General features: G+C 35.3%; 207 protein-coding genes, 6 tRNA genes and 3 pseudogenes (1 of these 216 only partly in view). 86 read left to right on the top strand and 130 right to left on the bottom strand.

All coding sequences use genetic code 11. From position 1 onward, the window contains the following. Positions 1-596: 596 nt before the first annotated feature. From LNQ34_RS12865 to LNQ34_RS12805, 13 genes are all read right to left on the bottom strand, one after another. Positions 597-1,601: an isoaspartyl peptidase/L-asparaginase family protein gene (locus LNQ34_RS12865; RefSeq protein WP_202703825.1), complete on the bottom strand. Its 1,005-nt coding sequence runs from the start codon at positions 1,599-1,601 to the stop codon at positions 597-599. 117 nt (positions 1,602-1,718) lie between these two features. Beyond that, positions 1,719-2,687: an ROK family protein gene (locus LNQ34_RS12860; RefSeq protein ID WP_230000046.1), complete on the bottom strand. Its 969-nt coding sequence runs from the start codon at positions 2,685-2,687 to the stop codon at positions 1,719-1,721. A gap of 107 nt (positions 2,688-2,794) precedes the next feature. Further along, entirely contained in the window at positions 2,795-4,255 is a 1,461-nt protein-coding gene (locus LNQ34_RS12855; RefSeq protein ID WP_230000045.1) for a glycoside hydrolase family 125 protein, read from the bottom strand. A gap of 4 nt (positions 4,256-4,259) precedes the next feature. Then, positions 4,260-6,545, bottom strand: coding sequence for a GH92 family glycosyl hydrolase (locus LNQ34_RS12850; RefSeq protein WP_230000044.1), 2,286 nt, complete (start codon positions 6,543-6,545; stop codon positions 4,260-4,262). Between the two features lie 159 nt (positions 6,546-6,704). Beyond that, on the bottom strand, positions 6,705-8,981 hold the full coding sequence (locus LNQ34_RS12845; RefSeq protein WP_230000043.1) for a GH92 family glycosyl hydrolase: 2,277 nt from the start codon (positions 8,979-8,981) through the stop codon (positions 6,705-6,707). A gap of 395 nt (positions 8,982-9,376) precedes the next feature. After that, positions 9,377-11,365 carry a beta-mannosidase gene (locus tag LNQ34_RS12840; RefSeq protein ID WP_230000042.1) on the bottom strand — a complete coding sequence of 663 codons (1,989 nt, stop codon included), beginning with the start codon at positions 11,363-11,365 and terminating at the stop codon, positions 9,377-9,379. Positions 11,366-12,073: 708 nt separating this feature from the next. Continuing rightward, a complete protein-coding gene (locus LNQ34_RS12835) occupies positions 12,074-13,591 on the bottom strand; it encodes a SusD/RagB family nutrient-binding outer membrane lipoprotein (RefSeq protein WP_230000041.1) in 1,518 nt (505 codons plus the stop codon). Between the two features lie 15 nt (positions 13,592-13,606). Next, on the bottom strand, positions 13,607-16,696 hold the full coding sequence (locus LNQ34_RS12830) for a SusC/RagA family TonB-linked outer membrane protein (protein WP_230000040.1): 3,090 nt from the start codon (positions 16,694-16,696) through the stop codon (positions 13,607-13,609). Positions 16,697-17,011: 315 nt separating this feature from the next. Beyond that, positions 17,012-18,022 carry a LacI family DNA-binding transcriptional regulator gene (locus LNQ34_RS12825; RefSeq protein WP_202703833.1) on the bottom strand — a complete coding sequence of 337 codons (1,011 nt, stop codon included), beginning with the start codon at positions 18,020-18,022 and terminating at the stop codon, positions 17,012-17,014. A gap of 299 nt (positions 18,023-18,321) precedes the next feature. After that, a complete protein-coding gene (locus LNQ34_RS12820; protein WP_230000039.1) occupies positions 18,322-19,290 on the bottom strand; it encodes a type I phosphomannose isomerase catalytic subunit in 969 nt (322 codons plus the stop codon). A 141-nt stretch (positions 19,291-19,431) separates the two neighbouring features. Continuing rightward, positions 19,432-21,534: a glycoside hydrolase family 97 protein gene (locus tag LNQ34_RS12815; protein ID WP_230000038.1), complete on the bottom strand. Its 2,103-nt coding sequence runs from the start codon at positions 21,532-21,534 to the stop codon at positions 19,432-19,434. Positions 21,535-22,122: 588 nt separating this feature from the next. Then, the gene (locus LNQ34_RS12810; protein WP_202703751.1) at positions 22,123-22,428 is read right to left on the bottom strand and encodes a hypothetical protein; all 306 of its coding nucleotides are present in this window, start codon (positions 22,426-22,428) and stop codon (positions 22,123-22,125) included. A 246-nt stretch (positions 22,429-22,674) separates the two neighbouring features. Further along, a complete protein-coding gene (locus LNQ34_RS12805) occupies positions 22,675-23,388 on the bottom strand; it encodes a leucine-rich repeat domain-containing protein (protein ID WP_230000037.1) in 714 nt (237 codons plus the stop codon). Positions 23,389-23,568: 180 nt separating this feature from the next. Here LNQ34_RS12805 and LNQ34_RS12800 point away from each other — a divergent pair, with 180 nt between their 5' ends. Further along, positions 23,569-24,057 (top strand): DUF1761 domain-containing protein, encoded by a 489-nt coding sequence (locus LNQ34_RS12800; RefSeq protein WP_230000036.1) that lies wholly within the window; start codon positions 23,569-23,571, stop codon positions 24,055-24,057. A 117-nt stretch (positions 24,058-24,174) separates the two neighbouring features. Next, positions 24,175-25,320, top strand: coding sequence for a GNAT family N-acetyltransferase (locus LNQ34_RS12795; RefSeq protein WP_230000034.1), 1,146 nt, complete (start codon positions 24,175-24,177; stop codon positions 25,318-25,320). 913 nt (positions 25,321-26,233) lie between these two features. Here the strand turns inward: LNQ34_RS12795 and LNQ34_RS12790 are convergent. After that, positions 26,234-27,103, bottom strand: coding sequence for a diacylglycerol/lipid kinase family protein (locus LNQ34_RS12790; protein ID WP_202703747.1), 870 nt, complete (start codon positions 27,101-27,103; stop codon positions 26,234-26,236). A gap of 62 nt (positions 27,104-27,165) precedes the next feature. Between LNQ34_RS12790 and LNQ34_RS12785 the strand changes: the two genes are divergently transcribed. Next, complete coding sequence (locus LNQ34_RS12785; RefSeq protein WP_230000032.1) at positions 27,166-28,128, top strand: App1 family protein phosphatidate phosphatase; 963 nt, start codon at positions 27,166-27,168, stop codon at positions 28,126-28,128. A 189-nt stretch (positions 28,129-28,317) separates the two neighbouring features. On the opposite strand, the gene abc-f is transcribed toward LNQ34_RS12785, so the two are convergent. The 11 genes from abc-f to LNQ34_RS12730 form a co-directional block, all read right to left on the bottom strand. Further along, complete coding sequence (gene abc-f / locus LNQ34_RS12780) at positions 28,318-30,231, bottom strand: ribosomal protection-like ABC-F family protein (RefSeq protein WP_230000031.1); 1,914 nt, start codon at positions 30,229-30,231, stop codon at positions 28,318-28,320. 248 nt (positions 30,232-30,479) lie between these two features. After that, complete coding sequence (locus tag LNQ34_RS12775; protein WP_202703744.1) at positions 30,480-31,478, bottom strand: TerC/Alx family metal homeostasis membrane protein; 999 nt, start codon at positions 31,476-31,478, stop codon at positions 30,480-30,482. Between the two features lie 406 nt (positions 31,479-31,884). After that, the gene (locus LNQ34_RS12770) at positions 31,885-32,544 is read right to left on the bottom strand and encodes a TerD family protein (protein WP_230000029.1); all 660 of its coding nucleotides are present in this window, start codon (positions 32,542-32,544) and stop codon (positions 31,885-31,887) included. A 16-nt stretch (positions 32,545-32,560) separates the two neighbouring features. Next, positions 32,561-33,112: a TerD family protein gene (locus LNQ34_RS12765; RefSeq protein ID WP_202703742.1), complete on the bottom strand. Its 552-nt coding sequence runs from the start codon at positions 33,110-33,112 to the stop codon at positions 32,561-32,563. 11 nt (positions 33,113-33,123) lie between these two features. Further along, entirely contained in the window at positions 33,124-34,089 is a 966-nt protein-coding gene (locus LNQ34_RS12760) for a hypothetical protein (protein WP_230000027.1), read from the bottom strand. A gap of 19 nt (positions 34,090-34,108) precedes the next feature. Continuing rightward, positions 34,109-35,197, bottom strand: a complete 1,089-nt coding sequence (locus LNQ34_RS12755) for a toxic anion resistance protein (RefSeq protein WP_202703740.1) — start codon at positions 35,195-35,197, stop codon at positions 34,109-34,111. Positions 35,198-35,204: 7 nt separating this feature from the next. Further along, entirely contained in the window at positions 35,205-35,813 is a 609-nt protein-coding gene (locus LNQ34_RS12750) for a TerD family protein (RefSeq protein ID WP_202703739.1), read from the bottom strand. Between the two features lie 5 nt (positions 35,814-35,818). Further along, complete coding sequence (locus LNQ34_RS12745) at positions 35,819-36,373, bottom strand: TerD family protein (protein ID WP_202703738.1); 555 nt, start codon at positions 36,371-36,373, stop codon at positions 35,819-35,821. A 4-nt stretch (positions 36,374-36,377) separates the two neighbouring features. Beyond that, the gene (locus LNQ34_RS12740; RefSeq protein WP_202703737.1) at positions 36,378-37,184 is read right to left on the bottom strand and encodes a phosphoribosyltransferase family protein; all 807 of its coding nucleotides are present in this window, start codon (positions 37,182-37,184) and stop codon (positions 36,378-36,380) included. 2 nt (positions 37,185-37,186) lie between these two features. Continuing rightward, a complete protein-coding gene (locus LNQ34_RS12735) occupies positions 37,187-37,852 on the bottom strand; it encodes an HAD family hydrolase (protein WP_230000025.1) in 666 nt (221 codons plus the stop codon). Between the two features lie 178 nt (positions 37,853-38,030). Next, entirely contained in the window at positions 38,031-38,606 is a 576-nt protein-coding gene (locus tag LNQ34_RS12730) for a TerD family protein (protein ID WP_230000023.1), read from the bottom strand. 304 nt (positions 38,607-38,910) lie between these two features. On the opposite strand from LNQ34_RS12730, the gene LNQ34_RS12725 reads away from it, so the two are divergent. Beyond that, entirely contained in the window at positions 38,911-39,294 is a 384-nt protein-coding gene (locus LNQ34_RS12725; protein WP_202704499.1) for a DUF983 domain-containing protein, read from the top strand. 2 nt (positions 39,295-39,296) lie between these two features. Here LNQ34_RS12725 and LNQ34_RS12720 read toward each other — a convergent pair whose 3' ends face one another. From LNQ34_RS12720 to topA, 8 genes are all read right to left on the bottom strand, one after another. Continuing rightward, complete coding sequence (locus LNQ34_RS12720) at positions 39,297-40,346, bottom strand: NAD(P)/FAD-dependent oxidoreductase (protein ID WP_230000021.1); 1,050 nt, start codon at positions 40,344-40,346, stop codon at positions 39,297-39,299. 72 nt (positions 40,347-40,418) lie between these two features. Continuing rightward, entirely contained in the window at positions 40,419-41,408 is a 990-nt protein-coding gene (gene porN, locus LNQ34_RS12715) for a type IX secretion system ring subunit PorN/GldN (protein ID WP_230000019.1), read from the bottom strand. 217 nt (positions 41,409-41,625) lie between these two features. Continuing rightward, positions 41,626-42,615 carry a type IX secretion system ring subunit PorN/GldN gene (porN, locus tag LNQ34_RS12710; RefSeq protein WP_017496989.1) on the bottom strand — a complete coding sequence of 330 codons (990 nt, stop codon included), beginning with the start codon at positions 42,613-42,615 and terminating at the stop codon, positions 41,626-41,628. Between the two features lie 43 nt (positions 42,616-42,658). Further along, on the bottom strand, positions 42,659-44,200 hold the full coding sequence (porM, locus tag LNQ34_RS12705) for a type IX secretion system motor protein PorM/GldM (RefSeq protein ID WP_017496990.1): 1,542 nt from the start codon (positions 44,198-44,200) through the stop codon (positions 42,659-42,661). Between the two features lie 51 nt (positions 44,201-44,251). Continuing rightward, complete coding sequence (gene porL / locus LNQ34_RS12700) at positions 44,252-44,899, bottom strand: type IX secretion system motor protein PorL/GldL (RefSeq protein WP_070908728.1); 648 nt, start codon at positions 44,897-44,899, stop codon at positions 44,252-44,254. 77 nt (positions 44,900-44,976) lie between these two features. Continuing rightward, positions 44,977-46,377, bottom strand: a complete 1,401-nt coding sequence (gene porK, locus LNQ34_RS12695) for a T9SS ring complex lipoprotein PorK/GldK (protein WP_202703449.1) — start codon at positions 46,375-46,377, stop codon at positions 44,977-44,979. A 263-nt stretch (positions 46,378-46,640) separates the two neighbouring features. Then, positions 46,641-47,792 carry a formimidoylglutamase gene (locus LNQ34_RS12690; protein WP_202703448.1) on the bottom strand — a complete coding sequence of 384 codons (1,152 nt, stop codon included), beginning with the start codon at positions 47,790-47,792 and terminating at the stop codon, positions 46,641-46,643. A 3-nt stretch (positions 47,793-47,795) separates the two neighbouring features. Further along, the gene (gene topA, locus LNQ34_RS12685) at positions 47,796-50,330 is read right to left on the bottom strand and encodes a type I DNA topoisomerase (RefSeq protein ID WP_230000018.1); all 2,535 of its coding nucleotides are present in this window, start codon (positions 50,328-50,330) and stop codon (positions 47,796-47,798) included. Positions 50,331-50,615: 285 nt separating this feature from the next. On the opposite strand from topA, the gene miaB reads away from it, so the two are divergent. The 11 genes and pseudogenes from miaB to LNQ34_RS12635 all read left to right on the top strand — a co-directional run bounded on the left by miaB (position 50,616) and on the right by LNQ34_RS12635 (position 60,404). Next, the gene (gene miaB, locus LNQ34_RS12680; protein ID WP_230000017.1) at positions 50,616-52,061 is read left to right on the top strand and encodes a tRNA (N6-isopentenyl adenosine(37)-C2)-methylthiotransferase MiaB; all 1,446 of its coding nucleotides are present in this window, start codon (positions 50,616-50,618) and stop codon (positions 52,059-52,061) included. An 87-nt stretch (positions 52,062-52,148) separates the two neighbouring features. Next, positions 52,149-52,520, top strand: a complete 372-nt coding sequence (locus LNQ34_RS12675) for a GxxExxY protein (protein WP_230000016.1) — start codon at positions 52,149-52,151, stop codon at positions 52,518-52,520. A 56-nt stretch (positions 52,521-52,576) separates the two neighbouring features. Then, positions 52,577-53,830 (top strand): sigma-54 interaction domain-containing protein, encoded by a 1,254-nt coding sequence (locus LNQ34_RS12670; RefSeq protein ID WP_202703444.1) that lies wholly within the window; start codon positions 52,577-52,579, stop codon positions 53,828-53,830. A gap of 175 nt (positions 53,831-54,005) precedes the next feature. After that, complete coding sequence (locus LNQ34_RS12665) at positions 54,006-54,509, top strand: LptE family protein (RefSeq protein WP_202703443.1); 504 nt, start codon at positions 54,006-54,008, stop codon at positions 54,507-54,509. Positions 54,510-54,602: 93 nt separating this feature from the next. After that, a pseudogene (locus LNQ34_RS23720) lies at positions 54,603-54,779 on the top strand (tetratricopeptide repeat protein); the annotation flags it as partial. Positions 54,780-55,472: 693 nt separating this feature from the next. Next, a pseudogene (locus tag LNQ34_RS23630) lies at positions 55,473-55,943 on the top strand (tetratricopeptide repeat protein); the annotation flags it as partial. A 3-nt stretch (positions 55,944-55,946) separates the two neighbouring features. Continuing rightward, the gene (gene secG, locus LNQ34_RS12655) at positions 55,947-56,285 is read left to right on the top strand and encodes a preprotein translocase subunit SecG (RefSeq protein ID WP_202703441.1); all 339 of its coding nucleotides are present in this window, start codon (positions 55,947-55,949) and stop codon (positions 56,283-56,285) included. A 144-nt stretch (positions 56,286-56,429) separates the two neighbouring features. Then, positions 56,430-56,705: a co-chaperone GroES gene (locus LNQ34_RS12650; RefSeq protein ID WP_012023920.1), complete on the top strand. Its 276-nt coding sequence runs from the start codon at positions 56,430-56,432 to the stop codon at positions 56,703-56,705. An 83-nt stretch (positions 56,706-56,788) separates the two neighbouring features. Then, positions 56,789-57,145, top strand: coding sequence for a four helix bundle protein (locus LNQ34_RS12645; RefSeq protein WP_089077726.1), 357 nt, complete (start codon positions 56,789-56,791; stop codon positions 57,143-57,145). Between the two features lie 141 nt (positions 57,146-57,286). Then, entirely contained in the window at positions 57,287-58,915 is a 1,629-nt protein-coding gene (gene groL / locus LNQ34_RS12640) for a chaperonin GroEL (RefSeq protein WP_017497000.1), read from the top strand. A 289-nt stretch (positions 58,916-59,204) separates the two neighbouring features. After that, entirely contained in the window at positions 59,205-60,404 is a 1,200-nt protein-coding gene (locus LNQ34_RS12635; protein ID WP_230000014.1) for an alkaline phosphatase family protein, read from the top strand. A gap of 102 nt (positions 60,405-60,506) precedes the next feature. On the opposite strand, the gene LNQ34_RS12630 is transcribed toward LNQ34_RS12635, so the two are convergent. Beyond that, complete coding sequence (locus LNQ34_RS12630) at positions 60,507-62,036, bottom strand: SulP family inorganic anion transporter (protein WP_230000012.1); 1,530 nt, start codon at positions 62,034-62,036, stop codon at positions 60,507-60,509. A 125-nt stretch (positions 62,037-62,161) separates the two neighbouring features. Beyond that, entirely contained in the window at positions 62,162-62,374 is a 213-nt protein-coding gene (locus LNQ34_RS12625) for a hypothetical protein (RefSeq protein ID WP_017497003.1), read from the bottom strand. A 569-nt stretch (positions 62,375-62,943) separates the two neighbouring features. Here LNQ34_RS12625 and LNQ34_RS12620 point away from each other — a divergent pair. After that, a complete protein-coding gene (locus tag LNQ34_RS12620) occupies positions 62,944-63,411 on the top strand; it encodes a hypothetical protein (protein ID WP_202703438.1) in 468 nt (155 codons plus the stop codon). 465 nt (positions 63,412-63,876) lie between these two features. Beyond that, positions 63,877-65,127: a TMEM143 family protein gene (locus LNQ34_RS12615; RefSeq protein ID WP_230000010.1), complete on the top strand. Its 1,251-nt coding sequence runs from the start codon at positions 63,877-63,879 to the stop codon at positions 65,125-65,127. On the opposite strand, the gene LNQ34_RS12610 is transcribed toward LNQ34_RS12615, so the two are convergent. Continuing rightward, positions 65,124-65,360: a hypothetical protein gene (locus LNQ34_RS12610; RefSeq protein WP_230000008.1), complete on the bottom strand. Its 237-nt coding sequence runs from the start codon at positions 65,358-65,360 to the stop codon at positions 65,124-65,126. The two genes, LNQ34_RS12615 and LNQ34_RS12610, sit on opposite strands and share 4 nt — an antisense overlap. Before the next feature lie 321 nt (positions 65,361-65,681). Here LNQ34_RS12610 and LNQ34_RS12605 point away from each other — a divergent pair, with 321 nt between their 5' ends. Both LNQ34_RS12605 and LNQ34_RS12600 read left to right on the top strand, forming a co-directional pair. Continuing rightward, positions 65,682-66,146 carry an Mpo1 family 2-hydroxy fatty acid dioxygenase gene (locus LNQ34_RS12605; protein WP_202703435.1) on the top strand — a complete coding sequence of 155 codons (465 nt, stop codon included), beginning with the start codon at positions 65,682-65,684 and terminating at the stop codon, positions 66,144-66,146. 90 nt (positions 66,147-66,236) lie between these two features. Continuing rightward, complete coding sequence (locus LNQ34_RS12600) at positions 66,237-66,428, top strand: hypothetical protein (protein ID WP_230000006.1); 192 nt, start codon at positions 66,237-66,239, stop codon at positions 66,426-66,428. Between the two features lie 217 nt (positions 66,429-66,645). Here the strand turns inward: LNQ34_RS12600 and LNQ34_RS12595 are convergent, their stop codons facing one another. Continuing rightward, entirely contained in the window at positions 66,646-67,587 is a 942-nt protein-coding gene (locus LNQ34_RS12595; protein WP_230000004.1) for an AraC family transcriptional regulator, read from the bottom strand. Positions 67,588-67,742: 155 nt separating this feature from the next. Here LNQ34_RS12595 and LNQ34_RS12590 point away from each other — a divergent pair, with 155 nt between their 5' ends. Further along, positions 67,743-68,483 carry a hypothetical protein gene (locus tag LNQ34_RS12590; protein WP_230000002.1) on the top strand — a complete coding sequence of 247 codons (741 nt, stop codon included), beginning with the start codon at positions 67,743-67,745 and terminating at the stop codon, positions 68,481-68,483. A gap of 251 nt (positions 68,484-68,734) precedes the next feature. Here the strand turns inward: LNQ34_RS12590 and LNQ34_RS12585 are convergent, their stop codons facing one another. Further along, positions 68,735-69,445, bottom strand: a complete 711-nt coding sequence (locus LNQ34_RS12585) for a TauD/TfdA family dioxygenase (RefSeq protein WP_230000000.1) — start codon at positions 69,443-69,445, stop codon at positions 68,735-68,737. Then, a complete protein-coding gene (locus LNQ34_RS12580; RefSeq protein ID WP_229999998.1) occupies positions 69,420-69,743 on the bottom strand; it encodes a hypothetical protein in 324 nt (107 codons plus the stop codon). The genes LNQ34_RS12585 and LNQ34_RS12580 overlap by 26 nt, the downstream gene beginning before the upstream one ends. Before the next feature lie 502 nt (positions 69,744-70,245). Between LNQ34_RS12580 and LNQ34_RS12575 the strand changes: the two genes are divergently transcribed. Then, positions 70,246-70,809 carry a hypothetical protein gene (locus LNQ34_RS12575; protein WP_229999996.1) on the top strand — a complete coding sequence of 188 codons (564 nt, stop codon included), beginning with the start codon at positions 70,246-70,248 and terminating at the stop codon, positions 70,807-70,809. A gap of 232 nt (positions 70,810-71,041) precedes the next feature. Further along, a complete protein-coding gene (locus LNQ34_RS12570; protein WP_229999994.1) occupies positions 71,042-71,449 on the top strand; it encodes a hypothetical protein in 408 nt (135 codons plus the stop codon). A gap of 399 nt (positions 71,450-71,848) precedes the next feature. Here LNQ34_RS12570 and LNQ34_RS12565 read toward each other — a convergent pair. The 17 genes from LNQ34_RS12565 to mraZ form a co-directional block, all read right to left on the bottom strand. Then, a tRNA-Arg gene (locus LNQ34_RS12565) sits at positions 71,849-71,922 on the bottom strand. Between the two features lie 66 nt (positions 71,923-71,988). Then, the gene (locus LNQ34_RS12560) at positions 71,989-72,438 is read right to left on the bottom strand and encodes a GatB/YqeY domain-containing protein (protein ID WP_202703060.1); all 450 of its coding nucleotides are present in this window, start codon (positions 72,436-72,438) and stop codon (positions 71,989-71,991) included. Positions 72,439-72,644: 206 nt separating this feature from the next. Next, complete coding sequence (gene ftsZ, locus LNQ34_RS12555) at positions 72,645-74,672, bottom strand: cell division protein FtsZ (protein WP_202703059.1); 2,028 nt, start codon at positions 74,670-74,672, stop codon at positions 72,645-72,647. Between the two features lie 84 nt (positions 74,673-74,756). Further along, positions 74,757-76,178, bottom strand: a complete 1,422-nt coding sequence (ftsA, locus tag LNQ34_RS12550) for a cell division protein FtsA (RefSeq protein ID WP_017497013.1) — start codon at positions 76,176-76,178, stop codon at positions 74,757-74,759. Between the two features lie 6 nt (positions 76,179-76,184). Continuing rightward, positions 76,185-76,907 (bottom strand): cell division protein FtsQ/DivIB, encoded by a 723-nt coding sequence (locus tag LNQ34_RS12545; RefSeq protein ID WP_202703058.1) that lies wholly within the window; start codon positions 76,905-76,907, stop codon positions 76,185-76,187. Next, positions 76,894-78,243 carry a UDP-N-acetylmuramate--L-alanine ligase gene (gene murC, locus LNQ34_RS12540; protein ID WP_202703057.1) on the bottom strand — a complete coding sequence of 450 codons (1,350 nt, stop codon included), beginning with the start codon at positions 78,241-78,243 and terminating at the stop codon, positions 76,894-76,896. The genes LNQ34_RS12545 and murC overlap by 14 nt, the downstream gene beginning before the upstream one ends. Positions 78,244-78,419: 176 nt before the next feature. Further along, positions 78,420-79,511, bottom strand: coding sequence for an undecaprenyldiphospho-muramoylpentapeptide beta-N-acetylglucosaminyltransferase (gene murG, locus LNQ34_RS12535; RefSeq protein ID WP_229999992.1), 1,092 nt, complete (start codon positions 79,509-79,511; stop codon positions 78,420-78,422). A gap of 101 nt (positions 79,512-79,612) precedes the next feature. Next, positions 79,613-80,926 carry an FtsW/RodA/SpoVE family cell cycle protein gene (locus tag LNQ34_RS12530; protein WP_229999990.1) on the bottom strand — a complete coding sequence of 438 codons (1,314 nt, stop codon included), beginning with the start codon at positions 80,924-80,926 and terminating at the stop codon, positions 79,613-79,615. 40 nt (positions 80,927-80,966) lie between these two features. Further along, on the bottom strand, positions 80,967-81,293 hold the full coding sequence (locus LNQ34_RS12525) for a four helix bundle protein (RefSeq protein ID WP_229999988.1): 327 nt from the start codon (positions 81,291-81,293) through the stop codon (positions 80,967-80,969). Between the two features lie 119 nt (positions 81,294-81,412). Then, positions 81,413-82,744, bottom strand: a complete 1,332-nt coding sequence (gene murD / locus LNQ34_RS12520; RefSeq protein WP_202703054.1) for a UDP-N-acetylmuramoyl-L-alanine--D-glutamate ligase — start codon at positions 82,742-82,744, stop codon at positions 81,413-81,415. A 58-nt stretch (positions 82,745-82,802) separates the two neighbouring features. Then, positions 82,803-83,153, bottom strand: a complete 351-nt coding sequence (locus tag LNQ34_RS12515) for a four helix bundle protein (RefSeq protein WP_230000591.1) — start codon at positions 83,151-83,153, stop codon at positions 82,803-82,805. A 56-nt stretch (positions 83,154-83,209) separates the two neighbouring features. Next, positions 83,210-84,445, bottom strand: coding sequence for a phospho-N-acetylmuramoyl-pentapeptide-transferase (gene mraY / locus LNQ34_RS12510; RefSeq protein WP_202703053.1), 1,236 nt, complete (start codon positions 84,443-84,445; stop codon positions 83,210-83,212). A 100-nt stretch (positions 84,446-84,545) separates the two neighbouring features. Continuing rightward, positions 84,546-86,009 carry a UDP-N-acetylmuramoyl-L-alanyl-D-glutamate--2,6-diaminopimelate ligase gene (locus LNQ34_RS12505; protein ID WP_229999986.1) on the bottom strand — a complete coding sequence of 488 codons (1,464 nt, stop codon included), beginning with the start codon at positions 86,007-86,009 and terminating at the stop codon, positions 84,546-84,548. Further along, a complete protein-coding gene (locus LNQ34_RS12500; RefSeq protein WP_202703051.1) occupies positions 86,006-88,015 on the bottom strand; it encodes a penicillin-binding protein in 2,010 nt (669 codons plus the stop codon). The genes LNQ34_RS12505 and LNQ34_RS12500 overlap by 4 nt, the downstream gene beginning before the upstream one ends. Beyond that, complete coding sequence (locus tag LNQ34_RS12495; RefSeq protein WP_017497023.1) at positions 88,006-88,353, bottom strand: FtsL-like putative cell division protein; 348 nt, start codon at positions 88,351-88,353, stop codon at positions 88,006-88,008. Before LNQ34_RS12495 ends, LNQ34_RS12500 begins: the two co-directional genes overlap by 10 nt. Positions 88,354-88,455: 102 nt before the next feature. Beyond that, positions 88,456-89,364, bottom strand: coding sequence for a 16S rRNA (cytosine(1402)-N(4))-methyltransferase RsmH (gene rsmH / locus LNQ34_RS12490; protein WP_202703050.1), 909 nt, complete (start codon positions 89,362-89,364; stop codon positions 88,456-88,458). Then, positions 89,339-89,812, bottom strand: coding sequence for a division/cell wall cluster transcriptional repressor MraZ (gene mraZ / locus LNQ34_RS12485; protein WP_017497025.1), 474 nt, complete (start codon positions 89,810-89,812; stop codon positions 89,339-89,341). The genes rsmH and mraZ overlap by 26 nt, the downstream gene beginning before the upstream one ends. 377 nt (positions 89,813-90,189) lie before the next feature. On the opposite strand from mraZ, the gene LNQ34_RS12480 reads away from it, so the two are divergent. Further along, entirely contained in the window at positions 90,190-90,954 is a 765-nt protein-coding gene (locus LNQ34_RS12480) for an alpha/beta fold hydrolase (RefSeq protein ID WP_017497026.1), read from the top strand. A gap of 42 nt (positions 90,955-90,996) precedes the next feature. Then, positions 90,997-91,617, top strand: a complete 621-nt coding sequence (gene yihA, locus LNQ34_RS12475; protein ID WP_202703049.1) for a ribosome biogenesis GTP-binding protein YihA/YsxC — start codon at positions 90,997-90,999, stop codon at positions 91,615-91,617. A gap of 105 nt (positions 91,618-91,722) precedes the next feature. On the opposite strand, the gene gldC is transcribed toward yihA, so the two are convergent. Together gldC and gldB are read right to left on the bottom strand one after the other, a co-directional pair. Then, complete coding sequence (gene gldC, locus LNQ34_RS12470) at positions 91,723-92,058, bottom strand: gliding motility protein GldC (protein WP_017497028.1); 336 nt, start codon at positions 92,056-92,058, stop codon at positions 91,723-91,725. Continuing rightward, entirely contained in the window at positions 92,058-93,014 is a 957-nt protein-coding gene (gldB, locus tag LNQ34_RS12465; RefSeq protein WP_202703048.1) for a gliding motility lipoprotein GldB, read from the bottom strand. The genes gldC and gldB overlap by 1 nt, the downstream gene beginning before the upstream one ends. 99 nt (positions 93,015-93,113) lie before the next feature. Between gldB and nadE the strand changes: the two genes are divergently transcribed. After that, positions 93,114-93,920: an NAD(+) synthase gene (nadE, locus tag LNQ34_RS12460; RefSeq protein ID WP_229999984.1), complete on the top strand. Its 807-nt coding sequence runs from the start codon at positions 93,114-93,116 to the stop codon at positions 93,918-93,920. 93 nt (positions 93,921-94,013) lie between these two features. Beyond that, the gene (locus LNQ34_RS12455; RefSeq protein ID WP_017497031.1) at positions 94,014-94,643 is read left to right on the top strand and encodes a response regulator transcription factor; all 630 of its coding nucleotides are present in this window, start codon (positions 94,014-94,016) and stop codon (positions 94,641-94,643) included. On the opposite strand, the gene dnaG is transcribed toward LNQ34_RS12455, so the two are convergent. From dnaG to rlmN, 6 genes are all read right to left on the bottom strand, one after another. Beyond that, positions 94,640-96,703, bottom strand: coding sequence for a DNA primase (dnaG, locus tag LNQ34_RS12450; protein WP_229999982.1), 2,064 nt, complete (start codon positions 96,701-96,703; stop codon positions 94,640-94,642). The two genes, LNQ34_RS12455 and dnaG, sit on opposite strands and share 4 nt — an antisense overlap. A gap of 127 nt (positions 96,704-96,830) precedes the next feature. After that, positions 96,831-97,886 (bottom strand): hypothetical protein, encoded by a 1,056-nt coding sequence (locus LNQ34_RS12445; RefSeq protein ID WP_229999981.1) that lies wholly within the window; start codon positions 97,884-97,886, stop codon positions 96,831-96,833. Between the two features lie 222 nt (positions 97,887-98,108). Beyond that, on the bottom strand, positions 98,109-98,846 hold the full coding sequence (locus tag LNQ34_RS12440; protein WP_229999980.1) for a hypothetical protein: 738 nt from the start codon (positions 98,844-98,846) through the stop codon (positions 98,109-98,111). Continuing rightward, positions 98,833-99,393 carry an RNA polymerase sigma factor gene (locus LNQ34_RS12435; protein WP_202703043.1) on the bottom strand — a complete coding sequence of 187 codons (561 nt, stop codon included), beginning with the start codon at positions 99,391-99,393 and terminating at the stop codon, positions 98,833-98,835. The genes LNQ34_RS12440 and LNQ34_RS12435 overlap by 14 nt, the downstream gene beginning before the upstream one ends. A gap of 200 nt (positions 99,394-99,593) precedes the next feature. Further along, positions 99,594-100,571 (bottom strand): polyprenyl synthetase family protein, encoded by a 978-nt coding sequence (locus tag LNQ34_RS12430; protein ID WP_229999979.1) that lies wholly within the window; start codon positions 100,569-100,571, stop codon positions 99,594-99,596. 242 nt (positions 100,572-100,813) lie between these two features. Further along, positions 100,814-101,857 (bottom strand): dual-specificity RNA methyltransferase RlmN, encoded by a 1,044-nt coding sequence (gene rlmN / locus LNQ34_RS12425; protein ID WP_017497037.1) that lies wholly within the window; start codon positions 101,855-101,857, stop codon positions 100,814-100,816. Between the two features lie 207 nt (positions 101,858-102,064). Here rlmN and LNQ34_RS12420 point away from each other — a divergent pair, with 207 nt between their 5' ends. The 3 genes from LNQ34_RS12420 to LNQ34_RS12410 all read left to right on the top strand — a co-directional run bounded on the left by LNQ34_RS12420 (position 102,065) and on the right by LNQ34_RS12410 (position 103,976). After that, the gene (locus LNQ34_RS12420) at positions 102,065-102,658 is read left to right on the top strand and encodes a YceI family protein (protein WP_202703040.1); all 594 of its coding nucleotides are present in this window, start codon (positions 102,065-102,067) and stop codon (positions 102,656-102,658) included. A 230-nt stretch (positions 102,659-102,888) separates the two neighbouring features. Further along, the gene (locus LNQ34_RS12415; protein ID WP_229999977.1) at positions 102,889-103,221 is read left to right on the top strand and encodes a hypothetical protein; all 333 of its coding nucleotides are present in this window, start codon (positions 102,889-102,891) and stop codon (positions 103,219-103,221) included. Between the two features lie 113 nt (positions 103,222-103,334). Beyond that, entirely contained in the window at positions 103,335-103,976 is a 642-nt protein-coding gene (locus LNQ34_RS12410) for an O-methyltransferase (protein ID WP_229999975.1), read from the top strand. 121 nt (positions 103,977-104,097) lie between these two features. On the opposite strand, the gene LNQ34_RS12405 is transcribed toward LNQ34_RS12410, so the two are convergent. Both LNQ34_RS12405 and LNQ34_RS12400 read right to left on the bottom strand, forming a co-directional pair. Then, positions 104,098-105,891: a zinc-dependent metalloprotease gene (locus LNQ34_RS12405; protein ID WP_229999974.1), complete on the bottom strand. Its 1,794-nt coding sequence runs from the start codon at positions 105,889-105,891 to the stop codon at positions 104,098-104,100. A 104-nt stretch (positions 105,892-105,995) separates the two neighbouring features. Then, complete coding sequence (locus tag LNQ34_RS12400) at positions 105,996-107,261, bottom strand: hypothetical protein (protein ID WP_229999972.1); 1,266 nt, start codon at positions 107,259-107,261, stop codon at positions 105,996-105,998. Between the two features lie 387 nt (positions 107,262-107,648). Here LNQ34_RS12400 and LNQ34_RS12395 point away from each other — a divergent pair, with 387 nt between their 5' ends. Further along, positions 107,649-107,867, top strand: a complete 219-nt coding sequence (locus LNQ34_RS12395; protein WP_229999970.1) for an O-methyltransferase — start codon at positions 107,649-107,651, stop codon at positions 107,865-107,867. A 236-nt stretch (positions 107,868-108,103) separates the two neighbouring features. On the opposite strand, the gene LNQ34_RS12390 is transcribed toward LNQ34_RS12395, so the two are convergent. From LNQ34_RS12390 to LNQ34_RS12360, 7 genes are all read right to left on the bottom strand, one after another. After that, the gene (locus LNQ34_RS12390) at positions 108,104-108,667 is read right to left on the bottom strand and encodes a phosphatase PAP2 family protein (RefSeq protein WP_229999969.1); all 564 of its coding nucleotides are present in this window, start codon (positions 108,665-108,667) and stop codon (positions 108,104-108,106) included. A gap of 1 nt (position 108,668) precedes the next feature. After that, complete coding sequence (locus tag LNQ34_RS12385) at positions 108,669-109,016, bottom strand: Sec-independent protein translocase subunit TatA/TatB (protein ID WP_202701304.1); 348 nt, start codon at positions 109,014-109,016, stop codon at positions 108,669-108,671. A 256-nt stretch (positions 109,017-109,272) separates the two neighbouring features. Then, positions 109,273-111,513, bottom strand: coding sequence for a M1 family metallopeptidase (locus tag LNQ34_RS12380; protein WP_229999967.1), 2,241 nt, complete (start codon positions 111,511-111,513; stop codon positions 109,273-109,275). A gap of 66 nt (positions 111,514-111,579) precedes the next feature. Beyond that, positions 111,580-112,086 carry a DUF6702 family protein gene (locus LNQ34_RS12375; protein ID WP_229999966.1) on the bottom strand — a complete coding sequence of 169 codons (507 nt, stop codon included), beginning with the start codon at positions 112,084-112,086 and terminating at the stop codon, positions 111,580-111,582. Then, positions 112,086-112,835 (bottom strand): BamP family beta-barrel-assembly machinery protein, encoded by a 750-nt coding sequence (gene bamP / locus LNQ34_RS12370; protein WP_202701297.1) that lies wholly within the window; start codon positions 112,833-112,835, stop codon positions 112,086-112,088. Before bamP ends, LNQ34_RS12375 begins: the two co-directional genes overlap by 1 nt. After that, positions 112,825-113,553 carry a carboxypeptidase-like regulatory domain-containing protein gene (locus LNQ34_RS12365; protein ID WP_229999964.1) on the bottom strand — a complete coding sequence of 243 codons (729 nt, stop codon included), beginning with the start codon at positions 113,551-113,553 and terminating at the stop codon, positions 112,825-112,827. The genes bamP and LNQ34_RS12365 overlap by 11 nt, the downstream gene beginning before the upstream one ends. Beyond that, positions 113,540-114,304 carry a hypothetical protein gene (locus LNQ34_RS12360; RefSeq protein ID WP_229999963.1) on the bottom strand — a complete coding sequence of 255 codons (765 nt, stop codon included), beginning with the start codon at positions 114,302-114,304 and terminating at the stop codon, positions 113,540-113,542. The genes LNQ34_RS12365 and LNQ34_RS12360 overlap by 14 nt, the downstream gene beginning before the upstream one ends. Positions 114,305-114,469: 165 nt before the next feature. Here LNQ34_RS12360 and pepE point away from each other — a divergent pair, with 165 nt between their 5' ends. The 3 genes from pepE (at position 114,470) to LNQ34_RS12345 (ending at position 116,632) form a co-directional block, all read left to right on the top strand. Continuing rightward, complete coding sequence (gene pepE, locus LNQ34_RS12355; RefSeq protein ID WP_230000590.1) at positions 114,470-115,177, top strand: dipeptidase PepE; 708 nt, start codon at positions 114,470-114,472, stop codon at positions 115,175-115,177. Between the two features lie 131 nt (positions 115,178-115,308). After that, positions 115,309-115,656, top strand: coding sequence for an ISAon1 family transposase N-terminal region protein (locus LNQ34_RS12350; protein ID WP_229998832.1), 348 nt, complete (start codon positions 115,309-115,311; stop codon positions 115,654-115,656). After that, positions 115,649-116,632 (top strand): ISAon1 family transposase, encoded by a 984-nt coding sequence (locus tag LNQ34_RS12345; RefSeq protein WP_428979062.1) that lies wholly within the window; start codon positions 115,649-115,651, stop codon positions 116,630-116,632. Before LNQ34_RS12350 ends, LNQ34_RS12345 begins: the two co-directional genes overlap by 8 nt. 101 nt (positions 116,633-116,733) lie before the next feature. Here the strand turns inward: LNQ34_RS12345 and LNQ34_RS12340 are convergent. The 3 genes from LNQ34_RS12340 to LNQ34_RS12330 form a co-directional block, all read right to left on the bottom strand. Next, positions 116,734-116,806: transfer RNA gene (locus LNQ34_RS12340), tRNA-Gly, on the bottom strand. A 132-nt stretch (positions 116,807-116,938) separates the two neighbouring features. Next, a tRNA-Gly gene (locus tag LNQ34_RS12335) sits at positions 116,939-117,011 on the bottom strand. Positions 117,012-117,118: 107 nt separating this feature from the next. Then, positions 117,119-117,191, bottom strand: a tRNA-Gly gene (locus LNQ34_RS12330). Positions 117,192-117,759: 568 nt separating this feature from the next. On the opposite strand from LNQ34_RS12330, the gene LNQ34_RS12325 reads away from it, so the two are divergent. Then, positions 117,760-119,343 (top strand): L,D-transpeptidase family protein, encoded by a 1,584-nt coding sequence (locus tag LNQ34_RS12325; RefSeq protein ID WP_202701291.1) that lies wholly within the window; start codon positions 117,760-117,762, stop codon positions 119,341-119,343. Here LNQ34_RS12325 and LNQ34_RS12320 read toward each other — a convergent pair. Continuing rightward, positions 119,332-120,054 (bottom strand): murein L,D-transpeptidase catalytic domain family protein, encoded by a 723-nt coding sequence (locus tag LNQ34_RS12320; protein WP_229999961.1) that lies wholly within the window; start codon positions 120,052-120,054, stop codon positions 119,332-119,334. The two genes, LNQ34_RS12325 and LNQ34_RS12320, sit on opposite strands and share 12 nt — an antisense overlap. Before the next feature lie 317 nt (positions 120,055-120,371). Between LNQ34_RS12320 and LNQ34_RS12315 the strand changes: the two genes are divergently transcribed. The 6 genes from LNQ34_RS12315 (at position 120,372) to LNQ34_RS12290 (ending at position 129,882) form a co-directional block, all read left to right on the top strand. Next, the gene (locus LNQ34_RS12315) at positions 120,372-122,798 is read left to right on the top strand and encodes a DUF5916 domain-containing protein (RefSeq protein WP_229999960.1); all 2,427 of its coding nucleotides are present in this window, start codon (positions 120,372-120,374) and stop codon (positions 122,796-122,798) included. 139 nt (positions 122,799-122,937) lie between these two features. Beyond that, positions 122,938-124,455 carry a 2,3-bisphosphoglycerate-independent phosphoglycerate mutase gene (gene gpmI, locus LNQ34_RS12310; RefSeq protein WP_229999958.1) on the top strand — a complete coding sequence of 506 codons (1,518 nt, stop codon included), beginning with the start codon at positions 122,938-122,940 and terminating at the stop codon, positions 124,453-124,455. 333 nt (positions 124,456-124,788) lie between these two features. Beyond that, complete coding sequence (locus tag LNQ34_RS12305) at positions 124,789-125,460, top strand: TetR/AcrR family transcriptional regulator (RefSeq protein ID WP_229999957.1); 672 nt, start codon at positions 124,789-124,791, stop codon at positions 125,458-125,460. Between the two features lie 16 nt (positions 125,461-125,476). Next, positions 125,477-127,144, top strand: coding sequence for a peptidase domain-containing ABC transporter (locus LNQ34_RS12300; RefSeq protein WP_017497805.1), 1,668 nt, complete (start codon positions 125,477-125,479; stop codon positions 127,142-127,144). A 3-nt stretch (positions 127,145-127,147) separates the two neighbouring features. Next, the gene (locus LNQ34_RS12295; protein ID WP_202701281.1) at positions 127,148-128,494 is read left to right on the top strand and encodes an HlyD family secretion protein; all 1,347 of its coding nucleotides are present in this window, start codon (positions 127,148-127,150) and stop codon (positions 128,492-128,494) included. After that, the gene (locus tag LNQ34_RS12290; RefSeq protein ID WP_229999955.1) at positions 128,494-129,882 is read left to right on the top strand and encodes a TolC family protein; all 1,389 of its coding nucleotides are present in this window, start codon (positions 128,494-128,496) and stop codon (positions 129,880-129,882) included. Before LNQ34_RS12295 ends, LNQ34_RS12290 begins: the two co-directional genes overlap by 1 nt. A gap of 495 nt (positions 129,883-130,377) precedes the next feature. Here the strand turns inward: LNQ34_RS12290 and LNQ34_RS12285 are convergent, their stop codons facing one another. Then, a complete protein-coding gene (locus LNQ34_RS12285; protein WP_229999949.1) occupies positions 130,378-131,631 on the bottom strand; it encodes a DUF445 domain-containing protein in 1,254 nt (417 codons plus the stop codon). A gap of 264 nt (positions 131,632-131,895) precedes the next feature. On the opposite strand from LNQ34_RS12285, the gene map reads away from it, so the two are divergent. The 7 genes and pseudogenes from map to pruA all read left to right on the top strand — a co-directional run bounded on the left by map (position 131,896) and on the right by pruA (position 140,620). Further along, a complete protein-coding gene (gene map, locus LNQ34_RS12280) occupies positions 131,896-132,714 on the top strand; it encodes a type I methionyl aminopeptidase (protein ID WP_017497801.1) in 819 nt (272 codons plus the stop codon). A 61-nt stretch (positions 132,715-132,775) separates the two neighbouring features. Beyond that, positions 132,776-133,148, top strand: a pseudogene (locus LNQ34_RS12275) (GxxExxY protein). 79 nt (positions 133,149-133,227) lie between these two features. Continuing rightward, on the top strand, positions 133,228-134,001 hold the full coding sequence (locus LNQ34_RS12270; protein ID WP_026110123.1) for a class I SAM-dependent methyltransferase: 774 nt from the start codon (positions 133,228-133,230) through the stop codon (positions 133,999-134,001). Positions 134,002-134,122: 121 nt separating this feature from the next. After that, positions 134,123-137,029: a DEAD/DEAH box helicase gene (locus tag LNQ34_RS12265; protein WP_229999947.1), complete on the top strand. Its 2,907-nt coding sequence runs from the start codon at positions 134,123-134,125 to the stop codon at positions 137,027-137,029. Positions 137,030-137,111: 82 nt separating this feature from the next. Then, positions 137,112-138,374 (top strand): type IX secretion system plug protein, encoded by a 1,263-nt coding sequence (locus tag LNQ34_RS12260; protein WP_229999945.1) that lies wholly within the window; start codon positions 137,112-137,114, stop codon positions 138,372-138,374. 79 nt (positions 138,375-138,453) lie between these two features. Then, on the top strand, positions 138,454-138,840 hold the full coding sequence (gene apaG / locus LNQ34_RS12255) for a Co2+/Mg2+ efflux protein ApaG (RefSeq protein ID WP_041517556.1): 387 nt from the start codon (positions 138,454-138,456) through the stop codon (positions 138,838-138,840). Positions 138,841-138,994: 154 nt separating this feature from the next. Then, entirely contained in the window at positions 138,995-140,620 is a 1,626-nt protein-coding gene (pruA, locus tag LNQ34_RS12250; RefSeq protein WP_229999943.1) for an L-glutamate gamma-semialdehyde dehydrogenase, read from the top strand. A 113-nt stretch (positions 140,621-140,733) separates the two neighbouring features. Here the strand turns inward: pruA and LNQ34_RS12245 are convergent, their stop codons facing one another. Beyond that, positions 140,734-141,807, bottom strand: a complete 1,074-nt coding sequence (locus LNQ34_RS12245) for an NHL repeat-containing protein (RefSeq protein WP_229999942.1) — start codon at positions 141,805-141,807, stop codon at positions 140,734-140,736. A 307-nt stretch (positions 141,808-142,114) separates the two neighbouring features. Between LNQ34_RS12245 and LNQ34_RS12240 the strand changes: the two genes are divergently transcribed. Together LNQ34_RS12240 and LNQ34_RS12235 are read left to right on the top strand one after the other, a co-directional pair. Further along, positions 142,115-143,167 carry a sensor histidine kinase gene (locus tag LNQ34_RS12240; protein ID WP_229999937.1) on the top strand — a complete coding sequence of 351 codons (1,053 nt, stop codon included), beginning with the start codon at positions 142,115-142,117 and terminating at the stop codon, positions 143,165-143,167. Between the two features lie 103 nt (positions 143,168-143,270). Further along, positions 143,271-143,975, top strand: coding sequence for a LytR/AlgR family response regulator transcription factor (locus LNQ34_RS12235; protein ID WP_229999935.1), 705 nt, complete (start codon positions 143,271-143,273; stop codon positions 143,973-143,975). 41 nt (positions 143,976-144,016) lie between these two features. On the opposite strand, the gene LNQ34_RS12230 is transcribed toward LNQ34_RS12235, so the two are convergent. The 3 genes from LNQ34_RS12230 to LNQ34_RS12220 form a co-directional block, all read right to left on the bottom strand. Beyond that, positions 144,017-145,765: a CocE/NonD family hydrolase gene (locus tag LNQ34_RS12230; RefSeq protein WP_229999934.1), complete on the bottom strand. Its 1,749-nt coding sequence runs from the start codon at positions 145,763-145,765 to the stop codon at positions 144,017-144,019. A 377-nt stretch (positions 145,766-146,142) separates the two neighbouring features. Beyond that, a complete protein-coding gene (locus tag LNQ34_RS12225) occupies positions 146,143-146,862 on the bottom strand; it encodes a LytR/AlgR family response regulator transcription factor (RefSeq protein WP_229999929.1) in 720 nt (239 codons plus the stop codon). Next, positions 146,859-147,959 carry a sensor histidine kinase gene (locus LNQ34_RS12220; RefSeq protein ID WP_229999927.1) on the bottom strand — a complete coding sequence of 367 codons (1,101 nt, stop codon included), beginning with the start codon at positions 147,957-147,959 and terminating at the stop codon, positions 146,859-146,861. The genes LNQ34_RS12225 and LNQ34_RS12220 overlap by 4 nt, the downstream gene beginning before the upstream one ends. Before the next feature lie 425 nt (positions 147,960-148,384). On the opposite strand from LNQ34_RS12220, the gene LNQ34_RS12215 reads away from it, so the two are divergent. After that, on the top strand, positions 148,385-149,116 hold the full coding sequence (locus LNQ34_RS12215; protein WP_202701267.1) for a hypothetical protein: 732 nt from the start codon (positions 148,385-148,387) through the stop codon (positions 149,114-149,116). Between the two features lie 86 nt (positions 149,117-149,202). Here LNQ34_RS12215 and rsmG read toward each other — a convergent pair whose 3' ends face one another. Continuing rightward, positions 149,203-149,832 carry a 16S rRNA (guanine(527)-N(7))-methyltransferase RsmG gene (gene rsmG, locus LNQ34_RS12210; protein WP_017497786.1) on the bottom strand — a complete coding sequence of 210 codons (630 nt, stop codon included), beginning with the start codon at positions 149,830-149,832 and terminating at the stop codon, positions 149,203-149,205. Between the two features lie 108 nt (positions 149,833-149,940). Here rsmG and LNQ34_RS12205 point away from each other — a divergent pair, with 108 nt between their 5' ends. Together LNQ34_RS12205 and LNQ34_RS12200 are read left to right on the top strand one after the other, a co-directional pair. Then, entirely contained in the window at positions 149,941-151,035 is a 1,095-nt protein-coding gene (locus tag LNQ34_RS12205; protein ID WP_202701266.1) for a fatty acid desaturase family protein, read from the top strand. A gap of 69 nt (positions 151,036-151,104) precedes the next feature. After that, complete coding sequence (locus tag LNQ34_RS12200) at positions 151,105-152,295, top strand: pyridoxal phosphate-dependent aminotransferase (protein WP_202701265.1); 1,191 nt, start codon at positions 151,105-151,107, stop codon at positions 152,293-152,295. 57 nt (positions 152,296-152,352) lie between these two features. Here LNQ34_RS12200 and LNQ34_RS12195 read toward each other — a convergent pair whose 3' ends face one another. After that, positions 152,353-153,411, bottom strand: a complete 1,059-nt coding sequence (locus LNQ34_RS12195; RefSeq protein ID WP_229999925.1) for a serine hydrolase domain-containing protein — start codon at positions 153,409-153,411, stop codon at positions 152,353-152,355. A 322-nt stretch (positions 153,412-153,733) separates the two neighbouring features. On the opposite strand from LNQ34_RS12195, the gene LNQ34_RS12190 reads away from it, so the two are divergent. The 6 genes from LNQ34_RS12190 to LNQ34_RS12165 all read left to right on the top strand — a co-directional run bounded on the left by LNQ34_RS12190 (position 153,734) and on the right by LNQ34_RS12165 (position 159,594). Next, entirely contained in the window at positions 153,734-154,234 is a 501-nt protein-coding gene (locus LNQ34_RS12190; RefSeq protein ID WP_202701262.1) for a nuclear transport factor 2 family protein, read from the top strand. Positions 154,235-154,432: 198 nt separating this feature from the next. Then, positions 154,433-155,026, top strand: a complete 594-nt coding sequence (locus tag LNQ34_RS12185; protein ID WP_229999923.1) for a hypothetical protein — start codon at positions 154,433-154,435, stop codon at positions 155,024-155,026. Between the two features lie 250 nt (positions 155,027-155,276). Further along, entirely contained in the window at positions 155,277-157,151 is a 1,875-nt protein-coding gene (locus LNQ34_RS12180; protein ID WP_229999921.1) for a peptidase U32 family protein, read from the top strand. Positions 157,152-157,537: 386 nt separating this feature from the next. Next, positions 157,538-158,698: a formate-dependent phosphoribosylglycinamide formyltransferase gene (gene purT / locus LNQ34_RS12175; RefSeq protein WP_229999920.1), complete on the top strand. Its 1,161-nt coding sequence runs from the start codon at positions 157,538-157,540 to the stop codon at positions 158,696-158,698. A 3-nt stretch (positions 158,699-158,701) separates the two neighbouring features. Next, on the top strand, positions 158,702-159,019 hold the full coding sequence (locus LNQ34_RS12170; protein ID WP_229999918.1) for a DUF6370 family protein: 318 nt from the start codon (positions 158,702-158,704) through the stop codon (positions 159,017-159,019). After that, positions 159,019-159,594, top strand: a complete 576-nt coding sequence (locus LNQ34_RS12165) for a Crp/Fnr family transcriptional regulator (protein WP_229999916.1) — start codon at positions 159,019-159,021, stop codon at positions 159,592-159,594. The genes LNQ34_RS12170 and LNQ34_RS12165 overlap by 1 nt, the downstream gene beginning before the upstream one ends. Positions 159,595-159,702: 108 nt before the next feature. Here the strand turns inward: LNQ34_RS12165 and aceA are convergent, their stop codons facing one another. Together aceA and aceB are read right to left on the bottom strand one after the other, a co-directional pair. Then, on the bottom strand, positions 159,703-160,983 hold the full coding sequence (aceA, locus tag LNQ34_RS12160; protein ID WP_017497777.1) for an isocitrate lyase: 1,281 nt from the start codon (positions 160,981-160,983) through the stop codon (positions 159,703-159,705). Between the two features lie 121 nt (positions 160,984-161,104). Next, entirely contained in the window at positions 161,105-162,706 is a 1,602-nt protein-coding gene (aceB, locus tag LNQ34_RS12155; RefSeq protein ID WP_202701250.1) for a malate synthase A, read from the bottom strand. Positions 162,707-162,903: 197 nt separating this feature from the next. Between aceB and LNQ34_RS12150 the strand changes: the two genes are divergently transcribed. From LNQ34_RS12150 to LNQ34_RS12135, 4 genes are all read left to right on the top strand, one after another. Beyond that, positions 162,904-164,385 carry a helix-turn-helix domain-containing protein gene (locus LNQ34_RS12150; RefSeq protein ID WP_229999915.1) on the top strand — a complete coding sequence of 494 codons (1,482 nt, stop codon included), beginning with the start codon at positions 162,904-162,906 and terminating at the stop codon, positions 164,383-164,385. Between the two features lie 422 nt (positions 164,386-164,807). Further along, entirely contained in the window at positions 164,808-165,524 is a 717-nt protein-coding gene (locus LNQ34_RS12145) for a pirin family protein (protein WP_017497774.1), read from the top strand. 173 nt (positions 165,525-165,697) lie between these two features. Beyond that, a complete protein-coding gene (locus LNQ34_RS12140) occupies positions 165,698-165,928 on the top strand; it encodes a (4Fe-4S)-binding protein (RefSeq protein WP_229999913.1) in 231 nt (76 codons plus the stop codon). A gap of 249 nt (positions 165,929-166,177) precedes the next feature. After that, positions 166,178-166,711: a YceI family protein gene (locus LNQ34_RS12135; protein WP_202701246.1), complete on the top strand. Its 534-nt coding sequence runs from the start codon at positions 166,178-166,180 to the stop codon at positions 166,709-166,711. Between the two features lie 118 nt (positions 166,712-166,829). Here LNQ34_RS12135 and LNQ34_RS12130 read toward each other — a convergent pair whose 3' ends face one another. Continuing rightward, positions 166,830-167,690, bottom strand: a complete 861-nt coding sequence (locus tag LNQ34_RS12130) for a helix-turn-helix domain-containing protein (RefSeq protein WP_202701245.1) — start codon at positions 167,688-167,690, stop codon at positions 166,830-166,832. A gap of 185 nt (positions 167,691-167,875) precedes the next feature. Here LNQ34_RS12130 and LNQ34_RS12125 point away from each other — a divergent pair, with 185 nt between their 5' ends. Both LNQ34_RS12125 and fabD read left to right on the top strand, forming a co-directional pair. After that, positions 167,876-168,238, top strand: coding sequence for a hypothetical protein (locus tag LNQ34_RS12125; RefSeq protein ID WP_017497770.1), 363 nt, complete (start codon positions 167,876-167,878; stop codon positions 168,236-168,238). Positions 168,239-168,310: 72 nt separating this feature from the next. After that, on the top strand, positions 168,311-169,186 hold the full coding sequence (gene fabD, locus LNQ34_RS12120) for an ACP S-malonyltransferase (RefSeq protein ID WP_229999912.1): 876 nt from the start codon (positions 168,311-168,313) through the stop codon (positions 169,184-169,186). Positions 169,187-169,275: 89 nt separating this feature from the next. Here the strand turns inward: fabD and LNQ34_RS12115 are convergent, their stop codons facing one another. The 6 genes from LNQ34_RS12115 to LNQ34_RS12090 all read right to left on the bottom strand — a co-directional run bounded on the left by LNQ34_RS12115 (position 169,276) and on the right by LNQ34_RS12090 (position 172,712). Beyond that, the gene (locus LNQ34_RS12115; RefSeq protein WP_229999910.1) at positions 169,276-169,602 is read right to left on the bottom strand and encodes a hypothetical protein; all 327 of its coding nucleotides are present in this window, start codon (positions 169,600-169,602) and stop codon (positions 169,276-169,278) included. Beyond that, complete coding sequence (locus LNQ34_RS12110; RefSeq protein WP_229999908.1) at positions 169,587-169,781, bottom strand: hypothetical protein; 195 nt, start codon at positions 169,779-169,781, stop codon at positions 169,587-169,589. Before LNQ34_RS12110 ends, LNQ34_RS12115 begins: the two co-directional genes overlap by 16 nt. Positions 169,782-169,901: 120 nt before the next feature. Further along, entirely contained in the window at positions 169,902-170,219 is a 318-nt protein-coding gene (locus LNQ34_RS12105; RefSeq protein ID WP_229999907.1) for a hypothetical protein, read from the bottom strand. Further along, on the bottom strand, positions 170,207-170,404 hold the full coding sequence (locus LNQ34_RS12100) for a hypothetical protein (protein WP_229999905.1): 198 nt from the start codon (positions 170,402-170,404) through the stop codon (positions 170,207-170,209). Before LNQ34_RS12100 ends, LNQ34_RS12105 begins: the two co-directional genes overlap by 13 nt. Before the next feature lie 117 nt (positions 170,405-170,521). Beyond that, positions 170,522-171,535, bottom strand: a complete 1,014-nt coding sequence (gene galE / locus LNQ34_RS12095) for a UDP-glucose 4-epimerase GalE (protein WP_229999904.1) — start codon at positions 171,533-171,535, stop codon at positions 170,522-170,524. A gap of 43 nt (positions 171,536-171,578) precedes the next feature. Beyond that, positions 171,579-172,712: a DegT/DnrJ/EryC1/StrS family aminotransferase gene (locus tag LNQ34_RS12090; protein ID WP_202701230.1), complete on the bottom strand. Its 1,134-nt coding sequence runs from the start codon at positions 172,710-172,712 to the stop codon at positions 171,579-171,581. A 135-nt stretch (positions 172,713-172,847) separates the two neighbouring features. On the opposite strand from LNQ34_RS12090, the gene LNQ34_RS12085 reads away from it, so the two are divergent. Next, the gene (locus LNQ34_RS12085; RefSeq protein ID WP_229999902.1) at positions 172,848-174,077 is read left to right on the top strand and encodes a 3-deoxy-D-manno-octulosonic acid transferase; all 1,230 of its coding nucleotides are present in this window, start codon (positions 172,848-172,850) and stop codon (positions 174,075-174,077) included. Positions 174,078-174,426: 349 nt separating this feature from the next. Beyond that, positions 174,427-174,651 carry a PG1828 family lipoprotein gene (locus LNQ34_RS12080; RefSeq protein WP_017497763.1) on the top strand — a complete coding sequence of 75 codons (225 nt, stop codon included), beginning with the start codon at positions 174,427-174,429 and terminating at the stop codon, positions 174,649-174,651. A gap of 203 nt (positions 174,652-174,854) precedes the next feature. On the opposite strand, the gene LNQ34_RS12075 is transcribed toward LNQ34_RS12080, so the two are convergent. The 4 genes from LNQ34_RS12075 to mutS all read right to left on the bottom strand — a co-directional run bounded on the left by LNQ34_RS12075 (position 174,855) and on the right by mutS (position 178,647). After that, the gene (locus LNQ34_RS12075; protein ID WP_229999900.1) at positions 174,855-175,235 is read right to left on the bottom strand and encodes a DUF1508 domain-containing protein; all 381 of its coding nucleotides are present in this window, start codon (positions 175,233-175,235) and stop codon (positions 174,855-174,857) included. A 481-nt stretch (positions 175,236-175,716) separates the two neighbouring features. Continuing rightward, a tRNA-Leu gene (locus LNQ34_RS12070) sits at positions 175,717-175,802 on the bottom strand. A 14-nt stretch (positions 175,803-175,816) separates the two neighbouring features. Continuing rightward, a tRNA-Gly gene (locus tag LNQ34_RS12065) sits at positions 175,817-175,889 on the bottom strand. Between the two features lie 151 nt (positions 175,890-176,040). After that, positions 176,041-178,647 carry a DNA mismatch repair protein MutS gene (mutS, locus tag LNQ34_RS12060; RefSeq protein WP_229999899.1) on the bottom strand — a complete coding sequence of 869 codons (2,607 nt, stop codon included), beginning with the start codon at positions 178,645-178,647 and terminating at the stop codon, positions 176,041-176,043. A gap of 158 nt (positions 178,648-178,805) precedes the next feature. Here mutS and LNQ34_RS12055 point away from each other — a divergent pair, with 158 nt between their 5' ends. Continuing rightward, the gene (locus LNQ34_RS12055) at positions 178,806-179,228 is read left to right on the top strand and encodes a DUF1573 domain-containing protein (RefSeq protein WP_202701227.1); all 423 of its coding nucleotides are present in this window, start codon (positions 178,806-178,808) and stop codon (positions 179,226-179,228) included. 74 nt (positions 179,229-179,302) lie between these two features. After that, on the top strand, positions 179,303-179,839 hold the full coding sequence (locus LNQ34_RS12050) for an RNA methyltransferase (RefSeq protein ID WP_229999898.1): 537 nt from the start codon (positions 179,303-179,305) through the stop codon (positions 179,837-179,839). Positions 179,840-179,895: 56 nt separating this feature from the next. Here LNQ34_RS12050 and folK read toward each other — a convergent pair whose 3' ends face one another. Together folK and LNQ34_RS12040 are read right to left on the bottom strand one after the other, a co-directional pair. Beyond that, positions 179,896-181,032: a 2-amino-4-hydroxy-6-hydroxymethyldihydropteridine diphosphokinase gene (gene folK / locus LNQ34_RS12045; RefSeq protein ID WP_202701224.1), complete on the bottom strand. Its 1,137-nt coding sequence runs from the start codon at positions 181,030-181,032 to the stop codon at positions 179,896-179,898. Between the two features lie 58 nt (positions 181,033-181,090). Beyond that, positions 181,091-182,278 (bottom strand): carboxypeptidase-like regulatory domain-containing protein, encoded by a 1,188-nt coding sequence (locus LNQ34_RS12040; RefSeq protein WP_202701223.1) that lies wholly within the window; start codon positions 182,276-182,278, stop codon positions 181,091-181,093. Positions 182,279-182,481: 203 nt separating this feature from the next. Here LNQ34_RS12040 and sppA point away from each other — a divergent pair, with 203 nt between their 5' ends. The 3 genes from sppA to LNQ34_RS12025 all read left to right on the top strand — a co-directional run bounded on the left by sppA (position 182,482) and on the right by LNQ34_RS12025 (position 187,969). Then, entirely contained in the window at positions 182,482-184,239 is a 1,758-nt protein-coding gene (gene sppA, locus LNQ34_RS12035; RefSeq protein ID WP_202701222.1) for a signal peptide peptidase SppA, read from the top strand. Between the two features lie 13 nt (positions 184,240-184,252). Next, entirely contained in the window at positions 184,253-185,200 is a 948-nt protein-coding gene (locus tag LNQ34_RS12030; protein ID WP_202701221.1) for an alpha/beta hydrolase, read from the top strand. A 174-nt stretch (positions 185,201-185,374) separates the two neighbouring features. Beyond that, positions 185,375-187,969, top strand: a complete 2,595-nt coding sequence (locus LNQ34_RS12025) for an AsmA family protein (RefSeq protein WP_229999897.1) — start codon at positions 185,375-185,377, stop codon at positions 187,967-187,969. Between the two features lie 46 nt (positions 187,970-188,015). On the opposite strand, the gene LNQ34_RS12020 is transcribed toward LNQ34_RS12025, so the two are convergent. Beyond that, positions 188,016-189,095 carry a glycosyltransferase family 9 protein gene (locus LNQ34_RS12020; protein ID WP_229999895.1) on the bottom strand — a complete coding sequence of 360 codons (1,080 nt, stop codon included), beginning with the start codon at positions 189,093-189,095 and terminating at the stop codon, positions 188,016-188,018. A 242-nt stretch (positions 189,096-189,337) separates the two neighbouring features. Continuing rightward, positions 189,338-190,132, bottom strand: coding sequence for a DUF2797 domain-containing protein (locus tag LNQ34_RS12015; RefSeq protein WP_202701218.1), 795 nt, complete (start codon positions 190,130-190,132; stop codon positions 189,338-189,340). A 249-nt stretch (positions 190,133-190,381) separates the two neighbouring features. Here LNQ34_RS12015 and LNQ34_RS12010 point away from each other — a divergent pair, with 249 nt between their 5' ends. From LNQ34_RS12010 to LNQ34_RS11990, 5 genes are all read left to right on the top strand, one after another. Further along, positions 190,382-191,890: a GH3 auxin-responsive promoter family protein gene (locus tag LNQ34_RS12010; RefSeq protein ID WP_202701217.1), complete on the top strand. Its 1,509-nt coding sequence runs from the start codon at positions 190,382-190,384 to the stop codon at positions 191,888-191,890. A 2-nt stretch (positions 191,891-191,892) separates the two neighbouring features. Further along, complete coding sequence (locus LNQ34_RS12005) at positions 191,893-192,504, top strand: hypothetical protein (RefSeq protein ID WP_229999893.1); 612 nt, start codon at positions 191,893-191,895, stop codon at positions 192,502-192,504. Between the two features lie 451 nt (positions 192,505-192,955). Beyond that, on the top strand, positions 192,956-193,330 hold the full coding sequence (locus LNQ34_RS12000; RefSeq protein WP_229999891.1) for a hypothetical protein: 375 nt from the start codon (positions 192,956-192,958) through the stop codon (positions 193,328-193,330). Then, complete coding sequence (locus LNQ34_RS11995; RefSeq protein ID WP_229999890.1) at positions 193,327-193,923, top strand: Zn-dependent protease; 597 nt, start codon at positions 193,327-193,329, stop codon at positions 193,921-193,923. The genes LNQ34_RS12000 and LNQ34_RS11995 overlap by 4 nt, the downstream gene beginning before the upstream one ends. Positions 193,924-193,966: 43 nt before the next feature. Continuing rightward, a complete protein-coding gene (locus LNQ34_RS11990; RefSeq protein WP_229999888.1) occupies positions 193,967-194,212 on the top strand; it encodes a redox-active disulfide protein 2 in 246 nt (81 codons plus the stop codon). Positions 194,213-194,453: 241 nt separating this feature from the next. Here LNQ34_RS11990 and serB read toward each other — a convergent pair whose 3' ends face one another. The 6 genes from serB to LNQ34_RS11960 form a co-directional block, all read right to left on the bottom strand. Then, positions 194,454-195,683: a phosphoserine phosphatase SerB gene (gene serB, locus LNQ34_RS11985; protein ID WP_202701209.1), complete on the bottom strand. Its 1,230-nt coding sequence runs from the start codon at positions 195,681-195,683 to the stop codon at positions 194,454-194,456. A 251-nt stretch (positions 195,684-195,934) separates the two neighbouring features. Further along, on the bottom strand, positions 195,935-196,378 hold the full coding sequence (locus LNQ34_RS11980; protein WP_202701207.1) for a VOC family protein: 444 nt from the start codon (positions 196,376-196,378) through the stop codon (positions 195,935-195,937). A 31-nt stretch (positions 196,379-196,409) separates the two neighbouring features. Next, positions 196,410-196,847 (bottom strand): SRPBCC domain-containing protein, encoded by a 438-nt coding sequence (locus LNQ34_RS11975; RefSeq protein WP_202701205.1) that lies wholly within the window; start codon positions 196,845-196,847, stop codon positions 196,410-196,412. 2 nt (positions 196,848-196,849) lie between these two features. Continuing rightward, positions 196,850-197,257 carry a VOC family protein gene (locus LNQ34_RS11970; protein ID WP_202701203.1) on the bottom strand — a complete coding sequence of 136 codons (408 nt, stop codon included), beginning with the start codon at positions 197,255-197,257 and terminating at the stop codon, positions 196,850-196,852. 90 nt (positions 197,258-197,347) lie between these two features. Further along, a complete protein-coding gene (locus LNQ34_RS11965; RefSeq protein WP_202701201.1) occupies positions 197,348-197,752 on the bottom strand; it encodes an SRPBCC family protein in 405 nt (134 codons plus the stop codon). A gap of 56 nt (positions 197,753-197,808) precedes the next feature. Continuing rightward, positions 197,809-198,213 carry an SRPBCC domain-containing protein gene (locus LNQ34_RS11960; RefSeq protein ID WP_229999886.1) on the bottom strand — a complete coding sequence of 135 codons (405 nt, stop codon included), beginning with the start codon at positions 198,211-198,213 and terminating at the stop codon, positions 197,809-197,811. Between the two features lie 169 nt (positions 198,214-198,382). Here LNQ34_RS11960 and LNQ34_RS11955 point away from each other — a divergent pair, with 169 nt between their 5' ends. Then, positions 198,383-199,348, top strand: coding sequence for a GlxA family transcriptional regulator (locus LNQ34_RS11955; protein ID WP_202701191.1), 966 nt, complete (start codon positions 198,383-198,385; stop codon positions 199,346-199,348). A 79-nt stretch (positions 199,349-199,427) separates the two neighbouring features. Here the strand turns inward: LNQ34_RS11955 and LNQ34_RS11950 are convergent, their stop codons facing one another. The 17 genes from LNQ34_RS11950 to LNQ34_RS11870 form a co-directional block, all read right to left on the bottom strand. Beyond that, positions 199,428-199,673: a hypothetical protein gene (locus LNQ34_RS11950; RefSeq protein WP_229999882.1), complete on the bottom strand. Its 246-nt coding sequence runs from the start codon at positions 199,671-199,673 to the stop codon at positions 199,428-199,430. Positions 199,674-199,797: 124 nt separating this feature from the next. Beyond that, positions 199,798-200,259, bottom strand: a complete 462-nt coding sequence (locus LNQ34_RS11945; protein WP_017497739.1) for a hypothetical protein — start codon at positions 200,257-200,259, stop codon at positions 199,798-199,800. A 53-nt stretch (positions 200,260-200,312) separates the two neighbouring features. Continuing rightward, a complete protein-coding gene (locus LNQ34_RS11940; RefSeq protein ID WP_202701185.1) occupies positions 200,313-200,789 on the bottom strand; it encodes a hypothetical protein in 477 nt (158 codons plus the stop codon). Positions 200,790-200,807: 18 nt separating this feature from the next. Then, positions 200,808-201,017: a hypothetical protein gene (locus tag LNQ34_RS11935; RefSeq protein WP_202701183.1), complete on the bottom strand. Its 210-nt coding sequence runs from the start codon at positions 201,015-201,017 to the stop codon at positions 200,808-200,810. 54 nt (positions 201,018-201,071) lie between these two features. Continuing rightward, positions 201,072-201,608 (bottom strand): hypothetical protein, encoded by a 537-nt coding sequence (locus tag LNQ34_RS11930; RefSeq protein ID WP_202701181.1) that lies wholly within the window; start codon positions 201,606-201,608, stop codon positions 201,072-201,074. Between the two features lie 203 nt (positions 201,609-201,811). Continuing rightward, a complete protein-coding gene (locus LNQ34_RS11925; protein ID WP_229999880.1) occupies positions 201,812-202,405 on the bottom strand; it encodes a hypothetical protein in 594 nt (197 codons plus the stop codon). 18 nt (positions 202,406-202,423) lie between these two features. Then, positions 202,424-202,615, bottom strand: a complete 192-nt coding sequence (locus LNQ34_RS11920; RefSeq protein ID WP_229999879.1) for a hypothetical protein — start codon at positions 202,613-202,615, stop codon at positions 202,424-202,426. A gap of 15 nt (positions 202,616-202,630) precedes the next feature. Next, positions 202,631-203,605, bottom strand: a complete 975-nt coding sequence (locus LNQ34_RS11915) for a hypothetical protein (protein WP_229999877.1) — start codon at positions 203,603-203,605, stop codon at positions 202,631-202,633. A gap of 326 nt (positions 203,606-203,931) precedes the next feature. Then, positions 203,932-204,489 (bottom strand): hypothetical protein, encoded by a 558-nt coding sequence (locus tag LNQ34_RS11910; RefSeq protein ID WP_229999876.1) that lies wholly within the window; start codon positions 204,487-204,489, stop codon positions 203,932-203,934. 1,064 nt (positions 204,490-205,553) lie between these two features. Further along, a complete protein-coding gene (locus tag LNQ34_RS11905; RefSeq protein ID WP_229999874.1) occupies positions 205,554-206,162 on the bottom strand; it encodes a hypothetical protein in 609 nt (202 codons plus the stop codon). 10 nt (positions 206,163-206,172) lie between these two features. Beyond that, the gene (locus LNQ34_RS11900) at positions 206,173-207,597 is read right to left on the bottom strand and encodes a hypothetical protein (RefSeq protein WP_229999873.1); all 1,425 of its coding nucleotides are present in this window, start codon (positions 207,595-207,597) and stop codon (positions 206,173-206,175) included. A 138-nt stretch (positions 207,598-207,735) separates the two neighbouring features. Further along, positions 207,736-208,968, bottom strand: a complete 1,233-nt coding sequence (gene clpX, locus LNQ34_RS11895; protein ID WP_202702068.1) for an ATP-dependent Clp protease ATP-binding subunit ClpX — start codon at positions 208,966-208,968, stop codon at positions 207,736-207,738. 203 nt (positions 208,969-209,171) lie between these two features. Continuing rightward, entirely contained in the window at positions 209,172-209,846 is a 675-nt protein-coding gene (gene clpP, locus LNQ34_RS11890; RefSeq protein WP_017497934.1) for an ATP-dependent Clp endopeptidase proteolytic subunit ClpP, read from the bottom strand. 306 nt (positions 209,847-210,152) lie between these two features. Then, positions 210,153-211,475 carry a trigger factor gene (locus tag LNQ34_RS11885; protein WP_229999871.1) on the bottom strand — a complete coding sequence of 441 codons (1,323 nt, stop codon included), beginning with the start codon at positions 211,473-211,475 and terminating at the stop codon, positions 210,153-210,155. 118 nt (positions 211,476-211,593) lie between these two features. Further along, positions 211,594-211,938, bottom strand: a complete 345-nt coding sequence (locus tag LNQ34_RS11880) for a phage holin family protein (protein ID WP_202702070.1) — start codon at positions 211,936-211,938, stop codon at positions 211,594-211,596. 40 nt (positions 211,939-211,978) lie between these two features. Next, positions 211,979-212,467, bottom strand: a complete 489-nt coding sequence (locus tag LNQ34_RS11875; RefSeq protein ID WP_229999869.1) for a YdcF family protein — start codon at positions 212,465-212,467, stop codon at positions 211,979-211,981. Positions 212,468-212,506: 39 nt separating this feature from the next. After that, a complete protein-coding gene (locus LNQ34_RS11870) occupies positions 212,507-213,271 on the bottom strand; it encodes an alpha/beta fold hydrolase (protein WP_229999868.1) in 765 nt (254 codons plus the stop codon). Between the two features lie 198 nt (positions 213,272-213,469). On the opposite strand from LNQ34_RS11870, the gene LNQ34_RS11865 reads away from it, so the two are divergent. Further along, positions 213,470-214,846, top strand: coding sequence for a hypothetical protein (locus tag LNQ34_RS11865; protein ID WP_229999866.1), 1,377 nt, complete (start codon positions 213,470-213,472; stop codon positions 214,844-214,846). 41 nt (positions 214,847-214,887) lie between these two features. Here the strand turns inward: LNQ34_RS11865 and LNQ34_RS11860 are convergent, their stop codons facing one another. The 4 genes from LNQ34_RS11860 to LNQ34_RS11845 all read right to left on the bottom strand — a co-directional run bounded on the left by LNQ34_RS11860 (position 214,888) and on the right by LNQ34_RS11845 (position 219,850). After that, on the bottom strand, positions 214,888-215,748 hold the full coding sequence (locus LNQ34_RS11860) for a DUF4249 domain-containing protein (RefSeq protein WP_229999865.1): 861 nt from the start codon (positions 215,746-215,748) through the stop codon (positions 214,888-214,890). Positions 215,749-215,755: 7 nt separating this feature from the next. Next, the gene (locus LNQ34_RS11855; protein ID WP_229999863.1) at positions 215,756-218,035 is read right to left on the bottom strand and encodes a TonB-dependent receptor; all 2,280 of its coding nucleotides are present in this window, start codon (positions 218,033-218,035) and stop codon (positions 215,756-215,758) included. Positions 218,036-218,115: 80 nt separating this feature from the next. Then, positions 218,116-219,102, bottom strand: a complete 987-nt coding sequence (locus tag LNQ34_RS11850; RefSeq protein WP_255664329.1) for a PDDEXK nuclease domain-containing protein — start codon at positions 219,100-219,102, stop codon at positions 218,116-218,118. 34 nt (positions 219,103-219,136) lie between these two features. Further along, positions 219,137-219,850 (bottom strand): pyridoxine 5'-phosphate synthase, encoded by a 714-nt coding sequence (locus tag LNQ34_RS11845; protein WP_017497925.1) that lies wholly within the window; start codon positions 219,848-219,850, stop codon positions 219,137-219,139. A 116-nt stretch (positions 219,851-219,966) separates the two neighbouring features. Here LNQ34_RS11845 and LNQ34_RS11840 point away from each other — a divergent pair, with 116 nt between their 5' ends. The 7 genes from LNQ34_RS11840 to LNQ34_RS11810 all read left to right on the top strand — a co-directional run bounded on the left by LNQ34_RS11840 (position 219,967) and on the right by LNQ34_RS11810 (position 227,470). Next, positions 219,967-220,626: a CBS domain-containing protein gene (locus LNQ34_RS11840; RefSeq protein WP_229999860.1), complete on the top strand. Its 660-nt coding sequence runs from the start codon at positions 219,967-219,969 to the stop codon at positions 220,624-220,626. Between the two features lie 95 nt (positions 220,627-220,721). Continuing rightward, positions 220,722-221,609 carry an NAD kinase gene (locus LNQ34_RS11835; protein ID WP_229999853.1) on the top strand — a complete coding sequence of 296 codons (888 nt, stop codon included), beginning with the start codon at positions 220,722-220,724 and terminating at the stop codon, positions 221,607-221,609. Between the two features lie 173 nt (positions 221,610-221,782). Then, entirely contained in the window at positions 221,783-222,472 is a 690-nt protein-coding gene (porG, locus tag LNQ34_RS11830; protein WP_229999852.1) for a type IX secretion system protein PorG, read from the top strand. Between the two features lie 5 nt (positions 222,473-222,477). Further along, positions 222,478-223,218 (top strand): undecaprenyl pyrophosphate synthase, encoded by a 741-nt coding sequence (uppS, locus tag LNQ34_RS11825; RefSeq protein ID WP_070905629.1) that lies wholly within the window; start codon positions 222,478-222,480, stop codon positions 223,216-223,218. After that, the gene (locus LNQ34_RS11820; RefSeq protein WP_229999850.1) at positions 223,151-225,898 is read left to right on the top strand and encodes a BamA/OMP85 family outer membrane protein; all 2,748 of its coding nucleotides are present in this window, start codon (positions 223,151-223,153) and stop codon (positions 225,896-225,898) included. Before uppS ends, LNQ34_RS11820 begins: the two co-directional genes overlap by 68 nt. Before the next feature lie 42 nt (positions 225,899-225,940). Next, on the top strand, positions 225,941-226,951 hold the full coding sequence (locus tag LNQ34_RS11815) for an OmpH/Skp family outer membrane protein (protein WP_202702081.1): 1,011 nt from the start codon (positions 225,941-225,943) through the stop codon (positions 226,949-226,951). A gap of 15 nt (positions 226,952-226,966) precedes the next feature. Continuing rightward, complete coding sequence (locus tag LNQ34_RS11810; RefSeq protein ID WP_017497918.1) at positions 226,967-227,470, top strand: OmpH/Skp family outer membrane protein; 504 nt, start codon at positions 226,967-226,969, stop codon at positions 227,468-227,470. 204 nt (positions 227,471-227,674) lie between these two features. Here the strand turns inward: LNQ34_RS11810 and LNQ34_RS11805 are convergent, their stop codons facing one another. Then, positions 227,675-228,145 (bottom strand): JAB domain-containing protein, encoded by a 471-nt coding sequence (locus LNQ34_RS11805; protein WP_229999848.1) that lies wholly within the window; start codon positions 228,143-228,145, stop codon positions 227,675-227,677. A 698-nt stretch (positions 228,146-228,843) separates the two neighbouring features. Between LNQ34_RS11805 and murI the strand changes: the two genes are divergently transcribed. Next, positions 228,844-229,620: a glutamate racemase gene (murI, locus tag LNQ34_RS11800; protein ID WP_229999847.1), complete on the top strand. Its 777-nt coding sequence runs from the start codon at positions 228,844-228,846 to the stop codon at positions 229,618-229,620. 4 nt (positions 229,621-229,624) lie between these two features. Here the strand turns inward: murI and bamG are convergent, their stop codons facing one another. Continuing rightward, positions 229,625-230,686, bottom strand: partial view of a BamG family beta-barrel-assembly machinery protein gene (gene bamG, locus LNQ34_RS11795; RefSeq protein ID WP_229999846.1) — the 3' portion only. Its footprint extends 174 nt past the window's final position; the window shows 1,062 of its 1,236 coding nt (coding positions 175-1,236); its start codon lies beyond the right edge, outside the window; it ends in the stop codon at positions 229,625-229,627.

Genomic DNA, 230,686 nt, shown 5'->3' with positions numbered 1-230,686 from the left:
TCTAATAAAAATAGATCAATACAAAATGTTGTGGGGCTGATAGAAATTATTCCTTTTATTAACGATTTCAGCTCTACATTTAAGAGACCATTTTATTACAACTGATTTTATAATTAGCGCTACCTTCTGGCATAAAGATTTGAATGTTTAAAAAGGGCTGAAAGCCCAAAAGCATAAAAATAGTGCAACGCACTATAAATTAAGATAATGAATTATATTGCCCTGAAAGGGCATAAGCAGCTATAAACAAAGTATAAGATCTTAATTAAAAGTTATGTTATAAAATAAGATATGTGCTTTTTGGGTTATGCTTTCGCCCTTACAGGGCTTAAACAATCATCATCATTATTGATGGTGCTTTGCACCGCACTATTGCTAAGGCTCTTTCAGAGCAACAGATCCCAAACACTTATCTCTTATGGGGTAAGCTGTAAATTATTATTTTTACAATTAAGTAATTATTAGGAAAATGCAAAACCTTTAAAGATTGCAAAAGGCTGTCACTTTCATTCCTAAAGTACTTTAAGATAAAGAGAATACTATTTTATTATACTGCGATCCCTCAAAATTAACTACAATAAAGAGTTCATTTTATCCTACTTCAGAAAAAAATCGGCATCGATTAAACGGTTTCCGGTGTCGTCGTAAACGGCGTAGTTAAAACCTCCCTGAATGCAATACGAACCATATTCTCCGGCTTTGTTCAGGGCAATAAAACCTACCTGAATGTCTTTTAAATCTTTGTTTCTGTTTTTGGTTAATTTCACAATTCGTGCAACGGCTTCTTCGCAGGCTTTTTGAGGTGATTTACCTTGTCGCATTAATTCCACCACAAGATGACAGCCCGAAATCCGGATGACTTCTTCTCCATGTCCGGTAGCGGTTGCGGCTCCTATTTCATTGTCGACATATAAACCGGCTCCGATAATTGGGGAATCGCCAACACGTCCGTGCATTTTAAATGCCATTCCGCTTGTCGTACAGGCTCCGGAAAGATTACCATTGGCATCCAAAGCAATCATTCCAATGGTGTCATGATTCTCAATATTGGCAATGGGTTTGTATTTGCTGTCTTTGAGCCATTCTTTCCATTCTTTTTCAGATTCCTCTGTCAGCAGATTTTCTTTTTTGAAACCCTGTGCTACCGCAAATTGCAGGGCTCCATCGCCTACCAGCATCACATGAGGTGTTTTTTCCATGACTGCTCTCGCAACCGATATGGGATGTTTGATGTATTCTAAAGCAGCAACTGATCCTATATTAGCGTTTTCATCCATAATACAGGCATCTAATGTTACACGGCCATCTCGGTCCGGGCGTCCGCCGTAGCCTACACTTCTTTCTTTAGGATCGGCTTCCGGAATTTTAACTCCGGCTTCGACAGCGTCTAAAGCAGTTCCTTTGTTTTTTAAAACTTCCCAGGCAGCTTCATTGGCCTGAATTCCAAATCTCCAGGTAGAAAGCACAATGGGCTTTTTTCCTTTTTTAGAAACTATGTTTTTCTCTTCTTCTTCCGAATTGGATTGAAAAGATTGCAAGGCTACCGCTACTGAAGCAATAGCTGCCGTTTTAATAAAATTCCTGCGATTTGAATTTGTCATATCTACTATTTTACGGGCCGCTGATCATTTTTTTTTTGCCACAGATTAGAGGATTCAAAGGATGCTCTAATCTGTGTTGTAAAGCTTTTTAATCGGTGGCATCTAATATAATCAAAACTATGCTGTATAAAGCAAACTTGTTGCGCCTAATAAAGCTGCTTTTTCGTTGTCTGTAGAAACAGCAACATTGATAGTGCTTCCAGCTTCTTTTATCTTTTTGTTGAAAATTGGTAGAAAAAATTCACTTGCGTTGGCAATTTTTCCACCAATGATGAAACTATCCGCATCGAATTTTTCCAACCATGGAATAACAATCGCGGCTAAATCTTCTCCCATTTTTTCAAACACTTCTATCGCGACTTTATCTTCGGCTTTGGCCAAATTAAAAAGCTCCAATCCGTTGTTTATTTTTTTTCCGCTTAAAGCAAAATAACCGGCTATAAGTCCACGTGCGGAAACATAATCTTCGGCAATTCCGTCTTGATAAGGCAGATCGTATATTTCTCCGTCTTTTGGTACTAAATCGCCCGTACTAATCGATTCGCCTTTGTCTATAAAACAAGCTCCAAGCCCTGTCCCTAATGTGATAGCCATTACTTTTTTAGAAAGATTTTCAGCATCTTTAAATACTTCTCCTTTACCAAAACAAACGGCATCATTTTCAAACAATATAGGAAAATCACCCGACAGCTTCAATTGATTCTGAAACAGATCGCGAACATTAAGTCCATAAAAATGCTCGTATTTTGATTGCCCTTTTATCCAGCAAACACCATTCGTATAGTCAAACGGACCTGGCATGCAAACAGCCAATCCTGTGGTATTTTCAACTTTTGAGTTTTCGATCGCGGTGCGAATTGCTTTTTCCCAGATGGTCATTACTTCTGCTACAGGCAAATTCGAATCGAAAGATTCTTTGTGCAGTGAAAAATCGATCACCTTCATGTCTACTATATCAATAATCGCTGCGGTGATATGTGTACCTCCAATGTCTAATCCAACGGCATATTCTTTATTCATTCTTTTGTATTTTGGATTTGAACCAATATGCGGATTAGAAAAATTTAGTTTTATTTTTTTCAACATTAAGAAATTAAGTTTATTAAGTCTAACGGCTTCATTTTTCTTAATTTCTTAATGGTGAATATTTTTATCTCTAGTTTTACTAATTCCTTAATGGTAAATATTTTAGTTTAAATGTTTTTATCTTTTAAAATTTGAGGATAATGAATGCTGGTATGTACAATCATTTCTCCAAATAGGGTATTGGCCCATGCAAACCATTTTCGGGTAAATTTGGCTACATCGTCTTTATGGAATGACTCGTGCATGAAACCGGTATCGGCATTTGTTTTGATCAGGTTGCTGATGCATTGTTTAATTTCCTGCTCGTCTACGCTGGTAATGGCTCTCAAAACGATACTCATTGGCCAAATGGTATCTGTCCCGGTATGCGGACCGCCAATCCCCTCTCCTGCTTTTCCTTTGTAGAAAAAAGGATTGTTTTCTGAGAGTACCACTTTTCGGGTATTCAGATACAATGGACTGTCGGGTGCTATCGCGCCTAAATACGGCAAAGACAATAAAGAAGGAACATTCGCATCGTCCATCATGTGGAAACTGCCATAACCGTTAACTTCAAAAGCTATGATTTTTCCGAACTTAGGATGTTCGATGATTCCGTTTTCTTCCAGTCCTTTTTGAACCTGTCCACGCAATTCTTTGGCTTTTGCCACCAAATCATCGTCTTTTAAAGCCGGTAAAGAGAAAATTTCGATCAGATACCCCAATACTTCGATCGCGAACATATTACTCGGAATTAAATAACCAAACAGCGTACTGTCGTCACTAGGTCTGAAAGTCGAAACAATTAATCCGCATGGTTTTACCGGATATCCGTAACCGCTTAAAGGTACTCCGTCTGTCGCCCAGGCTGTAACCCGTTGGAAATTGTAAGGTCCTTTATCGTGCATTCTCTGCTGCTCTTTGAAAGTCTGCAATACCAAAAGCATCGCTTCTTTCCACTTGCTGTCGAACAAACTGATATCTCCTGTTTCCTTCCAATAACCGTGTGCCAGTCGTATGGGGTAACACAAACTGTCGATCTCCCATTTGCGTTCGTGAATACCGGGCTGCATCTTGGTCATGTCGTTTTTCCACTCACTCACTTGCGCAAAATCTTTGTAGAAAGCGTTTGCATACGGATCTAGCAAAATGCATTTGGTCTGACGATTGATTACTCCTTTTACCAGTTCTGCTAGTTTTTTATCTTCTTTTACAAATGGAATATAAGGCCAGATCTGCGCTGTACTGTCACGCAGCCACATGGCATCGATATCTCCTGTAATGACATAAGTATCCGGTTTTCCGTCGATAATTTCAAAATCGACAGTGGTATCTAAGGTGTTCGGAAAACAGTTTTCAAACAACCAGGCAAGTTCCGGATTCGCAATTTGTTTTTTGATTCTTACAATGGCAGCTTCAATTGCTCTACTGGTAAATTTTCGTTCTGCCAACGGAGGTCTTTTGGTAATAAAATCTTTTAGTGCAAAATTGAATACATCCGATTGCATTCCGAAAACATCCGTTTGAAGCGCCAATAATCCTGCTGAAAAAATCCCTGTATTTTTTATAAATTTTCTACGTGACTGCATAGTATTATTTTGAAGTTGAATAAGAATATGGATAGGCACTTGAAGAAGTTCCTCTTTGTAAATTGGGTTTACTGCTCATGTCGAAATTGAATTCCCCTCCTTTTAATACTTCAAAATGGTTGATGAAGTTTTTGGTATGGGTGGTGTTGTTCCATTTTAATTCCTGAACGTATTTGTTGTCAGCTGAATTGTTTGGAGCATTGATGACCAAATGTTTTCCGTTTTCGAGTTCCAGCGTAATTTTCTTGAACAAAGGCGCTCCAAGTACATACTCGTCGGTTCCCGGGCAAACCGGGTAGAATCCCATAGCCGAGAAAATATACCAGGCAGAGGTTTGTCCGTTATCCTCATCTCCGCAATAACCATCCGGAGTGGGTTTGTACAAACGGTTCATCACTTCTCTTGACCAATATTGCGTTTTCCAAGGCTCTCCGGCATAGTTGTACAAATAAATCATGTGCTGAATCGGCTGATTACCGTGGGCATATTGTCCCATATTCATAATTTGCATTTCGCGAATTTCATGAATAACCGCTCCGTAATAACTGTCATCAAAAACCGGAGGTGTTGTAAAAACAGCGTCTAATTTAGCAGTGAATTTTTTCTCCCCTCCCATTAAACCAATCAAGCCTTGTACATCATGAAATACACTCCAGCTGTAATGCAAAGCATTTCCTTCTGTAAAAGCATCTCCCCATTTAAGCGGATTAAAATTTTTCGGGAAACTTCCATCTTTATTTCTACCGCTCATCCATCCGATTTCAGGATTATAAAGATTCTTATAATTCATCATTCTTTTTTCAAACAAATCGATTTCTTTTTTCGGACGATTTAATGCTTTCGCTAATTTCCAAATCGTAAAATCATCGTAGGCATATTCTAAGGTTCTTGCCGCATTTTCGTTAATTTTCACATCATAAGGAACGTATCCTAAAGTATTGTAATAGGATACTCCTTTTCGTCCTACTGCTTCTAAGAGACCTTCGTTATTGGCTCCGTGTACTAGGGCTTCGTACAGTTTGTTGATGTCATAACCGCGTAATCCTTTCATATAAGCATCTGAAACTACCGAGGCCGAGTTGTTTCCTACCATCACGTCGCGGAATCCCGGGCTTGACCATTCCGGCAAAAAGCCTCCTTCTTTATAATCGTTGATTAATCCTTCCTGCATTTCTTTATTAATCGAAGGATAAACTAAATTCAACAAAGGATACAAGGCCCGGAAAGTATCCCAAAAACCTGTTCCTGCAAAACTATAACCTGGTAATACTTTACCATTATACGGGCTGTAGTGCACCGTTTCTCCTTTTGCATTAATCTCATACTGTTTTTGCGGAAAACAAACGGTGCGGTACAAGCAGGAGTAAAACGTTTTTAATTGTTCTTCGCTTCCGCCTTCGGCATTTAATTTTCCTAAAACTTTATTCCATTCCTGTTTGGATTGTGCTACGGTTTCGGTAAATGATGCTGTACCTAATTCGTTCTTTAAATTCAATTCGGCTTGTTCGAAACTAATAAATGAAGAGGAAACTTTTACGTTTACGATTTCTCCCTTTTTAGTTTTAAATCCAATAACAGCACCTACATGATTGTCTTTTAATTCGAGTTTGTCTTTTTCTAAAACTTTCCCGTGCCAGGCAGCAGTAGTCGCAAAAGGCTTATCGAATTGCAGTACAAAATAGTTTTTGAAATTCTCATGAACTCCACCACTATTGCGGGTGGTATAACCGATAATTTTATTTTCGGACGGAATTATTTTGATGTAAGATCCTTTGTCAAAAGCATCGATTACGATAGAAGACTGTTCGTTTTCCGGAAAGGTGATCTGAAAATGTGCCGCTCTTTCGGTAGTGGTGATTTCTGTGGTTACATCGTAATCGGCCAGGTAAACGCTGTAATAATACGGCTTTGAAACCTCTGCTTTGTGACTGAACCAGCTTGCTCTTTCGTCTTCGGTAAAAGCCAATTTACCGGTTACCGGCATGATCGAAAACTGTCCGTAATCGTTCATCCAGGGTGAAGGTTGATGGGTTTGTTTGAATCCTCTGATCTTCTCGGCAGTGTAAATATAAGCCCAACCGTCACCCATTTTTCCGGTTTGTGGTGTCCAGAAATTCATTCCCCAAGGTCTGCAAATCGCCGGATACGTATTTCCATTCGAAAGACTGTGCAAGGACTGTGTTCCCATTAATGGATTTACATACTCTACAGCATCTATCGCTTTGATCTGTGCATTAACAAAACCGAAGCATTGCAATAGTCCTAAAAAAAGTAAACTCTTTATTTTCATGTTTTTATTTTTTTGCTTTAGGCTTTAAGCGATAGGCTATAAGCTAAAAACGGTAACTGATCTCTTCTAAAAATCTAAAATCTATACTCTTTATTCTTTATTCTAAAATCTAAAATCTGCAATCTAAAATCTGCAATCTAAAATCTGCAATCTAAAATTCTAAAGCGGTCTGTCTTCTTTTTTCACTCCAAAAGTCATCGACGGTTTGCTTCCCATATACAATTTCAATTCTCCTCCTTTTACGATCATATCGTGTGTAATGTATGATTTTGTATAAGGTTTCCCGTTGTACTCTGCTTTTTGGATATAGATATTTGTCTTGCTGTTATCGACAGCTTTGAGGGTAAACGAAATACCTTCTTTGTGATGTATCGTTGCCGTATTGACTAACGGACTTCCTAATACATAAATTCCGTTGGCCGGATTAACCGAGTAAAATCCCATGGAAGAGAAAACATACCAAGCCGACATTTGCCCCAAATCTTCGTTTCCGCACAATCCGTCCGGTTTTGTCGAATAGAATTTCTCATCGATTTCACGGATTAGTTTTGCCGTTTTCCAAGGTTGTCCTGCGTAAGCGTACAGGTACGGAATATGATGATTCGGTTCGTTTCCTTGTGCGTACTGACCAATTAAACCGCTAATATCCGGAGAGATTTCCTCCCCTTCTACTTTGTCTGTGATTAAGAAAAGAGAGTCTAATTTGGCCAGAAATTTATCTTCACTTCCAAACAAATCAATCAAACCATAAGGATCCTGCGGAACTAACCAGGTGTACTGCCAGGCATTTCCTTCTACATAATCGTCTTTTCGGTGTGCTGATGAAAGCGGATTGAAAGGTGTTCTCCAATTTCCATCCGTCAACTTACCTCTCATAAAAGTGGTTTCTTTGTCGAAGTAAAGCTTGTATAAATTGGCTCTTTTCGAGAAATAATTATAATCTTCCGTTTTGTTCAGATCCTTTGCCATTAAGGCTACGCAGTAATCATCGATAGCATATTCTAAAGCATTTCCAACAGATTCGAGCATTTTATCTGCGGGGATGTATTGCAGTTTTTGTACATAATCCATTCCGTCGCGGGTTTGCATGGCTGTTTTTTTGATGGCTTCGTAGGCCAAGGCAACATCATATCCTCTGTATCCTTTTCTATAAGCATCAACGATAACCGCTATGGAGTGATTTCCGTTCATGGTATTGGTTTCATTCCCCATTAAATGCCAAACCGGCAATCTTCCCTGCTGCTCATAAATGGCCAGGAACGACTTCACAATATCATTGATTTTGTCGGGCTGTGTAAGGGTGTACAATGGATGCAGTCCGCGATACGTATCCCAAAGTGAGAAGGTGGTATAGTTGGTAAAATTTGCTTTTTCGTACACTTTCTTATCGGTACCTCTGTAATCTCCGTTAACATCATTAAAGATGGAAGGCGCAAACATGGTGTGGTACATCGCAGTGTAAAAAACTTTCATCGTTTTATCGTCGGCTTTGATCTGAATTTTGTTCAGTTCTTTGTTCCATTTTGAAGTTGCTTCTTTGGCTACAGCCTCAAAATTCCAACCCGGAATCTCGGCTTTAATGTTTGCCGAAGCATTCTCATAACTTACCGGAGATATTCCAACTTTTACTAAAATCTGTTTGTTTTTTAACGCTTTAAAATCAAGAACCGCTTTCATTTTCAAGGCTTCTCCTTCGTTTCCGGCAATTGCAGTGGTAGCATCATACAAGGCCATCGCAGCAATTGGTTCCGAAAATTCCATGGTGAAAAAAATACGCTGATCGGTGGCCCAGCCGGCAGAATATCTATAGCCAACAAGCGTAGTTTCATTGATTTTTTTGATAAACGTTTTAACCGGTTTATCCCAGCCAATTCCGTCTGCAAGATCCAGTAAAATATGATTATCCGTAGTGGAATTAAAAGTATACTTATGAAAACCAACTCTTTCACTGGCGGTCAGCTCTGCTTTAATTTTATATTTGTCTAAGATAACGCTGTAATACCCGGCTTTACTCACTTCATTCTGATGTGAGAAATAAGAGCCGTAACCGGTAGTCATGTCTTCTTTTGTTCCTTTGGTAAGCGGCACTTTTCCGGATACCGGCAATAGAAGGATATCGTTCAGATCTCCAATTCCTGTTCCGCTCAAATGGGTATGTGTAAAACCTAAAATAGTGTTACTGGCATAGTTGTATCCACTGCACCAATCCCAGCCTTCAAAAACATTTACAGGACCTAATTGTACTGCTCCAAATGGAACGTTGGCTCCCACAAATACGTGTCCGTGGCCCGCCGAGCCAATAAACGGATTTACATATTGAGTATAATCTAAATGGGTTTGTTTTGCCTTCTTTTGCTGTGAAACAACGGGATTGGCAAAAAATAGATTTAAAGCTAAAATCCCGCTAAAAGCTATTTTGTTATATTTTGTAAACATATTATTTTTTTATTGACTTGTGTTGATTGGCCACGGATGACACTGATTAAACAGATTTACATAGCTATTTTTTAATTTTGAACCTAAAAATTTAACCGCAAAGCGCGCAAGGATTTACGCAAAGCTCGCCAAGCAGACGCACTCCACCTCTGTTAAAAACCTTTGTCGCTTTGAACCTTTGAACCTTTGTAACTAAAAAAACTCAGAACCTCAGCCTCTCAGAACCTTTTAAGATAAACTGATCTACACCGCTATTTTTAAAATTTAACCGCAAAATGCGCAAGGTTTTACGCAAAGTCCGCCAAGCAGACGTACTGCCATGCGCCTCTACAAAAAACCTTTGTCGCTTTGAACCTTTGAACCTAAAAAACTCAGAACCTCAGCCTCTCAGAACCTTAGTACCTTTTAAGAACATCATATAGAGAATAAACTCTAATGATTGGCTTTGCTATCGCACCTTCAAACGTGATGGTTTTCTCTTCTCCTGCTTTCAAATCGAAATAGTTGTCGCTCCACTTTCCGGTATATCCTTTTATAGAAACGTTGACGTATTTGGCCAATTTCGAGGCTTTTAGAATCACCTTATTTCCTTTTACCTGCCAGGTGATTTTTGGGTCTTCCAATTTTAGATTGATCGGACGGGTCAAATCAATTTCCGGCGTTTTATCATCACGATAGGCTTCTTTCATAGCGTACCATGCTGCTTTGGGCTGTCTGTCGTAATAATCGGTAACGCTCCAGCTTGCTACCGGCCAACAATCGTTAAGCTGCCAAACCAATGTTCCCATATTGTAAGGTGCTTTTGAACGATGGATGCCAATAATATTTTTAAGGGAATAATATTGTAAACACTGTGTGAGATACGTATAATCCTCCACATTCATTTTCTTTATTTTGGTAGAATCAATAAAATATCGGTTCAGGTACGAATCTAATTTCATGAATCCTTTTCCGGCTTTTTGATGGGCCTGTAAAATATCCGAATACAAATAGCGATCTTCAGCTTTTGTAAATCTTTCGATCGACGAATAGTTTGGCATGGCCTGCATTCCGTATTCGCTCACAAAACGTCCTGTTTTATTTTGCACGGCTTCCACATCTTCCAAGCCCCACCAGGTTCCCCAATAATGGCTGTCACCTTCTGTTAAACTTTTTGCTTTCGACCAGTGAAATGATGGTGAAGAACTAATATACGGTCGTTTATTGTCTACTTCTTTTACCCATTTTGGGATACTGTCCTGAAACAAACGAACGTAGTCTTTCCATAAACGAATAGAATCCTGTTTGGGCATTTTCATACTTTTTTGCCATCCCCAGTCTTTAAAGGCTTCGTCGATTTCGTTATTGCCACACCACAAAACAATACTCTTGTGATGACGTAAGCGTTTTACCTGATACTGAACTTCTTTTTTTACATTGGCAAAAAAAGCATCATCTCCCGGTACCATTGTTCCCGCAAACATAAAATCCTGCCAGACGTAGATGCCGTTTTTATCGCATAAATCGTAGAAATAATCGTCTTCATAAATACCGCCTCCCCATACGCGAAGCATATTCATATTGGCCTCTTTGGCCATCCCAATTACTTTTTCATATTCTTTTTTGGTGACTCTCGAAAGAAACGCATCCGACGGAATGTAATTGGCTCCTTTCATATAGACCGGTTTTCCGTCTATTTTAAAATAAAAGGTTTTACCTACCTTATCCGGTTCCTGAACCAATTCGATTTTACGGTCTAACACATACGGTTTCTCAGCTTCCTTTTTGTCGTAAGCTTCTAAACGAGGGGTTTTCCAAATTCCGCAAGTGGTGAATTTTGGTCCCCAGTCCCATCCAAAATGGTATTGTGCTTTACGTACATACGCACGTGGATTGTCGGGAATTACAAAAGGTAAATCTTTCTTGGCCAGGGAATCGACTACATTTTGCGCCGATTTAAATACAATAACCAGGTTGTTATTTCCTGATTTCAGTACTTTTTTTACATCTACGCGCCATTGCAGGAACATATTGTCGGCTTTTAAAACTACCTGATTGTTCAAATAAACAGTGGCATAAGTATCCAGTCCGTCAAAAACCAGTTCTGTATGTTTTTTAGCGAGTGTTGCCGCGCTTACCTGAAAAGTCGTTTTATACTCCCAGTCTTTCTTTTCGATCCAGGTCAGTTTTTTTTCATTGTCCCGGTAAAATGGATCCGGTATGGTTTTATTGTTCAGCAAATCGGTATGTATTTCTCCCGGAACTGTCGCAGGATACCATTTTTCAGTTTTAGTCTCCCGATACTGCCAGCCGGTTTTTAAATCTTTATTTTGGGCATTTGCCGCCAATGAAAAATTGGCGAGACAAACGCCGACAAACCAATAAAATCTTTTTGTATACTCCATTTTATACCAATTATAATTATGTATCTAGTCTTCCGGTTTCTGGTACAATGCCGATGTTGTATGAAAATGGTCTAACTTTTAGTAGACGATAATGCATATACAATCGGTATTAACTGACTCATAAACTATTTATCCGTTGTAATTTAGTTTAACACATCGTGACATAGGTTCTGTATTCCTAAAAAAGACGTTCCACTTCATTGAAATACACATACCCTTTTATGTGAAAGAAATATATTTCTTTTTTGTTCTCTTTTTACACCTAAAAATCTATGTTTCTATGTGTTAAATCTTTTTTCTAATGCTGTCGCTGGCAGTTGGAGAAGGATAAATCTTTTTCAATTATTTCCTTCTCGCTTTAGGTTTTTATTACGGAATAAAAGCAACTAACAAAATATTCTGAAATCATTTCCTTTTTTTACGGCTGCCAAGCTTTAATTCATTTTAGATCGCTGATTTTAAACTCTCGATTTCTGATTTTCGATTTCTTAAAAGTCTGTCCTAATTGTGATGTTCTTTGGATGATAATTCCATCTTTTTCAGCAGAAGCTAATTTCTCTTGCGAAAAAAAGGGATTAAGATTTATCGAACTTTTTCGGATACAACTCCTCTAAATTAGTGAAAATCAAACAGAAAATTAAAAAATAAGCCGGGAGGTACAGGTATCCCTACCCGGCTTAACTCAACTAACTCACCTAACGCATAAAACTATTGCTTGTCCCACCAGATTCTGGTTGTCATTAAATCCAACCCCTGGCGAGCAATTGCTTCTTTATAATTAGCCGAATTGGTAATCAATTCTGACTGATCATAAATTAATCTTCTTGGTATAGTTCCTTTTGTTTCTCCTGTTGGATCATTTACCGGAACTAAAACCGGATATCCTGTTCTTCTGTATTCTGAAAATGCTTCAAAACCATTGAATAGCAATACAATCCATTTTTGAGTGATAATCTGCTCGATTTTTTGAGCCTCGGTTCCTGCTGCTTTAAACGGATTTGCTGTCATATAAGCGGTATATTCTGCAGACGTAACTGCCGGTACTTTGTCTCCAAAAATAGTAAGCACTTCCATAGCTGCTTTTACACCGTCTTCATAAAACTTCTGTGCATTTCCTCCAACACTCCATCCTTTTACTGCTGCTTCTGCCAATATAAACTGAACCTCAGCATAAGACATGATTAAAGTAGGAGCATCTAAGCGTAATACTGTAGAAGTGTTAGGATCTGAGAACAATTTTTTGTCTCCTCCCGGAAATTCTTTTGCATCATTGGCCAGACCTTGCTGACTAGCAGGATTGTTGTTTCCTGTAGCTTCCAGTTTAGCATAAATTCTTAAACGCGGATCGTTACTGTTTTTCAACGCATCAATATACGTTTTACTGAATTTGATGTTTGCATCTCCTTTGTTCAGATCGTTTCTAACCCATGAAGAGGTAATTGGATTGGTTTTCACGCCAACCGGACCTGCATCATGTTTTAAAACTAAACTGTCATCATTTGAAGTAAAAACACCTTTAGAAACTGCTTTCTCCACATACTGTTTTGCTTTGGCAGGATTTACTTTAGACAAACGCATCGCTACTCTCAACATTAAAGAGTTCGCCAGTTTTTTCCATTTAGTAACATTACTCTGGTAATATAAATCAGCATTACCCACGAATGGTTTAGTAACATCTAAAGCATCTCCGGCTTCGTCTAATTCTTTCAGAAGATCATTGTAGATAACTTCCTGCGTATCGTATTTTGGAGCAAAAACATTTCCATTGTACCCTTTACCAGCATCGAAGTAAGGAACTTCTCCGTAAGTATCTGTCAATTTTTGAAACATAAGCACTTTCATGATTCTGCAAGCCTGAATCATATTGGAGTTTTCTGGTGCATCTTTTGCCACTGACATCAATTGAAAAATCTGATTCAATCCTTTACCATAAGACTCACTAAAAAGTGCCGCAGAATATTCCGAGGAATAGCTATATTTTGAACCTGGTCCTCCTAATGAAGAAAATTGCTGAACGATTTGTGCCGCATACAGGTTATTTCCTCTGGTATTGGAGAAATCTTGTCCGTCAACGTAGATCTCAGCAAGTGTAAACATTGATTTTACAGCCGGATCAAGCAAAGCATTTGGATTCTTATTTAACTCTTCGAATCCTTTATCGCATGAAGTCAGCGTCATGGCTCCTACAATTGCGATACAAAATATTTTTATATATTTATTTTTCATCTTTCAGTTGGTTTATTAAAATTTCACATTAAGTGTCAGTCCATAGTTTCTCGTCAAAGGCATAGAAGCTCTTTCAAGACCTTGCGCATTACTATTAGAATAGTTTGATTCCGGGTCAATGTTTGGAACTTTATCGTAAATCGTCCATAAATTATGTGCTGAAAATGCTAAGCTGATTGCTTGGAATGGGGTTTTTGACAAATAAGCTTTTGGGAAATTATAGCTAAAAGAGATGGCTCTTAGTTTCACAAAATCGGCATCGTAAACAAAGTTTGAAGTTACATCACTATAGCTTCTCCAGTAATCGTAAGCAGAAACTGTGGTGTTTACCGGATTTCCGTTAACATCTGTTCCTTTTACTGCAACTCCTCCTTCACGGCCTGAAACAGTTTGTTCTGTTAATCCGTAACGGGTTCCTAACTGGTTCGTAGCAGAGTAAATCTCTCCTCCAAATTTAGCATCTACAAAAACGGAAAGTGTAAAGTTTTTGTACTGGAAGTCATTTGAAAGTCCCATTGATGTTGGTGCAACACCTTGTCCTGCAATAATCAGGTTTCCTCTCAGGAATTTTCCATTAGTATCGATTACGATATTTCCGTTAGCATCTCTTAAATAGTCATAAGCTTTGATCACACCAAAAGGCTGTCCTTTTTCTAACACCACAGAAGCTCTTCCGTCTCTGTTCCCTTCCAATGATTTGGTTGTAATTTTATCTGAAAGCTTAAGAACCTCACTGTTATTATAAGCAAAATTATATCCTACACTCCAGGAGAAGTTTGGTGTTTTAACTGCTTTTACATTGATGGCAAACTCAACCCCTTTGTTCAGAATCTCTCCTACGTTAATTTTAGTAGTTCTGTAGCCTGAAGACTGAGAAACATCAGCATCCGTAATATCATTCGTCGTTTTTTTGCTGTAGAAAGTCAAGTCGGTACTTACTCTGTTATTGAAGAATGTATTTTCAAAACCAAACTCGATTGTGCTTACATTATAAGGTTTTAAAGTTCTGTTTGGAATTGTTTCTCCATTCACTCCTAAAATTGGCTGTCCTAAAGAATCCGTTTGACCGTCCGGTGAAGTATAGGTCAAAGCCAAAGCATAAGCATCCGGCAGTGCACCTCCTACGTTACCCCAACCTGCTCTGAATTTTCCGTATGACATCCATTCCGGCAAATCGATTATTTCAGAGTAAATAAAACTTGAACTTACAGATGGGTAAAACGTACTGTTGCTGGATGGATCTAAAGTAGAAAACCAATCTTCACGACCTGTTAAACTTAAGTATAAGAAATCTTTGTATCCTAAATCGGCCGAATAGAAAAGAGAGTTTACTTCACTTTCTGAAAACAATTTCTCCGATTTGTCCGGTTGTGTATTCCCATAGAAATATTGGAACGGAACAATAAAGTTATTCCCTCTCATTTTAATTCCGCTGAATCTGTTGTGTTGACGGTTAGCTCCAATGAAAGCATCTAAAGATAAATTTTTAACGATATCTCCTTTGTATCCTAAATAAGCCGAAGCATTATATTCTGAGCGGTTTTCTACTCTGTTCTCATAAGATCCTCCAGGATTGTAGTTAATTCCTGTTGGTTCAATCTCCGTATACTCATAATTAATATCATCCACTCCAAGAACACCTTTTGCATAGATTTTATCAGTGATGTTGTAGTTTACCTTTGCAGAACCAATGAAACGTTTTCTAAGATCATCATTTAAAGGAGATTGTGTTGCATAATAAGGGTTTGTATGGTAAACATTTGCCCCAAAATAATCTGCCTCTCCGCCATTTGCATCAAAACCATTACTAATCCATCTGATATCAGTACCTGGTGTTAAGAAAGTAGTCGGAAAAGAAGGATTTCTAGGTGAATCATTCAAATAAGGACGGTTGTGACTTTTCTCTGTGATATACTGAGCGTTAGTCTCGATGCTTATTTTTTTATTTACTGCTGAATTTAAACTTAAAGCAATGTTATTTCTACCAAAGTTTGTTCCCGGCATGATCGATTCGTCTTTTGTATTTCCGAAAGACAATCTGAAATTAGTAGTTTCGCTTCCTCCCGAAATTGCTAAAGTATTACTGGAAGAAAATCCCGTTCTGTAGAAATTTTCAACGTTATTTTTCCCGTAAGCCTGATAAGGTCTGGTCGTTCCGTCAATAGATAAAGAAGGTGTACCGTCGTATTTGTCTCCCCATGCAAAATAGTAAGAATCTCTAAGTTCCTGCAGGTTTTTAAATCTTGTAGCCACCCCATTTACCGGTGCTCCCGCTCCGTATTGATCTTGCCAGTTTAATAAACTTGCTGGCGTGTTAAATGTAGCGTTAGTACTAAAATCTACTCCTATTCCTGTTCCGCTCTTTCCTTTTTTAGTCGTAATTAAAATTACACCGTTTGATCCTCTGTATCCGTAAAGAGCAGAAGCCGCACTACCTTTTAATACCGACATAGACGCGATATCATCAGGATTGAAAGACGACATACCGTCTCCTTTATCGGCACCTCCCCACATTCCTGCATTTCCCTGTTGGCTGTTATCAATCGGAATACCATCGACTACATACAAAGGCTGGTTAAGTCCCGAAGCTGAAGTCGCACCACGAATTACCACACGGCTTGATCCTGAAGGTCCTGTAACCGGTGCAGAAACGTTAACTCCGGCAATTTTTCCCTGAAGAGCATTTCCTAAGTTAATTTCCTTATTTTTTGTCAGTTCATCGCCTTTCAGTTCTCCAACGGCATATCCTAAACTTTTCTTTTGTTTTTTAACTCCAAATGAGGTTACTACCACATCTTTTAATTCCTGAGTATTTTCTACTAATACCACTGAAATTTTGTTTTGGTTTTGCTGCAACACTACTGATTGCGGATTAAAACCTATAGAGGATACATTTAAAGTAACCGGTCCTTCGGGCACATTCATTTTAAATCGGCCTTCCGCATCAGTGATTGCACTATACGGTTTTCCCTGAACCTCAATCGATGCAGCAACAATTCCCTTGTTTTCTGCATCAGCTACTATGCCTGTTATCAATCGGTTTTGCGCCACAGCTCCTAAGCTGCTGAACAACACCATTCCTAACACTGCCAATATTCGTTTCATAAGCATTCTTTTTTTGGTTATTTGTTTGTTTTGATTTTTGTGATTGTTTCTAATTTGATTGTTTTAAATAATTAATAAAAAATTTTGAACTCCTTTTTAATTAGGATACTTATAAGGTTTGCACCTTATAAATATCCCGGCCTTATTTATAGTCATGTTTATAAGCACTCCTTTAAGAAATCGATATCGTAAACTGATCAGAAACCTAACTCATTTTCAATTTAATTGATCTAAAATTTACTAAAACGATTTAGTAAAACGGTTAAAAAAAAACGAACCGTTTCTTTTCCCTTTTTATTTTTTTTTCTCAAAATTTTAAACCGATTCTCTAATAATCAATTTTCCTTTTTTAAGACTTTTTTCTACTTCAAACTTCTCCATATCCGTCATCTGACTCATTAACAATTGTATGGATTTTACAGCAATATCTTCTATCGGCTGTTCAATAACACTAATGGTTGGCGTATGCAATTTAAAACTGTCGTGATCATCAAAACTAATTACCGAAATATCTTCCGGAATTTTGATTCCCATTCTTCGGAAAGCCTGAAGTCCGGCAAGTCCCATATAATTCGCCAAAAACAAAACGGCGTCAATATCAAGGTTCTTTTCAAAGAAATCTATTATTCCCGCAATTCTCGCCTCTTCATTAGTATGGTAATCCATGTGAAGAACAAGTGACGGATTGTACATTTCCGCTTCCTTCAAAGCATCTCTGTATCCATCCTCACGCAGCTTCATCTGAATCATCTCGGAGGTATTATTTACCACCGCAATATTTTTGCGTCCCTTACTGATCAGGAATTTTGCAGCCGAATTGGAGGCTTCATAATTATCCATCACCACATGACTCACTCTTTGTCCCGGAAAATATCTGTCGATCAGTACAACCGGTTTTTTTAACTTTAAAAGAAGATCAATGCTATTTTCCAGATTCTGAGTTGGCGTTACAATAAAACCATCTACATTGGCCTGTAATAAACTATGTATCAACTCTTCAGAACGTTCATCATCTCCTCCTGTACTGCAATAAAAAACCCTATAATCAATACTCTTCGCTTCATCTTCAATAACCCTGGCGAGATCAGCAAAAAACTGATTCGAAATATCTTCAACAATAAGCCCTATAGATCTGGTTTTCCCGGTTCTAAGACTGGTAGCAATCATACTGGGTCTGTAATTGAGCTTTTCGGCCACTTCCTGTACCTTTTTGATCACTGCCGGACTGATGCCCATTTTTCCCCCTTTACCATTGATAACAAAAGATACAGTAGATATGGATACCTGAGCCTCTGTCGCAATATCCTTAATAGTAATCTTTTTCATCTAATGAGTTAATTTTTTATTAAGCAGTTATTAATTATATCACAAATATATACAAAAACAGTTACTAAAACGATTTTGTAATTCTTTTTTTTATACAAATCATTATTTTAAAGTTAATTAAACATATAATCATCAGTATTTACAGGTATTTTCTCCATTAATCATTTTTTCCGTTCCTGATCATCGCTATTGTTTTTAATATGAATTCTCTTCAATTCTCTATTTTTCAAAGCGATAAAATTATCATGAACCCTAATTAAAGACCTGTAACGTGATAAAAATAGTCTCCGCCACTTTCTTTATGAGATATATACTTCTAAAACTGAAGCGGTTCCTTTTAAGCTGTAATTGTGCATTCCTGCAGGAATCAATACAGTATCACCTTGTTTGTATTGATAATTTACGTTTTGATAGGCAATTTCAAAATGGCCTTCCGTACACATATAAACCGTAAAGCTTTCTCCTTTTTTACTTACTTCAAGAGTTCCGTCAAGCGGAAGGAAATTAGTGGTAAAATAAGGACAATTGACCACTACATTTGATTGGTTTAAGGTCGTTTCATACTTTTTCTGCGTATCCACTTTTTTGTAATTAATCGCATCCAATGCCAAATCAACATGCAGTTCTCTTTTGTTGCCCTGAGCATCTGTTCTGTCAAAATCATATAAACGATAGGTAATGTCAGATGTCTGCTGAATTTCTGCCACAACCAAACCGGCACCTATAGCGTGAACAGTTCCTGTTTCTAAAAAGAAAACATCCCCGGCTTTGGCTTTTACATCGTCCAGTATTGAAACTAAGGCGTTATTATTTAAGTTTTCTAAATATTCTTCTTTACTGGAATCTTCTTTAAAACCCACAATAATTCTCGCATCTGCATCTGCCTGCATCACGTACCACATTTCGGTTTTACCAAACGAATTATGACGTTCTTTCGCCAACTGATCGTTTGGATGAACTTGTATCGATAAGTCCTCTCTTGCATCCAAATACTTAAAAAGCAAAGGAAACTGATTCCCAAATCGTTCGTAAACAGCTGTTCCCAGAATCTCATTTGGCGATTGATCTATTAAATTAGTTAACAATTGTCCTTTTAATGCTCCGTTTGCAACAATACTTACATCCCCTTCTACAGTAGACAATTCCCAGCTTTCTCCTGTAATTTTTGATGTAATTGGTTTATTCAGAATTGTTTTTAGCTTCTCTCCTCCCCAGATTCTTTCTTTCAGGATTGGTTCAAATTGTAATGGATAAATTTTCATACTCATTATTTTATGTCTTTGAGAAGAACGAATTAATCTCGCCCTCCGGTTATTTGTTTTTTTCTTTTGCCACAGATTAAACCATTTTCCATTCGCAAAGATCAGAAAAAAAATCCGCGCCATCTGTGCGTTATTTCTATCTCTTTTCTACTTTATTGAAATCGCAAAACCGCCACTCGCGGCTAGTATTTGTTTTAACTTCGTTTTACTATTTACAGTCATTTTACGAATGTTGTACGATTGTGGATTACTCTTATAATCGGCTGTTTTTCCGTCTTCATAAATCGTTGCACTATAGGTTTTCCCTTCAGGCAAAAAACTAAAATCAATGAGAGCAGTACGTGGATTTTCATCCGTAATTCCACCTACAAACCATTCTTGTTTTCCTTTAGCTTTTCTGGCTATTGTGATATAATCTCCTGGTTCTGCTTCGAGAATATAACTGTCATCCCAGTCCAGTGCAACATCTTTTATAAACTGAAAAGCATCCTTGAAACGCCTATAGTTTTCAGGCAAATCGGCCGCCATTTGCAACGGGCTGTACATGGTTACATAAAGCGCCAATTGCTTCGCCAGTGTTGTACTCAACTTGTTTTTCTTTGAGCCGTATACGGATAAATCTCCCTGAAAAATTCCCGGTGTATAATCCATCGGCCCACCCATAAGACGTGTAAAGGGCAAAATTGTAGTGTGATCAGGATGAATCCCCTCCATAGCCTCAAACTCAGTTCCTCTGGCTGATTCCTGCGCAAACCAGTTGGGATAGGTACGATGCAATCCCGTTGGGCGAACTGCTTCATGGGAATCTACCATGATTTTATGCTTTGCTGCCTCCTTGGCTACATACGTATAATGGTTCACCATTTGCTGCCCGTCATGGTGTTCTCCTCTTGGAATAATTGGTCCTACATAGCCCGTTTTTACCGCATTATAGTTATTATCAACCATAAACTTTAAGGCATCCGGAAGTTGTCTTTCATATTCTGAAGCCGAAGAGGTAGTCTCATGATGCATGATGATTTTCACATCTTTCTGCTTGGCATACAAACTTAAATCTTTCACATCAAAATCCGGATAAGGTTTGGTAAAACTATAAATATGCTCCTTTTTAAAAGCGGTATTATCTTCCCATCCCTCATTCCATCCTTCCACCAAAACAGCGTCGAAACCATTTGCCGAAGCAAAATCGATATATTCTTTTACGTGTTTCGTATTGGCTCCATGTGTTGTATTAGGCTTCAGTTTAGAAAAATCGGTAGCTCCAATTACTACATCCTGATTGTCAGAATACGCCCAGGTAGATCCTCCGCCGGTAAAATATTCCCACCAAACCCCAATATATTTCACCGGTTTAATCCATGAAGTATCTTCGAAAGCACAAGGTTCATTCAGGTTTAAGATCATTTTTGAAGCCAGTATATTTCGCGCATCATCACTCACCACAATCGTTCTCCAGGGCGTAAAACTTCCGGTTTGAATGTATCCTTTATTTCCAACAGCATCAGGAACCAAATGGGAACTCAGCGAATAAGTTTTATCATCAACATTAAGACACATTGCCGGATAATTTTTTAAAGCGGCTTCGTGAATATTAATATAAAGTCCGTCATTAGTCTTCATCATCAAAGGCGTTTGTGCAGCCAGATTTTTAATCGTTGTTTGTGCTGCCATCGAAACGTGAGCAGCATTGTACATCAAAGATGGTATCTCCGAAATTTTTGAAGTGGTATAACTGTACTCGTTTGTATCATAATCCCCCGGAATCCAAAAAAGTTTATGATCCCCCGTTAAATTAAACTCGGTAGTTTCTTCCTGAATCACAAAATGACGCAGCTTATCCTGTATCGGAAACTCATATCGAAATCCCAAACCATCATTGAACAAACGGAAATAAATAGAAATCTTTCGTTTACTCTTTTCCTGTATCAAATCAGCCTTCAATTCATTGTACTGATTTCTGATTTTTTTCTGCTCTCCCAATACCGGTTCCCAGAAATTGTCTTCTGATTGTTTTTGTGTACCAACAATCTGAAAACCTTTATTCATTTTGATATCCGACTTTAAAATAAAACCCAATCTGCTTTCTTTGATTACTTCTTTTTTCTTGTAGGTCAGAGCATAAATCGGAGTACCCTCTGCATTTAAATGGAATGTCAATACCAGGTTCCCATCGGGAGACTTCAGTTCCTGAGCATTGATCCATGCATTCGAAACAATAATAAAAAAGCAGGTTAAAAGAATTTTCTTCATAAACAAAAGGGTTCTAAGTGTTGCTAAATCGATTTAGCAAACATAATAAAATTTATGAAACAGAAATACCTGAAAGGAAAAAATATAAAACTTTAACTTAAAAAAGCAATATGAAAACCTAAAAACTGCTAAGTGATCAAATTTATTCTGATTGTAAAGATCGACTCCTAAATCCCAAGTAAAACAGTACAACAGAAGAACTGGTTTAACTTACGATACTGGCTTTAGACATAGATATCAGAAGCAGTCATAAAGGGCTGAAAGCCCAAAAGCATAAGCATGGCACAACGCACCATGTACTAAATTAAGAGCGAATTATTACCCTGTAAGGGCAAAAGCAGAAAACAGAATCGAACAACTATTTTTCTTTTGCCAAAATCAGGCTTATGTCCTTTCAGGGCACAAACTACCTCCCTCATTACTCATAATGCTCCGCATTATACTATTGCTAAAACTCTTTCAGAACATTAGTTTCCACATTGATTTACTACAACTAAATACGAAAATCCATTCCAAAATTTGCAGATACAAAAAAAGACTGCCTATAAAAGCAGTCTTTCTAAATAGTTGCGACAAACAAAGTCTGGCTTATGCCATAAACAATGCATACTTATTGTAATTGTATAAAACCAGGTCATACGGAACTAAAAGCGGTGCTACTTTTTCTGACGAAGCTTCAAATGTAATTCCATGGTGCTTTCTGAATAAATAAATCTCTTTTAAACAGTTGGACAAACTCTGGTGAATTCCTGTAGTAAAAGTGGGCAGTTTTTTATCCCCGACCAATAAATCAATCTGGTAATTTGAACTGCTTTTAGACAGATTATTTCCTATAATTCTTATTGTAAATGTTGTTGCTTTTCCGTGTTGTTCACCTTGATACTGTACTACCATAATTTTATAATTAAAAAGGTTAGATTATCTTTTATGTTCTAAATTGCTTTCTGCTGCAAATTGAAGAATTAAAGTTATGAAAAAAAAGTAATGGATAAAAAAATGCACTAAATTAAATGTTATTTTTCATTCCAAAAAAGTAAAGACCAGACGTAAAAAAACCGTAACGAATTACGGTTTTTAAACAATTAACTAAATATATTTAATCCACTTTTTAACGAGTGTAAAATTCATTCATAAGCACGATTAATTTCTGGTAACCATTGTGGTTTCTTTTCTAGCGGCTATTTCTAATAAAAAAGGATTTCCTTCTTCATCAAACATCGTCATATTTAAGGCATCTAATAAAATCAAATTTTTCGAAACGCCTCCTTTAAATTTATTATAAGAAAGATTCAATTCAGACAAATGTCCTAATTTTTCTAATTCATTTGGAATTTCTCCTTCAAAATTATTATCAAACAAACTCAGGTTTTCCAAAACACTAAAGTTGCTTACTTCTTTGCTCAAACTTCCTGACAATTTGTTCTGATTTAAAAGCAAAACTTTCAAAGTCTTTATCGTATAAATTGACCCTGGTAACTGCCCCTGAATTTCATTATTAAACAAAGCAAGAGTTTCTAATTGGCTTAGTTTTCCAATCTCCAAAGGAAGCTGTCCCTGAATTTTATTGTCGTGTAAATCGATCGTAATCAGATTAACCAAAGTCAACAATTCTACAGGCAGATTTCCCTGCAAATTATTATTGGCCAAATGAAGTCCGACGACTTTACCATTTTCAACTTTTACCCCATACCAGGTAGCTACCGAAAGTGATAAATCCCACTTTATCTTCCATTCCGATCCGTTTGTTACCTCATACAATTTGATAAGCGCCTCTTTCTCTTTATCTGAAACGGTATCAGCATAAATAGCAGGCGAAAAAATAAAAGCCAGAAAAAACAGGACTAAGCTTTTCATTACAAAACTTCAAGATTTATTGATACCACAAAATTATACATTTCATAGTTATAAAGCTCATAATGTCGATAAAGTGTTGATAAAAATTAATTTAATCCTAATTTTACTACTTTAAGCTAAGTCACATTTTGTGAGATTTTTTGTTTAAATTTGAGCAACTAATCCTAAAAACCTCATATTATGGAATTTAACCCTGTTGCATTATTCTTATCAGCCATCGTAACACTGGCTGTTGGTTTTATCTGGTACAACCCTAAAGTATTCGGAACCATCTGGATGAGAGAGAACAATCTCACTCCGGAAGACTTACAAAAAGGAAATATGCTTAAAATATTCGGTCTTACGTATCTTTTCTCGTTAATGATTACCGTAATTTTAATGTCTCTTACCATCCATCAAACCGGTGCTTTGGGAATGGTGGGCGGACCTCCTTTGGTCGCCAGTGCTAAACCATCATTTGCTGCTTTTATGAATGACTATGGAACAGCCTACCGTACCTTTAAACACGGAACTCTTCACGGATTTATGTCAGCACTCTTTTTTGTCTTTCCCATAATTGGAATCAACGGCCTATTCGAAAGAAAATCGTGGAAATATATCTTTATACATGCAGGTTACTGGGCGGTTTGCCTTACTTTGATGGGCGGAATTATCTGTGCATTTGCCTAACTCTAAAAAATACAAACCCGTTTGAAATTAAATCTCAAACGGGTTTTCTTAATAATAACTTAAACCAGTTGAGTTCTTATAAATATTCTCTAATTTTGAAGAAATTAGCTCCCTCTTTTGACTACAACTTATTCTTTCAAAATATACAATAGCGCATCACTACTGCCCTTGGAATGGAATTCTCTGGCGGCAGCTAATATCTTTTTAACCAAAGAATACCTGGAAGTCCTGGAGAACTCCTGTCCGGTAAATATGATATGCCATTTTATCGGAATTTTCAACGATAGTAAACTGGTCGGAATTGTTCTGACCCAATTTCTATTTACGGAGAAACTGGAATCGTTCGGGGAACGCGATCAATGTTTGAAAACTTCGGTGCGAAATTTTGCTTTTAAAAATTTTGCCTCTCATGTACTATTTGTCGGAAACAATATGCTTACCGGACAAAATGCGTTTGTACTTGCCTCAGACATCAAACAATCAATAGCTCTAAAAACACTGCACAAAGCCATTAATCAGCTTAAAAAAAACCTGAAAGCAGGCGGAAGAAAGGTTCACATTACCAGCATAAAAGATTTTACAGCTACCGAAATTATTCCTTTACAAAACGAATTTAAAAACAATTACACGTTTTCAACTCAGCCTAATATGGTTTTTGAAATCCATAAAGACTGGGTATCTGAACAGGATTATATTGGCGCTTTATCAAAAAAATATCGGGATCAGTACAAACGGGCCCGAAAAAAAGCAGACGGAATCGTAAAGCAAAAAATGTCTTTAGCCGACATTAAAAAATATGAAGATGTTATTTACGATTTGTATTTTCATGTGGCCAAAAACGCTCCTTTCAATACTTTTTTCTTAGCCCGAAATCACTTTAGTTTTTTTAAAGAAATCATGAAAGATGATTTCCTGTTTTACGGCTATTTTTTAGAAGAAAAACTAATCGGATTCAATACCTTAATTAAAAACGGAAGTGCGATGGATACTTACTTTTTAGGGTACGACGAGACCATTCAACGCGAAAAAATGCTATACCTCAACATGCTTTACGACATGATTGCCTACTCTATCAATCATGGTTTTAAAGAAGTGGTATTTGCCAGAACCGCTCTCGAAATCAAAAGCTCTGTCGGGGCAAAACCGGTCAAAATGTATGGGTTAATAACGCACAGCAATACGCTGATCAACCACAATATCGGCCGATTATTTAGCTATTTGGAACCCAAAACCGACTGGCAGGAACGAAATCCGTTTAAATAAATACTGATTTTAGATTGAAGATTAACGACTGCAGATTTCTGACCTACTAATGACTAGTACTAAATATTCTCTCTTTTTTATACGTTCTATAAATCTGAAATCAGAAATCGTTAATCAAAAATCGAAAACGATTATACAGATCGTTCCAATGGAACTCATGAAAACACCACCCCATTTTCAACGGATTAAAATCCGTTGCTACAACATATACATTCCTACGGAATTCTGAAGGCAACTCTGCTAGGAGTGGAGTATCTATAGAAATAAATTCAAACATCGGTTTTAGCCCCATCGGGGCGATACATTTCACAATCCATTTTACCCGGCCCTCAAAATCTGAAATCAGAAATCGTTAATCAAAAATCGAAAACGATTATACAGACCGTTCCTATGGAACTCATGAAAACACCACCCCATTTTCAACGGATTAAAATCCGTTGCTACAACATATACATTCCTACGGAATTCTGAAGGCAACTCCGCTAGGAGTGGAATATCTATAGAAATAAAATCAAACATCGGTTTTAGCCCCATCGGGGCGATACATTTCACAATCAGTTTTACCCGGCCCTCAAAATCTGAAATCGAAAATCGTTAATCAAAAACAATTATACAGATCGTTCCTATGGAACTCATGAAAACATCATCCCTATTTTCAACGGATTAAAATCCGTTGCTACAATACAATCATTCCTACGGAATTCTGAAGGCAACTCCGCTAGGAGTGGAATATCTATAGAAATAAATTCAAACATCGGTTTTAGCCCCATCGGGGCGATACATTTCACAATCAGTTTCAAACAACCTCCAACATCTGAAATCAGAAATCGTTAATCAAAAATCAGCAATCCTTTTAGCTGTTTTTCCTTAACTTAATTACATCTCACAATCAGTTTCACACAGACTATAAAAACTACGGGATTGCAATTTTCATTTGCTTGTGCAGAATATGAATTTCCAAATCCGTTTGTGCACCACAATACTCGCCATCAATCTGAAAATTAACGGGATAATCGGTTTTAATCGTCGCTTTATCTGTAGAAATAATTACAATATCATCCGAATCAATAGGCATGTTTCCGGTAATAATTTTTCCGATCAATAGTAAATCAAGGCTCTTTAAAATGACCAATTCAAACTTACCGTCATTCATTGCGCCATTTGGATTTATTACGACGCCGGTTCCGTATTTCTGAGAATTAGCAATCACAATCATTCTTGCGGTATGCTCCACGGTTTCGTTATTAGCCGAGATTGTAGCCACAAAAGGTTCTTCCGATTCTTTTAAAGCCGAATAGGCCTGTAAAGCGTAACCCCACAAACCGCGTAAATTACTCTCTTCGTAATTTTTTACCAGATTGGCATTTACGCCAATATCACTCAAATGAATACTTTTTTTGCCATTGATAGCAATCATATCCATTTCGATATAATGATGCAGAAAAGCAATTTTCAGGTTCTCCTCGAGTGTATCCGGCAGATTTAGATCGACTGACAATCCATTGGCTGAACCAGCAGGCAAAATACCAATAATGATATCAAACTGCTCCATGGCTTCAGCAACCATTTTTATGGTTCCGTCTCCACCGGCTACCACAATACGCTCAGGAAGATACTGATTGTACAGGGTCTGTATTTCTTTTTGATCCTTCTTACCGGTGGTTTCATACACTTCCAAATCAAAATGATGAACAACAGAAAACTCCTGTACAGCGGCTATTAAATCGGATTTATCCAGATCTCCCGAAATCGGATTTACAACAAATAAGATATTCTTTTTCAAAGTTTTATTTTTAAAATCAATTAAAATAATTAATTTACATCATCCATAAATATACACAATTAATGAAACCAATTTTACAATTATATCGCGGTTATGCCAATGAAGAAGAATTAATTGTAATGGGACATGTTTTCAGAAGAACCTATGACTATGATTTTCAGAAAAAAAACTTCAAAAATGCCACTTCGATCATCAATCAGTTCAGAATAAAAACCATTAAAAATTTTGATGTTTATCTAAAATGCGGAAATCAGGAAATTCACACTAAAACCCTGGACGATGGCTATTTCAAGTTTTGTATTCCACTGGAAAAAGAAACGCCCTTTGGATGGGTTGAATACGAAGTAAGTATAAAACACAGGACTGAAACAATAACTGAAAAAGGCAGTTTCATAAGACCACACAAAGGCAAACTGGGCATCATCTCCGATATTGACGATACTTTTTTGATTTCGCATACCGGAAATTTCTTCCGTAAAATATATGTCCTTTTATTTAAAAACGTGAACGACCGTAAAGTTTTTAAAGGTGTTGTACCCCATTATCAAGCTTTAAGTTCAGCGGGACGAAATAATAAGGAAGAAGAAAATGCCTTTTTTTATGTGTCGAGCAGCGAATGGAATTTGTATCGATTCATCGTCAAATTTACCAAAATACATCATCTCCCAAGGGCTGTAATTCTATTGAAAGACATCAAAAGAGGAATCCCTGATTTTTTCATGAGCGGACGCGGAAACCACGATCATAAATTCGACAAAATAAAACACGTTTTAGAATTTTATCCCAATCTTAAGTATATTTTACTAGGAGACGATTCGCAACACGACCCCATTTTGTACGAGCGAATCTGTAAAATCTTTCCGGTAACTGTAAAGGCAGTTTATATCAGACAGACTGGCAAACACAAAAAAAAAGCCACTAAAACGATTATGAAAAACCTCGAAAACTTAGAGGTCTCTGTTTGTTATTATAAAGACAGCAGCGAGGCCATTATGCACTCTAAATCTATTGGTCTTATCTCGTGAGATGTGATTTGTGATTTGTGAAATGCATGGAGTACATAAAGTGTCTCTTCTATTTTTTATAAGGGATGGTAAATTTTAGACATAAAAAAAACTTTGCCAAAGTTTTAAACCTTTGACAAAGTTGTATATTCATTTCAAAACTGAAAACTGACACTGAGACCGAAGACTGTGACAGTGACTGAAAACTAGTTAAGCATTAAAATTATCAATCTCCTCCTGAACAATTTCCCAGTCCAGCAACAATTGATCTAAGTCTTTTTTCTTTTTGTTGTATGCGGTAAAAAACGAAGCATCTTCAATATGTTTGTCATAATTAGAAGCCAGCATTTTATCATCGTGCTGAATGTCTTTTTCCAATTGTTTGATTTGACTCTCTACCTTACTCAATCGGTTTTGAAGTGCTTTTCCTTTTTTCTGATCTTCGTATGACGTTTTCTTAGATTCTTTTGGAGCGGCTTCTTTTACAACATCTTTTTTCTCTACCTCACGCATGTTTTCAAGATTACGCTGCTCTAAGAAGTAGTTAATATCTCCTAAATATTCTCTAATCTTTTGGTCTTTGAATTCGTACACGATATTCGACATTCCCTGAAGGAAATCTCTATCGTGAGAAACCAATAATAAAGTACCGCCAAATTTTTGAAGGGCAGCTTTTAAAACGTTCTTAGATTTAATATCCAGGTGATTCGTAGGCTCATCCATCAGTAAAACATTGATAGGCTGCAACAACAATTTACAAAGTGCCAAACGGTTACGTTCACCTCCTGAAAGTACCTTTACTTTTTTCTCAACATCGTCTCCACGGAATAAAAAGGATCCCAACATATCACGAACTTTCATACGGTTTGTGTCTGTAGCAGCATCTTCCATAGTTTGAAGCAACGTAATTTCTCCATCAAGATATTCAGCCTGATTTTGAGCAAAATATCCTAACTGAACATTATGCCCTAATTTGATGTTCCCCTGGTACTCAAATTCGTTTACAAGAGCTTTAATGAAAGTCGATTTCCCTTGTCCGTTTTGTCCCACAAAGGCAATTTTACTTCCTCTTTCAACCAATAAACTAATATCTTTCAGAATCGTTTTGTCTCCGTAAGCTTTGGTAACATTTTCAGCTTCGATTACTACTTTTCCGGGTTCTTTTGAAACCGGGAACGAAATATTCATTACCGAATTATCATCCTCATCTACTTCGATTCTTTCAACTTTATCTAACTTTTTAATTAACGATTGCGCCATCGAAGCTTTAGAAGCTTTTGCACGGAACTTTTCGATTAATTTTTCAGTTTCTTCTATTTTCTTTGCCTGATTCTTTTGAGTAGCCAATTGTTTTTCACGAATTTCGTGACGCAATTCTAAATACTGAGAATACGGTTTATTAAAATCGTATGCTTTTCCTAAAGAAATTTCGATGGTACGGTTGGTCACATTATCCAAAAACATTTTATCGTGCGAAACGATTACCACAACTCCGGGATAGTTACGAAGGAAACTTTCTAACCAAATGATACTCTCAATATCCAGGTGATTCGTAGGCTCATCCAGAAGCAATACATCATTAGATTGTAATAACAGTTTTGCTAACTCGATACGCATTCTCCATCCTCCTGAAAATGTTTCAGTCTGATTATTGAAAACTTCTCTTTTGAAACCTAATCCTAAAAGAATCTTCTCCGTATCTCCTACATAGTTGTAACCTCCAAGAAGATCAAAACGATGGGTATAATCAGATAAAGCTTCAATGATCTGGCTGTATTCTTCACTTTCATAATCGGTTCTGGTCACCAATTGATGATTGATTTCTTCTAGTTTTTTCTCAACAATTTTAATTTCAGTAAAAGCCTCATACGCTTCCTCCAACACCGTTCTTCCACGTTCAAAATCAATATCCTGACGCAAAAACCCCATTCGGATATCTTTCTCCTGGGAAATAACCCCCGAATCAGGAGCAAAATCTCTTGCTAACATTTTAAGCATTGTAGATTTACCCGCTCCGTTTTTACCCACAAGACCTACACGGTCACCGGCACCTAAACGAAAGGTAACTTCTTCAAATAAATATGTTCCTCCAAAAGAAACCGAAAGATTGTGTATATTAAGCATAATTTGTAACTATTATAACAAGGAGTAAAGGCTTTAAGTGCCTTATTTACTTTACTTTTTGAAAGTGCAAAAGTATGACAATTAATTTAAGTTTCGACTGTCGTTTTAAAAACAAATAGTAGAAGGTTTTTTTACACGAAAAATTAGTTTTAGCTCTTCGGCTTCTTTGTTCCAATCACGAAAATCATAAAAAACGGATAGCACTCCTTAGACTGCTATCCGTTTTAATAAATTCTTTATTTTATGTTTTATGCTTCTTTTGGCTCCGGAAGCATCACTGAGGCCAATACAGAAATTACCAGAATTCCTCCAATTACAAGCAATGAATACAAAGATTCAATATGATAAAATGGAGAAATAATCATCTTAACTCCAATAAACGAAAGAATAATAGCTAAGCCATATTGTAATTTACTGAACAAGTGAATGAAGTTATCCAATAGAAAGAATAAGGCTCTAAGTCCCAAAATAGCAAAAATATTAGACGTGTAAAGAATGAACGGATCATTTGAAATGGCAAAAATTGCCGGTATAGAATCTACTGCAAACAATAAGTCAGTAAACTCAATTACAGCTACTACCACTAAAAGTGGTGTCGCCAGTTTTTTTCCATTTTCGATGGTAAAGAATTTATCTCCATCGTATTTATCACTAACGCTGAAAAACTTTCTGATTAATCTTGCTCCTCTGGTGTTATTATAATCTTCTTCATCGTCATCATCACCGGCAGACCATGATTTAATTCCTGCATATACCAGGAATAATCCGAAAGCTGTCATGATTAAATTGATATCGTATTGGAAACCTTCTACTCCAACCAAACTTAAAAGCTTGTTTAAATAAGTCAGTTCGATAAGGAACGCTCCTGAAAAAATAAAAATAGCTCTTAAAACCAATGCTCCAATAATTCCCCAAAATAAAACTTTGTGTTTGTTGTGATTGGCTACGTCGAAAAACTTAAATACTAATATAAATACAAAAAGATTGTCAACTGAAAGTGCTTTTTCTATCCAGTACGCCGATTGAAATTCATAAAATTTTGCCGATCCGGCGAAGTAATAAACCAAACCACTAAAAATCATCGCTAAACTAATCCATACTAATGACCAGGTTACTGCTTCTTTATTACTTACGACATGGCTTTTTTTGTTGAAAATTCCCAAATCCAACAATAGCATGATGACTACCGCAATGGCAAAGACGATTATTAATCCCGGATGTTCTGAAAAAATAGGGTGTTGATTCATTTTTGAATATTAATTATGTTAATTTAAATTTTACTTATAACTATTGTAACATCACAACTCAGCGTTCTTTCGCTCTGAAGCTACTTTTTATTGCGGGCAATATTACGATTTACAAGCTATTGAAACAAGCACTGTTTATTATAAACCATAAACTATTATTCTCAGATTTTTACATTGATCTCTAAAGCTGATGGTAAGGCTCTAAAACCAGCTTGTCCCATTTTGAAAAATCTTAGAGAAATAACGATGAGCACCCTCTAAATGCATTTTCACCATTTCTTTAAAAAAATACATTTAAAGGGATCTAGTGCAAATTTTCTGTGTTCTGGATTGCAATAAAATCATCTGCTTGCTGAATACTATCTCAAATTTGAAAAACTCAAGATGCGTCTACATTTTAAATTGCCTACACGTAAGACTGAACTATTTTTTGAATAGTCTGCCCTAAAAAAGTATCAGTAGTTGGATCTCCAATTGCACTGAATTTCCATTCTCCATTATGTTTGTATAATTTCCCCATAATGATGGAACGTTTGTTTACATATTGAGAATCAGCAGAAACATTATAAGAAGCAAATTCCGAAACCACGTTGGTCGGAGTACCTTCGTACATTCTAATTTTTGCATACGGAATTTGAGAGAAATCTTCTTTTCCTGCATTGTTTAAAAAGAAAAAGATTTGATTGACTTTGGCATCAACTTTAGAAAGATCCACTGTAATAATCTCATTATCTAAACCATCATCTCCACCAGTATCACCGGCAAGATCATCACCAGTATGTTTTAAGGCTCCATCAACACTTAACAATTTACCTTTTGGAAGTCCAAATTGTTGTAATACTTCTAATTTGTATAACGGAGAATACAAATGATCGTAAAGCTTATTCTGATCATCAATCAATACACAGCTCAAATCCAGATCGACTTCTACTACGTTTTTTGATAATCCTAAAAAACCTTTCGTTTCAATCGCTCCCCAGTTTACACCCACGCAAAAATTGGTTAATGATTCGCCGCTTGATTTTCTTAAATCAATTTTTTGTCCTTTGGTTAAATTAATAGCCATCTTTTTTAATAAGGTATTAATTATATTTATTCAAATAGTCTTGTAAACCACCTTTCATTCCTATTCCTACAGCTTCAAACTTCCATTCGTTGTTTCTTTTGTAAATTCTTCCGAATTCAACAGCTGTTTCAATAGAAAAATCCTCATCAAGCTCGTACTTTACTAACTCTGTATTGGTCTGATCAATGATTCGAATAAATGAATTTCTAATCTGTCCGAAATTTTGTCTTCTGGTATCTGCATGATGAATTGTTACAACAAAGCAAATTTCATTTACATCCGGAGATATAGTAGATAAATCGATTTGAATTTTCTCATCATCCCCATCTCCGGCACCGGTTAAATTATCTCCAGTGTGCGTTACAGCTCCGTCAGGCGATTTTAAATTATTATAATAAACAAAATGATTGTCATTTGGAATTTTTCCATTTGCACCAACTAAAAAAACTGAAGCATCAAGATCAAATCCCTCTCCCGTGCTGCTTGAATTGCTATCCCAGCCAAGTCCAACAATGAATTTTGGAGCTTCAATACTCTGTCTTTGACCTTTTTCTAAATTAATTGCCATTTTATTCTTCTTTATTTAATATTTATATTTAACATAGTTCTTAAAATATTGGTTTGTTCATCTACATTTTGAAGATCTTCTACAAAATCGACAGATGAAATCTTATCCAGATATTCTTTTAATACTTCATCTACATTTTCAGGAAATGATGTTTTTATTGTACTTAATTCAAATGTTAAAGCTGAATTTTTTTCTCTCAATTGTGTAATAATCTCTCCTTTAACGGAGTCATTTTTAGCAATATTAATTTCTTTTGCCAACACATCATCCAAAAGATAAAATGCTTTTTCATTCGCAATAAAGATAAATTTATCGTTAGAATCTCTAAATTCGAAGACCTCAATAACTTCATTGTTACAAACCAGTCCACACAAAAATTTAATTTTAAATTTCAGTATATTTAGTCTTCCCAGAAGTTTCTTTTCAAACTTTACATGTTTATTTTCATAAAGCTTCTTATTCAAAAAGTCTATTTTTTCATATTCTTCAAGAGCAATTTCCCGAAAATACTCCTGTTTAACATGGTCGGAAAAACTTATAATCTCGTTCCAACTAAAAAAACCTTCATTTTCAGTGGCAAACATATTGTAAAGTTCTTCAATCTTTCGAGACATGTTTCTCGCATGTGTCTTTGCTTTTTCTGCAAATCCAGATTCGTCAATTTCTGATTTTAATTTGGTTATGATATCCTCATTGATATAAATCTCATCCGAAATCAAAAGATATTGCTGCTCTTTCGCTTTTTTTAGTTTTTGAAACAATTCAATAAAACTACTTGTAAACTGTACATGAAAGAGTTCTAACTTATTTATGTCTAATGCTTTATTGTTTTCAAAAAGAGTATGAATGATTCTTGTTTTTATTAAAACCCCAACAAAATCCTTGTGACTAAAGAAATTGGATAACAATTCTAAAATCACAAGTTTTCTATTACTGTCTTTTATTATTTGAACAAACCGTTCCTCTTCCTCTTGCATTTAACTGATTTCTGTTCAATTAGCTTATCACTCCTTTTTTTAATTCAACTTCAAGACTTTGCAGTCCCGCGTCAAGTTGTCTTCTGGTTTCGGTACCCTGCTCATGAATTTGTTTTACTTCTGTCAACGTATCAATTAATGATTTCGTCGTCATTTTCAAAGTCTCAAGGGACACAACAGTATTTTCATTTTCTTTTGCTACTTCAATGCTGTTTTGTTTTAACATTTCAGCATTTTTCTGCAAAATAGTATTTGTCGTTTCAGACACTCTTCGTTGTACTTCAATATTTTGCTTTTGCCTTTGCAAAGCAACTGCGAGTGTTAACTGATTCTTCCAAACCGGCATGGTTGTAGTCAGGATCGATTGTGCTTTCTCTGCAATTGAAGTATTATTATTTTGCACCACACGAATTTGCGCTAAGGACTGTAGCATAATAAAACGAACAATTTTCATATCGGCCAAACGCTTGTCCAGACGATTAATAAAGTTTCTTTTATCCGAAATTTGATAATCCTGGTATTGAGCCGGATTTCCTTCCATTACAGCAAGCTCCTCACCCAATTCTTTAAATCGGATTTGTCCCGCAATAATGTGTTTTTCCATCTCTTTGATAAGATTCACATTTCCGTCAAACATGGTTTGAAGAGCACTGTTATCTTTTACCGAATTGATCATTCCTGCCTTTACCTTATTACTGATCTTATCGATATTTACAGTAATTTTATCGTATTGCTGGAATAATTTTTTTACATCGGTTACCAATTTGTTCAGAATCGGAATTTTAGACAGGAAACGTTTAAATGGTCCCTGATCCAGCTGATCTACATCAACATAATTTAACTCTGTAAGCAAGTCATTTATCAACGTACCAACTTCACCTGAATTATAAGTTCTAACATTGGTTAAAAAAGTATCACTTTGCTTCGCAATTGAATTCTGGATTTCGGCTCCATAGTTCAAAATTGAATTAGTATCATTTTCATTTAACTGATTTGAAATCGACTTGTAATTATTAACTTCCGTTTCAGAAATTGAAGCTAAGTTTACATTTCCATCCTTATCAATCAAAGCGGTATTCTCCTGAGCAACCAATTGATTTTCTAGCATAGTTTATTTATAGATGGTTTTGTTGAATGGTAACGATTGTTTGTTCCAACTTTTTATCATTTGTCGGAGTTCCGATTGCACTAAACTTCCAATCTCCGTTTCTTTTATAAAAAACTCCTAAAACCATAGAAACATTTCCAGCGAAAGAAGCATCATTTGCAACATCATAACGTGCAAATTCCTGGCTTACTTTTGTTGGAGTTCCTTCATAAATTCTGATAGATGCAAAAGGGATATCTTTAAAATCCTGTCCTCTAAAGCTATTTATAAAAAATGCAACGTGATTGGCAGCTGGTGATATTTGCGAAAAATCCAGAGTAATTACCTCATTATCCAAACCGTCATCCCCATTTAAATCACCTGTTAAATCGTCACCACTATGCTTAATTGCACGATCATTTGATATTAGTTTTCTAAAATTTACAGAATCAATATGATTTTTCTTGTCGTCATAAATAGCGCAGCTTGCATCTAAATCTACTGCCTCTTTTTTGGTGCCAAAAAATCCCTTTTTCTCAATTGCTCCCCAGTTTACACCGACACAGATGTTCTGTAATTTAGTACCATTACTTTTCTCAAGGTTGATACGTTGCCCTTTTTCTAAATTAATTGCCATATCTATTAATTGTATTTGTTTAAATAATCTTCTAATCCGCCTTTCATTCCAACACCAATAGCTTCAAATTTCCATTGGCCGTCTTTGTTATAAATCCTTCCAAACTCTACAGCTGTTTCTATTGAAAAATCCTCTTCCAATTCGTATTTAAGCATCTCGCTATTATTACTCTCGTCTACAACTCGAATGAAAGAATTTCTAACCTGACCAAAATTTTGTTTTCTGTTCTCAGCATCATGAATGGTTACAACAACACAAATTTCTTTTACTGTCGAATTAATTTTAGTCAAATCAATTTTTACTTGCTCATCATCTCCATCTCCATCTCCTGTTAAATTATCACCTGTATGTATTACCGCCTCATCCGGTGATTTCAGATTGTTATAAAAAACAAAATGAGAATCTGATATTATCTTTCTGTTATCGCCTAAAATAAAAACTGATGCATCAAGATCAAAACCCGATCCAGTACTGCTGCTGTTTGTATCCCATCCTAAACCAATGGTAAATTTGGGTGCATTTATGTTTTCACGTTGTCCTTTCTGTAAATTGATAGCCATAGTTTTAATCTATTTTTATTACATTAATGTTTGATTTATACTCTAAAATCTGATGGTAATTATTACTTATTGCTAAATGAAATAAGTCTTTTGTTTTTTCACTGGAAATATTTTCTACTAAATAGCCAAACTGCTCTTCATTTAAACTTAAAATAAATTTGACAATTCTGGTATTGTATTGAAAAGAAGGGCTGTTTATTATATCCACGATATCCTCGACATTTTTAACAGCGTAGTAGTTAAAGTGATTCTCAATTTTTGGATGAATGTCCTTATTTGATAATTCTGCGAAATACACAAAAACAAAATCTCCATTCACATTGTACTGATTTAGAATCTTATTCACAGTATGTTCATGACTACCGGTAATTTTAATGTCATCAACAAAAATACAAAGCTTTCCGTCTATAAAATTACGATCAATATAGTAGGTATCGTTCGAAATTAATTTCACCCTTTCATCAAAATCCAAATTTCCATAGTCCGTAACATAGGTTTGGTTTCTGTAAATTTTAGATTCTATACTGGTCTTTTTACCATTTTTGAATAAAAAACTATTCAGCTCTTTTTTAAAATAAGAACACAAAAAATTCGAGGCTGTTGGTATGGATAAGAATGGACTTGGCAGAATAACAATTTCTTGTTCCGACAACAACAATTCTCCAAATTCTGACACGAAACCTTCAAACAATTCCTTTGCAAACTTCTCTGCAAATGATTTGTCACCAAATTTAAATTTACTGTATTCTTGTTCCTTAAACGGACAATTATCTTTGTCCAATATCTTATGTAAGCTGTAACTTTTATTCACTTTTATATTTTTAATAAATGGGCATCAAATCCGAAATTAATTGCTCCATTGTAATCTGCAACACTATTATCTCCGACGTGTAATATTTGTTTTTTTACCGTACTCTTAAAGGCATTAATCTCATCAAAAACCAATTGAAAAATTTCATTGTTTGGTTTCGAAAATCCAACTTCGTCAGAATAAATCTGAAATTTAAAAAAATCAGTCAATTCATAATACGCTAACAGTTTTCTTAAGGTTCTGCCTTTGATAAAAGCTGTATTACTTAGTATATTAATAGTCTTATCTTCATTGGTTATTTCCTGAAAAAATTTCTTCGTATCCGGAAAAATTAACTCCGGCTTATAGTTCATAAACAAAGAATCTGTTTCTTCATAAAACTGACTTAACTTATTTGTTTCGAATTTATTAATATCAACTTCGAGTGCGCTTAAAATTAGATAATAAATTTCATACGTATCAATATTCAATCCAGTTTTTTCGTTAATATTATTGCACAAAACATCATAGTACCTCACTACTTCATTTACTTTATCGATCGTACAATCAACTTCAAAGAAATTTTTAAACAATAAATTTCTCTTCTTCTTAAACTCCGGATTGGACTTTATTAATGTCAGCCATAAATCAAAAGAAATATGGGTGTGTTTTTTGTAATTTATTTCCAAATGAATGCTTTTAAAATACGTACAGAAATACCTGTCTTATTATAATTTATTAATTCACAACTCTTATTATGATCATTTTTGCTGCTGTCGGCATATACTTCTGTTATTGCAAAAACTCATTTCTTTATCAATACCTTTTTTAATCCAATAAAACTCCTTAGCATCAAAAAATCAAAAGCTATTTAATTATTTCTCCTGAATAATATTTTTCTAAAAAGAATCCTAAATCAGCTCTGTAGCCTATTCCGGAAGCCTCAAATTTCCATTGTCCATTTCGTTTGTATAATCTTCCAAACTCTACACCGGTTTCAATCGAAAAATCTTCGTCTAATTCATATTTAGCAATTTCCTGTCCTGTAGCTTCATCCACAATTCGAATATATGAATTTCTTACCTGACCAAAATTTTGCCTTCTTCTTTCAAAGTCTTCTATAGTAACCACAAAAAGAATCTCATTTACCTCTTCAAAAATTTTACTCAAATCAACCTTAATAGCTTCATCATCATCACCATCACTATTACCTCCTGTCGGATCATCTCCCGTATGTTCTAATGCACCATCGGGAGAGGCAAGATTATTATAAAAAACAAAGTAATTTTCGTCTATAAGTTTACGATCAGAATTAATCATTATGGCCGAAGCATCTAAATCAAAACTATGACCTGTACCCTCATTTGGATCCCAACCTAACCCTATATTAATCTTTGACAGGCCAATATCAATTCTTTGACCTTTACGCAAATTTATCGCCATTAAAACAATCCTTTTTTTTTAAAATAAAACATACAATGATACAAAAAAGCAAATTAAGTAAAATGTGGGTTTCCGTAAAAGCGATAATATTTATTAACAAATTAAAATCCATTATCAAAAACATCAACCTACCCCCCATAACAAGTCATACCATCCTGAATACAAAAAATACAAACTAAAATAGTATCTTTGTTCTACTCTTCTTCGTAAGATAAATTTTAACTATTTTTATCAGAATCAAAATGTTTTACTCTAAAACAAAAATTGATTCTCTACAACATCAACAATTAATTGAATTGCAACCATGTTAAAAAAAGGATCTAAACTATACAGTATACTAACAGGAAGCTGCCCAAGATGTCACAAAGAAAGCATGTACTCTGACCGAAATCCGCTTCATTTGACCAAGGTTCTTAAAATGAACGAAAATTGCAGTCACTGTGGATTAAAATACCAGATCGAACCATCGTTTTTTTATGGCGCCATGTATGTTAGTTATGGTTTAAATGTTGCAGTCGGAATTGCAGCTTTTATCGTTTCGTTTGTACTTTTCAAAACCTCAGTCGAAGAGTCTTTTCTGATCATTGTTGCAACGTTGATTCTATTATTCCCATTTGTCTTAAGACTTTCGAGGAACTTGTACATTAACATGTTTGTTTCTTATGATCCCGAAGCAGGATCGAAATAAAACTATTTTCTTTTCTTGTAAAAACGATGAATATCAATTGTTGGATCTAAAGGTTTTTGATCTTCGATATACTCATACAAATCTTTAGCCATGGCCGGGCCAAGCATTACACCACGCGTTCCTAATCCGTTTAAAAGATGTAATGAACTGTATTGATTGTGCGTACCAATAATTGGCCTACGGTCACGTACGGTTGGCCTCACCCCGCCAAAATGCGAAATAACTTCAAAATCACAATTGATAATTTCCTCTATACGATCGATTAACTCTGTTCTTCCTTCTTCTGTTGGCGCATCCGTTTTGTCTTTCCAATTATAGGTCGCTCCCACTTTAAACAAATCGTTTCCTAAAGGCAAAATAAAGACGCTGGTATTCACAATCACATCCAGATCCAGATCAGGTGCCTTGATAATAAAAAGCTCCCCTTTGGTTCCGTCTAAGGGCAAATCCTGAAAAAACGGATTGGCATGCAGTCCGAAACCTTCCGCAAAAACAATATGCTTAGCCTGATATTCTTTATACTGAACAAAATCTTCCTCAATAACCAACTTAGCATAATCAAACGACTCCTGAAGCAATAATTTATTCTCAAGCAAATATTCGCGATATTTATCCAACAATAAAGCCGTATCGACATATCCGGTATGTAAAACCTCACCGTAATCAAACGGAGAATCGATACCATTGTATTTTTTAAAGATTAATTTGGTAGAAAGAAATGGTGCCAGAAGCGGTTTATCCGAAGCTGAGAACCAATTGTTTTGTTCTTCTATAGAGAAAAATTTTCTTAAAATAGGAAGTTTAAAATTCACCTTGGTTTTCAGCTTACCTTCGATGGTCTCATAGAATTCTTCCATTAAGGACAACTGTTCTTCTGCTTTCCAAACTTCACTAAAACGTTTTAAAATCACCGGATTGTACAATCCTCCCGCAACTCTTGATGAATTTTGCGATTCATCATTTATAACTACTATAGATTTATTGTTTTTAAGCGCAATTTCAGCAAATGAAATTCCAGCCAATCCAGATCCGACAATTATATAATCCAACATTTGTAAAGGGGTAAAATAAAAAACTCTTACTACAAATGTAATAAGAGTTTTTGGTATAATGTTACTAATTTCTTAGTAGCTCCACATATCCTGTTCAAAGTTGCGAATCTTCTCTTTTACTCTTTCAGATTCCAACAGCTGCTTCTGTGCATTGTCTTTCATGTAATCTTTAATTTCACGATCTCCATAAACGTTTTCTTCTTTATAAATAATTGAATTAAAACGTCTCGAATTTAAAATCTGATCGAATGAAATTGAGTGTGCCGAATTACTATCGTTAAATGCTTTTGCTTCGTTCAACACTTCTCTCGCATTAGGAAAGAAGACCCAAAACAGTTCAATATAATCTTTTTCATCACTATTCATAGTATAAACATCGGGTGTCACAGGACAAATTCCGAGTAAACGGTATTTCAATTCACTCTGACGTTTGTCAAAATACCAGTATCCTTTCAATTTATACTGAGTAACATCTGCTGCCGTTAAATCTTGTTTTAAAATATACTCAGCAGGTACCGTTCTGGTCGGACCAACTGTTTCATCAACATAAGTAACTACTTTTTTCTTACCAGTTCCAGTCACCACCTTTTTCTTCACCACCCGTGTTTTGTAGTCGTCCGGGTATTGATTGATTAATTCCCTCCCGGCATCAGTCGTATCGATACGAGACAATCCCCCTTGAATGTCTTTTAAGGATTTTTTAGTATTAAAGTAGCTATCGGCATACACTTCTGTGATTCTTCCTGCTTTTATTCCTCTAATCAAAACATCATAAAGAGAGCGTCTATCCGAACCAATATTGGCAGTATCCACCGGAAAATACAATGGGAAATTAATTTTCTCATTCAAATCAATAATTTCCCAGGTCGTTTTTCCCATTAAAACATCCCTGTCATCTACATAACCATAAGCCATTGGCTTATCGTTATCAGCACGCAACTGAGCAGGATTCTTTACCCCGATCTGACCTGCTGTTTTCGCATTAAGCAAATTAGATTGAGCTTTAATACTAAGGTTACTGATAACAAAAATAATAACGATAAAAAAAATCTTTACTTTCATGATACAACAATTAAAACCTATTGAACGTAAATATACGGTATTTATTGTGTTTTTTCTCACAAAATTTAAAAATACCATAATAACAACTACTCTAATCGGAATCAACTCTAAAAAGCTCAACAAATTCACCATTTAAACTGATTCTCAAGATAATGAGCAAAAAAAAACTCTTACTACAAATGTAGTAAGAGTTTTTCATATATTGTTATTCAGATACTTAGTAGTTCCACATATCTTGTTCGAAGTTACGAATCTTCTCTTTTACTCTTTCAGATTCTAACAATTGATTTTGTGCATTGTCTTTCATGTAATCTTTAATCTCACGATCTCCGTACAAGTTTTCTTCTTTATAGACAACCGCATTAAAACGTCTTGAATTCAAAATCTGATCGAATGAAATTGGAAGTGCAGAGTTATTATCGTTGAATGCTTTTGCTTCGTGTAGCGCCTCTCTGGCGTTAGGGAAGAAAACCCAGAACAACTCAATATAATCTTTTTCGTCACTATTCATTGTGTAAACATCCGGAGTTACTGGACAAATTCCAAGCAAACGATATTTCAATTCGCTTTGACGTTTGTCGAAATACCAGTATCCTTTAATTTTATATTGTGTAACATCTGCAGCAGTTAAATCTTGTTTCAGAATATACTCCGCTGGAACCGTTCTTGTTGGACCAACCGTTTCATCTACATAAGAAACTACTTTTTTCTTACCAGTACCAGTCACAACTTTTTTCTTCACAACACGTGTTTTGTAGTCGTCCGGATATTGATTGATTAATTCTCTACCTGCATCTGTTGTGTCAATACGTGATAATGCACCCTGAATATCTTTCAAAGATTTTTTAGTATTGAAATAACTGTCGCTGTATACTTCAGTTATTTTGCCGCTTTTAACAGCTTTCGTCAAAACATCATAAAGTGAACGTCTGTCAGAACCAATATTAGCCGTATCAACCGGAAAGTACATTGGAAAATTGATTTTTTCATTCAAATCAATGATCTCCCAAGTAGTTTTTCCCATTAAGATATCTCTATCATCTACATAACCATAAGCTAAAGGCTTATCGTTATCAGAAATAAGTTGCGCAGGAGTCTTAAGACCTATCTGAGCCGGTGTTTTCGCATTAAGCAAATTCGATTGCGCATAGGAAGAAAATCCTCCAGCGATAGAAACAATAGCTATTAAAAAATTTCTTACTTTCATCATGATATCATTATAAGATATTGAAGTAGTTTTACCTACTATATTATTGTATTTCGTAAATTACCGGAGCAGTTCTTGGCAATAAATAACTACCAGCTCCAACAAGTTTAGTTTTAATTTCAGAAATAGTAACCTGGTCTCCTTTACCAGCTCTTGCAAGAACTGATTTACATTGTGCATTTAATCTGTTACCATTAACAACCACTGTAGGTTGTCCTGCAATTTTCAAATTAAATCCAACAACATCTAAACCAACTTCGAAATCGAAATCAAGTAATTTAGCACCAATTGTAGCAATTTCTAAGTTCGATTTAGGTCCTTTAACAACACCCATTTCTCCTCTAATTGTACCAGTTGGTCCAGGAATACCTTTAATTCTAAATGTTTTCTTATCTGTAACTTTATCTCCGTTTGGCAATGTACCAGTAACAGAAATAGTAGCTTCAGTACCTGAACCCGGGTTCATGTTATATTTTCCAGGTTTTCCGGCAGATACTAATCCTGGAGCACTTGCAACAATTTTGTTTGCATCAACACCAGCGAACGATACAGAGATTGGATTCACAACTCCTCTATATACTACGTTCATTTTATCAGCAGAAATTGTAGCAGAGTTTGGTCTTGGTACTACAACATATTTTCCGGCAAATTTAAGTGGAATGTTTTTACCGTCTTCTAAGAATGTAAATTGTCCATTAATATTTTGCTCTCCAACACCTCCTGCAGTTAACGAAATAACCGCTTGTCCGTTAACAATTTGTCCAGGACCTTGGAATGAAGTTGGTTTTGTGTTTTCGTCGTAACGACCTAAAACTACCTTTCCAGTAACTTTCTCTCCTTGGAAATAAGCGTTTTTGTCTAAAACAACAATCGCTTGATAATTGCTGTAAGAAGCAGCAGCAACAGCCGCTTTTCCTAAAGCACGGTTGTAAACGTCAGCTTCAAGTTTTTGAACATCATTTTGCCAAGCTGAAAGTTTTGCAGCTGAAGCAATTGCAGGAAATCCTTTAAAGTGGTATGCTAAGTATTTTTCTTTTATACCTTCTTTATTTTTTACATCAGAAACATTAAATTTTTTCTCTACCTCTGCAATAATATCAGCATATTTTTTATCTGTACCTAAAGCAGCTTTAATATCTGATTTGTATTTCTCGATTTTAGCGATAATTTCATTTCCTTTTTTAGTGTAACCATCTCCCGTAAACCAGTCGTCGATGTTATCACCTCTGTCCATAGACTCATAAGGCATTTTTCCAGTTTCTTTATCTACTTCAAATCCTTTTACAGCCTGAGTTTTCAGACCTCCGATAAAACTATAAAAATCTTTTGTAATCGCTTCAACTTTATGAGCAGTTCCCGCAGCGATAGCGAATTCTCCTTTAGCTTCAGCAGCTTTCTGATCTAAAGCTGTCAATAAACCAGCATTTGTAGTAACTGAAGAAGTATTTGCATCTTCAAATTTTTCATTCATCAAACCAAAAGCAGATATAACTTCTTTTGATACGTTCATTGCTAACATTGCGATGAAAACCAGATACATCAGGTTAATCATCTTCTGTCTAGGGGTTAATTTTCCTCCTGCCATTTTTTCTAATTAGTTCTTATTAATAAATTTAATATAATAGTCAAAAACTAATTATCCTTTGTTACTCATTGCAGAAAGCATACCACCGTAAACACTGTTTAATGAAGCAATGTTTGCAGTCATAGATTGCATTTGTTCTTTTAATTTAGAAGCATTTTCAGCAATTTCGCTGTTTGCTTGTGCATTTCTAGAAGCACTTTCTAATTGAACTTTGTATAAACTGTTTAATGATTCCATTTGTGCAGCAGCCATAGACATTTCTTCAGCATATTTCTTTTGTCCTGCAATTGAATCAACTGTTGGAGAAATAGCTTTTGCAGCTCCTTCGAAATTTTTGATGCTGTTTCCTAAGCTTGCCATTAACTCTCCGTCAATTTTAGCATCTTTCAACATTGCATCTAATTTTTGAGACAATAATCCTTGGGCGTCAGATGGTGCCTCAACTTTGTCAGCTTTTTTTCTAGCCTGACCATTCGCTAATTCAGGGTAAACAAGAGTCCAGTCTAATTCGTCTTCAACTGGTTCGAAAGCAGAAAGAGCAAAGATTAACGCCTCAGTTACCAATCCAATCGATAACATAACAGTTCCTGTTAATGGTCCAATCTCAAAGTGAGTAATTTTGAATAATGCTCCAATAATTACTACTGCCGCTCCCATACCATAAGCGAAATTCATTGCTTTTTTACTTAATAATGCCATAATACTTTTTTTTAGGTTTTAATTTAAAATAGATTTGTTGATTTGGTTTACTTATTTGATTTTAATTAATTCGATAATTACTTTTTCTTCTTACCACCAGTTGCCTGAGTTCCCATGTAATCTTGTACAGTTCTGAAACCAATATAACTTCTGGCAGAATCAGCATATTCGTGATCACGTGTGCTTACCTGTAGGAAATAAGCAACGTCTTTCCAAGAACCTCCACGAACTACTTTTCTTTGATTGTTCCCGTCAATTACGTTAGGGTTCATTGTAGAAACATACTCGTATGCATTTGGATTATAAGCTGAATCGGTCCACTCAGAAACGTTTCCTGCCATGTTGTATAAACCATAACCATTAACTTCATAAGATTTAGCTTCAACAGTATACAATGCTTCGTCAGCCGCATAATCTCCTCTGCTTGGTTTGAAGTTTGCTAAGAAACAACCTCTGTCGCTTTTTGTATAAGGACCTCCCCAAGGGTAAGTAGCTGATTCCAGACCTCCTCTTGCAGCATATTCCCATTCTGCCTCTGTTGGCAATCTGAAAGCATTTACTAAGTCACGTCCTTTTTTCTTAGATTTAATATAACCGTTTTTATTCAAAGTTCTCCATGCGCAGAATGCTTTTGCCTGTTTCCAGGTTACCCCTACTACTGGATAGTCTCCATAAGCTTTATGCCAGAAATAGTCGTTATGCATTGGCTCATTATAAGAATAAGCAAAATCTTTAATCCAAACTGTTGTATCAGGATAAACACTTACTTGTTCCGTTTTAACGAAGTCTTTTCTTTTTCCAACTTTAGCTTTCGCTGCAGCCTGAATATCCATCCAGGAATAACGGAATTTCAATTTGTTTACATCAATTGTTCTTAAACCATTGTAAGACTCTTCAATTGGCAAATACATAGAATCCATTACCTCAGTATAATACTCATCCGGGTAAGCTTTTGTATCTTTAATTAACTTTACTTTTTTGTTTAATTTTCTACCTGCATAAGGATCATCTTTCGTTCCTACACTGTAGTAGTTATCATACATATATTTGTCATATGCAGTCATTTTTTCCGGATCTGAATCATTAAATGCAAAATCAGCAATACTTCCGCCTTTTTTACCTTTAGAATCACCTGCAGGTTTTTGACCTGTTTCATCAGCTAAAATAGCCAAACGAACTCTCATTGTAGAGTCTTTTACCCACTCTACAAATTGACGGTACTCACTATTGGTAATCTCTGTTTCATCCATATAAAATGAACGAACTGTCACCGTCCTAGTAGGAGCATCCTCCACATTAGCTAAATCAGCATCTGATTTACCCATAATAAAAGATCCACCAGGAACTAATGTCATTCCATAAGGCTTCTCAGGGTGCCATTTACCTCCTGTAACACCTACCAACTCACCTTTGTCACCTGACTTACCACAGCCAATTACCAGTGTTAACATTGTTGCAAATGCAATAAACTTCTTCATATAAATTTGGGATTATCTATTCATTATTATAAGTCCGTAAACGTATTTATTATTTATCTAAAAAACAATACTAGTTGCGAAATTTATTTTATCGGTCAAAAATAATGTTAAATAAAATAAAAAAAAAATATTTCATCGATAAACTAACACAAAAAATCGACGTAAGACGTTATTTATCAGTTACTGTGCTACTTATCTTACTAATATTATTTAACACTATTTCAGAAATGCAAAAAAAATAAAATTTCTGCTAAAATTTCATTTTACAAAGCATTTTTTCGTTGCGCTTTCCACCACCTTTCAGGCAATTCCTGATTACAAGCACTCAAATACTCATCGTAAGAACACGGTAATAACGTATTTCTCTTTAATTTATTGTGACCATTTGATTCAAACGGAATTTCAATCCACCAACGGTCTGTTTTATCACTTTTATAGAAGATCAATTCTTCCTCTTCAAGAGGAACAATATATTTTAAGTACGTTGCTCTACTACCAAATGGATATTCCTTAGACCTATAATGATATCCTTCAATAAAATACCATACTATTTGTGCAATGATACTAGCTTCAGGTACTGTACTATTGTGATTAAAAATTCCAAAACTGGAAACTTTATCACTTATTCCGGCATACCTTGCCAGTGAACATATTTCTTTTCCATTGAAACCGTTTGGCTCAAATGAAACCATATTTCCTGAAGCTGAAGATTTTACTGAATTCAAATCGATACTAACCAAATCAGCATCTCTAAAAACTGGCTCTGCCAATGCAATCTTATTGGAGATTTCCCCTAAACGATAGGCATCAAAAAACAATTTTTCAATCAGATCAATTTCTTCTTGTGAATTGTAATAAGTCTGATAACCAATGTTGCAGTAATTAAAAAGATTATTAGGCTCGTCGATAATAATTTTAGTCAAATAAGAATTAGCTGAAACCGTTTCATTCTCTTTACCAAAATCAAACTTATTATCCACAGCAACCATATTCACCATTTGCTCTAAATCGTCATAGGCACGATATAAAGCATAGGTTAAATCCTGTGAACCCCCAAGAACTATAGGAATCACTTTGTTCTTAATTAAAGTAGATGTTACTCGCTTTAAAGCAAAATAAGTGTCTTCTACAGAATTTCCTGCGAGAATATCTCCCAAATCGCCAATCGAAGCATCCCAGTTTCCTGGAAACATCCCATACAATTTTTTACGAACGGCATTCAGATTAACAATGTTAATTGAATCTTCATTACGACGATCTTCTAAAACACCAATAATCGCAATATTGATTTTACTGATATCCGGAAACTGATCCTCAGTATGCAAAACTATCTTACTTCCCAACTCCTGCGAAGACAACGAACTAATAAATTTTAAAATCCCGTCGTTAAGTGGCTCTAAAAAATCAAACTCCATTCTTTATTTCTTTTTTGCAGCTGGTTTTTTAGCAGGTGCTTTTTTTGCAGTTGTAGCTTTCTTTGCGGTTGTCGCTTTTTTAGCCGGTGTTTTTTTAGTCGGTGTTTTTTTGGCAATCATTTCCTGAACTTCTTCCAATGTTAATTTCGTAGCATCAACCTCTTTACTCAGTTCAATTTTGATTTTTCCTTTTGTGATTACAGAGCGACCCCAACGCGCCTTTTCAACCAAAATTCCTTCTTCTTCCCAGTTGTGAAGCACTTTATCAATATTCTTCTGTAATTTATCTTCAATTAATTCCTCAACATCTGCCTGCGATAAATTATCAAAATTATACTTCTTGCTTACGTTCACAAAAAGACCATTCCATTTAATAAACGGACCAAAACGTCCCACTCCTTTTTGAACCGGTTCGCCTTTATACGTTGCAATTGGTGCATCTGCAAGTGCTTTTTCATCGATCAGTTCCTGTGCTCTTTCTTTTGATACACTTAAAGGATCTTCTCCTCTTGGCAACGAAATAAAAACACTTCCATGACGTACGTATGGACCGTAACGACCGTTACTCACTTCCACTTCTTCTCCTTTGTATTCACCTAAACTTTTAGGAAGTAAAAACAAATTCAAAGCATCTTCCAGTGTAATACTTCCGATATTTTGATCGGCCATTAAACTGGCGAATTTTTTATCTTCGTCGTCCGCTTCTCCAATCTGAGCCATTGGGCCAAATTTTCCTAAACGAACTGAAACTTGTCTTCCGTCAGCATCTTTTCCTAAAATTCTCTCTCCGCTTTCACGCTCAGCATTCGCCTCAACTTCTTTTACATTTGGATGGAATTTATTGTAGAACTCCTGCATCATGGTTGCCCAGTCAATATTTCCTTCGGCAATTTCATCAAAATCCTGTTCTACTTTTGCCGTAAAGTTATAGTCCAGAATATTCCCAAAGTTCTTCACTAAGAAATCAGTAACAATTGTTCCGATATCTGTTGGAACCAGTTTCCCTTTATCGGAACCTGTATTTTCTTTTAACAGCTTCTCTCCCACTTTACTATTTTGCAAGGTCAGTTGCGTATAATTACGTTCCTGTCCTTCCAGAGTTCCCTTTTCAACATAGTTTCTGTTGATAATGGTAGAAATTGTTGGCGCATAGGTAGACGGACGCCCGATTCCTAATTCTTCTAATTTCTTCACCAGAGAAGCCTCTGTATAACGCGCCGGAGGTCTTGAATACCTTTCGGTTGCTGTAATATAATTGTTTGCTAATTTTTCGTTTACTTTCAAAGCCGGTAACATTCCCTCTTGCTCTTCCTCATCATCATCATGTCCTTCTAAGTATACTTTTAAGAATCCTTCAAAAAGTAAAACTTCTCCTGAAGCTGTAAAAATCTCATCATGATTGTTTGCTTCGATTTTTACATTGGTTCTTTCCAATTGCGCATCACTCATTTGTGAGGCCAATGTTCTTTTCCAGATCAAATCATACAAACGAGCCTGATCGCGGTCGATATTCACCGTATGACGAGACATATCGGTAGGACGGATTGCCTCGTGTGCTTCCTGAGCTCCTTTATTTTTATTGGCAAAAGTTCTCGGTTTAGAAAACTCTTTCCCGTATGATTTTATAATTTCAGCCTCAGCAGCACTCATAGCCTCAGCAGAAAGATTCACGCTATCTGTTCTCATATAGGTAATCAATCCGGCCTCGTACAAACGTTGTGCTAACTGCATGGTGATTCCAACCGGCAAATACAATTTTCTCGCCGCCTCCTGTTGCAGGGTCGAAGTCGTAAAAGGTGCAGTTGGTGATTTTTTGGTAGGCTTCGTTTCTAAATCGGCTACCTGATATTGAGATCCGATATTTTTAGTTAAAAAATCTTCGGCTTCTTTTTTAGTATTAAAGTTCTTTGGCAATTTCGCTTTAAAAGCTTTACCTGCCTCATTTACAAATTCTGCAACAATGGAGTAAGTTGCTACCGCATTAAAGTTCTGAATTTCACGTTCACGTTCTACGATCAAACGAACAGAAACGGATTGTACACGACCGGCAGACAAACCTCCTTTAATTTTTCTCCACAATACCGGAGACAACTCATAACCAACTAAACGATCCAAAACACGACGTGCCTGTTGTGCGTTTACCAGATTATAATCTATTTCTCTTGGATTGTCGATTGCTTTAAGAATCGCAGTCTTTGTAATTTCGTGAAAAACAATTCTTTTGGTTTTTTTAGTATCCAGTTTCAATTCTTCCGCCAGGTGCCAAGAAATAGCTTCCCCCTCGCGGTCCTCATCGCTCGCTAACCAAACCATATCGGCATTCTTAGATAGTGTTTTCAGCTTGCTTACCAGGGCTTTTTTATCCGAAGAGACTTCATATTTAGGTTTAAAACCATTCTCAACATCCACTCCTATTTCCTTTGATGGTAAGTCCGCTATGTGACCGTAACTTGACTCTACCTGAAAATCACTTCCTAAAAATTTCTCTATCGTTTTCGCCTTTGCAGGGGACTCCACTATTACTAAATTCTTTGCCATTGCTCTATTTTTCTGCAACAAAAGTATCTATTTTTTTTAAATATCAACTGCGCGAACTCATTTTTGATTTATTTTAGTATTATGTTTCCTAAAATTGCAGATTTATCTGTAATCTCACTTTATACATATATAGGTATAGATTTTGGATTGTAGATCGCAGATTTTAGATTGCAGATTGTTGAATGTTAATTGCAAATCCTAATCGTAGTAAAATCAAAAATCTTTTCTCTGCCATCTTGTCACATTCCCTCCATTTACATTATCTTTGCACTTTGAAATTATACAATGGAAAAGATTATTGAGGAAAGTAAACAAGGCGAAAGTCTCGTTTTGGAAAACAAACCTGAGAATACTAAAAAGCTTTTTATTGAAAGTTACGGTTGTGCGATGAATTTTTCGGACAGTGAAATTGTAGCTTCCATTTTATCTGAAAACGGATTTAACACCACACAAACTCTTGAAGACGCCGATTTGGTTCTGGTAAACACCTGCTCGATTCGAGACAAGGCAGAACAGACTATTCGCAAACGTCTGGAAAAATATAATGCTGTAAAGCGTATCAATCCGAAAATGAAAGTGGGCGTTCTGGGCTGTATGGCCGAACGTTTGAAAAGTCAATTTTTAGAGGAAGAGAAAATAGTCGATCTTGTCGTTGGACCTGATGCTTACAAAGATCTGCCGAATTTATTAGCGGAAGTTGAAGAGGGACGTGACGCCATCAATGTAATTTTATCCAAAGAAGAAACGTACGGAGATATCTCACCTGTTCGTTTGATGAGTAACGGTATTACTGCTCTGGTTTCGATTACCCGAGGCTGTGATAACATGTGTACCTTTTGCGTTGTACCTTTTACACGCGGACGTGAACGCAGCCGTGAACCACAAAGCATCATGAATGAAATTCAGGATCTATGGAGCAAAGGCTTTAAAGAAATTACTCTTTTAGGGCAAAATGTAGACAGTTATCTTTGGTATGGCGGCGGATTAAAGAAGGATTTTGTAAATGCTTCTGAAATGCAAAAAGCAACAGCCGTTGATTTCGATCAGTTGCTGGAAATGGTTGCCGTTGGGTTTCCAAAAATGCGCATTCGTTTTTCGACTTCAAATCCACAGGATATGCATGAGAGTGTACTGCACGTTATTGCCAAACATCCTAATATCTGCAAACACATTCACTTACCGGTTCAGTCGGGAAGTAACAGAATTTTAAAAGAAATGAATCGTCTGCACACTCGTGAAGAATACATGACTTTGATTGATAAAATCAGAGCAATCATTCCGAATGCGTCGATTTCACAAGATATGATTGCCGGTTTTCCAACAGAAACCGAACAAGATCACCAGGACACTATGAGCTTAATGGAATATGTGAAATATAATTTCGGTTATATGTATTCGTACTCTGAGCGTCCCGGAACTTTGGCAGGAAGAAAAATGGAAGATGATGTTGCTGAAGAAACCAAAGCCAGAAGATTACAGGAAATCGTTGACCTACAGCAAAAACATGCCTGGTTTAGAAGCGAAGAATTTGTTGGACAGGTTGTAGAAGTTCTGGTAGAGAAAGTTTCAAAAAAATCAAAAGAAGAATTCTCAGGAAGAAATTCGCAAAGCATAACGGTAGTTTTCCCAAAAGAAGATTATAAAATTGGAGACTTTGTAAATGTAAAAATCGAAAGCTGTACCTCAGGTACCTTAAAAGGAAAAGCTGTTGGATATTCCGAAATGAATTAATTTTAGCTTGCCACGAATTACACAAATTTACACGAATTTTCTTTCTTTTACCTCGTGATTTAATAAATTTGATTTAAAAATTAAATCATGGAATTATATCGAAAAGAAGAATATTTTAAAATTGTGGGCATCTGTATGGAAATCCATAGAATCCTTGGTGGTGGACTTCTTGAAATAGTATATAAAGATGCTTTAGAATATGAATTTAGAAAACATAATATTCCGTTTGAACGAGAAAAGGAATATAACATTCAATATAAAGACATTATTTTAGCCCATAAATTCTATGCTGATTTTGTAGTTTATGATGAAATCATTTTAGAAATAAAGGCATCAAAAGAAATTGTTGATGAACATATTGCTCAAACAATTAATTATTTGAGACTAGCGGATAGTGATTTAGGAATCATCGTTAACTTTAGTAAAAAGTCTTTACAACATAAAAGAGTTATTCATTAACCCGATTTCAAAAATTTGTGAAAATTCGCGAAATTCGTGGCAAAGAAAAAAATTACATGGAAACAGTTCAAGCAATAAAACAACGATTTGAGATTATTGGTAATGACCCAAAATTAAATCGTGCCATTGAAAAAGCCATTCAGGTTGCTCCAACAGATATTTCGGTTATGGTAACTGGGGAAAGTGGTGTTGGTAAAGAAAATATTCCACGAATCATCCATTCGCTTTCACACAGAAAACATGGGAAATATATTGCAGTAAACTGCGGAGCCATTCCGGAAGGAACCATTGACAGTGAACTTTTCGGACACGAAAAAGGAGCCTTTACAGGAGCAACAAGCACTCGTGAAGGGTATTTTGAAGTAGCTGACGGAGGAACCATTTTTCTGGATGAAGTTGGAGAATTACCTTTAACTACTCAGGTTCGTTTGCTTCGTGTACTTGAAAATGGTGAGTTTATTAAAGTAGGTTCGTCGCAAGTTCAGAAAACAAATGTGAGAATTGTAGCCGCTACAAACGTGAACCTGTTCAATGCAATCGAAAAAGGAAAATTCCGTGAAGATTTATATTATCGTTTAACGACTGTCGAAATTACTTTACCGCCATTACGTGAAAGAAACGACGACATTCATTTGTTGTTCCGAAAATTCGTAGCCGACTTTGCGCACAAATACAAAATGCCTCCCTTAAAATTAGACGATGATGCGGTACAGCTTCTTCAGAAATTCAGATGGAACGGAAACATTCGTCAATTGCGAAATGTGGCCGAACAGATCTCGGTTCTGGAAACCAATCGCGATATTTCATCCGCTATTTTACAATCGTATTTACCTACTGAAGGAAGCAGTCTGCCTTCTGTTATTAACGATAGCAAAAAAGAAAGTGATTTCAGCACCGAAAGAGACATCTTATACAAAGTGCTTTTTGATATGAAAAGTGATCTGAACGATTTGAAAAAACTCACTTTAGAACTGATGAAGAATGGCACAAAAGTGCAGGACATCAATCCGAATTTAATTCAGAAAATATATGGTTCTCAGGAAAATGAAAGCGAAATAGACTTTGAAGAAGAACCAAGGACCGCCGTAATGACACCTACTCCACGCGAGGACAATTATCAGATGCAGGACGACAATTATCTGTTTGCAGAAACCATTGAAGAAGAAGAGGTTCTGCGCTTAGAACAGAAAGAAATCGAGATGATCAAAAAGTCACTAGAAAAAAACAAAGGAAAACGAAAAGCTGCTGCAGACGAATTAGGCATTTCCGAAAGAACTTTATATAGAAAAATTAAACAATTCGATTTATAAAAATAAATAATTCTCAAATTTTAAATTTCAGGTTTAAAAGCTGAGACAAAAAAATAAAATCCAATTTGCTTCGTCGGTTCGCCAGCGCTCAAATCCAAATTATTATATTTGAAAAAAAATGGGATTCCCTAAAAATTTGGAATTTTATATTTGGAATTTACACCCAATTGATATTATGAAAAAAATATATTCTTTATTAGCCTTAATGAGCTTGTTCCTATTAAGCGGTTGTTCTGTTTACAACTTTACAGGAACAGGAAACATCGATGCCAAAACTTTTCAGGTTAACTTTTTTCAAAATAATGCTGATTTAATTGAACCCGGAATTGACCGAACTTTTACATTGACCTTACAAGACTTAATTCAAAATCAAACCAATTTAAACCTGGTAAGTAATAGTGGTGATTTAGTTTACGAAGGAGAAATTGTAGATTACAGAACTACCCCAATGACGGCAACAGCCGATCAGGGAGCTTTTCAAAACCGTTTGAGTATTCGTGTACATGTGAGGTTTACCAATAAAAAGAAGGAAAAAGATGATTTCGAAAAAACATTTGAATTTTACTATGATTTCCCAGGACAGGGGCTACCTACCGGAGCTACTCTAAATACAGCTATTCAGGTTATTTTTGAAAGAATCACACAAGATATTTTTAACGAGTCACTAGCAAAATGGTAATTTGCTTTTCTGTCGAATCATTAAAACCTTTAAGCGATTAAACAGTTAAACAAATAAGCGATTAACCCCATAAACGATTAAACAAAAGAATAAATGAATGTAACCGATTATACCTACTTAATGAACAAGCCTGATGCTATCACCGAAAAGCAGGCAGAAGCATTGGGAAGTGTTTTGAATGAATTTCCTTATTTTCAAAGTGCAAGAGCCTTGCGCTTAAAAGGACTTTACGATCAAAACAGTTTTAAGTATAATTATGCGTTAAAAGTCACAGCAGCTCATACTACGGATCGTACCGTTTTATTTGATTTTATTACTTCTGAATCTTTCACTTCGATTCAAAGTGAATATTACGATAAGAAACTTAGAGACCTTATGGAAATTAAAGTTTTTGACAGTGAGATCGTATCCTTTGAAGAAGTCAAAAAAGCACCGGAAGTACGTGTTAATCCAATCGAGCAATCTATTTTGGATTCTATAAAAGAAGCTACAACAGTAACTTTTGAAGCACCTGTAAAAGTAGAAGAAAAACCTGTAAATCTATTTATTGACCAATCAATACTAGATTACGCACAAGAAGCGGCAACCGTAACTTTTGAAGAGCCGGTAAAAACAATAGAAAAAGCTGTCGAATCTGTTACAGAACAATTTATTGTTGCCGAACCTATAGAAGTTGCTCCGATCATTTTGGAAGAACCTGTAGAAACGGCGCAGCCGGAAACAGAGTTGACGGAACAACAACCTGTATTACCTCCAACCAAAGAGCCAACACCAACTTTCTTTGATGAAATCGTTGAGGAAGAAATTCAGGAAATAAAACCAGAAGTTAAAGAAGTAAAAGTTACCCCTGTTGAGCAATCGATATTAAATTCTATCAAAGAAGCTACAACGGTTGTTTCCGAACAATCTGAATTAATCGAGGAACCAAAAGAAGCCGAAGTTCCCGAGAGTGTAAAAACAGCGGAAGAAAATCTGGAAATAGGACAGCCTTTAGACTTTTCTGTTAACGAGAAACATTCTTTTCAGGAATGGCTGCAATTAGCAAGAACAGAACCAATTGACAGAAGCGAAGAAACTTCACCCGAAATAAAAGAGCCTGAAAAAGTAACCGAATCTACAACAGTAACGGAATCAATTGACGAAGAGAAAAAGAAAAAAGCAGAATTGATCGATAAATTCATCGAAACCAATCCAAAGATCTCTCCTATCAAACAAACTGCAATAACGCAGACCGTACAATCAGACCTAAGCAAAGAAGATAATTCTTACTTAATGACAGAAACTTTGGCCAGAGTATATTTGGAACAAAAAAAATACACCAAAGCAATACAAGCATATGAAATATTAATTTTGAAATATCCAGAAAAAATTAGTTTCTTTGCAGACCGTATTTCGGATATAAAGATTTTACAACAAAATAACAATAATATTTAAACAATGAGTACATTTTCAATTTTCTTAGTTTTAATCACAATAGTTTGTTTTCTATTGATCGTAGTAATCATGGTTCAAAACCCTAAAGGAGGCGGATTGTCTTCTACAATTAGCGGAACTCAAATGTTAGGTGGAGTACAAAAAACAACTGACTTTTTAGACAAAAGTACTTGGACATTGGCTACTATTTTAATTGCTTTAATTTTACTTTCCAGCTTAAGCTTTACAGGATCATTAAGCGACAGTGACTCTAAAATCATTGAAAAAACTGAAGCGCCTGCTGCTACACCAGCTACTCCTGCTCAACAAACACCTGCTCCGGCAACGCCTGCAGCTAAATAATACATTTCAATATCACTATAAAATGCCAGCCTGTCAAAAGCTGGCATTTTTTTTAAGAAATAATGTCAGTTTTACCAGCATGGCACAGTTTCTGAAAGTTTCTAGAACATAAAAAAAACGTATAACCTAATAATATAATAAATCATGGCTTTAAACATAAAACCGCTTTCAGACCGCGTACTTATTGAGCCTGTTGCAGCTGAAACTAAAACTGCATCAGGAATCTTTATTCCAGATACTGCCAAAGAGAAACCACAAAAAGGAACTGTAGTTGCAGTAGGAAACGGATCTAAAGATCACACTATGACTGTAAAAGTGGGCGACACTGTTCTATACGGTAAATATGCAGGAACAGAATTAAAACTGGAAGGGACTGATTATTTGATCATGCGTGAAGATGATATCCTTGCGATTATCTAAAAATGGCCGTAAGCTATAAGCTTTATGCTGTAGGCTTTTCAAAAAGCTTAAAGCATATTGCCTAAAGCTTAAAGCTACAAAAAATGAGAGATTTTAAAAAATATGACATTTGGCAGCTAAGCCATTCTTTCACCTTAGAGATTTATAAAATCACTTCTACTTTTCCAAAAGAAGAAATTTATGGATTAACAAGTCAAATAAGAAGAGCCTCTTCATCAATTCCAACTAATATTAGTGAAGGATGTGGAAGAAATAGCGACAAAGAGTTCAATCAATTTCTCAACATAGCTTTGGGTTCTGCAAATGAAACCGAATATCTTTTGATTTTAATTAAAGACCTGCAATATCTGAACAATGAAGTTGCAGAAAATCTAATCGAGAAAATCAATAATATAAAAAGTAAAATTTACAAGTTAAAGCAAGTACTAATTAAGCCGTAGGCTATAAGCTTTAAGCTGTAGGCTTTTCAAAAAGCTTAAAGCATATTGCCTAAAGCTTAAAGCAATAATAAAATAAATACTAATCCAGTCAGTAGAGAGAGCATAAAGCGTAAAGCCTACTGCCTAAAGCAATAATAAAAAATGGCAAAAGATATAAAATTTGATATTGAAGCACGTGACGGATTAAAACGTGGTGTTGATGCATTGGCAAATGCTGTAAAAGTAACTCTTGGACCAAAAGGTCGTAATGTAATTATCGGAAAATCATTTGGTGGACCAACGGTTACTAAAGATGGTGTTTCGGTTGCAAAAGAAATCGAATTAAAAGACCCATTAGAAAATATGGGCGCGCAAATGGTTAAAGAAGTAGCTTCTAAAACTAATGATTTAGCGGGTGACGGAACTACAACTGCTACAGTTTTAGCTCAGGCAATCGTAAAAGAAGGTCTTAAAAACGTTGCTGCAGGAGCAAATCCAATGGATTTGAAACGTGGTATCGACAAAGCCGTTGAAGCAATCGTTGCTGACCTTGCGAAACAAGCAAAAGTAGTTGGAAGTGATTCTGATAAAATCAAACAAATTGCTTCTATCTCTGCAAACAATGACGAAGTGATTGGAGAATTAATCGCTACTGCATTTGCAAAAGTAGGTAAAGAAGGGGTTATTACTGTTGAAGAAGCTAAAGGAACTGATACGTTTGTAGATGTTGTTGAAGGTATGCAGTTTGACAGAGGATATCTTTCTCCTTACTTCGTAACAAATCCTGAGAAAATGGAAGTTGAATTAGACTCTCCATACATCTTATTATACGACAAAAAAGTATCTTCTTTAAAAGAATTACTACCTGTTTTAGAGCCAGTTGCTCAATCTGGAAAGCCATTATTGATCATCGCTGAAGATGTTGACGGAGAAGCTTTATCAACTCTTGTAGTGAATAAATTACGTGGAGCATTAAAAATCGCTGCTGTTAAAGCACCTGGTTTTGGAGACAGAAGAAAAGCAATGTTAGAAGACATCGCAATCTTAACTGGTGGAACTGTAATTTCTGAAGAAAGAGGTTATACACTAGAAAATACAACTATCGAAATGTTAGGAACGGCAAAAAGAGTTTCTATCGACAAAGACAACACAACTATTGTAAGTGGTGCTGGTGAAGCTGATATCATCAAAAACAGAGTAAACCAAATTAAAGGTCAAATGGAGGCTACAACCTCTGATTATGATAAAGAAAAATTGCAAGAGCGTTTGGCTAAATTAGCTGGTGGTGTTGCTGTTCTTTATGTTGGTGCTGCTTCTGAAGTTGAAATGAAAGAGAAAAAAGACAGAGTTGACGATGCTTTACACGCAACACGTGCTGCTGTTGAAGAAGGAATCGTTGCAGGTGGTGGTGTTGCTTTATTAAGAGCTAAAGCTGCTTTGGCTGACCTTAAAGCGGATAATGCTGACGAAGCAACCGGAATTCAAATTGTATCTCGTGCTGTTGAATCTCCATTAAGAACTATTGTTGAAAATGCAGGTCTTGAAGGTTCTGTAGTAGTAGCAAAAGTGGGTGAAGGTTCTGGAGACTTTGGTTACAATGCTAAAACTGATGAATACGTAGACATGCTTAAAGCTGGTATTATCGATCCTAAAAAAGTAACTCGTGTAGCGTTAGAAAATGCTGCTTCGGTTTCAGGAATGATCTTAACTACTGAGTGTGCGTTAATCGATATTAAAGAAGAAAACGCTGGCGGTATGCCAATGGGTGGCGGTATGCCAGGAATGATGTAATCGTTCTTTTCTTTAAAACTCAAAACGCCGGATTTCGATCTGGCGTTTTTTTTTATATTTTCTTTTGCCCAGAATTCTCGCAGGCCATTATTTTCCAGCCACAGATTAAAGGATTAAAAAGCTTACAATCTGTGAGAATCTTTTTAATCTATGGCAAGATCTTTCAGATAAAGCATTCGTGAAAATTCGTGTAATTCGTGGCAAACTTTTTTACTTTATGATTGTTTAACATTCTGTTTTTGCGGATGAAAGCGCTTATTGATAACTTTGTAATTCAATAATTACAACAATGAAAAAGCATTTTACCGCTCTCCTATCCTTACTTTTCTTTTCGATTTCTTTTATATTACATGCTCAGACCAATAAAGATACTTATGTGGTTTTAGTTTCTATGGATGGATTTCGTTGGGATTATGCTAAACATTTCAAACTTCAAAATCTCGCCCAAATAGCAAAAGAAGGTGTCCATGCCAAATCAATGCGACCTTCTTATCCCAGTAAAACCTTTCCCAACCATTATGCCATCGTTACCGGACTCTACCCCGATCATCATGGAATCATTAATAATGTTTTTTACGATGCGGCATTAAACGAATCCTTTTCATTGTCTTCAAATGCCAAAAATGATTCCCGTTTTTATGGCGGAAATCCGATTTGGAACGTTGCTGAACAACAGGGAGTAAAAGCCGCTTCTTTTTTCTGGCCGGGATCAGATACAGATCAAAAAAGACCTGGTATTTATAAAGAGTACAACAACAAAATTCCTTATGAAACCCGCATTGATACCGTAATCAAATGGCTTCAGCTTCCCGAAAAACAACGCCCGCATTTTATCACACTTTATTTTGATGAACCCGACCATACCGGTCATTCATTTGGTCCACTTTCTCCTGAAAACGAAAAAGCAATCCGAAGAATGGATACTCTTATGGGGCGACTATCTTCTAAACTGAATCAATTATCCATTGGGAGACAGATCAATTTAATTATCGTTTCAGATCATGGAATGGCCAACATTAGCGATGATAAAAAAGTAGCCGTTCTGGATTACCTAAAACCCGAATGGCTTGGTTATAATGCTGTAATTAATCCCATCATGAGTCTTCAGGCAAAACCCGGCTTTCAGGATTCGATCGCAAATGCTTTAAAGAAAGTACCACATATTAAATTCTGGAAATCCCAAGAGGTTCCTAAAAGATTACACTTCGGAACTAATCCGAGAGTTCATGATTTTGTCATTGAAGCCAAAAAAGGATACAGTTTAGTAAAAGAAAAATCGGTACATGTAAGCGGAGGTACACACGGATACGACAACAAAGAAAAAGACATGCAGGCTATTTTTTATGCTAAAGGCCCCGCTTTTAAAATAAATAAAACGGTCGGATCGTTTCAGAATGTTTCGGTATACCCTTTAATTGCTCATATTCTCGGCTTGCAAATCGATGAAGTAGATGGAAAATTCTCCGAAGTTAGCAACATGCTTAAATAATTAGATAATGTGGCAATTAGATAATTACTGTACGTTACGCTTAAAATTTTCTAATTGCCACATTATCTAATTATCATATTCTCTAATTGCCACATTAAGCTACTAAGAAACAACTTTGTACGTTGGATCTTCAATTACATTTACAGCAATAACAGCTTCAGCATTTTTAAGTAAAACAATACAGTCTTTGCTTAAATGCTTCAGCTCAATCACTTTGTTTAGCTGACTGTATTTTTTCGTCAAATTATTCAATGCTTCGATGGCCGACATATCTGCGATGCGGCTTTCTTTAAAATCAATAATCACATGATTGGGATCGTTTGCGGGATCGAATTTTTCTATAAAAGCAGTAGTAGAACCAAAAAATAATGGTCCATAGATTTCGTAATGTTTTGTCCCTTTCTCATCAATATAATGTCTGGCACGAATTCTTTTGGCACTTTCCCAGGCAAAAACCAAGGCAGAAATAATCACTCCAATCAAAACCGCTAACGCCAGATTGTGCAGTAAAATAGTAACAACTGCCACCAAAACACCCACAAAAATATCATGCGCCGGCATTTTGTTAATAATCCTGAAACTCGCCCATTCAAAAGTCGTAATCGCAACCATCATCATGACGCCTACTAAAGCAGCCATTGGTAATTTACCGATTACAGGAGCTCCAAAAAGGATAATCAATAAAATCGTTAAAGAAGCAATTATTCCCGAAAGTCGTGCTCTCGAACCGGCAGAAAGATTAACCAGTGTTTGTGCAATCATGGGGCATCCCCCCATTCCAAAAAAGAAACCATTCAAAATGTTAGAACTCCCCTGAGCAATACATTCTCGGTTACTATTACCCCTTGTACCTGTTATTTCATCGACAAGATTCAACGTCAGTAAACCTTCTGTTAAGCCCACTGCCGCAACAATTACCGAATATAGAAATAGGATCTTAATGGTTTCAAAAGACAACGGGATATTTGGAATATGAAAGGGCGGAAATCCTCCCTGGACAGAGGCAATATCCTGAACGGTTTTTGTGTCAATATTAAACATCAATACGACAGCAAATACGACAATAATTGCCACCAAAGAGGCCGGAACTGCTTTTGTAATCTTTGAAAAAAGCAATACAATACCAATGGTAAGCGCCACTAAAGCAAGCATAATATACAATTGAGATCCTTGTAACCAAGTGGTTTGCCCATTCACCACAATTTTAAATTGCTCCAGCTGCGACATAAAAATAACCACGGCAAGTCCGTTTACAAAGCCATACATAACGGGCTGTGGCACCAATCTGATAAATTTCCCGAGTTTAAAAAGTCCGATACAAATCTGGAAGATGCCTCCAAGCGCCACGGCCGCGAAAACATATTCGATACCGTGTGATTTCATTAAAGCAATTAAAACAATAACAGTGGCTCCCGCTCCACCCGAAATCATCCCGGGTCTGCCTCCAAAAACCGAGGTGACCAAACCCGCAATAAAAGCAGCATATAAACCAACCAAAGGTGGGAAACCAGCCAAAATTGCAAACGATAACGATTCTGGAATCATTGTCATCGCAACTGTTAATCCCGCTAAAATTTCGTTTTTATAGTTGACCTTTTGAGTAAAATCAAAAAGAGGAGTCCTTTTTTTCATAAGCACACAAATTTAAAAAATAATGTGCACATACTTAAAGAAAGCTTTCCTATACTAAAACTTAATTTAAAAACTGTTTTACCAACAGTAAAAAACAAAAAACAATAAAATTTATCATATTCTAATTATTCTAATTTTACACAAGTATATCCTAAACAATTCACATAATCGATAATATTCTCAGGCTCTAAATCAATGCCTTCTATACGCAATATTTTATCACAATCTTCTAAGTCAAAGTTGATTTTATAATCAGGAAACTGGCTTTGAATAACGGCAATGACATAATTTTTATCTGCCTCTTTCTGCACATTTGTTTTAAAAACTTCAACAACCATATCTTTCTACTTTAATGATACATAAAATGATCAACGAATTACGGAATCAAGCTGAATTATAAACCTACTATAAAATGAATCATGAAAATCCCCAATCTAAAAAATTCGGGAGCTTTCTGCTAATTACAAATAACTTAGACGTTCGTTCTTAATTTCTGTTACACATACATCCAAATTTTATAAACTCTAGCACATAAAAAACGAATAGCTTAGACATAATGCTCTCTATTCAGGCGATTTCAGGTTTAAAATCCGATTGCCTTAACTTGTAGATTCTCTTGAGATTTGAGGTGCCTAAATGTAAGCAAAAACTTTCTAAATTAGATTCTGTACGTGAAGAAATTATCCTTTTTTCATAAAAAAATAAAAAAACAAAGCAGCTAAACGAGATTCCAGTCAAATACCTGATACAGAAACGCACTTTATATCTATACGATAAAAACCAAATGCTTTCTCTCCATAAAATCCCCTCAAATTCTCAAAAAAACAATCTGCTTTAAAAATAATTTTCTTACATAAAAAAATTATCTTCGCAAGACCAAACAACTTTAACCTAAATTTTCGGAAAAATGCCTTTTTTTAGTTTTCTATTTAAAAAATCAAATTCAGGATGCCCAAGATGTCTTGGGAAAGGTTTTGTAGACTGGGAAGACATACGACGTTTAAACAAACAATTAAAATGGGCACCGGGTCCTTGTGCTTATTGTAATGCTTCAGGAAAAGCTACTCAAGAAATGCTTTCGAATGTGGCCGTAGATACAACTTACCTCACTATTGATTTACCGGAATCTGAAATAGAAAAAATAAAAAATGGTGACGAAGAAACTATAGAAAAAGGCAAACTGCAAGAACTTTTTGTAGAAAGCATTATTAGATATACCGAATACCATTACGTGAATAAAAATATGGATGCTCAAAGTATTGCAGATTTGTACCTGAATACGGAAGATGAAAAAGCACCATTTTCGGTAGAAAAAGAAAATCTGATACAATACATTCAAAAAATAATAGCATTAAAAAATTCTGAACCGGATTAATTCCCAACAAATGCTACTTTAAGCACACTAGAGAAAACAAGTCGTAAAAAATAATCTTAAAGCAATGAAATCAAAGAAAAATATTCTTTAAATCTCTGATCTTTTTGGACAAAAAAACGCAAAAACAGGTATAAATACGTGTTGCCAAAACTTTCTTAAGTGGTAGTTTTGCCACAAATAATTTTTATTTTAAACTGTAGTTTTCCTAAGAGAAAATTATTAAATATTGTCATTTTTTTTTGGAACAATTAAGTGAGGTTTTTAATCGATGCCAACGATTAAAAATCTCACTTTTTTACGCACCGTTTTCAATTGACAAGAAAACACTCCTTACTTTCTGCCGAAAACATCCGCAAAGATTTCTTTCCTGATGATCATCGAACAAATTTTAAAAGCTAGCTATGATCAAAACAAAATCACTTTGTATCTTTGAGCCTTAAAAAATTATAGCCCCTAAATATCTCTATGACACGAGAACACTATATTCCCTTTAACAAGGAATTTCTATTGGAACAACAACTAACTGTCTTTGCCAAAGATTCGAAGAAAACGGATGATTTCAGAAAACTGTTTGATATTATCGAACACTATTTCCATTACGAAGCTTTTAATCTTAATCGAAATCTGAAGCAAAACTACGCTTTGTTTGATCCTGATTTAAGTCTGAAAGAACGCGAAAATTTTATAGGTAAAAGTGATTTCAACGTTTTCAAGAAAACATTACTTACGGTATTAGAACAGGGGAATTATCGTCGGATAGATCAGGAAACACTGGACAAAGCTTTTGAAGATTCAGACTTAATCGGTTTGAAGCTTTCAATTGATTTCAACGCCTATAAAGACTACGAATTATACGTTCGTGGACATCATAAGGCAAAAGAAAAGATGCGAAAATATTTTTTCTGGAAGAAAGAAATTGAAATTGAATATTACGATCGTGTCCTGATTTATCTTCATTACAGCGAAGCTGATTATATTAAAGAAAAGAAAGTAAAACTGGGAAAAATGCCTATCGAACCGGGTTCGGTTGCTTTAAAGATTTTTAAACGTGTTCCTAAAAACGATCTCGAAACTATATTCCCAAATGCTATTCCAAGAATGTCTACCAAAGATAAGTTGCTCTTTTGGGTTCCGGGAATAGGAGGCGGAATTTCACTTTTAAGTACAACTGTAATTCCTGCTTTGATTGGCATGTATGCCGCGTATCAATCGGGAGAAGCTATCGATTTATTAAACAGCAAAGCCTCTTTAAATCAGGGTTTAATTGCACTGGGTATTTTATCCCTTTATTTGTTTCGTCAGTACAGTAACTTTGTCAATAAAAGAATCAAATACTCTAAAATACTTTCAGACAGCCTTTACTTTAAAAATCTCGGAAACAATAGCGGTGCTTTCTATTCACTTCTAAATTCCTCTGAAGAAGAAGTATTGAAAGAAACGATACTGGCCTATACCTTTTTATACAAAACCGAATATCCCATTACTGCCGAAGAACTCGACAATCAAATTGAGTCCTGGTTTACAACAACACTAAATGCAAATCTGGACTTTGATGTACAGGATGCTTTGTTGAAATTAAAAACTATGGGACTAGCCGTTGAATCCAATGGTAAATGGAGTGTTATCCCTTTAGATGAGGCATTGGTAACCGTTGACTCATTATGGGATAATGTTTTTGACTACAATCAAAAAATAGAAGTTTCTGAATACATTTAACTGAAAAATTTAATAATGAGCAATGCTATAAATGAAAAGAAAAAAGCAAGGAGAATAAGTATATTAAAAATTAATTTTACAACTTCAACCCGATCTTCTGATAAATTATTTTGAGTCCCGGTATGATTATATAGTTGCAAACCGTCTGCCATTTTTTGAGCATCATTCTCTTTTTTATAATTGATTGCATAAACCTTTACGGTCTTCTCTTCTCTAATCTCTCCTTGTTGCATGACTAATTGTTTAAGGGGGTATTTTATTTATTGTCAAATTTAGAAATGAAAAAAAAAAAGGCACACCTAATTAAGCCATAAAAATATCACAATAAGACAAATACATTATTTTTTTTGAGTATTTAATCTAAACTTTGCCACATTTATTTTAAAAAAAACAAATTCCTCTTTAGTACTAAAGTACAAGCAGATCTGCATTGTCTCTAATTCCATTTCATATCGGTATCTTCCTAAAAATTAAGATCGTATATTTTTAAGAATAATTGAAATTGATAAAACGAAAGTTTTTTTTAGTAGATTTACTATTCTAAACCCTAAACAATGAGAACATTAGAACAATGGTTTGATGAATACGCTGTGAGTCATCAGAACCCTAAGAATAAGGCGATACATTATATTTGTGTACCAGCGATCTACTTTTCGATAGTTGGACTGTTAATGAGTATTCCAAGTTATTTCATCTCCAATACCTTAAAATTGAACGCTCCTGTTCTGGAAAACTGGGCGGCTGTTGTTTTAATTTTTGTGCTTCTTTTTTATCTTCGTCTGTCGGTAACGATGGCTTTGAAAATTGCTGTTTTTTCGGCAATTTGTTTGGTTGTAAATTACTATGTCGGACAAGTTTTACCGTTATGGATCTTTTCTATTGGCGTATTTATAATTGCCTGGATTGGTCAATTCTACGGACATAATATTGAAGGAAAAAAACCTTCTTTTTTGAAAGATTTACAATTTCTAATGATTGGTCCAGCCTGGGTAGTGGAGAATTTATTTTCTAAGAAGTAATTTACACCCTATATGTTAGAAATGATAGCCTCAGGAATACTTGCATTTTAGCGGAAATACTAATTAACATACTTATAAAACATTAAAAAAATGGAAAACAAAAAAGCATCATCATTTGTTTTTGGAATTATTGCAATCATCTTAGGAGCAACATTGTACAAACAATTTGACTTTGAAAAACTAACTTTCGAAAAACCCGCTTTAGCAGCACTTTATAGCATCGTGTTTTTATTCTCTATTTTCATTTTAATCAAAAACGCAAAAAAAGGATCTGCAAAATAACGGAGATAAAATTTCGTGCCTCTGATATCAGATCGTTTTCGAATGAATTATTAAAATAAGGCCTGAGAATATCAATTCTCAGACCTTATTTCAAATACCCTCATATATACTTTTTAGAAATAATTTATTCTAAAATTAAATTGAAGACCATTAGCTGTAACAGAAAATGTGACTCTAAATGACAGTTTCATAAATTCGATTTTAGAAGTTATTAATCCTACAGTAATTTTATTGGTATATAGATATCGACAATATGAAGGTTTTCCGGATGCAATTTAGGATCATTTAAATGACTTAAAAAGAAATTTCTATTATCGGGCTGATAACCATTTTCTTCAAACCACACTTCGTATATGTAATTCCAGGTTTTAAAACATTCTGACATTGGTCCTTCTTTATGGAAAATGGCATATAATCCTCCACTTATTATTGTATTACCCACTATGCCCTCTCCAACTATTTTCTCAGGAACAGACAAACAAACGTCAGCCTGAAGCATTCCTGATAAATTAGCATTACTTCTGTAAACGGTTAATGCTTTGGTTTCAGGAAAATTTACTAAATTTCTTGGAGTAGCCCAGCTGAAAAGCTTTTTAAACATCTCTTCAAATGTTTCACTATCATGACTGTGGATATTGAGATTTCTGATGTAAATAACATTAAACGCCTCAAGATTTTTAACTTCAAAATCAAGTTTTTTCATTTCACTCATTTCAATATTTTTTAAATTATTTAATTTGAGTGCAAGGTAGTTTTCGATTTCAGACTGCATTTTTCCAATATTGCTATCTATTATACGAATATTGCTATTTTTATACTGCTCCCGCCATTCGCTTGGTGTCATCTGTCTGACTTCACGAAAACTCCTTGAAAAAGAGGAAACACTCAAAAAACCACAATCATTGGCTATTTCACTAATTGTCTTTGACGGATTATTCATCAGGAAAAACAGCGCCCTCTCTATCTTTGCATTTTTAATAAATTCATTGATTGTTCTTCCTGTAACAGACTTAAAAATTCTATGAAAATGAAACTTTGAAAAGCTGCAAAGCGCTGCCAGTTTTTCTAAAGAAAGCTCTTCATGAAGATTTTCTTTAATGTAATCTATACTCTTATTGATTCTAAAATAATACTCTTTAATAGACTCTTCCTTTGTCATGCTTTTAATCTATAGTATATACGTTAAATATCATTTACAGATGCAAACTAATATTAATACAAAGTTATGGATGTATCAGACATTTTTTTATTCTTTTAAAGTCCTTTTCTGAAGCAAAATTATTAATACATTTATCCAACAATAAAGATTAAAAAATGGGTGACAGAATATTAAAAGACATACGCTTTTACGAAAGTGAAAAGCAAAATATTGAAGGGCAAAGCATCCCCCGACAACTAGGTAAGCTTTTCGTACCAACAAAAGACACAAATTTTATAGGACAACGAATTGCCAGAAAATTAAACGAACTAAAATGCACTTATGGAGAATTTGATCATATATACATCAATTTAACAACCGTATTAAAAGAAAATGAAATTGTAGTTTCTAATAGAAACGTTGACAAAAGAATTAAATATTTAGATTTTGGAATTAACACTGAAAAATTACAATCATTTTCCGATAGTGAAAAAAACAGCCTAATTAAATCAATAACATTCCAAGTGCTGCGAAAAATAAGTAATGCCTTAAATTTAGCATTAGTAGATCAAACTGAGAAGCTTATTTCTGAGTTGGATACCAAAATAAAAATTCATTTTAAAACAAAAGAAACCAAGTCCTTTAAAATTGATATTTATTATCAGATTGAAGTCGAAGAAATTGGAACAATGGCTGTAATTGAATACAAAGACAAGAAGAATAATTTTTGCGGTTCATTAAACTACAAGCTTCAATTCTATGAGGATATTTATACCTTGATTGATACGATAAGTTTTACGAAAGGACTAATAACTTTAAAACCCAAAAAATCTTTTACCGCAGACCTGAATAATAAAAGATATGAAACTCCAATACAATTAGAATTGAGCGATTTTAAGGAATTTGTATGTGTGTAAATGGTTTTACAATCGCAGTATTACTAAAATAATGCAGCCTATAAATTTTATAAAGTCCAATAATCTGAGATGATTTTAAGCTTGTCACGGGAGCTTCACAGGATTTACAAACCAAAACGTGTAAAACAGTTAAAAAAAGACCTAAAAAAAACCTATTTCATTACGAAATAGGTTTTTGTGTTTAGGTGATCTTGGCGGTACAGAATTTGAAGCGTTTATTGGAAGATTTAAAAATTGGAGAACAGCTCTTTTTAATTCATATTAAACCTTATTCTTTTGATTAATCTTTTTGAGTCTATAGCTATTTCATCTCGTCCATGCAGTAGTAAATCATTTCTGAATAATACTAAATCTTGCTTTTTTAATTTAATTTTAAAAGAATTAGCTTCAAAAATTTTATCTAAATTATTTAGTTCTTCCATTTCCTTCTCATTGATTTCGGAAAATGATTCCATAGTTATTCTGTCATAACAAATGTAATAGTTGCCATTATTGAGACTTAAAACACTTCTATACTGATTTCGGAATTTCCATTTTTTATGTAATAGATTATGGATAACATTTTCAGGTAATTGATTTATTATTTTTCTTAAAAAAACAAAGTTATTTGCACCTTGCTCCTTGATGGCTGGCTCGACACATAAAAGACCTACACAGTTTGGAATTACATCAAAATCAGCACAATCAGTATGCAAAGGAAAGGCCAAAGCCGAAGTAGCAATAGAGGTAAAAAAATTATTTTGCTTAGCTATTTTTACATCAAAAATGTCTTGCCTACAATTGTTTCTATTTTCTTTTACAGAATCTCCAATACTATTGATAAATGATTGAAATTCATGATCTAATAAGGGAAAATTTTCTATAAGCACTATAGCTTGCCCCTTTTGCAATGTTTTAATTACATCTTGAAGATTGAAATCTTTTTCAAAATCAAAACTAGTTAACAAGTCCAATGCCTCCATCAATAAATAAGCTTAATTCATTCTTAAATCCATTTTTCGGAAAACTACTGATTTTTTGCTCCAAATCCTCAATAATGGTAAATACTCCAAATTCAGTTCCTGATTTATAATAATAGCTACAGGATATTTTTTCTACGTTTTCACCCCATTTAAGTTCTCTGTAAAACGGAATCTCAGTTATTTCATGAATTTTTAACAAGAGTTCTCCAATTGTAGAGCTTTCATTAATATCAAGAACATTTAAAATTACGGGAGTTTGATTGTCATCGTCCAACTCTGAAAAAAATTCAATATCCATCTCTTATATGCTTAATTATTTAAGTTCAATTAAATTGTCTGGCTAATATAAAAAAATTGAAGTACTAAATTTCTCAAAACCTAGTAGAAATATTTTATCAATAACAAAAACAGCTGCATATTTAAAGTCTTAATTAATTTTAAAATCCTTCACAGCGTTCGAACCGAAATTTACCTTAAATAATAGTGTTGCGAAAAAATAGAATTTTTAGAATAATTTTCGAACCTTAAAAAAGCCTGACAATCTACATTCTCATGCTTTTCAAATTTTATAGCGCCCTTGACGTTACAGAATTCGAACCATCAGTTAGAAGATTTAAACATTTTAAATAATGCATCACCATTTGATTTTATAGTAATTCAACTAGTGATTAGTTATCCCGTTCTTATTCATCAATGAAGTAAAACCATGGAAATTCTCACTCCCATTAGTGCAAAAGTATTCAGCAAATTAAAAGCCCTTGCAATGATTTATAACTTATTATATATTTGATAATAAATAAATGTTAATAGCATATATTAGTTCTAGGTTATTTATGACAGACTATATCAATAAAGAAGATAGACAATTAGCAGCTTCTCTTGTTAGAAAATATTTTAACGGAGAAATATCAATATGTAACTTATTTGATAACTTCCCAAATTTCGAAAATGATTATAAGATACGGGCTCTATTTTATAGAATTGAAAACAAACCTAAAACAGGATGGTTATTTGGTGTTTCAAAGTCAAAATATAAAAAATTCTTAGACGAAACTTACAATATGATTGAAGAATTGGAAAGTGATCAATTGCGTTCTAAAACAATGAAAAGTCTGTTTGAAATGCTTTGGCTACAATCAAACAATTGTACGGAGCAAATACAAAATATGGGGAATTTAATATTCGAAGTGTCAAAAATGACCAATAATTCTAAAAAGGAAGTTGTTAGATACCTAAACTTACTTATGGAGAAAAGCTATATTGAAAATATTTCGACAGAGCCTCTTTTATATCAATTTACATTAAAAGGAAAAAATATAAAAACGGATTCTGAAATAGAAGAATTAATAAAAAACGCCACATAACAGCTACTACAACGAATTTGGACAATAAGGTTACTGGAAAAATGTTCTTGTATTTGGGATGTTTTGGAAATCTGAGAACAGGCCTTAATTTAGCCCCAAACCAGGTGTAGCAGCAGTACGTCGACAGTCAGTTGAAGCCGCGTTTACGCAGGAAATAATCTAACAGATTTAATTTCTTTAGACACCAAACTGAAAAAAATAAAAATCTAATCTTAAATCCTAAATTTATAGCATGAGCAAATCATCCAAAATTCAAATATATTTTTATTCAATACTCTTATTTAACATAATTTGGTTATTTATATTTCCAAAGCCAATTAAAAATTTCTCTCCAATCATTTTTGCAATTCCAACTTTCCCTGTTTTTGCTTTAAGTTCATACAACAAAGTACACGAATTTAGTACAGCACTTAAAAACACACATCCTGATTTGTTTGAAAAATATGTTATTAATTATGGAAATATACATGACCGAGGTAAAATAGTTGAAATAGGGTACATTACAAAAAATGAGGATTTTGAAAATTTACAAGATGCGAATCTTTACGAATTATATAATTTATGTAAACAATTTGCGACGTTAACGATTTACTCCTTTATAATTACCCTTTTTTTAGGAATCGCAACAGTTTATCTATAGAAACGCTATATCAGAAATATTGATATTGAAATAAGAAAATTATCTTTGTCAGCAGAATCGCGTAAAGAAGATACTTAAAAAATAAGGATAAAAATATCAGTTCCATTATAATACCGTAACGCCAGAAGCTACTACAACGGATTTGGGCAACAGGCTTAATGCGAAAATGCTTTTTTATTTGGATTAGATGTGCTAATCTAAAATAGAGTTCAATTTGAGATTAAACCTTAACTATAAAGCCCTAAAAAAGAATCAAAAAACTTAACAGCCCATGATGGGGTTCGAGCCGAAATCTCCGTAGAATATAGGCATTTACAAAACTCTAATAAAATCTCAAAAAAAATAGAGCCACAAAAAAAAGCCTAAGAATCTACATTCTCAGGCTTTTAAAATTAATAGTGACCCCGGAGGGGTTCGAACCCCCAACCCTCAGAGCCGAAATCTGATATTCTATCCAGTTGAACTACGAGGTCTTCTTATTTTAGATTTATGATTTCAGAGTTCAAATTCTGAACTAAACTCTGAAATCATGAAATTATTTACGATAATAACTTTTTTACAATTGTAGAAATGGTTTTCCCTTCAGCTGTTCCTCCCAATTGTGCAGAAGCCAATCCCATCACTTTACCCATTGAAGCAATTCCAACAGCTCCAGTTTCAGCAATGATTTTTGCTACTACTGCTTCTACTTCTTCTTCACTTAACTGAGCCGGTAAAAACTTCTCGATTACAGCTACTTGAGCCAATTCAGGCTCTGCTAAATCAGGACGATTTTGCTCTGTGAAAATTCTGGCGCTTTCTTTACGGGTTTTCACCAATCTCTGAAGCAATTTAATTTCATCGTCTTCTGTTAATTCTTCTTTAGAACCTGAAGCCGTTGCAGCCAGTAACATTTCAGACTTAATAGCTCTTAATGCTTCTAAACTTACTGTATCTTTCGCTTTCATGGCGGTTTTAATCTCGTCCATGATTAGTGTTTGTAAACTCATTTTCTAATTTTATTTAAATAAGCCAAGGCTTATAGATTGATCGATTACCTTTAAAATTATATTTTCTCCTTCGCTTAAGCTGACTAATAAGATTCACTTTAAAAACCTGTTTGGGAAGTCAAATTTTAAATTCTGTGCGAAGATAAAAAAAATAACCCGAAAATTAAATCCAATTTTCGGGTTATCCAATTATTATGATTTTAAAACTAGTCTACGTTGTCGTGCAAAAACGAATTGTTTGAACGCAATTGCAAATCGTTGTTACTGTCTGTTCCAACCGAAATTCTTGAGTTTGTGTTGTTTGCTTGTGAATTAGACAAATCGATACCTAATCTTTTGTAAGCAGGCTCTTTCTCCAATTCATCAATTCTGGACACATTATTATGGAATTTATAATTAAATTCTTTTAATTTTTTTCTTCTTTCTTCTGCTCTTAAACGTAAAGTCTCTTCAATTGTCAATTCCATCGGAGACACATTTGCTGTTGTGGAGTAATCCGGTTCAACAGCGAAATCAGGTCTTGGTTTCATGGTGATATTTAATTCTGCAGGAATTACTTCTTCTACCACTTTTTCAACCGGTTTTGACGTCATTAAATCGTTTTCAACTTCCATGTATTCCTCTAAAGAATACTTGATAACTCCTTTATCAGAAAGCTCGGTTACCGGTACAAATGAAACCGGATCATTTACTTTAATATTACGGGTTTCGTTTGTTAATTCGAATAAAACTTTAGTTTCTTCAACAACTGGCTCTTTCCTAACTTCTGGTTCGGATCTGAAAATTGGCAAATCAAAGGAGAATGTCGTTTGCTCTTCTCTTTCGAATGTTCTTTGCTGCACTTGCTGAACAGGTTTTATATCCTGAAAAGCTTCGGCTTGCGGACTCGTAATCGTAAAATCGATATCGGTTATCGGCGAAACAATTTCAAACGTAACATCCAAATTTTTGATAAACTCAGACATTACCACTAACTCTTCCTGATTCATCGCTGGAGCAACTGCCACCGGAGCAACTTCAAATGGTGCAGCTGCAACTGGTACAACCGGAGTGGGAGTTACGGGAGCAACCGTGTCTTCATCGTCCATTAAATCAAAAACAATTTTTTCTTCTGATTTACTGGTTGGTGTATCAATTGTTAAATCAAAAGAAGTAACTGACTTATTGGTTAGATTATGAACACTTCTTTGCTCATCTTCCAAGGTATGAATGATTTTTTTAGGCTCTGTATTAACGATATCATTTTGCTGTTCAACATCAAAACCTGTCGCAATAATAGTTACGGCAATAGCATCACCAAGAGCTTCGTCTTCACCAACTCCCATGATGATATTTGCATTGTAACCTGCTTCCACCTGGATGTGATCGTTTATTTCTCCAATTTCATCCAAAGTAATCTCATTTGATCCAGAAACGATAAGCAACAATACGTTTTTGGCTCCTGTAATTTTATTATCGTTCAGCAACGGAGAGTCCAATGCCGAAATAATAGCTTCCTTAGCTCTGTTCTCGCCCTCTGCCACAGAAGATCCCATGATCGCCGTTCCACTATTCGAAAGAACAGTTTTAGCGTCACGTAAATCGATATTTTGAGTATAGTGATGCGTAATTACTTCAGCAATACCTCTTGAGGCTGTTGCCAAAACTTCATCCGCTTTAGAGAATCCGGCTTTAAAACCAAGATTTCCATATACTTCTCTTAATTTATTATTGTTGATCACGATTAATGAATCGACCTGCTTACGCAATTTCTCAATTCCTAAAAGTGCCTGCTCCTGACGTACTTTCCCTTCAAACTGAAAAGGAATCGTCACAATACCAACGGTCAGGATCTCTCTTTCTTTAGCTAACTGTGCAATTACCGGAGCTGCACCTGTACCAGTTCCTCCACCCATACCAGCGGTAATAAATACCATCTTAGTACCACGGTCTAACATTTTTTCGATATCAGCGATACTTTCTATAGCAGATTGCTGTCCCACATCAGGATTTGCTCCTGCACCAAGACCTTCTGTTAAGTTCATTCCTAACTGAATCTTATTAGGAACCGAACTGTTCTGCAGTGCCTGTGAATCGGTATTACAGACGATAAAATCTACGCCTTTAATACCTTGTTTAAACATATGGTTGATAGCATTACTACCACCTCCACCTACACCTATTACTTTGATTACATTTGATTGGTTTTTTGGTAAATCAAATGAAATACTTCCAAATTCTGAGTTGCTCATCATCTTTTTGGTTTTTGAAATTCTTATTTAATACATTTTTTACTTCTTGACTTGGGGCCAATAAAGTAATCCTTTTCTTTTATTATCTTATTCTGCGTTGTCTAAAAAATCTTTGATTTTATCGACATATCGGTCAAAAAATGATCTTCTGATTTTTGTTTCTGTAGATTCTTCTTTAGAGACGCTGTTTCTAACTTCTCTGGTTTCTTCGATAGTTTCTACTCTTTCAACGTAGTTTTCTTCAACTTCGTATCGCTGTTGCACCGGCTGTTGTATCGGTGGCGGTACATTTCTGTAAACCACTTTTGGCTGATCGTTTACAATCTCCATTCTAACAGCACTTTGCGTACTATTCTCGATACTATTCATTACTAAACCAACTGCGGTCGCAAATAACGGACTGGAGATTTCTTCACTGGAATTTCCTGCCAGGTGCTCGTTTGGATATCCAATTCTCGTATCCATTCCTGTAATGTACTCTACTAATTGCTTGATGTGTTTTAGTTGAGCACCTCCGCCCGTAAGCACGATACCGGCAATTAATTTTTTACGTGGATCTTCGTGTCCGTAAGCCTTAATTTCTGCAAAAACCTGCTCTACAATCTCCACCACACGGGCATGAATAATTTTAGATAAGTTTTTAAGCGAAATTTCTTTTGGCTCTCTTCCTCTTAATCCCGGAATAGAAACAATTTCATTGTCTTTATTCTCTCCCGGCCAGGCCGATCCGAATTTTATTTTTAAAAGCTCTGCTTGTTTTTCGATAATCGAACAGCCTTCTTTTATATCATCTGTAATTACATTTCCTCCAAAAGGAATTACTGCTGTGTGGCGAATAATACCATCTTTAAAAATGGCTAAGTCTGTTGTTCCTCCACCAATATCAATCAACGCAACTCCGGCTTCTTTTTCTTCCTGACTTAAAACTGCATCCGCAGAAGCCAAAGGCTCTAAGGTTAATCCGGACAATTCAATTCCTGAACTCTGAATACATCTTCCCACGTTTCTGATTGAAGAAGCCTGCCCCACTACAACGTGAAAACTGGATTCTAATCTTCCGCCATACATTCCGATTGGCTCTTTAATCTCAGACTGCCCGTCGATTTTAAATTCTTGCGGCAAGACGTGAATAATTTCTTCTCCCGGTAACATCGCCAGTTTATTTACCTGATCGATCAAAAGCTGAATATCTTTTTCGCCAATTACTTCCTCCGGATTATTACGGCTGATGTAATCGGTATGCTGTATACTTCTGATGTGCTGTCCGGCGATACCTACTACCACATCTTTAATTTTATAACCTGAATTATTTTCTGCTTCAAGTATTGCTTGCTGAATTGATTGAATAGTTTGCGTAATGTTGTTTACAACTCCTCTCGCCACTCCCAAACTTTTGGATTTCCCAATCCCCAAAATTTCCAGTTTACCATACTCATTTTTCTTGCCTATCATGGCAACTATTTTGGTTGTTCCAATATCTAGACCTACTGCAATGTTATCTTTTTCCATTTTCTATTATTTTGTGCAAACTACTTGTTCCGTAAACCTAAGGTCAATTTTATTGTATTTGTATAACGAACTATCTAAAACCGCTTTTTGAAAAAAGGCTTTATAGTTATTAAATTTCTTATCAACATTCATCGTTCTGCCAAAATCGATGAAGTAATTATAGTTTCTATTAAACATTTTTAAGCTGCCATTAGGCATAATTTGTATAGCAATGATGTTTTTTTTCAAAAACGCATCGTCATAAATTGTGCGAAATAAAGCAGCTAAATCTTCGTTATTTTTTTTATTAATTGCCCCCGAAACAAGAGGAACTCTCGCAGTATAATTGTCCGACAAGGGCATTTTATTACCCTCATAGTCAATATAAAAAGATCGATCACCATCATAAACTCTTGCTATTGGCGTCTTCTGTTTTACTACTGCTTTTAGAACGCCGTCAATGCTTACAAAAACATCTGACTTTTCAATCATGTCTTGCGCATTGAGGGTTTTCTCTATCTTATTCAAATCTAATTCATCTTTTCTAATACTGGAAGCGTCTTTTTTATTTTCTATCAACAATTTATTAACCGTTTCAGGCTTTACAAACAGGGTGTTTTCTCCTACAAAAACGACCGTGGATTTTTTTAATTTTCGATCTCCATTTCGATGTTGAGCGAAGGAATATAAAAAAATAACCAACCCAAAAATGAGTATCAAACGAATATTTGTCCAATTAAATATTTTCATTCAGCATTTTTTTAATTGAAGGAACCATCTCACCAAGATCACCAGCTCCTATTGTTACAATTATTGGCGCATCACTGGCTTTGATCTCCGCTAATAAATCCTCTTTTGCAACAATTTTTTTGTTCGAATTTGTCATTTTTCCCAACAGCCATTCTGATGTAATCCCTTCCATCGGTAATTCACGTGCCGGATAAATATCCATCAGAAACACTTCATCAAATGCTGATAAACTCTCCGCGAATCCATCGGCAAAATCTCTGGTTCTGCTGAATAAATGCGGCTGAAAAATAGCCAGTACTTTACGTCCCGGATACAATTCCCTAACTGCCTGATGTACTGCATTTAGTTCTGTTGGATGATGTGCATAGTCATCTATATAGACTAAATTTTCAGATTTAATCTGATACGAAAAACGTCTTCTGATTCCGTTGAATGAAGCAATGGCCTTTGCAATGGAGTCGGTCGGGGTGCCGAACGTTTTAGCCATCGCAATAGCCATTAGTCCATTCATTAAATTGTGTTTCCCCGGTAATCCGAAACGCAAGTCTGTCATCACTTCTGCTGGCGTCTGCACATCAAAAACATAACTTCCGTTGTCGATACGAACATTAAAAGCCTTGTATACAGCTTCTTCGTTTATAGCACACTGAACTCCTTCAAGAGGTAATTCTTTGGTTATAAACAGCTTATTTTTATCTTCTACTTTTGAAGCAAATTCTACAAACGAAGCCTCAATTGCATCACTGGTTCCGTAAATATCCAAATGATCTGCATCCATTGAAGTGATACAGGCAATATTAGGATGCAAGTGCAAAAACGAACGATCAAATTCATCTGCTTCCACTACGGTAACCGTTTTTCCTTCTCCAATTAAATTCGAATTGTAATTCTCTACAATGCCTCCCACAAAAGCAGTCACATCTGCTCCGCTTTCATACAGTATATGCCCCAAAATACTTGAGGTTGTGGTTTTTCCATGTGTTCCTGCCACAGCAAAACAAAACGTATCTTTAGTGATAATCCCTAAAACTTCAGCACGTTTTTTAACCACATAATCTCTTTCTGTAAAATAATTCCATTCAGCATGTGTTTTGGGTACAGCCGGTGTAATAATCACCAGTGTATTCTCAATATAATAGTCCTTTGGAATTAAACCAATATTATCTTCAAAATGAATATCAATACCGCTTTCAATCAACTCGCTTGTCAGCATAGATGGTGTCTTATCGTAACCGGAAACCTGTTTCCCTATATTTTTAAAATAGCGGGCCAGGGCACTCATTCCGATGCCTCCAATACCAATAAAATAAACGTTTTGTATTTGATTTAAATTCATTTTTTCTTTTGCTTTTTTTTTCTGCTTTAAGCATTACGCTTTAGGCTTTAAGCCTTCCACTTTTGTCTTTATTTTTTATTCTTTTCTTGCTTTAAGCACTCAACCTTTTGTGTTTATTATTTATTCTCTTTTGTGTTTTAAGCTTTAGGGCAAGCTTAAAGCTTACTGCCTATAGCCTATAGCTGAATAAGCTTCACAATCTCTGCTACAATATCCTGTGTCGCTTTTGGTTTTGCCAATTTTTTAATATTTGCACTTAATTGTTTTTGCTTCCCTTCATCTTTAAGCAAGGCTTCAAAAACAATACTAAATTCATTATCCAATTCTGATTCCTTCAGTAAAATAGCTCCTTTAGCATCTACGATTGCCTGTGCATTTTTAGTCTGATGATCTTCAGCAACATTAGGCGACGGAATAAATATAACCGGTTTCCCTACAATACACAATTCGGAAACCGATGAGGCTCCGGCACGTGAAATAATCACATTGGCAGCCGCATATACAAAATCCATTCTTTCAATAAAATCAACTACCTTAACATTTTGCTGATTGTATTTTTTATATTCTTCAAAATACAACTTCCCGCATTGCCAGATTATCTGAACGTCCTGCGAAAGAAAATTTTGCAATTCTTTCTCGATTAACTGATTGATCCTTCTCGCTCCTAAACTCCCTCCTAAAACCAACAATATTTTTTTATTCGGATCTAGTCCATAAAAAGCAATCGCCTCTTCATGCTTGCTGTCAATATCAATGAGATCCTGACGAACCGGATTTCCGGTTAAAACAATTTTTTCTTTTGGAAAAAAACGCTCCAGGTTATCATAAGCAACACAAATTGCATTGGCTTTTTTACTTAGCAGTTTATTCGTAATTCCCGGAAACGAATTCTGTTCCTGAATGACTGTTGGAATTCCGGCCGAACCTGCTGCCTTTAATAAAGGTCCGCTGGCAAAACCTCCGGTACCAATTACAACATTTGGCTTAAATTGTTTTATGATTCGTCGTGACTCCAGCAAACTTTTTGCCAATTTTAACGGAAACATTAAATTTTGCAGCGTAAGTTTTCTTTGCAAACCTGCAATCCAAAGTCCTTTGATTTCATAACCCGCCTGAGGCACTTTCTGCATTTCCATTTTATCCTTGGCACCTACAAAAAGAAACTCAGCGTCAGGGAATTGTAATTTTAATTCATTTGCAATAGCAATTGCAGGATAGATATGCCCTCCTGTACCACCACCACTTAATATGAATTTATATTTTGTCATGTTTTTTTTAGTTATGAGTTGTGAGTTATGAATTGTGAGTGCTCTCAATACTTATCAACCTATTTCTCTATTCTCTTTCTTCTATTCTCTCAGCTCTATTCTTACTTATTTAAAACTGCATTCATCGGATTTCTGGAATTGTCTTCAATGGAATACAATCCCTCTTCTTCATATATCTTTTCGTTAGCAGGCAGATCTTCTTCTGCTAATTCTTTATCAATTAATCTTTGAAGGGCTTCTCTTCTTCTTTCTTTTTCCTCCTGTTCTTCAGCAATTTCTTCTTCTTTTTTTGTCACACTAATGATAATTCCGAGGGAGAAACAGGTCATCCAAATCGAACTACCTCCACTACTGATCAACGGAAGTGTTTGCCCTGTTACCGGAAGCAACTCCACTGCAACAGCCATATTGATCATTGCCTGAAAGATCATCGGAAACCCAAGTCCGACGACGACGAGCTTTCCAAATAATGTATTTGCCTTGTGTGAGGCGATCACAAATCGGAACAATAATAATAAGTACAAAATCAATATTGCTACCCCACCTACTAAACCGTATTCTTCTACAATAATCGCATAAATAAAATCGGAAGAAGACTGTGGCAAAAAGTTTTTCTGAACGCTTTTTCCCGGACCTACTCCTCCTAATCTTCCTGATGCTATTGCAATTTTTGCTTTCTCAATCTGATAATCATCTTCATCCGGTTTGTCGGTGGTAAAGTTTTCAATACGACTTCCCCAGGTACTAACCCTGCTAAAGAATCTGGAATCCGGGAATGCTTTTGCAACCAAAAGGAAGAACGCAAACATGGCAATTCCGGAACCGATAATAAAACCAATATATTTTAATGGATACCTGCCAATAAATGTCAGCATAATTACCATTGCAAAAATCAACGCTGTGGTTGAGAAGTTCGCCGGTAAAATAAGTGCCAGTGTTATAAAAACCGGCAGCCAAAGCTGTATCAGCGATACCTGAAAAGGTTCATTTTCTTCTTTCGTTTTCGACAAATAACGCGCCACAAATATGAATAATATACTGGCCGCCAAGGTCGACGTTTGAAACGTAATTCCGATAAAAGGAACCTGAATCCAACGGCTCGCATTTGCACCTGCAATAACAGTTCCTTTCAACAAGGTATAAAGCAGCAAAAACCACACTATAGGCAGTGCAATTTTCGAAATCGCCCTGAAATAATGATACGGCACGCGATGCACCCAGTAAATAATCAGAAAACCAATACAAACGTGAGCCAAATGCTTCACTAAATAACCTAATGTATTTCCGGTCCCATGACCGATATAGGCCAGATTACTACTCGCACTAAAAACAGGCATAAACGAAAACAATGCCAATAAAGCCACGAATGACCATATTACTCTGTCTCCTTTTAATTTGTTCACCAGCTCTTTCATAATGCTATTTTAGATTTATGAGTTTAGATTTTAGATTTTTCTAAACCTTAGTCTCTTTATTAATTCTGTTATTTACTGTTTTTAAACTACTGACAAAAATTGCCGTCAGTTCATTACCTTCTTTCCAAACTATTTCTAATTCAGATTTATCGATCCATTCTTTTTCTCTTATAATTTCAAGCCAGAATAAAGTTTCATCTGCTTCTTCTAAAACGATATTCATTTTAGCAACAAACTCCTTATCACTTCTGGCTCGGCATACTGCCCGATAATTTGCTCCAACTGATGTTCCACTCCTTACCATCTGATTTGTAATTGATCTCGTAACATTTGTACTTGGCATTTTCTCAGCTAAATCAATCACCATCAAAGAGAACTTTTTTGTTCTCAACTTCATTTCATCCGTCGTCATAATCAAAAAGAACTTAAAAATTCATTAATCTTAAAGTCTAGAAAAATCTAAAATCTAAACTCATAAATCTAAAATTACAAATTGTGAACGGCTTGCTTAAACTGCCTTCCTCTATCTTCGTAGCTTTCGAATAAATCGAAACTTGCGCAGGCCGGAGACAATAAAACAGCGTCGCCTTTTTCTGTTAAACGCTGTGCTGTTTTTACAGCATCGTTCATGTTATTTACTTCGACCATGATGTCAACCACATTTCCAAAGGCGCTGATAATTTTATGATTATCAATTCCAAGGCAAATAATAGCTTTTACTTTTTCGCGAACTAATGACATCAGTTCGTTGTAATCGTTTCCTTTATCTACTCCACCAACAATCCATACTGTTGGAACGTTCATACTGTCTAAAGCAAAGAAAGTCGCATTAACATTTGTTGCTTTTGAATCGTTGATATATTGTACATTCTGAATTTTAAGTACTTTTTCTAAACGGTGTTCAACACCCTGAAAATTAGATAAACTTTCGCGAATTGTTGCATTTCTAATTTGCATCAATTTCGCTACAGAGCTTGCTGCCATTGCGTTTTTCATGTTATGTTTTCCTTCTAACGCAATGTGTTCTGTGTCCATTGTAAACTCTTCTTGGTTGATCTTTATTTCCATTTTGTTGTTATTTATAGAAGCTCCTTCATCGAATGATTTCGTCAATGAGAAAGGAATTAATTTTGCTTTTGTTTTGTTGTTTTTTAACCATTCTGTACTTGCCTCATCATCTGCATCGTAAATGAGATAATCACTTTCGGTCTGGTTCATCGTTATTCGGAATTTCGAATTGATATAATTCTCATATTTATATTCATATCTATCGAGGTGATCGGGACTGATATTGGTTATGATCGCAATATCCGGTCTGTAATCTATTATTCCGTCTAACTGAAAACTGCTTAATTCAAGAACGTATGCATCGTATTTATTCTCGGCTACCTGCCAGGCAAAACTCTTTCCTATATTCCCTCCCAAACCTACATTCAAACCTGCTGATTTTAATAAATAATGTGTCAGCATAGTGGTAGTCGTTTTTCCGTTACTACCTGTGATTCCAATAGTCAATGCTTCTGTAAAAGGTTTTGCAAATTCTATTTCCGAAATCACTTTTACTCCCGCTGCTACCAACTTCTTTACAATTGGTGACTTTTCAGGAATGCCCGGACTCTTCATAACCACATCAGCATTTAAGATCAGATCTTCGGTATGCTGTTCTTCTTCCCAGGGAATTTTATTAATGATAAGAACTTCTTTGTAACTCTCTTTTATCTTTCCAAAATCTGATACAAAAACATCATATCCTTTTTTCTTTCCGAGAATAGCAGTACCTACGCCGCTTTCTCCTCCGCCTAAAACCACTAACCTCATACTTTATAAAATTAAAAATTGAGAATTAAAAATTAAAAATCTGCTATACTCAAGACCTCTAATTATTTGCATTTTTCCCTTTTAAGGTTAATATAATTTTCGCTAATATTTTACATATCTCCTCTGCTTCCTTATGAATGCTTTCGAATTCAACTGCAGAAATATAATCCGTTGCTTTCAAGAGTTTCAACCAATAAATTGTTTCTCTTGCTTCTTTATATGAGATTTCCAGTTTAAACAGAAACTCCTTATCAGAACGTCCCCCGATTGACTCTTCGATGTTCGCTCCAATAGAAGTCCCACATCTTAGAATCTGCTTACTCAAAACAAACTCTTTCTTTTCGGCCGTCAGATATTTATATAAATTGACAATTCTAACCGCGAAAAGAAAGGATTTACCCTGAATAATATTTTCTTTCCTTTCTAAGAACTTTCAATTTTTAATTCTCAATTTTTAATTCAAAACTATCTTAGTTTTAAAGTAACGATTGACAATATGGCTAACATTACAGCAACAATCCAGAAGCGGGTCACAATCTTACTTTCATGATATCCCTTTTTCTGATAATGATGATGCAGCGGTGACATCAGGAAAATTCTTCGTCCCTCTCCGAAACGCTTTTTTGTATATTTAAAATAGGTCACCTGAATAATTACGGAAGCACTTTCGGCAAGGAAAATTCCGCAGAATAAAACAATCAATATCTCTTTACGAACGGCAATCGCTAAAACAGCAATAATTCCTCCAATGGTCAAACTTCCTGTATCTCCCATAAATACAGATGCCGGAAATGAATTGTACCACAGAAATCCAATTAAAGCTCCCACAAATGCGGATATAAACACGGTCATTTCTCCCGAATTGGGGATGTACATTATATTCAGATAGTTGGAGAAAATAATATTCCCGGAAACGAATGTAAATATCCCGAGTGCGAGTACAGAAACCGCCGAAGTTCCGGCCGCGAGTCCGTCAATACCATCCGTTAAATTAGCTCCGTTTGAAACCGCTGTGATGATAAAAATAACCACCGGAATAAAAATCAGCCAGGCCCATTTTTCATACCCTTCACCTGTCCAGGCTAAAACTTCAGCATAGTCAAATTCATTATTTTTTACGAAAGGAATTGTAGTTGCTGTAGATTTTTCTTCTACCGGTGCCGGCAAAACTATAGTTGAATTGTTCGTAGCTGTTTTAAAAACATCGGTTCTCCCTGTATCGGTTCTAACGGTAACAGCAGGATTAAAATACAAAACAGATCCCACAATGATTCCAAGACCAACCTGTCCGATCACTTTAAAAATCCCTTTAAGTCCTTGTTTGTCCTTTTTGAATATTTTGATATAATCGTCCACAAAACCAATACTACCCATCCAAAGCGTCGTTACAATAAGCAATACGATATAGATATTATGCAAACGAGCAAATAACAAAACCGGTACCAGCGTTGCAAAAATGATAATCAGTCCTCCCATTGTTGGAGTTCCTGCTTTTTCATTTTGACCTGCAAGACCTAACTCACGAACGGTTTCACCAACTTGCTGATTACGTAAAAAGTTTATAATTCTTTTTCCGTAAATCGTTGACAAAAGCAACGAAAGCATAAATGCCAAAGCCGATCTGAAAGTGATGTACTGAAAAACACCCGTTCCCGGTACATCTAATGTTTTGTCTAAATATTCAAATAAATAGTATAGCATATATCTTTGTTTATTTGGTTAATCGTTGATTTGTTTATTCGTTTATTCTTGATTTAATAATTATTCGATTAAACGAATAATCAATTCACCGATTAAACTTTTATTTTCCTAGTTGTTCTAAAATTTCCTTTACCGTTTCCATATCATCAAAATGATGACGCACCCCATTTATCTCCTGATACGTTTCATGCCCTTTCCCTGCAATTAGGATAATATCATTGGGCTGAGCCAACTGACAAGCCGTTTTAATCGCTTGTTTTCTATCTGAAATTCTTAATATTTTTTTATAATTGTGAGCTTCAACGCCTTTCTCCATTTCATCTAAAATCACTTCAGGATCTTCATTTCTTGGATTATCTGAGGTTAAAATTGCCTTATCGCTCAAATCTGTAGCAATTTTTGCCATTACAGGCCTTTTGGTTTTATCTCTGTTTCCACCACAACCTACAACTGTTAACAGCTGCTCGTTTTTGGTACGGATATCATTAATCGTTTTTAAAACATTATCTAAAGCATCGGGAGTATGTGCATAATCAACTATTGCTGTAATGTTTCCTTCTGAAACGATATACTGAAAACGCCCCGAAACACTTTCTAAATCAGACAGTAAGCGCAACGCTTCGAGACTATCCATTCCTAACTCTACAGCCGTTCCGTAAATTGCCAAAACGTTGTAAGCATTAAACGTTCCGATTAGCTTTACCCAAACTTCATTATCATTAACTTTCAATAATAAACCCGACAACTGACTCTCCAGAATCTGCGCTTTAAAGTCGGCATACGTTTTTAAAGCGTAGGTAAACTTTCTGGCTACTGTATTTTGCAGCATTACCGATCCGTTTTTATCATCGATGTTAGACAAAACGAAAGCTGTTTTAGGCAAAGAATCAAAAAACGATTTTTTCACATCTCTGTATTCCGCAAAAGTTGGGTGATAATCCAAATGGTCGTGTGACAAATTCGTAAAAATTCCTCCAACAAAATGCAGTGCCTCTGTTCGTTTTTGGTGAATCCCGTGTGAACTCACTTCCATAAAACAATGCGTAACACCCGCTTCGATCATTTCGTTCAGATAATGATTGATTGTAATCGAATCCGGAGTGGTATGTGTGGCAGGAAATTCAGTCTCATCGACAATGATTTTTACGGTTGACAATAAACCAACTTTAAAACCTGCTTTTTGAAACAACTGAAACAACAATGATGCAATGGTAGTCTTTCCGTTTGTACCGGTAACCCCAACCAACTTTAACTTTTCGGATGGATTTCCGAAGTAATTGGCTGCCATAAAAGCCAGAGCCGCATTAGTATCTTTTACTTTTATATAGGTTATTCCTTTTTCAATGTTTTCCGGCAGCGTATCGCAAATAATCGCAACGGCACCTAATTGGATTGCTTTTTCAATATAATCATGACCATCTGAAAGTGATCCGCGAATAGCCACGAAAACATCATTTGCCTCAATTTTTCTTGAGTCAAAATCAATTTTATGTATATCGATTTCCGTTGAACCTGTTACAGACTCAATCGCTACTTTGTATAATATGTCTTTCAGTATTTTCACGATAATTCTAATACTATGATTGTGTTTTTACTAATATTTTGTCCGGGTTGAATAGACTGTTTTTTAACCTTTCCTACTCCGATAACTCTCACTTTTAAATCAAGGTTTTCTAACAATGCCACTGCATCCATACCCGGCATACCTTTTAAATTAGGAACCTGATTTATTTTTTTATTGGCTTCTGCCGTATATTTATTATAACTGTCATCTTGTTTTGGAATTCTTGAATCCAGTCTTTTTATTCTATTGGTTGACGGTGCATCTGTAAATATTTTTTGGGCGATTCTTTTAAAAACCGGCCCGGCAACATCTGCTCCGTAATAATTGTTTTTTGATGTATTAGGCTTATGCACTACTACTATACAAGAATATTTAGGATGTTCAGCCGGAAAATACCCCACAAATGAAGAGGCATAATACAAGCCTGATTTTCCTTCTTTTCCACCATAATTCACCTGTGCTGTTCCGGTTTTTCCTGCCATCGAAAAATCTTTCGAATACAGCTTAGAGCCCGTTCCCTTTTTTACCACATTGAGCAATACTGCTCTTACCTTGTCGATGGTTTCCTGCGAACATATTTTCGGATTGATAACTTCTACCTCAAACTTATTAATCGTTTTGTTCCATTCTTTAATTTCCGAAACAAACTGTGGCTTAACCATAACTCCATTGTTCGCAACGGCATTATAAAGCGCCAGGGTTTGCATTGGCGTAACCGAAACTCCATAACCAAAAGCCATCCACGGAAGTGAAACTCCTGACCAGTGTTTGTCTCCGGGTTGTGGAATATATGGCCTTCCTTCCCCTTTAAAATGCAATCCTAATGTTTTATTTAATCCGTACGAATTAATATGATTTACAAACTTTGACGGATTGCTTTTGTAATTGTCATACACAGCCTGAACCATTACGGTATTGGACGAAAGTTCAAATCCTCGTGCCAGCGAAATTTTCCCGTAACCGCCTCTGTGCGAATCACGAACAGCACGTCCGTAATACCTCATTTCTCCTCCATGACTGTCAAAAACAGTACTTGTATCGGCTACTTTATCTTCTAAAATCGCCATTAAATCGACCAATTTAAATGTCGATCCCGGCTCATGGGACTCGGCTATAGCGTAATTTGTAGTTTCATAGTACGATCCGTCTTCTGATCTTCCCAGATTCGAGATTGCTTTTACATGCCCCGTTTCGGTCTCCATTACCACCACACAACCGTGATCGGCTTCGTAATCTTCCAATTGCTTTAATAAAGCATGATGTGCAATATCCTGAATAAAAACATCAATGGTCGAAATCACATCATAACCGTCTACAGGATCTACTTCATTTAAATCGCGAATAGGCTTCCATTGTCCTTTTGCAATTTTTTGCTTTAAAATTTTTCCGTCTTTCCCGTTCAGATAACTTTTATAAGCCCATTCGATTCCTTTACCAACTTCGATTCCGGTTGCAGGGTCAATTCGATCATAACCAATGGTTCGTTCTGCAATTTTACCTATCGGATGTTTTCTAACGGTTTCCTGTTCAACAATTATCCCTCCTTTAAAAGCGCCCAGATTAAACAAAGGAAAACCTTTAATTTTCACATATTCGGTATAACTCAAATTGCGGGCAATCAGATAATAACGATTTTTGTTGGCTCTGGCTTTTCTTAATTCCTGCTGATAATAACCTGCCGGTCTGTCTAAAACGGTAGCCAATGAATCGGATAATGCTTTTACGTATTTTTCAAAAGTCTCTGTTTTTGGCGCTTTAGCATCAAAACGAATTTCATAATTCGGAATAGATGTAGCCAATAAACTTCCGTCAGCCGAATAGATATTTCCTTTGTTTGCCGGAATTACAAAATTTCTAACGGTACGCTGTTTCGCCAGTTTTCTGTAATAATCTCCTTCTACCCATTGAATATTGGTTAACTTAACAACAATAGCAATTGCCATCACAAAGATGAAAACTGCTACGAGGTAAATTCTGTAGGATATATGTTTATCTTCTACTGCCATATTCTTTTAAAGAAACTTTTTTCTTCTTCTTTTTTTACTTCTATTTTAATCGGAGGAACTGTGGATGGAAAAATTTTCTTCTCCAGCATTTTATCCGATATCGTCGATTCCATTTTTAACTTCATTAACTCTGAACGGCGGTCTACAAATTCAGATCGCAATTCTTTGACTTCATTGTTCAGTTTTGCGATTTCAAAAACCTTCTGTTCGTAACGCTGTGTATTGGCGATCATCAAAATGGCAAGCAGAATAATAAAAACAATGAAACGCCAGTTTTTTACTGCATCATCGTTGATCAGAAACCTTGCCTTTAATATATCAAATACACCACTTTTCATCTTTTCTACCTATATATTATACTAATCTGTTTAATTGTTGAATCGTTCAACCGTTTAACTGCTTATGGTCAAACTCACATTTCACAACCAACATCTCACAAACTATATCTTCTCAGCAATTCTTAATTTAGCACTTCTTGCTCTGTTGTTGATTTTAATCTCAGCCTCATCCGGAACAATCAGTTTTCCTATCGTTTTAAACGGAACTGAAAAGTTTCCGTAAAAGTCTCTTTCTGGTTCTCCTTCAAACATTCCGTTTTTGATGAATCTTTTTACCAGTCTGTCTTCCAAAGAATGATAAGAGATAACAGAGAATCTTCCGCCTGGTTTTAAAATTTCCAAAGACTGCTCAATAAACTCTTTTAGAACATCCATTTCCTGATTCACCTCGATTCGAATCGCTTGGTAAATCTGAGCCAGTATTTTGTTTCGAACTTTTTCCGGCAGATATTTCTTCAGAACTTCTTTCAGTTCATCTGTCGTTTTGATTGGATAGCCTTGTCTTGCTTCTACAATTGTTCTTGCTAAAACCGGCGCGTTCTTCAACTCCCCATAATCAAAAAAAACACGACGTAAATCCTGTTCTTCATATTCGTTAACCACCCGATAAGCATTTAAATCATTTTTCTGACTCATCCGCATATCCAGTCCGGCATCAAATCTTGTTGAGAAACCTCTCTCCGGAACGTCAAACTGATGAGATGAAACACCCAGGTCAGCCAAAATTCCATCTACACCTTTAACACCATGAAAACGCAAAAACCTTTTTATGAATCTGAAATTCTCATTAATTAAGGTAAACCGTTCATCCGGTAGTGCATTGGCAAGCGCATCTTCGTCCTGATCAAAAGCAAATAATTTCCCGTTTGGCCCTAATCGTCTCAAAATTTCTTTTGAATGCCCCCCACCGCCAAACGTAACATCTACATAAATGCCGTCAGGTTTAATATCTAAACCATCAACTGTAGGATGAAGCAAAACCGGATTATGATATTCCATTGTCGTCGTCATTAATATTTCCCATTACTTCTTCAGCTAAATCTGCAAAATCCATATCTTCGCCGCTTATTGATTTTTCATATAAATCCTTATCCCAAATCTCCACAATATTAACCGCAGATGAAAAAACCACATCTTTAGAAATACCCGAAAAGGTCACCAAATCTTTCGGAACCAGCAATCGCCCCAATGCATCAATCTCTACCACTTTCACACCTGCCGTAAATCTTCGAATGAAATCATTGTTCTTTTTTACAAAGCGATTCAGCTTGTTGATTTTTTGCATCATCAGATCCCATTCACTCATTGGATACAATTCTAAACACTGTTGAAAAACCGAACGCTTCAAAACAAATCCGTTCTGAAGAGAGGAAGTCAATTGCTTTTTCAAAGGTGCAGGCAACATCAGCCTCCCTTTAGCATCGACTTTACACTCATATGTTCCAACAATTGTGTTCAAGAAAATTCATTAATATGTTATAGGACAAAAATATAAAAAATATTACCACATTTTACCACAATGTACCACTTTGTTAATAAGTTTAACCACTTACGCCCCACTTTGCATAACAGATAGAAGATCAATACATTAACTTATTATTAACGAATTATCAATAACACTAATCATTCAAAAAAATTACGCGCTATTTTTCTTAAAAATTTAGCTATTCTGCCGATTTCTTAACATTTAAAAAACCGACAAAAAACACCACTTCATACTGATTTCTAACCACTTATAAATTATACTAAAATTATCTAGTTAAAAAACGACAGCAAAAATCCTTTTTTATTTATTAAACCCTATATTTGTCCAAATTGAAATTGGCATTAAATTAAATGGACAAACACTACAAAAAAGAAGGCAAATACAGCTATTATGAAGCTGGAGAAGGAACTCCTATCGTTATTTTACATGGCTTAATGGGAGGCCTTAGTAACTTTGATGCTGTAGCCGAATATTTTCCAACAAAAGGATACAAAGTTGTGATCCCGGATTTGCCAATCTATACTCAAAGCATTTTAAAAACAAACGTAAAAAGCTTTGCCAAGTATGTAAAAGACTTTATCACTTTTAAAGGATTTGATCAGGTCATACTATTAGGCAACTCTTTAGGCGGCCACATTGCACTGTACCACACAAAGCTATATCCCGAAAAAGTTGCCGGACTGGTAATCACAGGAAGCTCAGGGCTTTACGAAAGCGCAATGGGTGACAGCTACCCCAAAAGAGGCGATTACGAATACATCAAAAAGAAAGCTGAAGATGTTTTCTACGATCCTGCAATTGCTACACCAGAGCTTATTGACGAAGTGTACGCAACTGTTAATGACCGTATCAAACTCATCAAAACTTTGACGATTGCCAAAAGTGCTATTCGTCATAATATGGCCAAAGATTTACCAAAGATGACCACAGAAACCTGCATTATCTGGGGTAAAAATGATGCCGTTACTCCCCCAAATGTTGCCGAAGAATTTGATAAATTATTGCCTAATTCAACTTTGTACTGGATAGACAAATGTGGACACGCTGCTATGATGGAGCACCCTCAGGAATTCAACAAAATTCTGGAAGAATGGCTCGTTAAAAAGAATTTATAGCATCTAACTTTCGACTTTTAGGAGGTTTTAAAAATAAAAAACATGAAAATTAATACCGCCGAATTCATTGTAAGTAATTCTGAAGTATCAAAATGCCCGAAGGATTTTTTACCGGAATATGCTTTTATCGGAAGATCAAACGTAGGTAAATCCTCTTTGATCAACATGCTTACGAATCATAAGAATTTAGCCAAAACATCAGGGCGACCTGGAAAAACACAGTTAATCAATCATTTTAAGATTAATAACAATTGGTTTCTGGTCGATTTACCGGGTTATGGCTATGCCAAAGTATCTAAGAAAACCAAATCCGTTTTCCAGCAATTCATCACGGATTATTTTGAAACCCGAGAGCAATTAGTTTGCGCTTTTGTTTTAATTGACATTCGTCATGAAGCACAAAAAATCGACATTGAATTTATGTCTTACATGGGAGAAAGCGAAATACCGTTTTGCATCATTTTTACCAAAGCAGATAAAATCAGTAAAGTAAAAATCGATTCTCACGTCGCAGCTTACAAAAAACAAATGTTTGCCAATAACTGGTCTGAAATGCCTCAATATTTTGTAACTTCATCTACTGAAGCTACAGGAAAAGAAGATCTTTTAACCTATATTGATGAAGTAAATCAGGAGGTTTTTAAAAACAACTCGGAATTTTAGATCCCAATAGAGGAAATTCCAAATCCCAAAATAATCAATAAAAAATCCCAAATTCCAAGTTTTACTATTGGAATTTGGGATTTTTTATATTGGAAATTTAACTACTTATTTCGTCAGCTCCAGTTTCTCTGCAAAATAATCACAAAAGTCTTTCATAGTATCTGACATCTTCTCGTCGTCAGTGGCACGTTTAAAAGTATCCGCCATAGCCACCAAAGTCTGGTGAAAGAAAATTTTCATTTCGTCTACCGGCATATCTTTGGTCCACAAATCGATACGCATACTTTCTTTCGCTTTACTGTCCCAAATTGACAGCATAATTGCTTTTGCTTCCTCTGCTTCTACTCCACCGTCCTTTGCCGTCCATGATAATCTTTCCGGAACACGGTTTTCGTCTAATTCTATATTGAATTTAATTTCTGATTTTATTGTATTTGACATTATTTCTTAGGTTTATATTTTGACTTTTCAAAGATTACCTTTGCTTCTGTTTTTAATAATTCCGGCAAAGTTACGTTATTATTCTTCATATACGACCGTACAATTTGCCATCCTAACCAAGCCCCTATTCTTCCCGGAGAATCGTTGTCAATTTCTAAGTAGAATTTAGAAAACGGAGCAGGCACTATAAATCGGGTAGTTAGTTTCGGATCATCGCTGTACAGCATTTCGCTTTCAATAAAATAGCGCCACATATAGGCTTCATTTTCCTGGCTCCATTTTATTTGTTCAGGTGTGTAACCTATTTTTTCAGCATCAGTATAATTGGGCAACAACAAATCTTTCGCATACAATTGCTTCCCTTCAAAAATCATTTGGGAAACTAAATTTTTATCCGGAAATGCCGGGATATTTCGATAAGCGAAACTCGAAACCACGTCGGGCATAATTTGCTTCTCTTCAAAATTTTGTTTTAGATAATTTGGGAATTCATAAAATTTATGATCTTTCCCCAAATACAATTCCAACGCTACAATTACCAGAGTGTCTGCATATATAGCCTTGGCATTATAATCCATTTCCCCAATTACAGTGATAACTTTTGGCGTTTTCGTTTTAGGGAAGTAATATTTTACATGCTGAAAAAGCGCATTGAATTCTTCGCGGACAGGCTCAAAATTGCTGTATTTTTTCTGAACCTCGGTATAAACTTCTTTCCAGATGGGATCCTGCATTTTCTTAAGCCAGACATTATCATCATTTCCTGCCGGAAAAAAGAAAGGATACTGTTTTTTTACTTTAGCTAAATCCTCTGGTTTAGTCTCAAAAAACACCTTATCAAAACGCTCTACTTTAATGTCGACCGGAATTTCTTCTACTGCTTTTTCGACTTTGGTTTTCTGGTCACAAGACAAAAAAAACAAGCACAGAACCACTGCTAAGCGATATATTTTCATTTTATTTTAATTAGATTTGTGTTGCTCATATTTTAAACAAACTATGCTTAAAAATATTTGTGCAAATATACATCCCTGTATCTTAAATCTTGAACTATTATGGCTAAAAAAAGCACTATTCAGACAGAAAAAGTAAACACCCACATTGTAGAGTGGTTAAAAAATTATGCAACCCGAGCAAAAGTTAATGGTTTTGTAATTGGGATTTCAGGCGGAGTTGACTCTGCAGTGACTTCTACCTTGTGTGCACAAACCGGCTTAACCGTTTTATGTGTTGAAATGCCAATTCATCAGGCTGCCAATCAGGTTTCAAGAGGAAGAGAACATATTGAGCAATTAAAGAAACGTTTTCCAAATGTTTCAAGTGTAGAAACGGATTTAACCGCCACTTTTGAAGCTTTTAAAAGCGCTGTACCTCAAACGGACGATGAAGCGAAAGTAAATTTATCCCTAGCCAATACGCGTGCCCGTTTAAGAATGACCTCTTTATATTATTTAGCAGGAATTCATGGTTTGCTTGTAGCGGGAACAGGAAATAAAGTAGAAGATTTTGGGGTAGGATTTTACACTAAATATGGAGACGGAGGTGTCGATTTAAGTCCAATTGCCGACTTAATGAAATCAGATGTATATGCTTTAGGGGCATTTTTAACAATTCCGGAGTCAATTTTAAGCGCAGCACCTACAGATGGATTATTTGGCGATAATCGCACCGATGAGGATCAATTAGGCGCCAGTTATGATGAACTTGAATGGGCAATGTTAGCCTCGGAGTCAGGAAATACGGGGGATGACTTTAGCGAGAGAGAGAAAATTGTCTTCGAAATTTATAAACGTTTAAACACCAGTAACAAGCATAAAATGGATCCAATTCCGGTCTGTATTATACCAAAAACGTTAAAATAATACTTTTTAACATTTGTCTGCAATTAATTACAGAATTTATTTATTAATTTTACAGTTCCAAAAACATGAACAATTCTAAAAAAGGTAAAAATTATGATTAAAGTATGTCTTGCAGACAATCATCCTGTGACTCACTTTGGCGTTAAGTCTTATTTTAAAGACCACGATCAAATTTCAATTGTTGCCAACGTAGGCAATTTTTCAATGGTTAGAGATATCCTTCAGACGAAAGAAATCGATATCCTGATTCTAGATCTAGAACTGGAAGGACTTTCAAGTATCTTCGAAGTAAAATCCATCCTGAAGAATTTCCCAAAAACAAAAATTGTAATTTTTAGTGACCTCGCTGAACAAATGTATGCTCCAAACGCTATTAAAGCAGGAGTTTCTGGTTATGTACACAAAACAGAAAAACTTGAAACTTTAGGTATTTCTATTATTAAGGTACACGAAGGAAAAATTATCATCAACGAAACCGTACGTAAAAACATGGCCCTTATTGCTAAACAAAGCAAAAGCGAGCGTTTGTACAGAAAACTTTCAAATCGTGAGATCGAAGTTTTACGTTATTTAAGCGATGGTAAAAAGAACAATGAAATCTCTAAAATCTTAAACCTGAACGAAAAAACAATCAGTACTTACAAATTAAGATTATTGACTAAATTAAATGTTACTAATTTAGTTGACTTAGTAAACAAAGCTAAGACTTTAGAAATTATTTAATGGTATCGCGACATTACTCTTCCTAGTTTTTTCGCGAATGAATTAACTAATTTTGAGTAATCGACAACCATAGACAAAAGCTCTGTATTATCTGAATTATCAGGTTTTATAGAGCTTTTTAATTCATCAATGATTTTGCCTACCAAAAACCAACGCATTGACATAATCGTTTCGGTAACGTATTGCGCAATCGTTTCATGCTTCATTTTTGAAAAGATATTCTGTCCTTCCCAATCGTGAAGAGCCAATCTTTCATCTTCCATTAAAATATCCGTAACTTCCTGAGCAAAATCAGGCTGCAGGCGCATTAAATATTGCTCGAGACTAAATTTTTCATGCTGATTGTAAAACCCGATTAAGTCTGTAAAGATATCACGGAACAAATTATTAGAAAGTTCTACCTCATCTTCCTGCAAACTCAAATAAATACGCTGATAGACTTTATAATTTTTCATTTCAGAGACCATTATCACTTCGCCCTCTTCATTCGTTTTTAAAAGTACATCTTCAAACTCCTCCGTCTTATCACCATAAAGCAGCAGGATTTCGATTACTTTTCGTTCTAAACGGTATAAAATATCAACTTTCTCCGTCGGCTCTTGTGCATACGACGGTTCTCCCGGATAATAATCCTCAGGCGGCCCTGTCCTTGGGTCTTCGGGATCGCCCCCGGAATAACCGGTCTGTTTTGCAGGCTGATTCCTGTGTACTTCAAAAGGTCTTTGCTCCTGCTTTTGCTTTTTGCCTGCTTCTGCAAGATCTTTTTGAATTAATTGTGCCAAAGTACTCACCAATACCTGCTCAGAAATATCCATGATTCGGGCACATTCCTGAGTATAAATTTCGCGCTGGATACGATCCGGAATCTTCGAGATACTATTGACCATATCCCGAATCAAGTCGGCTTTTTTTATAGGATCGTTTTTCGCTTCTTTCATTAAGAGAGAGGCTTTAAACTGTATAAAATCTTTACTATTTTCTTCTAAATAAGCAACCAGATCATCATGCGAATTTTTTCGTGCAAAACTGTCCGGATCTTCTCCATCGGGAAAAGCACAAACTCTTACATTCATTCCTTCTTCCAGAATCAAATCGATCCCACGAACAGAAGCACGTAATCCTGCAGCATCTCCGTCAAATAAAACGGTTATATTTCTCGTTAATCGGTTGATCAGACGAATTTGGTCCGGTGTTAAAGCGGTTCCTGATGAAGCTACCACATTCTCGATTCCAGCCTGATGAAACTGAATCACATCCGTATATCCTTCCACCAGATAACAGTTGTTTTGTTTCGCAATCGCTTGTTTGGCCTGAAAAATTCCATAAAGCACTTTACTTTTATGGTAGATATCACTCTCAGGCGAGTTTAAGTATTTAGCGGCTTTTTTATCATTGGTCAGAATACGCCCTCCAAAACCCAAAACACGTCCGGACATACTTTCTATGGGAAACATCACACGCCCCTTGAAACGGTCAAACGGACGGTCTTCTCTTGGAATGGTCAAACCGGTACTTTCCAGAAACTCTAACTTGTATCCTTTACCCAAAGCTTCTTTGGTAAGAGCATCCCAGGTTTCAGGTGAATATCCTAAACTAAATTTTTTGATGGTTTCGTTGGTAAAACCTCTTTCCTTAAAATAAGAAAGTCCTATTGCCTTTCCTTCTTCTGAATTTAAAAGTGTTTTATGAAAATAGTCTTTCGCAAATTCCGAAACCAGATACATACTTTCACGAACATCTGTCATTGCTTTTTCAGCATCCGTCTGTTCTGTTTCTTCAATCTCTATATTGTACTTTCTGGCCAGATATCGAATGGCTTCCGGATAGGTAAACTGTGAATGTTCGATCAGGAACTTAACTGAATTACCTCCTTTTCCCGTACTAAAATCTTTCCAGATTCCCTTTGCAGGCGAAACCATGAACGATGGAGAGCGTTCATCTGAGAACGGACTTAGTCCTTTAAAGTTACTTCCGGCTCGTTTTAAATTAACAAAATCACCAATAACCTCCTCTACTCGAGCAGCATCAAAAACAGCATCAATCGTACTTTGTGAAATCAAAACGTAAAATATTTATAAAATTTGAAGGATGTAAAATTACACAAATCCCCCATGAAATCGGGCAATTTTAAATAAAAAAAAGCACCTCTTTCGAAGCGCTCTTTCCACTAACTAATCAATTGTATTCTTAATTAAAGTCAAATCTTAATCCCAATGAAATATTATTTTCTTTTACAGTATTATTCCTAAACAATGGGTTTAAATCGTATTTCAAATACAAACTCATTTCTTTATAACCAATGTAAGAACTCAATCCGTAAATAAAATTATTCACATTGTAATCTCCTTTTATAGTTGTCTTATAATCTAAATCATCCTGATCGTATTTTAAGATTTGTTTGGATTTTACATTGACTCCTGCGTAACCTCCAATTCCAAAGCGAAAACTATCATGTGTTCTAAAATACGTTTTTCCGTTACTCACTTTTGGTCTTGAAAAGTCAAACTCTAAATGAATTGGCACTGCGATGTACACATTTCTAAAACGGGATTCCTCTAAATGAATCGCATTGGTTTGCAATTCTGTCTGGTTTCCATTGACTACAAAATATTTATTATCTCTCGGGCGAATATTATTATACATTAAAGACAATCCGTATTTAGCGTGTAATAAATTATCGTTTTTCATTAACCTGGTGTTATAGGTAAATCCCCATTCGTAAAAATGCGATCCTGTAAACCTATATTTAGCATCCTGCAATTTACCATCAACCATCATATTATTCAAACCTGCTGCAAATACAAACTGCGATGTCGTTCTTCTTTCGCCGCGTATAGAATCTTTTCTTTTTTTATTATTGTCCTTCCATTCTATGTCATTCCAATGAACAATCAAAGCACGTCCACTTTTATAATTCCCTTCCTTGATTTTCCCGTCCACTTTTTGCTGCACCAAATCATTTAGCTCATTTTGCGCCAGTGTTACTTTTTCTTCGATAATAACCGCTCTGGCTTCTGCTAATTCTTTTTTACGCTTGTCGGCTTGTTCCTGAGTGATTTTCCCTTCAGACAACTGAACATTAATTGCTTCAATTTCTTCTTTCAAAGCTTCTTTTTCCTCTTTGGTAACTTTCTCTATTTTGTTGGCAATTTTTCTCGCTTTTGATTCAAAAGTTTCCTGTCCCATAACTTTACTTACAAATAAGAAGACGAGGATAACGAGGTGAATGGTAAAATTTTTCATGACTGTTTTTTTTAAAATTTGATTGTTGATTGATGTTTTTTTTTCTAATTGTGAAATGTAAAATGTAAAATGTGAATGACAAACAATTATTTTTTAATTCTCAATTTTTAATTGGATTAAAAATTGGCACTAAAAGCCTGCCCGACAACTATCGGAATTATTTTTTTGATCTTTAATTTTTGATTTTCTCCAACAGCACGTTCCTGATTGGAGTTGAAAACTTTATTCCTGCTGATTTCGATTGGCCAAAGCCACTTTTACCGTTTGGTAATTTTTATTGACTTTTGTAATTACCTTTTCACGAAACGAAAGCTCTAATTCACCATCGACCTGTTGAAGCAAATCATTGGCATTAATTTTTACTTTTGATTTTGGCTTGACAGCATTTTCAGCGACGATTACTTTTTCAGCTGTTCCCAGCAACTGATCTGCCGTTTCTTTTTCAGGATTTTTAGCCATTAAAGGCTGTGGATTGATTGATTGTTTTTCAGGATTGTTTTTGATGATGATTGAAGACTCCGCTATTGCATTGGGTTTATTTGCAATGATTTTATTCGATTTTGATTCCTGATGCTTTTCTTGTTGAACTGACTTTTTAATTGTTTTTTCTTCTGAAACTGCTACTGCTTCTTCAACCCCTATATTGGTATCGAAAGTTGGCCTTACAACCGAATCTTTCTTAGCATCTTCCTTAACCACTATAATGTCTTTTGGTGTTACATCTGTATTTTTCTTTTGGTTAAAAAAGAAAGTTCCAACCCATAAAAAACCAACCAAACTTGCCGCAACATACATCCATTTCTTTTTCCCGGCTTGTCGTGAACGAAGATCGATCGTTGTTTTCTTTTCTTCAGCAACACTCAACATCGCATCCAATCGATCCCAGGCTTTATCACTTGGTTCAATTTTACGTTGGTTTAGTTTTTCACGGAAATCCTTTTCAAAATTATTCGGTTCCATTATCTTGTTTTTTTAGACTATTAATTTGTGTTTGCAGCATTTTCCTGGCATGCGATAATTGCGATTTCGATGTACCTTCATTAATCCCTAACATCTTAGCAATTTCATTGTGTTTGTAACCTTCTATGGCGTATAAATTAAAAACCATTTTATAACCTTCCGGTAAAGCATCAATTAAGAACTGAATCTGATCGATCGAAAACTGACTGTCAATGGCATTGAAACTCTCTTCGATATAAATTTCTTCTTCACTAAACTTTACTTTTTTATGAACTCTTAAATATGAAATACATTCATTTACCATAATCCGCCTGACCCAACCTTCAAAACTTCCTTTGTGCTCAAATCTGCTTAAATTGGTAAACACTTTCATAAAAGCGGTTATCATCACATCTTCGGCCAATTGAATGTCTTTTATATACTGTCGACAAACACTTAACATTTTTGAAGAAAACCGACTGTAAATTTGTTGCTGTGCTTGCCGATTATTCTCGACAGCCAACTTTATAATTTCGGTTTCTTCCTGATGTAAATGAATAATTTTCATTAATAAGCGGTTGGTTTTGGTTTAGTAACAGACTTCTATTAGCATAGACGCATAACGTTTTGAAATGGTTGCATGAGAATGGAAAAAAAATCAATAAAAAAATTACAAATTTCAAAAAAAACACAATTAAAACATTCATTTACAACAAAGTAAATCAATTTTCTAATTAACAAATTTCCTAATTATCTAATTAAAAAAAACTATTTCTTTCTTTCAATAACGTAGTTTACCATTAAAACAAGGGCATCTTTAAACTCAGAATCTGAAAAATTATCCAACAACAAAAGTGCTTCCTGCTGAAATTGTACCATTTTCTGTTCGGCGTAAGCCAATCCATTATTACCTTTTACGAAAGCAATAACTTCTTTGACGCGTTTTTTGTCTTTATTGTGGTTTTTGATGGAGTTTATCAACCACTTTTTTTCTTGCGGGGTACAAGTATTTAAAACATGAATTAAAGGCAAAGTCATTTTTTGCTCTTTAATATCGATTCCGGTTGGTTTACCGATCGCTTCTTCGCTATAATCAAATAAATCATCTTTGATTTGAAAAGCCATTCCGATCAGTTCACCAAATTTTCTCATATTCTCGACCTGAGCATCATCTTCAATTACCGATTTTGCACCAAGTGCACAACAGGCCGCAATAAGTGTCGCTGTTTTCTTTCGGATGATTTCGTAATATACTTCTTCGGTGATGTCCAGTCTTCTTGCTTTCTCAATTTGAAGCAATTCACCTTCACTCATTTCGCGAACAGCGACAGAAATGATTCTCAATAAATCAAAATCGCCATTATCGATAGAGAGTAAAAGCCCTTTGGATAGTAAATAATCTCCAACTAAAACGGCAATTTTATTTTTCCAAAGTGCATTGATTGAGAAAAATCCACGACGGCGATTGCTGTCGTCTACCACGTCATCGTGTACCAAAGTAGCAGTATGAATAAGTTCGATTACAGAAGCTCCGCGATAGGTTCTTTCGTTTACAATACCTTCAGAAACCATTTTAGCGGTTAGAAAAACAAACATAGGACGCATTTGTTTTCCTTTTCGGTTTACGATATAATAGGTAATACGATTCAATAAAGCCACCTTTGAGGTCATCGATTCATGGAACTTTTTTTCAAAAAGTTCCATCTCGTTAAAGATGGGCTGTTTTATTTGAGAAGTAATATTCATTTCGATCCCAAATATACTATTTTAAATAAAAAAATACGGTGTATTTTACATTAGTATATCAATAATTTAAATACTAATGCAAAAAAAACGGGCCGAAAACTTTCTTCTGTCTCAATTTGAATTCGTTATCAAAAAAAGTGTCGGCTCTCAGGCAATGCTCTATAAAAAATGCCTTGAAGAACAAGGCATCTTTAAAAATTTATTAAGCGGTTTGTTTGCAGCACAAAACTGCAAAACATTATTTATCCTTCTTTATTGGCCAATTGTCCGCAGGCAGCATCAATATCCTTTCCTCGGCTTCGGCGTACTTTTACGACTACTCCGATATTTTCTAATGCTTTTATATAAGCCAGAATTGATTCTTCTGAAGCTTGTTGAAACTCGCCATCATCAATTGGATTGTATTCAATTAAATTGACTTTACATGGAACATATTTACAAAACTTTACCAAAGCATCAATCGAAGCTTTGTCGTCATTGATTCCTTTCCAGACTACATATTCGTAAGAGATTTTACTTTTGGTTTTTCTGTACCAATATTCCAAAGCTTCACGCAAATCTTTTAACGGAAAATTTTTACTGAAAGGCATGATTCGCGCACGTACGTCATCAATAGCCGAATGCAGAGAAACTGCCAGTTTGAATTTTACATCATCATCGGCCATTTTTTTAATCATCTTCGGAATTCCGGAAGTCGAAACCATAATACGTTTTGGTGACATCCCTAATCCTTCCGGCGAGGTAACCATATCAATAGCTTTGATGACGTTGTTGTAATTCATCAAAGGCTCACCCATTCCCATAAAAACAATATTCGAAAGCGGATGATTGTGATACAATCGACTCTCTTTGTCTATCGCAATAATCTGATCGTAGATTTCTCCCGGTTCCAGGTTTCGCATTCTTTTCAATCGTGAAGTGGCACAGAAATTACAATCCAGACTGCACCCAACCTGGCTTGAAACGCAGGCTGTTGTTCTGGTTTCTGTTGGAATCAATACGGACTCTACCACTAAACCATCATGCAGACGAACGGCATTTTTTACGGTTCCGTCACTGCTGCGTTGCATGGTATCTACCTTGATATGATTGATTACAAAATTTTCCTCCAGCATCGTACGAGTTGTTTTGGCAACATTGGTCATGTCTTCAAAACTGTGTGCTCCTTTGCTCCATAACCATTCGTAGACTTGATTTCCACGAAAGGCTTTGTCATTATTAGCGACAAAAAAATCGCGAAGCTGATCTTTTGTTAAGGCTCTTATATCTTTTTTCTCCATTTGCATGCTGCAAAGTTAATCACTTTTTAAAACATTTCTCAGAAAATGTATTTTCTCTCTATTATACGCTTTAAATAAAAACCTAACCATGATTTTTATCAGGTCTTTTGCTATTCGTTCGTAATAAATTTGACATAAGAAAAAGACAGTAACTCATTATCAAAAATCAACTGAACCGCAAACTGATCTTAAATTTAACAAATACCTATACAAATGAAAACGATCCAATCTATTTTATTAGCAGCAGTACTGATGTTATCTTTACAAGTAAACTCACAAAAAAGATATAGCTTATCAAAATCGGCCTTTGAAGTTGCAGGAACTTCCAACATACACGATTGGACGATGAAATCTTCAGACGGAGTGGGAAGTGCTTTTTTAACTGTTACAGATTCGAAAATTACAGATATAAAAAACCTGACTGTTTCCTTATCAGCAGAAAGCTTAAAAAGCGGCAAAGGCAGCATGGACGATGTTGCTTATAAAGCTCTGGAAACCGAAGACCATAAAAACATTAAATACGTTCTAAAATCTGCCGAAAAAGTAAACGAAAACACCTGGAATCTTACCGGAACTTACACTATAGCAGGTGTTAGTAAAGATTATAAAACCCAGATCAGAGTAACAGCCTATAAAGATGGTACTTTTGCGCTGCAAGGCTCTAACCGAATGACTTTTAGTGATTTTGAAATGACAACCCCATCAGCAGCACTTGGAGTTGTTAGAGCCGGGAAAGAATTAACAGTAATCTTCAACATCACTTTGACTGATTTTGCAAAAAATGACAATATATTAGTGATTAAATAACGTTTTAAAAGCAGCAAAATATAAAGTATGGAACAATAAATACTTTTCGATTCTAAAAATGAATAAAAAAAACTGCTCAGCATTTCAAAACTCAAAACTTTGGCACGAGAATTGTCTTGCACTCAAAAGGAAAATAATCTTACAAAGAGCTCAATCATTTTAAAATGTGTATCTTTATTTTTCAGCTTTATAACTTTTAAATTTAATCAATCTAAAAAAATCAATTTCTTATGAAAAAACAAATCTTAAGTCTGGCTGTTATCGCTCTATTAGCATTCGCTGTACAATCTTGCGAAAAGAAGGAACCGAAACCTGCAGAGGAAGAATTAACTCTTGGTAACAAAGTTGATTCTTTAACTACCGATATTAAAGAAGTTAAGGATAGCGCTGTGAGCAAAACTGAAAATGCTGCCGAGGATGTAAAAGAAGCTACCAAAAAAGCCGCAGAAGATGTGAAAGACGCTACTAAAAAAGGCGCTGAAAAAGTAGAAAACGCTGCTAAAGCTGCTAAAGACGGTACGGTGAAAACAGCTAAAGAAGTTAATGAGGCTTTGAAAAAATAGTCTCTTCGCTTTATGAAACTAAAACCATTCGCTACAACGAATGGTTTTTTTATACCCAAAAAGGAGCCACTATTTTTCGTATTTTTACACTCAAAATTAGAAGATACTACAAGATGCATTTTATTTCTCAAGAACTGGAAGATTATATCGAGCAACATTCTGAAAACGAACCGGAATTGCTGGCTAAACTAAATAAGGAAACGTACCAAAAAATATTACTCCCAAGAATGCTTAGCGGGCATTTTCAGGGTCGTGTTTTAAGCATGCTCTCCAAATTGATTCGTCCAGTGAACATTCTCGAAATTGGAACTTATACCGGTTATGCTGCTTTGTGTCTGTGTGAGGGAATGCAGGAAAATGGGCAGCTGCACACCATTGACATTAAAGAAGAATTAGTCGATTTTCAACGTAAATATTTTGATGCGTCCCCCTGGGGAAAACAAATTTTCCAGCATTTAGGAGAAGCTGTCGAAATCATTCCAACTTTGAACGTCAAGTTTGACTTGGTTTTCATAGATGCCGACAAAGAAAATTACATCAATTATTGGGAAATGATTGTTCCCAAAATGAACAAAGGCGGTATCATTTTATCGGATAACGTTTTATGGAGTGGAAAAATATTAGAACCGGTTCATCCAAATGACATTAGTACCAAAGTCCTTTTGGAGTACAATCTACTTTTGAAAAATGACCCAAGAGTCGAAACCGTTTTATTGCCTATACGTGATGGGTTGACTGTAAGCCGCGTTCTTTAGTTTACTTTTTTAGCCCTGTGAGCTTTGAACCTACTTCTGGCAAAACATATAAGACAGCAAACTCTTGAAAAAAAACAATGAGGTTATCTTAGCAAGAAGCAATAGCCCCATTGTCATTCTATTACTCTTTCATAAACTGCTTATTAGTACTTTTTACTTTAATTACATATAGCCCTTTAGACAAATTACTGACATCAATCTGTCCTGTCTGAGTACTACCAGCCTGTATTTGCTGCCCAGTTAAATTATAAATTACATATTCTTCATTTTCTGTATTAGAAATAGTTAAAATATCCTTTACCGGGTTAGGGTATAAAATGATGTCTTGCGAGTTTTCTGTTTCTTTTTCCAACGTATCTCTCTTGCTTCTACCTGTTTTACCAGATCTTAAATCTTTCACTGTAATCTTAAGATCTGTATTGATAGCGGCATCTGTTGATGTCTCAACGGTATATAAATCAGGATAATCTTTACTAATAGATTTTCTCATTACTTTAACCTGACCCGGGGTGAACATAAACCGGCAGTTACCGTAATCCATAATATTTTCAATTAACCTTCTGTGACCACCACATTGAACAGGAGCAATACAATTTTTAAAGGTCAGTGGGTATGTTATTAATTCAGCAGGAGGGGTATCACTAATCTTGTCATTAACTTTCGTACAACCGCCCTCAAAAGTATGTTTCAGCGAAAAATAATGCCCCAACTCGTGGGCAGGCGCACTTCTTCTTTGAATATGCGGAGGATCATCAGAGGTATTATAGTCCAAAAGCATGAGAGAAAATGCCAATACGTTACTTTTTACATCTTCCCATCTAATAGTATATGCTGCCATATCATCATCTATATTATTGATTATTTTAGGTACATATTTGATGAATACCTCCCGTTTATTAAACTCTTTCGCGCTAATTTCACCATCTCTTCCTTCTTTCTGTATCTTATCTGCGTTATAAGCCTTCTTCGATGCCTTACGAATGGTGATATCAATATCTTTGAACACGATTCTTGCATTGGCCATTTCGGCACCCGCCGCCACTGCTGCAGGCGGTAAAGCCTTAGCTGTTTTATCGTTATAGACTTTATTAGCCCAATTAAATTGTTCTCTTACCATCTCTTCGTAATAAAGAGCCGTACTATTGTCTTCCGGAGCTTCCAGAACTTCTACTTTTACCTTCTTGATAATGTAATAAGGTTTTTCTATCTTTATTATTGATATTAGGTTTTCATTCGACGCCACAGCAGGAACTCGTACGTCCATCAAAGTAGCATCTTTTACTGTAATTTTTACCACTACAGGCTGGTTTACCAACTGTATCAGTTTATCCTGATCTATTTCCAAAGAACAGGAAGAATTTACAAGGCTGAAGGCCCTAAGCCAGGTCCAGGCCCAGCCTCCACAATTCACTGTAACTGCACTCGATGATTTGGCACCCAGTGTTTTTATATCATCGGAAGAGATCTTACCAATCTGAATGCCACGATCCCAGTATTCGTAATTCACCTCTTTTGTTGTTTTAGAAAATACATTTGGGGAACTTTGAGTGATTTCCACATTATAGATCGGTCTGGTTACAAATGCCTTCTCATCATTTGTCAATAGCTGCAACCCTCCTGCTCTCATGCTGTCGTAAGCATGCACCTCGATTTTGATGTAACCTCCGGGTTTATCTATGGTTCCCTTAATACCGCTTAGGTAGTTGTTGCGACGGTTATAAAGTCCTTTGTAATATACGGTCAGTAAATCGGACTCACTGCTATTGTCTGTTTTGGGATTTGCGGACCAAAAAATTTTCTCCCCGACTACCTTTATATCGTTTCCCGGATAAGTGACAACACCACTGCCTTCACTTTCTTGTGCATATATACTAGTGCAAAAACAATAAATCAATATAAAAATCTTTCTTGTCATAATTTAAACCCTTAAAGTCTATCCCTCCCCTATAGTCTATCCCTAGCATAAGTCAAACTGAAAGCTTATTCAAAAGCATTATCTATTTTCTTTAATAAATCGATTCATTTTTCTAATGCCTTTATCCTCTTATTCAATTCTTCTATCTTTTTATTTTGATCAATGATATGAAGAAGCAGCTCCTCAACATTTTGTAAAAGACCTTCATTAAAAACATGTATTTTATATCCTTTTTCTTTTACTTCTTTTTCTGAAACTATACCCGGAAGATGTTTGTTCTCTTTAACATAGCCCTCCAAAGCACTTAAATCCATTTTTTTATAATCATTTTCAAAAACAGCATCCTTCCAATGTGGTTTAGGAATAATATTCAGATCTGATGCTAAAATTTGTTTTTCAACAAACAAGGAGCAATCCTTTTCAAGGTCTTCTCCTATTTCAGGGTGTGTTTCTATATTTTTAGATTCGCCAATGTAGACTTTACCTCCCACCGTTAAAGCCGCTTTGTTTACCGGATTACCCGCATTTATGGCAACCTGCGCCAAATCATTGGCCTCTCCATAATCCAGAATAAGTTTCTTTGCATTGATTGCTACCTCATCATTCGAATCACCTAAAGTCACTTTATTGCCTAAATCTGAACTGATAAACATCCCATTATCATCACCATAACTAATCAAATCTGTTTTTTCATTACCCACCAGCACTTTAAAATTATCATGTTGTCCAATCGGGTTACTACTGGCAACCCTCAACTCTCCCCTCATCCATGTCTTTCCTCCAACTGTCAAAGCAACTCCGTCTGTTGGAGTATCTGTATTTATGGCGACCTGTGCTAAATTATCCCCTCCTGCATTGTTCTTCAGTACAAGTTTTTTTGAATTAATCGTGACATCATCGTTTGAGTCTCCCAAAGATATCTTATTGCCTGTTTTAGAAGAGATAAACATCCCTCTTTCGTCCCCATTACTTTCTATGAACGATGAATAGCCGTCTGCATAGATGGTAAGATTATCCCAAACTGCCCCAGGTGTTGCTCTATTTTGCACAACCAAAGTACTCGGTAGCCTTAGTTCAAATATCATTTTTTCTGAATCACTCTTACGAAGACACATCATTAAATTATCAAGATTTCCGCCTCCATTTGCAAACCAACTGAAAGCTCCCGGCTCTCCCTGTTCATTCTTATTATTATCAAGCGAAAAAGTCCAATTAGGCTCATTTACATTTTGATTGTATCTATTGCTCATTAATTCCTGATAAGTTTGGCTATAGCTCAGATTTACGAATAATAATACAGCCATAAGAATAGTGTATCTCCATGATAACAAATTTTGAAAATTTTTGGATAAAGAATTTACATTTTTCATAATATTAACTTTATTAATTGATTAAACCTCTTTATAAATATCTGTCGTTTTGCTTATAAAACAGCCTTAAATTTACGTTTAAGATAAAATTAACAAATATTTACTTTCAAAAAATATTTGTTACATTATAAATTATAACTAAACCTAAAAAACTCTTTACGAAAGAAACTAAACGACACTTAATCTATTTGTTGCACATTAGTTCTACTCTTTATTTGGTAACCAATTAAATCAAACAAAATCCAGGTGTGCCTAATTAAAGCGTATTAATAGGTTCTCTTTATCCGGAGTAATCTTACGGCAAGACCCTTTCTTAATCAGCAATTGCACGGATTGGGTTAATTCGATTTTGCATGAGAGAATAAATAGGAAAGTCAACAACCACAATTGGCATCAAAAAAAGGACTAGTTACTTTTTATCAATACAAATACACCCTCCCAAACTATTACGAAATTATGGTTCCGAAGATGAATAAAGGCGGTATTATTTTGTCGGATCATGTTTTGTGGAACGGAAAAACACTGGAACTGGTTCATCCGAATGACGTTACTGCCAAAGTTTTTTTGGGGTGCTTTGAGGAAGACTCTAAGGTTCTGAGATACTAAGGTGCTAAGTTTTTTTTGGGTTGATTGAATTGAGCTGAAGGATAGCATTGAAAAAAAAGCTTTAGCCAAGATAATTTAGCTAAAGTCTCTTTGTATTTCTTAAAATATATTTCTCTAGCTAAAACTGGAGACAATTGAACAAAATAATTAAAAACCAAACCAATAAGGTTCTAAGTTTTCTCTAACAAAAAAACTTAGAACCTTACTAATTTAAAACCTTAGACCCTTCAAAAAAACTATCCCGGAAAATAGAGCGGCTTTAGCTTACGGTATACCAGATAAAGTAATGATCCGAAAAGCGCTCCAGCGAAATAGCCGGTTAAGATATCTCCCGGATAGTGTAATCCCAAGTAAATTCGGCTATAAGCGAAGATTAAAGGCCATAGGAATATAAATCCTAAAAACTTAATGCGGCGTCGCAAAACGAAATATAAAAAGGTCGCTACCGCCATAGTGTTGGCTGCATGTCCGGAGAAAAAACTAAATGATTTTCGGGTTTGCACCACACGAATTATAGTGTTGATATCGGGATTATTACATGGACGTAGTCGTTGAACCGTGTATTTAACCAAATTGGTAACCTGATCTGTAAAAGTGATTAGCACGGCTATAAAAAGTATCACATACAAAGTTTGTTTTCCCCCTATTTTTTTATACATCAAATAAAAAAACAACAGAAAAAGAGGTGTCCAATTTAACTGACTGGTAATAACCAACCAAAGTTTATCGTATGTTTCAGAACCTAAACCGTTAAGGTACACCAATAACTCGGTGTCTAATTTTTGTATTTTTTCAAGCATATTATCTTTGGCGTTTTACAGGTCCTGAGATTGAATCGATATCTTCTTTTACTTTGTCTATTTCTGTAGTAGTGTCTCCCAATAAATTAGCGGAGTCCCCCATCAGATTGCTTTTGGCGTCATTAATTTGCGCATTGATGTTACCCGTTATATCTGTAAGTGATTTTGAGTCAAGACCATTGGCCTCAGCTCCTTTTTGAATTTCACTTTTAATATCGTTAGTAGCATTTTTCAACTGCGCCATGGCCTTCCCCATTGTACGGGCAATTTCAGGCACTTTATCTGAACCAAAAAGCATTAGCACTATAAACAGTATAAAAACTAATTCTCCTCCTCCTATACCAAACATATCTTTTATTTTTGTGTTCACAAAGATATTAAATTTTACAACGGACGGTTTTAAAATTTACTTAAAAAAAAGGGAACTGCCTCAAAAGAATTACGCTCCGATGGAGCTTTTTAAAACTGGTAAATTGTATTTGCTATAAACATTTTGCTCCGATGGAGCAATTTCACAAAAAAACAGTTCTTTTACGAAAGATTTCAATTTATAAAAAAAATAGGGCTGTCTCATTTTTGAGACAGCCCTATTTTCAGGTTTATTTTTAATCAAATTTTGATTTTTCTTCTACTTTCGGCCAGCTATTGTTGGTAACATCAATATCGGCAGTCATTAATTTCGGATCTATCTGAATGCTTTTGATTGCTTTTTCGGTTGCATACACTTTCTTAGCGGTGTCATTATTCTTTCTCCAGATCTGGGCCGGATACTTGTAATTCTCCTTTGTTCCGTCTTCATAAGTAATCTCAACCAAAATTGGCATGATCATTCCTCCCGGTTTACTAAACTCTACTTCATAGAAATATTTAGGTGATTTCAGACTTGCTTTTTCTTCCGCTGTAAAGGTTTGACTAACGTAATCTGACAATAGTTTTACCTCTTCTACTTTTAGTGGTTTCTTAGTCGAAGCGTTTACCTCGGCATTATCGCCAGCAACTAAATATACGAAAGGTCCTTTTTCAAATCCAAAACGTCCTTTTTTCACTTTAATATCTTTGATATCTGCAGTTGGGGTTTCGGAAACATAATATTGTTTTACCTCTTTGATTCCGATATCTACAAAATCTGTAGAATAAAACCATCCTCTGAAAAACCAGTCTAAATCAACCGCCGAAGCATCTTCCATCGTTCTAAAGAAATCTTCAGGGGTTGGATGTTTAAATTTCCATCTGTTGGCATAGGTTTTAAAAGCATAGTCAAACAATTCTCTTCCCATTACGACTTCTCTCAGAATATTAAGACCTGTAGCCGGTTTTCCATATGCATTATTTCCAAATTGGTGAATGGTTTCAGAGTTCGACATAATAGGCTCTAAAAACTTCTGATCTCCACTCATATACGGAACAATATTTTTCGCAGGTCCGCGTCTTGAGGGAAAGTTCGAATCCAGTTCCTGCTCTGCCATGTATTGTAAAAAGGAGTTCAAACCTTCATCCATCCAGCTCCATTGACGTTCATCTGAGTTTACAATCATTGGAAAAAAAGTATGCCCCACTTCGTGAATTACCACACCGATCATTCCGTTTTTAACTTCTTTGCTGGTCACCCCATTTTCATCCGGACGTCCATAATTCCAGCAAATCATTGGGTATTCCATCCCCTGATCTTCTGCTGAAACTGATACTGCTTTTGGATAAGGATAATCAAAAGTATGTGCTGAATAGCTTTTTAAAGTATGCGCTACCACCATTGTGGAGGTTTCTCCCCATAACGGATTTGATTCTTTCGGATAAACAGATTCGGCCATCACTACTCTGTTTCCAATTTTTACAGCCATTGCATCGTAAATGAATTTTCTTGAAGAAGCAATTCCGAAGTCACGTACATTTTTCGCACTGAATCTCCAGGTTTTTTTCTTTTCCGAGAACCCTTTTTCCGCTGCTTCTGCCTCAGCTTGCGTTACAATTACAACTGGTTTGTCAAATGATTTCTGAGCCTGTTCGTAACGTTTTACCTGTTCTGGTGTAAAAACTTCGGCTCTGTTGGTCAATTCTCCGGTAGCATCAATGATGTGATCTGCAGGAACTGTAATGTTTACATCAAAATTACCGAAAGGCAATGCAAACTCTCCACTTCCCCAAAACTGCATGTTCTGCCAGCCTTCAACATCATTGTATACGGCCATTCTTGGGTAAAACTGAGCAATTACATATAGTTTATTTCCGTCTTTATCAAATGATTCATAACCGGAACGTCCACCACCTTCTTTTCTGTAGTTGTTAACGTTGTACCACCATTTTATGGCCAGTGAGATTTTTTCACCCGGTTTTAATGGTGTTGCCAAATTAATACGCATCATGGTTTCATTGATGGTATACGACATTGGGTTTCCTTTTATGTCTTTTACCTGTTCAATATTAAAACCGCGCTCTAAATCCTTTTTCAAATATTTACTTGAGAAGCCATCCAAAGGCAAAACAGGGCTTATTTTTTCGCTTTCCGCTAAAGAGGTTTGCGTTTTGGCTCTGGCCTGGTTCTGATCTAACTGTATCCATAAATACTCCAGAACATCAGGAGAATTATTAGAATAGGTTATGATTTCAGAACCGTCTATTCTTGATTTTTTATCGTCTAATTCAATATCAATTTTATAATCGGCCTGTTGTTGGTAATAAGCAGGTCCCGGCGCTCCCGAAGCTGTACGAAACATATTTGGAGTAGCCAACAGATCATACATCTGGCTGAATTTGTTTGTATCGTACTTTCCTTGTTGCTTTGGAGCAACTGTTTTTTCCTGAGCGACAAGCATCGCAGGAAAAATCAACAATAATGAAAGTTTTTTCATAAAATAGTAATGGTAATTTTGTCAGGGTGTGAAAATAACAATTAAATCAATAATTTTATCCATTCTTTAGTACTTTAACAATTCTTTCCTCGAAGATTCGGTAAAGAGAATACTTTTCTTACTACCAAATGCCGTAACGTGCGTAATATTCTGTTGCTCAGCATTCCAATCTACTAAAATCGTATTAGAGATTTCAATAGTTTTAAATTTATCGATGTCTTTTATTCGCGAATAACACACCAAAACATCACCGGCTTCTATCTCTTTAGACAAAAAGGTGATGGGTTTTGACTGACCGTTTATTTTAATGATAAAGTTTTCTGCAAGGTATTTTTTTAACAGCTCTACATCTGCTTCGGTTTCTTTATCGGTTCCTACGAATGTTTTCTTATGGTATTTTTTCTCCATACCATTATTAAGGTCATCAATAAAAATTCGGGAAGTAATCTGAATCATCTTTTTCTCAGCGGCATAATTGACCTGAAAAACACCCACATAAAACTTGTGGAATGCGAAAGCAGAAAGCGATAAAAACAATATTCCTATTAAAGGATAGATTACCTTATTTTTCATTACTGAGAAACTTTCACCTTTTTAAATTCCTTATTTTTATTAACCAGGAAATCAATCAATTCAAATTTTTGGTCTGGACCCAAATGTTTTCTGGATTCCGGATCATTCGAACAATACAATAGAAACAATTCTATATCATCTTCTTTTAATCCCAAAGTACCGGTAAAGAAATTCGGTTTGAAATTGGCTCTGGAATATTCAATAAAAGCAAGATCCGTAACGACTTCTTCCTTATCATCATCATCTTTAGAAAGCAGCTTTTTAACATCTTTAAAAATCCTAACAAAGTTCATTCCGTATTTAATCGTCTGATCAGAATACATTGTAATATTTTTGGCTGTAGACTGCTTATCATCTTCAAACTGCATGTCGACATATTTCTGTGAACCTCCGCCAAGTGATTTTACTTTTAGATCCTTATGCACCAAAACTTCTTTCAGCTCATTACTTATTAAATCTAATGGCACTGAGAACAAAACCCCGGCACAATCTTTTTCTGTCAGCACAATTTTTTTGGACTGAAACGCCAATCCTGTAAACAACAAGGTATCCTTAGGTTTTGCCATGATATCAAACAATCCGCCTGAACCAATAAAGGTTCTCACATTGGCATTCACATTCATCACAAAACCGCTTTCAACGGCGAGTGATTTATTGGTAACTTGTCCGTGGAGGGGTTTTCTTGAATTTTGTCCTAGTGTAATTTGACAAATCAGGCATATAAGCAATAAAGTTAGGCTATTTTTCATTTTCGAGAATTATTAGATATTTTCTGGCTAGATCGGTTAACAAAAACATACTCATTGTTTTGTTTTTAGTATTCAAAGATACGGCAAAATCAGCATCATCCACACAATATAACTGAAATCCTTTAATATCTGCTACAGGTATCCGTAACCTTTCTGTGTAATAATTTTCTTCAAAAAGATATTCCATTTTTCTAAAGAGCGCCTCTTTCTTCTCTACATTAACCTCTTTTTTAAGCATGGCTGTTCTTCCGGAAATTTTATTAAGCAACTTGTCTACCGAGGTTGAAGTCGCAGTATACACTTTTCGTTCTGCAGGGGTATATTTTTTCTGCCCGTACGGAATTATCCCTAAATTCTCAGCTGTTATATTGGCATTTTCATTCACCACTACTTCTTTCAGCTCCACTTCTTTGGCTGTCATTTTAATCTGAATCCGACCAGCATTCATATCTTCAGCTGTGATTCGTTTCTTATATCCTTCGAGATTTACTGCCGAAAACACCAAAACATCGCCTTCTTTTGCTACAATCGAAAACCCTCCGTTTGCATCTGAAACAGCCGTTACCTGAGTCGTATTATTAATGATATTCACGGACTCCACTGAAGTAGACTGCTCAAAAATCTGCCCCGAAATTTCTTTTGAAACCTTATTCTGTGCAAATCCCAACTGAACCAACAACAACAGCAGACTACTACTTATAAATCTATTTATTTTCACTTGCAATTATTTCTTTATACTTAACCGCTAATTCCGCCAGCAAAAATTCTGTCGAAGTCTTATTTTTAGAGTTTAAAATCACTGTAAATCTATCATTATCTACGGCGTAATATTCAAACCCTTTTACATATTCTAAAGGAATTTTCAAGTGCTCTACAAAATGCTCCAGCGTAAACATTTTTTCTAATAGCTTCATAAAAGCCTCCTTTTTCTCTACCACCGCCTCTTTTTTTAGCATAGCCGTGCGTCCTGAAAAATAATTCAGCAACGGATCGGCAGAAACAGACCCCCCTACCATACCTCCTCCGTTAGCCGTCGCATTTAAACCTGTAGCAGTACGCAATTTTCGTTCAGCTGCTGTATATGTTTTTTGTCCGCTTGGAATAATTCCCAAAGAAACAGCATTTACATTATTGTAATTTTTAACAACAACTTCCTGCAATTGATGCATTACTACATTAAGTTTTACAGTAAAGTTGATATCTGAGAAATTTTCTGCCGTTAACACCACTCTGCTTTCTTTGAATTGTATCGAAGAAAAAACAAGCTCATCACCTGGTTTAGCGTCTATAGAAAATATACCCGAGAAACTGGTTGTTGTCATTCCCTCTGTTCTCGCATTGATGACATAAACCCCTTCGAGATCATTGACATTCGCACTTATCCGCCCGTTTAAAACGGTCTGGCTCTGAGCCTGAGACCAAGCGGTCTGCCCTAAAGCAAGAATCAGAAAACACACGAACCTGTACATGACGACAAAATTTTAAAGATTTTCTTAAAGCTGTAAAAATATCTTAATGTTCTCCAAATTTAATACTAAGGAGTTGGTAAAAATATGTTAATTAAACCCTATAAGGAAGCATTCCAAAGAGAGTTTTTTAATACCTTTAGCCGATTCAACCTGAGTTTAAACAATATGAAAAGCATCATCATTGCCAGCACTTCTACTCTTCACGAAGGCAGCTATTTAGAGTATTTACTCCCTACTTTACAATCTCACTTTAAAAATTGCAAGAGCATTTTATTTATTCCGTTTGCCAGACCCGGAGGCATTTCGCATGACGATTATACCTCAAAGGTTTCGGAAGCTTTTGCTTCGATCGATATTTCTGTTAAAGGAATTCACGAATTTGAGAATGCAGCAGACGCCATAAAAAATGCGGAAGGAATATTTACCGGAGGCGGAAATACTTTTTTACTGGTTACACAGCTTTACAAACACAATATTATGCAGCTTCTTTCTGAAACTGTAAAAAACGGAACTCCTTATTTAGGAACAAGTGCAGGAAGCAACATTTGTGGTCTTTCTATGCAAACTACTAACGATATGCCCATCATCTACCCTCCAAGTTTTCAAACCTTAGGATTAATTCCTTTCAACCTGAACCCACATTACCTGGATCCTGACTTACAATCTAAACATATGGGCGAAACAAGGGAAACCAGAATTAAAGAATTCCATGCTTTCAACACAATACCGGTTTTAGGTTTAAGAGAAGGCAGCTGGCTGGAAGTAAAAGGCGATAAAATTACTTTGAAAGGAAACCTGCAGGCTCGTTTGTTTCTTCAAAACGAAACTCCGACAGAACTAGAGACAGGCAGCGATCTGAGCAATCTGAAATAAAAGTTCAATCTTTTAAAATTCCAAATTCCAGTTTATCAATCAAATTTGGAATTTGGATTTTTTGGATCAAGAACAAAACCTGGGGAGGAATGTCAAAATAAAATTAGAAATTTGTAATCTAAGAATTAGATATGACACCTATAGAGCTTTTAAAATTTATGCTTCCTGATTTTTTAATAGAATACTTTGAAGTAGTTTCTACCACTAACACAGAAGAAGTATTGCATCTGTATTTTGAAGAAAAAATAAAACCTCCACAAGAGTTTAATTCTTTTGAATTGATTTCTAAGGGGTTTCTTGATGAGATTACTATTCAGGATTTTCCATTAAGAGGTAAATTTGTGTATTTACACATCAAAAGACGCCGTTGGACTAATAAAACCAATGGAGAAATCATCAAAAGAGATTGGACTTTAGTTGCTAAAGGAACTCGCATGACTCAGGAGTTTGCGACTTTTTTAAAAGAAATTAATAGATAAGAGTGCCACAGATTGTCATACCATTGGAGGCTTTTTCGGGGTTAACGGAAAGAGACTCCAAAGACAATACAAAAAACATTTAAGCTCATTTAATACATGGGCTCCACGCGAACATGCGCACCAATGGATGATTTACCCTGAAAACATGGGCACTCATTTATCCATTGACGAGGTGGCTTTGTCTCAGGGGGAACTTTACACTATCCTGACCAACAAGAAATTCAAAGGCAAAAAAGGTTGCTTGGTAGCTATTGTTGCCGGAACTAAAGCAGACCAGGTTATAGAACACATCAGAAAGATTGATTACAAGAAAAGATCTTTTGTCAAAGAGATAACGCTCGATATGGCTAATTCCATGAAGCTAATCTCTAAGAAATGTTTTCCTAAAGCCATACAGGTTACAGATCGGTTCCATGTTCAAAAATTAGCGCTCGAAGCAGTACAAGAGATTAGAATCAAACATCGCTGGGAAGCTATGGACTTTGAGAATCAATCGATACTACAAGCCAAATTAGAAAACAAAACATACATTCCCCAGCTTTTACCTAACGGAGATTCTGTTAAACAGTTATTAGCCAGAAGCAGGTATCTACTTTATAAGTCTCGCGAAAAATGGACTCGGAGCCAAGAAGAAAGAGCACAAATGGTATTTGAACTATATCCTGACATTAAAACAGCTTACAATTTAAACCAACAGCTTCGAGGAATTTACAATAACTACAATGACAAACATATTGCCATGACCAAACTGGCACATTGGTATAGAAATGTAGAAGAATCAGGTTTTAAAAACTTTAATATTCTACTCAATACCATAACTATTAATTATCAGTCAATCTTAAACTATTTTGATAATAGAAGCACAAATGCTTCGGCAGAATCTTTCAATGCTAAAATAAAAGCTTTTAGAAGTCAATTTAGAGGAGTGAGCAATATAGATTTTTTCTTGTTCAGATTATCTAATCTTTTTGCTTAATCCCCAACTTTTGAACCTGATCCGATTTTTTTTACACGAATACGCTTGAATACAGGCAAAAACGAAAAAAGCCTCAAACAAATGTTTGAGGCTTTTTTAAGAGCGAAAGACGAGGCTCGAACTCGCGACAACCAGCTTGGAAGGCTGGAGCTCTACCAACTGAGCTACTTTCGCATTAACAGGGTGCAAATATAAAAAATTAAATCATTAAAAAAACAAAACTCAATAGATTTTTTTTACACGAATACGCTTGAATACAGGCAAAAACGAAAAAAGCCTCAAACAAATGTTTGAGGCTTTTTTAAGAGCGAAAGACGAGGCTCGAACTCGCGACAACCAGCTTGGAAGGCTGGAGCTCTACCAACTGAGCTACTTTCGCATTAACAGGGTGCAAATATAAAAAATTAAATCATTAAAAAAACAAAACTCAATAATTTTTTATTTTTACTAAAAAAACCGAAACAATTAAATCTCGATTTTTTTTAGAGCGAAAGACGAGGCTCGAACTCGCGACAACCAGCTTGGAAGGCTGGAGCTCTACCAACTGAGCTACTTTCGCATTACTGTGGTGCAAAGATAAGGTATAAGTTCAGTAAAATCTAAGCTTTTCGGCAAAAAAAATCAATAAAAAATCACATTTAATGATAACTTATTTAAAATTAAAAAGTTATAAAATCAATTATTTCTCATAAAATGGAGTTCGCATGAAAGAAACTACAGCAAAAGAAATTTATTCCGATTATCAATCCCTGCTTCGAAAGGAAAAATCAGCTGAAAGTTGTATCTTTGAAGGAAAAGTTTAAAAAACGACCGACTTAACCGGTCTTATTTAAATAATGAAAAATTAATAAGAATTATTTCATTATTTGAAAAAATCAGACCTATATTTGCCGAGAAAATCAAGTTTAAATCCGGAAAATCTTTACAGAAAAGCTTCAAAAGAGTAAAGAATCTGAAAAGGCCGCAATCTAACGCAGCAAAACCTACTGCAGCGTTGATGAAGCCAATTTGATTTAACATCAAAACGCTATTGTACGTTTACGAAAAGAACAGACTTCCACCCCGGGGTAATTTAGTTCGGATTAAAAACTATAGTGTGTATTGTTTTATATTTAAAAGAATATTGAATGAAGAATTTTTACTTTTTATTTATAATATGTTTACTTATTAGCTGCAAGAAAGAAGCACCAAAAGTTATTCCCGTGGTAAAAAAAGCCGCCCCGGCTATTATACTTACTGACGAAAGAAAGGTTTCAATTGATACCGCTCTGATTGGTACTTTTAAAAGTGAAACACTTAAACTGTTCTACAACTCATCAGAAAACATGACCGTTTGGGGAAACCTGAAAAAAAGAACTTATGTTTTATCTCAATTGAGCAATGCCGAACAATTAGGTTTGGATCCTGAGGATTACAAAGCTTCGAGACTAAAAAAATTCGAAAGCAAAATTAGTTCGTTAAGCGATTCCGATCTGGCAACTTACGATGTTTTACTGACTTATAATTTTGAAAAATACCTCAACCATCTGTATAAAGGAAAACTCGACCCTAAAAAACTATACACCGATTGGGATCTGGAAGAAAAAACATTTGACGTTAACAATGTCCTGATAAAAGCATTCAACAAAAACAAACTGGATAGTATTGTAGACGGCATTCAATCAAAGGCATCTCCTTACAAACAACTTTTAAAAGCACTGGAAATCATCAATACTTTTCCGGATGACGATATCCAACCTATTGAATCGGTTGCCAAAATCACCTTAAATGATACTAACACCGCTTTGATCAACATCAAAAAAAGACTCTTGTTCTGGAAAGACATGACCGGAAAGGACAGCCTTACTTCTATTTATGACCACAAAACTTTCGAATCGGTTAAAAAATTTCAGGAAAGACATGGCTTAGCCGCTGATGGTGTTATTGGAGTTGGAACGATAAGTGCCCTTAATTTTTCTAAAGAGAAAAGAAAACATCAAATTATCGCCAACTTAGAACGCTGGAGATGGTATACTACCGATTTGGCTGAAGACTACTTTATTATCAACATTCCTGATTACAAATTAAATGTTGTCGAAAGTCAGGATACAACCCTGGTCCGTAATGTTGTCGTAGGAACAAGTAAGAGAAAAACTCCAATCATTACTTCAAAATTAAGAACGGTGGTTTTTAACCCAACCTGGACTGTACCGCCAACTATTTTAAAGGAAGATGTGGTTCCGGCAATGAAACGCAATCGAAATTATCTGGCCAATAAAAATATTACTATTTATGATACTGCCGGAAAGGTAGTTGATCCTAATGCCTGGAACGAAAATAAACCGGGGAATTACCGTTATGTACAAAGTCCGGGTTACAATAATGCTTTGGGATTAATGAAAATTTTGTTTCCAAACAATCATAGTGTTTACCTGCACGATACGAACCATCGAAATAATTTCGGAAGAAACAACCGCTCTTTAAGTTCCGGTTGTGTGCGTGTAGAAAATCCGCTGGAACTGGCTGAACATATTTTGGGAGATTCAACCAATTGGTCTAAAGATAAAATTGACACCATCATCGCTTCCAAAAAAACAACCAGCATTCGAATCACAAAAAAATACGCCTTATACCAATGGTACTGGACAGCATGGAGCAAAAAAAATCAGCTCATTTTCAGAGCTGACATTTATAATCTGGATTCGGATTTGTATGCTAAATTAAGAAATTAGCCTCTCTTCCATCGTGAAACTTCTGGATGGATGGTAGATGTACAAAAGCGATTTGTCTTTTATGATCTCGATAATTTCATTAGTCAATCCCATTGGAATTGCCGGACATCCCTGACTTCTTCCCAATCGTTTGTTGCTTCTGATAAACGATTCTGAAACATAATTGGCTCCATGCATGACAACTCCACGTTCGCGTGCATTGTCATTCACTCCGTTCTCTAGTCCGTCTAAGCGTAAAGAAACACCATGTTTACCTTTATATACTTCGCCTGTAGCATAAAATCCAAGGCTGCTTTTGAAAGAAGAATTGGCATTTGAAAAATTAGACGCAAATTCTTCTCCGGTATTTCTACCATGGGCTACTAAAGAATTAAATAAAACGGTATTGGTAGCCAAGTCAATTACCCACAAACGTTTGGTGTTTGACGACAGGCTAAAATCGATAAGTGTCAGGATGTCTTTTTGGATTATGCCTCTTTCTTTCAACAAGTAAAACCCTTTTAAGGCTTCAGAGAAAGTTCTAAGTTCAGGTAATGAAAAATGATTGGGATTTAAGGTATTGTAAATACTCTCAATTTTCGAATCAACTGTAAGCGTTTCTACTTTAGCAATAGTTTTTACAGCTGCTTTTTTAACTTCGGAGGTGTTGTTTGAATCTTTACCAAAAGATAACAGCAAAAACACCAGTAATGGATAAATCTTGTAAATCATTGAATTTCTTTAGGTTAAACAGAGGTTTGGGTTTGGCAAAAGTATAAAAAAAATATACCTGGCAAAATTTAAGGCTGTAAATCAGCCCTTTTTTGGTGAAACTTTAACAGAATCAGCTTAACAAATTAGTATTTGGTTCAAAAAACAAATATTTTTGTAAGAGGTTTACTCAAGGATGAATAAAAAATTGATTTTTCGTACTTTTCTTGCAAAAAACACAGGAAAATCATTTATTTCGATCAAAACTGTAACATTTTAAAAAAACCGTGGTCTATTAATCAAAGCGCAATATCCATTCTTCTATTTTTTACACTATCATGAAAAAATTAGTTTTTATCAGCTTTCTCTTCTTTACTTTTTGGTGTCATGCTCAAAAGAAAATACTGCAGGCTGAACTGACTACCGAAAACATTTTAATTGATGGAAAACTGGATGAACCTGCATGGAAAAATGTTTCTCCTGCTACCGATTTTGTAATGTATCAGCCCGATAACGGCAAACCTATTCCGGACAATCAAAAAACCGAGGTAAGGGTTTTATACAATAATGATGCGATCTATATTGCTGCAACGCTGCACGATGACCCTTCTAAAATTTTAAAAGAAATTTCACAGCGTGACAATTTCGGAACTTCTGATATGTTTGGCGTTTTTATCAATGGCTTTAACGATGGCCAGCAAAATTTTCAGTTTTTTGTATCGGCAGCAGATGTACAGGGCGACTGCATCATGACAGATGCCAATGGCGAAGACTATTCGTGGGATGCGGTATGGCTCAGTAAAGCGGTGTTGAATGAAAAAGGATGGGCTGTGGAAATCAAAATTCCCTATGCTGCCTTACGCTTTTCAGGCGGAGACAAACAAACCTGGGGCATTAATTTTTTCAGAGAGATCAGACGGGAACGTAAAAAGTATACCTGGAATTTAATCGACACCAAAATTGGAACATTCACACAACAAAATGGTAATCTGGAAGGAATCGTCAATATAAAACCTCCTACCCGATTGTTTTTTATGCCTTACGCCTCTTATTATTTAAATGCTTCTGACGGTCAAAAAACATATGGAACACTGAAAGGTGGTATGGATATTAAGTACGGTATTAATGATGCTTTTACGCTTGACGCGATTCTGATTCCTGATTTCGGACAAACGAAATACGACGATCAGATTTTGAATTTAGGTCCGTTTGAGCAGCAATTCAACGAAAACAGGGCTTTTTTTACAGAAGGAACTGATTTGTTCAATAAGGGAGGTTTGTTTTATTCGAGAAGAATTGGCGGCAAACCTTCTATAGACATTACTTTAAATGACAATGAAAAAATAATTGAAGAAGTTCAGAATGTGAACCTCATCAACGCTTTAAAAATTTCAGGAAGAACCCAAAAAGGATTAGGAATCGGGATCTTAAATGCGGTTACCGAAAAAACGTTTGCCACGATAAAAGACACTCTTTCAGGGGAAACAAGACGTGTGGTTGCTGAACCCCTAACCAATTATAATGTATTGATTTTAGATCAGCGCTTTCGCAAAAATTCTTCCGTGACTCTTATCAATACAAACGTTACCCGTAATGGACATTACAGGGATGCCAACGTAACGGCACTGGCATGGGATTTAAGAACGAAAGCCAACACCTACAGCTTATCCGGTAATGTAAAATACAGTCTGATTAACGATACTGAAGACAAAAATGGTGTTTTCAGCACTATTCGTTTTGCCGAAACCAGCGGGAACTATCGCTATAGCATTGCCTCAGACTTTGTTTCTAAAGATTTTGACCCCAACGATATGGGGATTAATTTTTATACCAATTATTACAATCTTTACGAAAATGCCAACTATCGCATTCTAAACCCTACAAAACTCTTTAATACTTTCAGAATTGATTATGATATGTATACCGAATTCAATAAAGAATCCGGTAAAGTACAGGACAACCGAATTAGCACAGAAGTCAATCTTTCTACTCTGAAAAACAATTTTTACGGTGCCGGGATTGATCTTTTTCCTCTAAATTCACATGATTATTACGAGCCAAGAGCCGAAAACCGCTATGTCATCATTCCAAGAAAAATAGAAGTCTGGGGAAGCGTTTCGACTAATTACAACAAGAAATTTGCTTTGGACTTAAATCCATTTATAATCTTTGCGGACGAAGCAGGAAGAATGGCTTATGGTGTTGATGTTGGACCAAGATACCGTTTTAACGATAAGCTTTTACTAACCTATGCTTTTAGCTTTCTTCGAAGAAACAACAACAAAGGTTATATTGACGATTTTGACAACGACGATAATGACAATACTCCCGAAACGATCGTTTTTGCGAATCGAAATGTTATTACTTATTCGAACACTTTAAACGGAAAATATGCCATAAACAGTGCAATGACACTTAATCTGGCCGTAAGACAATATTGGTCTTATGCCGAAAATAAAGACATACTCGAGCTTCAGCAAAACGGAACTTTAACGCCTTATCCACAATACACCAAGAATAAAAACTCAAGCTTTTATTCCTGGAACACTGATTTATCGTATTCCTGGTGGTTTGCTCCGGGTAGTCAGCTTTCGGTTTTATATCGCAATAATGGCGTTAATTTTGAACGCATTATCAACAAAGACTTCAAACACAACATCACCGATTTACTAAACAATCAGGCCTTAAAACATATCTTTTCAGTAAGTGTGAAATATTTTATCGACTACAATGGGGTCAAAAATAAGATCAGAAGAAGAGCCTAGCGTGAATTAATTTTAAAATTTTTAGGGTTCTGCAACCAAATTAGTATTTTTTACTACGCTTCATTTTATTAAACATAATTGTCACCGCGCTTTTTTGTCGACTTTAGAAATGAATTATCTTTGTAAAAAACGAAAACTAATGAACAAGAAAGTAATCCTTATGATTTTAGACGGTTGGGGAAAATCTCCTGACCCTAAAGTATCTGCAATAGACAATGCAAATGTTCCTTTTATAAACAGCCTTTACAAAAATTACCCAAGCGCTCAGCTTCGTACTGACGGACTAAACGTTGGTTTACCCGAAGGTCAGATGGGAAACAGTGAAGTGGGTCACATGAATCTTGGTGCCGGAAGAATTGTATATCAGGATTTAGCCAAAATAAACTTAGCCGTAGCGCATCAAACACTTGCCAAAGAACAGGTACTTATTGATGCTTTTACTTACGCTAAAGAAAACAATAAAAAAGTTCACTTCTTAGGATTAGTTTCTGACGGAGGTGTTCACTCTCATACTTCGCATTTACGCGGATTAATTGATGCTTCTCAGGAATACGGACTGGAAAATGTTTTTGTTCATGCGTTTACAGACGGTCGTGATGTTGATCCTAAATCGGGAGCAAAATACATTCAGGATTTAGAAGAGCACATCAAAAATACTCCTGTAAAAATTGCTTCAATCGTTGGACGCTATTATGCAATGGATCGTGACAAACGATGGGAGCGTGTAAAACTTGCTTATGATTTAGTAGTAAACGGTATCGGAACTCCTTCTAAAAATGCGGTTTCAAGCATTCTTGACAGTTATGCACACGATGTAACCGATGAGTTTATCGCTCCAATCGTAATGGTTGACGAGCAGGAAAAACCACTGGCAACCATCACCGAGGATGATGTAGTTATCTTTTTCAACTTCAGAACCGACAGAGGCCGTGAACTTACAGAAGCGCTTTCGCAGCAAGACTTCCACGAGCAGAACATGCACAAATTAAACTTGTATTATGTAACGCTTACCAACTATGACGAAACGTACCAAAATGTAAAAGTCGTTTACAACAAAGATAATATTACCGAAACTCTGGGTGAGGTTTTGGAAAAAGCAGGTAAAAAACAAATTCGTATTGCCGAAACAGAGAAATATCCACACGTGACCTTTTTCTTTTCGGGAGGAAGAGAAACTCCATTTGAAGGAGAATCGCGTATTTTAAGAAACTCCCCAAAAGTTGCCACTTACGATTTACAACCGGAAATGAGTGCCTATGAATTAAAAGACGCTTTGGTTCCTGAATTAAACAAAGGCGAAGTAGATTTTGTCTGTCTTAATTTTGCCAATGGTGACATGGTGGGGCATACCGGAATCATGAGTGCCGCAATTAAAGCCTGTGAAGCGGTAGATGCCTGCGTAAAAGAAGTGGTAGAAGCGGCTCTTGCCAACGATTACACCACGATTGTTATTGCCGATCACGGAAATTGCGAAACGATGATTAACCCTGACGGAAGTCCAAATACAGCACATACCACCAATCCGGTGCCGATTATTTTAGTGGATAAAGAGTTGAAAAATATTCAGGATGGTGTTCTGGGTGACATCGCTCCTACTATTCTGGAATTAATGGGCGTGCCTCAGCCAAATGCTATGACTTGCCATTCGTTGCTGTAGTACGTAGTTTTTAGTCGCAGTATTCGGTCGCAGTATACAGTCGCAGTATACAGTCGCAGTTTTCAGTTTGAGTCGCGATAGTATTGGATCCTCAAAATAAATAATCCCGGCAGGTTTTTAAAAATCTGTCGGGTTTTCTATTTTAAAACGAGAATGAAACTGAATACTATGACTGAGACTGTGACTGTGACTGTGACTGAGACCGTGACTGAGACCGTGACTGAGACTGTGACTGAGACCGTGACTGAATACTAAAAAAAACAAACATAAATAATAGTTAAAATTTCTTAATTAATAGCTTTACTATTATCTTTGCAAAAAAAATGTTTTTTCATGCAAATTATACTATCAAATATAAAAATGCAGATCAACGAAAAGATCTATGTAAAAGATCCGGAAACATCTGCGTTGGGAAAAAAAATAATTGAGCAGAGTATTCTTCTAATTGACGATATTGGTTTTGATAATTTTACCTTTAAAAAGTTAGGTGAAAAAATAGGTTCAAACGAAAGTTCGATTTATCGTTATTTTGAGAACAAACACAAACTGCTGGTGTATCTGTCATCCTGGTACTGGAGCTGGATCGAGTATAAATTAGTTTTTAATACCACTAACATCACCGATAAAAAAGAAAAGCTTAAAAAAGCCATCACGATTGTAACCGAAAAAATATCTGAGGATATTTATACCGATCATATTAATGAGTCTATTTTAAATAAGATCATAATTGCTGAGTTCACCAAAACACTTCATACCAAAGAAGTTGACCAGGAAAACAAAGAGGGCTTTTTCTTAATTTACAAAAGAATGATTAATCGAATTGTTGAGATTGTAAAAGAAGTAAATCCCGATTATCCATTTGCCAAATCACTGGTTTCAACCATTGTCGAAGGAAGTTTACATCAGCATTTTCTAACCGATCATTTGAAAACAATTACAGATTGTAATGAGACGGTTACGACAACTCAATTTTACCTAAACCTTGCAGAAAACGTTTTGCGCTAATTATAACAAAAACAGTATGACTCCTTTAAAAAGATTTTACCATTTACTTGAACTGGACAAAAAAGACATTTACCAGATTTTTTTCTATGCCATTTTTGCCGGGTTAGTCAGTTTATCGCTTCCACTGGGAATTCAGGCCATCATTACTTTTATACAATCCGGAAGAGTTAGTGTTTCCTGGATTGTACTTATTATACTTGTAGTGGGCGGTGTGGCTCTTGTTGGAGTGCTTTCGTTTATGCAGCTGCGTATCACAGAGAACTTACAGCAAAAAATATTCGTACGTGCTTCTTTTGAATTTGCAGCCCGTCTGCCTAAAATAAAATCAGAAGAATTGTATGGCACTTACCCACCGGAACTAACGAACCGATTTTTTGATACCCTAACGATTCAAAAAGGAACTTCAAAATTATTAACCGATTTTTCTGCCGCTTTACTGCAGATTACTTTCGGAATTATTCTGTTGTCCTTATATCATCCCTATTTTATTGTGTTTGGACTTTTACTGTTCCTTCTTTTGTATTTTATTTTTAAATTCTCGTACAAATCAGGTCTAGAAACAAGTTTAAAAGAATCCAAATTCAAATACAAAGTGGCGGGATGGTTACAGGAAATGGCCCGTAATAACTTTAGTTTCCGCAATGAACTGAATTATGACTTTGCGCTTCAAAAAAACAATTCGATCGTAGCGGGTTACCTGAATTACAGAGAGAAACACTTTAGCGTAATCAAAAAACAGTTTACCCAATTGATTATTTTCAAAGTCATTATTACCGCCAGTTTGTTGTCTATCGGAGGGTATCTGGTACTAAGCCAGGAAATGAACATCGGACAGTTTGTTGCCGCTGAGATTATCATTTTACTTGTGATTACATCGGTAGAAAAAATCATTCTGGGGCTTGAAAGTTTCTATGATGTTTTAACTTCTGTTGAAAAAATCGGACAGGTAACGGACTTAGCTTTAGAGGAAAACTCCGAGTCTGATTCTCTAAACGATCACTGCTACAACAGCATCTCTTTAGAAACAGAGAATTTAAAATTCAAATTCCCGGATTCTCCAACCAATGCCTTAGATTCTATTACGTTAAAAATCGATCAGGGTGAAAAAATTGTCATTGAAGGTGAAAACGGATCAGGAAAAACAACGCTTATTCGATTGTTATCAGGCTTATTAAGACAAAGTTCGGGAGCTTTTTACATCAACGATGATACTTTTAGAAAAATAAATCTGAAACAATACCGCTCACAAATTGGCAGCATCATCCACAACGAAACACCATTTGAAGGCACTATTTTAGAGAACATCACTTTTAATGATCCGATGATCAGTACCGAAGATTTGAAATGGGCTCTTGACGGAGTTCAGCTTAGTCCGCTGATTAAATTATTACCTAAAGGCCTGAATACTCATATTCATCCGGAAGGAAAACAGTTATCGTCTTCTAATGCTCAAAAAATCCTGTTGGCCAGAAGTATTATCCACAAGCCAAAAGTGCTCTTTTACGAAGATCCAACAGACACCATGGATGAAAAAGTAGCGAATGAAATCATCGATTTTATTACCTCGGATAAGAACAAATGGACGATTATCGTTTCTTCCAAAAATCCATATTGGAAAACCAAATCGACGCGAAAAATTACAATGCAAAACGGTCAAATTATACTGGATCAAAAAAAACAATAAGCCATGTTAAATATCTCTGACAATAAAACAAAATTACAGCCGCTTGATCGCTATGAGACTGTAAGAAACCTAAGCAACAGGCCACATTATAAAATTTTAAACCGAATTATAATTGCATCTTCCATACTAGGAATTATTGCACTTTTACTGCCGTGGACTCAGAATATTTCGGGTTCAGGAGCAGTAACCACTTTAAAACCCAACCAAAGGCCACAATCAATTCAGAGTGTGATTTCAGGACGTATTGAAAAATGGTACGTGCAGGAAGGTGACTTTGTTAAAAAAGGAGACACAATTCTGTTTATTTCTGAGATCAAGGAAGATTATATGGATCCTAATTTGGTTGAAAACACCAAAAATCAGGTCGATGCGAAGAAAAATTCCTTAGAATCTTATGGCGAAAAAGTTACCACGCTTTCCGGTCAGATTCAGGCGATTGAAAACGAAAGAAAACTAAAACTGGAACAAGCCAGAAATAAAGTCAAACAATCGCTTTTAAAAATAAAAAGTGACAGTATCGATCTTGTAGCAGTAAAAACACAATTGCGAATTGCCAATACACAGTACAATCGTTCGGTGCAATTAAACAAAGAAGGTTTGAAACCACTTACTGATGTCGAAGAAAAACGTCTGAAACTGCAGGATGTAGATGCTAAAATCATCACGCAGGAAAACAAATACCTCACCAGCAAAAATGAATACATCAATGCCAGAGTAGAGATTAACAGAATTACGGCTGAGTACGGTGAAAAAGTAGCCAAAGCAAGAAGTGATCAGTTTACCACGTTGAGTAATAAATTTGATACGGAAGCACAAGTGAGCAAACTGGAGAATCAATATGCCAATTACAGCTTGCGTAATGGTATGTACTACATCAGAGCGGTACAGGACGGTTACATCAACCGCGCTTTGCAGGCAGGTTTAGGTGAAACGATAAAAGAAGGGACACCAATTGTAACAATAATGCCTTCTCATTACGATATCGCAGTAGAAACCTATATCAGTCCAATTGACCTCCCTTTGATCCGAAAAGGAGAAAAAGTACGCGTTTGGTTTGACGGATGGCCTACCATTGTGTTTTCAGGATGGCCGGACATGTCTTACGGAACTTTTGGCGGTACCGTTGTAGCAATAGAAAACTTTATCAGTGATAATGGTAAATACAGAATCTTAATTGCTCCGGACCCGGATGAGACGAAATGGCCAAAACAACTAAGTATTGGATCGGGCGCTCAAACTATTGCCCTATTAGACACCGTGCCAATTTGGTTCGAAATCTGGAGAACCCTAAACGGATTCCCTCCTAATTATTATAAAAGTACCCAAAAAGTAACTAAAGAAAAAAAATAATGAAACCAATACTTATCGCTTTTCTTTTTCTGGGCTGTACTGTTTTTGGCCAGCAGCCCTTCTCAAAAGAACTCACCTACAATGAGTTTTTGGGGTATGTAAAAAAATACCATCCATTGGTTAAAAATGCCAATTTGGAAGTCAGCAAAGCACAAGCCAACCTGATGATGGCACGTGGTGGTTTTGACCCAAAAATTGAAGTTGATTTCAGTCAGAAAAAATTTAAAGACAAAGAATATTATTCGATTCTAAACAGCAGTTTTAAGATTCCGACCTGGTACGGAATTGAACTAAAAGCCGGATTCGATAATAACGAAGGGGTTTATCTGAATCCTGAAAATACTACTCCCAATCAGGGATTAACTTCTTTTGGGATCAGTGTTCCAATTGGACAGGGATTGTTCATCAACCAAAGAATGGCAGATGTGCGAAAAGCTAAAATTCAAATCAAACTAAGTCAGGCTGAAAGAAAACTTCAGGCGGTTGGCATTTTGTACGATGCATCACTGGCTTATTTCAACTGGAAGAAAAACTTCGAGGAAATGAAGCTTTATGAAATGTACAACAACAATGCTGAAATTCGTCTGAAAGGAATCAAATCACTCATCGAACAGGGCGACAAACCAGCAATAGACAGTATTGAAGCTGGAATTATTGTCAGAAACAGAGCCTTAAGCCTGGAAGATTCTAAATTAAAATTAACCAAAGCCAAGCTCGAATTATCGAATTATATGTGGCTGGAGAATAATATCCCATTGGAAATTTCAGACGAGTTAGTACCGGAAACAGCGCTTGAATCAACTTTACAAGAAACGCTGAAAACAAACGATCTATTACAAGGCGATACCAACTTAGAAACACATCCGAAGCTGAATGCACTGCAAAATAAAATAGACCTACTCAAGGTTGAAAAAGACCTGAAGCAAAACATGCTGTTGCCTAAAATAAACGTTGGGTATTCTTATTTATCTGATCCGAGATATATTGACAATTATAAATTTGACGATTACAAAGTTGGTTTAGAATTTTACTTCCCTTTGTTTCTTCGAAAAGAACGTGGAAGTCTGAAACTGGCCAAATACAAACTTCAGGAAAATGAATTTGCTCTTGCTTTGGAACGAACACAGCTGACCAACAAAATAAGTGCACAGAAAGTAGAAATCAATTCGCTGATCAGACAAAAGAAACTGGTGAAAAATTTAGTAGAAAATAATGCCGCGATGTTAACCTCAGAAGAACGATTGTTCTCTTTCGGAGAAAGCTCATTATTTCTGATCAATACACGCGAAAACAATCTGGTTAGTGCAAAACTGGCTTCAATTGCTCTGGACAACCGATTCTACATCTCGAATTCAGAATTATTCAAAATCATGGCCAATCCGGATTAAATTTCTCAAATCCTATAAGTGATCTAAGTACTCGACAGCGTTATAAAGCGTTTGTTTGAATAAGCTTAGGTCACTTATAAGATTAAATTCGGCATCATTACTTTTAACACATAGAAACATAGGTTCTGCATCTGTAAAAAAGACGTTTCACTTTAAATAAAACGCAGAGGGCAATGAGGGCGAAACATATTTATTTTGGATAATTTTCTCTCGCAGATTGTGCAGATTGTGCAGATTTTTTTAAATCTTTTTAATTCGTTTAATCTGTGGCAAGTATTTTAATACCTCTACACCAATAATCCATTTTATATATATATCCTTCTACGCAAAAGAAATATGTTTTTTTACGTATCAAGTCTGTGTTATGTGATAAAACAATCGCTACCGGTTAGAAAGATTAAAAAATCTGCTAAATCTGCGAGAAAAACATTTACCACACAAAAGCATAACTCTTTATGTGCCAGAAAAGAATATCTATAAATCACATTCAACAGGCTAAACCAAATAATGATACGTCCATTCGACGGCATAAATTACAAGTCCGATCAGACCTCCTACCAAAGTTCCGTTGATTCGGATGTACTGAAGATCTTTCCCTATTTCCAGTTCTAATTTTTCTGAAACCTCCTTCCCGTCCCAGCTTTTCACGGTAGACGAAATCAAATCTCCAATTACTTTTTTATTGTTTAGCAGCATCGACAGCAAATCGTTCTTGATGAAATTATTGATCTTATCGATCATAACAGCATCTTCTTTTAATCCATTTCCGAACCCCTGAATCAAACCCGAAATATTTTTCTTAATTGACGATTCCTCACCCTTTTCCAAATCAGCTGAAATCGATCTTTTTATTTCATCCCAAATTCCGTTGACATAATCCTGAACCTCTTTTTTTCCGGCAAAACCCAGTATCACAGTATTAATCTTCTCCCGCATCTCTTCTGAATGCTTTACTTTATCCAGAAAATTATACACATACTCGTCTATCTTAATTCGGATTGCACTTCCGGGATGTTTTGCTTCGTTTAAAAAATCAGCAAGCCCATTAAAAACTCCCTCTGTAATGCTTTTATCCGCCAAACCAAAACTTAAAAATGGTGTCGATGCTTTCACTTTTTTCCGAATCAGGTCTTTATTATTGGCAAGCTCTGTACTCATCACATTCAGCACATTGGTCAGCAGCTCCTCTTTCACATTTCCTTTTTGCAAAGGCTCTAACGCCAGCGCTACCCAATCTCCAAAGTTGATTGCTTCCAGTTTTTCTTTGAACTGAACCTGAATGAATCGCTTTACATCTTCATCTTTTATCGTTTTTAAAACTCCGGGAATAATATTTAAAGCTACAACACTGGCAATTTTATTGGCATTTTCCTCCTGTGAAAGCCAATCAGCTGCTTTCGTAGCAAAATTAAATTCTTCGAGTTTTATTTCCAGTTTCTCCCGATTCAGAAATTCTTCCGAAACAAAACTCCCTAAATTTTCACCAATTTCATTTTTCTTAGTCGGAATAATGGCCGTATGCCAAATCGGAATTCCTAAAGGATGACGAAATAAGGCCACCACTGCAAACCAGTCGGCGATACCACCCACCATCGCCGCTTCACTAAAAGCCTGAAGCATCGGAATCTCAAAATAAACCGCTACTACAAACAAAAGCACTGCGATACCTAAGAGTCCCAATGCATTATTTTTCATCCGCTTCAGGGCTTTCTTCTTTACTATATTTTCATGATCTACAGACGTCTCCATAATTTAATTCATTTCAATGATTACTAATTTACGTTTTTTCTCTGAACTAATAATTCCTCTTCATTGTCCGTTCGCCACGACCCGAACGTTAGCGAACGGACGAAGTAATTCACAAATTTCTATTGGCGAACTTTATGCATAAATAGTAATTCGTTATTTTTAAACGCCTGTCATTCCTTTTAATTCGTGAATTCGTGGCGAAAAATTTTTAAATAAAAAGATAATATTAAAATTTGTACTTTTGCGAACTGAAAATCCGAAATTATGATTATTGTAAAATCACGTGAAGAAATCGAATTAATGCGCGAAAGTGCTTTGATCGTATCTAAAACATTGGGAATGATTGCTTCTGAAATCAAAGAAGGAGTAACTACATTATATTTGGACAAACTGGCTGAGGAATTTATCCGTGATCACGGTGCAGTTCCAAGCTTCTTAGGACTGTATGATTTCCCGAATTCACTTTGTATGAGTCCAAACTCTCAGGTTGTACACGGAATTCCGAACAATACACCTTTGAAAAACGGTGACGTTATTTCGGTAGATTGTGGTGCATTCAAAAATGGGTATCACGGTGATCACGCCTATAGTTTCGAAATTGGAGAAGTTGCTCCTGAAGTTAAAAAACTTTTGAAAGTAACCAAAGAATCTCTTTACGTAGGAATCAGAGAATTTAAAGCCGGAAATCGCGTGGAAGATGTTGGAAATGCGATCCAGAAATATACAGAAGCTCACGGATACGGAGTGGTTCGCGAGTTGGTAGGACACGGATTAGGGCAGAAAATGCACGAAGAACCAGAAATGCCAAACTACGGAAAACGCGGTCGCGGAAAACTATTTGTGGAAGGAATGGTTGTAGCCATCGAGCCTATGATCAATCTTGGAACCCGAAACATCAAACAACACAAAGACGGCTGGACTATTACTACCGCAGACGGAAAAGCAAGTGCTCATTTCGAACACGACGTTGCTTTAGTGGATGGTAAACCAGAAATCTTATCGACTTTTCAATACATCTATAAAGCCCTCGGAATCGAAAGCAATGAGGAAGATGAATTCCGAAAAGTGCCGCTGGTATTATAACACAGATTTCACGAATTAGCACGAAATAATAAGTTACTTAAAATTTCACTGAAGGAAGATGATGAATGAGCTGTATTTAAAAGAAGAGTCTTATAAAATTATAGGAATCTGTATGGAAGTCCATAAAATTTTAGGAAAGGGACATAGTGAAAAGGTTTATGGTGATGCTTTAGAATATGAATTTCAAAAAAACAATATCCCGTACAAACGGGAATTAAGATATTATCGTTTATAAAGATATTATATTGCCAAGTTACTATTTTGCAGACTTTGTTATTTTTGACGAAATTATTCTAGAACTAAAAGCAATTACTGCTCTAACAACAAGTGAAATAAAACAAACATTAAATTACCTGGCCGCATCACAAAACAAACTGGGTCTACTAGTTAATTTTGGAGAAGACAGCCTTAAATATAAAAGAATAATACTTTAACCCAAATCAAGGTTCGTGAAATTTCACCACAACATTAATCCGTGTTAATTAGTGAAATTCGTGTTCAAATACATTTACCGTGAAGAAACTTTTTAAATTAGTACTTAATACAATACCCCGTCCAATATTAATTCGTTTAAGTTATGTGGCACGTCCTGTTTTAGCTTTATCATTAAGAGGAAGCAAATATACTGATCCGATTGACGGGAAAAGTTTTAGAAGTTTTTTACCTTATGGATACGGGAAACAACGTAACAATGTGCTTTCGCCAAGTACACTTTCGTTAGAGAGGCATCGTTTGCTGTGGCTGTATTTAAATGATCAGACTGATTTTTTTACAGCACCTAAAAAAGTATTGCATTTTGCTCCGGAACAGGCTTTTTACAAAAGATTCCGCAAACAGAAAAATCTGGATTACACGACAACCGATTTGTTCTCGCCTTTGGCAGATGTAAAAGCAGACATTTGTAATTTGCCTTTTAAAGACAATGAATACGATGTTATTTTATGCAACCACGTTTTAGAACATATTCCGGACGACACTAAGGCCATGCAGGAGTTATTTCGCGTTTTAAAACCAGGCGGAATGGCGATTCTTCAAATCCCGCAGGACTTATCAAGAGCGGTTACTTTTGCTGACGATACCATCACCGATCAAAAAGAACGTGCCAGAATATTTGGTCAGTACGACCACGTACGTATTTATGGCCGTGATTATTTTGACAAGTTAAGAAGCATCGGTTTTATCGTTATCGAAGAAGACTATACTCATAAAATTTCTCCTGAACTGGTAGAAAAATATTGTCTGGCAAAAGGCGAAATCATTCCGCTTTGCTTCAAACAGGAAAACTAATTCTTTCACCCTATAAGTGATACAAGTTCATTTAAAAAGAGTTTTCAAATTATTGATATTTTGAAAACTCTTTATTTTTTTGCCCAATCTCTAAATTATAAGCCAACCAAATCCCTAAATCTTGGAACCTACAAAATCATTTCAGTTCTGCTTTGACATCAGTTTTGAAAAAAACCTGAATATATATATCCCAACAGCTTATATCATTGAGAATACCGATGATATCAAATATCTGGACAAAAAAGCGAGTACAGATGTACTTGAAAGTTTTGGAGTTCTTTTTCAAAATTTAGATTCCAATACAAAAAAAATACTGACGGCTTGCGACTCTTTAAAACCTGATTTTATTTTCAAGAAATTCAGCGCCAAAATCAAATCGGCTAAAACAATTGCCGATTTACAAAAAGACTCCAAAATTGAATTTGCCATTCGTCAGCATTTAAAATTTAACTTAGAATCCTTTTACAATCTAATTGTAAAAGAACAATTTCCATTCTCTGCTAATATGAGTGCGGAAAAGGATTTTTATCGTTGGAGAGTCGATACAAATCCGTTAGAATTTGAACCTCAGATTCAATTTGACAAACACGCCGAAGGCATTACTTATACTTTATCTTTAAAAGAAGGCGAAACCACATTTTTACCAATGGATAAAAGTGTGGATATTCTTTTGGACGAACCAAGCTGGTTGATCATCGACAAAAAACTTGGGCAATTAAAAGAACTTAATTCTAAAAAACTGCTGCCTTTTTTAAAGAAGAAATCAATCGAAATACCGTCAAAACTAGTTGACAATTACTTCAAGAATTTCATTCCGGAAATAGCCAAAAAAATCGACATCGAATCTACCGGCTTTGAAATTGAGCTTCGTGACACCATTATCTCCTGCACGATTCAGCCTGTTTTTGATTTCTTTAAAAACTGTTATTACCTCAACCTTTTTTTTGACTATAACGGCTATTCGTTTGATGCGGGTAAAACTAAAAAAACGCACTCTTTTGTTGATTTTAGTGTTGCAAACGAACCTAAAATTATTCAGTTTAAACGAAGCGCTAATGAGATTTCCTATACAGACAAATTACTCCGTCTGGGTTTAACAAAAATCAAAAATGAATTGTTTGGATTGAGTTCAGATGTTGAGACTTCTGATCCTTATGTCAATATTCAATTCATTATTGACCATAAAGAACCACTCGAAAGTCTGGGTTTTACCATTCAGAATCTCAAACTCGAAAGCAAAGAAATCATCACCGAAAGCAACACCATTTCAATTGCAAAAGAAACAAAAGCCGATTGGTTCGACATTAAAATAATCATCACAATTGGTCCTTATAAAATCAATTTCAGCGAAATCATTCCAAACATAAAAAGCAAAGAAAGACTCTTTATGTTGCCTGACGGAAATTACTTTTTGATTCCGCTGGAATGGTTTAGTAAATACGGTTCTCTGGCAAAATTGGCAAAGACAGAAAACGGAACTGTTTTGTTGCGTAAAAGTAATTTTACTGCTTTAGACGGAATTTCAGAAATCGCCAATGATCCGGACCAGATTCATAAAGCTGAATTTACAGCTTCCGATTTATTAAAAGCAACCTTGAGACCGTATCAGATTGATGGTGTAAAATGGCTTTTGGGTCACTTTAATGCCAATCTTGGCGCGTGTTTGGCCGATGATATGGGACTTGGAAAAACGCTGCAGACTTTAGCAGTTTTAGTTGCGGTACAGGAACAACTGGGCTTTACGACCAAAACGACCAATTTTGATTTATTCTCAAACGATACGACTATCGAAAGAGAACCACTGAAGGCCTTGATCGTTCTCCCTTCTTCTTTGGTTTTTAACTGGTACAATGAAGCAGGAAAGTTTACACCTCATTTTTCAAAAATGCAATACGTGGGCAATGACCGAAAATTACTGGCAAGTAGATTAAATTCGACCGATTTAATTTTTACGAGTTACAGCATTGTTCATCGGGATATTTCCATTTTAGAAAAATATGATTTCCGTTATTTGATTCTAGATGAAAGTCAATACATTAAAAACAAAGATTCTAAGATTTTCAAAGCCATCAATAAAATCAGCACGGGGCATAAAATTGCATTGAGTGGTACACCTATTGAAAATTCACTTGACGATTTATGGTCGCAGATGCAGTTTATAAATCCGGATATCTTGGGCAGTTATGCTTTTTTCATGGAAAATTTCAAAAATCCTATTGAGAAAAAACAGAACGAAGAAGTTTTAAATGAATTAAAAAACCTAATCCAGCCCTATATTTTAAGAAGAACTAAAGAACAGGTTTTAAAAGATTTACCTGAATTGACAGAGCAGGTTTATTACTGCAATATGGATACTGAACAGGAAAAACTATACGAAAAAGAGAAATCAAAAGCACGTAACTTTTTACTAAAAACGGATGGGTCAGGTCCTGATAAAATTAGCATTATCAACACTTTAATGAAGCTGAGACAGCTGAGCAATCATCCCAAAATGGTTGATCAGGATTCTGAAGTAGATTCCGGAAAATACATTGCCGTTACGAATTACCTGAAAAACTTAGTCAAGGGAAAACAAAAAGTCATCATCTTTAGCTCCTTTGTGACCAATTTGAATTTTTATACGGATTGGTGTAAAGAAAACAAAATAGAATATTGTGAGATTACCGGCGAAACTCCGTCACCAAAAAGAGAACAGCAGGTAAAACGATTTCAGGAAAAAGAAACCCCTTTGTTATTCTTCATTTCCCTTAAGGCGGGTGGCGTTGGTCTCAACATTACCAAGGCTTCGTATGTCTTATTCCTTGATCCCTGGTGGAATCCTTTTGCAGAGAAACAAGGAGTGGGAAGAGCACATCGTATCGGACAATTGAACAAAGTAAACGTAGTTCGTTTCATTTCAAAAAACACAGTCGAAGAAAAAATCATCAAGTTACAGGAAAACAAAAAACTGCTCTCGGATTCGCTTTTGGAAGAAAGTCATATCAGCGACGAAATTGAAGCTAATCTCGAATACCTGCTGGGTTCCTGATCAATTGTTTTCAAAACCTGCAAAACGGCATCCTATTACGTTCTATAAAATTGTTATATTTACAATCTTACAACTTAATAAGATGCCAAAAAAATTGTTTAGAAATCTCCTTATATTTTTCATTTTTGCTTCGGCTACTGCTCAGGAAGTACAAACGGAAGTAAATCCGCCTTACAATATTAAAACCGTCTCTTTTGTTCAGAACGGTAGTAATGTGATTCCGATCTTCGAATTGGGGGAAGCCTTTCAATTTCAATTTGACGATTTATTTGGTAATGAAGCCAATTATTATTTTGAAGTGATACACTGCGATTACAACTGGAAACCGTCTGATATTCCGAAAACAGACTACATCAGCGGTTTTGACAATCAGCGAATTACTGATTATTTAAATTCGTTTAATACACTTCAAATCTATTCACATTACAGACTTCCTTTCCCGAATCAGTTTACCAGTCAGCTGCGTATTTCCGGCAATTATATGCTTCGTATTTTAAATGAAGACAGAGAAGTTGTGCTATCCAGAAAATTTATCTTATACGAAAATCACTGTACTGTAGCAACTCAGGTAAAAAGAAGCCGGGATTTGTCTAACATAGAACACAAACAAAATCTGGATTTTAACATCAGCTCTAATGATATTGTTTTTCAGACTCCGCTGCAAAATGTAAAAGTGCTGCTGCTACAGAATGGCAACTTTAACACTTCTATTAAAAATATTGTGCCTCAATACACCATTAGGAATCAGCTGGTGTACAAATACGATAAAGAAACTCAGTTTTGGGGTGGTAATGAGTTTTTGTATTTTGAAAACAAAGACATACGTGCGGCTAGCACCAATGTAGCCAAGGTAGGAAGCAGCGGCGACATTTATAACTCTTATTTGTTTACCAATCTGGCAAGAGCCAATCAGATTTACTCGAACAATCAGGATGTAAACGGAAATTTCGTAGTGAAGAATATCAATGCTTCCAACAATGAAATCGAAGCTGACTATGCCTGGGTATATTTCAGTCTGTCGGCCCCAACTTTCAGAGCCTCGAATAAGGACATTTATATCAGCGGGATGTTCAACAATTACAGCCTGTCTCCGGAATACAAAATGGATTACAATTCCGATAAAGGTATATTTGAAAAAGCCGTAATGATCAAACAGGGTTTTACCGCTTTTCAATATACAGTTGCCGATAAAAAAGGAGTGATTGATTATGAAAATGCCATAGACGGTAACTTTTATCAGACTGAAAATGAATACACCATCCTGGTGTATTACAGAAAAAGTACAGATCGATACCAGAGAGTGATTGGCAAAGGAAATGCAAGCTCGATAAACATCATAAATTAAAACATTGTTAAGGATTTAGGCAGAAAGATTTTTTTTCGTAGCTTTGCACCTATAACGCACACATATATACTACTTTAGTATGGTTTCTCAGATAACAAGAGGCATAAAAATATCTGTTTTGACTAGTTTTGAAGGTACTTACTTCAAGAACTATAAGATTCACTTTGCTTTTAGCTATGTCGTTACAATCGAAAATCACAGCAAAGATTCTGTTCAGTTAACTTCTCGTCACTGGGAAATTTTTGACTCTTTGAACGACCTTGAGATTGTTGACGGTGAAGGTGTTATTGGGAAAAAACCGGTTTTAAAACCCGGCGAAAATCACACTTATAGTTCAGGCTGTTTATTGTCATCTCCTTATGGTGCAATGAAAGGTCATTTTAATATGATCAACTTTACCACTACCAAAACATTCAAAGTAATTGTTCCAACTTTCAGAATGTGTGCTCCTTTTGCTTTAAACTAAAAATTAGGTTTAAAACTCCCTTTTTTATCGTTATCTTAATCACAAATTTGTCAAATTATTAATTTATCCTTTGTACTTTTGTGCAGCGTTAGATTATTCGTAACAATCAAATCGTCTAATTCTTAAATTGTCTAATTATCTAATTTTAAATAACATGCTAAAAGGATTCTTTCACGTACCAAAAGCGGTAAACGAACCGGTAAAAGGATACGCACCTAATTCACCAGAAAAAGCAGCAGTTCAGGCAGCTTACACTACTTTATGGAACTCTAAAATCGACGTGCCGTTATACATCGGAAGCGAAGAAATCAGAACTGGAAATACAAGAACAATATCAGCTCCTCACGATCACAAACATATCGTAGGAACCTACCATTTAGCTGAAAAACAACATATCGAAAAAGCGATTGCCAACGCTCTTGAATCAAGAAAAGCATGGGCAAATATGGCATGGGAACAACGTGCTGCTATTTTCTTAAAAGCTGCTGAGCTTATTGCAGGACCATACAGAGCCCGCATTAATGCAGCAACAATGATCGGTCAGTCTAAAAATATTCATCAGGCAGAAATTGATGCTGCTTGTGAGCTAATCGACTTTTTACGTTACAATGTAGAATTCATGACTCAGATTTACGGAGATCAGCCAAAATCAGATTCTTCTACGTGGAACCGTTTAGAATACAGACCTCTTGAAGGTTTCGTTTACGCGATTACTCCTTTCAACTTTACTGCTATCGCTGCTAATCTTCCTGCAAGTGCTGCTATGATGGGTAATGTTGTGGTTTGGAAACCAAGCGACAGTCAGGTTTTCTCTGCAAAAATCATTATCGATATTTTCAAAGAAGCAGGTGTTCCTGATGGAGTTATCAATGTTGTTTTTGGTGATGCCTTAATGATTACAGATACTGTTTTAGCAAGCCGTGATTTTGCAGGAGTTCACTTTACAGGATCAACTCATGTATTTAAAGACATCTGGGCTAAAATTGGTGCTAACATTCACCACTACAAAACTTACCCAAGAATCGTTGGAGAAACTGGTGGTAAAGATTTTATCATTGCACACCCAAGCGCTAACGTAAAACAAGTGGCTACAGGAATTGCCCGTGGTGCATTTGAATTTCAGGGACAAAAATGTTCTGCAGCTTCAAGAGCTTATATTCCGCAAAGTTTATGGCCAACAGTTAAAGAACAATTAGTTGCCGATGTAAAATCAATGAAAATGGGTTCTCCGGAAGATTTCGGAAACTTTATTACAGCGGTTATCCACGAAGGTTCTTTTGATAAATTGGCGAGCTACATCGACCAGGCTAAAAAAGACGCTGATGCTGAAATCATCGTTGGTGGAAACTACGATAAATCAGTTGGTTACTTTATTGAGCCAACAGTTATCGTAACTACAAACCCAAAATATACTACAATGGAAACCGAATTATTCGGACCTGTAATCACTATTTATGTTTACGAAGATGCTAAATGGGAAGAAACTTTAGAATTAGTAGATACTACTTCTGAGTACGCTTTAACAGGAGCGGTATTTAGCCAGGATCGTTATGCAATTGAAGTAGCTACAGTAAAATTACAAAATGCTGCAGGTAACTTCTACATCAACGATAAACCAACAGGAGCTGTTGTAGGAATGCAACCTTTTGGTGGAGCAAGAGCTTCAGGAACTAACGATAAAGCAGGTTCTGCACTGAACTTATTGCGTTGGGCATCTCCTAGAACCATTAAAGAAACCTTTGTAACTCCTGAAGATTACAGATATCCTTTCTTAGGATAGTCTTAAAGCTGGAAAGTCAAAAGTCTTAAAGTTAATACCAAAAAGCCAAATCTAAAAATTTAGATTTGGCTTTTGCTTTGTTTAACCTATTGCTTTTTATTTCTGAACAGGATTTATAATTTAAAACTGGAAATAGTATGAAAACGATCTGCTTCTTTGTTTTTTTCTCCTTCAAAAGTATCATAGTTCACAACTAACAGTTTTCCTTTATAAACAATAGTCTCACAAGGATTATCCAATTGCCCGTCAGAACCGTCAGCATTATCATTTTCCCAAATTAAAGAAATAGTATTTGTATCTAAATTTAATTGGTGCACGCTATTATTTTCATAATTGGCAATGAAAATAGAGTTTCGCTTTTTATCATAAAAAAAACCATCGCAACATTTTAATTTATCCGAATCAAAAACAACCTTTTTAGATTTTACTTTTCCATCACTATAGAATTCTATTTTAGTAATTACTCCATCACCAAAATTTCCTGCATATAGATTTCCCTTTTTATCGAAAGCAATTCCATCAATCCCAATTGTTCTCTTGGTAACTTCAGGTTTTAAGATAAAAGTTGCAATCCGATAATTTTTCTTATTTGATGAATCCAGGACAATCTTTTTCTTATTTAATTCCTCTAACGAAAAACTATAAATTCCGCTTTCTCTTCTGTTTTCAAACAAAGCATCCGTTATGTAAATTCGGTTTTTAAACCATCTTATGGCTTCTCCAAAATTAAATCCTTCGGCCAAAACCTCAGCATTTATTGGTTTTCCGTCTTTTACTATAATTCTAATTAATCTCGAGAAATTCTCTTTTCCAGCAAAAAACTGATTGTCCATAATATATAGATTCCCATCAGGGCCAAACTCCATTCCCATCGGATGTACTTTTTGTGTAACAGGATGCAATGGTAATTTGTCGAACCAGGTTATCGGTTTATCATTTTTATCGAAAGTTAAAATTTTACTGCCGTACTTTTCAAATGAAATTGCATTTGTAATCGAAAGAAATAAATTTCCTTTCTTATCAAGAGCCATCCCGTCCGGAGTTTGGCAAGTTTCGCCTAAGTCTGCAAACAAAGTAGGCCTGATTGCTCTGGAAGCCTCGTTGTATTTAATTTCTTGTTTTTTTTCTTGCGAAAATAAGTTTAAAGAACTTATTAAAATCAGAATACCAATTGTGTGTTTAATCATTTTTTTCATTTCGTTTTAGGTCCGTTTATTATTTTAAGGCGATTTTACTTCAGCATGTCACTCAGAAATAGAATCAATACAAGGATAAATTTGATCCTAATTATTTTTAAGCGAATATAATTGGAAGAACTTCTGATCATTACAGGCGCAACTGAAAAGGTAGTTTTAGCAATCAAATAATGAATAATTCAATTCTGTTGTATTCGTATGCCGAACTGCTGTTATTGAAGGCAAAATCTTATTATTTATAGTCCTAAACAAAGCTTATTTCTATATTTTGTTATCTTGCTCCTATTTAAAATATCCTATGAATTTCATCAAACAAATTGATTTAAAAAGAGCAGCTCTTCATTGTTTCTACTGGATTTTCTTTTTATTTTTTTATTTTTCGAATAAATCTGACAACGAAAATTCTTATGCTTTTCTATTTATATATTCCTGGAAAATTGGAGCACAGGCAGCTGTTGGGTATGGTCTGATTTATTGGATTATTCCCCACACACTAAATAAAAAGAAATATTTACTTTTTACAATTTCCGCATTGGGCTGGCTCTATTTCATTTTTGCCCTTTTAATGATTTTAAAATTTTATTATCTCGAACCAAAATTCCCAGGTTTCTTTGATGATTGGCTTGGGCATAAAATGACCGTTATCGAAAGATTAACTTCGGTTAAATTGATGCTGAGAGAATTCTCGTTCCTTACCTATCCTGTTATTATTTTAGGTTTTATAAGTTTTAACCGTAAACAACAACGCCTTTTAAAATTAGAAGAAGAAAAAAAATCAATGGAACTGAAGATTCTAAAAAATCAACTGAATCCACATTTCCTTTTCAATACATTAAATAATCTATACACTTTAACTTTAAAAAAAGATGAAAAAGCGCCTGAAGTTATTGCTAAATTATCTGAAATTTTAGATTTTGTTCTCTATCGCTGCAACGAAGATTATGTATCGATCGAAAAAGAAATTGCGTTAATTGAAAATTATATTGGTCTGGAAAAATTACGCTACAGCGAAAACAGATTGACTATTTCATTTACTAAAAACATCGAAGTAAGCAACAAGATATCTCCTCTAATTCTATTAACTTTTATCGAAAACGCCTTTAAACATGGGGTAATTAACGAAACCGAAAAAGCAATGATTTTTTTGCATTTAGAAAGCAACAAACAACAAATCATTTTTAGCATTGACAACACAAAACCTAAAAACGATTTTAATAAAATCTCGGATAAATCTAAAATTGGCTTAGAAAATGTTCGAAAACAATTGGATTTATTATATCCCCAAAAACATCAATTAGAAATTGAAGAAACGGAAATTACTTATGCCGTTAAACTTTACCTCAACATTTAATTTTAAGATCACAAAATGAAAACTCCTAAGATTTTTTAGAGCTATAACCAAAACTGACTCAAAACCCTTAACTTAGATTTTCTAAAAAATATTCTTTTTTTGAATGAAATACAAATGCATCATCATTGACGACGAACCTTTGGCAAGAGAATTAATTGCTTCTCATTTAGTGAATTTTGAAAATTTCGAACTTATCGATTCTTTCGAAAATGCACTTAAAGCTTATACTTTTTTAGAAACAAACACAGTCGATTTAATTTTTCTGGATATAGAAATGCCACTCTTAAAAGGCAATGAATTTTTAAAGAAATTAAAAAATCCGCCTAAGGTAATTTTCACGACTGCTTATCGGGAATATGCCATAGAAGGTTATGAACTTAATGTCATTGATTATCTCTTAAAACCTATAACTTTTGACCGTTTTTTTGTCTCGATAGAAAAATTCAAACAAGTACAGCCTTTGAAAAAGGAAACAAAATCAGACTCTGAAAATCATATTTTTGTAACCAGCGGAAGCAGAAATATTAAAATTGTATTTGATGATATCTTATTTGTTGAAAGCCTAAAAGATTATATTACCATTCATCTCGAACACGGAAAATCACATCATATTAAGCAGAATATTTCTGTTTTTGAGAAACAATTAGATGCTAATTTTGTCCGTGTTCACCGCTCTTATATCATTCAGATCAAAAAACTAACCGCTTATTCTAAGAATGAAGTTGAAATAAATACGGTCGAAATACCAATAGGAAATAGCTATAAAGAAAACTGGTTACATCATTTAGATACCGCTTTACTGAAATAAAAAAACCAATCTTAAAATGAATAAGATTGGAATTTTTAGTTTTATTTCCAAACCGGAATTTTTACAAAACTATCATTGTACCATTTGATTTTCAGAGGCACTTTAGCATCTTTAATAGTCTCGCTGCTGACCTCCTTCCCCGTTCCATAATTCAATTCCGAAAATGAGTTTTTGTTTACATTCAAAGTAATCAACAATCTACTTCCTTTACTCAGTTGTTTGCTCACCACACGAGTATTTGAAAAAGGAATACTTTCTATTTTATTGGGCTGAAGCAAATTTCTTTTTGTAATATCCTTCGCATAACTTGCCCTGCCTATAAAATAAGACAGCTCAAAATATTTCCCATCTGGCGTTACTTCAAACAAGGTAACTCCAATATCCATATCTTTTTTATTGATACTCGCTTTTATCTCCCCAAAAAATGCCCCATTTACCACTATCGGCTGACTAAAAGGTTCGCTTATAAAAACATAACCATTGGACGTGTCTACTTCGTTATCAATAATAGGATCGGGATAATAATCGTTATTAATGGTTTGTCGGTCTGCAAAATCAACTTCCTGCGGCAAATAACTTTTCTTAACCGGTTTTATGGCATTCAACGAGTAAAATTTTCCTTTCTCTATCGGATCATTGGCAAGATACAACGTTAACACACTATTACTCATTTTAGCAATAGACGGAGCGCTTCTCCATTCATTAGCCCCCATTACCTCATAATTGACTCTGTCTTTTAAGATTGCCGGTTTGGGTTTACCCTTCAAAATATAATCAAACCATTGATAGGTTATTTTATAGGTATTGATTAAAGCCACCTCATCTACTTTGTAACCGTTCAGAACAGCATCACCCCCTACTTGCGCACCAAAATGACCATACGGACCAATGATTAAATAAGTGTTAGCTTTAGGATTGTATTTCTCCAATTCTCTCAAATAATACAACCCTGAATTTTGAGAATCATTATAGTAACCGTCAATGGCTAAAACCGGAATATTGATCTGCGCAAAATCTTTTTCGTACGGTGCCATTTTCTGCCAGTATTTGTCAAATGACGGGTGTTTGATCCACTTTTGAAAGGACTGGTTCGGACTACCGTCAATGCTATCCATTTTTTTGTAAGCCACACCGGTTTCCCACCACTTAAACTGCATATTCCTGAAGCGCTGTCTGTCATTTCCCGCAACCGTATCCAGATATTTGTTATTTCCAACATAAAACGTCCATTCGTAATTAGGATTTATAAAAACGTTATTTTCCATAGGCAAACCCATTCCCGGTCTGGAAGCAACATACGGAACTATCGTTTTAAGTGCAGGATGCATTTTTTTACACGCTGCCCATTGCGTAAACCCGTTATAACTTCCGCCATACATCCCGACGCTTCCGTTGCACCACTCCTGTTTACTAATCCAGTCGATAACATCATAAGTATCATTAGTCTCGTTTTCATAAGGCATTATTTCGTCAGGACTAAATCGTTTCCCGCGTGAATACGACATGACTCCTATATAATCCTTATCTGCCGCTGTTTTTAAAGATTTGAGATCTCTGCCTTTTTCTCTGGCATAAATGGTATGCTGATAGATAACCGGCTTGGGAGTTAAATCTCCCTTTTTCCGAACAACGATTGCTGATATTAAAGCACCGTCTCTGGTTTTAATCATCACACTATCCTGAATGTCATAAGCGCTTTCCTGATCTTTTGATCTCGTCGCCATAGTCTGCTGCGAAAATGTCTGGATTACCGAACAGACAAAAAATACAAAACTTAGAATTAATTTCATTGTGTTATTTTGTTTAAATGGTTTTATTAAAATTTTAAAATGATTGAAAAAAGAAGTAATCATGCGGTATCTGAATTTATTTTCCGGAGCTTTATTCCAAATACAACACACTGCGTCCGGCTGTTTTTAATAAATTTAAAAACGGCCTGATTTTTTATGACTTCTTCTTTTTGTTAAAGCGATTTAAAAAGAACGGACATCTCTTTTTAAACCCGTTCGGTGTAATTAATAAATAAATCATTTAACACATAAAAACATGTTTCTTACACATAGGCTACCTCTGTGCGTTTAAAATAAGTGAAACGCCTTATTTAAGAATGTTACTTCTATGTTTCTATGTGTTAAAAAATAATTACATCTAACAGTTTTTTTTTAAGTTAAATCCCATTAAGATTTTTAAATTTCACGGCCTGACGGTTTGAAACTTCTAAGAGTTCTCCCGTTTTTAACTTTACTTCCAGTTTGCCGCTAGCGGTTCTGTTAACTTCCCGAATGTGATTAAGGTTGATAATTTCGGTTCTGTTTATTCTAAAAAAAACATTCACATCCAGCATTTCTTCCCATTGGCGGAGGGAACGTCTTTGAAGAGCTTTTTTATCCTGAAAAAAAAGTCTGGTGTAATTTTCAAGAGATTCGATCCGATAAATTTCATCCAACTGAATAAAGAATCTTTTCTCTCCATCTTTAATGAAAATCTTACGGTCTTTTACTGCAACATCTCCCAAAGAATACTTTCCGGATAAAGTATTTCTTATTTTATCGATTGCTTTTGCAAAACGTTCTTCCCTAATCGGTTTCATTAAATAATCTAAAGCATTTACTTCAAAAGCCCGCACAGCATATTCATTATAAGCTGTTGTAAAAAGTACTGCCGGTGCATTATCGAGAGATTCCAGTAAATCGAAACCGGATTTTTCAGGCATCTGAATGTCCAAAAAGATCAGATCCGGCATTTTGGCTTCAATCAGACTTTTGGCTTCATCAGCATTTCCTGCTTCTCCTACAAGAACAAAATCTTCATGCGGTTTTAGTGCCCTTTTTAGTTCTTCTCTGGACAAACGTTCATCGTCTACTATTATAACTTTTATCTTTCTCATTCTGATGGGAATAAAATAGTTGCCAAAACGGTTTCGCTCTCCATTTCTTTAATTTCAAAAGAAGCTCTTCCTTTGTATTGCAACAGTAATCTCTCTTTCAGATTACTCAATCCAATACCTGAAAAATCTTTAATCTCTTTATGAAGCTTCCCCGAATTTTGAACACTGATTTTTATAAAATTGCCCGCCTGCTCTATTTTTACGGTAACAGCTCCTCCTTCTTTTCTTTTTTCAATTCCATGTTTTATCGCATTCTCCACCAGTGTCTGAATACTTAAAGGTAAAACTAAATGATCAGACAGCTTTTGATCTACTTCAATTTCCACCTGTAGACGTTCTTCAAATCGAATTTTTTCCAGCTCCAAATAATCCCTAACCAGACTGATTTCATCGTTTAAGGCTACTAAATTTCCTATATTATTGTTTAAAGAATTCCGAAGCAGATCAGATAAAAGGTCAATCGCCCGTCGCGCTGAATGCGGATCTTCTAACACCAAAAACTTAATACTGTTCAGTGAATTAAAAAAGAAATGCGGATTAAGCTGTGTACTCAGATTATTCAATTGTGCTTCTTTTAATATAATAGACAATCTGGCATTTTCTTTTACGGTTTCAATCTCTAATCTTGAATAATGATACAGATGATAAGCCAGCACCCAAATAGACATTAGTCTGGTACCTGTAATAAAAACCTGCAACTGCGTGGATTGTAAAAACGAAATAAATGAAATTGATGTGCTTTTTAAAACAAATAGCCGAACAAGGTAAAGTTTCCCCACAATCAAAAGCATGTACAACACAGAAAGTATAAGAACACTCAACACTATTCTTGGAACCAATTTTTTCAGACTGAACTTATTCCAACCTCTTATCAAAGCAAAATTTCTGTAAAGATGCGTTAATGAAATACCGATAAACACATCTAACACAAAATCAGCTATCCCAATTGTCCACATAAAACTGCTTCCAAAAAAAGCTGAAATCCCCCAATACAAGGAGGTTACCATCCATCCAACGAGCTGAATTTTCCAATATGCAGATAATTTTACCATCATTCTCAAGTCAAAAACTGTTATGCTGTAGTAAAGATATTCCACTAACAGAGATTGAGCAAATAAAAGTACATAAGCGAAAGATAACTGCGGACGAATGACGTTCTTTCCTGAATTAACACATAAAACAGACTAAAACCGGATCTTAAATCGACCCTACTTGTATCTGTCTTTTAAAACCTTATAAAAATAGATGTTTTTACTTACAAAAAAAATCAATGCTAATGATAAAAATACGTTTTTTCCTTCATTTATATTTAGAATCATTCCAAATTACAACTTTGTCTTATCATGTTATTTATATATCCTATCGTTACATTAAAAGAGAAAAAACCAATATAAATTTGCAGTATAACCCCAAGAAAAAACATAAATTTTAACCTCAAAAAAACGAGAAATAAACTTCATAAACAATTACTATACAATCCAGTTTCAACAAAGGAATCAACTAAAAAATCAACAATTGACTTATGAAAAGCTTGAAAAATGCTCCGCAGATTATTCTAAACTCAAAACATATTGGGCATCCAATTGATTTCAAATGGAATAAAAAGAAGATGGAAAAGTTCTTAGATCCTCTGGATGAATACAAAGAACTCGAAACTGCATTGTTAAATATTAATCATAAAGCAACGGTAGGACTTAGCGCTGCTTTACTGGAATGGATCTACTGGCGTTTTATAGGCCATAATACAAGTATCACTGATACCGAAAAACGCATCGAAGCACTTTGGTGTTCAATTAAAGATCCGGAGTTATCAAGTCCTTTATTATTTGACCCTAATTTTGACATTCCGGCTTCAGGGCCTATAGATGGGCCATTATGGGTGGCACATATGACCGTGAGAATGATCGATGTAAGATATAGAAAAGGGTCTTACTTTTTACAAAATGAAATTACAGGACTGGTACTGCTTGCCCGTCATATAACGCCTAAGAGAAAAAAATTTGACAATTGGTTCAACAATATTCTTATACAATTAACTTATCTGTATCCGTGTCCGTATACAAATGAAGATCTTGATGAAACGGATGAAAAGGTATACGATTCCCATAACGAATCAGTAATCTGCCGAGATTTTTTCTTTAATCCTAAATTTCGCTATACCATCATGGCATCAGAAAAAGCGGTGAATAAATACATCCAAAATTCAGATCAAAAAAGTAATCCGTTCCTGCAACTATCACAAAAAGTTTCCTAATTATGATTTACTAATACTATTTTAAATGCAAAACCCAATAATGCTCTGAAAACAGACAAGCATTATTGGGTTCTTTTTTATAGCTTCTAAACAGTGAACTTTAAAGGCAAATGGACCACCTTTTTAGTTTCAAAGAACTCGTCTTCAAAAATAGTCGACAAATCATATAAAGTAGCTTTTGGAAAAGCTGCCAATTCTTCTGTTAAGTCTCCTCCCTTTAAATATAGAATTCCATTTTTCAAAGTGTGCTTATGCTGCTTCTTTATTTTACCTTTTACCCAAGAAACAAAATCCGGCATATTGGTTACTGCGCGACTTACAATAAAATCAAAATCACCTTTCACCAATTCAGCACGCTTTTGTTCTGCTTTAACATTTTTCAATTCTAACGCATCTACAACTCCCTGAACCACCTTAATTTTTTTTGCTATCACATCGATCAGATAAAAACGGGTTTCAGGAAAAAGAATGGCCAACGGAATTCCGGGAAACCCACCTCCGGTACCCACATCCAAAACCGTTGCCCCCGGTTCAAACTTCATAATTTTAGCAATTCCAAGCGAGTGCAAAATGTGTTTTGTATATAAAGCATCAATATCTTTTCTTGAAATAACATTGATTTTTTCATTCCAATCGTGGTATAAAAAGTCTAACTTTTGAAATTGCTGGATTTGAAGTTCAGTCAAATCCGGAAAATATTTCAATATCTCATCCATTGCTCTAATTTTTTTAACAAAAGTAGTACTTTACGATTGAAATATTTAACTCAATTTTGCAAATTGAAAATTTATAATAATTACCTTTGAAACCTATTTAAATTAATTATGAATAACACTGCGCCTACATTTGCGAAGCAAGACAATCTGAAGTTCTTCAGAACGCTTAACTCACGAGTAAACAATTACTTCAAAGAGAACAATATTCAGAAAACAGGAAACTGGAAGCTGCATTTAAAAGCCATTATTCTTTTCGCTGTTTTCTTAACACCATACTTCTTAATATTAACGCTTAACATGCCTTTCTGGGCACAATTACTCCTAAATATCCTTATGGGAGTTGGTATGGCCGGAATTGGTATGAATGTCATGCACGATGGAAATCACGGGTCGTACTCTTCTAAATCATGGATCAACAAAATCATGGGGGGAAGTATTTACGTATTAGCCGGAAACGTTCACAACTGGCAGGTACAACATAATGTACTTCACCATACCTATACGAACATTCACGGTCATGATGAAGATCTTGATGCCGGAAGAATCATTCGTTTTACCCAAAATGCAGAATGGCACCGTTTTCACAAATTCCAACATTACTATTCTTTTTTCTTATACGGACTTTTGACTTTTAATTGGGCTCTAACAACCGATTTCAAGCAAATGAAAAATTACCTGAAAAGAAAATTATCCTACGGAGCACCACAAAGTCCAACTAAATTATGGACCGTTCTCGTAATCACAAAAATCATCTATGTTTTAATCTGGATGGCTTTACCAATGATTTTAGGTGTAATATGGTGGAAAGTAGTGATCGGATTTTTCGTTATGCATTATACTGCCGGATTAATTTTAAGTATCGTTTTTCAATTGGCACACGTAGTAGAAGAAACTTCAAATCCGGTTCCGAATGAAGAAGGGGAAATGGAAAACACCTGGGCCATTCACCAATTGTATACCACTGCTAATTTTGCACCAAAAAACAAAATAATCAACTGGTTCACAGGAGGTTTAAACCATCAAATTGAACACCACATTTTTCCAAATATCAGTCATATCCACTACGGAAAAATTGCCGAAATTGTAAAACAAACTGCCATCGAATGCAACTTGCCTTATCATGAATTCAAAACGATGAGAGGAGCTGTATTAGCACATTACAGACACTTAAGAGATCTTGGAATAAAACCCGAGCTAGCATAAAATAAGAAACTATTAATCATTAACCGTCTTTAATTAAAGTTGAAATTAAAGACATTCAAAAATTTTATAATGAATCATATTCTTTCAGACAGAATCAACAACTTAGCGACATCACAAACTTTAGCAATGGCTGCTTTAGCACGCGAATTAAAAGCACAGGGAAAAGACATTATCAGTTTAAGTTTAGGAGAGCCGGATTTCAATACGCCGGATTTCATTAAAGAAGCAGTTAAAAAAGCAGTAGACGAAAACTACAGTACTTATTCTCCGGTAGAAGGTTATTTAGAATTGAGAGAAGCAATCTGCAAAAAATTCAAAAGAGACAATGCATTAGAATACAAACCATCTCAAATTGTGGTTTCTACAGGTGCAAAACAATCTTTATACAATATTGCCCAAGTAATGTTAAACGATGGTGACGAGGTTATTTTACCGGCACCTTACTGGGTTTCTTACTTTGAAATCGTAAAACTTTCAGGCGGAGTTCCGGTTGAAGTTCCTACTTCTGTAGATACTGATTTCAAAATGACGCCTGAGCAATTAGAAGCTGCCATCACACCAAAAACAAAAATGATGTGGTTCTCTTCTCCTTGCAACCCATCCGGATCTGTATACAGCAGAGAAGAATTGACAGCGCTTGCAAAAGTGTTGGAAAAACATCCAAATATTTATGTAGTTTCAGACGAAATTTATGAGCACATCAATTTCTCAGGGACTTTCTGCAGCATCGGATCAATTCCGGGAATGTTAGAAAAAACGATCACTGTAAACGGAGTTGCAAAAGCATTTGCTATGACAGGATACAGAATTGGTTATATCGGAGCTCCTGAATTCATTGCAAAAGCGTGTGTAAAAATCCAGGGACAAGTAACTTCCGGAGCAAATTCTGTAGCACAACGTGCCACAATTACAGCTGTAGAAGCCGATCCGAGTGTATTAAACCACATGGTTCAGGCTTTCCATACTCGCAGAGATTTAGTTGTTGGATTACTTAAAGAAATTCCTGGTGTAAAAATCAACGTTCCGGAAGGAGCTTTTTATGTTTTCCCTGACGTTTCTTCTTTCTTCGGAAAAACATTAAGAGGAACTGAAATTAAAGATGCAAACGATCTTTCGATGTATCTTTTAGGAGAGGCCAACGTAGCAACGGTAACTGGTGATGCCTTTGGAAACCCAAATTGTATCCGTTTCTCTTATGCTACAAGCGACGATATCTTAAAAGAAGCATTACGCAGAATCAAAGAAGCTTTGACGGTATAACGACATACAAACAATAAAAAAAAGGGTGTTTTCCAAAGAAAACACCCTTTTTTTTATCTAGTCGATTAAAAATGAAGCAATCTCTTTTGTAATTGCAGTCGGCGAATTGCAATCGCAATTACTCAATCCTACTACATAAACCTGTTCTGTCGGTTCGTAAACCCCCATCGATTTAAAGCCAAAAATACTTCCCCCATGCTCGCGAACAATTTTATCCTTTACTTTTTCTAAATGCCATCCATATCCATAATCAATATTTGTTCCATCATTTAGCTTATAATTTACAAATGCTTTCTTTGTAGAAGCGGGATTTAATAAGGTATTCGCATTTATTGCATATTGCCATTTCAACAGATCATCAACATTTGATAGTATCGAACCCGAAGCATACGGAATAGAGAAACTGATATAATTGGCATTAATAAAACCATCCCTCTCTCGATAACCCGAAACCCTGTTTTTAATCATTTTATCATGGCTCGCGTAATAGGTATTTTCCATTCCGATTTTCTTAAAAATATGCTGTGTTATAAAGGCTTCATAAGTCTGTCCGGAAACCATTTCAATGATATACCCCAAAAGCACATATCCCGAATTACAATATTTATATTTTTCACCCGGCTTAAAATCGATGGGTTCATTTTTAAAAAAATCTACCAGTTCTTTTGGAGACAAATCTTGTCTGGCAATATCTTTTATAGCTTTCATACTCGTAAAATCTTTAATTCCTGAAGTATGCGTTAGTAAATGATGTACAGTAATCTTATTCCCATTTGTTGGATAATCGGGAATAAACTTCGTGATTTCATCATCAAGTTTAAGCTTCCCCTGCTCTGCCAGCATCAAAACAGCAACTGCCGTAAATTGTTTGGTCATGGATCCGATTTCAAAAACAGACTCGGGTTTCATTTGAACATCCATTTCTAAATTGGCCATTCCAAAAGCTTTTCGATACACTACTTTTCCTTTCTTAACCGCCAGAAAAACAGCCCCGGGATTTTCAGGTTGAAACTTTGAGGCAATTAAATTATCTATTTGGATTTCTAAACTCTGAGCCGACAGTCCCGAACAGATAATTAGAAACAGAACAATAAACGATTTTAAGAAGGCTTTCATTTTGTGATTATTTAGTCTGATTGATAAAAGCTTTGACGACTTCTATCTGCTAAAGGTTACAGAGAGTATATTTTTAGAATTTACGGGGGATTTCGCCGCGGCGAACCGGGCTATTCGCTGTATCTTTTGCTTTTTAAAGAAAAAAGCAAAAGGATATCGCTCCTATCCCTAACCCAAAAAATAAGCTGCAGCAGAACAAATTACATTTTAGCACTCCCCTAACAACCCCATATTTTTAAATCATTTTATTAGTATTTTTAACAAATCAATAAAAAAATTATTGAATCTGTTTTTTACAAGGTTCTCCTTAAAAACAATAAACATGAAAAATATAATTGCTACAATCGTATTATTGCTCACAATAGGAATGTTCATAACATCCTGTACCGTAACCAAAAAAATAACCATAACCGAATCAAAACCCTATACACCGATATCTAAAGAACTATTTGATACCATTGTAAAAATGGACGGAGTTGTTTTTGAAGCTGCTAACAAAGGTGATTTAGAAAAATTAAAAACTTTATTCGCAGAAGACCTTGAATTCTTTCATGATACGGGAGGACTAGACGACTATACAAAAACAATGGAAAACTTCCGACGAATTTTCACCAATTATGGATACACAAGAAGAGTTCTGGTAGAAGGAAGCATTGAAGTTTACCCCATTAAAGATTATGGAGCCATACAAACCGGATTGCATAAATTCTGCCGACTTGAAAAGGGAGAGCTCATCAACTGTGGTACCTATAAATTTACTCATATCTGGAAAAACACCCCTATAGGCTGGAAAATTACCCGAGTCATTAGCTATGGGCATTAAAAAAGATAAAACTAATTAAGTACTTATAACTAACTACTAGCAAAAGTACTTTGACTACAATTAAAGCAAAAAAATTATCTTAATATTTGAAACTTCCTTTTCGAGAAAGAAAACCACTTAGTCAGTAAACCAAGTAGTTCTTGGTTTATCAGAATTTAAAAATATTTTATTATTTTCGCGCCAACCAAAAAATATTTTATGAATCTAACATTACGCAATTCTTTCTTAATTACAATCCTTAGTTTACTTTTTAACAATGAGGCAAAATCCCAAGCAACAGGTAATGCCATTAAAGGTTCTATAGGCTTTGCCTCAAGCAGTTCTTATTATATTGAAAACTATGGTAATCAAGAGGAAGTCGATGTTATGGGAGGAGGTTTTTATTTACAGGGAGAATATATCATTGGAGTAAAATCATGGTTTAGTATACGTCCATATGCAGGAGCTATATTTACATCAGTTGATAAAAATCAGAATTTACAAAATCAACCGCAATACAAAGTAACAACCAATGCTTTTTTAGTCGGAACAAAAGTACGTCTGTGTGCACCAATTCCTTGGGTAGCCCCTTTTATTGAAGGGGGAATTGGTACTTCGATAGGTAAATTTGAAACCTTTACACCAGGGGTTAATTTCAACAAAAGCGACATGTTATTACACATTCCCTTTAGTCTTGGATTAGCCATTGGCCGAAAAAATAATTTTGAAATTGCAATTTCGGGATACTTTCACCCAGCAGCTAAGCAATCGTCTGCGATATTAGGCTTAGGATATACTTTCCCTTTAGATTAATAAATCAAAAAGTATCTTAGTTCAAAAGATTACTTATTAAAAACCATCCGGTGATCTTTTTTAGTCCCTAACAAGTAATGAACAGATTAAAATCATCTGAAAACAAATAAAAACAACAACCTTAATCATCATCATTCCATATAAGTTAACAATTCCAAAAAAAACACCTCAGCATTAGCAAACTCGAAATATTTATAAGAACTTTGCAAACTTTTTTGCGTGAATACCACAAAAGCCTAAAGTACTTAAAATGAAGAAGAAGATTGAAATATTAGCTCCTGCCAGGGATTTAATTGGAGGAATGGCCGCCATAAACAGTGGCGCCGATGCTGTTTATATTGGTGCACCGCAATTTGGAGCACGCTCAAATGCCAACAATTCTATCGAAGATGTAGCAGCATTGGTACAATATGCACACCTTTTTAATGCACAGGTCTTTGTGGTTATGAATACCATTTTGTACGATAACGAACTCGAAACCTGTCGCAAAATGATTTGGGAATTGTACGACATTGGTGTTGATGCCCTGATTATTCAGGACATGGCGATCATGGAAATGGACTTGCCTCCTATCGTACTTCATGCCAGTACACAAGCCAATAATCGTGATGCCGATAAAATTAAATTCCTTAAAGATGCCGGAATCAAACGTGTGGTTTTAGCCCGCGAATTGAACTTACATCAAATTAAAACGATATACGACGAAGCTGATGTTGAATTAGAATTTTTCGTAACCGGTGCATTATGTGTATCCTTTAGCGGAAACTGTTACATGAGTGTAGCCAACGGAGAACGCAGTGCCAATCGCGGTTCTTGCGCACAAAACTGCCGTTTACCCTACAACTTAATTGACGGAAACGGAGAAACCCTGATCAGAAACAGTCACTTGCTTTCGATCAAAGATTTAGACATTTCAGATCAGATTCCGAATCTAATTGAAGCCGGAATCGTTTCTTTCAAAATCGAAGGCCGTTTAAAAGATGTGGTTTACGTTAAAAACAACGTTTCTTATTTACGTCAAAAACTAGACAGCTACTTAGAAGGCGCAGGAAGTGATAAGTACATGAAAGCCTCTTCAGGAACATGTACCTATACTTTTGATTCTTCTTTAAGCAGAACTTTCAACCGTGGTTATACGGATTATTTCGTAAACGAAAGACACAGTTCCATTGGTTCCTGGGAAAGCCCAAAATCAAAAGGCCAATATATCGGTAAATTAATCCGAACAGTTGGAAACGCTTACGAAATCGAAAACGGCGAATTACTAAACAACGGTGACGGACTTTGTTTCATCAACGAAAACAATGAAGCTGACGGAATCTATGTAAACAAAGCCGAAAACGGGAAAATTTATCCAAACGTTTTAAAAGAAGTAAAAGACGGAACTTTTATTTACCGTAACAACGATGCCGCTTTCATCAAAATTGTTGAGAGAGAGGATAGTGCTGTTCGTAAATTGAGCACTACTTTATTACTTACAGAAACCGCAACAGGTTTCGAATTAATCGCTACTGATGAAGACGGTAATGTAAGCACTGTTAGCTTGGAACATGCGAAAGAGCAAACTAAAACGGGTGAATCTATCGAAGAAAACATTAAAACTCAATTGGCTAAAACAGGTTTTACGCCTTACACCGCCGATGAAATCAATGTAATGTTCTCTCAAAACTGGTTCCTTCCTATTTCAAAAATCAACGAAATGAGAAGAACCGTTTACGATCAGTTGACTGAAATTCGTCTGGCCAATTACAAACGCGAAGAACACCAACTCGTTAAAACATCTCATCCGTATCCGGAAACTAAATTGGATTTCATGTACAATGTTTCCAACAAAACGGCCCGTAAATTCTACGAGCGCCATGGTGTTACCGAAATTGAAAAAGCATTCGAACTACAATGGGATCCGGGAAAATCACGTGTGATGACCACTAAATATTGCATCAAATACGAATTGAAAAAATGTCCGATACACCAAAAAGATATCGCAGGTGTTAAGGTAAAAGAACCCCTGGTTTTAAAACAAGGCGAATTAGAATACAAACTGAAATTCAACTGCAAACCTTGTGAAATGGAAATCTGGGAAAAAGATGCAGAATTCGAAATAGAAGAAGATCATTTTCATTAGAATTTTAACCGCAAAGAACGCAAAGATATACGCTAAGGTTCGCAAAGATTCATTAATCTTTGCGAACCTTTTCTTTTAACTGAATATTAAAAAAATTTGCGTTCTTAGCGTAATTCCCTGCGGATTTTGTGGTTAAATTCACCCCGTTATTTCTCCGTTTTATCATTTAGACATAAGGAGAAATCACACAAGAAACTCAAACCCAATTGTCGTCAATCTTTATCGAATTACGAGTGTGATTTTCCCCTTGGATCGAAATGACAAACTACACGGTTACTTTATCTAAAAGACAAAAACTTAGCGCTCTTTGCGTAATTCTTTGCGAACTTTGCGGTTAAACTCTTTTTTCGCTACTTTTACTTCTCCAACAACACAATTAATCCAAAATGAAAATACTACTCCTTGGTTCGGGTGAACTGGGCAAAGAATTTGTCATTGCCGCTCAACGAATCGGACAAACTGTAATTGCTGTCGATAATTACGAAAATGCTCCTGCCATGCAGGTAGCACACAGCTTTGAAGTCATCAACATGCTCGACGGCGAAGCACTGGACCGAATCGTAGCCAAACACCAGCCCGACTTTATCGTTCCTGAAATAGAAGCTATCCGAACAGAACGTTTTTACGATTACGAAAAACAAGGCATTACCGTTGTTCCATCTGCGAAAGCAGCCAACTTTACCATGAATCGAAAAGCGATTCGCGATCTCGCTTCGAAAGAACTGGGATTAAAAACCGCAAAATACCAATATGCAACTTCGGCAGAAGAACTTCAAAAAGCTGTTCAGGAAGTTGGAATTCCCTGCGTAGTAAAACCTTTAATGTCTTCTTCCGGAAAAGGACAATCTACTATCAAAACGGAAAGCGATATTGAAAAAGCCTGGCAATATGCCGTTGCAGGTTCACGTGGTGATGTCATCGAAGTTATCGTGGAAGCTTTTGTAGATTTCAATTCTGAGATTACACTTTTAACCATTACTCAAAATAACAATCCAACACTTTTTTGCGCTCCAATCGGGCACCGCCAGGAACGCGGTGATTATCAGGAGAGCTGGCAGCCTGCAAAAATTTCTGATGCCGATCTATACGAAGCGCAGGATATGGCCGAAAAAATTACCGAAGCTCTGGGAGGAGCAGGCCTTTTTGGTGTTGAATTTTTCTTAACCAACGAGGGTGTTTATTTCTCCGAACTCTCCCCACGCCCACACGATACCGGAATGGTAACGCTTGCCGGAACACAAAATTTTAATGAATTCGAATTGCATTTGCGAGCTATTTTAAGCTTACCCATCTTCGAAATCACGCTTGAAAAAGCTGGTGCGAGTGCCGTGATTCTGGCCTCAGAAGACTCGACAAACCCAACTTTTACCGGAATTGAAAAAGTAGCCGCTTTACCTAAAACTGATTTCAGAATTTTCGGAAAGCCAACTTCAAGACCTTACCGTCGAATGGGAGTTGTTTTAAGTCATGACTCTCTCACAACACCAATCGACGAAATCACAGAACGTGCCAAAACAACTTCAAAACTAATAACCGTAAACTCTTAAAAAATGAAAAACGCATTATTTGCACTGTTCCTGCTTGCCGGAATTTCAACTCAGGCTCAGGATAAGAAAACAAACGAAAAACCTGTAATCGTAGAAACCGCTTGTGGCGAATGTCAATTTGGAATGAAAGGCAAAAGCTGTGATTTAGCCGTTCGCATTGACGGCAAGACTTATTTTGTAGACGGAACAACAATTGACGAACATGGTGATGCACATGCCGAAGATGGTTTCTGTAATGCTGTTCGCAAAGCTTCAGTTATCGGAAAAATAGAGAATGATCGCTTTAAAGCAAACTCTTTCAAGCTGATAAAAGAAAAATAATGGCATTAATTCTTGAAAATATAGCCAAACACATTTCATTGACTCCTGAAGAGCGGGCTCATTTTTTATCCAAAACAGAAACCCATTTTTACAAGACAAAAACCATTTTACTGAATGCCGGCGAAGTTTGTACCCATTCGTATTTTGTAAATTCGGGAATTCTAAGAAGCTTCAACATCAATGATAATATTGTCGAGCATGTTCTGGCATTTGCTTGTCAGGGCTGGTGGATGAGTGACATGTACAGCTATTTTTCACAGAAACCGGGAGAACTTTTTATAGAAGTTTTAGAAGAGGCAGAAGTCATTTCTTTATCCAAAGAAAATCAGGAGCAATTGTATCTCGACATTCCTAAATTAGAACGTTTTTTCAGAATTTTAATTGAAAATTCTCTGGTTGCCAATCAACAACGCTTAATGGATAATTTAAGCCTTACGGCAGAAGAGCGCTTTGAGAAATTTTGTGCTAAATACGGCACATTGGTTCATAAAGTACCTCAAAAGCAAATTGCTTCTTTTATTGGTGTAACACCTGAATTTTTCAGCAAAATGAAAGCCAGACTTTTAAAAAAGTAAAATTAAACCATTAAGATATTAAGATACATTAAACTAGACTTAATCTTTCTTATTTTTTAAGAACATAAAGCTTAACTTTCTTAATATCTTAATGGTAAAAACAAATAGTTAAAACTGCTCAACCTCTGTTGAATGTTTCATTGCTGTAGTGGAAGACCTCCCTATCGTTACTGTATTTTGAACCGCATCAAAATAAGAAGTCCCAACAAAAGCCTGATGTTTTACTGCTCTGAATCCGTTTTGTTGCAAAGCAAATTCTCTTTCCTGCAATTCAGAATATCCTGCCATACCACGTTCTTTATACGCTTTAGACAATTCGAACATACTGGTATTTAAAGCATGGAATCCTGCCAAGGTAATGAACTGAAATTTATACCCCATAGCCGCCAGATCTTCTCTGAAAGTTTCCATTTCTGCTACTGATAATTTAGCGGCCCAGTTGAAAGACGGAGAACAATTATATGCCAGCATTTTACCCGGAAACTCTTTTTTCATTGCATCCGCAAACTTCTTCGCATAAACCAAATCAGGATTACTGGTTTCCATCCAAATCAAATCAGCATAAGGCGCATAACTTAATCCTCTTGCAATTCCCTGATCGATTCCGCTGTTTACATAGAAAAAACCCTCATTGGTCTTTTCTCCGGTAATAAATTTTGCATCTCTCGGATCAGCATCACTGGTTAGCAAATTAGCTGCATCAGCATCTGTTCTGGCAACAATTAATGTCGAAACGCCCATAACATCAGCAGCCAAACGAGCTGCGATCAATTTGTTAATCGCCTCCTGAGTTGGCACCAAAACTTTTCCGCCTAAATGTCCGCATTTTTTAGCAGAACTCAACTGATCTTCAAAATGAACACCAGAAGCACCCGCTTCAATCATCGATTTCATCAATTCGAAAGCGTTTAAATTTCCGCCAAAACCGGCTTCTGCATCGGCTACAATCGGAACCAAATAATCTTTTTTATCTTCAACCTGGTTTACCACCTGAATCTGATCAGCTCTCAACAAGGCACTATTAATTTTTTTTACCACCATCGGCACGCTATTCACCGGATAAAGCGATTGGTCAGGATACATTTCTCCTGCCAGATTTGCATCGGCAGCCACTTGCCAGCCACTCAAATAAATCGCTTCTAAACCAGCATCGACTTCCTGAATCGCCTGATTTCCTGTTAAAGCACCTAAACCAGCAACATAATCCTGACTTTTTAACTTTCTCCATAATTTCTCCGCCCCCATTTTAGCAATAGAATGCTCAATATGATAAGAGCCCTGAAGCGTCACCACCTCAGTAGCAGTATACGGACGTTCAACGCCTTTCCATCTTGGGTTTGTGATCCAATCGTTAATCAATTCCTGAATTCTGTCTTCTGTTGTTTTCATAAAAATATAAGTTAAGTTGGTTAGTAAGTAAATAGTTTGCAGTCGCAGTTTACAGTTCTGACTGTGACTTGTAAAAGGTTTATTTTTCACGCCGATTTTTAATGATCAGCGCAACGTTTTTTTATAAATATTTGTAACATGGAAGGGTTAAAAAATCAACGAAATCGGGATTTACAACCAGTCTTTCCAAAACTTTCTCCGCTAACGGGAATTGACGATTTTCGTAATTTTCCTCTCCCAGCTCGTCTTTAATTTTTTTGAATTCCTCTAAAGCCAACTCGTGATAATACGCCAGATTTAGTATTTGTCCGTTATCCAAAGTCACCTTATTCTGAAGCCACTGCCACAATTGCGATCTTGAAATCTCGGCCGTAGCAGCATCCTCCATCAGATTGTGCAAGGCTGCGGCACCTTGTCCGTTTAGCCATGAAGCCAAATACAAAACCCCAACATTAATGTTTTTGCGAACCCCATTTTCTGTTATAATTCCAATTGGCGGCTCTATCAAATCGGCTTCTGTTATTTTGCGATATTCTTTTTTAACATGAATTTGATTGGGAGTTGGCATTCCGGCATCGAAAACATTTTTAGCCAGAGCAACCAAATCCGGATGCGCTACCCACGTTCCATCGTGACCATTCTTTACTTCACGTTCTTTATCGGTTTTTACCTTTGCGAAAGCAATTGCATTTGCCTCCTCATTATTTTTAATCGGAATTTGAGCAGCCATCCCTCCGATAGCATGAATACCTCGTTTATGACACCTTTGAATTACCAGATTCGAGTAAGCGTTCATAAAAGGCGAAGTCATATTGACCTGATCGCGGTCCGGAACAATAAACTTTGAATGCTTGCGGAATTTTTTAATGTAAGAGAAAATATAATCCCAACGCCCGCAGTTCAATCCAACAATATGATCCTTCAATTCAAAAATAATTTCGTCCAGCTGAAAACTTGCTGTTATAGTTTCAATTAAAACAGTAACCTTTATCGTTCCTCTTTCTAACTTCAAATAATCTTCGGTAAAATCAATTACAGTATTCCACCAGCGCGCTTCCAGATAATGTTCCAATTTTGGAATATAAAAATAAGGTCCTGAGTTATTTTCTAAAAGTCTCTTATGATTATGAAAAACATACAAACCAAAGTCTACCAAAGAACCTGAAACCGCATTTCCATCAATCGAAAGATGTTTTTCTGGTAAATGCAATCCACGTGGACGCACGATCAATGTCGCAATCTTTTCATTCAGGTGATACGATTTATGCTTAATCAAATCGGTATAAGAAATCGTCTTGTTAACCGCATCAATCAAATTCACTTGTCCGTCCATTAAATTTTGCCAGGTCGGAGAAGTACTGTCTTCAAAATCTGCCATAAAAGTTTTCGCTCCTGAATTCAACGCATTGATAATCATTTTGCGATCAACCGGTCCCGTAATCTCAACTCTACGATCCTGTAAATCTTTTGGAGTTTCTCCTGCCACCCAATTACTTTCTCTGACGGTTTTTGTTTCGGAAGGAAAAGACGGCATGACGCCCTGATCAAAAGCGGTTTGTTTTTGTTCGCGTTGCAGTAACAATAATTTTCGTTGTGAATCGAATTTTCGATGCAGTTCGGTTATAAAAACAATTGCCTCTTCTGTCCAGATCTTTGGATAAGAAAGCTTCTTTTCGGCCAAAAACTCCATAGCCGTCTCGGTAATCTCTAATTGGTTTTTCATCGTTGTTGCTTTTGATTAGTTCTCCATTATTCGTCATTTTTTGCTAATAAAAGATCTTTTCTCTTATAACAATCTGACCGTTAATATTTTCTACACCACAATATTAGAAAAAAGTTTTTTACAAAACAAGCGAACGTTCGCTAAATTTACAAAAAACTTTTTTGGCGATTATTTTTAGATTACTTACATTTGATATTATGGATATCGAAAAAGACTATATAAAGCTGATTTTTGGGCTAAAACTCAAGCAGGTTCGCACTCAGAAAAACCTCTCTCTTTTTGGTTTGGCTAAACTGACCAATCTTTCAAAATCGTATTTGAACGAGATTGAAAAAGGAAAGAAATATCCAAAAACAGATAAAATTTTGCTTTTATGCGAACATTTGGATGTTACGTACGACCAAATGGTTTCTTTAAAACTGGACAACAACCTCGCTCCGATTGGAGAAATCTTAAAATCAGGAATTTTAAAAGAGATTCCTCTGGAGCTTTTTGGCATTCAGGAAGCGGACCTAATCGACATTATTGCCAATGCACCCGCCAAAGTCAATGCGTTTATCAGCACCATTATTGAAATTGCCCAGCATTACAATCTGAGCAGGGAGAGTTTTTTCCTCGCCGCCTTACGCTCGTATCAGGAAGCACACAGTAATTATTTTGAAGATCTGGAAGATAAAGTAATTGCTTTTTCTAAGTCCTTTCAGATTAATTTAGATTCAAAAATCACTATTAAAGAACTCGAAGCCATTCTTAAAGAAGAATTTGACTACACTATCAAAGAAATTGCCTTCACGGATCAGGAAGCCTTAGAAGATCTCCGCTCTATCTATGTCCCAAAAAGCAAAACCCTCTTACTTTCAACAGAAATCGACGATCCGCAGAAAGCTTTCATTCTGGCCAAAGAAATCGCCTATAATTATCTGAACTTATCGGATCGCTTACTGACTTTCAGCTGGATCAAGTTTGAGAACTTCGATCAGGTATTGCATAATTTCTATGCCTCGTACTTTGCAGGTGCTTTATTACTGCCAAGACAGTTGCTAGTAAACAGAATCAATGACTTTTTAAATAACGAAAAACCAAATCCGGAAGAATTTGTAACGCTGATCGAAAGTTTTGAAGTTTCTCCAGAATCCTTTTATCAAAGATTAACTAATTTACTCCCTAAAGATTTCCATCTGAAGAACTTATTCTTTTTAAGAATGTCACATAAAATTGGTTCTGACGTTTATCAAATCAAGAAAGAACTGCACATCACCAATCAGCAGGAACCACATGCAAACGAAACCAACGAGCACTATTGCAGAAGATGGGTTTCGGTAAAAACCATAGACGAAGCAATCAAACAGAACAAACCACATTTTTTTGATGCTCAGATCTCAAGTTATGTCCATAGCGGAAATGAATACCTGGTTTTTTCATCAGCCACAAAAGATCCTTTCATCAAAGACAACATAAGAAGTATTTCGGTTGGTATTTTAATCAATCCAACCATGAAAAAGAAGTTCAAGTTCATTGAAGGAAAACCGCTTGTCAAACGAATTGTAGGGGTCACCTGCGAAACCTGCGACGTAAAAGACTGCCTTGAAAGAGCCGCTCCGCCTATCGCATTGGAAAAGAAAAAACGCCACGAGAATACAGATGCTGTTGTGCAACAGTTTATTGCGCAATACAGCTAGTCTTTTTTAGATTGTTAGACTTCTTAGATCGTTAGACTTCTTAGATCTTTGGATTATTAGATTATTGGATTGCTGGATTATTGAATTATTAGACTGTTTAGATTGTTAGACTTCTTAGATCTTTGGATTGTTAGATTATTGGATTGCTGGATTATTGGATTGCTGGATTATTGGATTGCTGGATTATTGGATTATTAGACTGTTTAGATTGTTAGACTTCTTAGATCGTAAACATGAAATCCAGCCCATCTCAATCGCTGCAAAAGCCTCTGTACCTTTGCAACTCTGAGCCTTTGCACCTAAAAACCTCAGCAACTCAGAACCTCAGCCCCTCAGCCCCTTTTTCTTAATCTACATTAAGTGCTTTTCAGGCATGTTGATCGTAAATTTGTACTATAAAAAATAACAAAACAATTATCATCATGGAAAATATAGTAATACACAAAGCAGAAACAAGAGGAAACGCAAATCACGGATGGCTTAATGCCTATCACAGTTTTAGCTTTGCGAGCTGGTACAATCCGGAAAGAATTCAGTTTGGAGCGCTTCGAGTTCTAAATGACGATACTATTGCGGGCGGAATGGGTTTTGGAACTCATCCTCACGATAATATGGAAATCATTACCATTCCGTTAGAAGGTGATTTAGCACACAAAGACAGTATGGGGAATACCGAAATCATTAAAAATGGTGACATTCAGGTGATGAGTGCCGGAACCGGAATCCAACATAGTGAGTTTAACCCAAATGCCGATCAGCAAACGAAGCTGCTACAAATCTGGTTGTTTCCTAACCAAAGAAATGTAACGCCGCGTTACCAACAAATCACTTTAGATGTTGCCGACAGACACAACAAACTGTCTCAGGTTTTATCTCCAAATGCTGATGATGAAGGAGTCTGGATCCATCAGGACGCCTGGTTTCATATGGGGAATTTCGATTCCGGCATCGCTACAACCTATAAATTAAAAAAAGAAGGAAACGGAGTCTACGTTTTTATCTTAAAAGGAAATGTAACGATAAACGGTCAGGAATTGAACACTCGTGATGCTATGGGAATCTCTGATTTTGAAACTTTAAACATCAAAGCCAACACTGAGGCCGAATTCCTGCTAATGGAAGTTCCTATGAATTATTAATTTGTAAGACACTTCACATACATTTCAAAAGAAGCGATAATTATACTGAATCACAGTACGTTATCGTTTCTTTTTTTTCTCAAAGCACAAAAAAACCAAAAAGAAGTATTAAATTTATTAATAGAAAATTGGTCTGAATTTAAAACTAAAATTAACCGCAAAAATTTTCAATCATGAATCCAAATGACCTTACGAAAGAATATAGCAATGGAGAAGTAACCATTGTATGGCGGTCCGGGAAATGCATTCATTCTGCCAATTGTGTAAAAAACAATCCCGATGTTTTTCACCCAAAAGAAAAACCATGGATCATTCCTGAACGCTCTACAACAGAAAAAATTATTTCAACCATTCACAAATGCCCGTCAGGAGCATTGAGCTTTTACATGAATGACAAAAGCTAATTTTCTTGCCACAGATGAAAGAAATTTTTTCTGAATTGAAATATATTAATCCATGAAAATCATTTAATGCGTAGCAAAAAACTAAGACTCTTCCCTCTAACCGGGGGACTCTCAGAGCAACAATAAAAGATGCGATACTCCAAAAGTCATCGCATTTTTTATTTCTTAATCTAGGTTAAGTCCCTTACACTCACTACCACCGTAACTTTGTCCTATCAAAATGAAATTAATTATTTAAAAGATAAAATTATGGCAACTACAAAATGGTCAATAGACCCAACACATTCAGAAATTGGTTTTAAAGTTAAACATATGATGTTTACAAATGTTTCAGGTAAATTTGGTACTTACGATGCAACAATCAACACAGACGGAGACAATTTCGAGAATGCTGCAATCGAATTTTCAGGAGACATTACTTCTATTGACACTGCAAATACAGATAGAGACAATCACTTAAGAAGTGGCGATTTCTTTGATGCTGAGAATCATCCAAAACTAACTTTCAAAGGTTCTTCTTTCAAAAAAATAAATGAAGGGAGCTATGAATTAACCGGAGATCTAAACATCAAAGGTATCTCAAAATCAGTAACTTTTCCGGTAGAATTTAGTGGAACTATGACTGATCCGTGGGGAAATACAAAAGTCGGATTAAATATCGAAGGAAAAATAAACCGTAAAGATTGGGGTCTAAACTGGAACTCAGCTCTTGAAACCGGTGGTGTTCTGGTTGGAGAAGAAGTAAAATTAAACATTGAATTACAGTTTGCAAAACAAGCGTAATCCGATTTTAAATTAAATTTAATTGGTGGTTAAAAGGGCTTCGACTTCACTTAGCCGGACATTTGATAACTTTAAAGCTCAAGTGCCGGGCTGAGCGAAGCCGAAGCCCAACTCTTTTTTACTTCTTATTCCTAAATTCGGTTGGCGATAATCCCGTTTGTTTTTTAAAGAATCTGGAGAAATACGAATAATCTTCGTAGCCTACTTTAAACGCTACTTCGTTAACCGCTAAATGCTTGTCAATCAACATTCTTTTTATCTCCAAAATCACACGATCCGTAATCACTTCTGTGGCCGTTTTTTGCAAAATTTCATTGCAGATGCGGTTCAAATGTTTTAAAGTAATACTTAACTTTTCAGCATAAAAAGACGGTAATTTTTCTTGTTTGAAATAGTGCTCCAAAAGCATTTCGAACTTGTCAATTTTAATGTTATACGAATGCGCCTGATGTGAATAGGTTTCGTTGTATTTGCGGGCTATTTCAATATGAATACAATCCAGCAAATTCAACATTTTATCCAGTTGATATCGCCCCTCCTGAATACTTTCCTGAATTAATAAGTCAAAATAAGGTCGGATTTTAGTGATTCCTTTTTCTTCAAAAACCATTTCCGGCCGATTGTGAATCGAATGGTAAAAATTATATTCGTTAATATTCTTCTGTCCGAAATATAAATTATACAACTCCTGTGAAAAAATAATCACAAAACCCTCAATATCTTCGGATAAGCTCCAATGATGCATTTGTCCCGGCTGTAGCACAAACAGGCTTCCCTTTTTAATTTCAAACTGATCAAAATCAATTTCGTGCTGTCCCGAACCTTTCGTAAAAAACACCATCAAATACGAATCATGCCGGTGTGGTTCTTCTACAAAACTGTGACTTTTTAAATGCTCTTTGAAGGTATTGACATAAAAATCACGATGAATATCATTACAGCTAAAATTCTGAACACTGTAAACCGGGTATTTTTTCATATCTGTAGAATTTATTTTTTATTGGTCACATATGCGATTGCCCAATCCTCTTTTTCGTTTACAAATTCGCTTAAGGCAGGCGATTTTACAATAAATGTCTTTATTGTGCTATAAGTAGCGAAGATATAAAAAAGACTTTAATCCTGTTCTGAATTACCTTTGTATAAATAAAAAACAACAAGATCATGTCAAGTGCATTAACTCATATTTTAAGCAACGAATGTCCTATTTGTCATAAAGGAAAGGTTTTTACAGATAAAAATATTTTTTTCACTTTTGGCCTTCCAAAGATGAACGAATTTTGCAGTCACTGTAATTATAAGTTTCAAAAAGAGCCTGGTTATTTCTTTGGTGCTATGTATGTAAACTACGGATTAACAGTCGCTCAGGGAATTGCAACATACTGTATTGCACAATTTTTCTTCGAAAAGAATTTCGATTTAAGGATTATTCCAATTATCGCTGTCGTCATTACCCTACTCACTTCTTTCAATCTTCGATTTTCGAGATTAGCATGGATTTACATGTTTAAGGATTATACGAAGTAAAAAAATGCTACTTTTGCCTTTCAATTGAAACTAATTTTCAATTCAAAAAAATTCAATCTTTAAATTAGACAAATGAAAGCATACGTATTTCCGGGTCAGGGCGCACAATTTACAGGAATGGGCAAGGACTTATATGAAACATCGGCATTAGCCAAAGAATTATTCGAAAAAGCTAATGAAATTTTAGGTTTTAGAATTACAGATATCATGTTCGAAGGTACTGCCGAAGAACTAAAAGAAACTAAAGTTACACAGCCTGCAGTATTTTTACACTCTGTTATTTTAGCTAAAACTTTAGGAGACGATTTTAAACCAGAAATGGTTGCAGGACATTCTTTAGGAGAATTTTCAGCCTTGGTTGCCAACGGAACTTTGTCTTTTGAAGACGGTCTTAAATTAGTTTCTCAACGTGCTTTAGCTATGCAAAAAGCTTGTGAAATCACCCCATCAACAATGGCTGCGGTTTTAGGTTTAGCTGATAATATTGTAGAAGAAGTTTGCGCTTCTATTGACGGAATAGTTGTTGCGGCAAATTACAACTGTCCGGGACAATTGGTAATTTCAGGAGAAACTTCGGCTGTTGAAAAAGCTTGTGAAGCTATGAAAGCTGCCGGTGCAAAACGCGCTTTAATTTTACCTGTTGGAGGAGCATTCCACTCTCCGATGATGGAACCAGCAAGAGAGGAATTAGCTGCTGCAATTGAAGCCACTACATTCTCAACTCCTATTTGTCCGGTTTACCAAAACGTAACCGCAAATGCTGTTTCGGATGCAAACGAAATCAAAAAGAACTTAATCATACAATTGACTGCTCCGGTAAAATGGACACAATCCGTTCAGCAAATGATCGCTGACGGCGCTACTTTATTCACTGAAGTGGGTCCGGGTAAAGTGTTAGCAGGTTTGATCAACAAAATTGACAAAGAAGCGGTTACTGCGAATGCATAATTAGTATTCAGTCTCAGTAACAGTTTTCAGTTACTCACTACATAAAAAAAAATCCTCATGAACAAGATTGTTTATGAGGATTTTGTTTTTTATAACCCTTTTGCTTCTGCACAATAATTATTTACAATTCCTGTAATGAGGTAATTTTGATCTTTTTCATCAAAGAAGATATACCAGGTTGTCCTGACATTCGGTTTGTAAAAAACATAGTTTGAACCTAAATATTGAAGTGATTTTGGAGCTTTCTTATGGGAACAATTTTTTATTCTTTCGGGAACTGCTCGATAAATATTAGAAACATATTGTTCTGCAGATGCTATAAAACCAAAGTATTCATTTTTATACAATGTCATAACTAAATCATCAAGATACACAATCACCGAGAGTGTAAAAACAACTTCTATTTTCCCCACCATTCTCTAATCCTTCTGATTGATTCTGCTTTTGCTTCTTCCAGCGTTAATCCTTTTGCAAACTCGGCATCAAAATCAAAAGTTTCCCGATCGATTCCTTTAAATTTAGATTTTTGAACTTCATATTCTACAGTAGGCTCTTCCACCTTGCTAGCTCTAGCTTCTTCTTTTTTCTTTTTCATAATTCCTACAATTTATTCTTACAAATTTATAAAAATAAATTAAGCCAAAAATAAAAATCCCAAATAATCTAAATAGATCATTTGGGATTTTTATCGCTTACTTTTCAAAAGGATTTGTTTTTACAGCTCTTTTGCTTCTGCACAATAATTATTTATAATTCCTGTAATCAAATAATTTTGATCTTTTTTATCAAAGAAGATATACCAGGTTGTCCTGCCATTGGCTTTATAAAAAACATAGTACAAACCTAAATACTGAAGTGATTTTGGTGTTTTCTTATGTGGAAAACTTGAAATACCTGAAATAACAAAATCAACTATTTTGCCTACATAATTCTGAGAAGACTCCAGATAACCAAAATACTCCTCTTTAAAAAGTGCAAAAACTAAATCTTCAAAGGAATTAAGAACTTCTTTTTCAAATATTATTTTTTCCACGAATAAGCCTCTATTCTTTTAAACATTTCGGCTTTGAATTCTTCCGGCGTTAATCCTTTTGCAAACTCGGTATCAAAATCAAAAGTTTTTCGGTCTATTCCTTTAAAGTTAGATTTTTGAACTTCATATTCTACAGCAGGCTCTTCCACCTTACTAACTCTGGGTTTTTCATTTTTCTTTTTCATAATTCCTACATTTTATTCTTACAAATTTACAAAATAAAATAAACCAAAAATAAAAATCCCAAATAATTTTTAGTTTATTTGGGATTTTTCTTATGTTTTATTTTCGTCTGAAAAAAATTAAGAACGAACTTTCTGTTCCCATTTCCAGGCACTTGCCATGGCTTCGTCTAAACTTAATTGGGCTTTCCAGCCTAAAACATTATTTGCTTTATCTGTATTTGCGTAAGCTTCTGTAATATCACCTTCACGACGTGGCATAATCTTATAAGGTAATTTTTTATCGCTTACTTTTTCGAAACTATGAATTACTTCTAAAACCGAGCTTCCTTTTCCGGTTCCTAGATTGAAAGTTTCAACTTTTTGTAAATTCTTTTTAGCCAACAAACGTTGTAAGGCAATTACGTGCGCTTTTGCCAAATCTACTACGTGAATATAATCACGAACTGCTGTACCATCAGGAGTTGGATAATCATCTCCAAAAACCGATAATTCCTGACGCAATCCTACGCCAGTTTGTGTAATGAAAGGTACTAAATTTTGAGGAACACCAATTGGTAATTCGCCAATCTCAGTCGTTGCATGAGCTCCAACCGGGTTAAAATAACGCAATAAAATTGCACTGATATTGGTTACTTTAGCTGTATCAGCAATAATTTCTTCCCCTATCTGTTTCGTGTTTCCGTAAGGCGAAATCGCCACCTGTACCGGAGCATCTTCAGTAATTGGCATTTTTTCAGCCTGACCATAAACGGTACAAGACGAGCTAAAAATAAAACTCGCTTCAGGTTTTTGCTGCAATTCCTGCAATAAATACACTAATGAAGCAATGTTGTTTTCGTAATACAACAATGGATTTTCAACACTTTCACCAACTGCCTTTGAAGCTGCAAAATGAATTACTCCGGTAACATCGTTATGCTTTTTAAAAAACTCCCGCACCGACGCTTTTTCTCTTAAATCTAATTTTTCGAACAAAGGTGTTTTTCCTGTAATGGTCGTAATCCCTTTTAAAACGTCTTCTGTAGAATTCGAAAGGTTATCAATAATGACTACTTCAAAACCTTCATTTTGCAATTCTACAACGGTGTGAGAACCAATAAATCCTAATCCTCCTGTTACTAATACTTTCATTTTGCGGTTATTTTGTGCTGTTGTTTATTTGGTTTAATCTTTATTATTTATTCAAAAATTCCAAAACAGAATCGGTTATAAATTTGATTTGCTCATCATCCAGTTCTGTATGCATTGGCAAAGCAATTACTTCTTTTACCAATTGGTTGGTCACTGGAAACTGCTCTTCTTTGTAACGAGAATCAGCATAAGCTTTTTGTGAATGCAACGGAATCGGGTAATAAATCGCACACGGAATTCCTTTATCCAATAAATGCTGCATCAAAGCATTACGATCTGCATCAATAATTCTCAATACATATTGATGAAAAACATGATCATTTTGACTTGCATCAAATTCCGGCGTAATAATATGTGTATTTCCGGCAAAAGCTGCATTGTATTTTGTTGCCGCTAAACGACGTGCTGCATTGTACTCATCCAATAATGGCAATTTTGCATTTAGAACTCCGGCCTGAATACTATCCAAACGTGAATTCACTCCTACAACATCATGGTGGTAACGCTCATACATTCCGTGATTTACGATCCCGCGAATGATGTGCGCTAATTTATCGTCGTTGGTAAAAATTGCTCCTCCATCTCCATAACAGCCTAAGTTTTTAGACGGAAAAAATGAAGTTGCCGCTACATGACCAATTACCCCTACTTTGCTTTTTGCTCCTGATTTAGAAATATAATCTGCTCCAATTGCCTGTGCATTGTCTTCGATTACATATAAATTATGTTCGGCAGCAATTTCCATAATAGCATCCATATTTGCTGCACGTCCAAATAAATGTACCGGAACAATTGCTTTTGTTTTTGGTGTAATCGCTTTTTTAAGCGCTTCAATATCGATGTTCATATTTACAACATCAACATCTACTAAAACCGGCGTCAATTGTAACAAAGCAATTACCTCAACCGTAGCTGCAAAAGTAAAATCGGCAGTAATTACCTCATCGCCCGGTTTCAAATCCAATCCCATCATGGCAATTTGCAAAGCATCGGTTCCGTTTGCACATGGAATCACATGTTTTGCCCCCAGATAATCTTCCAGATTTTTTTGAAACTGGTGTACTAAAGGACCGTTTATGTAAGTATTGGTATCCAAAACCTCCTGAATAGAGGCATCAACTGTAGTTTTTATTTTTTCGTATTGACTTTTTAGGTCAACCATTTGAATTTTTTTCATTTTCAATATATTTTAAAATTAAAGACTTGCATTTCATTCAGCGTCTCTAAAAGGAGGAACAAAAATAGTTATTTAATACCTTCAAACCAATGAAAATAATCGAAAGAACCGTAATTTAGCCACAAAAACAAACAGATGCTTTTTCTCTATAATTTAGTTATTTCTATTGCTGGCTTTTTTCTGAAAATTGTAGCACTTTTTAGTCCGAAAATTAAGCTTTTTGTCGAAGGTCGTAAAAATGTTTTCGCGATTCTTGAAGAAAAGATAAGTCCTTCAGATAAAACCATCTGGTTTCATTCGGCCTCGCTTGGCGAATACGAACAAGGCCTGCCAGTAATCGAAAAAATCAAAGAAAAATATCCTTCCCACAAAATCATCGTTACTTTTTTCTCTCCTTCAGGTTATGAAGTACGCAAAAACAATACTGTTGCAGCTGTTACGCTGTACCTTCCACTGGACACTAAAAGCAACGCCAAGAAATTCTTAAAGCTAGCTCACCCTGAGTTGGCATTTTTCATAAAATATGAATTTTGGCTGAATTACCTAAATGAATTAGAGAAAAGTCAAATACCGACCTATTTAATTTCCGGAATTTTCAGAGACAATCAGATGTTTTTTAAATGGTACGGCGGTTTTTACAGAAAAGCATTAAAAGCATTCACTTACTTTTTTGTTCAGAACGAAAATTCAAAAGAAAAAATAAAGAGTATCGGCTTTGACAATGTTATTGTTTCAGGAGACACTCGTTTTGATCGTGTAAATGCTATTTTAGAAAGAGACAATACTTTGGATTTTATCGAAAAATTCAAAAACAACACCCCAACCATCATTATAGGCAGCTCTTGGCCTAAAGATGAAGCATTAGTAGCAGAATACATCAACCAGGCATCCGAAGATGTAAAATTCATCATTGCACCTCACAACATTAAGAGTGATCAGATCGCAAGCCTGAAAGCGCAAATTACTAAATCAACAATATTATTCTCCGAAAAAGAAAATGCCGACTTGTCTAATTACAATGTCTTTATTATAGATACTATTGGATTGCTGACTAAAATTTACAGTTACGGGACAATTGCTTATGTTGGCGGCGGATTTGGAAATCCCGGAATCCACAATATATTAGAACCGGCTACTTTTGGAATTCCAATTGTAATTGGTCCCAACTACTCGAATTTCGCCGAAGCAATTGAACTGGTAGCCCTCAAGGGATGCCTTGTAATCTCGAACAATCAGGAATTAAAGCAAAATCTTGATCGTTTGCTTCAGGACAAAGCGTTTTTAGAAGAAAAGAGTCAAATTTGCAAATCGTATATTCAGAACAATAAAGGAGCTACAAACAGCATCATGAATATCGTCGCGTAACCTTTTTATACGAATCGTACGTGATTCAGAAACAACATTACTCACAAAAGGGCTCATTTAAGCTCTTTTGTTTTTTTTCAGCACCACCTAATATTCTAAAAAAGATAAAACAAACTGCAACCAAGAGGATAAAAACCCCCAATTCTCTTATTGAATCTTCAATAAAAAATAATTTAGACAAAACATACCGCAATTTAACATATTTTTATTAATTTGGCACATTATTTGATAAATAAGATAATCGTGAGCAATGAAAATATTTTAAAAAAAAAATAAAAAAATATTTTACATATTAAAAAATTTATATCTTTGCCACGAATTAATAATTAACCTTTTATAATAAAGTAAGATGAAAAAAGTATTTTTAAGTTTAGCTGTTGTTGCTGTTTTAACTGTTGTATCTTGTAAAAAAGCTGACGCTGCAGCTACTGAAGCTGTAGATTCTACTGCTGTTGCTGTTGATTCTGCTGCTGCTGTAGTTGATTCTGCTGCTGCAACTGTTGATTCTGCTGCTGCAAAAGTTGACTCTGCTGCTGCAAAAGTTGAAGAAGCTGCTGCTCCTGCTAAAAAGTAATTCTAAATTACTCAAAAAAATAAAAAGCTATCTCTCTGTAGATAGCTTTTTTTTATGCTTTATGCCCAACAAAACCACAACACCTTTCCCAACCATAACACACGTTATAAAAAAAATAAAAAAACCTGATAAGTCTTCAAAACTCACCAGGCTCTCATACAATTACCCAAACTCACAGAAAACAAAAGACACTCTTTCACCTCCTAATCCTCTACTTCCACTTCCTCACCCACAACTTCATCTTCAAAAATAGATTCACTTGAGGAAAAATCCAAAATCTCAGCCCTCGAAGCATAAGTCACAATTTCCTTGATTCCTTTCTGTAAAAGCAATTCCGTCGTATATTTTCGACTCGTAGCAAAATGAAGCTCTCCCAACATCAATTTAAAAAAATATCTCCCCCCAGCCCCTTTAAATTTTAAAAACCGAGCCATCTCTATATTCATCTTAAACTTCTCGATATCCTCTTCACACTCAAACCTCAATTCATAACTAAGACTCGTAAATATCACCTTGCCCTTTCTCGAAGTAAATACGAATTTATATTCATCATTAAAACGCTTACTAATTACAAAGGCACCCATATTATTATTTTAGATTTTAGATTGTTGATTCTAGATTGTTGATTATTGACTTTAAACCCTTAGATTCTTAGATCCTTAGATTCTTAGATTCTTAGATTCTTAGATTCTTAGATTCTTAGATTCTTAGATTCTTAGATTCTTAGATTCTTAGATTCTTAGATTCTTAGATTCTTAGATTCTTAGATTCTTAGATTCTTAGATTCTTAGATTCTTAGATTCTTAGATTCTTAGATTCTTAGATTCTTAGATTCTTAGATTCTTAGATTCTTAGATTCTTAGATTCTTAGATTCTTAGATTCTTAGATTCTTAGATTCTTAGATTCTTAGATTCTTAGATTCTTAGATTCTTAGATTCTTAGATTCTTAGATTCTTAGATTCTTAGATTCTTAGATTCTCTAAAATAAATCTGCTTCGCAGATTTATTTTAGAACTCCTGGATTTACACCATAAAAAAAGCCTCTTCAAAAGAAGAGGCTTTAGTACTCAGAGCGGGACTTGAACCCGCACGAACATTGCTGTTCACTGGATTTTAAGTCCAGCGTGTCTACCAATTTCACCATCCGAGCATTAGATGATATAGAGCGAAAAACGGGGCTCGAACCCGCGACCTCGACCTTGGCAAGGTCGCGCTCTACCAACTGAGCTATTTTCGCATTTCAAATTCTAATTAAGAACTGCAACACTTGATTTGTTCTGTATTGCGAGTGCAAATTTAGGACATTTATTCAATTACACAAGCGTTTTTCGAAAAAAAAATCTACTTATTTTATAACTTTCTGATAACCTAAACTTTAAATATGAAATTTATTTTCGTACCAACATTCTTTTAATCTCATTAAGTTTCATCAACGCTTCAACTGGTGTGATCGCATTAATATCAAGCCCCAGAATTTCTTCTTTTATCTCTTCCAGCAAAGGATCATCTAAATTAAAGAAGCTCATCTGCATTTCATCATTCTCAGACTTCACACCATTTAACGCTTCACTTGAGTGGTTTTTCTCCAGTTTTTTCAACATCTTTTGCGCCTTCAAAATTACAATCTGAGGCATTCCGGCCATTTTTGCTACATGAATTCCAAAACTATGAGCACTTCCTCCTTTTACCAGTTTACGAATGAAAAGCACATTGTCTTTTAACTCTTTTACCGCAACATTATAATTCTGAATTCTTGGCAACGATTCTGTCATTTCATTCAATTCATGATAATGCGTTGCAAACAAGGTTTTAGGTCTTCCCGGGTGTTCGTGTAAAAATTCGGCAATCGCCCAGGCAATCGAAATCCCGTCATACGTACTGGTTCCTCTTCCAATTTCATCCAGAAGCACCAAACTGCGATCTGAGATATTATTCAAAATAGAAGCGGTCTCATTCATCTCTACCATAAAAGTAGACTCTCCCATCGAAATATTATCCGAAGCACCTACTCTGGTAAAAATCTTATCTACAATCCCCATTCTCACACTATCAGCAGGAACAAAACTTCCCATTTGAGCCAACAATACAATTAAAGCCGTTTGTCTCAAAATAGCAGACTTACCCGACATGTTAGGACCGGTAATCATAATCAACTGCTGCGTCTCTCTATCTAAATAAACATCATTAGCAATATAAGGCGTTCCAACCGGCAATTGCTTTTCAATAACAGGATGACGTCCGTTTTTGATCTCCAACTCAAACGTTTCATCAATTTCAGGGCATACATATTGATTTTCTACAGCCAATTGTGTAAACGAACACAAACAGTCCAGCTGCGCCACCAAATTAGCATTCATCTGTACCGGCTTGATATAAGTTCCAATCCAGATCACCAATTGCTCAAAAAGCTCTGTTTCTATCTTGTAAATCTTCTCTTCTGCTCCCAGAATTTTAGTTTCATATTCTTTTAATTCCTCAGTAATATATCGCTCTGCATTAACCAACGTCTGCTTGCGAATCCACTCTTCAGGAACTTTATCTTTGTGCGTGTTTCTAACTTCAATATAGTAACCAAAAACATTATTAAACGAGATCTTAAGCGAAGAGATTCCGGTACGCTCCGATTCTCTTTTTTCAATTCCCTCCAGATATTCTTTTCCAGAAGTAGAAATAGCACGCAAATCGTCCAATTCCTCACTGATTCCTTTTGCAATAGCATTTCCTTTAGCCACCGCAACAGGCGCATCCTGATTTAAAGTATTTTTAATTTTTTCTCTTAACAAATCACAGGCATGCAGACTGTCTCCGATCACCTTCACCGCTTCCTGCGGACTTTCAAGTGCCAGGGTTTTAATTGGAATAATCGCATCCAACGATTCTTTCAGATATACAATCTCACGTGGCGAAACTTTTCCTGTTGCTATTTTAGAAATCAAACGCTCTAAATCTGAAATTTGCTTGATCTGATACTGAATACTTTGTAAAACTTCCGAATTGTTTTTTAAATAAGAAACTACATCATGACGACTTTTTATCCTGGCACTGTCTTTCAAAGGCAAAGCCAGCCAACGCTTCAACAAACGTCCTCCCATTGGCGAAAGCGTTCTGTCAATCACATCCAAAAGGGTTACCGCATTTGGATTGTAGCTGTGGTACAATTCCAAATTCCTGATGGTAAAACGATCCATCCAGACATAAGCATCTTCGGCAATACGCTGAATCGCCGTGATGTGCTGCACACGATTATGCTGCGTTTCCGACAGGTAATACAAAATTGCTCCGGAAGCAATAATACCTTCTTTTAACTCTTCTACTCCAAAACCTTTTAAGGAAACCGTCTGAAAATGTTTCGTCAGCGTTTCCAAAGCATAATCTTCCTTATAAATCCAGTCTTCTAAATAAAAGCTATGAAAATCATCTCCAAAAGCATCTTTAAAATCACTTTTATTTTGTTTCGGAACCAAAACCTCACTCGGATTGAAGTTTTGCAGCAATTTGTCGATGTACTCTGCATTTCCCTGAGCCGTTAAAAACTCTCCTGTAGAAACATCCAGAAAGGAAACTCCGATATTTTTGTTAGCAAAATAAACCGATGCTAAAAAGTTATTTGATTTGGATTGTAAAACTTCATCGTTTAAAGAAACTCCAGGAGTTACTAATTCAGTTACCCCGCGTTTCACAATCGTTTTAGTCATTTTTGGATCCTCTAGCTGATCACAGATAGCCACACGAAGTCCGGCTTTGACTAATTTTGGCAAATAGGTATTGACAGAGTGATGCGGAAAACCAGCCAAAGCAGTTTCTGTATCAGAACCGGCGCCTCTTTTGGTTAATGTTATTCCCAGAATTTTTGAGGCTCTAATAGCATCTTCTCCAAAGGTTTCATAAAAGTCTCCTACTCTAAAAAGCAAACAGGCATCAGGATATTTTCTCTTGATTTCATTGTATTGTTTCATTAAAGGTGTCTCTTTAACCACTTTCTCTTTCGCTGCCAAATTATTGTATTTTAAATGAAAAAATTAAGACAGCGAATTTATGACATTTTGGAGGAATATCTAGGTGGTGCAAAAATTAAAATATTTTAAGCTTTTTTTAAGTTGAGATATAAGAATTTTACATAGATTTGTGTTAATTAAAAAAGACTCTAAAAAAGATGAAAAAAATAATTTTAATCGCTATGTTAGCTGTAGTTGGAATTACAGCTTCTAATGCTCAAAGCACTAAAAAAGGTAAAATTGCCAAAGTTGAAGGTGCAGGAATGGCTTTCGAAACAGAAACCATTGATTATGGAACTATTGCTCATAATGCAGATGGAAAACGTGAGTTTGTTTTTGTAAACAATGGAACTAAACCTCTTATCATCACAAACACAACCGGATCTTGCGGTTGTACAGTACCAACAACTCCAAAAGAGCCAATCGCTCCTGGTGCTAAAGGTATTATTGGTGTAAAATATGCTACTGACAGAGTTGGTGCTTTTACAAAAACTGTAACTGTAACTTCTAATGCTGAAGGACAACCAACAAAAGTGCTTACTATTAAAGGTACTGTTTTACCAGATCCGGTAAAAAGCTAATCTGAAAAGTAAAATAGAATAATTCAAAAAGCTTCCTTAACTTTGGAAGCTTTTTTTATGACCTGAATAAACCTATGAGAAAACTTGAAAATAGCGAACTGGACCGTAAATCGATAGAGGATTTTAAAAAATCAGACAAAACTCCTTTAATTTTAGTCTTAGATGATATTCGCAGTCTGCACAATATTGGATCTGTGTTCAGGACCGCTGATGCATTTTTAATTGAAAAAATAATCCTGTGCGGTATTACCGCCACTCCACCCAATAAAGAAATTCACAAAACGGCTCTTGGCGCTACTGAGACTGTGGCCTGGGAACATCACGAAAATGTATTGGAAGTAATCGAAAATCTTAAAAAAGAAAATATCCTGACGCTTGCCATCGAACAAGTTGAAAGTTCTATTTTCCTTCAGGATTTTAAAACGGAGAAAAATCAGAAGTATGCATTGGTTTTTGGCAATGAGGTTTACGGAGTTGCTCAGGAAGCAGTTGCTCTTTGCGACGGCTGTATTGAAATCCCGCAATTAGGCACCAAACACTCTTTAAATATTGCGGTAAGCGCCGGAATTGTGGTTTGGGATTTATTTCAGAAATTAAACTGGCCAAAATAAGCAATGTGGCAATTTGATAATTAGATAATGTGATAATTGCCCCATTATCTAATTTTCTAATTAAAAATCTTCTTCTGGATTTCGTCCAAGATAAAAAGGTAATCTTTATGGTTTTTCACGAAATCGCGATCGGAAACATCAATAATCAGCACGTTTAAATCAGTTTGGGATTTAATATATTCTAAATAGCCATTATTAATTTTATCAAGATAACCCGCCTCAATATTCTGCTCATAGTTGCGTCCGCGTTTTTTGATGTTTTGCAGCAGCCTTTCAGAATTCTGATACAAATAAACATACAAATCAGGTTTTGGCATTTCTTTATAGATAATATCAAACAAGTTTCGATACAATCGATACTCGTCTTCGGCAAGGGTAATTTTAGCAAAAATCAAGGATTTAAAGATATGATAATCGGCTACAATAAAATCTTTAAACAAATCAAATTGTGCCAGATCATCCGATAACTGCTGATAACGGTCTGCCAGAAAAGACATTTCCAACGGAAAAGCATACCTGTTCTGATCTTTGTAAAATTTTGGCAAAAAAGGATTGTCAGCAAAACGTTCTAAAACCATTTTTGCATTAAAATCCTCCGCTATTTTTTGCACCAAAGTGGTTTTCCCTGCCCCGATATTTCCTTCGAAAGCAATGTAGTTGAAGTTCTCCAATGCAATTTCGCGTATCGGATTTTTCAATTCCTGAACTACTTCACAAACACTATCGTCAGGCGAGATTGCAATTAATTCTGTAATGGATTTTTGAAAAACAGGATGTTCCCAGTCTAAACCTAAATCCTGCATAGGAAGCAGCACAAACTTTCTGTTTTGCATTAACGGATGTGGAATCTGCAATTTTTCGGACTCGATAGTTTCATCATCGTAAGTAATCAGATCAATGTCGATAATTCGGGACTGATACCCTTGTTGCTCAGATCTGATTCGGCCTAATTTTTTTTCTACTTTTAGAACCTGACTTAATACTTTTTGCGCCGATAAATAGGTATGCAAAACCAATGCGCAATTATAAAAAGCATCACTTTCAAACCCCCAGGCAGGAGTTTCATACAGTTTTGAAACCCTGATTACAGTCCCCACTTCTTTATGTATCAAATCGATACACGTTTCGATGTTTGTTAACCTGTTTCCCTGATTGCTGCCTATTGATAAAACGATTTGATGCTGTGACTTCATAATTAATGCAAATTAACTAAAACTATTTTAGAATTAACTACATTATTTGATTCAAGACTTAGAAGTTTCCAACTATTTCAAACTCTTTCTTGTTCTCTTTGTTTTCTGAAACCCTCTTCAAAAATGCACTTAAATTGCTTGTTAAAGGTAGTTGGTTCTGGCTTTTCCAAAATTGTTCTGAGTAAGGAAATTTCACTTTAAAAATATCCTTATCCATCGACAAATTCGACTTTGCTTTTTCAGCAATAAAACTATTGGTTACAAAAAAATTGGTACTGTAATCATAAAAAGCTTTTATATTTTTTTCACTTACAAGTAATTCTACCCTAACATCCGATTTTGCGTTATTCAAATAATATTTATTGGTGCTGGCACTCTTCTTATAATTTGAAGTGGTTTTAAAACTCGTGGTTCGATATTCTACTTTGTCCTTTTTTTGAAATGGTACTTTTTCTCCATTATCATAAAGATCAAAATAGGTTTCTACAATAGCATAGTCATTCTTATTAATTATAAAATAGCCACTGGTTTTTTGTTCAATTGTATTTTCTGACTTTTTGATAAAACTAATTTTAAAAAAATCACCTGCTACATTTTTTTCCTTAGTAAGTTCGAAATCTTCCGTTTTGATAGAGATCATAGCATTTATATCAAATAATTTTTCGAAACTCTGAAATTCGAAATACACAAAATCAGCCTTATCTTTTATCCCAACTTTCCTCATATTCAAAATCTCAACTTCACATTTATTGTCAGGTTGTGTTTTGGTTTTAAAGATGCTTTTTCTCGATACTTTACCATAAATATCCTGTAATCTTTCTAATTCATCATTTCGTTTCAAGACACATCGCAAGAAGAAGTTTTCATTGTAAGGTTCGAATATGTAATTCTCTTTCATTTTGGCATATACTTTTTTCATTATAGCCATTTCTTCTCCCACTACTACTTCATCAAGTTCAATGGTTTTACTTTGCAAAAAGATCGTATCCTGTTTGTTTATTTCGGCAAAGCTGAGTTTCAGATTTTCATATCCAATCAAACTAAAATTCAATTCATCCTGATCGGAAATAAAAGAAAAAACACCTTCCTCATTCGTTAGTGAATTGTCCTTTTGATTGTAAATATTTACTTTTTCCAGAGGAAGCTTTGTCAATTTATCGACTACCACTTTTTTAGTTTGGATTTTTTGAGCCCCGGCATAAAAGCCAAAGAGAAAAAAACTCCACAGAATTACTTTATCTTTCATATTTAAGTATTTGGTTTCCTCAAATATAAATTATTCCGGACTCAAACTATATTTATCTTACAAAATATCTTATCTTTAGTTTAATGCACTAAAAATGCAGAGGCTACAACCATTTCATCCGATCTGATATTCGAATTAATTTGTTTTTAGATTACTTTTGTAACAAACCAACCTTTTTAGATACTTATTAAAAAAATATACTTATGAAGTTTTTAGGAAATGTAATTGCCACTGTTATTGGTATTTTTGTATTTATTATCCTCTTCTTTTTTGGGGTCATTCTTATTGGAGCAATTTTTGGAGGAGACGATGCAGTTTCTGTGAAAAGTGATTCTGTTATTGAATTAAATTTAAAACAAATTCAAAACGATTATGCCGGAAAATACAAAGACCCGTGGGTAACTGTTTTTTCAGATAAAAAAGGCATCGGCTTAACAGATGTAATCAATGCTATTGAAGCGGCGAAAACCGATGATAACATTAAAGGAATCTCTATTTTAAATGATGAGTCATCTTTAGGTCTGGCACAATACAAAGATTTGAGAAATGCACTTGAAAGTTTCAAAAAATCAGGAAAGTTTGTATGGGCATATGCCAATACGTACTCGCAAAAAGAATATTATCTGAATTCTGTAGCCAATACTATTTATTTGAATCCTGCCGGAGATTTAGATTTCAAAGGTCTTTCGTCTGAGGTGATGTTCTTCAAAGATTTTCAGGAAAAATCGGGCATTCACATGGAAGTGATTCGTCACGGAAAATACAAAAGTGCTGTTGAACCTTTTCTGGAAAATAAAATGAGTGATGCCAACAGAGAACAGGTTACTGCTCTTTTAAACTCCATCTGGACTACGGTTACGACTGATATTTCAAAAAGCAGAAATATTCCGCTACCGAAACTAAATGAAATCGCCAATGGATTACTGGCCAGAACTCCGGAAATGGCAAAAGCACAAAATCTGATAGATGTTATTGCCTATGAAGATGTGTACCATAACGCGATCAAAAAAGCGCTAAAAGTAACGGGTGATGACGATTACAATAAAATTTCGATTTTAGATTATACTCAAAACAACATTACAACTGCCCTGACCAATACTGCAACTGACCAAATTGCTATTATTTATGCACAGGGTGAAATACAAGGCGGCGAAGGAGATGTTACCGTAATTGGTGAAGGTTCTATGCGACGTTCTTTACAGGAGGCACGTAAAAATGAAGACGTAAAAGCAATCGTACTAAGAATAGACAGTCCGGGAGGAAGTGCTTTGACTTCTGACCTGATCTGGAGAGAAATCGAGATAACCAAAAAAGTAAAACCGGTTGTGGTTTCTATGGGAAATTATGCCGCATCGGGCGGTTACTACATTGCCTGCAACGCCAACAAAATTTTTGCAGAAAGCAATACGATTACAGGTTCTATAGGTGTTTTTGGAGTATTGCCTAACTTCACTCCTTTAGCCCATAAATTAGGAATCAACACAGAGCAGGTAAAAACACATGAAAACTCTGCAAATTACAGTCCGTTTGTACCTGTTGACGAAAAATTTAAAGCCTTTACTTTAGAAGGAGTTGAGCATATTTACAAAACCTTTGTAACACATGTTGCGGAAGGCCGAAAAATGACTTTTGCTCAGGTGGATTCGATCGCACAAGGAAGAGTCTGGTCAGGAAGCGAAGCTTTAAAAATTGGATTAGTAGATCAGATTGGAGGTTTGAATGACGCTATTGCTGAAGCTGCAAAAATTGCAAAAATCAAAACGTACAGCACACAAAACTATCCTGAATACCAGAAAACATTCAATGACCTTCTTTCCAATCTGCCATTTGCGCAATCAAAAGAAGCATTTATCAAGGAAGAAATTGGCGAAGAAAATTATATGCTTATTGAGCAGGTTAAAAGACTTCAAAAACAAAAAGGAGTTCAGGCCATGCTTCCATTTGGAATAAACATTAAATAGTTTCCTTTTAAAAATGAAGAATTTATTTGTCCTCGCTGCTATTCTGTTGCTGAGTTTTGTGAATGCTCAGAATAAAACTGAAGTTGCTTTTACAGAAACTCCTATTGTTTTAAAAATTAACATCGATCAGCTTTTTGGTACGTTGACCACTCCGAATTTAGAAAAAAGATACCCGGTAGCTTTACTCATTTCAGGTTCGGGGCCTACGGATCGTAACGGCAATAATCCGATGATGAAAAACAATTCTCTGAAAATGCTGGCGGAAGCACTGGCAAAAAACGGAATTGCATCATTACGATACGACAAGAGAGGAATTGCAGAAAGTAAACCGGCTGCTATCTCCGAACAAACTCTTGTATTTGAGAATTACACCGAAGATGCCAAAAGCTGGATCAATCTGTTAAAACAAGACAGACGCTTCTCTGAAGTAGTTGTAATTGGTCACAGCGAAGGTTCTCTGATTGGAATGATTGCCGGAGCCAAAGCCAATAAGTTTATCTCAATTGCAGGTGCAGGAGAATCTGCCGACCAATTGATCAAATCGCAAATTGCTTCTAAATCAAACAAACAAGTAGAGGAATTAACCTTCCCGATTATTGATAGTCTGAAAAGCGGATTCACGGTAAAGAAAGTAGACCCAATGCTTAATGCTCTTTTCAGACCAAGCATTCAGCCGTATTTAATTTCCTGGTTCAAATACAATCCGCAAAACGAAATCAAAAAACTAAATGTTCCTATTTTGATCGTTCAGGGAAATCAGGATTTACAAGTGACCGTAAAAGATGCTGAACTCTTATCGAAGGCCAATAAAAATGCCGAACTCCTGATCGTTGATAAAATGAATCACGTCATGAAAATCATCGACGGAGATCATCAGGCCAATCTGGAAAGTTATAAAAATGAGAATCTGCCCCTCTCAGAAATCATGGTCAATAAGATTATTTCTTTCATTAAAAAATAATCGGCAATCATAAAAACTCTAAAAATCCGTTTGAACTTATATTCAGGCGGATTTTTATTTGGAACAAACAGAAGTATATTCTTAGGTTTAACAAAAACTTTATTTATGAACTCCATCAAAAAAAACTATTTTTGCAACAATCAGTTAGCAATTTAACCCCTCAAATTTATTTATATGGTAAAGAAAATTTTAAAAATAACAGCTATAGTTCTTGTAGTCCTTGTAGCGGCCTTATTTGCCATTCCGTATTTCTTTAAAGATCAAATAAAAGCTAAAATCTCAGAAGCGATCAACAAAAGTGTTGATGCGAAGGTAAGTTTTACAGATGCCGATCTAAGTTTGTTTAAAAACTTTCCAAATGCCACTGTGGGAATCGAAAAACTGGTGATCATCAATAAAGCCCCATTTGAAGGAGATACTTTGGTTTCATTAGGCGAGCTGAATTTAAAAATGAGCATTAAGGAACTTTTCAAGGGAAAAGAAGAACCTTTAAACATACAGGGAATCAGCTCTACCAATGGTCTGGTGAATATTATTTTCAACAAAGACGGTGTTGGTAATTTTGACATTGCCCTAAAAGATAAAGAAAAGGACGTGAAAGACGACAAAAGCAAACCGCTTTCACTGAAAATTCAAAATTATAAAATCGAAAATTTCACTTTCAGATACATCGATCAGGGATCTAAAATAAAAATGGTCATTGACAGTTTGAACCATGAAGGAACAGGCGATTTTACCAATTCAAAATTAGATTTAACAACAAAGTCAGTTGCTAATGTTTCTTTGGATATGGATAAGATCAATTACATGAAAAATGTAAAACTGACTTTAGACGCTGTATTGGGAATTGACCTTGAAAAAAGCAAATATACCTTTAAGGAGAATAAAGCTTTAATCAATCAATTGCCTTTGGAATTTGACGGGTTTATTCAGATGGTGGATGCCGGACAAATTTATGATCTGAAGTTTAAGACTCCCACTTCATCCTTTACGAATTTCTTAGGACTGATTCCTTCTGCTTATGCTTCAAGTCTGGACGGTGTAAAAACTACCGGAGATTTTACTGTAGCCGGTTTTGCTAAAGGTGAATTAACCGAGACTACTGTTCCTAAGTTTAATGTAGCAATTGCTTCCAACAATGCTTCGTTTCAATATCCAAACCTTCCAAAATCGGTTCAGAATATTGTGATTGACACGAAAATCATCAACGAAACGGGAATCCTGAACGATACTTATGTTAATTTGGATAAACTTTCCTTCCGAATCGATCAGGATGTTTTTAACGCCAAAGCTAATATCAAAAACATCACGCAAAACCCTATCGTGAACGCGGCCTTGAAAGGAACCATCAATCTGGCGAATCTTTCTAAAGCTTATCCAATTAAAATGGACAAACCTCTTGCCGGTATTTTAAAAGCTGATGTGACTACACAATTTGATATGGCTTCTGTTGAAAAAAGTCAATACCAAAATATTAAAAATGCCGGAACCATGAGTCTGTCCGGATTTAAATATACGGACGAAAACAATAAATCAATGAACATCAGTACGGGATTGGTCGAGTTCAATCCGAGTACCATCAACCTGAAAAAATTTGACGCCACAACCGGAAAAAGTGATTTAAGCATTAACGGAGTACTCGAAAATTTCTATGGTTTCATGTTCAAAAAACAAGAACTAAGAGGAAACTTCAATATGAGTTCAAATCAGCTGGCAGTGAATGATTTTATGACTTCAGGAACTCCTGCTACAGAAAAGGCAGCTGCAAAACCTACTGAAGCGATGAAGATTCCAGCCTTTTTAAATTGTACTTTAAATGCTAAAGCTACAACGGTTTTATACGACAATCTGAAACTAAAAGACGTTTCGGGTCGATTAATCGTTAAGGACGAAAAAGCTACCTTAGAAAACTTTAAAACTTCTATTTTTGGAGGAACAATTGGTCTTAACGGAGCTGTTTCTACCAAAACAAAAGTGCCAACTTTTGACATGAATTTAGGTTTCAATCAGGTGGATATTGCGCAGACTTTTACGCAATTAGACATGATGAAAAAAATTGCTCCTTTGGCAGGAATCATCAACGGAAAATTAAATTCGACTATAAAATTAAACGGAAACTTAGACGATAAGGAATTGACTCCGGATCTAAAATCAATCTCAGGAGATCTTTTGGGACAGCTACTTTCAACTACTGTAAATTCTAAAAATTCAACCGTTATCAATGCCTTAACTTCTAACCTGAAATTTATTGATCCTAATAAAATAAACCTGAATGATATTAAAGCGGCTCTAACATTTGATAACGGAAAAGTGAGCGTAAAACCATTTGACATCAAATATCAGGACATTAAAATTACAATTGGCGGAACTCATGGTTTCGATCAAACGATGAACTATAATTTAAAATTAGATGTTCCGGCAAAATACTTAGGAAATGAAGCCAATGCCTTCCTTGCTAAAATGTCTCCTGCAGATGCTGCAAAGCTGCAAAACATCCCAATAAATGCTATGCTTACGGGTAATTTCTCGCATCCAAAAGTATCAACGGATATGAAAAGTGCTGTGACCAGTCTGGCTACGCAGGTTGCGAATCAGCAAAGAGACAAACTGACTCAAAAAGGAACTTCAGCTCTTAATGATTTTATCAATAAAAACACTAAAGCTAAAGATACCACTAAAGCTGCCGCTACCGAAAAAGAGCAAAAAACTCAAGAGGTTACTAAAAAAGCCAGTGACTTAATCAATGGCTTGTTTAAGAAGAAAAACTAAATAAAAAAAGGCATCTACGGATGCCTTTTTTTTGTTTCTTATAATTTTAAATTGCTTGTCCTATAGTATTAAGTTTTCCATTGTTCAGGATGGAGTTTATGATTTTTACATAATCCTTTTTAGTCTGCAAATTAATATCTATTCCGATACTGCAATTGTCGTAAGGTTCATATTTTTTAAGGTTTGAGACCGAGAAAAGCCCAATCGTTGGAGTCTGAACCGCACTGGCTAAATGCATGATTCCGCTATCAGCTCCAATAAACAAATCAGTATTGGCAATTACCGACCCTATTTCGCGAATATCTTTACTGTAAAATGTAGGTGCCTGAAATGCAATTTGCGAAACATTTTCTACAGGCAGGATCTCGATAATATTATAGTCTTTATATTCCTCTTTAAGTTGCCTGTAAAAGTTCTCCCACCACTCTTCCGACAAGCATTTTGCTCCTGTCGCATACGTAAAAATACAGATGGTTCTTTTAGAATCAGGCACTAAGTCATTCAAAATTTTCTTTCCGTTAGCAATTTCGGCAGAAGATAGTTTAAGGTCAATCGGGGCTATTATTTTGTTGCTTTTTGCTAATCCAAGTTTCGTTAAATAATTTCGGAAGTTATAAACGGGATATTTCGCAATATGATCGTAGTCTTTTTTTACAAGTTGAGATTCATCATTTAAATCTCCGTAAAATTTATATTTAGCATTAGAGAATTGGACTGCTAAACGTCCTGAAGAAGAGTTTTGATCTACGTTGATCGCAACATCGTATTTTTGTGTTTTTATTGAAATCCAGACATTCAGATATTCCAATAAGCTTTTGAACGGTTTTTTAGGCAAACCAATAACCTTATTGATGTTTTGATAATTTCCAAAAATGACCAGAGCTAAAGCTCCCTTAACAAACAAATCGACTTTACAATTTGGAAACATATCGTTGACTTCCTGAACAAGCGGCGTAATCAATAATAAGTTTCCGAGTCTGGCATTTGGCCTGCAGATCAGGACCCGCCTAATTTCTGTTTTATCCACTAAAACAATATGCTGCTCTGACCTTGGCTTTCCGATGTTCTTAGTGAGACGGTGCATTACGCTGCGCCTGACCACATTTATTCGTTTTAAAACACTCATCTTTATAATCCATTTATTAATTAAATATTTGTCCTTGGAAATTCAAAAAAAAACTTTCATTTCGCTTTTTGCTAAACTAGGTTCTCTTTAGATTTAAAATTAAAATCTTCTAATAAATAATTATTATAAAATTGTAATCAAATGTTTCAACATTCAAATTACAATTTTACTAAAACAGTATTATAAATATACTAAAACACTAACAAACAATTCCTTATATAGTGTTTTTCTTTCTTTAAATGTTAAACGGCAATACTAACCACATAACCTTCCGAACCTCTGACATTAAAAACAGTTCCGTTCTCAAAGATTAAATATTGTCCTTTGATTCCGGTTAATTTCCCCTGAAAAGTTGGGGTTTTATCCAGATTCAGACTGGTTACTTTAGTCGGATAATTTAAAACGGGATACTGCAATTCATACAGATCATTTTTTTGGGTATAAAAATATTCCTGTACTTCTGCCGGAATCAAACTTTCTACTTTTGCCTTTTCAGCCAGCAGGTCGAAACTTTCACCTGTATTTTGAAGCATCTTTCTCCAGTTTGTTTTATCAGTATAATGGTCTTTTAATGCCACCTCAGTAATTCCGGCTAAATATCGGTTTGGAACCTCAACAATCGCAATAGCCTGCGTGGCTCCCTGATCGATCCAGCGTGTTGGAACTTGAGTTTTACGCGTTACCCCAACTTTTACCTCACTTGCCAAAGCCAGATATACCACATGAGGCTGAAGCTGTACTTTCTGTTCGTACTCCAAATCACGGTCTGCAATTCCTAAGTGCGCAGTACTGAGTTCCGGTCGCATAATCCAATCTCCAACAGCAGGGCTTGAGTAAAAACACTCATAACAAAATCCCTGACGGTAGATCTTTTTCTTCTTGTGGCAATTCAGACATTCAAACCCGACGAAATTAATCTCAATTTCTTTGTTCAGTAATTGATTCATGTTTAAAAAACTGTCTTCAAATACCAAATAATACTGAATTGGAGCCCCCATTTCAGTTTGCATTTTTGTAAGTACGCCTTGATATGTCATTAGAATTTAGATTGCTGATTGTAGATTTTAGATTTGTCGGTCTGAATTCTGAATTTTAAGAGTTAAAATTCAGCCGAACCGGAATGTTTAATAAAAATAGCATGTTATTTTTTACAAAAAAACACTATTTTTGATACAACGGCAAAGTTACTATTTGTCTTTCGATATTCAAATTTTAAGGTTCCTGATTTTACGCGAATTGTAAAATCTAAAATCTACAATCAGCAATCTAAAATATAAATTTCACCCATGCCCTTATCAATAATCAACTCTTTCGCTTCGTGGGTCCTAAAACAAAGGATACATCAAATAGAACTTTTTCTAAAATATCCGAATGAAGTTCAGGAAGAACTGTTGCACAATTTGCTGACCGCTTCAGAAAATACTATTATAGGGAAACAGTATGATTTTGAATCGATTAATTCGTATCAGACTTTTGCTGAAAGAGTACCGATTGCTACTTATGAGGAGCTTCAGCCATTGATTGAACGTACGCGTCAGGGGGAACAGAATGTATTTTGGGAAACACCAATAAAATGGTTTGCTAAATCGAGCGGAACTACGAATGCCAAAAGTAAATTTATTCCTGTGAGTAATGAAGCTCTCGAGGATTGTCATTATAAAGGAAGTAAAGATTTGCTTTGTTTGTACCTCAACAACAATGAGGATTCAGAATTGTTCCTGGGCAAAAGTCTTCGTCTGGGCGGAAGTTCTCAGATCTACGAGAACAACAATACGTTCTTTGGAGATTTATCCGCTATTCTGATTGAAAACATGCCAATCTGGGCCGAGTTTAGCAGTACTCCGAGCAGTAAAACTTCGCTGATGAGCGAATGGGAATCTAAAATTGCTGCCATTATAAATGAAACAAAAAACGAAAATGTAACCAGTTTTGCGGGCGTACCGTCATGGATGCTGGTTTTAATGAATAAAGTTTTAGAAAATACAGGAAAAGAAAGTCTCTTAGATCTCTGGCCTAATCTGGAAGTTTATTTCCATGGAGGTGTAAGCTTCTCTCCTTATAAAGAGCAATACAAAAATATTTTACCAAGCAAAGATTTCAGGTACTACGAAATATACAATGCTTCTGAAGGCTTTTTTGCCATTCAGGATTTAAACAATTCGAGTGATTTATTGCTGATGCTGGATTATGGCATTTTCTATGAATTCATATCGATGGATACGTTTGGAACTCCAAATCAAAAAGTAATTCGTCTGGCTGATGTTGAACTAAATAAGAACTATGCAATTGTCATTACGACGAATTCCGGTTTATGGCGTTATTTGATTGGGGATACGGTTCGTTTTACTTCTCTAAATCCATACAGAATCAGAGTAACAGGCAGAACGAAACATCATATTAATGTTTTCGGCGAAGAATTAATGGTCGAAAATACCGATCAGGCCATTGCCAAAGCCTGTCAACTGACTCACACCGAAGTGATCGATTACACCGTTGCGCCTATTTTTATGCAGGACAAGGAAAAAGGAGCCCACGAATGGATGATCGAATTCAAGAAAAAACCTGCCGATGTGGGGCTTTTCCAAAAAGTGCTGGATGAAACACTACAAACTTTAAATTCGGATTACGAAGCCAAACGTCATAACAATATGACTTTAAATCCGCTAGTGATTAACGTGGCACGTGAGAACCTGTTTTACGACTGGCTAAAAGAGCGGGACAAATTAGGAGGACAACATAAAATTCCAAGACTTTCGAATCAGAGGGATTATTTGGAACAGCTGAAAGAGATGTAAAAATGCCTACCATAAATTTTCACGAACAAATTATGACAGAAGTAGATTTATTGCAAAAGAGAGGAATTAACTCTCGAAAATTTATATTGAAGGATAACAAAATAATTGTAGATGTAAAGTCACTTCGGAAAAATGATAAATACGAAGTAAAACTAGATCAATTGGGATTTGATATACACTATAGATCAGATAATACTATTCCTGGAAAACTTTTTTTTTGCGTTTGCATTACTCTTATAATTGCTTTGACAATTTTATATATTTTCACTACTCAAGTTAATCAAGGAACCTTAATATTCAATTATATAATCTGGGGGACAATAGCTTCAATAGCATATTTTAAACAACATCAAGACGACATATATTTAACCGGAGGACAAACAACTCTTGTTTTCTACCGGGATATACCTCAGGAGAAAAATGTTTTAGAGTTTATTGAAAAGATTAAAACAAATACAAGAATTTATCTTAAGGAAAAATATACAAATTTTGATAATATCTTTTCAGAACATGATTTTTATAATCGGATTAATTGGTTAAAAGACATGGAAATCATTAACTCTTCTGAATATGCGGAGTATAAATCAAATTTTGAAATAAATAGACTATTGTAATTAAAAAGCTAATAGAATTACCCAATCTCGATTGACACAAGCTTTAGATAGTGGTACAAAATATATCTAAACTTGGCTTTAGCCAAATTCTACTTTGCTAAACATATTTGGCTAAAGTCTCAACTTGTTTCAATCTTTATTTCTCCAACTAAAGCAGGAGGCTAGTCAAAACAAAACGACTTATAAAAGAAGAACCTCAATCAAAAACCGCGTTAATTCGAATGAAATCAATAGAAAAAATCCAGAATTTACTTCCAATAGGTTATCTGTTTCTTGTCGTGCTGGGAATTTTAAAAGAATGCGTTTTCTTTTTCCAATTGAAAATAAACATTCTGAAATATTCAACCATTATGGATATTCTTGTCAGCCCCATTGCTGATCTAACAGCGAATCCAATTATCATTTTAAGTCTAATTGTTTTTGCTGTTTTTATCATACTTTTTATCAGCTTATGCTACAAGCATCGCAACAAAAGCTGGGCAAAAAAATAATCGGCACCAAACCGGATGGCAATAAATTCTCAGACATAGAGATCAAGAGCAAGCTGAAACATTTTTTTTTAATTTCGATTGGAATTGGACTGTTAAGTTTTTTCCTTGGTTTAGGAATTGGTGAAGGGTACAAAATCGCAGAAAAAATTAAGTCGAATAAACTGCAATACGAACAAAAACTCACCTTTAACACAGGAGAAACAGAAACCATTTTTTTGATCGATGTTAATAGTGCTTACTATTTTTATCTTACTCCAAAAAACAATGCCATCAAAGTTGCCCCTCTGGGAGCCATTAAGAATATTGAATTAACGTGCTTAGAATCTACAAAATGAAAAATGCCATTCTGATTCTACTTTTTATTTTTATTTCTTGTACCAATACAAAAGAGCAGCATCAAAAAATAATCGTTATTCAACCTTTAGGAGATTTCAATATTGAACAGGCAAAAAGTGTCTTCAATAAAATCAAAACGATTAACCCTAATGTTGTTTTAAGAGCCAATATTCCCTTCCCGAAAAATGCATTTTACCAAGCCCGAAACAGGTATCGTGCCGACACTATAATTAAAACCATCAAAGAGAATGTGGGCAAAGATTCTGTAATTGTGGGCTTATCCAACAGCGACATTAGCGTTACCAAAGGTAAAAACAAGGATTGGGGCGTTATGGGACTGGGGTATCATCCGGGAAAATCCTGCGTCGTTTCTGATTTTAGGCTCAGCAAAAGAAATAAAGAAGTACAATTTTACAAAGTTGTTTTGCACGAATTAGGTCATACCGAAGGTCTGCCTCATTGTCCTGTAAAAACATGTTTAATGAGAGATGCTGAAGGAAAAAATCATTTAGATGAAGAAACCAATTTTTGCTTAAAATGTAAAAAGTATTTAATAGGAAAGGGGTGGAAACTAAACCATCCTGCGACCTAAAATCTCAAAATACGCTATTCAATTAACCCAAAACCAACATAAAATGAGCAACAAAAAATTTAGTGAAATGACTACTGAAGAGTTACGTAAAAGCGAAAAAGTATCAAAATCAGCCGCGTATGCATTTGCCGTAATTTTTCTTTTATTAATTATCGCTAACATCTACCTTGTATTTTTAAAAGGATTTAGCGCTGTTCAAATTGTTCCTATTGCCTTGCTACCGCTACTTCTTTTAATTTTTAAGACTTCAAAAGACATTAAAACTGAATTGAAATCCAGAGAGAAATAAGAAACTGTAATTCCAATGCAACCCATGAGGGATAGAAGAGAAAATCCTTTTGTGTCCGCCGCGACGGACACAAAAGGATTTTCTCTTCTTCAGTTCGCTTTGCTCGTGCGCAACGGAGCTCAATCCGCTTTTTCAGCGGAGCATGCCCATAGCTTCGACTTCGCTCAGCCTGACCAAAATGATCAAAATCAAAGTTCCTTTCGGCATTAAAAGGGCTTCGACTTCGCTCACGACAATAGATTTACATCATATCGATATACCTGTCATGGTAGCCTAATAAATACAAAACTCCGTCAAGACCCAAACTTGAAATTGACGTTGCTGCATTTTCTTTTACTTTTGGTTTGGCATGAAAAGCGATTCCCAAACCTGCTAAATTGATCATTGGCAAATCATTGGCACCATCTCCAACCGCAATGGTCTGGTTGATGTGAATTCCTTCTTTGTCGGCGATTGCTTTAAGGTATTCGGCCTTCTTTTGACCGTCTACAATATCGCCTATATATTTTCCGGTAAGTTTACCGTCTTTTATCTCTAATTTATTGGCATGAACATAATCGATGCCCAATTCTTTTTGAAGATACTCACCAAAATAGGTAAATCCTCCGGACAAAATTGCGGTTTTGTATCCATAATATTTCAGGGCTTTCATTAAGCGGTGCGCTCCTTTTGTAATTGGTAAATTGAGGGCTACATTCTGCAAAACATCTTCGCTCAATCCTTCGAGCAATGCCATACGCTGTTTGAAACTTTCGTTGAAGTCAATCTCGCCATTCATTGCTGATTCTGTGATAGCTCTAACCTGATCTCCCACTCCGTTCAGCTCAGCCAGTTCGTCGATTACTTCGGTCTGAATTAAAGTCGAATCCATATCGAAGCAAACTAAACGCCTGTTTCGTCTGTAAATATTGTCTTCCTGAAAGGAAATATCCACATTTAAAGTTCTGGAAATTTCCATAAAACTTGCTGTCATGTCAATCTTATTTACGATCTCTCCGGTCACGGACAATTGTATGCAGGAACGAGGATATTCTTCCAGATCTACAATAGAAGTTCTTCCTGTTAATCTTATGATAGAATCAATGTTCAGATTTTGGGCCGACATTATTTTGGTTACGGCAGCCAATTGAGAAGCAGCCAGTTTTTCGCCCAAAATATTGATAATATAACGTTGTTTGGATTGTGATTTCACCCACTTTTCGTAATCCTCGATAGAAATTGGAATAAATTTTACTTTAATTTCTAATTCATAAGCTTTGAACAATAAATCTTTTAAAACGGGGCCGGAAGAGGAACCTGCCTGAATTTCAAATAAAATTCCCAGAGAAAGTGTATCATGAATATCAGCCTGACCAATATCTAAAATATTTGCATCATAAGTTGCCAATACAGCGGTTAAACCTGCTGTTACTCCTATTTTATCATGTCCTGAAACTTTTAATAAAATAATCTCTTTATCTTCTGTTGCCATTTTATGTTTATTGATTTTACGAAGCGACAAAAATCGGCAATCTAATGTTGATAAAAAAGGATATTGCTTGTTTTTTAAAAACAAAAAACACCTAATACTGTGCTTTTTGGAGTAATTTAACAATAATGTTCAGGGATTGGAATAACCTAACTTTTTCGATCTCTGAATTGTTTTTTTATCACAGATTTCAAGGATTAAAATGGTGAATCCCTGAAATCTTTTGTATAGTGATAAAATATAAGAAGTTGTTTTTAACCTGCCTGGTTTTCATCAAAGTTAACCATCCAGCTTACATCAAACTTATCTTTGAACATTCCAAAATAAGCTCCCCAAAAGGTTTTTGCCATCGGCATATAAACAGTCCCTCCTGCCGAAAGTCCGTTAAAAATACGATCTCCTTCTGCTGCACTGTCCACATTTATGGAAATGGAGAAATTACCTCCAAAGGTTACATCTCCGGATTGCTCACTGCTGTCGCTTCCCATCAGGATGGTGTTTCCAATTGGCAATGAGACGTGCATGATTCGGTTAGCATCTTTTTCAGATACCGGAGCACCACATCCTTCCTCGCCTTCCGGCATTTCATTAAATCTTCCGATATACGGAAATTCTCCTCCAAAAACGGATTGATAAAACAGAAATGCTTCTTCGCAATTTCCGTTAAAAATTAAATAAGGGTTTACTGCTGTTGCCATGATATTTGTTTTTTTGTTTGTTGTTTGTTTTTTATTTTTCTGAGAGTTCTTTAGCGGTCTCCAGTCCCTTTGGAAATGCTTCCTTAAAATAATCGATGTATTTTTCGACTACATCTACCTGAGCTACCAAATCAGTAAATTCGTCATCGGCTGTCAATCGATACGTTTCCATAGCACCTGTCCATTTTTTGGTTTCTTCGTCAAGAGGCAATTCTTTAAAGTCTTTAATTTCGCCTATATGTTTAAAAGCCATATACTCATTTGGAATTTTCGTTTCAATGACACTGTTCATTCCTTCTCCATTTGGAGACAAGAAATGTATTTTATCGCCCTGATTCCATTTACTTATGGCATATGAACCTTCGCAAAAAGATCCTGTCCACTTCTTATACGTTTCCTCGTCCCATAAAACTGCCCAAACTTTTTCTATCGGGGCTTTAATTCTAATTTTAAATTCTAATGTTTCCATACTCATGATAGTTTACTAAAATCCATAAATAAAACATTCCATCGATGACCGTCTAAATCTGCAAAACCGCAGCCGTACATCCATCCTTGGCTTTCTGACGGTGGAGCAAAAACAGTTCCTCCGGCTTGTTTAACTTTCCTTGCCAGTTCATCTACTTCAGCAGTACTTTCAGCATCAATCGAGATCAGAACTTCTGTACTTGTTTTAGTATCTGTTAGTTGATTATGAGAAAAACTGGTAAACAATTTTTCTTCAAAAAGCATTACTACAAATTTTCCTTCTCCAATCACCATACAAGTTGACTTTGGTGTGTCGTGTTCTTCATTAAAAGAGAATCCTATTTCCGAAAAAAAAGCCTTTGATTTTGCCACCTCTTTTACTGGCAAATTCAGCCAAATTTGTTTTGTCATTGTAACTCTTTTTAAAATTAAATTCTATCTCTGTGGTGTCAATCAGTGCCTTTGTCACTTTGCTTCTTTGAACCTTTGAGCCTAAAAAAACTAATTACTTTCGGTATAACTTTTAAAATTATCCATGATGGCTTGCCAGCCTCCACGCTGCATTTCTTCAGAGTTTTCTGTTTCGGGATCAAATTTTTCAATTACCTCAACTCCGCTCGGTGTTTCTTTAAAAGTAATTTCAACTTTTCTTCCATCTTCTAAAATGTATTCAATCGCTTTATTCTGCTCTACTACAGTGTACTCTCCTCCAAAATCGAAACTCATACTGCCGTCTTTTGCTGCCATAGTTGATGTAAATTTCCCTCCAACTCTCAGATCATTTTCAGCATGAGGTGTATGCCAATCCGGAGAAGCAAAATTCCATTTTGTAATGTGTTCCGGTGCTGTCCAAAATTCCCAAACTTTGTCTACTGATGCATTAATCGTGTTTTGTACTGTTATCATTTTGTTTCTTTTTTTTAAATTATATTTTTAAAATTGGTTCTTGTTTCGTTTTTTATTTAGTTATTCTCAACATACTCTTTAAAACAGTCAATCACAGCCTGACACCATTGCTGCTGCATGTTTTCAGGGTTTTCTGTTTCAGGTTGAAATACTTCTGTGAGAATTACTTTTTCATCACTTTCTTTAAAATGAACACTTCCGGTTCTGTTATCGGATAGTTTATACTCTATTAATACAAAAGTTTCTACCCGGATATAAACTCCTTCAAAATCAAAAGTGGCAGTTCCGTCTTTCGCAGCCATCGTATATTTGAATTTACCTCCAGCCTTCAAATCATTTTCGGCATGAGGGGTGTACCAGTCCGGAGAACCAAAACTCCATCTTACAATATGTTCCGGCGCTGTCCAAAATTTCCAGACTTTGTTTACAGCTGCGTTAATCGTGTTTTGTACGGTTATCATTGTTTATTTATTAAAATCAAAGATCTTTCTTTATAAAATTACAAATTATTTAAAGCAAATTTAGTTTTTTAGCATTAGCTTTAAGTTACATTAAAAGTCATTTTTAGGGTCATTTAAGACAAAATACTTACTTTTGTAACCTCTCATTTTTCCAAAAACCAATGCAATCATGACTAAGAAAGTAGGATTAATTGTTCCGCACGACTATAAATTACTAAGTATAGCGGCCATTTTAGAAGTTTTTGAAACTGCCAACAAACTTGCTAAAGAAGACGAAAAGCCTTTTGAGATTATGGTATTTCAATTGACAGAACAGATCAAAGAAGCAAATTTGTTTGGCTATAAAGTAAATCCGATTGAAGGTTCTGCAACTATCCTTGAACTTATTCTAATTCCGGCTTTTACTACGGATAATATGAGCGAAATGATCACAAAAAACAAAAACTTTATTCCATGGCTCAAAAAGCACCATCAGTCCGGTGCCGAGTTGGCCAGTTTTTGTACGGGTGCCTTTTTGTTTGCCGCATCCGGTTTGCTTAACGAAAAGTTGGCCACAACTCATGTCGATGCCTGCAGTGCTTTTACCAAAGCGTTCCCACTCGTAAAATTGAAGCCCGAAGAAACTTTAACGGCCGACGGTAGTTTGTATACCAGCGGAGGCTCTACCTCAACATTTCACCTGTTGATTCTTTTGGTTCAGAAATATTGTGGAAATGAGATTGCAGTTCAGATTGCAAAGATTTTTTCGATCGACCTAAACCGATACAAGCAGAGTTATTTCAGTACTTTTAGACCCAACCATTTGCACAATGATGCTTTAGTTGCCATGCTGCAGCAAAAAATAGAAAGTCAGTACCATACGATCGAAAAACTGGAAGAAATCACCAAAGACATTCCTACCAGCACCCGAAATATGACGCGACGCTTCAAACAGGTTACCGGCATCCCGCCTATTGAATACCTGCAAAATATAAGAGTCGAAAGTTCAAAGAAATATCTAGAACAAACGCAACTTTCGATTTCTGAAATTATTGAAAAAACCGGCTATAATGACCCTAAAGCCTTTAGGAAAGTTTTTTATAAAATGGTAGGCATGAAACCTATTGAGTATCGGGAGAAGTTTAGGGTGCAGTAATGATTGTTTTCTACTGTATTATAACTTTACTGCTAATCTTTTTAGCCAGTAAATCAGTTATCATTAATGGTAAATACAATTATTTCAAATTTGTTTTCGAAAGTTTTCCTGGCATATAATTATCCCAATCATAAACCTGATTCTTAAATGAAGAATCAATTCTTGCTGTAGGCTGATACAGTTCCAACCAAAATTTTTCTTTGTCAACAACAATAAATTTCTCCATTTTTTCCTTTTCTTTCTTTTTCATTAAAAGCCAATGAGTGACCAACATCGGAAGCCCCAAAACAATTAGAACAATGGCAAATTTTTTAATATCCTTCACACAAATCCATTTTTGCAAATGTAGGAAAAAAATTATAATAAATAAATTAACTTAGAAAGTTCTTTTCTTCACCAAAAAACCTGTTCGAATTAACAAACAGGTTAAGAAACTTATAAATAAGAGTTTAATATGTTATAAAAACCCCCTCATCTCCTTTAAGAATATAATCAAAAGAGAGTATTCTGCCGTCTATTAAATAGAAATATTCAACTGGTTTATTTTTACTTATTAAAATAAAAATTTTATCGGTATCTCTAGAAAAAAAAACTTTATCATGCTTATAGTCTTTATAGCCTACCACATAAAAATCTTCTGAATTTAAGAGCACTTTTTTATCTTCTTTTATCTTTTTCAAATGTTTACTAAGTATCTCTATTCGGTCATCTAAAGAATACTTTACATCAGAGTTTACTGTTTCAAAACAGATAAAATTATCTGCAATAAATCTCGTCGATCTCTCTTCAAAAAAAACAGATTTCACAAAATTAGTTACCATGTCAGTCTCATTTATTTTATTCTGACATGCAATAGTCGGTGTTTTTAATAGTAATACGACAACTAAAAACATACATTTATTAATTTTCATTTAGCAACCTCCTTTCTTTTTTGACGAAATTCTCTTTCTACAATATTACATTACTAAAAAACTATAAAAGTATAATCTTCGGAACCAGCTTTTTGGAACCCAAAAAAAGATACTATTTTATCTTTTTCGATTAAAAAATACTGAGGAGCACCATTCCTTAGATCAACTTTATAAATCTCCTTCCTTTTGTCTCCTGCTAGATTTTTGAATTTAATTTTATCAGTCTCAGGAAAAGAATTATAAGAAGAGATAAAAAAATTATTCTCCATTATATCTTTTTTTAATAAAAAGAAATTTCCCTTTTCTTCATTAGCCAGATTACGAAAGTCCATCACCATATATGCACCTTTTTTACATTGATCTGCATCAGAACATTTAATATATCTAGCAACTATTTCTTCTGGATCAATATCATTAATATATAATGCTTTATAAAAATCTCTTATCAGCTTTATTTCATTATTCTCTTGACCATATGAATCTACCGAATAACCAAGAATCAGAACTAGTACTAAACTTAGACATTTCATTTGTTATAATTTAAATTATCAATTACAATATCCTTTTCTCTGTGGAGCATTGCTTTTAGTTGTCGTTTTTGTCGTATTTAGAAAATTACCATTTCTAACATCATCGCCTAAATTCCCTGGAGATGTACCATTAAAAGTAAAACTGGAGGCCTTTGTTGAAGGAAGATTAATCCCTCCTAATTTACCAACAGCAATACCAAAATCAGTACAAGCATATCTATTTTGCATAATCTTTATCGCTACTTAAAAATATTAACTTTAAGTAATTGGAAAGTTCAGATATCAAGCCCATTTATTACTTACTTTCTTACAAACTATTACTGTAGTAGCACCCCATCCATCATAATTGCAGGGGTTACTGAAAAAAATAAAAACCACTTTTTTGTCTTTGGAATAGATTGGAGGTGAGACACTAAACCTAATAGCTTCATAAGGTGTCGATTCACTATATTTTATAAAAGGATATTTGAATTTAGTTAAATTCCAATTTACTTCTTCTCTCTTTTGATTGGCTAAATATTCAAAGTTCATTGATTTAATTAGCTTTTTTATTTTTACAGAATCTATCGGTGTATAAAAATACTCTTCAAAAGCTTTTTTAGTGAAGAATCTTTTTTGATCTTTAAATACCAGACTCTTTTCATAAAGAGCTACAGCTGTATCGTTATCCTTTACATATAACTGTTTTCTACCCTCTATTAAACTATTTGTTATTTGGTTTATTACCTCATAATCTTCGTTATCAACTTTGCTGCTTGTTTGACCAATAGCAACATTAACTAATAAAGAAAAAAACAAAAAAATGAAGTGCGCTCTCATATTTTTTAATTTACGTTTTTTACTTTCTCTTCTTTTTTATAAACTTTATCAAATAATATACACACCCTAATACAAACACTAATAAAACAGGGAAAAAATAGCTTACAAGATAAAATGTATTGGAAATACAAAAATTAAAATTGTACTCGAAGAAGTAAAGAAGAATTAACAATAATCCGGTAATTGCCAGAAATATTAAAAAATCACTTTTCATTTTCTTTGATAATCACATTATTAAAAAAAGCAATAAACATCGTAAAACAGCCAAACTCTGTATCTTGAAAACTAATATCTTCAACAACTGAATTAAGTATTTCTTTTGGAAATTTTTTGTATAAAAATTTATCCTCAACTACTGCTTCAATATCCATAACTAATTCATTTATAGTTCTTATTTCTATATTTTTTTCTTCTAAATTAGTTACTTCTGATTTGGAGAAATACAAGTCAATTATATTTCTTTGAACTTTAATTACATAATATGGTACTATAATGCTAATAAATAATGATATTGTATATAACTCACCATCTTCGATTACACTCACATTAAAAGTCATACATCTATCCCCTAAATCAAGCAAGGTGTGGTCATTTAATTTATTTAATGTGTAATCATGTTCAAACTCTGCAGCAATTCTCTTCCTAAAGACCTTACTCTCTTCATTATTAAAATCATTTATTATTTGAAGTAATCTCTTATACTCCTCGGAAATAAAATACATGTCTTTTTCTGTATAGGCACATATATTTCGCGGATAGAGTAAATAAATTAAATTTTTTAAAACCTTTTCAATCATACTAATCGATTTAAATAGTTAATTACAGTTTCCTGAAGTCCATGTATTTGTTTTATAATTAGTCGCGGGAAGTTTTTCAGTTGAATTAAAATTTACCCTACCTCCACTAACGTAAAGAGGATAATTGTGCACTAATCTCTCTCTAAAATATCGATCAAGTATCAAATCTGACACGTCTGTTCCTCCATATTTATCTATTACGTCCTGCATTGATTGTTGAAGTGCTCAAGCAGAAACATTTGCCGCAATTCCAGGTGTCATATCTGTATTACCCACCTGTATATTTGTTGGTGTACCAAAATATATTGCTTGCGGATAACTAAGAACATGCAATATTTCAATTCCTTTTGGACTCAATCCTATAACTCTAAAATTAATATTTTTGACCATCGCTACTTGCCAATTAGCCCCTTTTTTTGATGTAAAGTTAAAACTTTCACAACTAGGCGGAATAACTTTAGTCACCGTTGACTCTGTAGAACTACTACTTCCCCCACCTCCCGGAGACTTCACATACCCTTTCGGACTATTACCCTTTGATCCTGCATTTAAACTGCCTCCATAAGCTCCTCCTCCATACTCCTGCTTATTCTCGGATTTTTCTCTGCGGATGATTACTTCATCTAACTCAAAAGGATCAGATTTAGATGTCGATTTATTGAGGCGTTCTGATTCCTCCGGAGAGATTACTCTAAGTCCCGTTAGCCCTGCTGTCGTATTGGAGTTTTCAAATTTTGCCCCATTTACAAATCCTCTTTCTAAATCCCAGGCAATGATGTATCCATTAAAGTTAACTAAATCTCCTGAAGTTTTTATTTTTTCTAAAGATTCTGATAAAGGGAGTATTTCATATAGTGTGGCCGAAAAATCTTTTTTATTTTCTAAAGGGTATAAATAAAGTACTTTCTGACCTTTATAAGCATCACTAAGATTATTATCTCTAACAGGAACTACAATGGCCTCAGACCCATTTTCAAAAGTTTCCGTGATTGCATTATCCCAATTATAAACCTGACTTTTAAACGATGAATCAATTTTTGCCTTTGATTGATACTGTTCAAACCAAACCCTCGCTTGACTAACCTTAATAGATTGCTCTATTTTTTGTTCACTTCCTGCTTCTTCTGAAACACAACGACCTGTTAACACTGCAACTCCTAAAACCATTAAGAGGATTGCCATTTTTTTAATATTTTTCATACAAATATATTTTTATAAATATAAGAAAAACATCATGTTAGACAGTTTAAAAATATAGGTTTTATTTTACAAAAAAAACTATTCGAACTAACGAACAGCTTTTTTACTATTTTCCTATATTCAACTTCTTCTTTTCCTAAATTGGAGCGATCTAAGAAAATAAAGAATAGTACCAATAAGCAAAAAAAGAATAACAAAATAAAAATAACTTATAAGATAATAAGTATCATAGAGACAAATTGTATAGAAACACTCAGAAAAGTAGGAACAGATCAATAACAAAATACATAAAGCTAAAAAAATCAAATAGTTTCTAGTTATTCTTTTCATCGACGATTATTAAAAAAAACATTATACATTTTAAAATGACCTAAGTATATATCCTGAAAACTAATATCTTCAATAACAGTATGAATTAATGTTTCTGGAAATTCTTGATACAGTAGTTTGGTTTCAACAATTGATTTAATATCCAAAACCAAATCTTTCATTTTTCTCGGATCTAAATTTTCTTTCTCCAATTCTTCGATCCTAGATTTCGAAATTATCATTTGGTTCTTATGAATTAACGTCTCAATCACATAATAAGGAACCAAGATACTTAAGTGTAAAGTAATGGAGCACAATTCACCTCCTTCAACAATATTCAAAAAAAAGGTATAACAGCGATCTTCCCAATCCAGTCTCGAAAAATCTTCAAAACCCCTTAAAACTAAATCTTTATCAAACTCGATTCGAATACTATTTCGTAGTTTCTGATTTACTTCAGAATCAAAATATTCAATTAATACTTTCAATCTTTTATATTCTACAGTTTCTAAGTACAATTCCTTTTGAGTCCAGGGGCATATATTTTTAGGGTAATATAAATATGCTAAATTCATTAAATTTTTTCCAATCATAAATATCAATTATCGGCAATCAGTTGAAAATATGGCAGTCGTTTTGTGCTCAGTTGCTGGTAAAGCAGTAGTTGAGTTAAATTGTACCCTTGCTCCGTGTATTCTTAAAGGTATTTCTTTTTTCAATTGTAATTTATTATTAACTATACCACTTAGTTTATAAATTACCGTACTTTTTTATATAAAAAATGTACCAAATAAAGCAACAAAGAAAACAATAATACTGCTGTCGCTACTGGCCTGTAGCTAAACACATAATAGGTATCATGAATGTTGATATCCAAACAATATTTAGTCGGATAGGTATAACCATAGACCAAAAATCCTATACCAAAAATTAAAAAAATGCAAATAACGTATTTCATAATCTTGTATAATATTCATCTAAAAAGAATGCGTTGAAAAATGTAAATTCTCCAAAAGGTATAAATCCCCTACTAATTTCCGGAAGTCTATAACTTAATAATTCTAGCGGGAATTTTGTAATCCTATATTTTTCCATTAATGCAGTAATTTTATTAATTTCAATGGCGTAAACAATCTCTAAATCTTCATTTTTATTAGGTCTTTTGATCCATTTTACATTTTCTAAGTCAACTAATATATCCAGAACATAACATGTGAAATATAGAGACAAAACACTAATGTTTAAACAAATCGATGAAGGCGGTTTCCACTCATCTTAGTTAGCTGTAAGTTGAAAGCTCTATTTGGTTTATTACCTCATAATCTTCGTTATCAACTTTGCTGATTGTTTGACCAATAGCAACATTGGCGAATAAAGAGAAAAACAAAAAAATGAAGTATGCTCTCATATTTTCTAATTAGTATGTTTATATTGACAAGCTTTTTTTCCTCTAAGATTGAAACTATTATTCCCTAATTTTTATACTCCGAATGAATTCTGTCCAATATTCTTTCTTGGTCAGCTTGAGGAAGATTTTTAAAGGCCTTTGTTTCTGCTAAACCACCCCATGCCATATAGAGATAACTTTGTTTAATAAAACGAAAAAAAAAGTTTTTATACTCAATATTTAACCCATAAACTAGTAATAAACATAATCTCCAATCTCCTTAACCACAATCCATTTCCCTTTTTCCTTTTTCATAATAATAATGGAATTAGGTTCGATAAACTGTTTTTTAGTGCTAGTTTCAGATTTTGCAAATATTACATACTTTGAATTTTTATAAAAAATTGGTTCTGAAAATGAGAATACAGAAAGTTCTCTTTTTTTTGCTGTCATGTACTCATTATAAACATATGGTTTTGGAAAAGCATCTTCTCTTATAAACTTGATTTTAGTATTTCTAAAATCCTTTCTATTCCAAAGTTCAGTTTTAAGCCAAACTTTATCTGTGATCTTATTCCGATATCTTCGATTCATAATATCCCAATATTCTTCTTTATACAATGGAAATTTCAGACCAGTACTACCTTCAATCGTATTATTATCTACTCTCACAACAGAACTCCTTTTTAGAAAATCTATTGCAAAATTGTTATTAATCTTATTTTCAATGACAATAATTGTATCATTATCATTAAGTTTAGAACTTAAATAGGTATTTAAAGGAGATAAACTTTCCTTAACCGAAGAACAGCTCTGAATAAATATTATCACTATAATTAAACTAATAAAGTACTTTCTCATGATAAGGGTATTATTTTATGGCACATGGTTTTCCTTTGGGAGTTTGTCCGTTTATGGTTGAATTAACACTCTCTCCATTATATCTTCCAATAATTCTATTATATTCTAGACTTCCTTCTGGAAATTTTTGCTTAAATATTGGTGCTTCCTGTAAACCTCCCCAAGCTAAATCCCTATATATTTGATTAGGAACTTCCCCTTTAGAAACAGGTAGTCCTGTTTGAAATTCTTGCAATGCAGCTCCAATTGCATTTACATACGTGTTTGCCATCTCGTCATGATGGGCAGAATCTTTAGAACCAGGGTATTTTTTATCAACAAATTTTTGAAACAACATTGGAAAATCATTAAAAATTGCAGGATCATTTTTAACTGTATATTCGTCAACTAAACTAAAAAAGTAACAATGTATAATTTCATGTAATAAATTTGAAGCTCTAAATAATTGTGTGGCACTAGTATAATTTGAACTTACCTTAATATTATAATTATTTGGAACATTAGTCGTAGAAGCCGATGCAGGCCTTGTAATTACCGAACTTGACTCTATTTCAACAATAAACACTTTACTTGACCCTAATTTACTAAGTACAGCTGCTATATCAATATTTTTTACCTTCTTTAATCGTTCTAAAACATCTTTAGGACAAGCATCCAGTTTGTCTGCACTAATTTGCTCTTCTATCTTTTGAGCATTTGGAGAAGTTGTCGAGCCTGAACTTCCATTTCCACCACCGCCAGGAGCACTCACATAACCTCCCGTACTACCCTTCGATCCTGAATTTAGGCTGCCTCCATAAGCTCCTCCTCCATACTCCTGCTTATTTTCGGATTTTTCTCTGCGGATGATTACTTCATCTAACTCAAAAGGATCCGACTTAGCGGTCGATTTATTGAGGCGTTCTGATTCCTCCGGAGAGATTACTCTAAGTCCCGTTAGCGCTGCTGTCGTATTGGAGTTCTCAAATTTTGCCCCATTTACAAATCCTCTTTCTAAATCCCAGGCAATGATATATCCATTAAAATTAACTAAATCCGCTGAACTTTTTATTTTTTCTAAAGATTCTGATAAAGGGAGTATTTCATATAGTGTGGCCGAAAAATCTTTTTTATTTTCTAAAGGGTATAAATACAATACTTTCTGACCTTTATAAGCATCACTAAGATTATTATCTCTAACAGGAACTACAATTGCCTCAGACCCATTTTCAAAAGTTTCCCTGATTGCACTATTCCAATTATAAACCTGACTTTTAAACGACGAATCAATTTTTACTTTTGATTGATACTGTTCAAACCAAACCCTCGCTTGACTAACCTTAATAGATTGCTCTATTTTTTGTTCGCTTCCTGCTTCTTCTGAAACACAACGACCTGTTAACACAGCAACTCCTAAAACCATTAAGAGGATTGCTATTTTTTTAATATTTTTCATACAAATACATTTTTATAAATATAAGAAAAACATTATAATAAATAATTTAAATTATAGGTTTTGTTTTACAAAATAAAAAAAACCTGTTCGTTAAGCCGAACAGGTTTTTTCTACATTATTAAATCTTATTATAGAAACTTATGAAGCGATTTCCATACGTTTCAATAGATTTTTATTCAAAGTATGTTTTGCATAATCTTTATCGATACTTAAAACTTTATCGTCTGAACTTGGCAATTCGTACATGGCATCGGTTAAGATTGCTTCGCATAACGAACGCAATCCACGTGCTCCTAATTTGTACTCTAATGCTTTGTCTACAATAAAATCTAATGCCTCATCTGTAATGGTGAATTCAACTTCATCCATTAAGAATAATTTTTGGTATTGTTTTACCAAAGCATTTTTAGGCTGTGTCAAAATTGCACGCAGGGTTTCTTTGTCTAAAGGATCCATGTGCGTTAAAACCGGTAAACGTCCAATAATTTCAGGAATCAAACCGAAATCTTTAATATCTTTTGGAATAATGTATTGCAATAAATTGTCTTTATCGATATTGTCTACATTTTTAGAAGTCGAATATCCAACAGCCTGACGGTTCAAACGTTTAGAAATGATACGCTCAACGCCATCAAAAGCACCTCCTGCAATAAACAGGATGTTTTGCGTATTTACTTCCACAAATTTCTGGTCCGGGTGTTTACGTCCTCCTTTTGGCGGCACGTTTACGACGGTTCCTTCAAGCAGTTTCAATAAAGCCTGTTGTACTCCTTCACCGGAAACGTCACGGGTAATAGACGGATTATCACTCTTACGGGCAATTTTATCAATCTCGTCAATAAAAACGATTCCTCTTTCGGCTTTGGTTACATCATAATCGGCAGCTTGCAGCAAACGTGTTAAAATACTTTCAACATCTTCTCCTACATAACCTGCCTCGGTAAGTACGGTCGCATCAACGATAGCCAAAGGAACGTCTAACATTTTAGCAATTGTTTTTGCTACCAGTGTTTTTCCTGTTCCGGTTTGTCCCACCATAATGATGTTACTTTTTTCAATCTCAACTTCATCGTCTAATTGCTGTTGCATTAAACGTTTGTAGTGATTGTAAACGGCAACCGACATTACTTTTTTCGTCTGATCCTGGCCAATAACATATTGATCTAAGAAAGCTCTGATTTCTTTTGGTTTCTTTAAAATTAAATCCCCAACTAGTTTTGCGCTTCCACTTGATTTTAATTCTTCTAATACAATTCCATGTGCCTGCTCGATACACTTATCACAGATATGTGCATTGATACCTGCAATCAATAAATTAGTTTCTGGCTTTTTTCTTCCACAAAACGAACATTCTAATACTACTTTTGCCATTCTTTATTTAAGTTACTAAGCTGCAAAGATACTAAGTTTTAAAGTTTTTCAACTAAAACTTTAAAACTTAACTCTTTACAGTTTAAGAGCCTGTTTAAATTTTAAACAGGCTCTAATATTTTTATTTTTTTTATTTAAAATTTTAAATCACAAAGAACACTTAGAATCTTAGCGTCTTAGCAACTTAGAAGCTTTAAAAAAAATTAGCTTCTTCTTAATACTTCATCAATCATTCCGTATTCTTTTGCTTCATCTGCAATCATCCAGTAATCACGCTCACTGTCTTTGTGTACTTTATCAAAAGTTTGTCCTGAATGTTGAGAAATAATATGATACAATTCATCTTTCAATTTCAACATTTCACGTAAGTTGATTTCCATATCTGTTGCAACTCCCTGAGCTCCTCCAGATGGCTGGTGAATCATTACTCTTGAATGTGGTAAAGCCGAACGTTTTCCCGCTGCTCCTGCACATAATAGTACTGCTCCCATAGAGGCTGCCATACCGGTACAAATTGTCGCTACATCCGGTTTGATATATTGCATGGTATCATAAATTCCTAATCCTGCATAAACACTTCCTCCAGGAGAATTCAGATAAATCTGAATGTCTTTTGAAGCATCAGCACTTTCTAAAAATAATAACTGTGCCTGAACAATGTTCGCGATCTGGTCGTCGATACCTGTTCCTAAAAAGATAATTCTGTCCATCATTAATCTGGAAAAAACATCTAATTGAGAAATATTCAACTGACGTTCTTCAATAATATATGGAGTCATATTGGTTGGGTTCATTGCCGCTATAATTTTGTCATAGTACATGGCATTTACTCCCTGGTGCTTTGTAGCAAATTTTTTGAATTCTTTACCGTAGTTCATATTTTTTCTTAGTTTAAAGTTTGAAAGTCTAAAGTCTGAAAGCGACTTAAAACAAAAGACAAACTTCATACCTTTTTAGAAAGGATGTCAATTTGTCTTATTTTATAATTTATTTCACGTTTCAAGTTCTAACATTACGTAAAAAAAATTGAAACCTGAAACCTGAAACAAAAAATAAGCGTCAATAGAAAAAACTTCCATTGACGCTCAAATATAACTATTTTTTATTAGTTCATGTTTGTAATAAATTCATAAAGTTTGAAAGACTTTACAACTTTTGACTTTATGACATTACAGACTAAAAAATTATTCTCCGTATGAAGCGGCAATAAATTCTTCGTAAGTTACTTCTTTTGTAGTTGGATTTGCTTTTTCTTTAAAGATTTCCAATAACTTCTCAGCTACTACCTGCTCAGAAAGTCTTTTCACTTCTTCCTGGTTTGATAAAACTCTTGCTACAATTGTCTGAACTTCTTCGTCAGAAGGATTTAACTGTCCAAATTGAGCCATTTGTTGTTTGATTGCATTTGTTGTAAAAGCTTTCAAATCTTCAAAATTAATCTGGATATTACTTTGTGCTAAAGCTTTTCCTTCGATTAATTGAAAACGTAATCCTTTTTCAGATCTTGCATATTCAATTTCAGCTTCTTCTGCAGAAAGTTTTTTCTCTCCAACAGTTTGCAACCATTTTTTAAGGAATTCAGCCGGTAAATCAAATTTTGTACTTTCGATCAAGAAGTCCTGAACGTCTAACAATAATTTTTGATCTGCTTGCTGCGCGAATTGAGCTTCAGCATCTTCTTTAATTTTAGATTTCAAATCTTCTAAAGAAGCTACTTTTCCTTCACCAAAAAGTTTATCGAATAACTCCTGGTTCAATTCAGCCAATTCAGCTCCGTTGATAGCCTCGATAGTAAAGTTTACTTCGATATCTAAACCGTGAACATTATCATGACCTACTTTTAGGTAGTCCATTAATTGGTGATCGTCTTCAAATAAACCTTTTGTGCTTACTGTTACAACATCACCCACTTTTTTACCGATGAATTTATCTCCGGCAGCTTTGTTGAAAGTAGCTACAGCGATTGTAGTTGTATTGTTGATTCCGTTTTCTTCGTTAGAGAAAGTTCCTGTCAAATCAGAATCAGCTACTACCACTTCTTGTGGAATTGCTTTTCCAAATTGTTTTTGGATACGCTCTACCTGACCGTCGATTAATTTATCATCAGCAGTCACGATGTATTTTACGATATTGTTTTTAGCTTCTAAATCAATTTCGAAGTTTGGCACTAAACCAATTTCGTACTCGAATGTTAATTCTTCAGCATCCCAGTCAAAGTTTTCGTTTACTTTAGCTAGCGGAGTTCCTAAAAGATTTAATCTTTCAGATTGAACAAAACGCTCTAAAGCCAAATCAACTACTTTTTTAACTTCTTCCTGCTTAATTGCTTTTCCGTATTGTTTTTCAACCAGGTCTTTAGGAACCTGTCCTTTTCTGAAACCTTTTACAGTAGCCAACGGCATTTTTTCGTTTATTCTTTTTGCTACCTGACCTTTATAATCCATGTGAACAACTGTCATTACAATAGTTTCATTCACAGCGTCTATTGCTACTCTTTTAATATCCATTTTCTTCTTTGATTTACATAATAAAATTGGGTCGCAAAATTATAAAATTTTTGCAACCCAACCAAGTTTTTAATCTATTGTATTTGAATACGTTTTAATCGCGCTTTCTCTATTTGTTTTATTTGTCGTCTCCTATAATCTTATAGGTGATCGATTGAAGGATAGACAAGATAACACTAAAAAACAAGGCTGTCCAGAACGAATCGACGGCAAAGCCTCCAACAATATTTGTACAGAACAAAATAATAATTGCATTAATTACTAACAGAAATAAACCTAAAGTAATAAGTGTAACCGGTAAAGTCAAAACTACTAATATTGGTTTTATAAAAATATTTAACAACCCTAAAACTACCGCAACAATTACCGCGGTGGTAAAACTGGCAACATGAACACCAGGTAAAAAGTGGGCAATTAACAAAACTAAACCTGCCGTAACAAGAAGTCTGAGTAGTAAATTCATAATGGTATGGTTTTAAAAATTTATTTAAAAGTACTAAAATTTAATAATATAAACCTTTGCTCAAAATTGCATTGATTGCTTTTTTTTCGTGCTCCAGTAATTTCTTTTTTTCACTATCGGAAATATCATGTGTTACTCCGACATATTCAATCTGATCAAATCCTAAAATTTCATCAAAAATAAGTTTCACTCTTTCAACATGATAATCAGACGTAATGACCACAACCGAATTTAAGTTGTGATTGAGCACTATCTTTTTTGATACAACCGCATCTTCGACGGTATTGGCAGACAAGGCACACTCCAGAAAATTTTCAGCACTAAGTCCTTTCTCTTTTAAATATTTCACAGCATAATCGGCATGTGGAAGCGGCGCTGTATTAAAGTGCTCTCCAAAACCTCCTGTACAAATAATGCAATTGTCCTTTGATTCAAAAATATCTAAACAATACTTTAACCTGTCCAGAGCTACCTGCCCCAAATCTCCTGTTTCTGAATTTGGAGATCCCAAAACTATTAAAACTTTCATCTTTTAAACTAAATAGAACTAGTCCTTTTAAATCAAAACTTACTCTTTTAAAAATCCTGCTGTCAGTTCAAAAAACATTTTTGGATTTTCGGCGTGAAGCCAGTGTCCTGCATTGGGAATGGTTTCGAATTTCGCTTTAGGAAAATGTTCGCGTATTGCTTCAAAATCTGCATCTAAAATATAGCCGGAATCCCCTCCTCTTATAAACAAGGTCTCTTTATCGAAAACTAAATCATCGGCCAGCGCTTTTCCGATAGCATCCAGATTATCATTAAAAACTGCCAGATTGAATCTGAAAGCCAGCTGTCCAGGTTCCTTCCAATATAAATTCTTTAATAAAAATTGTCGTGTACCAAAATCGGGAACGTATTGCGCAACAATTGCTTCAACATCATTTCGACTTGGTTTTACCGAAAAATCAACGGCATTTAATCCTGCCAAAATATCCTGATGGTGCTGTTTGTAAAATCGAGGGCCAATATCGGCTACAATTAATTTATCGACTATTTCAGGATGTGTAGTAGCGAAAAGCATGGCCACTTTCCCTCCCATTGAATGTCCTAACAGCTCTATTTTATTTAAATGATTGGCCTGACAATATTCAAACACGTCTTGTACCATCGCCTCATACGACCATTCGTCTGAATGAAAACTACGGCCGTGATTTCTCAAATCCAGAAGATGAACCTGAAACCCCGCGTCGACATATTGACCTGCAAGTGTTTTCCAGTTGTCTGACATTCCTAAAAATCCGTGCATGATCACGAAAGGTTTTCCTTCTCCTTCTATTTTCGAATATAACATTTGTATTGGGTTTTAAAAACTATCCGCAAAGGTAAAAAAAGTTATGCACCAATTCTTAAACTAATTAACCTCAACAAAGCTCCTTTATTTAAAAAAACTTAGCGCCTTTACGGCTTTCCGTAAAGAAAGCACAGATACAAACCGTAACTTGCGCCTTTAAAAATCAAAATAAAATTTTATTTAATTTAAACCTCAACCATGATTAAAAAATTATTTTTAGTATCCTTAGTTGCTTCTCAACTTATGGTTTCCTGTTCTAGTGACGACAGTAAAGAAGAAACTCCAACAGAACAAACTCGTGATGAACAAATTGCAGCTATTCTAAAACAACCTTATTCTAAATTAACTCCTGCTGATCAAAAAATAAAATTAGAGGCAGAAGCTAATGAAATGTTCGTTCAATTAGACAAATCTAAAAGTTCTGGTGCTATTGAAGCAACACAAAACTTAAACAGATTATTAGAGATCAGTGAAGTTGACGTTACTAACGGAAAAAACAGCAATAAAATAGAAGACATTTTAAACGTTTCCGGAGTTTACGGTATTTACACTTGGGACAATACCGCAAAAACCTGGGTAAAAACAGCTTCTACAACAGAACTGAAATTCGTTTTCCCGGCTAAAAAAACACAAACAACAAACAATGCAATTCTTTCTGTAAAAGCTGTTGCTTCTGATGTAAAAGTAAAAAGTATCGACACTTACGGAAAATGGACTTATGATGCTGTAAAACAACAATATATCCAAAGCCCATCTGTGTATGATTATTTCTTTTTACCAACATCTACAGATGCTATCTTGACCATCGACAATACAACAGCGGCGACTTTTACCCAAACTGCCAAATATTCTTCAAAAAACCAATCTCCTGATGAGTTTTCTTATAAAATGGTTTTAAATGATGGTTATACTTGGGAAATGAATGGTAAAAAAGGAACTGAAAACACTTCAAAAGCCCTTTTTACCTACAACGGAAAAACTTTACTTGACTTCAGTGCAGGAAGCTCTGCTAATATTGATGCTCTTATCAATGATGATAAACTTGTTCAATACAGAGGCAAAGCAAACGGACTGATTAAACTAATGGACAATTTTATTATCGTTGCTGAAACTGATTTAGCTACTGAAGCTGCTGATGACGCGGCATTAGAGAAAAGTATATCATACCCTGCTTACCCAGACTCATACAACGCTAAAGCTAACTATAAAGAATATTACACTGCAGTAAATGCATATAACAAAAAATATTCTGAAGGCACAGCTACTATTTTCAACAAAAACATAAAATTAGTCTTAGTTTCTAAGAAAGACGGAACTAAAATTGCAGATATTGTTCTGCGTTCCGAAAAATCAGACTATGATTACACTACCACTTTACCTGTTTGGGATACCAAAAACTCTTACTGGTCACACAATGGTACGGGAGAATCATTTACAAGAGCTTACTATGAAGAAGAATATTATTTAAAATTCAATGATAATACTGAAGTTTCTTTCAGCACTTACTTCTCTGTAGGATTCGAAAAACTTGATGCCAAGTTTCAAGATTTCATCAAAGCTTTTGAGAGAAAATAAACCTCTTAAAATATAAACTTAAAGCCGTTTTGAAACTATTTTCAAAACGGCTTTATTTTTTCCGCGGTCTTTACAACAACGGTACTTTGACCATAGCCTGCCCAGATTCCTATTCCGCCTTTAATATTTGATTTTAAACTTGTGTTTGCCGGATAAATAGGATTTCTGCTGTTTACGATTTCGTTTTGCCAGCTGTTCCAAAAATCTAAAGCTTCTTTATTTTGAGTTCTTAATTTTACCAGTATTAAATCTCCATCTGCAAAATAAGGGGTGAACTTAGTTTTAGGAAAAAGTAAAATGCCTCTGTTAATTTGAACGGATACAGCGGCTGTAGTAAAATTTTTATCGTCTAAATTGCCATAAAACGCAGGAACAAAAACAGGCTCCTGTCCTTCTATTCTGGTTGCAATCTGATAATAGTTTTTTTCGTTTACCGGATCATCAAATTTCACAAAAACATAACCGGTCGTATCGGTGTCAGCCTTCTTTATGTACGCTGCACTTTTTATGGCTACCGATCTTGGAATTTTGGTTGTCGCTTCCACCACGCGGTTTAAATACTCTATTTTCAAAAAATATTCTTTCCCTGCTTCTCCTTTGAGAACCGAACCATAATACACAAACGGAGGCACTCTGTTTTTATCATTCTTAACCCTTAAAACCTCTGAGGTCATACCATCTGAAATTGTAATTTTTGCAGAACGTATAACATGATTTAACACATTAGTCGAATCTATTGTATTGGTAACCGGAATACTGCTCGATAGCAAAACCTGAGCGTAATCGCCTTCTTCAATCCAGCCTTCTACTACAATTTTAGATTCTGTCCCTAGCTGACCAAAATCATCTTTGGAACAGCTTGTCACTATCAGAACAGCAATCAGCAATAAATATTTTTTCATCTTTTTTTTAAAATTTAAACCTCCAGCTTACGGAAGGCAATATGCGATACAAAACCTTTTCTTCCTGTTTTACAATTACACTGTTTTTGTCCTTATTCTCTTTTACACTCAATACTACATAAACCGGATTCTTGATATTGAACGTGTTGTAAATCGAGAAATTCAGTGCACTTTCTTTTTTATTCGTTTTCACAAAGAAATAATTCACCGAAAGATCGGTTCGGATATAATTAGGCATTTGTGCATTGTTATAACCTGAATACTCTTTAACCGGATTATTATTGATGAAATACCAGGATGTTGGCATAGTGAAGCGATTCCCGGAACCAAACAGTTGTGTAACTCCGAAATTCCATTTGGTATTCAGATCGTACATCCCAACAATCGACAGATTATGACGTCTGTCGTACTTGGCAAAATACGTTTTTCCATTATTAAGCTCCTCAAAATTACGATCTGACCAGCTTAGTGTATAACTCAGCCAACCTGTAAACTTTCCATTGCTCTTACGAAGCATCACTTCTAATCCGTATGCTTTTCCTTTTCCTGTCAACAAGTCGTTTTTGAATGTGGTAACCTCATTAAACTGTGTGATTCCGTACGGATATTCAAGCAGATTTTTCATCGAACGATAAAAACCTCCCAAAGAAGTACTGAAATTTTTCGAAATATTCTGATTAGAACCAATCGAAAACTCGTCTGACGATTGCGGTTTTATGCCGTCTGAACTGGCAATCCAAAAATCAGTAGGAATTCCAACACTTGAAGTAGTTATCAGACTTAGGTATTGATATTGTCTGTTATAAGATCCATAAAAAGAATATTTTTCGTTTAACAGATAATTCAATAAAACTCTGGGCTGAAAATGCAAATAAGAATCACGGGATCCTGAAGTATAATAATTAACCCTAACACCTAATTCGGCGCTTAAACGATCTGTAAATCTTGGCTTTACAGTCGTAAAAACAGCCGCCTCATTGGCATTAATTGTGCTATTTTGAAAAGTATTGCTAGCATCTGTCAAATTCTCGACATTCACTTTTTGAGGCTGCAAATTATGATGTACGTATTGTATTCCCGATTCTACAGGAACATTTTTTATCTGATATTTAAGAGCATTATTAAATCCAAAATCTTTTACATACGACGAAACTCCAAATTCAATTGTTGCCTGTTCCATATTCAGTTCATTAGAATATTGACTAAAATATAACGCATTTGACATGCTTACATTTGGAGAAATTGCAGTAACCAAAGTTGGAGAAATGGTGACGTTGCTCCACTTTAAGCTAGTATTCAAAGCTAGATTTCCGTCCTCGATCTTCAACTCATCACCACTAACAAAAGCATCAACAGAAAGCAGATTATTTTTAGAAAGCTGAGAAATAAAAGTCAAATTTCCATCTGAGAAGCCATATTTCATATTCTGAACATCATTGCTTTTTGAACCGGAACGCAATAATGGCGCAACAATTTCATCAATATATGTTTTCCTTCCTGAAATGTACAAACCTGAGTTTTTACCAACAGGAGCGGTCAATGTAAGCTGCGAAGCTAAAATTCCAACATTTCCCTGGATCCCTAATTCTGAAGGTATTTTTTTATTCGGTATCAAGAGTGTAGTTGAACTCAAACGTCCTCCATATTTTGCATTCGAACTTGATTTATCAAACTCGACACCTTTAATATGATCGGTATTATAAAAAGGGAAAATCCCCAGCAAGTGCGACATTCCATATACAGGAGTTCCATCGTACAAAATGGCATTGTGTCCCGGATCTCCACCTCTAACATACAAATATCCGTTTGCATCTCCTGAATTTTGCACTCCTGGTGTCAGCTGCAAAAGTTTTATAATATCAGTAGTTCCTAAAACGGTCGGAACTGAAGACAATTCTTTTAAATTAAAGGCTAATTTCCCCCCTGACAAAGACGTTATCGGACTCTTCTTATCATTGTTTACTATAACTTCTTTCAGATGAGAAACATCTTTGTCCGGCACTATCAAAAGCACCGTATCTTTTTCGAGGTTAAGATTAATGATTTTCGTAAGATAACCCAATTGGTTGATTGCTATTTCTACATGTCCCGGCGGCAGCTGTTGCGAGAAATTACCAATAGAGTCAGACAACGTATAATATTGTTGGATCGCTGTTTTTAGAGAAATACTTGCTCCAACAAGATTCTCGTGTTCAGAAGATTTTAGATTTCCACTTATACTGACTTTAGATTGTGCAAATACATTGGAAAAACAGAATAAAAAAAGGAGGACAATTGGTTTTGGCACTTGATTTTAATAAGAAAAGTGCGAAAATAAGCAATTATAAAGTGTTTTCTAAGAGTAATTATGGTTTTATTTTTATACGCTTAACTTTCAGAATCTAACTGAAATCGCTGAATATCATTCTCTATCAACGCTTTTAATTCCTCTTCTTTTGGCATGTATAGTAAATACTGGCTTGCAAAAACACTTTTCTTATCTGCTAAAACAGAATATTTCACTATCGTTTCATCTTTTTCCGAACACAATAGAATTCCAATCGTAGGCTGATCTGATTCGCTCTTCTTTAAATCATCATACATTCGGACATACATATCAATCTGACCAATATCCTGATGAGATAGTAATCCGGTTTTTAAATCTATAATTACAAAACATTTTAAAATGTAATTATAAAAAACCAAATCAATATAAAAATCAGACGTATCCGTAACAATATGCTGTTGTCTCCCTACAAATGCAAACCCTTTTCCAAACTCCAATAAAAATTGCTGTAAATGATCTATTATAGATGTTTCTAAGCTTCGCTCAGAATTTTTAGCTTCAGATGACAATCCTAAGAATTCAAAAATATAAGGGTCTTTTATTAAATTTTGAATAGTATCTGATTCTGCTTTGATACTTTTGTGCTCCACAACACGTTCAAATGCTAATGAATTTATTTGCCTTTGAAGCGTCCTGCTGTTCCAGTTGTTCTGAATACTTTCGTTCAGATAATAATTTATTTTTTCCTCCGAAACCAATCGCGACAGTAGTCTATAATGTGTCCAACTCAATTCGTGACGCAATGCGTCACGAATTGGAAAAACTTTGTAAAAAGCGCGCATATTTCTCAGATTACTATCATCAAACCCTTTTCCAAACTCAAGTGTAAGCTGATTAGCAAGATTCATTAAAGTAGCTTTACCATAATCAGCGCGATCTTTCCCTCTTTGTTCGTCTTCAACAATTACTCTCCCAATTTCCCAATAGGTTTCCAACAAAATAGAATTTGCCATTCTAAAGACTCGTTTACGAGACTGGAGAATAATTTCTTTTACTTCTGAAAACAACGGGGTCTGATTCGTGATCATTATCCAAATATTTAAGTCATCTAAACCTTAAAACTTACTTCAATTTATTCAGATACATGTTTACTACGTTATCCAAGCCCAGATAAAGAGCTTCTGAAATCAAAGCATGACCAATAGACACTTCTAACAATCCCGGGATATTTTGTTTGAAGAACTGAATATTATCCAAACTTAAATCGTGACCTGCATTAATCCCTAAATCCAATTCATTAGCCAGTTTTGCCGCTTCAACATAAGGATCAATTCCGTTTTTATTCCCTAAACCGTATTGATGTGCAAAAGCTTCCGTGTACAACTCAATACGATCTGTTCCTGTTTTTTTTGCTCCTTCTATAACTTCCAGCACCGGATCGACAAAAATTGAAGTTCTGATTCCGTTTCGTTGAAATTCCTGAATAACTTCCGTCAGATACGATTGATTGGCTACAGTATCCCAACCTGCAGAAGAGGTAATCGCTCCAATTGCATCAGGAACCAGAGTCACCTGTGTTGGCTTACATTCTAAAACCAAATCGATAAAGTTATGCTGAGGATTTCCTTCAATATTATATTCGGTATATACAATTGCTTTTAAATCGCGGGCATCCTGATAGCGAATATGACGCTCGTCCGGACGCGGATGAATTGTGATTCCCTGGCTTCCGAAATTCTGAATATCTGTCGCAACTTTTAATAAATCAGGAACATTTCCGCCGCGTGCATTTCGCAACGTTGCAATTTTATTGATATTTACACTTAACTTTGTCATATAAATAGATAATTAATTCTGGTAACACTATATTTGTTACGACAAAAATACAAAGTAAAACGTAGCGTTTTTTGCTATTTTTTGATTATTTTGCATGAAATATCTTCAATAGATTTATGACAGAAATTACAAACTATATCACCAATGATTTCAGAGCGATTGATAGTCAGGAAACGATAGCATCGGTTCAGGACTTTTTTGCTGATTTGAGTTTTTCGCATTTTCCGGTTTTGGAAAACGGAATTTTTATTGGAAGTATCGCCGCCGATGATGTCGAAACTTTTGATACAGACAAAAAAGCCATTGACTACAAATATACCCTGGAACGTTTTTTTGCCCGAAAATCTATGATTTGGCTTGACGTACTGGAAGTATTTGCTAAAAATCATACCAATACAATTCCCGTTCTTGACGAAAACAACACCTATATTGGTTATTATGAAATGGAGGATATCATGAAGTTTTTTCAGGAAACTCCTTTTTTAAAAGAACAAGGCGGAATTATAATCGTTCAAAAAGGACTTTTGGATTACTCTATGGGGCAGGTTACTCAGATCATAGAAAGCAATAATGGTAAAATCCTGGGCTGTTTTGTCTCTGAAGCTGACTTAGAAAATGTTCAGATCACCGTAAAAATTGGTGTAGGCCCCATGAATGAAATCATCCAGACTTTTAGACGATACAATTACGAAATCATATCCGAACATCAGGAAGACGCTTATATCAACAGCTTAAAAGAACGTTCTGATTACCTGGACAAATACCTTAACATATAAATTATTAATGTGTCAATAAGCAAATTAGTTGATTAGATAATCTTCGCATTGACAAATTATCTGATTAACACATTGACAAATTATCTAATTAACGAATGAAAGTAGCCATTTACGGGCAGTATTACCAAAACAGTACAGGCCCCATTATTAAAGACATTTTTATTTTTTTCAATTCCAATAATGTCGAAATGGTAATTGAAGAAGACTTTCTGAAAATGCTTTACGAAAAAGAACTCGTTAAAAAGGAATACAAGACCTTTTCTTCTTCTACTTCGTTAGACGATAGTTATGAAATGCTCATTAGTATTGGTGGTGACGGAACTATTTTAAGAGCCGCAACTCTGGTTCGCAACTCCGGAATTCCAATATTGGGTATTAACGCCGGAAGATTAGGGTTTCTGGCAACAGTTCCCAGAGAAAGTATTGATAATTTTTTACAATACATCATCGACAAAAATTACACCATCTCCGAAAGAACTTTATTAAGCTTAACCTGTGATCCTAAAAATGACGCCATCGAAGACGATTTAAACTTTGCAATGAACGAAGTCACTGTTAGCCGAAAAGACACCACGTCTATGATTACAGTTGAAACGTATCTAAACAATGAATATTTAAATTCATACTGGGCAGATGGCCTAATCATTTCAACGCCAACTGGCTCAACAGGGTATTCCTTAAGCTGCGGCGGTCCTATTCTGACCCCAAATGTTGAAAGCTTAGTGATCACTCCTATTGCGCCACACAATTTAAACGCAAGGCCATTAGTTATCCCGGACAATACCGAAATCAAACTTCGCGTTACCGGAAGAGAAGACCAGTATTTAGTTTCTTTAGATTCCCGAATCACCTCTGTAAAAAATGATTCTGTTCTAAAAATTAAAAAAACCGATTTCAAAATAAAAATGGTGGAAATACCGGGCGAAACTTTCCTGAAAACACTGAGAAAAAAACTGCTCTGGGGAGAAGACAAGAGAAATTAAGCGGTTTTCTGAATTACCACTATACGATAATACTACATTTTCCCGTTCTGCATATAGCGAATCATCACCAAATAGCTCAAAATCATATTGTAAATTGAAAAAAAAGCACATTTAGCTAAACAAACTTTGATTCGAATCGATAATTATTATATTTGCACGCAATTTTGAATTAAATGAAGAAAATTTTTAATTTATTGTTATGTTTTTTCCCCTTTATCACACTAAATGCTCAAATTAATGAGATTGGTGTTTTTTTAGGTGGAATTAACTTTGTAGGAGATGTAGGCAAAACTACCTATGTTGCACCGGAAAAACTGGCTTTTGGTGTATTGTACAAATGGAATAAAAGTCCGCGTCACTCCTATCGTTTCTCGTATACACAATCAACCGTTACCGGAAACGATTTCGATTCATCTGAAACAGGAAGAAACAGAAGAGGCTATAGCTTTAAAAATAATGTAAAAGAACTTTCGGCTGGTCTGGAATTCAATTTTTTCGACTTTAATCTGCATGATTATCACAGAAAAGTAACTCCGTATATTTTCTCTGGACTTAACTTTTTTATGTACGACAAATTGTATCGCTTTACATCAAGTCCAACCGTAACACAATCCATAAGTTCAAGTTCGTTTGCCATACCTATTATATTAGGTATAAAATCAAACATAACACCAAGTATTGTTCTGGGAGCTGAAGTTGGAGCACGATATACTTTTACAGATGCTATGGACTCCAGCAATCCAAATACAAAAAACACAAACATATTACAGTTTGGAAATTTAAATAATAATGATTGGTATGTCTTCTCTGGTATTACTTTAACGTATACCTTTGGAGAAAAACCTTGCTATTGCGCAGAATAATAAAAATGAATTTACTAGAATCAATAGATAAAACAAATTTACCTCAACATCTGGCCATTATTATGGACGGGAATGGCCGTTGGGCAAAACAACAAGGTTTTTTAAGAGCATTTGGTCACGAAAACGGAACAAAATCTGTAAAAAACACCATAAAAACATGTGCTAAACTTGGTATTGAATACCTGACGCTATATGCTTTTTCGACAGAAAACTGGAATCGTCCGAAACTGGAAGTCGAAGCACTTATGAAAATTTTGATCAATTCCTTAAAAAAAGAACTTGGAACCCTACAGGAAAACAACATCAAACTTAATGCTATAGGGAACCTTGAAAAATTACCAAAATCAGCTCAAAAAGAGTTGTTGGATGTAATAGAAAAGACCAAAAATAACACCCGTTTGACCTTAACTTTAGCATTAAGTTACGGATCAAGAGAAGAATTGGTACAAGCCGTTAGAATCATCAGTGATAAAGTTAAAAATAATATAATTTCAATAGACTCTATTGACGATTCAATTATAAATGAGCATCTTTACACGCAAAATTTACCTGACGTAGATTTATTAATAAGAACAAGTGGAGAGCATAGAATAAGTAATTTTTTGCTATGGCAAATCGCCTATGCAGAACTATATTTTACTAATGTCTTATGGCCAGACTTTAAAGACCAAGATTTATATGAGGCTATTATTAGTTATCAAAAAAGAGAACGTAGATTTGGAAAAACCAGTGAACAAATTAAATAATTTTTTAGTGTTGCAAAAAAGAATACAAATAGTCTTTACCCTACTTCTTTTGGGTAGTTTTTCACAAATTAAAGCGCAGGAAAGAGTTCCTTTTGATCAGGGGAAAAAATATATTCTTGCCAAAGTTTCTGTTGTTGGTAAAATAAGCTTTAACGAACAAACAGTTGTTACATTTTCAGGTCTTCAAAAAGGACAGGAAATTGCCGTTCCGGGTGAAGAAATTAGTGGTGCTATTAAAAAATTAGGCAAACTTGGCCTTTTTGACGAAATCTCTTTTTATGTTAACAAAATCGACAACGACAGTATCTATTTGGATCTGAACATTGTCGAACTCCCTAAATTAAACGAAGTTAAATTCGTTGGGATCAAAAAAAATAAAATCGAAGGCTTAATTAAGGACAATAATCTGACCAAAAACAAAATTGTCAACGAAAACTTAATCACGACAACTAAAAATTATATTGAAAATAAATATAAAAAAGAAGGGTTCTACAACACTAAAGTTACTATTACCAATACTCCTGATAGTACTGCAGGTAATCATGTAAACATGCTTGTACGGGTAGATAAAGGAGATAAGGTCAAGATTAGCAGTATCGATTTCATCGGAAACAAACAGCTTAGCGGAAATCAGTTGCGAGCTGCTATGAAAGATACCAAACAAAAGAACATACTCCGTATCTTAAAATCTTCTAAATTCATCCCTGAAAAATACAAAACTGACTTAGAAAAAGTCGTTGCCGCTTATAAAGAAAAGGGATATCGTGATGCCCGTATTATTTCTGATTCTGTTAAATACGAAAAGAAGAAAAATATGCTGGCCATCAAAATTAATGTGGAAGAAGGAAACAAATACTACTTCGGAAATATTAAATTCTTAGGAAATACAGTCTATTCAGATCAATTATTAAACCGTTATTTAGGAATCAAAAAAGGTGAAACTTACAACGGTGTTTTACTGGAAAAACGTATTGCCGACAAGACAAAACCTGATGCTGAAGACATCACAAACTTATACCAAAACAACGGTTATTTATTCTCTAACATTAATGCTGTAGAGGTAAAAACAGTAAACGACACCATCGATTTTGAGATCAGAGTTACAGAAGGTCCGATCGCATACTTCAACAAAATATCGGTTGTAGGAAATGATAAAACAAACGACCACGTTATTTATCGTGAATTAAGAACTAAACCGGGAGAAAAATACAGTAAAGAACAGTTAGTTCGAACAATTCGTGAAATTGGACAATTAGGATTCTTTGATCCTGAAGCCATTGATCCAAAATTCAAAAATGTTGATGCTGCAGCAGGAACTGTTGACATTGAATACCATGTTGTAGAAAAAGGATCCAGCCAGGTAGAACTTCAGGGAGGTTACGGTGGTGGAGGTTTCATTGGAACCCTTGGATTATCATTTAACAACTTCTCAGCAAGAAACCTGTTTAATAAAGAATCTTACAAACCATTACCAATGGGTGACGGTCAAAAAGTAGCACTTCGTTTACAGGGAAGTACTTATTTCCAAACCTATAGTGTGTCATTTTCAGAACCATGGTTTGGAGGAAAGAAACCGGTACAATTTAGTTCTTCTATTTCATACAGTAAGCAATTCCTAAACAATTTCGCTACCAGAAATGTTGACAAAAGCAAAAGTTTCAACATCTTGACCTTGCAGGTTGGTTTAGCTAAAAGACTTACTGTGCCGGACGATTACTTCGTATTATCACAGTCTGTAAGTTACCAACATTATGATTTGAACAATTATAACACAGGATTGTTTACCTTTGGTAACGGAGCATCAAGAAACTTAGCGTATACTATTGGACTTTCAAGAAGCAATAAAGGGGTTAACCCAATATTTCCAACCTATGGTTCAGACTTTAGTATTTCTGCAAAAGTAACTCCTCCCTATTCATTGTTTAACGGAATTAATTACGGTGATCTAAAAAATCAAAAAGAATATAAAACACAATACACAGGAGATCCAAGATCTGGTGCAGATGGCAAGCCGATGAATACCGGAGATTATACCAAAACGGAAATCATAAACGGACAAGCAGGAGTTGTAAGTGTTGGTTCTGATTACGCAAGTGCAGATGTTGACCAGGGGAAAGTGGATCAAAAAAGATACAATTGGCTGGAATATTATAAAATTAAATTCAAAGGAGAGTGGTTTACCAAACTTTATGGTAAATTAGTAATGCGAACTTTAACAGAGTTTGGATTCCTTGGAGCATACAACCAGGAAAGAGGAGTGGTACCATTTGAGCGTTTCTATTTAGGTGGAGACGGAATGGCAAACTACTCGATGGATGGTAGAGAAACGGTACAGTTGAGAGGTTATGAAAACAACTCTTTAACTCCGGTAAATGCAAATGGAGAACAGATTGGAGCCACAATCTATAACAAATTCTCTATGGAGTTACGTTATCCGATTACATTAAAAGCTTCTGCATCGATTTATGCATTGGCGTTTTTAGAAGCTGGTTCATCATACCCAACTTTTAAAGCTTATAACCCATTTGATTTGAACCGTTCTGCGGGTGTTGGTCTACGTGTATTCATGCCGGCATTTGGATTATTGGGTATTGACTGGGGTTACGGTTTCGATCCTCAACCAGGAGAAACTAAGGCACATGGTAAAGAGATTCACTTTATCATCGGGCAACAATTCTAAAAAAACAATAGTTGGTTAAAAATTTTCAAATAAAGTAATGTTATGAGAAGACAATTTTTATTTATATTTTTAGCCCTGATTGTAGCAAATACAAGTCAGGCTCAAACAAGAACGACAAGGATTGGCTACATCGATATGGAGTATATTTTGGAAAATGTTTCCGATTACAAAGAAGCTAAGGCTCAATTAGAGCTAAAGGCCCAAAAGTGGAAACAGGAAATAGAGACCAAAAAACTGGACATCAATAATCTTAAAGAAAGCCTTAAAGCCGAAAGAGCTTTACTGACAAAAGAGCTTATTGATGAGAAAGAAACCGAGATTAAATTTCTCGAAACTGAAATGATGGATTATCAACAAAAGCAATTTGGTGTTGACGGAAATCTGATGCATCAGAAAGCAGGTTTGGCAAAGCCAATACAAGATCAGGTTTTTACTGCAGTTCAGGATATTGCTGAAGCAAAAAATTACGACTTTGTCTTTGACAAATCATCTGATTTAACAATGCTTTTTAGTAATAAGAAATTTGACATCAGCGATCAGGTAATCCGTATTTTAAACCGTACGGACAAACGTGAGCAGCTGACTAAAAAACAATTAAAAGATCAGGAAGCCAAAGAAAAACTGGAAAATGCAATTGATGAAAATCCAGCAATGGCGGACCGACAAAAAGCTCTTGATGACAAAAAAGCAGCCAGAGCAAAACTAATTGAAGACAGAAGACTTGAGCAGGAAGCCAAGAAAAAAGAATACGAAGACAGAAGAAAAGCATTAGCCGCCGAAAGGGATGCTAAAAAAAATGGCACGGTTTCTGAACCTGCCAAAACAGAGCCTGCTAAAACGGATGGCACAACAGCTAAACCAGCTGCTGTCACACCAACCGAAGGAACAGCACCGGCTCAGCCTGCTGTAAATAAAGCTGAAGAAAGGCAAAAGCTTTACGAACAGCGCAAAAAAGAATTAGAAGAAAGAAGAAAGAAAATTTTAGAAGAAAGAGAAGCGGCGAAAAAAGCAAAAGAAGCCGAAACACAAAAAACAAATACGACCAATAATTAATTAATATTTTTAAAAATGATGAAACAAATCAAAACTTTACTAATTGCTGCAATACTAGTTTTAGGAGCAAGTAACACGATGAACGCGCAAGCTAAGGTAGCTCACGTTGATGTTAGCGAGATTATGTCGAAAATGCCTGCAATGCTAGACGCTCAAAACCAACTGCAAAAATTAAGTGGTACATATGATGCTGAATACAAAAAAATGGTTGACGAATATCAAGTAAAAATCAAAAAATACGAAGGTGAAGCTGCAACTGTAACTGACGCTGTAAACGGAGAACGTTCTAAAGAAGTTCAGGACATGCAAAAAAGAATTGTTGACTACAGAGACAACGCTCAAAAAGAATTACAACAAAAAGAAACTGACATCGTAAAACCATTAATGGAAAAAGTAAAAGCTTCTATCCAAAAAGTTGGAAAAGCTAAAGGTTTCCAATACATTTTAGACGGTTCTACTTTATTATTAGCTGATGGTCCAAACATTACTGCTGATGTAAAAAAAGATTTAGGATTCTAATAAACGAATTCCTTACATAAAAAACGGTCCGTACACTTTAAAGTACGGACCGTTTTTTTATGCATCTCCCCGAAATAGGATAAATGCTTCTCTTTTGAGATCAGGCTTGCACCCTTTCAGGGCTTTACAATGATTATTCTTATTGATAGTGCGTTGCACTATGCTATTGCTGAGGCTCTTTCAGAGCAAGAGATCAAAACAATCTTACAGCGAACTACTATCTGCAAAAGAATAATAATCTTCTGAACTGATAATTAAATGATCGATTAAAACAATATCCAAAATAATACCTGCTTCTTTAATTTTTTGTGTAATTAACCTATCCGCTACAGAGGGAAGTGTTTTTCCTGAAGGATGATTATGAATTACAATAAGAGCCTTAGCATTTGCCTTGAGAGCAGCAGAAAACAACAATCTAAGATCAACAAAAGCTCCTGTTGTGCCACCGGATGAAACCTCATAAATTCCCAGAACCTTATTGGATCTGTCAAGCAAGAACACCTTAAACTGCTCAAAAAAATCTATTTTACCCAAATCCCAAGTTCTCATCGCAAGTTCATATGTCGATCTCGAAGACTTAATTTGAGGCCGCTCGGAAGCTCTTACTCGGGTTTTATAAATCAGTTCAATTTCTGATGCGATTTTCCAATTTTGTGTTTCTTTTATGGTTTGCATGACACTAAAGGTCTATAATTAATTCTCTATTTGCTAATACAAAATTTGAAGACCACACTTCAAGTTTCTTCTTCCTAAATTACATCATTAAATAAAAACAAAGGCACACATATATGTTTGGCAATTTTTTTATTTCCTTAATGGAATCCATCTACTCTTACATTTTTTTCAAAACTCTAATAAAACGAAAAATAAAGGGCTGAAAGCCCAAAAGCACAAGCATAGTACAACGCACTATGAACTAAATTAAAAGAATCTAATGCCCTGAAAGGGCAAAAGCAGATAAGATTTGCATAGATTTTTTAAAATATCCTAAAAACCAAATACCCTACTCTCTTTGTGATTAGGCTTTCGCCCTTTTAGGGCTTTTACAATGATCATCCATATTCATAGTGCGTTGCACTATACTATTACTGAAGCTCTTTCAGAGCAATGAGTTTCAAATAATTCAATCTGAGAATCAAACCGTAAACCAAGTGCTTTTTAAAAAGGATTCTGGAAAACTTCTCTTTCAATTACTACAATATCTAACTCCCAATCCACAGAAACATAGCGAACCTTGCCGAAATCTTTGTGGTCTTTGCGGTTAAACCGTCACAGTTTTACTCGAGTTAAAATGCCGTTAAAAAACAAAAGCATTTAAAGATTTCCTTTCAATTGGGATATGCATTTATATCAAAAAACATTAAATTTGTCCTATGACAAACAACAATCCTATAGGCGTTTTTGATTCCGGTATTGGAGGAACTTCCATCTGGAACGCCATTCATGATCTGCTTCCTAACGAGAAGACTATTTATTTAGCCGATAGCAAAAATGCTCCTTACGGTCAAAGAACAAAAGAAGAGATTGTTACTCTAAGTAAAAAAAATGTAGACTTTTTACTGGAACAAAACTGCAAACTGATCGTGGTTGCCTGCAATACAGCTACCACCAATGCGATTCGCGAACTTCGCGCTGATTATGATATTCCCTTTATCGGAATTGAACCGGCAATTAAACCGGCTGCCAACAATTCGAAAACCCAGGTTATTGGAATTTTGGCCACGCAAGGAACACTGAACAGTGAACTGTTCAATAAAACAGCTGAGATGTTTCAGCATACCACTATTATCGAACAAGTAGGTCACGGGCTCGTTCAGCTTATTGAAGACGGGAACTTATATTCTCCGGAAATGACTCAGTTACTGGAATCCTATTTACGCCCTATGATTGATGCCAATATCGATTATCTTGTTCTGGGATGCAGTCACTACCCTTACCTGATTCCTCAAATCAAAAAAATACTTCCGGAACACATTCACATTATCGATTCAGGAGAAGCGGTTGCCAGACAAACACAAAATATCCTGCGAGAAACCGTTGGTTTTACTGCCAATCCGAAAAGCGAACCCGTATTTTATGTCAATTCAAATCCCGAGGTTTTAAAATCTATTTTAGACCATAAATACCCTGTTATCGAGAAGGATTTTTAATTCGTTACTCAAATTTTCGCTTAACGAACCAAATTCCGTCCAAGGATAAATTAAGGGATATTTTATGATAATTTTCTTTGATCAGGTTATCCGAAACCCTTCCTCTTTGTCCGTACGAATAGGAAATATTTAAAGACGAATAGGTGTTTTCCAGAGGTAAATTAAGTCCTATTGAAATTGCGGCATTATGGATTCTTTTGCCATCAATTTCCAGATAACCGGTGTCAAAGTTTGCACCGGCGGCATACTGAACCCTATCCCAATATTTACGGATATTTTTCCTTCCTCTGTATGTGAATCCCAGGGCAAACCGATCCTGATTTACGAAATTGCCGTACAATTCAGATTGATTGGTACTGCCCCACAAGCTTTTTTCGTAATCCAGCGTCATGTTTAAGTTGTTCTTAAAGCGTTTACTGATCCCGATACCCATTTCTAAAGGCATATAATAATCGTCTGTGTCTGAAGCCACATCAGACTCTATAGTTGTGACAACATCATCGGCAATAGTTTGAACGGTTTGCACTTTGGATGCTCTAATCTGGGTCGGCACTTTAAATGTTGTCGCAATGGTAAGAGTAGAATCCACCTGGTACTGCGCACCTACTGTTGCCCGAAGACCATTGTAATGTGTCTTTTTCTGAATACTTGTAATGGAATTCATAATTAAGAAGCTTCTGTTGTCTTTTGTATTTCCAAACAACACAGAGGCCGAAGCTCCAACAGACCATTTCTTACCAAATCGGTAGCCGTAAGACAAATCCAGATTATTTAATCCTCCGGAACCAGTCGCCGTTAAATAGTAAAAATCCTGGCTGTTTTCGATCGGTAATTTTAAATTCGAGATTTTAAAAGTAGCACTTGAATACGGGCGTATTCCGATACTAAATCCTGAGTTTTTAGTCACCGGAAAAGCAAAAGCCAAATGGGAAAACTGAAAATTATTGCGGCTTTCACTTCTTGAACTGCTTTGATAAGTAGTCGAAATAGCTTTTCCTCCAATATCAAACATAAAATGATTCTGCGGCAAATATCCCAGTGATGCCGGATTTAGATTGTTGATAAA

It is taken from the genome of Flavobacterium lipolyticum (assembly GCF_020905335.1).
Lineage (GTDB): Bacteria > Bacteroidota > Bacteroidia > Flavobacteriales > Flavobacteriaceae > Flavobacterium > Flavobacterium lipolyticum.
The sequence above is the reverse complement of the archived record's forward strand: the minus strand, read 5'-3'. Positions and strand labels throughout refer to the sequence as shown.

What these genes read in the sequence shown, in the direction of transcription:
- LNQ34_RS12320 (WP_229999961.1), bottom strand. Translation starts at nt 120,054, where the DNA reads ATGATTTACAAGATTTATCCATTACTGGTGTTTTTGCTGTTATCTTTT.
- murG (WP_229999992.1), bottom strand. Translation starts at nt 79,511, where the DNA reads ATGACAAAATATAAATTCATATTAAGTGGTGGTGGTACAGGAGGGCAT.
- LNQ34_RS11945 (WP_017497739.1), bottom strand. Translation starts at nt 200,259, where the DNA reads ATGAAAATTAATAAATGTATGTTTTTAGTTGTCGTATTACTATTAAAA.
- LNQ34_RS12165 (WP_229999916.1), top strand. Translation starts at nt 159,019, where the DNA reads ATGGCATTAATTCTTGAAAATATAGCCAAACACATTTCATTGACTCCT.
- clpP (WP_017497934.1), bottom strand. Translation starts at nt 209,846, where the DNA reads ATGAACTACGGTAAAGAATTCAAAAAATTTGCTACAAAGCACCAGGGA.
- LNQ34_RS12730 (WP_230000023.1), bottom strand. Translation starts at nt 38,606, where the DNA reads ATGGCGATAAATTTGCGTAAAGGTCAAAGAATTGATATTGGCCTGTCA.
- porN (WP_017496989.1), bottom strand. Translation starts at nt 42,615, where the DNA reads ATGAAAGTAAGAAATTTTTTAATAGCTATTGTTTCTATCGCTGGAGGA.
- LNQ34_RS11930 (WP_202701181.1), bottom strand. Translation starts at nt 201,608, where the DNA reads ATGAGAGCGCACTTCATTTTTTTGTTTTTTTCTTTATTAGTTAATGTT.
- LNQ34_RS12765 (WP_202703742.1), bottom strand. Translation starts at nt 33,112, where the DNA reads ATGGCAATTAATTTAGAAAAAGGTCAAAGACAGAGTATTGAAGCTCCA.
- LNQ34_RS11875 (WP_229999869.1), bottom strand. Translation starts at nt 212,467, where the DNA reads ATGAAAGTTTTAATAGTTTTGGGATCTCCAAATTCAGAAACAGGAGAT.
- LNQ34_RS12725 (WP_202704499.1), top strand. Translation starts at nt 38,911, where the DNA reads ATGTTAAAAAAAGGATCTAAACTATACAGTATACTAACAGGAAGCTGC.
- LNQ34_RS12225 (WP_229999929.1), bottom strand. Translation starts at nt 146,862, where the DNA reads ATGAGAAAGATAAAAGTTATAATAGTAGACGATGAACGTTTGTCCAGA.
- LNQ34_RS12850 (WP_230000044.1), bottom strand. Translation starts at nt 6,545, where the DNA reads ATGAAAATAAAGAGTTTACTTTTTTTAGGACTATTGCAATGCTTCGGT.
- mraY (WP_202703053.1), bottom strand. Translation starts at nt 84,445, where the DNA reads ATGCTATACTATTTATTTGAATATTTAGACAAAACATTAGATGTACCG.
- LNQ34_RS12785 (WP_230000032.1), top strand. Translation starts at nt 27,166, where the DNA reads ATGAAACCAATTTTACAATTATATCGCGGTTATGCCAATGAAGAAGAA.
- LNQ34_RS12575 (WP_229999996.1), top strand. Translation starts at nt 70,246, where the DNA reads ATGTTAATAGCATATATTAGTTCTAGGTTATTTATGACAGACTATATC.
- LNQ34_RS11870 (WP_229999868.1), bottom strand. Translation starts at nt 213,271, where the DNA reads ATGTTATATTCGAAAATAGAAGGAGAAGGAAAACCTTTCGTGATCATG.
- LNQ34_RS12305 (WP_229999957.1), top strand. Translation starts at nt 124,789, where the DNA reads ATGCAAATTATACTATCAAATATAAAAATGCAGATCAACGAAAAGATC.
- LNQ34_RS12300 (WP_017497805.1), top strand. Translation starts at nt 125,477, where the DNA reads ATGACTCCTTTAAAAAGATTTTACCATTTACTTGAACTGGACAAAAAA.
- LNQ34_RS12010 (WP_202701217.1), top strand. Translation starts at nt 190,382, where the DNA reads ATGCCCTTATCAATAATCAACTCTTTCGCTTCGTGGGTCCTAAAACAA.
- LNQ34_RS12400 (WP_229999972.1), bottom strand. Translation starts at nt 107,261, where the DNA reads ATGAAAAATGTAAATTCTTTATCCAAAAATTTTCAAAATTTGTTATCA.
- gldC (WP_017497028.1), bottom strand. Translation starts at nt 92,058, where the DNA reads ATGTCAAATACAATAAAATCAGAAATTAAATTCAATATAGAATTAGAC.
- LNQ34_RS12455 (WP_017497031.1), top strand. Translation starts at nt 94,014, where the DNA reads ATGATTAAAGTATGTCTTGCAGACAATCATCCTGTGACTCACTTTGGC.
- fabD (WP_229999912.1), top strand. Translation starts at nt 168,311, where the DNA reads ATGAAAGCATACGTATTTCCGGGTCAGGGCGCACAATTTACAGGAATG.
- LNQ34_RS12090 (WP_202701230.1), bottom strand. Translation starts at nt 172,712, where the DNA reads ATGAAAAAAATTCAAATGGTTGACCTAAAAAGTCAATACGAAAAAATA.
- LNQ34_RS11885 (WP_229999871.1), bottom strand. Translation starts at nt 211,475, where the DNA reads ATGGATATTAAAAGAGTAGCAATAGACGCTGTGAATGAAACTATTGTA.
- LNQ34_RS12415 (WP_229999977.1), top strand. Translation starts at nt 102,889, where the DNA reads ATGAAAAAACAAATCTTAAGTCTGGCTGTTATCGCTCTATTAGCATTC.
- rsmG (WP_017497786.1), bottom strand. Translation starts at nt 149,832, where the DNA reads ATGGATGAGATATTGAAATATTTTCCGGATTTGACTGAACTTCAAATC.
- LNQ34_RS12135 (WP_202701246.1), top strand. Translation starts at nt 166,178, where the DNA reads ATGGCAACTACAAAATGGTCAATAGACCCAACACATTCAGAAATTGGT.
- LNQ34_RS11915 (WP_229999877.1), bottom strand. Translation starts at nt 203,605, where the DNA reads ATGAAAAATATTAAAAAAATGGCAATCCTCTTAATGGTTTTAGGAGTT.
- LNQ34_RS11805 (WP_229999848.1), bottom strand. Translation starts at nt 228,145, where the DNA reads ATGCAAACCATAAAAGAAACACAAAATTGGAAAATCGCATCAGAAATT.
- secG (WP_202703441.1), top strand. Translation starts at nt 55,947, where the DNA reads ATGAGTACATTTTCAATTTTCTTAGTTTTAATCACAATAGTTTGTTTT.
- LNQ34_RS12755 (WP_202703740.1), bottom strand. Translation starts at nt 35,197, where the DNA reads ATGCTAGAAAATCAATTGGTTGCTCAGGAGAATACCGCTTTGATTGAT.
- LNQ34_RS12630 (WP_230000012.1), bottom strand. Translation starts at nt 62,036, where the DNA reads ATGAAAAAAAGGACTCCTCTTTTTGATTTTACTCAAAAGGTCAACTAT.
- LNQ34_RS12860 (WP_230000046.1), bottom strand. Translation starts at nt 2,687, where the DNA reads ATGTTGAAAAAAATAAAACTAAATTTTTCTAATCCGCATATTGGTTCA.
- aceA (WP_017497777.1), bottom strand. Translation starts at nt 160,983, where the DNA reads ATGAAAACAACAGAAGACAGAATTCAGGAATTGATTAACGATTGGATC.
- groL (WP_017497000.1), top strand. Translation starts at nt 57,287, where the DNA reads ATGGCAAAAGATATAAAATTTGATATTGAAGCACGTGACGGATTAAAA.
- serB (WP_202701209.1), bottom strand. Translation starts at nt 195,683, where the DNA reads ATGGCAACAGAAGATAAAGAGATTATTTTATTAAAAGTTTCAGGACAT.
- LNQ34_RS11960 (WP_229999886.1), bottom strand. Translation starts at nt 198,213, where the DNA reads ATGATAACCGTACAAAACACGATTAACGCAGCTGTAAACAAAGTCTGG.
- LNQ34_RS12775 (WP_202703744.1), bottom strand. Translation starts at nt 31,478, where the DNA reads ATGAATCAACACCCTATTTTTTCAGAACATCCGGGATTAATAATCGTC.
- LNQ34_RS11935 (WP_202701183.1), bottom strand. Translation starts at nt 201,017, where the DNA reads ATGCAAAATAGATATGCTTGTACTGATTTTGGTATTGCTGTTGGTAAA.
- LNQ34_RS12720 (WP_230000021.1), bottom strand. Translation starts at nt 40,346, where the DNA reads ATGTTGGATTATATAATTGTCGGATCTGGATTGGCTGGAATTTCATTT.
- LNQ34_RS12840 (WP_230000042.1), bottom strand. Translation starts at nt 11,365, where the DNA reads ATGGAGTATACAAAAAGATTTTATTGGTTTGTCGGCGTTTGTCTCGCC.
- LNQ34_RS12295 (WP_202701281.1), top strand. Translation starts at nt 127,148, where the DNA reads ATGTTAAATATCTCTGACAATAAAACAAAATTACAGCCGCTTGATCGC.
- LNQ34_RS12855 (WP_230000045.1), bottom strand. Translation starts at nt 4,255, where the DNA reads ATGCAGTCACGTAGAAAATTTATAAAAAATACAGGGATTTTTTCAGCA.
- LNQ34_RS12445 (WP_229999981.1), bottom strand. Translation starts at nt 97,886, where the DNA reads ATGAAAAATTTTACCATTCACCTCGTTATCCTCGTCTTCTTATTTGTA.
- porN (WP_230000019.1), bottom strand. Translation starts at nt 41,408, where the DNA reads ATGAAAGTAAAGATTTTTTTTATCGTTATTATTTTTGTTATCAGTAAC.
- LNQ34_RS12180 (WP_229999921.1), top strand. Translation starts at nt 155,277, where the DNA reads ATGAAGAAGAAGATTGAAATATTAGCTCCTGCCAGGGATTTAATTGGA.
- LNQ34_RS12815 (WP_230000038.1), bottom strand. Translation starts at nt 21,534, where the DNA reads ATGAAGAAAATTCTTTTAACCTGCTTTTTTATTATTGTTTCGAATGCA.
- LNQ34_RS12100 (WP_229999905.1), bottom strand. Translation starts at nt 170,404, where the DNA reads ATGAAAAAGAAAAATGAAAAACCCAGAGTTAGTAAGGTGGAAGAGCCT.
- LNQ34_RS12205 (WP_202701266.1), top strand. Translation starts at nt 149,941, where the DNA reads ATGAATAACACTGCGCCTACATTTGCGAAGCAAGACAATCTGAAGTTC.
- LNQ34_RS11965 (WP_202701201.1), bottom strand. Translation starts at nt 197,752, where the DNA reads ATGATAACAGTACAAAACACGATTAATGCATCAGTAGACAAAGTTTGG.
- LNQ34_RS12665 (WP_202703443.1), top strand. Translation starts at nt 54,006, where the DNA reads ATGAAAAAAATATATTCTTTATTAGCCTTAATGAGCTTGTTCCTATTA.
- LNQ34_RS12820 (WP_230000039.1), bottom strand. Translation starts at nt 19,290, where the DNA reads ATGAGTATGAAAATTTATCCATTACAATTTGAACCAATCCTGAAAGAA.
- LNQ34_RS12390 (WP_229999969.1), bottom strand. Translation starts at nt 108,667, where the DNA reads ATGCTTGAAAAAATACAAAAATTAGACACCGAGTTATTGGTGTACCTT.
- LNQ34_RS12590 (WP_230000002.1), top strand. Translation starts at nt 67,743, where the DNA reads ATGGGTGACAGAATATTAAAAGACATACGCTTTTACGAAAGTGAAAAG.
- LNQ34_RS12810 (WP_202703751.1), bottom strand. Translation starts at nt 22,428, where the DNA reads ATGGTAGTACAGTATCAAGGTGAACAACACGGAAAAGCAACAACATTT.
- LNQ34_RS12615 (WP_230000010.1), top strand. Translation starts at nt 63,877, where the DNA reads ATGACACGAGAACACTATATTCCCTTTAACAAGGAATTTCTATTGGAA.
- LNQ34_RS12645 (WP_089077726.1), top strand. Translation starts at nt 56,789, where the DNA reads ATGAGAGATTTTAAAAAATATGACATTTGGCAGCTAAGCCATTCTTTC.
- LNQ34_RS11815 (WP_202702081.1), top strand. Translation starts at nt 225,941, where the DNA reads ATGAGAAGACAATTTTTATTTATATTTTTAGCCCTGATTGTAGCAAAT.
- LNQ34_RS12025 (WP_229999897.1), top strand. Translation starts at nt 185,375, where the DNA reads ATGGTAAAGAAAATTTTAAAAATAACAGCTATAGTTCTTGTAGTCCTT.
- porL (WP_070908728.1), bottom strand. Translation starts at nt 44,899, where the DNA reads ATGGCATTATTAAGTAAAAAAGCAATGAATTTCGCTTATGGTATGGGA.
- LNQ34_RS12545 (WP_202703058.1), bottom strand. Translation starts at nt 76,907, where the DNA reads ATGAAAATATTTAATTGGACAAATATTCGTTTGATACTCATTTTTGGG.
- LNQ34_RS12670 (WP_202703444.1), top strand. Translation starts at nt 52,577, where the DNA reads ATGGAAACAGTTCAAGCAATAAAACAACGATTTGAGATTATTGGTAAT.
- murC (WP_202703057.1), bottom strand. Translation starts at nt 78,243, where the DNA reads ATGAATTTAAATCAAATACAAAACGTTTATTTTATTGGTATTGGAGGC.
- LNQ34_RS12380 (WP_229999967.1), bottom strand. Translation starts at nt 111,513, where the DNA reads ATGAAAAAACTTTCATTATTGTTGATTTTTCCTGCGATGCTTGTCGCT.
- LNQ34_RS12260 (WP_229999945.1), top strand. Translation starts at nt 137,112, where the DNA reads ATGCCAAAAAAATTGTTTAGAAATCTCCTTATATTTTTCATTTTTGCT.
- LNQ34_RS12115 (WP_229999910.1), bottom strand. Translation starts at nt 169,602, where the DNA reads ATGGTGGGGAAAATAGAAGTTGTTTTTACACTCTCGGTGATTGTGTAT.
- LNQ34_RS12375 (WP_229999966.1), bottom strand. Translation starts at nt 112,086, where the DNA reads ATGAAAAATAAGGTAATCTATCCTTTAATAGGAATATTGTTTTTATCG.
- gldB (WP_202703048.1), bottom strand. Translation starts at nt 93,014, where the DNA reads ATGAAAATATATCGCTTAGCAGTGGTTCTGTGCTTGTTTTTTTTGTCT.
- uppS (WP_070905629.1), top strand. Translation starts at nt 222,478, where the DNA reads ATGAATTTACTAGAATCAATAGATAAAACAAATTTACCTCAACATCTG.
- LNQ34_RS11810 (WP_017497918.1), top strand. Translation starts at nt 226,967, where the DNA reads ATGATGAAACAAATCAAAACTTTACTAATTGCTGCAATACTAGTTTTA.
- LNQ34_RS11840 (WP_229999860.1), top strand. Translation starts at nt 219,967, where the DNA reads ATGACAGAAATTACAAACTATATCACCAATGATTTCAGAGCGATTGAT.
- LNQ34_RS12110 (WP_229999908.1), bottom strand. Translation starts at nt 169,781, where the DNA reads ATGAAAAAGAAAAAAGAAGAAGCTAGAGCTAGCAAGGTGGAAGAGCCT.
- abc-f (WP_230000031.1), bottom strand. Translation starts at nt 30,231, where the DNA reads ATGCTTAATATACACAATCTTTCGGTTTCTTTTGGAGGAACATATTTA.
- LNQ34_RS12410 (WP_229999975.1), top strand. Translation starts at nt 103,335, where the DNA reads ATGCATTTTATTTCTCAAGAACTGGAAGATTATATCGAGCAACATTCT.
- LNQ34_RS12315 (WP_229999960.1), top strand. Translation starts at nt 120,372, where the DNA reads ATGAAAAAATTAGTTTTTATCAGCTTTCTCTTCTTTACTTTTTGGTGT.
- apaG (WP_041517556.1), top strand. Translation starts at nt 138,454, where the DNA reads ATGGTTTCTCAGATAACAAGAGGCATAAAAATATCTGTTTTGACTAGT.
- map (WP_017497801.1), top strand. Translation starts at nt 131,896, where the DNA reads ATGATTATTGTAAAATCACGTGAAGAAATCGAATTAATGCGCGAAAGT.
- LNQ34_RS11835 (WP_229999853.1), top strand. Translation starts at nt 220,722, where the DNA reads ATGAAAGTAGCCATTTACGGGCAGTATTACCAAAACAGTACAGGCCCC.
- rlmN (WP_017497037.1), bottom strand. Translation starts at nt 101,857, where the DNA reads ATGCAAATGGAGAAAAAAGATATAAGAGCCTTAACAAAAGATCAGCTT.
- topA (WP_230000018.1), bottom strand. Translation starts at nt 50,330, where the DNA reads ATGGCAAAGAATTTAGTAATAGTGGAGTCCCCTGCAAAGGCGAAAACG.
- LNQ34_RS12360 (WP_229999963.1), bottom strand. Translation starts at nt 114,304, where the DNA reads ATGTACAGGTTCGTGTGTTTTCTGATTCTTGCTTTAGGGCAGACCGCT.
- pruA (WP_229999943.1), top strand. Translation starts at nt 138,995, where the DNA reads ATGCTAAAAGGATTCTTTCACGTACCAAAAGCGGTAAACGAACCGGTA.
- LNQ34_RS11860 (WP_229999865.1), bottom strand. Translation starts at nt 215,748, where the DNA reads ATGAAAAAATATTTATTGCTGATTGCTGTTCTGATAGTGACAAGCTGT.
- LNQ34_RS11925 (WP_229999880.1), bottom strand. Translation starts at nt 202,405, where the DNA reads ATGATTGAAAAGGTTTTAAAAAATTTAATTTATTTACTCTATCCGCGA.
- LNQ34_RS12385 (WP_202701304.1), bottom strand. Translation starts at nt 109,016, where the DNA reads ATGTTTGGTATAGGAGGAGGAGAATTAGTTTTTATACTGTTTATAGTG.
- LNQ34_RS11940 (WP_202701185.1), bottom strand. Translation starts at nt 200,789, where the DNA reads ATGAAATGTCTAAGTTTAGTACTAGTTCTGATTCTTGGTTATTCGGTA.
- LNQ34_RS12865 (WP_202703825.1), bottom strand. Translation starts at nt 1,601, where the DNA reads ATGACAAATTCAAATCGCAGGAATTTTATTAAAACGGCAGCTATTGCT.
- LNQ34_RS12185 (WP_229999923.1), top strand. Translation starts at nt 154,433, where the DNA reads ATGAATCTAACATTACGCAATTCTTTCTTAATTACAATCCTTAGTTTA.
- LNQ34_RS11920 (WP_229999879.1), bottom strand. Translation starts at nt 202,615, where the DNA reads ATGCAGGACGTAATAGATAAATATGGAGGAACAGACGTGTCAGATTTG.
- LNQ34_RS12500 (WP_202703051.1), bottom strand. Translation starts at nt 88,015, where the DNA reads ATGGCAGTAGAAGATAAACATATATCCTACAGAATTTACCTCGTAGCA.
- LNQ34_RS12020 (WP_229999895.1), bottom strand. Translation starts at nt 189,095, where the DNA reads ATGAGTGTTTTAAAACGAATAAATGTGGTCAGGCGCAGCGTAATGCAC.
- LNQ34_RS11820 (WP_229999850.1), top strand. Translation starts at nt 223,151, where the DNA reads ATGAGGCTATTATTAGTTATCAAAAAAGAGAACGTAGATTTGGAAAAA.
- LNQ34_RS12690 (WP_202703448.1), bottom strand. Translation starts at nt 47,792, where the DNA reads ATGGAGTTTGATTTTTTAGAGCCACTTAACGACGGGATTTTAAAATTT.
- LNQ34_RS12580 (WP_229999998.1), bottom strand. Translation starts at nt 69,743, where the DNA reads ATGGATATTGAATTTTTTTCAGAGTTGGACGATGACAATCAAACTCCC.
- LNQ34_RS12285 (WP_229999949.1), bottom strand. Translation starts at nt 131,631, where the DNA reads ATGGAGACGTCTGTAGATCATGAAAATATAGTAAAGAAGAAAGCCCTG.
- LNQ34_RS12125 (WP_017497770.1), top strand. Translation starts at nt 167,876, where the DNA reads ATGTCAAGTGCATTAACTCATATTTTAAGCAACGAATGTCCTATTTGT.
- LNQ34_RS12215 (WP_202701267.1), top strand. Translation starts at nt 148,385, where the DNA reads ATGAAAAGCTTGAAAAATGCTCCGCAGATTATTCTAAACTCAAAACAT.
- pepE (WP_230000590.1), top strand. Translation starts at nt 114,470, where the DNA reads ATGAAAAGCATCATCATTGCCAGCACTTCTACTCTTCACGAAGGCAGC.
- miaB (WP_230000017.1), top strand. Translation starts at nt 50,616, where the DNA reads ATGGAAAAGATTATTGAGGAAAGTAAACAAGGCGAAAGTCTCGTTTTG.
- LNQ34_RS11865 (WP_229999866.1), top strand. Translation starts at nt 213,470, where the DNA reads ATGATTAAAAAATTATTTTTAGTATCCTTAGTTGCTTCTCAACTTATG.
- sppA (WP_202701222.1), top strand. Translation starts at nt 182,482, where the DNA reads ATGAAGTTTTTAGGAAATGTAATTGCCACTGTTATTGGTATTTTTGTA.
- LNQ34_RS12440 (WP_229999980.1), bottom strand. Translation starts at nt 98,846, where the DNA reads ATGGAACCGAATAATTTTGAAAAGGATTTCCGTGAAAAACTAAACCAA.
- LNQ34_RS12085 (WP_229999902.1), top strand. Translation starts at nt 172,848, where the DNA reads ATGCTTTTTCTCTATAATTTAGTTATTTCTATTGCTGGCTTTTTTCTG.
- aceB (WP_202701250.1), bottom strand. Translation starts at nt 162,706, where the DNA reads ATGAAAAACCAATTAGAGATTACCGAGACGGCTATGGAGTTTTTGGCC.
- LNQ34_RS12625 (WP_017497003.1), bottom strand. Translation starts at nt 62,374, where the DNA reads ATGGTTGTTGAAGTTTTTAAAACAAATGTGCAGAAAGAGGCAGATAAA.
- LNQ34_RS12190 (WP_202701262.1), top strand. Translation starts at nt 153,734, where the DNA reads ATGAAAAATATAATTGCTACAATCGTATTATTGCTCACAATAGGAATG.
- LNQ34_RS12570 (WP_229999994.1), top strand. Translation starts at nt 71,042, where the DNA reads ATGAGCAAATCATCCAAAATTCAAATATATTTTTATTCAATACTCTTA.
- ftsA (WP_017497013.1), bottom strand. Translation starts at nt 76,178, where the DNA reads ATGGAAAAAGATAACATTGCAGTAGGTCTAGATATTGGAACAACCAAA.
- LNQ34_RS12290 (WP_229999955.1), top strand. Translation starts at nt 128,494, where the DNA reads ATGAAACCAATACTTATCGCTTTTCTTTTTCTGGGCTGTACTGTTTTT.
- LNQ34_RS12800 (WP_230000036.1), top strand. Translation starts at nt 23,569, where the DNA reads ATGGAATTTAACCCTGTTGCATTATTCTTATCAGCCATCGTAACACTG.
- LNQ34_RS12610 (WP_230000008.1), bottom strand. Translation starts at nt 65,360, where the DNA reads ATGCAACAAGGAGAGATTAGAGAAGAGAAGACCGTAAAGGTTTATGCA.
- LNQ34_RS12050 (WP_229999898.1), top strand. Translation starts at nt 179,303, where the DNA reads ATGAGAAAACTTGAAAATAGCGAACTGGACCGTAAATCGATAGAGGAT.
- porG (WP_229999852.1), top strand. Translation starts at nt 221,783, where the DNA reads ATGAAGAAAATTTTTAATTTATTGTTATGTTTTTTCCCCTTTATCACA.
- LNQ34_RS12830 (WP_230000040.1), bottom strand. Translation starts at nt 16,696, where the DNA reads ATGAAACGAATATTGGCAGTGTTAGGAATGGTGTTGTTCAGCAGCTTA.
- LNQ34_RS12200 (WP_202701265.1), top strand. Translation starts at nt 151,105, where the DNA reads ATGAATCATATTCTTTCAGACAGAATCAACAACTTAGCGACATCACAA.
- gpmI (WP_229999958.1), top strand. Translation starts at nt 122,938, where the DNA reads ATGAACAAGAAAGTAATCCTTATGATTTTAGACGGTTGGGGAAAATCT.
- LNQ34_RS11995 (WP_229999890.1), top strand. Translation starts at nt 193,327, where the DNA reads ATGAAAAATGCCATTCTGATTCTACTTTTTATTTTTATTTCTTGTACC.
- LNQ34_RS12350 (WP_229998832.1), top strand. Translation starts at nt 115,309, where the DNA reads ATGACACCTATAGAGCTTTTAAAATTTATGCTTCCTGATTTTTTAATA.
- LNQ34_RS12620 (WP_202703438.1), top strand. Translation starts at nt 62,944, where the DNA reads ATGCCTTTTTTTAGTTTTCTATTTAAAAAATCAAATTCAGGATGCCCA.
- porM (WP_017496990.1), bottom strand. Translation starts at nt 44,200, where the DNA reads ATGGCAGGAGGAAAATTAACCCCTAGACAGAAGATGATTAACCTGATG.
- LNQ34_RS12760 (WP_230000027.1), bottom strand. Translation starts at nt 34,089, where the DNA reads ATGCAAGAGGAAGAGGAACGGTTTGTTCAAATAATAAAAGACAGTAAT.
- LNQ34_RS12595 (WP_230000004.1), bottom strand. Translation starts at nt 67,587, where the DNA reads ATGACAAAGGAAGAGTCTATTAAAGAGTATTATTTTAGAATCAATAAG.
- LNQ34_RS12675 (WP_230000016.1), top strand. Translation starts at nt 52,149, where the DNA reads ATGGAATTATATCGAAAAGAAGAATATTTTAAAATTGTGGGCATCTGT.
- LNQ34_RS12405 (WP_229999974.1), bottom strand. Translation starts at nt 105,891, where the DNA reads ATGACAAGAAAGATTTTTATATTGATTTATTGTTTTTGCACTAGTATA.
- LNQ34_RS12525 (WP_229999988.1), bottom strand. Translation starts at nt 81,293, where the DNA reads ATGGTGATTGATTTAGCTGAGAAAATGCCAAGTACAAATGTTACGAGA.
- LNQ34_RS12235 (WP_229999935.1), top strand. Translation starts at nt 143,271, where the DNA reads ATGAAATACAAATGCATCATCATTGACGACGAACCTTTGGCAAGAGAA.
- LNQ34_RS11980 (WP_202701207.1), bottom strand. Translation starts at nt 196,378, where the DNA reads ATGGCAACAGCAGTAAACCCTTATTTAATTTTTAACGGAAATTGCGAA.
- LNQ34_RS12825 (WP_202703833.1), bottom strand. Translation starts at nt 18,022, where the DNA reads ATGAAAAAGATTACTATTAAGGATATTGCGACAGAGGCTCAGGTATCC.
- ftsZ (WP_202703059.1), bottom strand. Translation starts at nt 74,672, where the DNA reads ATGATGAGCAACTCAGAATTTGGAAGTATTTCATTTGATTTACCAAAA.
- LNQ34_RS12170 (WP_229999918.1), top strand. Translation starts at nt 158,702, where the DNA reads ATGAAAAACGCATTATTTGCACTGTTCCTGCTTGCCGGAATTTCAACT.
- LNQ34_RS12040 (WP_202701223.1), bottom strand. Translation starts at nt 182,278, where the DNA reads ATGAAAGATAAAGTAATTCTGTGGAGTTTTTTTCTCTTTGGCTTTTAT.
- LNQ34_RS12835 (WP_230000041.1), bottom strand. Translation starts at nt 13,591, where the DNA reads ATGAAAAATAAATATATAAAAATATTTTGTATCGCAATTGTAGGAGCC.
- galE (WP_229999904.1), bottom strand. Translation starts at nt 171,535, where the DNA reads ATGAAAGTATTAGTAACAGGAGGATTAGGATTTATTGGTTCTCACACC.
- LNQ34_RS11845 (WP_017497925.1), bottom strand. Translation starts at nt 219,850, where the DNA reads ATGACAAAGTTAAGTGTAAATATCAATAAAATTGCAACGTTGCGAAAT.
- LNQ34_RS12055 (WP_202701227.1), top strand. Translation starts at nt 178,806, where the DNA reads ATGAAAAAAATAATTTTAATCGCTATGTTAGCTGTAGTTGGAATTACA.
- LNQ34_RS12495 (WP_017497023.1), bottom strand. Translation starts at nt 88,353, where the DNA reads ATGAAAAGTGGTGTATTTGATATATTAAAGGCAAGGTTTCTGATCAAC.
- yihA (WP_202703049.1), top strand. Translation starts at nt 90,997, where the DNA reads ATGAAAATTAATACCGCCGAATTCATTGTAAGTAATTCTGAAGTATCA.
- LNQ34_RS11850 (WP_255664329.1), bottom strand. Translation starts at nt 219,102, where the DNA reads ATGATCACGAATCAGACCCCGTTGTTTTCAGAAGTAAAAGAAATTATT.
- LNQ34_RS12030 (WP_202701221.1), top strand. Translation starts at nt 184,253, where the DNA reads ATGAAGAATTTATTTGTCCTCGCTGCTATTCTGTTGCTGAGTTTTGTG.
- LNQ34_RS12140 (WP_229999913.1), top strand. Translation starts at nt 165,698, where the DNA reads ATGAATCCAAATGACCTTACGAAAGAATATAGCAATGGAGAAGTAACC.
- LNQ34_RS12430 (WP_229999979.1), bottom strand. Translation starts at nt 100,571, where the DNA reads ATGAATATTACTTCTCAAATAAAACAGCCCATCTTTAACGAGATGGAA.
- LNQ34_RS12435 (WP_202703043.1), bottom strand. Translation starts at nt 99,393, where the DNA reads ATGAAAATTATTCATTTACATCAGGAAGAAACCGAAATTATAAAGTTG.
- LNQ34_RS12635 (WP_230000014.1), top strand. Translation starts at nt 59,205, where the DNA reads ATGAAAAAGCATTTTACCGCTCTCCTATCCTTACTTTTCTTTTCGATT.
- LNQ34_RS11970 (WP_202701203.1), bottom strand. Translation starts at nt 197,257, where the DNA reads ATGACAAAACAAATTTGGCTGAATTTGCCAGTAAAAGAGGTGGCAAAA.
- LNQ34_RS12245 (WP_229999942.1), bottom strand. Translation starts at nt 141,807, where the DNA reads ATGATTAAACACACAATTGGTATTCTGATTTTAATAAGTTCTTTAAAC.
- LNQ34_RS12480 (WP_017497026.1), top strand. Translation starts at nt 90,190, where the DNA reads ATGGACAAACACTACAAAAAAGAAGGCAAATACAGCTATTATGAAGCT.
- LNQ34_RS12130 (WP_202701245.1), bottom strand. Translation starts at nt 167,690, where the DNA reads ATGAAAAAATACCCGGTTTACAGTGTTCAGAATTTTAGCTGTAATGAT.
- LNQ34_RS12805 (WP_230000037.1), bottom strand. Translation starts at nt 23,388, where the DNA reads ATGAAAAGCTTAGTCCTGTTTTTTCTGGCTTTTATTTTTTCGCCTGCT.
- LNQ34_RS11975 (WP_202701205.1), bottom strand. Translation starts at nt 196,847, where the DNA reads ATGGAAACATTAGAATTTAAAATTAGAATTAAAGCCCCGATAGAAAAA.
- LNQ34_RS12325 (WP_202701291.1), top strand. Translation starts at nt 117,760, where the DNA reads ATGAAGAATTTTTACTTTTTATTTATAATATGTTTACTTATTAGCTGC.
- LNQ34_RS12745 (WP_202703738.1), bottom strand. Translation starts at nt 36,373, where the DNA reads ATGGCTATCAATTTACAGAAAGGACAACGTGAAAACATAAATGCACCC.
- LNQ34_RS11990 (WP_229999888.1), top strand. Translation starts at nt 193,967, where the DNA reads ATGAGCAACAAAAAATTTAGTGAAATGACTACTGAAGAGTTACGTAAA.
- purT (WP_229999920.1), top strand. Translation starts at nt 157,538, where the DNA reads ATGAAAATACTACTCCTTGGTTCGGGTGAACTGGGCAAAGAATTTGTC.
- LNQ34_RS12750 (WP_202703739.1), bottom strand. Translation starts at nt 35,813, where the DNA reads ATGGCAATTAATTTAGAAAAAGGGCAACGTATCAACCTTGAGAAAAGT.
- folK (WP_202701224.1), bottom strand. Translation starts at nt 181,032, where the DNA reads ATGAAGTCACAGCATCAAATCGTTTTATCAATAGGCAGCAATCAGGGA.
- rsmH (WP_202703050.1), bottom strand. Translation starts at nt 89,364, where the DNA reads ATGACGACGACAATGGAATATCATAATCCGGTTTTGCTTCATCCTACA.
- LNQ34_RS12585 (WP_230000000.1), bottom strand. Translation starts at nt 69,445, where the DNA reads ATGGAGGCATTGGACTTGTTAACTAGTTTTGATTTTGAAAAAGATTTC.
- LNQ34_RS12560 (WP_202703060.1), bottom strand. Translation starts at nt 72,438, where the DNA reads ATGAGTTTACAAACACTAATCATGGACGAGATTAAAACCGCCATGAAA.
- LNQ34_RS12605 (WP_202703435.1), top strand. Translation starts at nt 65,682, where the DNA reads ATGAGAACATTAGAACAATGGTTTGATGAATACGCTGTGAGTCATCAG.
- LNQ34_RS12080 (WP_017497763.1), top strand. Translation starts at nt 174,427, where the DNA reads ATGAAAAAAGTATTTTTAAGTTTAGCTGTTGTTGCTGTTTTAACTGTT.
- LNQ34_RS12770 (WP_230000029.1), bottom strand. Translation starts at nt 32,544, where the DNA reads ATGGCTATTAATTTAACCAAAGGACAAAAAATTGATTTAAGAAAATCA.
- porK (WP_202703449.1), bottom strand. Translation starts at nt 46,377, where the DNA reads ATGAAGAAGTTTATTGCATTTGCAACAATGTTAACACTGGTAATTGGC.
- LNQ34_RS11910 (WP_229999876.1), bottom strand. Translation starts at nt 204,489, where the DNA reads ATGAATTTAGCATATTTATATTACCCTAAAAATATATGCCCCTGGACT.
- LNQ34_RS12845 (WP_230000043.1), bottom strand. Translation starts at nt 8,981, where the DNA reads ATGTTTACAAAATATAACAAAATAGCTTTTAGCGGGATTTTAGCTTTA.
- LNQ34_RS12530 (WP_229999990.1), bottom strand. Translation starts at nt 80,926, where the DNA reads ATGAAAGAGCTGGTGAACAAATTAAAAGGAGACAGAGTAATATGGTCA.
- LNQ34_RS11880 (WP_202702070.1), bottom strand. Translation starts at nt 211,938, where the DNA reads ATGAATTTACTACTCAGACTTCTTGTTACGGCAGGTTTAGTTTTGTTA.
- LNQ34_RS12650 (WP_012023920.1), top strand. Translation starts at nt 56,430, where the DNA reads ATGGCTTTAAACATAAAACCGCTTTCAGACCGCGTACTTATTGAGCCT.
- LNQ34_RS12000 (WP_229999891.1), top strand. Translation starts at nt 192,956, where the DNA reads ATGCTACAAGCATCGCAACAAAAGCTGGGCAAAAAAATAATCGGCACC.
- LNQ34_RS12015 (WP_202701218.1), bottom strand. Translation starts at nt 190,132, where the DNA reads ATGACATATCAAGGCGTACTTACAAAAATGCAAACTGAAATGGGGGCT.
- LNQ34_RS11955 (WP_202701191.1), top strand. Translation starts at nt 198,383, where the DNA reads ATGACTAAGAAAGTAGGATTAATTGTTCCGCACGACTATAAATTACTA.
- murD (WP_202703054.1), bottom strand. Translation starts at nt 82,744, where the DNA reads ATGAGGTTAGTGGTTTTAGGCGGAGGAGAAAGCGGCGTAGGTACTGCT.
- nadE (WP_229999984.1), top strand. Translation starts at nt 93,114, where the DNA reads ATGGCTAAAAAAAGCACTATTCAGACAGAAAAAGTAAACACCCACATT.
- LNQ34_RS12145 (WP_017497774.1), top strand. Translation starts at nt 164,808, where the DNA reads ATGGAAAATATAGTAATACACAAAGCAGAAACAAGAGGAAACGCAAAT.
- murI (WP_229999847.1), top strand. Translation starts at nt 228,844, where the DNA reads ATGACAAACAACAATCCTATAGGCGTTTTTGATTCCGGTATTGGAGGA.
- LNQ34_RS12420 (WP_202703040.1), top strand. Translation starts at nt 102,065, where the DNA reads ATGAAAACGATCCAATCTATTTTATTAGCAGCAGTACTGATGTTATCT.
- LNQ34_RS12075 (WP_229999900.1), bottom strand. Translation starts at nt 175,235, where the DNA reads ATGGGTGCCTTTGTAATTAGTAAGCGTTTTAATGATGAATATAAATTC.
- bamP (WP_202701297.1), bottom strand. Translation starts at nt 112,835, where the DNA reads ATGAAAAATAGCCTAACTTTATTGCTTATATGCCTGATTTGTCAAATT.
- LNQ34_RS12150 (WP_229999915.1), top strand. Translation starts at nt 162,904, where the DNA reads ATGGATATCGAAAAAGACTATATAAAGCTGATTTTTGGGCTAAAACTC.
- LNQ34_RS12195 (WP_229999925.1), bottom strand. Translation starts at nt 153,411, where the DNA reads ATGAAAGCCTTCTTAAAATCGTTTATTGTTCTGTTTCTAATTATCTGT.
- LNQ34_RS11900 (WP_229999873.1), bottom strand. Translation starts at nt 207,597, where the DNA reads ATGAAAAATATTAAAAAAATAGCAATCCTCTTAATGGTTTTAGGAGTT.
- LNQ34_RS11905 (WP_229999874.1), bottom strand. Translation starts at nt 206,162, where the DNA reads ATGAGAAAGTACTTTATTAGTTTAATTATAGTGATAATATTTATTCAG.
- LNQ34_RS12230 (WP_229999934.1), bottom strand. Translation starts at nt 145,765, where the DNA reads ATGAAATTAATTCTAAGTTTTGTATTTTTTGTCTGTTCGGTAATCCAG.
- LNQ34_RS12600 (WP_230000006.1), top strand. Translation starts at nt 66,237, where the DNA reads ATGGAAAACAAAAAAGCATCATCATTTGTTTTTGGAATTATTGCAATC.
- LNQ34_RS12005 (WP_229999893.1), top strand. Translation starts at nt 191,893, where the DNA reads ATGCCTACCATAAATTTTCACGAACAAATTATGACAGAAGTAGATTTA.
- LNQ34_RS12240 (WP_229999937.1), top strand. Translation starts at nt 142,115, where the DNA reads ATGAATTTCATCAAACAAATTGATTTAAAAAGAGCAGCTCTTCATTGT.
- clpX (WP_202702068.1), bottom strand. Translation starts at nt 208,968, where the DNA reads ATGGCAAAAGTAGTATTAGAATGTTCGTTTTGTGGAAGAAAAAAGCCA.